At 65.9% G+C, this 223,652-nt stretch carries 234 protein-coding genes, 5 tRNA genes and 1 pseudogene (2 of these 240 running past the window's edge); 110 read left to right on the forward strand and 130 right to left on the reverse strand.

Annotation, left to right across the window (positions count from 1 at the left end; genetic code table 11):
• Both rplJ and H3309_RS08605 read right to left on the reverse strand, forming a co-directional pair.
• Nucleotides 1–349, reverse strand: partial view of a 50S ribosomal protein L10 gene (rplJ, locus tag H3309_RS08600; RefSeq protein ID WP_182294338.1) — the 5' portion only. It extends 167 nt beyond the left edge of the window; the window shows 349 of its 516 coding nt (coding positions 1–349); its start codon is at nt 347–349; the stop codon falls past the left edge of the window.
• Between the two features lie 244 nt (nt 350–593).
• A complete protein-coding gene (locus H3309_RS08605) occupies nt 594–2,150 on the reverse strand; it encodes a MerR family transcriptional regulator (RefSeq protein WP_182294339.1) in 1,557 nt (518 codons plus the stop codon).
• 170 nt (nt 2,151–2,320) lie between these two features.
• Between H3309_RS08605 and H3309_RS08610 the strand changes: the two genes are divergently transcribed.
• Nucleotides 2,321–2,986, forward strand: a complete 666-nt coding sequence (locus H3309_RS08610) for a PEPxxWA-CTERM sorting domain-containing protein (RefSeq protein ID WP_182294340.1) — start codon at nt 2,321–2,323, stop codon at nt 2,984–2,986.
• Between the two features lie 102 nt (nt 2,987–3,088).
• On the opposite strand, the gene rplA is transcribed toward H3309_RS08610, so the two are convergent.
• From rplA to H3309_RS08640, 6 genes are all read right to left on the reverse strand, one after another.
• Nucleotides 3,089–3,772 (reverse strand): 50S ribosomal protein L1, encoded by a 684-nt coding sequence (rplA, locus tag H3309_RS08615; protein ID WP_182294341.1) that lies wholly within the window; start codon nt 3,770–3,772, stop codon nt 3,089–3,091.
• 4 nt (nt 3,773–3,776) lie between these two features.
• Nucleotides 3,777–4,211, reverse strand: coding sequence for a 50S ribosomal protein L11 (rplK, locus tag H3309_RS08620; protein WP_182294342.1), 435 nt, complete (start codon nt 4,209–4,211; stop codon nt 3,777–3,779).
• Nucleotides 4,212–4,343: 132 nt separating this feature from the next.
• On the reverse strand, nt 4,344–4,883 hold the full coding sequence (nusG, locus tag H3309_RS08625) for a transcription termination/antitermination protein NusG (protein WP_182294343.1): 540 nt from the start codon (nt 4,881–4,883) through the stop codon (nt 4,344–4,346).
• Complete coding sequence (gene secE, locus H3309_RS08630; protein WP_182294344.1) at nt 4,884–5,081, reverse strand: preprotein translocase subunit SecE; 198 nt, start codon at nt 5,079–5,081, stop codon at nt 4,884–4,886.
• Nucleotides 5,082–5,198: 117 nt separating this feature from the next.
• A tRNA-Trp gene (locus H3309_RS08635) sits at nt 5,199–5,274 on the reverse strand.
• A 392-nt stretch (nt 5,275–5,666) separates the two neighbouring features.
• A tRNA-Gly gene (locus H3309_RS08640) sits at nt 5,667–5,740 on the reverse strand.
• A gap of 93 nt (nt 5,741–5,833) precedes the next feature.
• On the opposite strand from H3309_RS08640, the gene H3309_RS08645 reads away from it, so the two are divergent.
• Nucleotides 5,834–5,919 (forward strand) — tRNA-Tyr (locus H3309_RS08645).
• Nucleotides 5,920–5,956: 37 nt separating this feature from the next.
• Nucleotides 5,957–6,724 carry a 23S rRNA (guanosine(2251)-2'-O)-methyltransferase RlmB gene (gene rlmB, locus H3309_RS08650; RefSeq protein ID WP_182294345.1) on the forward strand — a complete coding sequence of 256 codons (768 nt, stop codon included), beginning with the start codon at nt 5,957–5,959 and terminating at the stop codon, nt 6,722–6,724.
• On the opposite strand, the gene H3309_RS08655 is transcribed toward rlmB, so the two are convergent.
• Together H3309_RS08655 and H3309_RS08660 are read right to left on the reverse strand one after the other, a co-directional pair.
• Nucleotides 6,721–8,094: a glutamate--cysteine ligase gene (locus H3309_RS08655; protein WP_182294346.1), complete on the reverse strand. Its 1,374-nt coding sequence runs from the start codon at nt 8,092–8,094 to the stop codon at nt 6,721–6,723. The genes rlmB and H3309_RS08655 overlap by 4 nt on opposite strands.
• A gap of 53 nt (nt 8,095–8,147) precedes the next feature.
• Nucleotides 8,148–8,861: a 16S rRNA (uracil(1498)-N(3))-methyltransferase gene (locus H3309_RS08660; protein WP_182294347.1), complete on the reverse strand. Its 714-nt coding sequence runs from the start codon at nt 8,859–8,861 to the stop codon at nt 8,148–8,150.
• Nucleotides 8,862–8,906: 45 nt separating this feature from the next.
• On the opposite strand from H3309_RS08660, the gene H3309_RS08665 reads away from it, so the two are divergent.
• From H3309_RS08665 to spt, 3 genes are read left to right on the forward strand one after another with little or no spacing between them, the layout of a single operon-like run.
• On the forward strand, nt 8,907–9,809 hold the full coding sequence (locus H3309_RS08665) for an NAD-dependent epimerase/dehydratase family protein (protein WP_182294348.1): 903 nt from the start codon (nt 8,907–8,909) through the stop codon (nt 9,807–9,809).
• A 40-nt stretch (nt 9,810–9,849) separates the two neighbouring features.
• Entirely contained in the window at nt 9,850–10,083 is a 234-nt protein-coding gene (locus tag H3309_RS08670) for an acyl carrier protein (RefSeq protein WP_182294349.1), read from the forward strand.
• 5 nt (nt 10,084–10,088) lie between these two features.
• On the forward strand, nt 10,089–11,288 hold the full coding sequence (gene spt, locus H3309_RS08675; RefSeq protein ID WP_182294350.1) for a serine palmitoyltransferase: 1,200 nt from the start codon (nt 10,089–10,091) through the stop codon (nt 11,286–11,288).
• Between the two features lie 249 nt (nt 11,289–11,537).
• On the opposite strand, the gene H3309_RS08680 is transcribed toward spt, so the two are convergent.
• Nucleotides 11,538–12,254, reverse strand: a complete 717-nt coding sequence (locus H3309_RS08680; RefSeq protein WP_182294351.1) for a Crp/Fnr family transcriptional regulator — start codon at nt 12,252–12,254, stop codon at nt 11,538–11,540.
• A 281-nt stretch (nt 12,255–12,535) separates the two neighbouring features.
• Here H3309_RS08680 and H3309_RS17560 point away from each other — a divergent pair, with 281 nt between their 5' ends.
• The 8 genes from H3309_RS17560 (at nt 12,536) to H3309_RS08720 (ending at nt 21,850) form a co-directional block, all read left to right on the forward strand.
• Entirely contained in the window at nt 12,536–13,138 is a 603-nt protein-coding gene (locus H3309_RS17560) for a PEPxxWA-CTERM sorting domain-containing protein (protein WP_182294352.1), read from the forward strand.
• Nucleotides 13,139–13,323: 185 nt separating this feature from the next.
• Complete coding sequence (locus tag H3309_RS08690; RefSeq protein WP_207791483.1) at nt 13,324–14,283, forward strand: DUF1214 domain-containing protein; 960 nt, start codon at nt 13,324–13,326, stop codon at nt 14,281–14,283.
• Nucleotides 14,284–14,322: 39 nt separating this feature from the next.
• Nucleotides 14,323–15,255 (forward strand): transporter, encoded by a 933-nt coding sequence (locus tag H3309_RS08695; RefSeq protein WP_182294354.1) that lies wholly within the window; start codon nt 14,323–14,325, stop codon nt 15,253–15,255.
• A gap of 142 nt (nt 15,256–15,397) precedes the next feature.
• On the forward strand, nt 15,398–16,255 hold the full coding sequence (locus H3309_RS08700) for a DUF3011 domain-containing protein (RefSeq protein ID WP_182294355.1): 858 nt from the start codon (nt 15,398–15,400) through the stop codon (nt 16,253–16,255).
• Between the two features lie 139 nt (nt 16,256–16,394).
• Nucleotides 16,395–17,954: an MFS transporter gene (locus H3309_RS08705; RefSeq protein ID WP_182294356.1), complete on the forward strand. Its 1,560-nt coding sequence runs from the start codon at nt 16,395–16,397 to the stop codon at nt 17,952–17,954.
• 99 nt (nt 17,955–18,053) lie between these two features.
• Nucleotides 18,054–19,154, forward strand: coding sequence for a CaiB/BaiF CoA transferase family protein (locus H3309_RS08710; RefSeq protein WP_182294357.1), 1,101 nt, complete (start codon nt 18,054–18,056; stop codon nt 19,152–19,154).
• A gap of 122 nt (nt 19,155–19,276) precedes the next feature.
• A complete protein-coding gene (lon, locus tag H3309_RS08715; RefSeq protein ID WP_182294358.1) occupies nt 19,277–21,670 on the forward strand; it encodes an endopeptidase La in 2,394 nt (797 codons plus the stop codon).
• A gap of 105 nt (nt 21,671–21,775) precedes the next feature.
• Nucleotides 21,776–21,850: transfer RNA gene (locus H3309_RS08720), tRNA-Val, on the forward strand.
• Nucleotides 21,851–21,878: 28 nt separating this feature from the next.
• Here the strand turns inward: H3309_RS08720 and H3309_RS08725 are convergent.
• From H3309_RS08725 to H3309_RS08740, 4 genes are all read right to left on the reverse strand, one after another.
• Nucleotides 21,879–23,102: an MFS transporter gene (locus H3309_RS08725; RefSeq protein WP_182294359.1), complete on the reverse strand. Its 1,224-nt coding sequence runs from the start codon at nt 23,100–23,102 to the stop codon at nt 21,879–21,881.
• A 36-nt stretch (nt 23,103–23,138) separates the two neighbouring features.
• Complete coding sequence (locus H3309_RS08730) at nt 23,139–25,169, reverse strand: S9 family peptidase (protein ID WP_182294360.1); 2,031 nt, start codon at nt 25,167–25,169, stop codon at nt 23,139–23,141.
• Nucleotides 25,170–25,243: 74 nt separating this feature from the next.
• Nucleotides 25,244–25,804 carry a Uma2 family endonuclease gene (locus tag H3309_RS08735; protein WP_182294361.1) on the reverse strand — a complete coding sequence of 187 codons (561 nt, stop codon included), beginning with the start codon at nt 25,802–25,804 and terminating at the stop codon, nt 25,244–25,246.
• A gap of 45 nt (nt 25,805–25,849) precedes the next feature.
• On the reverse strand, nt 25,850–26,476 hold the full coding sequence (locus H3309_RS08740) for a class I SAM-dependent methyltransferase (protein ID WP_182294362.1): 627 nt from the start codon (nt 26,474–26,476) through the stop codon (nt 25,850–25,852).
• A 170-nt stretch (nt 26,477–26,646) separates the two neighbouring features.
• On the opposite strand from H3309_RS08740, the gene H3309_RS08745 reads away from it, so the two are divergent.
• Nucleotides 26,647–27,006, forward strand: a complete 360-nt coding sequence (locus H3309_RS08745; RefSeq protein ID WP_182294363.1) for a hypothetical protein — start codon at nt 26,647–26,649, stop codon at nt 27,004–27,006.
• 241 nt (nt 27,007–27,247) lie between these two features.
• Here the strand turns inward: H3309_RS08745 and groL are convergent, their stop codons facing one another.
• From groL to H3309_RS08820, 15 genes are all read right to left on the reverse strand, one after another.
• Nucleotides 27,248–28,894, reverse strand: a complete 1,647-nt coding sequence (gene groL / locus H3309_RS08750) for a chaperonin GroEL (RefSeq protein WP_182294364.1) — start codon at nt 28,892–28,894, stop codon at nt 27,248–27,250.
• Between the two features lie 45 nt (nt 28,895–28,939).
• Nucleotides 28,940–29,227 (reverse strand): co-chaperone GroES, encoded by a 288-nt coding sequence (gene groES / locus H3309_RS08755; protein WP_182294365.1) that lies wholly within the window; start codon nt 29,225–29,227, stop codon nt 28,940–28,942.
• Nucleotides 29,228–29,449: 222 nt separating this feature from the next.
• Nucleotides 29,450–30,127 (reverse strand): hypothetical protein, encoded by a 678-nt coding sequence (locus tag H3309_RS08760; protein ID WP_182294366.1) that lies wholly within the window; start codon nt 30,125–30,127, stop codon nt 29,450–29,452.
• Nucleotides 30,124–31,524, reverse strand: coding sequence for a PucC family protein (locus H3309_RS08765; protein ID WP_182294367.1), 1,401 nt, complete (start codon nt 31,522–31,524; stop codon nt 30,124–30,126). The genes H3309_RS08760 and H3309_RS08765 overlap by 4 nt, the downstream gene beginning before the upstream one ends.
• A 181-nt stretch (nt 31,525–31,705) precedes the next feature.
• The gene (locus tag H3309_RS08770) at nt 31,706–31,891 is read right to left on the reverse strand and encodes a light-harvesting protein (RefSeq protein ID WP_182294368.1); all 186 of its coding nucleotides are present in this window, start codon (nt 31,889–31,891) and stop codon (nt 31,706–31,708) included.
• A gap of 10 nt (nt 31,892–31,901) precedes the next feature.
• Nucleotides 31,902–32,063: a light-harvesting antenna LH1, beta subunit gene (gene pufB, locus H3309_RS08775; protein ID WP_182294369.1), complete on the reverse strand. Its 162-nt coding sequence runs from the start codon at nt 32,061–32,063 to the stop codon at nt 31,902–31,904.
• A gap of 259 nt (nt 32,064–32,322) precedes the next feature.
• Nucleotides 32,323–32,688 carry a hypothetical protein gene (locus tag H3309_RS08780; protein WP_182294370.1) on the reverse strand — a complete coding sequence of 122 codons (366 nt, stop codon included), beginning with the start codon at nt 32,686–32,688 and terminating at the stop codon, nt 32,323–32,325.
• A 36-nt stretch (nt 32,689–32,724) separates the two neighbouring features.
• Entirely contained in the window at nt 32,725–33,618 is an 894-nt protein-coding gene (locus H3309_RS08785; protein ID WP_182294371.1) for an SDR family NAD(P)-dependent oxidoreductase, read from the reverse strand.
• Between the two features lie 83 nt (nt 33,619–33,701).
• A complete protein-coding gene (locus H3309_RS08790; RefSeq protein ID WP_243453668.1) occupies nt 33,702–34,436 on the reverse strand; it encodes a DUF3108 domain-containing protein in 735 nt (244 codons plus the stop codon).
• Nucleotides 34,433–35,260, reverse strand: coding sequence for an SDR family NAD(P)-dependent oxidoreductase (locus H3309_RS08795; RefSeq protein WP_182294372.1), 828 nt, complete (start codon nt 35,258–35,260; stop codon nt 34,433–34,435). The genes H3309_RS08790 and H3309_RS08795 overlap by 4 nt, the downstream gene beginning before the upstream one ends.
• Nucleotides 35,257–35,940: an NnrU family protein gene (locus H3309_RS08800; protein WP_182294373.1), complete on the reverse strand. Its 684-nt coding sequence runs from the start codon at nt 35,938–35,940 to the stop codon at nt 35,257–35,259. Before H3309_RS08800 ends, H3309_RS08795 begins: the two co-directional genes overlap by 4 nt.
• Before the next feature lie 63 nt (nt 35,941–36,003).
• On the reverse strand, nt 36,004–37,302 hold the full coding sequence (locus H3309_RS08805; RefSeq protein WP_182294374.1) for an amidohydrolase family protein: 1,299 nt from the start codon (nt 37,300–37,302) through the stop codon (nt 36,004–36,006).
• Nucleotides 37,299–38,693: an amidohydrolase gene (locus H3309_RS08810; protein WP_182298608.1), complete on the reverse strand. Its 1,395-nt coding sequence runs from the start codon at nt 38,691–38,693 to the stop codon at nt 37,299–37,301. Before H3309_RS08810 ends, H3309_RS08805 begins: the two co-directional genes overlap by 4 nt.
• A gap of 90 nt (nt 38,694–38,783) precedes the next feature.
• Nucleotides 38,784–39,512: a hypothetical protein gene (locus H3309_RS08815; RefSeq protein ID WP_182294375.1), complete on the reverse strand. Its 729-nt coding sequence runs from the start codon at nt 39,510–39,512 to the stop codon at nt 38,784–38,786.
• Between the two features lies 1 nt (nt 39,513).
• Nucleotides 39,514–41,283, reverse strand: a complete 1,770-nt coding sequence (locus H3309_RS08820; protein WP_182294376.1) for a peptide MFS transporter — start codon at nt 41,281–41,283, stop codon at nt 39,514–39,516.
• Nucleotides 41,284–41,439: 156 nt separating this feature from the next.
• On the opposite strand from H3309_RS08820, the gene H3309_RS08825 reads away from it, so the two are divergent.
• The gene (locus tag H3309_RS08825; protein WP_182294377.1) at nt 41,440–42,294 is read left to right on the forward strand and encodes an AAA family ATPase; all 855 of its coding nucleotides are present in this window, start codon (nt 41,440–41,442) and stop codon (nt 42,292–42,294) included.
• On the opposite strand, the gene H3309_RS08830 is transcribed toward H3309_RS08825, so the two are convergent.
• The 3 genes from H3309_RS08830 to carB form a co-directional block, all read right to left on the reverse strand.
• A complete protein-coding gene (locus H3309_RS08830) occupies nt 42,295–42,960 on the reverse strand; it encodes a rhomboid family intramembrane serine protease (RefSeq protein WP_182294378.1) in 666 nt (221 codons plus the stop codon). It abuts the gene before it with no gap.
• Nucleotides 42,957–43,436: a transcription elongation factor GreA gene (greA, locus tag H3309_RS08835; protein WP_182294379.1), complete on the reverse strand. Its 480-nt coding sequence runs from the start codon at nt 43,434–43,436 to the stop codon at nt 42,957–42,959. The genes H3309_RS08830 and greA overlap by 4 nt, the downstream gene beginning before the upstream one ends.
• Before the next feature lie 90 nt (nt 43,437–43,526).
• The gene (gene carB / locus H3309_RS08840) at nt 43,527–46,763 is read right to left on the reverse strand and encodes a carbamoyl-phosphate synthase large subunit (RefSeq protein WP_182294380.1); all 3,237 of its coding nucleotides are present in this window, start codon (nt 46,761–46,763) and stop codon (nt 43,527–43,529) included.
• Nucleotides 46,764–46,812: 49 nt separating this feature from the next.
• Here carB and H3309_RS08845 point away from each other — a divergent pair, with 49 nt between their 5' ends.
• The 4 genes from H3309_RS08845 (at nt 46,813) to H3309_RS08860 (ending at nt 48,189) form a co-directional block, all read left to right on the forward strand.
• Entirely contained in the window at nt 46,813–47,082 is a 270-nt protein-coding gene (locus tag H3309_RS08845) for a FitA-like ribbon-helix-helix domain-containing protein (RefSeq protein ID WP_182294381.1), read from the forward strand.
• The gene (locus H3309_RS08850) at nt 47,072–47,476 is read left to right on the forward strand and encodes a PIN domain-containing protein (RefSeq protein ID WP_182294382.1); all 405 of its coding nucleotides are present in this window, start codon (nt 47,072–47,074) and stop codon (nt 47,474–47,476) included. Before H3309_RS08845 ends, H3309_RS08850 begins: the two co-directional genes overlap by 11 nt.
• Nucleotides 47,477–47,544: 68 nt before the next feature.
• Nucleotides 47,545–47,799 carry a type II toxin-antitoxin system RelE family toxin gene (locus H3309_RS08855; protein WP_182294383.1) on the forward strand — a complete coding sequence of 85 codons (255 nt, stop codon included), beginning with the start codon at nt 47,545–47,547 and terminating at the stop codon, nt 47,797–47,799.
• Nucleotides 47,800–47,802: 3 nt separating this feature from the next.
• The gene (locus H3309_RS08860) at nt 47,803–48,189 is read left to right on the forward strand and encodes a helix-turn-helix domain-containing protein (protein WP_182294384.1); all 387 of its coding nucleotides are present in this window, start codon (nt 47,803–47,805) and stop codon (nt 48,187–48,189) included.
• 25 nt (nt 48,190–48,214) lie between these two features.
• Here the strand turns inward: H3309_RS08860 and H3309_RS08865 are convergent, their stop codons facing one another.
• Nucleotides 48,215–48,655 (reverse strand): hypothetical protein, encoded by a 441-nt coding sequence (locus H3309_RS08865; protein WP_182294385.1) that lies wholly within the window; start codon nt 48,653–48,655, stop codon nt 48,215–48,217.
• Complete coding sequence (gene carA, locus H3309_RS08870) at nt 48,652–49,818, reverse strand: glutamine-hydrolyzing carbamoyl-phosphate synthase small subunit (protein ID WP_182294386.1); 1,167 nt, start codon at nt 49,816–49,818, stop codon at nt 48,652–48,654. Before carA ends, H3309_RS08865 begins: the two co-directional genes overlap by 4 nt.
• 131 nt (nt 49,819–49,949) lie before the next feature.
• Between carA and H3309_RS08875 the strand changes: the two genes are divergently transcribed.
• From H3309_RS08875 to H3309_RS08890, 4 genes are all read left to right on the forward strand, one after another.
• Nucleotides 49,950–50,402: a GatB/YqeY domain-containing protein gene (locus tag H3309_RS08875; protein WP_182294387.1), complete on the forward strand. Its 453-nt coding sequence runs from the start codon at nt 49,950–49,952 to the stop codon at nt 50,400–50,402.
• Entirely contained in the window at nt 50,399–52,147 is a 1,749-nt protein-coding gene (gene dnaG, locus H3309_RS08880; protein WP_182294388.1) for a DNA primase, read from the forward strand. The genes H3309_RS08875 and dnaG overlap by 4 nt, the downstream gene beginning before the upstream one ends.
• A 38-nt stretch (nt 52,148–52,185) precedes the next feature.
• Nucleotides 52,186–54,198, forward strand: coding sequence for an RNA polymerase sigma factor RpoD (rpoD, locus tag H3309_RS08885; RefSeq protein ID WP_182294389.1), 2,013 nt, complete (start codon nt 52,186–52,188; stop codon nt 54,196–54,198).
• Nucleotides 54,199–54,278: 80 nt separating this feature from the next.
• Nucleotides 54,279–54,956, forward strand: a complete 678-nt coding sequence (locus H3309_RS08890) for a hypothetical protein (RefSeq protein ID WP_182294390.1) — start codon at nt 54,279–54,281, stop codon at nt 54,954–54,956.
• Between the two features lie 143 nt (nt 54,957–55,099).
• On the opposite strand, the gene H3309_RS08895 is transcribed toward H3309_RS08890, so the two are convergent.
• Entirely contained in the window at nt 55,100–57,022 is a 1,923-nt protein-coding gene (locus tag H3309_RS08895) for a TonB-dependent receptor (RefSeq protein WP_182294391.1), read from the reverse strand.
• Nucleotides 57,023–57,067: 45 nt separating this feature from the next.
• On the opposite strand from H3309_RS08895, the gene H3309_RS08900 reads away from it, so the two are divergent.
• A complete protein-coding gene (locus H3309_RS08900; protein WP_182294392.1) occupies nt 57,068–57,640 on the forward strand; it encodes a nitroreductase family protein in 573 nt (190 codons plus the stop codon).
• Here the strand turns inward: H3309_RS08900 and H3309_RS08905 are convergent.
• Entirely contained in the window at nt 57,618–58,187 is a 570-nt protein-coding gene (locus H3309_RS08905) for a hypothetical protein (RefSeq protein WP_182294393.1), read from the reverse strand. The genes H3309_RS08900 and H3309_RS08905 overlap by 23 nt on opposite strands.
• Before the next feature lie 46 nt (nt 58,188–58,233).
• On the opposite strand from H3309_RS08905, the gene H3309_RS08910 reads away from it, so the two are divergent.
• Nucleotides 58,234–59,016, forward strand: a complete 783-nt coding sequence (locus tag H3309_RS08910; RefSeq protein ID WP_182294394.1) for a 3'(2'),5'-bisphosphate nucleotidase CysQ family protein — start codon at nt 58,234–58,236, stop codon at nt 59,014–59,016.
• Nucleotides 59,017–59,035: 19 nt separating this feature from the next.
• Here H3309_RS08910 and H3309_RS08915 read toward each other — a convergent pair whose 3' ends face one another.
• The gene (locus H3309_RS08915; RefSeq protein ID WP_182294395.1) at nt 59,036–60,049 is read right to left on the reverse strand and encodes a polyprenyl synthetase family protein; all 1,014 of its coding nucleotides are present in this window, start codon (nt 60,047–60,049) and stop codon (nt 59,036–59,038) included.
• 63 nt (nt 60,050–60,112) lie between these two features.
• Between H3309_RS08915 and H3309_RS08920 the strand changes: the two genes are divergently transcribed.
• Entirely contained in the window at nt 60,113–60,421 is a 309-nt protein-coding gene (locus H3309_RS08920) for a chorismate mutase (RefSeq protein WP_182294396.1), read from the forward strand.
• Nucleotides 60,422–60,456: 35 nt separating this feature from the next.
• Here H3309_RS08920 and H3309_RS08925 read toward each other — a convergent pair whose 3' ends face one another.
• The 5 genes from H3309_RS08925 to H3309_RS08945 are packed head-to-tail and all read right to left on the reverse strand — an operon-like array spanning nt 60,457 to nt 62,840.
• A complete protein-coding gene (locus tag H3309_RS08925) occupies nt 60,457–61,002 on the reverse strand; it encodes a F0F1 ATP synthase subunit B family protein (RefSeq protein ID WP_182294397.1) in 546 nt (181 codons plus the stop codon).
• Between the two features lie 9 nt (nt 61,003–61,011).
• Entirely contained in the window at nt 61,012–61,491 is a 480-nt protein-coding gene (locus H3309_RS08930) for a F0F1 ATP synthase subunit B family protein (RefSeq protein ID WP_182294398.1), read from the reverse strand.
• Nucleotides 61,492–61,507: 16 nt separating this feature from the next.
• The gene (locus tag H3309_RS08935) at nt 61,508–61,735 is read right to left on the reverse strand and encodes a F0F1 ATP synthase subunit C (protein ID WP_182294399.1); all 228 of its coding nucleotides are present in this window, start codon (nt 61,733–61,735) and stop codon (nt 61,508–61,510) included.
• Between the two features lie 23 nt (nt 61,736–61,758).
• Complete coding sequence (locus tag H3309_RS08940; protein WP_243453670.1) at nt 61,759–62,505, reverse strand: F0F1 ATP synthase subunit A; 747 nt, start codon at nt 62,503–62,505, stop codon at nt 61,759–61,761.
• Complete coding sequence (locus H3309_RS08945; RefSeq protein WP_207791484.1) at nt 62,505–62,840, reverse strand: AtpZ/AtpI family protein; 336 nt, start codon at nt 62,838–62,840, stop codon at nt 62,505–62,507. Before H3309_RS08945 ends, H3309_RS08940 begins: the two co-directional genes overlap by 1 nt.
• A 216-nt stretch (nt 62,841–63,056) precedes the next feature.
• Between H3309_RS08945 and H3309_RS08950 the strand changes: the two genes are divergently transcribed.
• Entirely contained in the window at nt 63,057–65,411 is a 2,355-nt protein-coding gene (locus H3309_RS08950; protein WP_182294401.1) for a TonB-dependent receptor, read from the forward strand.
• Between the two features lie 144 nt (nt 65,412–65,555).
• Here the strand turns inward: H3309_RS08950 and H3309_RS08955 are convergent, their stop codons facing one another.
• Complete coding sequence (locus H3309_RS08955; protein ID WP_182294402.1) at nt 65,556–65,873, reverse strand: 2Fe-2S iron-sulfur cluster-binding protein; 318 nt, start codon at nt 65,871–65,873, stop codon at nt 65,556–65,558.
• Between the two features lie 75 nt (nt 65,874–65,948).
• Here H3309_RS08955 and H3309_RS08960 point away from each other — a divergent pair, with 75 nt between their 5' ends.
• Together H3309_RS08960 and H3309_RS08965 are read left to right on the forward strand one after the other, a co-directional pair.
• Nucleotides 65,949–66,566: a DNA-3-methyladenine glycosylase family protein gene (locus tag H3309_RS08960; RefSeq protein ID WP_182294403.1), complete on the forward strand. Its 618-nt coding sequence runs from the start codon at nt 65,949–65,951 to the stop codon at nt 66,564–66,566.
• Nucleotides 66,567–66,624: 58 nt separating this feature from the next.
• On the forward strand, nt 66,625–67,530 hold the full coding sequence (locus tag H3309_RS08965; protein WP_182294404.1) for a TrmH family RNA methyltransferase: 906 nt from the start codon (nt 66,625–66,627) through the stop codon (nt 67,528–67,530).
• 170 nt (nt 67,531–67,700) lie between these two features.
• On the opposite strand, the gene H3309_RS08970 is transcribed toward H3309_RS08965, so the two are convergent.
• The 4 genes from H3309_RS08970 to H3309_RS08985 all read right to left on the reverse strand — a co-directional run bounded on the left by H3309_RS08970 (nt 67,701) and on the right by H3309_RS08985 (nt 71,585).
• A complete protein-coding gene (locus H3309_RS08970) occupies nt 67,701–68,102 on the reverse strand; it encodes an EVE domain-containing protein (RefSeq protein ID WP_182294405.1) in 402 nt (133 codons plus the stop codon).
• Between the two features lie 13 nt (nt 68,103–68,115).
• On the reverse strand, nt 68,116–68,292 hold the full coding sequence (locus H3309_RS08975) for a hypothetical protein (RefSeq protein WP_182294406.1): 177 nt from the start codon (nt 68,290–68,292) through the stop codon (nt 68,116–68,118).
• A 321-nt stretch (nt 68,293–68,613) separates the two neighbouring features.
• Nucleotides 68,614–69,780: a serine hydrolase domain-containing protein gene (locus tag H3309_RS08980; RefSeq protein WP_182294407.1), complete on the reverse strand. Its 1,167-nt coding sequence runs from the start codon at nt 69,778–69,780 to the stop codon at nt 68,614–68,616.
• A 38-nt stretch (nt 69,781–69,818) separates the two neighbouring features.
• Nucleotides 69,819–71,585 carry a M2 family metallopeptidase gene (locus H3309_RS08985; protein WP_182294408.1) on the reverse strand — a complete coding sequence of 589 codons (1,767 nt, stop codon included), beginning with the start codon at nt 71,583–71,585 and terminating at the stop codon, nt 69,819–69,821.
• 132 nt (nt 71,586–71,717) lie between these two features.
• Here H3309_RS08985 and H3309_RS08990 point away from each other — a divergent pair, with 132 nt between their 5' ends.
• Nucleotides 71,718–72,422: a TetR/AcrR family transcriptional regulator gene (locus H3309_RS08990; RefSeq protein WP_182294409.1), complete on the forward strand. Its 705-nt coding sequence runs from the start codon at nt 71,718–71,720 to the stop codon at nt 72,420–72,422.
• A gap of 56 nt (nt 72,423–72,478) precedes the next feature.
• A complete protein-coding gene (locus H3309_RS08995; RefSeq protein ID WP_182294410.1) occupies nt 72,479–73,930 on the forward strand; it encodes an alpha/beta fold hydrolase in 1,452 nt (483 codons plus the stop codon).
• Here the strand turns inward: H3309_RS08995 and H3309_RS09000 are convergent.
• Genes H3309_RS09000 through H3309_RS09010 form a run of 3 tightly spaced genes read right to left on the reverse strand, consistent with a single transcriptional unit; the run spans nt 73,917 to nt 78,743 of the window.
• On the reverse strand, nt 73,917–74,861 hold the full coding sequence (locus H3309_RS09000) for a pyridoxal-phosphate dependent enzyme (RefSeq protein ID WP_182294411.1): 945 nt from the start codon (nt 74,859–74,861) through the stop codon (nt 73,917–73,919). The two genes, H3309_RS08995 and H3309_RS09000, sit on opposite strands and share 14 nt — an antisense overlap.
• On the reverse strand, nt 74,858–76,276 hold the full coding sequence (locus H3309_RS09005) for a peptide MFS transporter (RefSeq protein WP_182294412.1): 1,419 nt from the start codon (nt 76,274–76,276) through the stop codon (nt 74,858–74,860). The genes H3309_RS09000 and H3309_RS09005 overlap by 4 nt, the downstream gene beginning before the upstream one ends.
• Nucleotides 76,277–76,331: 55 nt before the next feature.
• A complete protein-coding gene (locus tag H3309_RS09010; protein WP_182294413.1) occupies nt 76,332–78,743 on the reverse strand; it encodes a TonB-dependent receptor in 2,412 nt (803 codons plus the stop codon).
• Between H3309_RS09010 and H3309_RS09015 the strand changes: the two genes are divergently transcribed.
• The gene (locus tag H3309_RS09015) at nt 78,726–80,018 is read left to right on the forward strand and encodes an MFS transporter (protein ID WP_182294414.1); all 1,293 of its coding nucleotides are present in this window, start codon (nt 78,726–78,728) and stop codon (nt 80,016–80,018) included. The two genes, H3309_RS09010 and H3309_RS09015, sit on opposite strands and share 18 nt — an antisense overlap.
• The gene (locus H3309_RS09020; RefSeq protein WP_182294415.1) at nt 80,015–81,880 is read left to right on the forward strand and encodes a serine hydrolase domain-containing protein; all 1,866 of its coding nucleotides are present in this window, start codon (nt 80,015–80,017) and stop codon (nt 81,878–81,880) included. Before H3309_RS09015 ends, H3309_RS09020 begins: the two co-directional genes overlap by 4 nt.
• A gap of 2 nt (nt 81,881–81,882) precedes the next feature.
• Here the strand turns inward: H3309_RS09020 and H3309_RS09025 are convergent, their stop codons facing one another.
• From H3309_RS09025 to H3309_RS09045, 5 genes are read right to left on the reverse strand one after another with little or no spacing between them, the layout of a single operon-like run.
• On the reverse strand, nt 81,883–83,004 hold the full coding sequence (locus H3309_RS09025; protein ID WP_182294416.1) for an alanine racemase: 1,122 nt from the start codon (nt 83,002–83,004) through the stop codon (nt 81,883–81,885).
• Between the two features lie 11 nt (nt 83,005–83,015).
• Nucleotides 83,016–83,990 (reverse strand): ornithine cyclodeaminase family protein, encoded by a 975-nt coding sequence (locus H3309_RS09030; RefSeq protein ID WP_207791485.1) that lies wholly within the window; start codon nt 83,988–83,990, stop codon nt 83,016–83,018.
• 2 nt (nt 83,991–83,992) lie between these two features.
• Nucleotides 83,993–84,973: an enolase C-terminal domain-like protein gene (locus H3309_RS09035; protein ID WP_182294417.1), complete on the reverse strand. Its 981-nt coding sequence runs from the start codon at nt 84,971–84,973 to the stop codon at nt 83,993–83,995.
• Entirely contained in the window at nt 84,970–86,445 is a 1,476-nt protein-coding gene (locus tag H3309_RS09040) for a class I adenylate-forming enzyme family protein (RefSeq protein ID WP_182294418.1), read from the reverse strand. The genes H3309_RS09035 and H3309_RS09040 overlap by 4 nt, the downstream gene beginning before the upstream one ends.
• 39 nt (nt 86,446–86,484) lie before the next feature.
• On the reverse strand, nt 86,485–87,000 hold the full coding sequence (locus tag H3309_RS09045) for a MaoC family dehydratase (protein ID WP_182294419.1): 516 nt from the start codon (nt 86,998–87,000) through the stop codon (nt 86,485–86,487).
• 883 nt (nt 87,001–87,883) lie between these two features.
• On the opposite strand from H3309_RS09045, the gene H3309_RS09050 reads away from it, so the two are divergent.
• Nucleotides 87,884–88,162, forward strand: a complete 279-nt coding sequence (locus H3309_RS09050) for an MmyB family transcriptional regulator (RefSeq protein WP_243453671.1) — start codon at nt 87,884–87,886, stop codon at nt 88,160–88,162.
• A gap of 1 nt (nt 88,163) precedes the next feature.
• Here the strand turns inward: H3309_RS09050 and H3309_RS09055 are convergent, their stop codons facing one another.
• A complete protein-coding gene (locus H3309_RS09055; RefSeq protein WP_182294420.1) occupies nt 88,164–89,093 on the reverse strand; it encodes a LysR family transcriptional regulator in 930 nt (309 codons plus the stop codon).
• A 91-nt stretch (nt 89,094–89,184) separates the two neighbouring features.
• On the opposite strand from H3309_RS09055, the gene H3309_RS09060 reads away from it, so the two are divergent.
• Nucleotides 89,185–89,763: an NAD(P)H-dependent oxidoreductase gene (locus H3309_RS09060; protein WP_182294421.1), complete on the forward strand. Its 579-nt coding sequence runs from the start codon at nt 89,185–89,187 to the stop codon at nt 89,761–89,763.
• 62 nt (nt 89,764–89,825) lie between these two features.
• Entirely contained in the window at nt 89,826–90,314 is a 489-nt protein-coding gene (locus H3309_RS09065; protein WP_182294422.1) for a GNAT family N-acetyltransferase, read from the forward strand.
• A 17-nt stretch (nt 90,315–90,331) separates the two neighbouring features.
• Here H3309_RS09065 and H3309_RS09070 read toward each other — a convergent pair whose 3' ends face one another.
• On the reverse strand, nt 90,332–91,216 hold the full coding sequence (locus tag H3309_RS09070; protein WP_182294423.1) for a LysR substrate-binding domain-containing protein: 885 nt from the start codon (nt 91,214–91,216) through the stop codon (nt 90,332–90,334).
• A gap of 115 nt (nt 91,217–91,331) precedes the next feature.
• Here H3309_RS09070 and H3309_RS09075 point away from each other — a divergent pair, with 115 nt between their 5' ends.
• From H3309_RS09075 to H3309_RS09135, 13 genes are all read left to right on the forward strand, one after another.
• Nucleotides 91,332–92,054 carry an SDR family oxidoreductase gene (locus H3309_RS09075; protein ID WP_182294424.1) on the forward strand — a complete coding sequence of 241 codons (723 nt, stop codon included), beginning with the start codon at nt 91,332–91,334 and terminating at the stop codon, nt 92,052–92,054.
• 28 nt (nt 92,055–92,082) lie between these two features.
• Nucleotides 92,083–92,493, forward strand: coding sequence for a RidA family protein (locus H3309_RS09080; protein ID WP_182294425.1), 411 nt, complete (start codon nt 92,083–92,085; stop codon nt 92,491–92,493).
• A gap of 64 nt (nt 92,494–92,557) precedes the next feature.
• On the forward strand, nt 92,558–92,866 hold the full coding sequence (locus H3309_RS09085; RefSeq protein ID WP_207791486.1) for a hypothetical protein: 309 nt from the start codon (nt 92,558–92,560) through the stop codon (nt 92,864–92,866).
• An 18-nt stretch (nt 92,867–92,884) separates the two neighbouring features.
• Nucleotides 92,885–93,031, forward strand: a complete 147-nt coding sequence (locus tag H3309_RS09090) for a hypothetical protein (RefSeq protein ID WP_182294427.1) — start codon at nt 92,885–92,887, stop codon at nt 93,029–93,031.
• Nucleotides 93,032–93,105: 74 nt separating this feature from the next.
• Nucleotides 93,106–93,516, forward strand: a complete 411-nt coding sequence (locus H3309_RS09095) for a nuclear transport factor 2 family protein (RefSeq protein WP_182294428.1) — start codon at nt 93,106–93,108, stop codon at nt 93,514–93,516.
• A gap of 468 nt (nt 93,517–93,984) precedes the next feature.
• Nucleotides 93,985–94,485, forward strand: a complete 501-nt coding sequence (locus H3309_RS09100) for an MGMT family protein (protein WP_182294429.1) — start codon at nt 93,985–93,987, stop codon at nt 94,483–94,485.
• On the forward strand, nt 94,482–94,979 hold the full coding sequence (locus tag H3309_RS09105; protein WP_182294430.1) for an SRPBCC family protein: 498 nt from the start codon (nt 94,482–94,484) through the stop codon (nt 94,977–94,979). Before H3309_RS09100 ends, H3309_RS09105 begins: the two co-directional genes overlap by 4 nt.
• 158 nt (nt 94,980–95,137) lie before the next feature.
• Nucleotides 95,138–95,638, forward strand: a complete 501-nt coding sequence (locus tag H3309_RS09110; protein ID WP_182294431.1) for a winged helix-turn-helix transcriptional regulator — start codon at nt 95,138–95,140, stop codon at nt 95,636–95,638.
• Nucleotides 95,635–96,228 carry a 2-hydroxychromene-2-carboxylate isomerase gene (locus tag H3309_RS09115; protein ID WP_182294432.1) on the forward strand — a complete coding sequence of 198 codons (594 nt, stop codon included), beginning with the start codon at nt 95,635–95,637 and terminating at the stop codon, nt 96,226–96,228. Before H3309_RS09110 ends, H3309_RS09115 begins: the two co-directional genes overlap by 4 nt.
• Nucleotides 96,225–96,923 carry an SDR family NAD(P)-dependent oxidoreductase gene (locus tag H3309_RS09120; protein ID WP_182294433.1) on the forward strand — a complete coding sequence of 233 codons (699 nt, stop codon included), beginning with the start codon at nt 96,225–96,227 and terminating at the stop codon, nt 96,921–96,923. The genes H3309_RS09115 and H3309_RS09120 overlap by 4 nt, the downstream gene beginning before the upstream one ends.
• A gap of 86 nt (nt 96,924–97,009) precedes the next feature.
• The gene (locus H3309_RS09125; protein WP_182294434.1) at nt 97,010–97,351 is read left to right on the forward strand and encodes a YciI family protein; all 342 of its coding nucleotides are present in this window, start codon (nt 97,010–97,012) and stop codon (nt 97,349–97,351) included.
• A 10-nt stretch (nt 97,352–97,361) separates the two neighbouring features.
• Nucleotides 97,362–98,567 carry an RNA polymerase sigma factor gene (locus H3309_RS09130; protein WP_182294435.1) on the forward strand — a complete coding sequence of 402 codons (1,206 nt, stop codon included), beginning with the start codon at nt 97,362–97,364 and terminating at the stop codon, nt 98,565–98,567.
• 61 nt (nt 98,568–98,628) lie between these two features.
• Nucleotides 98,629–99,258, forward strand: a complete 630-nt coding sequence (locus tag H3309_RS09135) for a glutathione S-transferase family protein (protein WP_182294436.1) — start codon at nt 98,629–98,631, stop codon at nt 99,256–99,258.
• 311 nt (nt 99,259–99,569) lie between these two features.
• Here H3309_RS09135 and H3309_RS09140 read toward each other — a convergent pair whose 3' ends face one another.
• From H3309_RS09140 to H3309_RS09180, 9 genes are all read right to left on the reverse strand, one after another.
• Entirely contained in the window at nt 99,570–102,305 is a 2,736-nt protein-coding gene (locus H3309_RS09140) for a multicopper oxidase family protein (protein ID WP_182294437.1), read from the reverse strand.
• A 23-nt stretch (nt 102,306–102,328) separates the two neighbouring features.
• Nucleotides 102,329–102,874 carry a Dps family protein gene (locus H3309_RS09145; RefSeq protein WP_182294438.1) on the reverse strand — a complete coding sequence of 182 codons (546 nt, stop codon included), beginning with the start codon at nt 102,872–102,874 and terminating at the stop codon, nt 102,329–102,331.
• A gap of 331 nt (nt 102,875–103,205) precedes the next feature.
• The gene (locus tag H3309_RS09150; protein ID WP_182294439.1) at nt 103,206–103,997 is read right to left on the reverse strand and encodes a c-type cytochrome; all 792 of its coding nucleotides are present in this window, start codon (nt 103,995–103,997) and stop codon (nt 103,206–103,208) included.
• Complete coding sequence (locus tag H3309_RS09155; RefSeq protein ID WP_182294440.1) at nt 103,994–105,058, reverse strand: HlyD family secretion protein; 1,065 nt, start codon at nt 105,056–105,058, stop codon at nt 103,994–103,996. Before H3309_RS09155 ends, H3309_RS09150 begins: the two co-directional genes overlap by 4 nt.
• Complete coding sequence (locus H3309_RS09160) at nt 105,055–106,632, reverse strand: efflux MFS transporter permease (RefSeq protein WP_182294441.1); 1,578 nt, start codon at nt 106,630–106,632, stop codon at nt 105,055–105,057. The genes H3309_RS09155 and H3309_RS09160 overlap by 4 nt, the downstream gene beginning before the upstream one ends.
• A gap of 93 nt (nt 106,633–106,725) precedes the next feature.
• Nucleotides 106,726–107,331, reverse strand: coding sequence for a superoxide dismutase (locus H3309_RS09165; RefSeq protein WP_182294442.1), 606 nt, complete (start codon nt 107,329–107,331; stop codon nt 106,726–106,728).
• Nucleotides 107,332–107,342: 11 nt separating this feature from the next.
• Nucleotides 107,343–108,017: a Crp/Fnr family transcriptional regulator gene (locus tag H3309_RS09170; protein WP_182294443.1), complete on the reverse strand. Its 675-nt coding sequence runs from the start codon at nt 108,015–108,017 to the stop codon at nt 107,343–107,345.
• The gene (locus H3309_RS09175) at nt 108,014–108,994 is read right to left on the reverse strand and encodes an NADP-dependent oxidoreductase (RefSeq protein ID WP_182294444.1); all 981 of its coding nucleotides are present in this window, start codon (nt 108,992–108,994) and stop codon (nt 108,014–108,016) included. Before H3309_RS09175 ends, H3309_RS09170 begins: the two co-directional genes overlap by 4 nt.
• Entirely contained in the window at nt 108,987–109,595 is a 609-nt protein-coding gene (locus tag H3309_RS09180; RefSeq protein WP_182294445.1) for an isochorismatase family protein, read from the reverse strand. The genes H3309_RS09175 and H3309_RS09180 overlap by 8 nt, the downstream gene beginning before the upstream one ends.
• Before the next feature lie 432 nt (nt 109,596–110,027).
• On the opposite strand from H3309_RS09180, the gene H3309_RS09185 reads away from it, so the two are divergent.
• The 3 genes from H3309_RS09185 (at nt 110,028) to H3309_RS09195 (ending at nt 112,392) form a co-directional block, all read left to right on the forward strand.
• Entirely contained in the window at nt 110,028–110,906 is an 879-nt protein-coding gene (locus tag H3309_RS09185; RefSeq protein ID WP_182294446.1) for a helix-turn-helix domain-containing protein, read from the forward strand.
• A complete protein-coding gene (locus H3309_RS09190; RefSeq protein ID WP_182294447.1) occupies nt 110,903–111,754 on the forward strand; it encodes an AraC family transcriptional regulator in 852 nt (283 codons plus the stop codon). The genes H3309_RS09185 and H3309_RS09190 overlap by 4 nt, the downstream gene beginning before the upstream one ends.
• An 89-nt stretch (nt 111,755–111,843) precedes the next feature.
• Nucleotides 111,844–112,392, forward strand: coding sequence for a nuclear transport factor 2 family protein (locus tag H3309_RS09195; protein ID WP_182294448.1), 549 nt, complete (start codon nt 111,844–111,846; stop codon nt 112,390–112,392).
• 2 nt (nt 112,393–112,394) lie between these two features.
• Here the strand turns inward: H3309_RS09195 and H3309_RS09200 are convergent, their stop codons facing one another.
• Nucleotides 112,395–113,312 carry an HIRAN domain-containing protein gene (locus tag H3309_RS09200; RefSeq protein WP_182294449.1) on the reverse strand — a complete coding sequence of 306 codons (918 nt, stop codon included), beginning with the start codon at nt 113,310–113,312 and terminating at the stop codon, nt 112,395–112,397.
• 152 nt (nt 113,313–113,464) lie between these two features.
• Between H3309_RS09200 and H3309_RS09205 the strand changes: the two genes are divergently transcribed.
• From H3309_RS09205 to H3309_RS09235, 7 genes are read left to right on the forward strand one after another with little or no spacing between them, the layout of a single operon-like run.
• Nucleotides 113,465–115,111, forward strand: coding sequence for an FAD-dependent monooxygenase (locus H3309_RS09205; protein ID WP_182294450.1), 1,647 nt, complete (start codon nt 113,465–113,467; stop codon nt 115,109–115,111).
• A gap of 1 nt (nt 115,112) precedes the next feature.
• Nucleotides 115,113–115,691 carry an isochorismatase family protein gene (locus tag H3309_RS09210; RefSeq protein ID WP_182294451.1) on the forward strand — a complete coding sequence of 193 codons (579 nt, stop codon included), beginning with the start codon at nt 115,113–115,115 and terminating at the stop codon, nt 115,689–115,691.
• Nucleotides 115,688–116,779, forward strand: a complete 1,092-nt coding sequence (locus H3309_RS09215) for an HlyD family secretion protein (RefSeq protein WP_182294452.1) — start codon at nt 115,688–115,690, stop codon at nt 116,777–116,779. The genes H3309_RS09210 and H3309_RS09215 overlap by 4 nt, the downstream gene beginning before the upstream one ends.
• Nucleotides 116,779–118,347 (forward strand): DHA2 family efflux MFS transporter permease subunit, encoded by a 1,569-nt coding sequence (locus tag H3309_RS09220; RefSeq protein WP_182294453.1) that lies wholly within the window; start codon nt 116,779–116,781, stop codon nt 118,345–118,347. Before H3309_RS09215 ends, H3309_RS09220 begins: the two co-directional genes overlap by 1 nt.
• Complete coding sequence (locus tag H3309_RS09225) at nt 118,344–119,891, forward strand: efflux transporter outer membrane subunit (protein WP_182294454.1); 1,548 nt, start codon at nt 118,344–118,346, stop codon at nt 119,889–119,891. Before H3309_RS09220 ends, H3309_RS09225 begins: the two co-directional genes overlap by 4 nt.
• Nucleotides 119,872–120,840 carry a LysR family transcriptional regulator gene (locus H3309_RS09230; RefSeq protein WP_182294455.1) on the forward strand — a complete coding sequence of 323 codons (969 nt, stop codon included), beginning with the start codon at nt 119,872–119,874 and terminating at the stop codon, nt 120,838–120,840. Before H3309_RS09225 ends, H3309_RS09230 begins: the two co-directional genes overlap by 20 nt.
• Nucleotide 120,841: 1 nt before the next feature.
• The gene (locus H3309_RS09235) at nt 120,842–121,147 is read left to right on the forward strand and encodes a hypothetical protein (protein ID WP_182294456.1); all 306 of its coding nucleotides are present in this window, start codon (nt 120,842–120,844) and stop codon (nt 121,145–121,147) included.
• A gap of 14 nt (nt 121,148–121,161) precedes the next feature.
• Here H3309_RS09235 and H3309_RS09240 read toward each other — a convergent pair whose 3' ends face one another.
• Genes H3309_RS09240 through trbB form a run of 11 tightly spaced genes read right to left on the reverse strand, consistent with a single transcriptional unit; the run spans nt 121,162 to nt 130,668 of the window.
• On the reverse strand, nt 121,162–121,383 hold the full coding sequence (locus H3309_RS09240) for a DUF2274 domain-containing protein (protein WP_182294457.1): 222 nt from the start codon (nt 121,381–121,383) through the stop codon (nt 121,162–121,164).
• Nucleotides 121,380–122,609, reverse strand: a complete 1,230-nt coding sequence (locus H3309_RS09245) for a TrbI/VirB10 family protein (RefSeq protein ID WP_182294458.1) — start codon at nt 122,607–122,609, stop codon at nt 121,380–121,382. Before H3309_RS09245 ends, H3309_RS09240 begins: the two co-directional genes overlap by 4 nt.
• Entirely contained in the window at nt 122,606–123,622 is a 1,017-nt protein-coding gene (gene trbG / locus H3309_RS09250) for a P-type conjugative transfer protein TrbG (RefSeq protein WP_182294459.1), read from the reverse strand. The genes H3309_RS09245 and trbG overlap by 4 nt, the downstream gene beginning before the upstream one ends.
• Nucleotides 123,619–124,302: a conjugal transfer protein TrbF gene (trbF, locus tag H3309_RS09255; protein ID WP_182294460.1), complete on the reverse strand. Its 684-nt coding sequence runs from the start codon at nt 124,300–124,302 to the stop codon at nt 123,619–123,621. Before trbF ends, trbG begins: the two co-directional genes overlap by 4 nt.
• Before the next feature lie 4 nt (nt 124,303–124,306).
• The gene (gene trbL, locus H3309_RS09260; RefSeq protein WP_182294461.1) at nt 124,307–125,635 is read right to left on the reverse strand and encodes a P-type conjugative transfer protein TrbL; all 1,329 of its coding nucleotides are present in this window, start codon (nt 125,633–125,635) and stop codon (nt 124,307–124,309) included.
• The gene (gene trbK-alt, locus H3309_RS09265; RefSeq protein ID WP_182294462.1) at nt 125,632–125,877 is read right to left on the reverse strand and encodes a putative entry exclusion protein TrbK-alt; all 246 of its coding nucleotides are present in this window, start codon (nt 125,875–125,877) and stop codon (nt 125,632–125,634) included. The genes trbL and trbK-alt overlap by 4 nt, the downstream gene beginning before the upstream one ends.
• Nucleotides 125,878–125,890: 13 nt before the next feature.
• Nucleotides 125,891–126,607: a P-type conjugative transfer protein TrbJ gene (trbJ, locus tag H3309_RS09270; protein ID WP_398400281.1), complete on the reverse strand. Its 717-nt coding sequence runs from the start codon at nt 126,605–126,607 to the stop codon at nt 125,891–125,893.
• Entirely contained in the window at nt 126,607–129,087 is a 2,481-nt protein-coding gene (gene trbE, locus H3309_RS09275) for a conjugal transfer protein TrbE (RefSeq protein WP_182294464.1), read from the reverse strand. The genes trbJ and trbE overlap by 1 nt, the downstream gene beginning before the upstream one ends.
• Complete coding sequence (locus tag H3309_RS09280; protein WP_182294465.1) at nt 129,084–129,353, reverse strand: VirB3 family type IV secretion system protein; 270 nt, start codon at nt 129,351–129,353, stop codon at nt 129,084–129,086. Before H3309_RS09280 ends, trbE begins: the two co-directional genes overlap by 4 nt.
• Nucleotides 129,353–129,685: a TrbC/VirB2 family protein gene (locus H3309_RS09285; protein ID WP_182294466.1), complete on the reverse strand. Its 333-nt coding sequence runs from the start codon at nt 129,683–129,685 to the stop codon at nt 129,353–129,355. Before H3309_RS09285 ends, H3309_RS09280 begins: the two co-directional genes overlap by 1 nt.
• Nucleotides 129,682–130,668, reverse strand: a complete 987-nt coding sequence (gene trbB, locus H3309_RS09290; protein WP_182294467.1) for a P-type conjugative transfer ATPase TrbB — start codon at nt 130,666–130,668, stop codon at nt 129,682–129,684. Before trbB ends, H3309_RS09285 begins: the two co-directional genes overlap by 4 nt.
• A 282-nt stretch (nt 130,669–130,950) precedes the next feature.
• On the opposite strand from trbB, the gene H3309_RS09295 reads away from it, so the two are divergent.
• The 4 genes from H3309_RS09295 to tnpC all read left to right on the forward strand — a co-directional run bounded on the left by H3309_RS09295 (nt 130,951) and on the right by tnpC (nt 133,915).
• Nucleotides 130,951–131,481: a DUF1993 domain-containing protein gene (locus tag H3309_RS09295; RefSeq protein ID WP_182294468.1), complete on the forward strand. Its 531-nt coding sequence runs from the start codon at nt 130,951–130,953 to the stop codon at nt 131,479–131,481.
• Between the two features lie 48 nt (nt 131,482–131,529).
• Nucleotides 131,530–131,889, forward strand: a complete 360-nt coding sequence (gene tnpA / locus H3309_RS09300) for an IS66-like element accessory protein TnpA (RefSeq protein WP_182294469.1) — start codon at nt 131,530–131,532, stop codon at nt 131,887–131,889.
• 56 nt (nt 131,890–131,945) lie between these two features.
• Nucleotides 131,946–132,227 (forward strand): IS66 family insertion sequence element accessory protein TnpB, encoded by a 282-nt coding sequence (gene tnpB / locus H3309_RS09305; protein ID WP_398397918.1) that lies wholly within the window; start codon nt 131,946–131,948, stop codon nt 132,225–132,227.
• Between the two features lie 68 nt (nt 132,228–132,295).
• Entirely contained in the window at nt 132,296–133,915 is a 1,620-nt protein-coding gene (tnpC, locus tag H3309_RS09310) for an IS66 family transposase (protein ID WP_182294471.1), read from the forward strand.
• Between the two features lie 191 nt (nt 133,916–134,106).
• Here the strand turns inward: tnpC and H3309_RS09315 are convergent, their stop codons facing one another.
• Nucleotides 134,107–134,754, reverse strand: a complete 648-nt coding sequence (locus H3309_RS09315; protein ID WP_182294472.1) for a VOC family protein — start codon at nt 134,752–134,754, stop codon at nt 134,107–134,109.
• Nucleotides 134,755–134,996: 242 nt separating this feature from the next.
• On the opposite strand from H3309_RS09315, the gene H3309_RS09320 reads away from it, so the two are divergent.
• The gene (locus H3309_RS09320; RefSeq protein WP_182294473.1) at nt 134,997–135,362 is read left to right on the forward strand and encodes a response regulator; all 366 of its coding nucleotides are present in this window, start codon (nt 134,997–134,999) and stop codon (nt 135,360–135,362) included.
• 76 nt (nt 135,363–135,438) lie between these two features.
• Here H3309_RS09320 and H3309_RS09325 read toward each other — a convergent pair whose 3' ends face one another.
• The 11 genes from H3309_RS09325 to H3309_RS09375 all read right to left on the reverse strand — a co-directional run bounded on the left by H3309_RS09325 (nt 135,439) and on the right by H3309_RS09375 (nt 143,654).
• On the reverse strand, nt 135,439–135,846 hold the full coding sequence (locus H3309_RS09325; RefSeq protein WP_450097657.1) for a ribbon-helix-helix domain-containing protein: 408 nt from the start codon (nt 135,844–135,846) through the stop codon (nt 135,439–135,441).
• 28 nt (nt 135,847–135,874) lie between these two features.
• Entirely contained in the window at nt 135,875–137,848 is a 1,974-nt protein-coding gene (locus H3309_RS09330) for a conjugal transfer protein TraG (protein ID WP_182294475.1), read from the reverse strand.
• A 16-nt stretch (nt 137,849–137,864) separates the two neighbouring features.
• Nucleotides 137,865–139,625, reverse strand: coding sequence for a relaxase/mobilization nuclease domain-containing protein (locus H3309_RS09335; RefSeq protein ID WP_182294476.1), 1,761 nt, complete (start codon nt 139,623–139,625; stop codon nt 137,865–137,867).
• A gap of 238 nt (nt 139,626–139,863) precedes the next feature.
• The gene (locus H3309_RS09340) at nt 139,864–140,619 is read right to left on the reverse strand and encodes a lytic transglycosylase domain-containing protein (RefSeq protein ID WP_398400284.1); all 756 of its coding nucleotides are present in this window, start codon (nt 140,617–140,619) and stop codon (nt 139,864–139,866) included.
• Nucleotides 140,620–140,656: 37 nt separating this feature from the next.
• Nucleotides 140,657–140,992, reverse strand: a complete 336-nt coding sequence (locus H3309_RS09345; RefSeq protein ID WP_182294478.1) for a DUF736 domain-containing protein — start codon at nt 140,990–140,992, stop codon at nt 140,657–140,659.
• Nucleotides 140,993–141,029: 37 nt separating this feature from the next.
• Nucleotides 141,030–141,575 (reverse strand): S26 family signal peptidase, encoded by a 546-nt coding sequence (locus H3309_RS09350; protein ID WP_182294479.1) that lies wholly within the window; start codon nt 141,573–141,575, stop codon nt 141,030–141,032.
• Complete coding sequence (locus H3309_RS09355; RefSeq protein WP_182294480.1) at nt 141,572–142,078, reverse strand: DUF2840 domain-containing protein; 507 nt, start codon at nt 142,076–142,078, stop codon at nt 141,572–141,574. The genes H3309_RS09350 and H3309_RS09355 overlap by 4 nt, the downstream gene beginning before the upstream one ends.
• The gene (locus H3309_RS09360) at nt 142,075–142,341 is read right to left on the reverse strand and encodes a helix-turn-helix transcriptional regulator (protein WP_116968946.1); all 267 of its coding nucleotides are present in this window, start codon (nt 142,339–142,341) and stop codon (nt 142,075–142,077) included. Before H3309_RS09360 ends, H3309_RS09355 begins: the two co-directional genes overlap by 4 nt.
• Before the next feature lie 126 nt (nt 142,342–142,467).
• Nucleotides 142,468–143,016: a DUF2285 domain-containing protein gene (locus tag H3309_RS09365; protein WP_243453673.1), complete on the reverse strand. Its 549-nt coding sequence runs from the start codon at nt 143,014–143,016 to the stop codon at nt 142,468–142,470.
• 13 nt (nt 143,017–143,029) lie between these two features.
• Entirely contained in the window at nt 143,030–143,251 is a 222-nt protein-coding gene (locus H3309_RS09370; RefSeq protein ID WP_182294481.1) for a transcriptional regulator domain-containing protein, read from the reverse strand.
• Nucleotides 143,252–143,384: 133 nt separating this feature from the next.
• Nucleotides 143,385–143,654: a DNA -binding domain-containing protein gene (locus H3309_RS09375; protein WP_182294482.1), complete on the reverse strand. Its 270-nt coding sequence runs from the start codon at nt 143,652–143,654 to the stop codon at nt 143,385–143,387.
• 170 nt (nt 143,655–143,824) lie between these two features.
• Here H3309_RS09375 and H3309_RS09380 point away from each other — a divergent pair, with 170 nt between their 5' ends.
• Complete coding sequence (locus H3309_RS09380) at nt 143,825–144,067, forward strand: helix-turn-helix domain-containing protein (RefSeq protein WP_182294483.1); 243 nt, start codon at nt 143,825–143,827, stop codon at nt 144,065–144,067.
• 52 nt (nt 144,068–144,119) lie between these two features.
• Here the strand turns inward: H3309_RS09380 and H3309_RS09385 are convergent, their stop codons facing one another.
• A complete protein-coding gene (locus H3309_RS09385) occupies nt 144,120–144,449 on the reverse strand; it encodes a DUF736 domain-containing protein (protein ID WP_135086668.1) in 330 nt (109 codons plus the stop codon).
• 396 nt (nt 144,450–144,845) lie between these two features.
• The gene (locus tag H3309_RS09390) at nt 144,846–145,367 is read right to left on the reverse strand and encodes a DNA-binding domain-containing protein (RefSeq protein ID WP_243453919.1); all 522 of its coding nucleotides are present in this window, start codon (nt 145,365–145,367) and stop codon (nt 144,846–144,848) included.
• Nucleotides 145,368–145,563: 196 nt separating this feature from the next.
• Between H3309_RS09390 and H3309_RS09395 the strand changes: the two genes are divergently transcribed.
• From H3309_RS09395 to H3309_RS09430, 8 genes are read left to right on the forward strand one after another with little or no spacing between them, the layout of a single operon-like run.
• Complete coding sequence (locus H3309_RS09395) at nt 145,564–146,511, forward strand: hypothetical protein (RefSeq protein ID WP_182294485.1); 948 nt, start codon at nt 145,564–145,566, stop codon at nt 146,509–146,511.
• Nucleotides 146,508–147,614, forward strand: coding sequence for a DGQHR domain-containing protein DpdB (gene dbpB / locus H3309_RS09400; protein ID WP_243453674.1), 1,107 nt, complete (start codon nt 146,508–146,510; stop codon nt 147,612–147,614). The genes H3309_RS09395 and dbpB (H3309_RS09400) overlap by 4 nt, the downstream gene beginning before the upstream one ends.
• Complete coding sequence (dpdA, locus tag H3309_RS09405) at nt 147,611–148,885, forward strand: tRNA-guanine transglycosylase DpdA (RefSeq protein ID WP_182294486.1); 1,275 nt, start codon at nt 147,611–147,613, stop codon at nt 148,883–148,885. The genes dbpB (H3309_RS09400) and dpdA overlap by 4 nt, the downstream gene beginning before the upstream one ends.
• A complete protein-coding gene (gene dbpB, locus H3309_RS09410) occupies nt 148,882–149,946 on the forward strand; it encodes a DGQHR domain-containing protein DpdB (protein WP_182294487.1) in 1,065 nt (354 codons plus the stop codon). The genes dpdA and dbpB (H3309_RS09410) overlap by 4 nt, the downstream gene beginning before the upstream one ends.
• A complete protein-coding gene (locus tag H3309_RS09415; protein WP_243453675.1) occupies nt 149,943–150,314 on the forward strand; it encodes a 6-carboxytetrahydropterin synthase in 372 nt (123 codons plus the stop codon). Before dbpB (H3309_RS09410) ends, H3309_RS09415 begins: the two co-directional genes overlap by 4 nt.
• Nucleotides 150,314–151,030, forward strand: coding sequence for a 7-cyano-7-deazaguanine synthase QueC (gene queC / locus H3309_RS09420; protein ID WP_182294488.1), 717 nt, complete (start codon nt 150,314–150,316; stop codon nt 151,028–151,030). The genes H3309_RS09415 and queC overlap by 1 nt, the downstream gene beginning before the upstream one ends.
• Nucleotides 150,967–151,947 carry a hypothetical protein gene (locus H3309_RS09425; protein WP_182294489.1) on the forward strand — a complete coding sequence of 327 codons (981 nt, stop codon included), beginning with the start codon at nt 150,967–150,969 and terminating at the stop codon, nt 151,945–151,947. The genes queC and H3309_RS09425 overlap by 64 nt, the downstream gene beginning before the upstream one ends.
• Before the next feature lies 1 nt (nt 151,948).
• Nucleotides 151,949–152,722 (forward strand): HAD family hydrolase, encoded by a 774-nt coding sequence (locus H3309_RS09430; protein ID WP_182294490.1) that lies wholly within the window; start codon nt 151,949–151,951, stop codon nt 152,720–152,722.
• A gap of 7 nt (nt 152,723–152,729) precedes the next feature.
• Here the strand turns inward: H3309_RS09430 and H3309_RS09435 are convergent, their stop codons facing one another.
• The 6 genes from H3309_RS09435 to H3309_RS09460 form a co-directional block, all read right to left on the reverse strand.
• Nucleotides 152,730–153,896 carry a PD-(D/E)XK nuclease family protein gene (locus tag H3309_RS09435; protein WP_182294491.1) on the reverse strand — a complete coding sequence of 389 codons (1,167 nt, stop codon included), beginning with the start codon at nt 153,894–153,896 and terminating at the stop codon, nt 152,730–152,732.
• 9 nt (nt 153,897–153,905) lie between these two features.
• Nucleotides 153,906–156,332: a UvrD-helicase domain-containing protein gene (locus H3309_RS09440; RefSeq protein ID WP_256402022.1), complete on the reverse strand. Its 2,427-nt coding sequence runs from the start codon at nt 156,330–156,332 to the stop codon at nt 153,906–153,908.
• A gap of 227 nt (nt 156,333–156,559) precedes the next feature.
• Complete coding sequence (locus tag H3309_RS09445; protein WP_182294493.1) at nt 156,560–156,718, reverse strand: hypothetical protein; 159 nt, start codon at nt 156,716–156,718, stop codon at nt 156,560–156,562.
• Between the two features lie 301 nt (nt 156,719–157,019).
• Complete coding sequence (locus H3309_RS09450; protein ID WP_182294494.1) at nt 157,020–157,946, reverse strand: DUF2493 domain-containing protein; 927 nt, start codon at nt 157,944–157,946, stop codon at nt 157,020–157,022.
• A gap of 369 nt (nt 157,947–158,315) precedes the next feature.
• A complete protein-coding gene (locus H3309_RS09455) occupies nt 158,316–159,347 on the reverse strand; it encodes a DUF7146 domain-containing protein (protein WP_182294495.1) in 1,032 nt (343 codons plus the stop codon).
• A gap of 120 nt (nt 159,348–159,467) precedes the next feature.
• Nucleotides 159,468–161,615, reverse strand: coding sequence for a ParB/RepB/Spo0J family partition protein (locus H3309_RS09460; protein WP_182294496.1), 2,148 nt, complete (start codon nt 161,613–161,615; stop codon nt 159,468–159,470).
• Between the two features lie 249 nt (nt 161,616–161,864).
• On the opposite strand from H3309_RS09460, the gene H3309_RS09465 reads away from it, so the two are divergent.
• A complete protein-coding gene (locus H3309_RS09465; RefSeq protein WP_182294497.1) occupies nt 161,865–162,518 on the forward strand; it encodes an NUDIX hydrolase in 654 nt (217 codons plus the stop codon).
• The gene (locus H3309_RS09470) at nt 162,515–163,474 is read left to right on the forward strand and encodes a queuosine salvage family protein (RefSeq protein ID WP_182294498.1); all 960 of its coding nucleotides are present in this window, start codon (nt 162,515–162,517) and stop codon (nt 163,472–163,474) included. Before H3309_RS09465 ends, H3309_RS09470 begins: the two co-directional genes overlap by 4 nt.
• A 61-nt stretch (nt 163,475–163,535) precedes the next feature.
• Here H3309_RS09470 and H3309_RS09475 read toward each other — a convergent pair whose 3' ends face one another.
• Nucleotides 163,536–164,729, reverse strand: a complete 1,194-nt coding sequence (locus H3309_RS09475; RefSeq protein WP_182294499.1) for a DUF932 domain-containing protein — start codon at nt 164,727–164,729, stop codon at nt 163,536–163,538.
• A 138-nt stretch (nt 164,730–164,867) separates the two neighbouring features.
• Here H3309_RS09475 and H3309_RS09480 point away from each other — a divergent pair, with 138 nt between their 5' ends.
• From H3309_RS09480 to H3309_RS09495, 4 genes are all read left to right on the forward strand, one after another.
• Nucleotides 164,868–165,194, forward strand: coding sequence for a type II toxin-antitoxin system PrlF family antitoxin (locus H3309_RS09480; protein ID WP_160984563.1), 327 nt, complete (start codon nt 164,868–164,870; stop codon nt 165,192–165,194).
• A complete protein-coding gene (locus H3309_RS09485) occupies nt 165,195–165,686 on the forward strand; it encodes a type II toxin-antitoxin system YhaV family toxin (RefSeq protein WP_182294500.1) in 492 nt (163 codons plus the stop codon).
• Between the two features lie 67 nt (nt 165,687–165,753).
• On the forward strand, nt 165,754–165,990 hold the full coding sequence (locus H3309_RS09490) for a hypothetical protein (protein WP_182298886.1): 237 nt from the start codon (nt 165,754–165,756) through the stop codon (nt 165,988–165,990).
• Between the two features lie 18 nt (nt 165,991–166,008).
• Nucleotides 166,009–167,694, forward strand: a complete 1,686-nt coding sequence (locus tag H3309_RS09495; protein ID WP_182294501.1) for a recombinase family protein — start codon at nt 166,009–166,011, stop codon at nt 167,692–167,694.
• Here the strand turns inward: H3309_RS09495 and H3309_RS09500 are convergent.
• Nucleotides 167,665–167,741 (reverse strand) — tRNA-Arg (locus H3309_RS09500). The genes H3309_RS09495 and H3309_RS09500 overlap by 30 nt on opposite strands.
• 96 nt (nt 167,742–167,837) lie before the next feature.
• On the opposite strand from H3309_RS09500, the gene H3309_RS09505 reads away from it, so the two are divergent.
• Nucleotides 167,838–169,529 carry a DEAD/DEAH box helicase gene (locus tag H3309_RS09505; protein ID WP_182294502.1) on the forward strand — a complete coding sequence of 564 codons (1,692 nt, stop codon included), beginning with the start codon at nt 167,838–167,840 and terminating at the stop codon, nt 169,527–169,529.
• Between the two features lie 114 nt (nt 169,530–169,643).
• Here the strand turns inward: H3309_RS09505 and H3309_RS09510 are convergent, their stop codons facing one another.
• The 7 genes from H3309_RS09510 to rlmN form a co-directional block, all read right to left on the reverse strand.
• A complete protein-coding gene (locus H3309_RS09510; protein ID WP_182294503.1) occupies nt 169,644–170,135 on the reverse strand; it encodes a L,D-transpeptidase family protein in 492 nt (163 codons plus the stop codon).
• Nucleotides 170,132–171,205 (reverse strand): GTP cyclohydrolase II, encoded by a 1,074-nt coding sequence (locus H3309_RS09515; protein ID WP_182294504.1) that lies wholly within the window; start codon nt 171,203–171,205, stop codon nt 170,132–170,134. Before H3309_RS09515 ends, H3309_RS09510 begins: the two co-directional genes overlap by 4 nt.
• A complete protein-coding gene (locus H3309_RS09520; RefSeq protein WP_182294505.1) occupies nt 171,154–171,942 on the reverse strand; it encodes an exodeoxyribonuclease III in 789 nt (262 codons plus the stop codon). Before H3309_RS09520 ends, H3309_RS09515 begins: the two co-directional genes overlap by 52 nt.
• A 42-nt stretch (nt 171,943–171,984) precedes the next feature.
• The gene (locus H3309_RS09525; RefSeq protein WP_182294506.1) at nt 171,985–173,253 is read right to left on the reverse strand and encodes a hypothetical protein; all 1,269 of its coding nucleotides are present in this window, start codon (nt 173,251–173,253) and stop codon (nt 171,985–171,987) included.
• A 278-nt stretch (nt 173,254–173,531) separates the two neighbouring features.
• Complete coding sequence (locus tag H3309_RS09530) at nt 173,532–174,152, reverse strand: LolA family protein (protein WP_182294507.1); 621 nt, start codon at nt 174,150–174,152, stop codon at nt 173,532–173,534.
• Nucleotides 174,153–174,162: 10 nt separating this feature from the next.
• Complete coding sequence (gene gph / locus H3309_RS09535) at nt 174,163–174,855, reverse strand: phosphoglycolate phosphatase (RefSeq protein WP_243453677.1); 693 nt, start codon at nt 174,853–174,855, stop codon at nt 174,163–174,165.
• Nucleotides 174,846–176,042 carry a 23S rRNA (adenine(2503)-C(2))-methyltransferase RlmN gene (gene rlmN / locus H3309_RS09540; protein ID WP_243453678.1) on the reverse strand — a complete coding sequence of 399 codons (1,197 nt, stop codon included), beginning with the start codon at nt 176,040–176,042 and terminating at the stop codon, nt 174,846–174,848. Before rlmN ends, gph begins: the two co-directional genes overlap by 10 nt.
• 117 nt (nt 176,043–176,159) lie before the next feature.
• On the opposite strand from rlmN, the gene H3309_RS09545 reads away from it, so the two are divergent.
• From H3309_RS09545 to H3309_RS17290, 3 genes and pseudogenes are all read left to right on the forward strand, one after another.
• Entirely contained in the window at nt 176,160–176,534 is a 375-nt protein-coding gene (locus H3309_RS09545) for a VOC family protein (protein ID WP_182294508.1), read from the forward strand.
• A 48-nt stretch (nt 176,535–176,582) separates the two neighbouring features.
• Nucleotides 176,583–176,759: pseudogene (locus H3309_RS09550) on the forward strand (plasmid stabilization protein); the annotation flags it as partial.
• A 165-nt stretch (nt 176,760–176,924) separates the two neighbouring features.
• Nucleotides 176,925–177,632 (forward strand): PEPxxWA-CTERM sorting domain-containing protein, encoded by a 708-nt coding sequence (locus H3309_RS17290; RefSeq protein ID WP_182294510.1) that lies wholly within the window; start codon nt 176,925–176,927, stop codon nt 177,630–177,632.
• Nucleotides 177,633–177,680: 48 nt separating this feature from the next.
• On the opposite strand, the gene H3309_RS09560 is transcribed toward H3309_RS17290, so the two are convergent.
• The gene (locus H3309_RS09560; RefSeq protein ID WP_182294511.1) at nt 177,681–178,925 is read right to left on the reverse strand and encodes an MFS transporter; all 1,245 of its coding nucleotides are present in this window, start codon (nt 178,923–178,925) and stop codon (nt 177,681–177,683) included.
• 119 nt (nt 178,926–179,044) lie between these two features.
• Nucleotides 179,045–179,674 (reverse strand): histidine phosphatase family protein, encoded by a 630-nt coding sequence (locus H3309_RS09565; RefSeq protein WP_182294512.1) that lies wholly within the window; start codon nt 179,672–179,674, stop codon nt 179,045–179,047.
• Between the two features lie 78 nt (nt 179,675–179,752).
• On the opposite strand from H3309_RS09565, the gene H3309_RS09570 reads away from it, so the two are divergent.
• Genes H3309_RS09570 through H3309_RS09580 form a run of 3 tightly spaced genes read left to right on the forward strand, consistent with a single transcriptional unit; the run spans nt 179,753 to nt 181,550 of the window.
• Entirely contained in the window at nt 179,753–180,460 is a 708-nt protein-coding gene (locus H3309_RS09570) for a CoA transferase subunit A (protein WP_182294513.1), read from the forward strand.
• A complete protein-coding gene (locus H3309_RS09575) occupies nt 180,457–180,903 on the forward strand; it encodes a hypothetical protein (protein WP_182294514.1) in 447 nt (148 codons plus the stop codon). Before H3309_RS09570 ends, H3309_RS09575 begins: the two co-directional genes overlap by 4 nt.
• A 14-nt stretch (nt 180,904–180,917) precedes the next feature.
• A complete protein-coding gene (locus tag H3309_RS09580) occupies nt 180,918–181,550 on the forward strand; it encodes a CoA transferase subunit B (RefSeq protein ID WP_182298625.1) in 633 nt (210 codons plus the stop codon).
• Between the two features lie 83 nt (nt 181,551–181,633).
• On the opposite strand, the gene H3309_RS17565 is transcribed toward H3309_RS09580, so the two are convergent.
• Both H3309_RS17565 and bchI read right to left on the reverse strand, forming a co-directional pair.
• A complete protein-coding gene (locus H3309_RS17565) occupies nt 181,634–183,232 on the reverse strand; it encodes a VWA domain-containing protein (protein WP_256400418.1) in 1,599 nt (532 codons plus the stop codon).
• A 10-nt stretch (nt 183,233–183,242) separates the two neighbouring features.
• Nucleotides 183,243–184,247 (reverse strand): magnesium chelatase ATPase subunit I, encoded by a 1,005-nt coding sequence (gene bchI, locus H3309_RS09590; RefSeq protein WP_182294516.1) that lies wholly within the window; start codon nt 184,245–184,247, stop codon nt 183,243–183,245.
• A gap of 48 nt (nt 184,248–184,295) precedes the next feature.
• Between bchI and H3309_RS09595 the strand changes: the two genes are divergently transcribed.
• From H3309_RS09595 to H3309_RS09620, 6 genes are all read left to right on the forward strand, one after another.
• Complete coding sequence (locus H3309_RS09595) at nt 184,296–184,766, forward strand: TspO/MBR family protein (RefSeq protein WP_182294517.1); 471 nt, start codon at nt 184,296–184,298, stop codon at nt 184,764–184,766.
• 101 nt (nt 184,767–184,867) lie between these two features.
• On the forward strand, nt 184,868–185,308 hold the full coding sequence (gene rpsF, locus H3309_RS09600; RefSeq protein WP_182294518.1) for a 30S ribosomal protein S6: 441 nt from the start codon (nt 184,868–184,870) through the stop codon (nt 185,306–185,308).
• Nucleotides 185,308–185,532 carry a 30S ribosomal protein S18 gene (rpsR, locus tag H3309_RS09605; RefSeq protein WP_182294519.1) on the forward strand — a complete coding sequence of 75 codons (225 nt, stop codon included), beginning with the start codon at nt 185,308–185,310 and terminating at the stop codon, nt 185,530–185,532. The genes rpsF and rpsR overlap by 1 nt, the downstream gene beginning before the upstream one ends.
• A gap of 10 nt (nt 185,533–185,542) precedes the next feature.
• A complete protein-coding gene (gene rplI / locus H3309_RS09610) occupies nt 185,543–186,115 on the forward strand; it encodes a 50S ribosomal protein L9 (RefSeq protein ID WP_182294520.1) in 573 nt (190 codons plus the stop codon).
• 242 nt (nt 186,116–186,357) lie between these two features.
• On the forward strand, nt 186,358–187,002 hold the full coding sequence (locus H3309_RS09615; protein WP_182294521.1) for a GntR family transcriptional regulator: 645 nt from the start codon (nt 186,358–186,360) through the stop codon (nt 187,000–187,002).
• 108 nt (nt 187,003–187,110) lie between these two features.
• Nucleotides 187,111–187,617 carry a hypothetical protein gene (locus H3309_RS09620; RefSeq protein ID WP_182294522.1) on the forward strand — a complete coding sequence of 169 codons (507 nt, stop codon included), beginning with the start codon at nt 187,111–187,113 and terminating at the stop codon, nt 187,615–187,617.
• Nucleotides 187,618–187,620: 3 nt separating this feature from the next.
• Here H3309_RS09620 and H3309_RS09625 read toward each other — a convergent pair whose 3' ends face one another.
• On the reverse strand, nt 187,621–188,553 hold the full coding sequence (locus H3309_RS09625; protein ID WP_182294523.1) for a LysR family transcriptional regulator: 933 nt from the start codon (nt 188,551–188,553) through the stop codon (nt 187,621–187,623).
• A 96-nt stretch (nt 188,554–188,649) separates the two neighbouring features.
• On the opposite strand from H3309_RS09625, the gene H3309_RS09630 reads away from it, so the two are divergent.
• Nucleotides 188,650–189,834: an HlyD family secretion protein gene (locus H3309_RS09630; protein WP_207791487.1), complete on the forward strand. Its 1,185-nt coding sequence runs from the start codon at nt 188,650–188,652 to the stop codon at nt 189,832–189,834.
• A gap of 6 nt (nt 189,835–189,840) precedes the next feature.
• Nucleotides 189,841–191,421 carry a DHA2 family efflux MFS transporter permease subunit gene (locus H3309_RS09635; RefSeq protein WP_182294524.1) on the forward strand — a complete coding sequence of 527 codons (1,581 nt, stop codon included), beginning with the start codon at nt 189,841–189,843 and terminating at the stop codon, nt 191,419–191,421.
• 9 nt (nt 191,422–191,430) lie between these two features.
• On the opposite strand, the gene H3309_RS09640 is transcribed toward H3309_RS09635, so the two are convergent.
• Genes H3309_RS09640 through H3309_RS09650 form a run of 3 tightly spaced genes read right to left on the reverse strand, consistent with a single transcriptional unit; the run spans nt 191,431 to nt 193,684 of the window.
• Nucleotides 191,431–191,820, reverse strand: a complete 390-nt coding sequence (locus H3309_RS09640) for a nuclear transport factor 2 family protein (RefSeq protein ID WP_182294525.1) — start codon at nt 191,818–191,820, stop codon at nt 191,431–191,433.
• Nucleotides 191,817–192,488, reverse strand: a complete 672-nt coding sequence (locus H3309_RS09645; RefSeq protein ID WP_182294526.1) for an isochorismatase family protein — start codon at nt 192,486–192,488, stop codon at nt 191,817–191,819. Before H3309_RS09645 ends, H3309_RS09640 begins: the two co-directional genes overlap by 4 nt.
• On the reverse strand, nt 192,488–193,684 hold the full coding sequence (locus H3309_RS09650; RefSeq protein WP_182294527.1) for a CaiB/BaiF CoA transferase family protein: 1,197 nt from the start codon (nt 193,682–193,684) through the stop codon (nt 192,488–192,490). Before H3309_RS09650 ends, H3309_RS09645 begins: the two co-directional genes overlap by 1 nt.
• Nucleotides 193,685–193,758: 74 nt before the next feature.
• On the opposite strand from H3309_RS09650, the gene H3309_RS09655 reads away from it, so the two are divergent.
• From H3309_RS09655 to H3309_RS09675, 5 genes are read left to right on the forward strand one after another with little or no spacing between them, the layout of a single operon-like run.
• Nucleotides 193,759–194,679, forward strand: a complete 921-nt coding sequence (locus H3309_RS09655; RefSeq protein ID WP_398397973.1) for a hydroxymethylglutaryl-CoA lyase — start codon at nt 193,759–193,761, stop codon at nt 194,677–194,679.
• Nucleotides 194,676–196,712 (forward strand): hydantoinase/oxoprolinase family protein, encoded by a 2,037-nt coding sequence (locus H3309_RS09660; protein WP_182294529.1) that lies wholly within the window; start codon nt 194,676–194,678, stop codon nt 196,710–196,712. Before H3309_RS09655 ends, H3309_RS09660 begins: the two co-directional genes overlap by 4 nt.
• Nucleotides 196,713–196,741: 29 nt before the next feature.
• Nucleotides 196,742–197,164 carry a hypothetical protein gene (locus H3309_RS09665; RefSeq protein WP_182294530.1) on the forward strand — a complete coding sequence of 141 codons (423 nt, stop codon included), beginning with the start codon at nt 196,742–196,744 and terminating at the stop codon, nt 197,162–197,164.
• A complete protein-coding gene (locus tag H3309_RS09670) occupies nt 197,161–197,496 on the forward strand; it encodes a hypothetical protein (protein ID WP_182294531.1) in 336 nt (111 codons plus the stop codon). Before H3309_RS09665 ends, H3309_RS09670 begins: the two co-directional genes overlap by 4 nt.
• Before the next feature lie 9 nt (nt 197,497–197,505).
• Complete coding sequence (locus H3309_RS09675; RefSeq protein ID WP_182294532.1) at nt 197,506–199,383, forward strand: hydantoinase B/oxoprolinase family protein; 1,878 nt, start codon at nt 197,506–197,508, stop codon at nt 199,381–199,383.
• Here the strand turns inward: H3309_RS09675 and H3309_RS09680 are convergent, their stop codons facing one another.
• The 7 genes from H3309_RS09680 to H3309_RS09710 all read right to left on the reverse strand — a co-directional run bounded on the left by H3309_RS09680 (nt 199,384) and on the right by H3309_RS09710 (nt 205,699).
• Nucleotides 199,384–201,189: a monovalent cation:proton antiporter-2 (CPA2) family protein gene (locus H3309_RS09680; RefSeq protein ID WP_182294533.1), complete on the reverse strand. Its 1,806-nt coding sequence runs from the start codon at nt 201,187–201,189 to the stop codon at nt 199,384–199,386. It lies immediately after the preceding gene.
• Nucleotides 201,189–201,626, reverse strand: coding sequence for an iron-sulfur cluster assembly scaffold protein (locus tag H3309_RS09685; protein WP_182294534.1), 438 nt, complete (start codon nt 201,624–201,626; stop codon nt 201,189–201,191). Before H3309_RS09685 ends, H3309_RS09680 begins: the two co-directional genes overlap by 1 nt.
• Nucleotides 201,627–201,643: 17 nt before the next feature.
• Entirely contained in the window at nt 201,644–202,375 is a 732-nt protein-coding gene (locus H3309_RS09690; RefSeq protein ID WP_182294535.1) for a PdaC/SigV domain-containing protein, read from the reverse strand.
• Between the two features lie 41 nt (nt 202,376–202,416).
• A complete protein-coding gene (locus H3309_RS09695) occupies nt 202,417–203,055 on the reverse strand; it encodes an energy transducer TonB (RefSeq protein WP_182294536.1) in 639 nt (212 codons plus the stop codon).
• 198 nt (nt 203,056–203,253) lie between these two features.
• Nucleotides 203,254–203,589, reverse strand: coding sequence for a 2Fe-2S iron-sulfur cluster-binding protein (locus H3309_RS09700; protein WP_182294537.1), 336 nt, complete (start codon nt 203,587–203,589; stop codon nt 203,254–203,256).
• Complete coding sequence (locus tag H3309_RS09705; RefSeq protein ID WP_182294538.1) at nt 203,586–204,695, reverse strand: cysteine desulfurase family protein; 1,110 nt, start codon at nt 204,693–204,695, stop codon at nt 203,586–203,588. Before H3309_RS09705 ends, H3309_RS09700 begins: the two co-directional genes overlap by 4 nt.
• Nucleotides 204,692–205,699, reverse strand: coding sequence for a cysteine desulfurase family protein (locus tag H3309_RS09710; protein ID WP_243453679.1), 1,008 nt, complete (start codon nt 205,697–205,699; stop codon nt 204,692–204,694). The genes H3309_RS09705 and H3309_RS09710 overlap by 4 nt, the downstream gene beginning before the upstream one ends.
• Nucleotides 205,700–205,873: 174 nt before the next feature.
• On the opposite strand from H3309_RS09710, the gene H3309_RS09715 reads away from it, so the two are divergent.
• Nucleotides 205,874–206,521, forward strand: a complete 648-nt coding sequence (locus tag H3309_RS09715) for an alpha/beta hydrolase (protein ID WP_182294539.1) — start codon at nt 205,874–205,876, stop codon at nt 206,519–206,521.
• A gap of 181 nt (nt 206,522–206,702) precedes the next feature.
• Here H3309_RS09715 and H3309_RS09720 read toward each other — a convergent pair whose 3' ends face one another.
• Nucleotides 206,703–206,885, reverse strand: a complete 183-nt coding sequence (locus tag H3309_RS09720; RefSeq protein WP_182294540.1) for a CsbD family protein — start codon at nt 206,883–206,885, stop codon at nt 206,703–206,705.
• Nucleotides 206,886–206,912: 27 nt separating this feature from the next.
• Nucleotides 206,913–208,028, reverse strand: coding sequence for an anhydro-N-acetylmuramic acid kinase (locus tag H3309_RS09725; protein ID WP_182294541.1), 1,116 nt, complete (start codon nt 208,026–208,028; stop codon nt 206,913–206,915).
• A 24-nt stretch (nt 208,029–208,052) separates the two neighbouring features.
• Between H3309_RS09725 and tyrS the strand changes: the two genes are divergently transcribed.
• A complete protein-coding gene (gene tyrS, locus H3309_RS09730) occupies nt 208,053–209,267 on the forward strand; it encodes a tyrosine--tRNA ligase (protein ID WP_182294542.1) in 1,215 nt (404 codons plus the stop codon).
• Nucleotides 209,264–210,004: a peptidylprolyl isomerase gene (locus H3309_RS17660; protein ID WP_182294543.1), complete on the forward strand. Its 741-nt coding sequence runs from the start codon at nt 209,264–209,266 to the stop codon at nt 210,002–210,004. Before tyrS ends, H3309_RS17660 begins: the two co-directional genes overlap by 4 nt.
• Before the next feature lie 363 nt (nt 210,005–210,367).
• Here the strand turns inward: H3309_RS17660 and recG are convergent, their stop codons facing one another.
• On the reverse strand, nt 210,368–212,425 hold the full coding sequence (gene recG, locus H3309_RS09740; RefSeq protein ID WP_182294544.1) for an ATP-dependent DNA helicase RecG: 2,058 nt from the start codon (nt 212,423–212,425) through the stop codon (nt 210,368–210,370).
• A gap of 71 nt (nt 212,426–212,496) precedes the next feature.
• On the opposite strand from recG, the gene H3309_RS09745 reads away from it, so the two are divergent.
• Complete coding sequence (locus tag H3309_RS09745; RefSeq protein ID WP_182294545.1) at nt 212,497–212,766, forward strand: succinate dehydrogenase assembly factor 2; 270 nt, start codon at nt 212,497–212,499, stop codon at nt 212,764–212,766.
• Entirely contained in the window at nt 212,763–216,332 is a 3,570-nt protein-coding gene (mfd, locus tag H3309_RS09750) for a transcription-repair coupling factor (RefSeq protein WP_182294546.1), read from the forward strand. Before H3309_RS09745 ends, mfd begins: the two co-directional genes overlap by 4 nt.
• 232 nt (nt 216,333–216,564) lie before the next feature.
• Here the strand turns inward: mfd and recN are convergent, their stop codons facing one another.
• Genes recN through H3309_RS09765 form a run of 3 tightly spaced genes read right to left on the reverse strand, consistent with a single transcriptional unit; the run spans nt 216,565 to nt 219,524 of the window.
• A complete protein-coding gene (gene recN / locus H3309_RS09755) occupies nt 216,565–218,205 on the reverse strand; it encodes a DNA repair protein RecN (RefSeq protein ID WP_182294547.1) in 1,641 nt (546 codons plus the stop codon).
• A gap of 10 nt (nt 218,206–218,215) precedes the next feature.
• Complete coding sequence (locus H3309_RS09760) at nt 218,216–218,995, reverse strand: outer membrane protein assembly factor BamD (RefSeq protein ID WP_182294548.1); 780 nt, start codon at nt 218,993–218,995, stop codon at nt 218,216–218,218.
• A 10-nt stretch (nt 218,996–219,005) separates the two neighbouring features.
• A complete protein-coding gene (locus H3309_RS09765) occupies nt 219,006–219,524 on the reverse strand; it encodes a 2'-5' RNA ligase family protein (RefSeq protein ID WP_182294549.1) in 519 nt (172 codons plus the stop codon).
• 75 nt (nt 219,525–219,599) lie between these two features.
• On the opposite strand from H3309_RS09765, the gene H3309_RS09770 reads away from it, so the two are divergent.
• The 4 genes from H3309_RS09770 to H3309_RS09785 are packed head-to-tail and all read left to right on the forward strand — an operon-like array spanning nt 219,600 to nt 222,386.
• Nucleotides 219,600–220,934, forward strand: coding sequence for a M48 family metalloprotease (locus tag H3309_RS09770; protein WP_243453680.1), 1,335 nt, complete (start codon nt 219,600–219,602; stop codon nt 220,932–220,934).
• A complete protein-coding gene (locus H3309_RS09775) occupies nt 220,934–221,695 on the forward strand; it encodes a DsbA family protein (protein WP_243453681.1) in 762 nt (253 codons plus the stop codon). Before H3309_RS09770 ends, H3309_RS09775 begins: the two co-directional genes overlap by 1 nt.
• Nucleotides 221,696–221,735: 40 nt before the next feature.
• Nucleotides 221,736–221,966 (forward strand): hypothetical protein, encoded by a 231-nt coding sequence (locus tag H3309_RS09780; RefSeq protein WP_182294551.1) that lies wholly within the window; start codon nt 221,736–221,738, stop codon nt 221,964–221,966.
• 30 nt (nt 221,967–221,996) lie between these two features.
• Nucleotides 221,997–222,386, forward strand: coding sequence for a putative toxin-antitoxin system toxin component, PIN family (locus H3309_RS09785; protein WP_243453921.1), 390 nt, complete (start codon nt 221,997–221,999; stop codon nt 222,384–222,386).
• 139 nt (nt 222,387–222,525) lie between these two features.
• Here the strand turns inward: H3309_RS09785 and rpsD are convergent, their stop codons facing one another.
• A complete protein-coding gene (gene rpsD, locus H3309_RS09790; RefSeq protein WP_182294553.1) occupies nt 222,526–223,137 on the reverse strand; it encodes a 30S ribosomal protein S4 in 612 nt (203 codons plus the stop codon).
• A 237-nt stretch (nt 223,138–223,374) separates the two neighbouring features.
• Here rpsD and rpoZ point away from each other — a divergent pair, with 237 nt between their 5' ends.
• Nucleotides 223,375–223,652, forward strand: partial view of a DNA-directed RNA polymerase subunit omega gene (gene rpoZ / locus H3309_RS09795; protein ID WP_182294554.1) — the 5' portion only. 64 nt of this gene lie beyond the right edge of the window; 278 of the gene's 342 nt are visible here — the first part of the coding sequence; it begins with the start codon at nt 223,375–223,377; the stop codon falls past the right edge of the window.

Consider the following 223,652-nt stretch of genomic DNA (forward strand, 5'->3'; position numbering starts at 1 on the left):
CATCCAGCAGCGTCGAACCCATGGCCCCGCCGACGATCTCGAACTTGTCGGTCGTCTTCGCGAACTCGACCGCGATCTTCGCGGCCGCCACCGGGTCCGCCGAAGTCGCAAGCCCCACAGGACCGGTCAGCAAACCGCTGATCTCCTGATAGGGCGTGCCCTCCAGCGCGATGCGGGCGAGCCTGTTCTTCGTCACCTTGAAACTGGCACCGGCCTCGCGCATCCTGTTCCGAAGGTTGGTGACCTGCGCCACCGTCAGCCCATGGTTGCGTGTGATCACAACCACCTGCACTTCAGTCAGAGTCTTCGCAAGACGCTCGACCAGTTCCTTTTTCTGGTTACGATCCATCCTCGTCTCCTCATCCACCGCACCACCCCCATGGTGATGCAGTCAATCCGTACCGAGGGGTGAATCCCAATGCCCTGCTCCGACCGGAGCCAGTGGAAATGGTCTGCTCCCCGTCTCATGCTGGCCCCAATGGCTTAAGCGGTCACCCGCACCAGCAGTCTCGGACGGTTCGCACCCGCAGCATCGCCACGGGCACAGGCGCGGCCAGATACAGGTTCCACCGGGAATTGCAACCCCATCCCCGTCACGCACAGTGGCGCCGCCGGCTCTCGTCCAGCATCTTCACCATCGTCCGCTCGTCCAGCACCGTCAGCCGCCGCACCCGCCGCAGGTCGCCGGCCACCGTCGCCGCCTCGTCAAAGCTGGCGCACGCCTCCCCCTTCGCGCCGGTCAGAACCAGCCCGTCCCCCAGCGCCGCAATCCCCGTCACCAGTCCCCGCGCCGCCTCCACACTGTCCGGATGCCGCCGCAGCCAGGCCCGCCGCGCCGCCACCGAGGCGCGCAATGCCGCCACGCCCGCTGCCCCCTGCCCGTCGCGCACCAGCGCCTGCCCCAGGTCCAGGCGCGTCACCATCACCCAGCGCGCCACCGCGCCGTCGTCCGCGTCCGCCGCCAGCAGCCGCTCCCACCCCACAACCGACGCACGCAAGGGTGCCACCGCCTCCCCCGGCCGCTCCAATGCCAGCAGCGTCGAGCCGACATTCCACTGCTGCCGCAGCAACGCCCAGCGCCAGCGCACATCCGCCTCTGTCGCTGCACACGCCGCCGCCAGCGCCGCCGCCGCCCGATACCCCGCCAGCGCGGCATCGCCCCGTCCGCCATAATAATGCGCCTCCGCCACCAGCTCCTGTGCCTTCAGCTGCACCAACGGCCCCTCCGAACCAGCCGGCCGCGCCCGCGCCACCGGTGTCGCCAGCCGCAGCGCCGCCTGGTCATCCCCGCGCCAGATCGCCAGCCCCGCCTCCGCCAGCGCCGCCCGCCCCGCCAGCGTCGCCGGCAAATCTCCGGCGGCGCGCAACAACGCCACCTGCCCGGCCGCGTCCGCGGACGCCCCCTGCGCCGCCATCAGCTCCGCTCGCGCCACCGCCACCCGCGCCCGCGCCCACCGCGCCGCCTCGCCCGGCAGCCCCTCCAGCAATCCAGCCGCCTGCCTCAGCGATCGCCCCGCGGCCACCGGATCGCTCAGGCTTGGCCGATCCCGCGACCATTGCAGCTCCGCCAGCCGCGCCCATGCCTCCGCGGTCTGCATGCGCAGCGTCGGCGCCGCATTCCCTTCACCCGACACCCGGCCCAACACCGCCACCGCCTCCGCCACCAGCCGCGCGCGCAGCGCGAGCGTCCCCGGCTCCGCCTCCAGACGCTCGTTCATCGCCGCCACCTGCGACGCCGCCAGCGATTGCACCGCCTCCAGCCGCGTCGCCGCCGTCTGTCGCGCATCGGCAAAACGCTGCCACCCGATCAGCCCGCCCACCCCCAGCAGCACAACCGCGCCCGCCAGCAACGCCAGCGTCACCGGCCGGCGCGGCGCAGGCACTGCCGCCGCCTCGATTGCCGCCGGCGGATCGGCCGCCTCCCCCGGTGCCGCACCACGGCCGGCCTTCAACCACGCCACCAGCTCGCTTTCATAGGCATAGACGGGCGCCCTCGCCTCGCCCGGCACCCGGTGCACCGGCAGGCCGCGCGTCTCTTCCCAGCGCTTCACCGTGCGCTCATCCACCCCCAGCCGTCGCGCGATATCCTTCCAGCCACGCAACCGCACCAGCTCGCCAGTCGCACGAACAGGGATGGGATCGCCGGTCATCGCCGCAGCTTAGCCGCCAGGACGGTGTTTTCCAGCCGCCTCTCCCACCAATCTTCGTGGTTAATGCCCTTTCCTGCCCCGATCCGCCCCGACACACCTTGCAGCCCCGTGGGCAAGGGCATGGTCCAATGCGCCGCAGACGATTTGCCGTCGCAACAGGAGGAAATGTCATGTTCAAAGTTCTCGCCGCAACCGTCGGTCTTGCCTTCGCCGCCACGTCAGCCCTCGCCGACGTCTGCTCACCGGATGTCACCATCAGCTACAATATCACCTCGCTCGACTATCCTGTCGACAATGTCATCCACTTCAACATCAGCCCTTGCGGCGCCGGGCGGGGCGGCACGCTGTCCTTCGGTACCGGCAGCACCGGCTTCGGCCTGTGGTATGGCGAGCCCCAGACCAACCTGTTCCTGATGGGCACGGCGCAGGACCTGCCGGGCGACCCCGAAGGCCAGAAGCATATCGTGATCTTCGGCAGCACAGGCTGGGCGGCATCGGCGCAGGACATTGCCTTCGGCACCCTGTTCCCGACGTTCCTTGAAGGACAGCTGATCGCCGCGCTGGAAGACGCCGCCACCGGCAATGGCAGCGAGGCCAGCTATCAACTGATCGACGATTTCTGGTTCAACGCGGCCCTGCCGGGCGGCGTCACGTTCGGCCCCAACGACCGCTTCACCGCAGTTGCCTTTTCCCAGGGCCAGGTCATCGGGCAGGGGTTCGCCGTGCAGACACCGGTCAGCGCCATCCCAGAGCCCGCCACCTGGGCGATGCTGATCGCTGGCTTCGGCATGGTCGGGGTCGCTGCACGCCGAAGGTTCCCTGCAGCGCAAAGATAAATGCTCTGCGCGCCGCCGCAGCGGCATCGCCGTGACAGCATGATCCCAAGAAAAAGGGCCGGAGTCAGCTGACTCCGGCCCGCATTTTCCGTCATGTGCGCCTCAGGCGACGGCAACTTTCACGCCCGGCCCCATCGAGGAGCTGAGCGCCACCTTCTGCACATATTTGCCCTTGGCGCCGGTCGGCTTCGCCTTGACGATGGCGTCGTGGAAGGCGTCGAAATTGGCCTTCAGATCGTCGTTGGAGAAGCTGGCCTTGCCAAGGCCAGCATGGATGATCCCGGCCTTTTCGACACGGAACTCCACTTGGCCGCCCTTGGCGGCCTTCACCGCCTCGGTCACGTTCATCGTCACGGTGCCCAGCTTGGGGTTGGGCATCAGCCCCTTCGGCCCCAGGATCTTGGCGACACGCCCCACCAGACCCATCATGTCCGGCGTCGCGATGCAGCGGTCGAAGGCGATGGTGCCGCCCTGGATGCTCTCCAGCAGGTCTTCCGCACCGACGACATCGGCACCGGCGGCGCTGGCTTCCTCGGCCTTCGCACCACGGGCGAACACCGCCACGCGCACCGTCTTGCCGGTCCCCTTCGGCAGGGTCACCATTCCGCGCACCATCTGGTCGGCATGGCGCGGATCGACGCCCAGGTTGATCGCCACTTCGATGGTCTCATCGAACTTGGCGCTGGCATTCGCCTTCACCAGCGCGATGGCCTCATCGAGCGAATAGAGCTTCTCGCGGTCGACAGTCCCGGCGAGTGCCTTGGCTTTCTTGGTCAGCTTGGCCATCGGATCAGTCCTCCACCACTTCAAGGCCCATGGCGCGCGCCGAGCCTTCGATTGTCTTCATCGCCATGGCGATGTCGTTCGCATTCAGATCGGCCATCTTCGCTTCGGCAATCGCCTGGATCTGGCTCTTCTTGATCTTGGCAACCGGCGCGCCCTTGCCCGGGTTCGTGGAACCCGACTTCAGCCCGGCAGCCTGCTTCAGCAGATAGGACGCCGGCGGCGTCTTGGTGATGAAGGTGAAGCTGCGATCCGCATAGACGGTGATGACAGTGGGGATGGGCATCCCCTTTTCCATTTCCGCCGTCTTGGCGTTGAACGCCTTGCAGAATTCCATGATGTTGACGCCGCGCTGGCCAAGCGCCGGCCCGATCGGCGGGCTGGGGGTCGCGCTGCCGGCTTTCACCTGCAGCTTGATATAGCCTGTAATCTTCTTTGCCATCGTTCACTCCATTTCCGGGGCGTGGGGCTTGCCACCCTGTCCCCGCCGTTTGCAGCCGTGTGGTCCAGACGGCGTCCGGGTTGCCCCGTTCACCTCCCACGAATGTCACGCGCCTGACTGCTTCGCGCGTGTCTATTTGGTCTTTTCGACCTGTTCGAAATCCAGTTCGACCGGCGTGGCACGGCCGAAGATCGACACCGCCACCTTCACCCGGCCGCGCTCATAATCGATCTCCTCGACCAGCCCGGTGAACGACGCGAACGGGCCGTCCAGCACCTTCACGCTGTCGCCGATCTCGAAGCTCACCTTCTTGCGCGCCTTGGGCGCCGCCACCTCGGCCTCGACCTTGGTCGAGAGGATGCGGGCCGCCTCGGCTTCCGAAATCGGCTGCGGCTTGCCGGACGATCCCAGGAAACCCGTCACCTTCGGCGTGTTCTTCACCAGGTGATAGACATCGTCGTTCATGTCCAGCTTGGCCAGAACATAACCAGGGAAGAATTTGCGATCGCTGACATATTTCTTGCCGCGGCGAACCTCGGTGACTTTCTCGGTCGGCACCTCGATCGATTCCACCAGCCGGTCGAGCCCCATGCGGGTTGCTTCCGCCATGATGCTGTCGCGCACCTTGTTCTCGAACCCGCTATAGGCGTGAATAATGTACCAGCGCGCCACTTATGCCCCCAAAGACAGCAGGAATTTGACCGAACGACCCAGCACCTGATCCACCCCCAGGAAGAAGATCGACAGGATCGTGGTCATGATCAGCACCAGGATGGTGGTCTGGATCACCTCCTTGCGCGAAGGCCAGCTGACCTTCGACGTCTCGGCCCGCACCTGACGGACGAATTCTCCCGGACTGACGCGTGCCACCTGACCAACTCCATCCACAGCATCAGCTGCATTTTCACCAAGACTTCAAGCCGGCGCAGCCACCCCAATTTGGGCGGCCAGGCCGGCCTCTAACCTGTTCCCGTCACCCGCCTGCAATGGCAGGAGTGGAGGGACTCGAACCCCCGGCCCTCGGTTTTGGAGACCGATGCTCTACCAACTGAGCTACACTCCTAGGTCGGGAAGGGCGCAATAGGCGCCCGTCCGCCGAGGCGCAAGGTGAAAATTGCGCAGCGATTTTCACCTTGCGCCGAGAGACGGTCCCGACCCGGCCGGCGGGCGAAAGAGCTGGTGAAACCGGGCCTTTCGACCCGTCCGACGAGCAGGCTTTGCCCGCAACCCTTGTCCTTGTTTTTGTTTTCTTCCCGGACTCGGCGGCTTTGCCGACGGCCGGGTGATGGCGGCCGTCGGCAAAGCCGCCGAGTCCGCCGGAGCAGAAGGCAAAAAAAGCCGCGGGCAAAGCCCGCGCGTCGGACACGTCGGGCGTGCAAGCCCGCCCGCGTGCCGGCCGGGCCTGCGGCGAGTCTGCGAGTTAGCGCCACGCGCTAATCGCAGCCGCCTTCGGCCTGGAGCGGGTGAAGGGAATCGAACCCTCGTATTCAGCTTGGAAGGCTGCTGCTCTACCATTGAGCTACACCCGCATCACCACTGCCATAGCGTGGACAGGCGCAAAGAGGCAACCGTTGACAGCCGCGGCAGGATTCGCCATTGCGCCGCCTCCCGCACGGACGTGTGGACAGGTGGCCGAGCGGTCAATGGCAGCAGACTGTAAATCTGCCGGGTTTTCCCTACGTTGGTTCAAATCCAACCCTGTCCACCACCTTCCCTTCCCCTGTACGATGGTCTAGCCGCGCGCCATGTCCCGCCGCCCTCCCCCCCGCCATGGCACGGCCAACCGCGCCGATCCGTCACGTCCGCGCCTTTATGGCCGCCATGCCGTCTATGCCGCGCTCGACAACCCCGTGCGCAAGCTGCGCAAGCTGCACGGCACGCATGAGGAGCTGGCGAAGATCATCATCCCCCAGGGCCTTGCCGTGCAATATGGCGACCCGCACGACCTCGCCCGCCTGATCCCCGCCGACGCGCCGCATCAGGGCCTGGTGCTCGAAGTCGAACCCTTGGAGAGCGTCTATATCGACGAGGTGCTGGACACGCCTTCGCCGGCACATCCCTTGATCGTGCTCGACCAGGTGACCGATCCGCACAATGTCGGCGCCATCATCCGCTCCGCCGCGGCGTTCGGCGCGCGCGCCCTGATCACACAGGACAGGCACGCGCCGCCTGAATCGGGCGCGCTGGCAAAGGCGGCATCGGGCTGCCTCGAAATCCTGCCCTGGGTCCGCGTCACCAACCTCGCCCGCGCCCTCGACCAGATCGCCGAGGCCGGCTTCTGGCGCATCGGCCTGGCAGGCGAGGCGCGCGAAACCCTCTCCGACGCGCTTGGCATCGGCCCCGTCGCCATCGTCATGGGGGCCGAGGGCGAGGGCCTGCGCCCCAATACGGTGCAACATACCGACACGCTCGCGCGGCTGCCGATTGCGCGGACGGTTGAAAGCCTGAATGTCAGCAACGCGGCAGCGATCGCGCTCTACGCTGCCGCTTCGCGGGGCGGCAGGACAGGCTAAAACCGTGCGTCTTCGAAGACGCGGTTGATATCGCCACCCCACACCCCGTTGAACGCCTCCAGATGCCGGTCGGCCAACGTCAGGCCACTGTCAGCAATTTCGTGCAGGGGCTGAAGGAATCCTGCTTCACTGTCGCCCGAACCGTTCAGCCGCGCGCGGCGGTTCAAACCGGCATCGGCGATCGCCAGCACATCCTTCGCCAGCGCCTGCAACGTGCGGCCATCCGGACTGGCTGCCGCCAGCGCCCGTGCCGGCACTTCGTCCCGCAGCCGCTGCTGTGCCTCGATGGTCCAACCTTTCACCAGATCCCACGCCGCATCCAGGGCCTGCTGATCATAAAGCAGCCCCACCCACAATGCCGGCAATGCGCAGATGCGCGATTGCGGCCCGCTGTCGGCACCGCGCATTTCCAGAAAGCTTTTAAGGCGCACTTCCGGGAAAGCGGTTGACAGATGGTCCTTCCAGTCGCCGATGGTTGGCGTCTCTCCCGGCAGCACTGCCAGCCGCCCCGCCATGAAATCCCGGAAGCTCAGGCCGGCGGCATCAATGTAGCGGCCGTCCCGGAAAACGAAATACATCGGCACATCGAGCATATAGTCGGCATAGCGCGCGTATCCGAACCCCTCCTCAAACACGAAGGGCAACATGCCGGTGCGCGCCGGGTCGGTATCCGTCCAGATATGGCTGCGATAGCTGCGATAGCCGTTCGGCCGCCCTTCCGTGAAGGGCGAATTGGCGAACAGCGCGGTTGCCAGCGGTTGCAGCGCCAGGCTGACACGGAACTTCTTCACCATGTCGGCTTCGCTGGAATAATCGAGGTTGGTCTGCACCGTGCAGGTGCGCAGCATCATATCCAGCCCCAACGCGCCGACGCGCGGCATGTGGCGCAGCATGATGGCATAGCGACCTTTGGGCATGATCGGCAGCGTGTCGCGGGGATCGACGGGATTGAAACCAAGGCCGAGAAAACCCAAACCCAGTCTCTCGCCCACCTCCAGGCATTGCTTCAGATGCCGGCCGGTTTCAGCGCAGGTCAGGTGAAGATTTTCCAAAGGCGCGCCCGACAGTTCGAACTGGCCGGCAGGTTCCAAGCTGATGCCGCCATCGGCACCGGCCAGCGCGATCACTCGGCCGTCCTCCAGCACCGGCGTCCAACCATAGGCGGTGAAGGCCTCCAGCAGGTCGCGGACACCGCCGGGTTCGTCATAGCTCGGGGCGCGACGGTCGCTGAGGCGGAACACGAACTTCTCATGCTCGGTACCGATCCGCCAATCGGCAGCAGGTTTTTCGCCCTTGGCAAATACGCTGATCAGGTCGTCCATCCCGCTGACAGGACGGGCATCGCCTGCGACTTCGATCTTGTTGCTCATGGCACGCCCTTATCCCGGTGCCCCAACCGACGCCAGTGTCATCTGAGTGTCACTCAATCACCATGATGGGACTGCCACAACGCCACCGCCGCCACCGCGGCGGTATCCGCCCGCAGGATGCGCGGACCAAGCCCGATGGCGTGCGCCTGCGGCAGCGCCCGGATGGCTTCGCGTTCTTCTGGTGCAAATCCACCCTCTGGGCCGATCAGAATGGCGGCGGGCGGCGGCAACGTCGACAGCGAAGCGGCCGGAGCGCCGCCGCCTTCATCGGCAAAGATCAGGGCGCGGTCAGCCGGCCAGCCTGCCAGAAGGTTAGCGAGCGGGGTCAATTCCCCGAGCGTCGGCAATGCTGTCCGGCCACATTGCTCGGCCGCCTCGATCATATGGGCACGCAATCGCTCGCCATTGACCCGGGTGACCACGGTTCGCCGCGTCTGCACGGGTACCAGCCGTGCCACGCCCAGCTCGCAGGCTTTTTCGGCCACCCAATCCCAGCGAGGTCCCTTGATCGGCGCGACGCAGAGCCAAAGGTCCGCGGGCATCTCCCGCGCCCGCTCCCGTCCCACGACATCGACCTGCACGACACGCTTTGAGCGAACCGCCACCAGGGCGCGAAACTCGCCGCCGATATCGTCGCACAGCAGCATCTGCGCGCCGACATCGAGCCGCAGCACATTCAGCAGATAATGCGCTTGCGCGCCCTCCAGGACGATCGACGAACCGGCGACCAGCGGCGTCTCGACGAACAGGCGGGGAATCTGGCGCATGAGCGGGTGCTAGCATGGCCGCACGGCGCGGCGTAAGGGGCCGCCATGTCGCTTACCATCGCCATCACCGGGGGCACCGGCTTTGTCGGCAGCCATGTGCTCGATGCGGCGCGGGCGGCGGGGCACGGGCTGCGGGCGCTGACGCGGCGCCCGCAGCCGGCGCGGGACGGCGTGGTCTGGGTTTCGGGACTGGCGGAGCTTTGCGACGGCGTCGATGTGCTCGTGCACATCGCCGGGGTGACCAATGCGCGGACAATGGCCGAGTTCGAGGCGGGCAATGCCGGGCTGACGCGGGCGGTGCTGGCAGCTGCGGCGCGGGCCGGGGTTGAGCTGATCGTGCATGTCTCCTCGCTGGCGGCACGGCGGCCGGACCTGTCGGTCTATGGCGCGTCGAAGGCCGCGGCGGAGGCGGTGGTGAGCGCCGGACCGGCGCGTTGGGCGATGCTGCGTCCGCCCGGTGTCTATGGACCGCGCGATACCGAGATGCTGGCGTTGTTCAAGGCGGCCCGCGTCGGGATCGTGCCCGTGCCGGATGCGCGGGGCAGCCTGATCCATGCGGTCGACCTGGCGCAGGCGCTGCTGCGGCTGGCGGAGGACATGGCAGGGCCTGCGCTGGTGGCGGGCCAAGTCTTCGAGATCGATGATGGCGCGGGCGGCCATCACCACAGGGACATTGCCCGTGCCGCCGGCGCGGCGCAGGGACGGCAGCCGATGGTGGTGACAGTGCCGCACTGGGGCCTGCGGGCAGCGGCGGGCGTGGCGACGGCAGCGGCCCGGCTGCGAGGGCGGTTGCCGACACTGAGTTTCGACCGCGCCGGCTATCTGGCACATGACTGGTGCGCGGATGCGGCGCCGCTGAGAGCGGCGGTGCCGTGGACGCCCCGGTTCGCGTTGCGGGAGGGCATGGCGGACACCGCGCGCTGGTACAGCGAGGCAGGGTGGCTGTGAGCGTCCGCACTTCTGCCGCAATCGGCGGGCAACAGGCGGCATGACCGAGATCCTGCCGCGCCTCTATGAGCTGATCGAGCCGTTCAACAAGAAGGGCATCGCGCTTACGCCTTCGACAAGCTTTGCCGACGATCTGGAGCTGGACAGCCTGACGGTGATGGACCTGGTGGCCAACATCGAGGATGAGTGGGACATCAACATGCCCTTGAACCTGCTGCCGGACCTGGAGACGATCGGCCAGCTGGACGAGGCCGTGGGGCGGTTGAAGGCGTGAGCGGCATGGTGCGCAACCATGTCGACCTGCTGGACAAGTTCGACGGTTATCGGGGTGAACATCAGGCGCTGATCGATGCCGGGTTGAATGACCCGTTCGGCGTGGTGATGGAGCGGGTGCTGGGGCCGACGCGCGCGGTGATCCGCGGGCGGGAGACGATCCTGGTCGGCACCTACAACTATATGGGCATGACGTTCGACCCGGACGTGATCGCCGCCGGGGAAGCCGCGCTGCGCGACTTCGGGGCGGGATCGACGGGCAGCCGGGTGCTGAACGGCACCTTTGCCGGCCACATCGGCGTGGAGGACGCGCTGCGCGATTTCTATGGCATGGCGCATGCGATGGTGTTCTCGACCGGCTACCAGGCCAATCTGGGGATCGTCAGCACGCTTACCGGCAAGGGAGATTATATCGTCCTGGACGCCGACAGCCACGCCAGCATCTATGATGGCTGCAAGCTGGGCAATGCCGAAGTCGTGCGGTTCCGCCACAACAACGCCGATGACCTGGACAAAAGGCTGGGGCGGTTGCCGGCCGGGGCGGGAAAGCTGGTCATCCTGGAGGGCGTCTATTCGATGCTGGGCGATGTCGCGCCGCTGCCCGACCTGGTGGCGGCAGCGCGGCGGCACGGCGCGACGGTGATGGTGGACGAGGCCCATGCCATGGGCTTTTTCGGCGAGCATGGCCGGGGCGTGTATGAGGAACAGGGGGTGGCCGACGACGTCGATTTCGTGGTCGGCACCTTCAGCAAGTCGGTCGGCACGGTCGGCGGCTTCTGCGTTTCCAACCATCCGAAGTTCGAGATTTTGCGGCTGGTGTGCAATCCCTATCGCTTCACCGCCAGCCTGCCGCCGGCGGTGGTGGCGTGCGCGGAGGCGAGCATCCGCAAGCTGATGACCGCACGCGAGAAGCGGGAGCGGCTGTGGGCGAACAGCCGGGCGCTGCATGCCGGGCTGGTCGCGGCCGGGTTCCGGATGGCGACGGAACATTGCGAGAGCGCGATCATCGCCGTGCTGATGCCCGACCAGGAAAGCACCGCCGCGATGTGGAGCCGCCTGCTCGACCTTGGCATCTATTGCAACATGAGCCGGCCACCGGCGACTCCGGCGGGTGTTTACCTGCTGCGCTGTTCACTGAGCGCGGAACACAGCATCGGCGAGGTGGAGACGATCGTTGACAGGTTTGTGACGGCGCGCGCGATGTAATTTTGTTGCCGGACCGAAATCTTGACGAATTTTCAATTTTTGTTTTTCCTGGCGTTGTTTTTGCTACGATAAATTGCCTGATCGTGCTCTTTTCCCGACACGCCGCCCAGCGGCTGTTCTGCGACTGGATGACGATATGTGTCGCTGACGCAATATTTTTACCGCCAGATCAGATCAAGTGGACTTTATTGCCATATTGGTTATCACAGGGTCGGCCATTTTGCAAGTGTTTTCGCATGGCGCGGCTGTTCAGCCCTGCTCCCGCTCCACGATGGCACGCAGGCCGCGCCGGTCGAGAATGGCGATGCTGCCGTATCGCGCGTCGATCAGCCCGGCTTCCTCGAAGGCGCGGATATGTTTGCCCACCGTGTTTCGGCTGAGCGCCGCGGCGCCGGCCAATTGTTCGTGGGTGCACAGGAAGCTGGCCGGCGGATCGACCTTGAACAGCCGGTGCCGCCAGCCGCCCAGGCGCAGGATGGTGGCGGCCACCCGACGCACGCTGCTGCTGATCAGCAGGTCCGAGTGCGCTCCTGCGGTGGTGGTGAAGATCTCGGTCATGCCGATCATCATGCATTGCCACTCCGCCGGATGTTCGGCCAGCCGCGCCAGCAACGCCGGCCGCCGCAACGCGCCGAACAGGGAATCGCCATAGGCCGTCGCCGACCCCATGCGCTTTCCGTTCATCACAGGCGCCTGCCCCCACCAGCTTCCGGGCAGACCGAAATGGCCGATGCCGATATCGGCGGCGCTGATGCCCGACACGAACATCATCTGGCCGGACCCCACGCAGTAAAGCGCGCCTTCAGTGTCGCCGGCATGGGTGATGCCACTGCCCGCGGGATAGCGGCGCCATTCGAGCCGCTCGACCATCCAGAGGCGGAAGGGCGCCGGACAGGCGGCAAGCCAGCCCTGCCGCGAGACGACATCGACAGCCGCCTCGATTGCAGCAGAACCTTCCCCGGACATGCCCCACTATGCCCGAGTATCGGCGGAAAAGCAATTGACCAAATCTTGTCATTCTCACGAGAAAGATTCGTCTAAGCCGCGATTCACAAGTAATGCGTCACAGAATTGGCTAGAACGATGACAAAATCACAATCAATCACGACAATCGTGGCGCATACGAATGCGCTACCTTCATCTATTCCTAAAGGCTCACGCTTGTCCATGGATATCTTGATCGATATTCAAGTGGGATGCTGTGGAGAGTGTGGCAAGATCACTTTGCCGTCGTCGAGTTGCCTGCCATGATCGCGCAGGCCTCACTGAAGCAGCTATGCGTGCTGCTGGCCGCGGGCGGCATCGGCGCCGGGACGACGGTTGCCGTGCAGACAGTTGCGCCACGGCCAAAACCGGCTGTCGTCAAAACTGCCGCGGCACCGATGTCCCGGATCAACCCGGCGGCGCAACAGAAGGTGAGCCTTGCGCAGAAGCCGGTCAATTTCACGCCCGCCAAGCTGGAGCTGGCCGATGATGGCTGTTCCAGCCAGGACGCGGCGCTTGCCCAGCTGTCGCGCTTGCAGCCGGTCACACCGCCGGATGGGACCAGGATTGCCGGACTGTCGCTGCCCATCGCCGCCGCGGTTCCCGGCACCAATGGCGTGGCGCCGCCGTCGCCCTTCAACCCCGGTGGCGGGATCGGTGGCGGGATCAGCGGTGGTGGGGGCGGAAGCGGGAGCACAAGCTCGCCGTCAGGCATCGGCTCGCCCGGCGAGCGGGCCAAGGGGCCAGTCGAGATGCCGACGGTGCCCATGGTGCCGGCGGTGCCGGAGCCGCAGGTCTGGGCGCTGATGATCATCGGCTATGGCCTGGTCGGCTGGATGGTCCGGAAACGCCTGGTGGCGGCCTAACCGATACGCGGTTGTCCGTCATCGACGGCAATGCATCCGTATTCATTACGTGCTGATTGACCAGAATTTGTCAATTCGGAACTTCATGTTGTTTTAGGCGGCAGCACGAAAATATTCCCTCAGGGATCGGTCAAGAAATGACGAACATGCAAAGCTGCACGGCCATCCTGTTGGCGGCAAACCTGATGAGCATGCCTGTCGGGGCAGCGGAAACCGTGACCATCGACAATTTCATCAGGGCGGAAACACATTTCTACATGGCGGGGCAGGTGGCAAGCGGCTGTTTTGCCAAGCTCTGCCATCAGGCGCGCACCCCGCCGGTGGACAATCAGCCGGTGATCCGGATCAACCGGGACACGCTCTACAGCCAGGGGGTGTTCGACCTGTCGACGCCGCTGACCATCACCATGCCCGATGCCGGCAAACGCTATCAGATGCTGAGCGTGATCAACGAAGATCACCTGATCCGGCACGTATCCTACACCGCGGGACCCGTGACGTTGACGCGCGAAATGGTGGGCAGCCGCTATGCCTTCGTCATCGTGCGCACCTTCGTGCAGCCGAACAATGCCGCGGACGCCAGGGCGGTGGCGGCGTTGCAGGCGGGGATCGGTGTGGCGCAGGCCAGCCCCGGCGCCTTCGAGGTTCCCGAGTGGAACCAGGACCAGCGCGCCGCGCTGCGCAGCGCCCTGTTGGGCGTGGGCCGCTTCATGCCGGATTCGCGGCGCACCTTCGGTGATGCCGGCGACACCGATCCGGTGCGGCGGCTGGTCGGCACGGCCGGCGGCTGGGGCGGCATCGCCGAGCGCGATGCCATCTATCTGAACGAACGGGTCGCCAACAACGACGGTGTCCAGCCCTATGTGCTGACGGTGGGCAAGGTTCCGGTCGATGCCTTCTGGTCGGTCACGGTGTACAACGCCAAGGGCTTTTACGAAGGGCCGGAGACCGCGATTTCGCTGAACAATGTCAGCGCGCGGCAGAATGAGGACGGTACCACGACCATCCGCTTCGGCGGCGATCCGCGCGCGCCCAATGCGCTGCGCATCATGCCGGGCTGGAACTATACCGTGCGGCTGTATCGGCCGCGCCCGGAAATCCTTGACGGCCGCTGGCGCTTTCCCGCGGCCAAACCCGCGGGCTGAGGCCGGCCCCTCCCCTCTTTGACCACGAAAGATTGTTCGATGCGTTTACCCCTGTTCCTTTCCCTCGCCGCGATCCTGTCGGCCACCCCGGCATTGGCGGTCGATGACGGTCCGCGCGCCTATTTCCCGCTGCCGACGGGCACCAGCACCATCAACCTGATGGGCATTTTCCAGGCGTCCAACAGCTCGGTCGATGCCGTGACCGCGGTGAAGGGCGCGAAGGTGAATGTCGACGTCGGCGTGCTGCAGGTTTCGCGCACCTTCGATGTCGGCGGCAATGCGGCCGGCCTATTCGCGGTGATGCCATTCGGCGAGGTGCGGGGCGAGGCGACGCTCGCCGGTCCTTTCGGCAATGAGTTTGTCCGGCGCACATCGAGCGGCGGGCTGGGCGACATCAGCATCGCCGGCGTGCTGGGCATCGTGGGGTCGCCGGCGCTGACGCGCCCGCAATATGTCCGCCATGTGCCGGGCTTCTCTTTGGGCGCGTTGCTGATGGTGACGGCGCCGACCGGCGAATATGATCGTGCCAAGCTGATCAACCTGGGCACCAACCGCTGGTCGTTCCGGATCGGCGCGCCGATGGGGTGGGCGCTGGGCGGATCCTACCTCTCGCCCGAGCTGACGACGATCGAGGTCGTGCCGAGCGTGACCTTCTATACGGTGAACGATGCGCCGTTCCGGGCCGGGCGGCGGTCCCAGGCGGCGCTGTTCCGGGTGGAGGGGCATGTGACGCATAATTTCAGCCGCGCCTTCTGGGCCTCGCTGGACCTGACCGGCAACAGCGGCGGCGCGACGACGACCGATGGCCTGGCCGACCGCAACACCAGGACCTGGATGGGGGCGGGCATCACCGCGGGGATGAATTTCTCGCCGGCGTTCGGCGTGACGGCGACCTATGGCGGCGTGATCGCGGGCAACAGCAATGCGCCCGACGGCGACGGTTTCCGGGTCAACCTTCGATACAGTTTTTGAGCATGATCGCGGCGAGCCTTTGCCTGATGGGCAAGATGATGGGCGCACCGGACCGACGGCGGGATCATGGTGAGACCGGCGTTGGGTTTTCGCCCGTCAGGCAAAGGCTCGCCGTGATGGCGGACAGGCAAAGGGGAAGTTCATGCGCAATGCGATCATCATGGCGGCCAGTGTGGCGATCCTGCTGAACCCGGTTTCGGTGGCGGCGCAATATGCCCGGCCCGAGACGCGCCCGGCGCCACGGCCAGAGCCCGAACCGGTGCGGCCGCTGCGTGACCGCGCCGCGCCGGGTGGCAGCAGCGCGCCGGCCGGCGGCGTGTGGGCGGGGGCCACGATCCGCTGCGAAAGCCGCAACAATGGCCGCCGCGAGTGCAGCGCCGACACGCGCGGCGGCGTGCGGCTGGTGCGGCAGCTGAGCGATGCCGCCTGCCGCGAGCATCGCACCTGGGGCACGACCGGCAACGCGATCTGGGTGGACAATGGCTGCCGCGGCGAATTCCAGACGCGCTATGGCGGCGGTGGGCATGGCGGCCATGTGGTGGTGGAAAACAGCAGCAGCGGGCCATCGACCGCGGCGATCATCGGCGGTGTGGCGGTGGCGGGCGGGCTGATCGCCCTTCTGGCCAAGCCGTCCAAGGGCAGCAAGCCGGCGCCGGCTCCGCCGCCCGCGCAGCCCGGCCAGCCGCAGCCGGTTGCGCCGCCACCCGCCCCCGCCCTGCCGGCGGCGCCGGCCGGGCCGGCGAAAATCAGCGCATCCTTGGGCGGCGTGACTCCTGATGCGCGACCGGCGCTGGGCATGTGCCTGAATGACGCCGCGCGGCAGATCGGCGCGACCGGGGGCAGCGAGATCAAGCTGGACCGGCTGGACGATGTGGCGCCGGGCAATGGCGGGTTCCGGTTCCGGATGATGCTGGTGGGTATCTACCCCGACAAGCCGCGCGTCATCCCAACCTTCTGCCGGGCGACGCCGACGAAGGTCGTGGAGCTGACCTTCGGCTGAGCGGGTCGCGCTTCGTTCGCCGGCCGGAGCGAAGCCCACCCCCGCTCGCGTTCCGCGAGTCGCCCCTCCCCTGAAGGGGAGGGGTGTGGCCTTGCCCAGCGACACCGCAGCGCGTAACGTCCTGGAAACAGGAGGGTGCATGGGGGAGAATGCGAAGCGCGACCGGCTGGTGATCACGGCGTCGTCCCTGGGCACCGTGTTCGAATGGTATGACTTCTTCCTGTACGGCATCCTGGCGGCGCTGATCGGGAAGCTGTTCTTTCCCGGCGACAATCCGACCGCGGCGCTGCTGGCGAGCCTGGCGACCTTTGGCGCCGGCTTCGGGGTGCGGCCGCTGGGGGCGCTGCTGTTCGGCTATTATGGCGACCGGATCGGGCGGAAATACACGTTTCTGGTGACGATCACGCTGATGGGCGGGGCGACGGCGGCGATCGGCTTCCTGCCGACCTATGCCCAGGCCGGGCTGTGGGCCCCTGCCCTGCTGCTGTTGCTGCGGCTGTTGCAGGGGCTGGCGCTGGGCGGCGAATATGGCGGGGCGGCGATCTATGTGGCCGAGCATGCGCCGCCGGGGAAGCGCGGACAATATACCAGCTGGATCCAGGTGTCGGTGCCGACCGGTTTCCTGCTGTGCGTGGTGGTGGTGCTGACCACCCGGCACAGCATGACGACGGAAGAGTTCGAGGCCTGGGGGTGGCGCATTCCGTTCCTGCTGAGCATCCTGATGCTGGCGATTTCGATCTTCATCCGGTTGAAGCTGGCGGAATCGCCGGTGTTCCAGGCGATGAAGGCGGCGGGCACGACGTCGAAAAATCCGATCATGGATTCGATCCGGGCACCGGGCAATCTGGGGCGGGTGGCGGTGAGCCTGTTCGGCGTGGCGGCGGGGCTGACGGTGATCTATTACACCAGCCAGTTCGGCACGCTGTATTTCCTGACCGGCACGGCGCGGGTGGGGGAAGAGGAGGCGCTGCTGTATCTGGCGATCGGCGCCTTCATGGCGATCCCGCTCTATGTCGGATTCGGGGTGCTTTCCGACCGGTTCGGGCGCAAGCGCCTGTTATTGCTGGGCTATGCGCTGGCGATGCTGCTGGTGTTCCCGCTGTTCCGGATGATGGCGGACGGCGCCAACCCGGCATTGGCGCGGGCGGTGGCGGCAAGCCCGGTGAGCATCGAGCTGCCGGAATGCGATTATAACCCGTTCGTGAAACCGGCGACCGACTGCGCCCGGGGGCTGGAGTTCCTGACCAAGCGCGGGATCAGCTATGCCAAGGTGCCGGCCGATGCGGTCGCGCTGAAGGTGGGCGACGCGACGGTGCGGGGGTTCGACAAGGAGGCGTGGACGGCGGCGCTGGTGGCGGCGGGCTATCCGGACAAGGCCGATCCGAACGAGAAGCAGCGCTGGAAGATCATCCTGGCGGTGGCGGCGATGGTGGCGCTCTCTGCGATGACCTATGGGCAAGTCGCCGCAATCTTCGTGGAGATGTTCCCGGCACGCATCCGCTATACCAGCATGAGCGTGCCCTATCATATCGGCACGGGTTATTTCGGTGGGTTTCTGCCGTTCATCCAGCAGCTGATCGTGGTGCAGACGGGCAACGCCTATTCGGGTCTGTGGTACACGGTGGGGGTGGTGGCGATGGCGTTCGTGGTGACGCTGATCTGGCTGCCGGAGACGAAGGACGTGGATATCACGAAGTAGGGCTGGTGGGGAAAGTGTCGCTCGCCTGCGGCTCGCACCCACCCCCTACCCCTCCCTTCTCCGCTGCGCGGGAGGGAGGGGAGTAGCAAAGGAGAACCTATGGGACCGCTGGAGGGTGTGAAGGTTCTGGACCTGAGCCAGATCGTGTCGGGGCCGATGGCGGCGGCGATGCTGGGGGATCAGGGGGCCGAGGTGATCAAGCTGGAGAGCCCTGGCGGCGATCCGGTGCGGACGGTGGGCGCGCGCAAGGGCAATATGAGCGCGATCTTCATCAGCGTGAACCGGGGCAAGAAGGGGCGGACGCTCGATCTGAAGAATCCCGCCGATCATGCTGAATTCGAACGATTGGTGGCGTGGGCGGATGTGCTCATCGAGAATTTCCGGCCGGGTGCGATGGAGCGGCTGGGCTATGGCTATGCGCGTTGTGCCGCGATCAACCCGCGGCTGATCTATGCCTCGATCACCGGCTTCGGCGCCGATGGGCCGTACGCCAACCTGCGGGCCTATGACCCCGTGGTGCAGGCGGCGAGCGGCATTGCGGCCTCTCAGGCAGGCGCGGATGGCAACCCGGCGCTGGTGCAGAGCCTGGTGGCGGACAAGGTCACGGCGCTGACCATGGCGCAGGCGATCACGGCGGCGCTGTTCGCGCGGGAGCGCAGCGGCGTGGGCCAGCATGTGCAGGTGGCGATGCTGGACGCGGCGCTCGCCTTCAACTGGCCGGAGAGCATGTACAACCATGCCTTCGTCGAACCCGCCGATCCATTCCCGGAATATGGCACATTGACCCGGCTGTGGCCGGCGAAGGACGGGTTCGTCAGCATGGCCGCCATCCAGGACAGCGAGTTCGCGGCGATGTGCGAGGCACTGGGGCATCCCGAGAGCCTGTCCGACCCGGCCTATGCCACGATGGCCGGGCGGTTCGGCAATCTGGCGCGGCTGCTGCCGGCCATGGCCGCCGAGGTGGGCAGGCGCACGCGCGCCGAGCTGATGGCCGGGTTCGTCGCGGCCGGCGCGGTGGGATGCACCGCCAACAGTCGTGCCGAAGTGCTGGCGGACCCGCAGGTCCGGCATAACGAGCTGATCGTCGAGGTGGACCAGGGGGCGCATGGGCCGGTCAGGGTGGTGCGTCACGCCGCGAGGTTCAGCGCCACGCCGGCCCGGTCGCCCACGCCTGCGCCGCTGCTGGGCGAGCATAATTAACCAAGGTCAACAATTGCAGCGCTTCGGGCGAACGCCCATATGGGATGCTCATCGTTGTTGTCGCGCATCCTTACTGAAAAACCGGCCGCCACTTTCCGGGATGCGCTTATCGGAGTGACTGAATGACCACCACCCTGCCCGTCCTGCCCCTTCGTGACATCGTTGTCTTTCCGCAGATGATCGTGCCGCTTTTCGTCGGGCGCGAGAAGAGCGTGAAGGCGCTGGAAGCGGTGATGACGACCGACAAGTCGATCTTCCTGCTGTCCCAGCTCGACCCGGCGAACGAGGATCCGGGCAGCGATGATCTTTATGACGTGGGCACGCTGGCAACGGTGTTGCAGCTGTTGAAGCTGCCCGATGGCACGGTGAAGGTGCTGGTGGAGGGGCAGCAACGGGCACGACGGCTGCGCCTGGAAGATGGCGAGCATCTGGCGGCCGAAGTCGAGATGCTGGAGGATGTGCCGCCGGAGGGCGCGGAGGCCGAGGCCTTGCTGCGCAGCGCGGTGAAGCAGTTCGAGACCTATGTGAAGTCCTCGAAGAAGGCCGGGCCGGACATCAGCGCGCAGATCGCCGCCATCGATGACGCCGGGCGCTTCGCCGATACCGTCGCCGCCAATCTGAACCTGAAGATCGCCGACAAGCAGGCGCTGCTCTCTGAACTGAATGTCGCGCGCCGGCTGGAACTGGTGTTCGGCTTCATGGAAGGCGAGATGGGGGTGATGCAGGTCGAGAAGAAGATCAAGACCCGCGTCAAGCGCCAGATGGAGAAGACCCAGCGCGAATATTATCTGAACGAGCAGCTGAAGGCGATCCAGCGCGAGCTGGGTGACCAGGACGATGGCGGCAATGAAGTGGCGGAATATGAAACGCTGCTGAAGAAGGTGAAGCTGTCCAAGGAAGCCCGCGAAAAGGCCGTTGCCGAGATCAAGAAGCTGAAGACCATGTCGCCGATGTCGGCCGAGGCGACCGTCGTGCGCAACTGGCTGGACGTGCTGTTCGCGCTGCCGTGGGGCAAGGCGAGCAAGGTGAAGCGCGACATCGTGGCGGCGCAGGCGGTGCTGGATGCCGACCATTTCGGGCTGGAGAAGGTGAAGGAGCGCATCGTCGAATATCTGGCGGTGCAGGCGCGCACGGCGAAGATCAGGGGGCCGATCCTGTGCCTGGTGGGCCCGCCGGGCGTGGGCAAGACCTCGCTTGGCCGCAGCATCGCCAAGGCGACCGGGCGGGAATTCATCCGCCAGTCGCTGGGCGGCGTGCGCGACGAGGCGGAAATCCGTGGCCACCGGCGCACCTACATCGGCTCGCTGCCTGGCAAGATCATCCAGAACCTGAAAAAGGCCGGCGCCAACAACCCGCTGTTCCTGCTGGATGAAATCGACAAGCTGGGGCAGGATTTCCGCGGCGATCCCTCCTCCGCGCTGCTGGAGGTGCTGGACCCGGAACAGAACAGCAAGTTCAACGACCATTATCTGGAGGTCGATTTCGACCTTTCCAACGTGATGTTCGTGACCACGGCGAACAGCTACAACATGCCGCAGCCGCTGCTTGACCGCATGGAGATCATCAGCCTGTCGGGCTATACCGAGGATGAGAAGGTCGAGATCGCGACGCGCCACCTGCTGCCCAAGACCATCGGCGAACATGGGCTGAAGCCCGCCGAGTTCGCAGTGGAGGAAGCGGCGCTGCGCGACCTGATCCGTTACTACACGCGCGAGGCCGGCGTGCGGACACTGGAACGCGAACTTGCCAAGCTGGCGCGCAAGTCCTTGCGGCGCATCCTGGAGAAAAAGGCCGAGAGCGTGACCGTGACGCGGGACAATCTGCACGAGTTCGCCGGCACGCAGAAGTTCCGTTTTGGCATTTCCGAAACCGAGGACCAGATCGGCGCCGTGACCGGTCTCGCCTGGACCAGCGTGGGCGGCGACCTTTTGACCATCGAATCCGTCACCATCCCCGGCAAGGGGGTGATCAAGACCACCGGCAAGCTGGGCGATGTGATGAACGAGAGCATCGCCGCGGCGCTGAGCTTCGCCAAGGCGCGGGCCGTGGCCTATGGCATCCAGCCGACGCTGTTCAGCAAGAAGGACATCCACGTCCATGTGCCCGAGGGCGCGACGCCGAAGGACGGGCCGAGCGCGGGGATCGCGATGGTGACGTCGATCATCTCCACCCTGACCGCGAACCCGGTCAATCGGGAGGTGGCGATGACTGGCGAAGTGACGCTGCGCGGCCGGGTGCTGCCGATCGGCGGGTTGAAGGAGAAATTGCTGGCGGCGCTGCGCGGCGGCATCAAGACCGTGCTGATCCCGGCGGAGAATGAGAAGGACCTGGCCGACATTCCGGAGAATGTGAAGGCCGGGCTGACCATCATTCCCGTGAGCCATGTGGACGAGGTGCTGAAAGTGGCGCTGACCCGCCCGCTGGTGCCGATCGACTGGACCGATCCCGACGAGCTGGCGGCGGCGCCGGTGACCGTACAGGTGGAAGCGGTGACGACGCCGGCGGTGACGCATTGATGCTGGTTGACAGGGCGGGGCCGCTGGCTTAACCGGCGGCTCCTTTCGGGTGCATTCGGAAAAGTGTGAAGCGGTTTTCCGGCCGAATGCACCGCAACAAAGATCGGGCGCGTAGCTCAGCGGTAGAGCACTGCTTTCACACGGCAGGGGTCACAGGTTCAATCCCTGTCGCGCCCACCATCCCCTTCCCGCACGGGTTTGCGCGCTGTCAGACCGGCAGTCCCCGGTGCTCCACCACCCGGCACCAGCGCAGCGCGCCGAAGGCCATCGCGCCCAGCGCGAACGCTGCCGCGAAAATCCACAGCGCCAGCGTGTAGTGGCCTGTTGCATCATAGGTTCGGCCGATCAGCACCGCGCCCAGGCTGTTGCCGGTCAGGGTCGCGCCGAAATAGATGCCCATCAGGGCGGAATAATGCGCCTGCCCCAGGTAACGCGCGGTCATGAAGCCCAGCACGTCGGTTTCTGCCCCTTGCGCCGCGCCGATCAGCACGACCGCCAGGGCGGCGTAGGCGAGGCCCAGCGCCGCCTCGTTCAGCATCAGGCAGCCGAGCGCCGGCACCAGCATGGCGAGCGCCGAAACGAGCGGCGGGTTTACCCGGTCCAGCAGCAGCCCGGTCGTCAGCCGCCCCACCAGGATCGCCGCGGCATAGAGCGACAGCAGCAGCGCGGCGTCGGCGCTGCGCAGTCCCCGGTCTGACAGCATCGGCACCAGCTGGCCGATCAGGCCGGTGCCGCCCAGGTTCACCAGCACCATCGCCGCGAACAGCAGCCAGAAGGCCGGGCTGCGGAAAATCACGCCCCACTGTCGCGGCGCCCGGGCCAGCGCGGCGCGCGCCATCGGCGTGATGGGTTTCCTGGGCATGATGACCAGCGCCGCCACCAGACCCACACCCCACACCAGCGCGGCGACGGTGACAAAGCCGCTGCGCCAGCCCTGCGCGGCAATCACCGCCTCCAGCAGCGGCGGCACCAGGATGCCGGAGATGGAGACGCCGGCAAACACCAGCGCCAGCGCCAGGCCCCTTGCCACGAAGAAGGTGCCCACGATGGGCCGCGCCCAGGTGATCGCCGTGGTGCCGATGCCGCAGAACCCCATGGCGAGCAGCAGCAGCGCATAGCTCCACAGCGAGCCTGTCAGCTGCGTGGCGACAAGATAGCCGCCGCCCAGGAGCACATAGGAGAGGATGGCGACCGGACGCACGCCCCAGCGGTCCGCGGCCAGGCCCACCAGCGGCGACCAGAGCGCAGTGATCAGCGAGATGGCGGAAAGCTGCGCGATCTCGCCGCGGGTCCAGCCGAACTCGGCGCTGAGCGGCAGCACGAACAGGCTGGCGATGGTGGCCCACATCGAGACACCGAAGCCGAGGCCGAGCGACGACCCCGCGACCAGCGGCCAGTGCCGGCGGAATTCGCCCGAATGTGCCTCCCTCATGGCCCCAGCGTAACCGCTGGGGCCGGGAAGAGAAAGCTACTTCAGCGCGTCCGCCAGGCCGGGTGCATATTCGGCGCCGTGCGGGACCTTCGCCGTGGAGGCTCTGACATCGCCGCCGATCGGTTGCGCGCGCCCGCCCAGGCAGCGGGCGAGGAAATTCTCGGTGACGGCGTTGAAGGCGATATTGTTCACCGGCCGCGCGAAGCCATGCCCTTCGTCCGGGAAGAGGACATAGGTGACGGGGATGTTCTTCGCCTGCATGGCGGCGACGATCTGGTCGCTTTCCGCCTGCTTCACGCGCGGGTCGTTGGCACCCTGCCCGATCAGCAGCGGGCGGACGATCCTGTCCGCGCTGAACAGCGGCGAGCGTTCCTTCAGCCAGGCCCGCCCCGCCTCGGTATCAGGATCGCCCATGCGCGCGATCAGCTGTTTGCGGAAACTCTCCCAATAGGGCGGCACGGTGGACAGCAGCGTGCTGAGGTTCGACGGCCCGACGATGTCGACACCGCAGGCAAAGGCGGTGGGCGTGAAGGCGAGCCCGGCGAGCGTGGCATAGCCGCCATAGCTGCCGCCCATGATCGCCACCTTGTCCGCCGTGGTGACGCCATTCTTCACCGCCCACTGGACGCCATCGAGCAGGTCATCGTGCATTTCCCGCCCCCAGGCGCCGTTGCCGGCGTTGACGAAGGCCTTGCCGAAGCCGGTGGAGCCACGAAAATTGACCTGGAGCACGGCATAGCCGCGGTTGGCGAGGAACTGCACCGTGCCGGCGTAACCATAATCGTCGCGCGCCCAGGGGCCGCCGTGGACGAACAGCACCATCGGCACGGGCGCGGCGGGGCGCCCGTCTCCATCGGGATCGGAGGTCGGCGGCAGGGTCAGGTAACTGACCAGCGTCTTGCCGTCGCGGCTGGCGATTTCCACCGGGTGCATGCGGGCGAGCGGCTTGCGCTCCAGCGCCGGGCGGCCCACGAACATCTTCGTCAGCGATTTCGCCTTGCGATCATAGAGCCAGGCGGCGGGCGGCGCATCCGAGGGTTCGGTCGTCACCACCCAGCGGTCGTCCGCCAGCGTGCGGGAGACGACGCTCCACGCGCCCTTGGCCTTGCTGTCCAGGAAGGCGATGTCGTCTTTTACCGCGGGCGACAGCACACGCCAGTCGGCTTTCAGATAGTTGCTGCTCCATGCCTCGATCAGGCCGGTCTTCGGATTGGCCATGACATTGTCGATATCGGCGCGCGCGTCTTCGGCGAGCAGTGTGGCTTTGCCCGTGGTCATGTCCCGGGCGAACAGCGCGGCGGTGTTGCGGCCGCGGCTGTCCAGCATGTACATCGTGCGGTCGTCGTCGCGGAAGCCGATGGCCGCGGTGGTCTGGCTGTCGTCGATGCCGAAGCTGACGAAGGGCTTGTCGGCGACGGTCGTGCCCTTGACCTCGAACCAGTCCTCGCCGCCGGCGGCATTGGGGCGGCTCATCACACGCAGGTTCAGATTGTCATCGGCGACGGCGCTGGCAAAGCCGGTGCCCTCCTTCACCAGCGTCAGCTTGCCGCTGTCGAGATCGAGGCTGTGGATGTCATGCCATTTCGGATCGCGGTTGTTCAGCCCCACAAGGATGCGGTTCGGCACGCGGTTGGAGATGCCGACGATCTGCACCCGGGTCTTTTCGAACGGGGTCAGGGTGGTCTGCTTCCCGGTCTTCACATCCACGCCGTAGAGCAGGAAATTCTCGTCGCCGCCCTTGTCCTGGATGAACATCACCTGCCGGCTGTTCGGTGCCCAGAAATATTGCCGGATCGGGCGCGTCGTCTCGGTGGTGAGCACGCGTGCCTTGGCGGGGTCGGCCGCGGGCGCCACCCAGATGTTCATCACGCCGTTCGACGGCGCCGTCCAGCTGACCCACTGGCCATCGGGGCTGATGCGGGCGTTGGCACGCACGGGGTTGCCGAACAGCACGCTGCGCTCGATCAGCGGCGCGCTGGCCAGATTGGCGGGCGGCACGGCCTGAGACTGGGCGACGGTCGAAAAGGCAAGCGCCGCGAATGCGACGGACAGATGGTGTGAACGCATGAAAATCTCCCTTGGGCGGATGGCCCCCCTCATGCGTGCAGGGTTAGCAGCGGTGTTTCAGCCGCGCAACATGCTCAATCGCGCGCGAAAATCTCGGCGCGGGGGAGTGTGATGTTGAGGGACGGGAGGGGGATGTCGCCCTCCAGCCTCTTGTCGATGCGCCAGCTGTCGGGGCCAAGGCGCTGATGCAGGCGGATGGTTTCGTCAGCGGGATCGATGAACAGGATCATCTCCAGCGAGGCCAGCGCCTCATATTCCTTGAGCTTTGTTCCAAGGTCATTGTCACGGGTGGTCGGCGAGAGGATTTCTGCGATCAGCATCGGGTTGTCGAATGAGGTTTCGGCATCATCGGCCGCGGTGACGCCGCAAACGACGCTGGCATCCGGGTAGCGGACGCTGGAGTCGCTGGTCTTGATGGCCATGTCGGAGCCAAACGGCCGGCATGGCGATCCGCGAAGCCGGCTATGCAGGGCAACGAAAAGATTGCCCTGCACCTGTGCATGCCGTCGTGTTCCCCCCGCCATGGCAACGATCACGCCACGATCCAGTTCGAACTTGCGGTCGCTGGACAATGTCAGCGAAAAAAATTCCTCGACCGTGATCGGTCGGTAATAGGGGTCAGCGCGAGTCGCCATGTCATCGACATAGCGTCTTTGCTGCAGGTGGGCGAGTGGGTCGGTTCAGGCCCCCCTCGCCACCCCCGCCACCAGCGGTGTCAGTTTCGCCAGCGCGCCGAACGCGCGCTCCACCTCTTGGTCGACCGGCGGCAGCTCGAACCCCGCCGCCCGCACCATCGCCGCGGTGTTCCGGTTGAGGTTGCAGCCAACACCGATCACCTTCTGCACCGGGTTCAGCCGCTGCTGCCAACGCTGCCGGGCGGGATCGTCGCTCAGCACATGCTCCAGGAACAGGAACATGCCACCGGGTTTCAGCACGCGGCGGATTTCCGCGAGCACTTGGCGAGGATCGGCGACGCTGCACAGGGTGAGGCAGGTGACGACAGTATCGAAGCTGGCGTCGGCGAAGGGGAGATGCTCGCCGGCGCCCGGTTGGCTGTGGACGGGGATGGGGGATGCGGCGATGGCGGCAGCGGCGCGGCGGTTCATGCCGTGGGAGGGCTCGACGACGGTCAGGCGGGTAACTTGTTCGGGTCGGTAGAATGGCAGGGTGGCGCCGGTGCCGAAGCCGATCTCCAGGGTTTCGCCGCTGGCCTGGGCAACGAGCGCGGCGCGGCGGGCCTGGATGTTGGGATGGCCTAGCAGGCGGTCCAGTGCCCACGGGAAGATGGTTTCGGCGTAGAGGGACATGAGCGGGGGATAGCGGATTGGGGGCGAGGGGGCGAGGGGTATGAGCAAACGCACCTTTATTTTGAGATAAGCTTTTGCTTAATGACATACGACGCGCCTGCGGTTAATAGACTTCCGTAACTGTTGGCATGTGCAAAACGTTCGACGTAAAATTTTTTCAGGTATGTTCGATGGCTATCGCCGACAATTTGATCAGCCAAATCAGTGAAAGCTTTCTAAAGATAGAATCATCGCCGCACTTTTCGGGCGATACCATCTGGCTGACTTTCTACCTCGCAGGGCTGCCTGAACAACTGAAACATGTTGCTGCCATGCTAATTGCAGAGGGCTGGGTCAACGCGGATGGCTGGGACAGCGGGTGGATTTATCCAAAAATAAAAGTTAAGAAAAGTGTAGATTTAATTACGTCATTTTCACAAGTAATAAGCTCACGGTGGCCGAATGACATAATTGTCTATGGTATTGATGCCGATACCTTGTCAGACATGCATAACTCGAAGTTTATTACACTTTATAACTTCACTGATTGATATTCAGAGAACACTGCCTTTTTCTTACGTCACGATGACCTGAAACGCACCGTCCGGTGGCAAAGCCACCGAGTCCGGTGGGAATGGAAAAAGGCAAAAAAAGAGCGGGCAAAGCCCGCTCGTCGGACGTGTCGGTTGTGGGGGGAAGTCCCCCACAACCGCACGCCGGCCGTGATCTCAACGAGTCTGCGCGTTTCAGAAAATCGCGGTGCGATTTTCCTCCAACGCGCAGCCATTTCGATCAGAAATCCATTCCACCCATGCCGCCCATGCCGCCACCCGGCATGCCGCCGGCCGCGGGCTTGTCTTCGGGCAGTTCGGCAATGGTCGCCTCGGTGGTGATCAGCAGGCCGGCGACCGAGGCCGCGTCCTGCAGCGCCGTGCGCACGACCTTGGTCGGGTCAATCACGCCGGCGAGCACCAGATTTTCATAGGTGTCGGTCTGGGCATTGAAACCGCGCGTTTCGTCATTTTCGCGCAGCAGGTTGCCCGCGACGACCGCGCCATCATGGCCCGCATTCTGGGCGATCTGGCGCAGCGGCGTTTGCAGCGCGCGGCGGATGATGTCGATGCCGCGCGTCTGGTCGTCGTTGGCACCCTTCATGCCCTCGAGCGCCTTCGTCGCATAGAGCAGCGCCGTGCCACCACCGGGGACGATGCCTTCCTCCACCGCGGCGCGGGTCGCGTGCAGCGCGTCGTCGACGCGGTCCTTGCGCTCCTTCACCTCGACTTCGGTCGCGCCGCCGACCTTGATCACGGCCACCCCGCCGGCAAGCTTCGCCAGACGTTCCTGCAGCTTTTCCCGGTCATAGTCGCTGGTCGTGGTTTCGATCTGCGCGCGGATCTGCTCGACCCGGCCCTTGATCGTGTCACCGTCGCCGGCACCATCGATGATCGTGGTGTTGTCCTTGTCGATGCGGACCTTCTTGGCCTGGCCCAGCATCGCCAGCGTGACGTTTTCGAGCTTGATGCCCAGATCTTCGCTGATCATCTCGCCCTTGGTCAGGATGGCAATGTCTTCCAGCATCGCCTTGCGACGGTCACCGAAGCCTGGCGCCTTCACCGCGGCCACCTTCAGGCCACCGCGCAGCTTGTTCACCACCAGCGTCGCCAGCGCTTCGCCCTCGACATCCTCGGCGATGATCAGCAGCGGACGTGCCGACTGCACCACCGCCTCAAGAACCGGCAGCAAGGCTTGCAGGTTGCTCAGCTTCTTCTCGTGAATGAGAATGTAGGGATTGTCGAGCTCGACCTGCATCTTCTCGGCATTGGTGATGAAATAGGGGCTCAGATAGCCGCGGTCGAACTGCATGCCTTCCACGACATCCAGTTCGAAATCGAGGCCCTTGGCTTCCTCGACGGTGATCACGCCTTCCTTGCCGACCTTTTCCATGGCTTCGGCGATCTTCTCGCCCACCACGGTGTCGCCGTTGGCGCTGATGATGCCGACCTGGGCGATCTCGCTCGACCCGGCGACCGGCTTCGAGCGCGCCTTCAGGTCCTCGACCACCTTGGTCACGGCGAGGTCCACGCCCCGCTTCAGGTCCATCGGGTTCATGCCCGCGGCCACCGACTTCAGGCCTTCGCGCACGATGGCTTGTGCCAGAACGGTCGCGGTGGTGGTGCCGTCACCGGCGATGTCGTTGGTCTTGCTGGCGACTTCGCGCACCATCTGGGCGCCGATGTTCTGATACTTGTCCTTCAGCTCGATTTCCTTGGCGACCGTCACACCGTCCTTGGTGATGCGCGGCGCGCCAAAGCTCTTCTCGATGACGACATTGCGGCCCTTCGGCCCCAGCGTCACCTTCACCGCATCGGCGAGGATATCGACCCCTTGCAGGATCCGTTCGCGGGCATCACGCCCGAATTTCACTTCCTTGGCTGCCATGTTCTAATTCCTTGAATGTGTGGAAAGTCAGAAGGGTGCGGGCGATTAGCCCATGATCCCCAGAATGTCGCTTTCCTTCATGATGATCAGGTCCTCGCCGTTCACCTTCACTTCGGTGCCGGACCATTTGCCGAACAGGATGCGGTCGCCTGCCTTCACGTCCATCTCGACGCGCGCGCCCTTGTCATCCTTGGCACCCTTGCCCACGGCCACGACTTCGCCCTCTTGCGGCTTTTCCTTCGCGGTGTCGGGGATGATGATCCCGCCGGCGGTCTTTTCCTCGGCCTCGACACGGCGCACCAGCACGCGGTCGTGCAACGGAACAAAGTTCATGTGCTTACCCTCTTCTTTGAATGTCAGATGTTGGCACTCAGCAGGTGCGAGTGCTAACGCAGTTCATCTAGGGGGTGGCCGCTCCATGGTCAAGCTTTCGGGCACATGAATTTCTCATGACCAGCAACCTGTCGACCCGACAGGCGTGAAGCCGTCTCCCGAAAGGCGACGGCTTTCAACAGCGCTGGTGTCAGCTGATAAGGAGGCGGAGCAGTTGTCCGCTCAGTCGCGAACCAGCGTCGGCCCAGGCAGCACCGGCGCGCTGCGCGACAAGGTGGGCAACGGGATGATGGGCTTGTAGCCGCCGCGGCTGCGCGTCAGGGTCGGCAGAGGAATGACCGGTTTGTAGCCGCCGCGACCGCCCGAGAGCAATGGCATCGGGATCACAGGCTTGTAGCCCCCGCTGCCGGACAGCAGCGGCATGGGAATGACGGGCTTGTAGCCGCCGCGCTGCTTGATCAGCAGATGCGATCCCTGCGGACCATCGCCATGCGAGACCGAGGGGATGCCGAGCATCCGCGACAAGGGATCGGGCGTTCGGCTGAGCACGGGGATGCCCAGCGCATCGGAAAAAGGGGCTGCCCGATTGTCGCGGCCGGCAAGCTCGCCGGCATCGGGCCGACCCACAGGACCTGCCTGGTCGAGCGCGGTGGCGACGCTGAGCGCGGTGCCAAGCGGCGCTGCAACGACGACGGCGGTTTGCCCGCTGGCGACACCGGCCATCAATTCGCGTTCGCGGGCCGGCTTCACGCCCAGCGCCCAAAGCTTGCCTCCTGTCATGCCGCCGCCGGGCTGGCCGACCAGCAGTTGCGAGGGCGGAATGCCCAACGGCGCGAGATTGGCAACCGCCCGGTCGGCGGCGCTGCTGTCGGCATAAAGACGGCTGACGATCGTGCTCATGACATGGTCCTTTCCGTGGGACGGCCGAACGAGCGGGCAAGAAGTGGCCGAAGAAGGGGAGCTGCCACCGCCAGAGTGACGCCGAGCAGCAGGATTTCAAGCGCGTAGACCGCATGGTAGCCCAAGGCCTGGTCTCCACTTACCGAGGCGACCAGGTCCCGCAGGATGCCGCCGAGCGCGATCGCCAGACCCGCCGCGGTTGCCTGCGCCGACCCCCACGCGCCCAGCGCCAGGCCGGCCTGCCCCGGGGCGGCGCGGTTCATCGTTGCCGTCAGCGTGCCATGACCAAACAGCCCGGCACCAAATCCGATGGCAGCGGTACCGAACGCGAAAAGGGCGGCGGAATCGAAACTGTCGGCGGCAATGACCGCCACGAAGGCCGGGATCCCGATGCACACGCCTGCGCAGGCGAGACGGAATGCATCGGCGCCGCGGCTGAGAACATGCGAGGCCAGCGCGAAACCGAACAGCCCGCCGACAGCCAGCGCCGCGGTAAGGCGCGTGGTTTCGGCAACCGCGAGCCCGAGGATTTGACCGCCATAGGGTTCGAGCAGGACATCTTCCATGCTGAACGCCATGGTGCCGAGACTGACGATCACAAGATGCCGCAGCGCACCCTCCCCGCCAACCAGCCGCCGCCAGGCGGTTTTGAAGCGAACCACCGGTTCGGGTGCCCGACTGCGCGCCCTGCGCGGTTCCTGTTTCCAGACGGCGACGCCGTTCAATACCGCGGTGAGAAGCGCCGCGGCCTGGATGACCTGAACGAGGCGACCGGGCGAAAAGTCGGATAGCGCCATGCCGAAGGCAAGCGCGCTGACAATCATCCCCAGCAGCAGCATCACATACATCAGGCCGACCACCTGTGGCCGCTTGTCGGCCGGCGCAAGATCGGTGGCGAGCGCCAGGCCGGCTGTCTGCACAATATGCAGGCCGGCACCAACGAGCAGAAAGGACAGCGCGGCCGCGACATAACCGATGATGGGCGGCAGATCGACCGAATGACCGTCGCGGGCCAGCACCAGGATCGCCATCGGCATGAAGGCCAGCCCGCCGAATTGCAGCAGCGTGCCGCGGTAGATGAAGGGGACGCGACGCCAGCCGATTTCCGAGCGATGACGATCGGAACTGTAACCGATGAAGGCGCGAAATGGCGCGAACAGCAAGGGGAGAGAGATCATCACGCCTACGATTGCCGCCGGCACGCCGAGTTCCACGATCATCACGCGGTTCAGAGTGCCGATCAGCAACACCAGCGCCATGCCGACCGACACCTGGAACAGGGACAGCCGCAACAGGCGTGACAGCGGCAGGTCCGGCGTGGCGGCATCGGCGAAGGGCAATGCGCGCGTTCCTAGCCGCATCCATCCGCGCAAGAATTTCTCGCGCATGCCGATCATGAATCGACCATCCGCTATCCCCTGATGATGCCTGAAGACGATGCCCGATTGCTATCGGTCGGCCGAAGACGCGCGGCAATCGATCCGTTGCGGCGGGAATTGGCCATCATTGCCAACTCGCCTTGACCATGCCGGCGCATGGGCGCCGCAACCGAACGGTCGCGACGCCCCGTGCGGAGCATCAGCCAGGCGAATGCGAGGCCGGCGCCGCGGCATGACGCGAGCCGCCGGCCCAATAGTCCTTCATCCAGCTGGTGTTGTTCAACACCGCGAAATGGACCGTGAAAGCCATCAGCGCCACCGCGCCGAGCAGCAGCGGCAAGCCAACGGTTGGGTTGACGACGGTCCAGATACGACCTTGGTTCATGAGGGCCCTCCTACTTCAGCCAGGGAGTGAGCATGTAAGCAAGCGCATGCGCGATCAGCGCGATCACGAAGAACACGCGGGCGCCATCAATCACATGCTTGTGCAGCTCTTCCGATTCACGGATCGTCAGCCCGGTGGGCCAGACCCGATCGGGATCGTCCAGATCACTCATTATGCTTCTCCACCCCGGTGCTGATCAAATCAGCCGTGCCAAGCCCCTGTCGCAGCTGGTTTCCCCATTCCCACCGTCGCTGCCCGGTGGGTGCCGCTCAACCCATGTTTCCATAAGCATCTGCGACATTCTGTACCTGCACCCTGTCAAAGCCGCCTGTCAAGCAATATATACACAAATTGTTGTCATGCTCGCTTGACACTATCTAACCTCTGAATGTCCGTAAAGACTTGGCCGACGCATAGAGCGATCGTGACCGTCAGGCCGGAGCGTGGACGAATGCCCGCCATGCGACATAGGCCAGTGGCAGCAGGCCGATGGCGTCCACCACAGCGATCGTGCGCAATGCCGGCGGACTGCCGCCGGCAAGCCAGAGCATCAGAAAGCCGCCCATGCTGAGCGCCAGGGCAACGCTGCCCAGCCGGCGCGGCGCCGGGTCCACCGCGCACCACAACGCGATCACCACGATCACCAGAAACAGCACCGCGCGATGCTGCATCAGCAGGAACAGCGGGCTGTCCACCGGCAGACAATAAAGGCGCGTCAGCAGCGCCGGGCGGAACAACGCCAGCGCCGGTGTCAGATGCACCAGCGACAGCAGGACCCAGGCGATGCGTTCGATCATCCAATCCCCTTTCGCCAGGCGACGGGGCCCATGCCATCACCCCCGGCTCAGCGCCATCGCTCCCTGGCCGCTGCCGTTCGCCGGTTCCACCATGCCATCCCAACTGCTGATGGCATCAAACTGCGCCGCGACGAATTCGGGGGTCAAATCCTCCGCCCCGGCATGCACACCCCTGGTGATGGTGACATAGGCACGTTCGAACCCGCCGCCGCCGGCATTCAGGATCACATTGGTCGGCGCGCCCTCGCTCACCAGATAGAGGGCGGCGGGCGAGACGGTCTCCGGTCCCATCTTGGCCAGCAGTTCGGCGGGCATCAGATCCTCGGTCATCCGGGTCGCAGCCAGGGGTGCGATCGTGTTGACATGGACGTTGTTCTTCGCGCCTTCGAGGTAGAGCGACTTCATGAAGCCGGTCAGCGCGGCCTTGGCGGCGCCATAATTGGTCTGGCCGAAATTGCCGTAAAGCCCGGTGCTGCTGGTCGTCATCAGGATGCGGCCATAATTGTTCGCGCGCATGCCGTCCCACACCGCCTTGGTGCAGTTGACGCTGCCCATCAGATGCACTTCCACCACAAAGCGGAAGTCCTCCAGGCTCATCTTGGTGAAGCTCTTGTCGCGCAGGATGCCGGCGTTGTTGATCAGGATGTCCACCTTGCCCCAGCGCGCGACCGTCTCGTCGACCATTGCCTGCACCGCTGCGGCATCGGTCACGCTGGCGCCGTTCGCCACCGCCTCGCCGCCGGCGGCCACGATCTCGTCCACCACCGCCTGCGCCGCGCTGACCGAACCGCCGGTGCCATCCCGCGCACCGCCCAGGTCATTCACCACCAGCCTCGCGCCGCGCGCCGCCAGGTCGAGCGCATAACGCCGCCCCAGGCCGCCGCCCGCACCCGTCACAATCGCCACCCGCCCATCGAACCTGATGCTCATGCAAAACTCCCTGTATTGGATATGGGCAGCGGCTTAGCGACGACAGCGACGGGGTGCAAACGGGATCGAAGCGGGGATACCGTTCAGCGGATCAGTTCGACCAGTTCATACCAAGTCGCCATATAGCCCCCCACCCCGCCCTGCACGAACAGCGCGTCATCGTCCGCGGTGACCCACATCTGGTAGGCGGGGTGCTGGTTGCCGCCCATGCCGGCCTCGCTGCGGTCGATGAACTGGAACTTCCGGCAATCGAACGTCCCGGCCGCCACCGTCACCGTCTCATCACCCAGATATTCCAGGTCGATGCTGACCCGCGCCAGCATCGGCGGGGTGGCGCCGCGATGGTCGGGGCTGGGCACCAGCACATGGATGGTGCGGCCGGTCGGGCCGTTCGACGTGTCGATGCAGCGCGTCAGATAGCCGTCACCGACGATGGGATGGGTGCCGAAACCGTCGACGCTGGCGTTGATCGGCAGCGTCTGCTCAATGCGGCCGATCGAGGGCCCATGGCTGACGCAGGTGGCAAGGTTGGCGCTGCCGTGGAAGGTGATGAGGCCGCTGCCCATGAAGCGGTCACCCACCGTCAGCCGCACCAGGCAATCGAAGGGGCGGCCATCGGCATCCAGCGAATAGACGATGTCGCGCAGCACCGTCGGCGCCGGCTCCTCGATCTCGCACTGGGCACGCAACGTCACCGCGCCGTCACCATGATGGGTGAAGGCGAACCATTCGCGGCCTCGCTCCCGGTCCATCATCTCGGGCTTTTTCGACGTGTAGCGGATGCGGCCCCGCACGGTGCGATGCGCCATGCCGGTCATCGGGCGCGTCCTTCGGCGAATTTCTGCACCACCGCGGCGCCGAACTGCCCCATCATGTCGAACAGTCGCTCCGGGTCCTGCCGCTTCAGATCGAGCAGGGCCATCTCCATGCCGTTTGCCGCGCCGACCGGGATTTCGCGCTGGCCGGCCGCGAGCGCGGGAAGGATGATGGCGGCCGCTTCGGCAGGCGTGATTCCGGCATCGACATCATCGTCCCCCGCCCCCTTCACCTGACCGTCGCCGCGCAACGCCCGCGCGCCGATCTCGGTGCGCACGAATCCCGGCACGATGGTCGAGACGCGCACACCCTGATGCTCCACCTCCGTGCGCAGGGCATCGTAGAACCCCATGACGGCGTGCTTCGCGGCGCTGTAACCGGTGCGCTGCGGTGAGCCGACCTTGCCCGCCACGCTGGCGACAGCCGCCACATGCCCCTCCCCGCGCGCCAGCATGTGCGGCAGAACCGCCTTCGTCAGCGCCACCGGCGCGAAGAAATCCACCTCCATGATGGTGCGATAGACGTGCAGTTCGGTGTCCACCGCCAGGTCGCGCTGGCTGATGCCGGCATTGTTGACCAGCATGTCGATCCGTCCGGCATCGGCGATCACCCGCTCCACCAGCCCCGGCAGCGCCTCGATGTCGGTCGCCTCGAACGGCAGCGCGCGGGTGCGGTTGCCGCCGCTGCCGACCACCTCAGACAACGCCGCCTGGTTCCGGCCCGAGGCGATCACCCAGGCGCCGGCGGCCTGGAAGGCCTCCGCCATGCCGCGCCCGATGCCGCTGGAGGCGCCGGTGATCCAGACGACCTTGTTCTCGAAACTCATGCGATCCACTCCCACAGCCCGACCACCGGCGCGCCCATCAGCGACGGATGCAGCCAGGTCATCAGCAACCAGAACCCCGTGCCGCCCAGCACCGGCCACAGGCCAGGCCAGACGTCTCCCCACCCGCGCCGGCCCGCCAGCTGCGCACCCAGCGGCCAGTAACTCGTCTGCGATGCATAGGCCGCCCAACCGGCGTCGAGCGCCTGCTTCTTGGCATCCTGCCCCGCCGCCCCCACCAGCGCCAGCAACAGCACCGCGCCGCATAACGCAAGTGTCGGCGGATCGCCCGCCAGCGCGCCATGCACCAGCGCCCACAGCGCGAAGCTCCACATCATCGGGTGCCGGGTGATCGCCAGCACGCCGCCCGGCCGACGATCGCTGCCCGGTACGCCGGCCAGCGCCCGGTTCGCCGGCGTGATCGAGCCAACGAACAGCACCGAGGCGAGCCACATCACCAGCGCCGCCGGATGATAGAGCCCCCGCCCCGCCGTCCACAGCGGCACCTCCTCCAGCCCGCCGTAGACATGGATGGCCCACCCCAGTGTGGCGAACGCCACCAGTGAGTAGAGGATCTGAAACCCCACCGGCCCCAGCCGCGCCACCAGCGGCGCCCGCAACGGATGCGACAACAGGAAATGCGTACCGACAAAGGCCGCGAGTGCAACGATCAGCAGAGTCATGCTCCCTCCCCTGCCCGCCAGACTATGCCCCGCGCGCAGGAAAGCAACCGGCGATGTTCACCCTCATCGCTTGTAGGCGACCGGCAGGTCTCCCGGCGCCGACACGTTCAGATAACGATCCCGCAACTCCGTCTGCCGGCTGCGCATTGGCTGTGACACACCATCGACGAACACCGCGGTCGGCGCGGAGGCAAGCTCCAGCGGGTCGCCATCCCAGATCACCACATCCGCCCGCTTGCCGGCCTCCAGCGTGCCCAGGTCGTTCAGTCCCCAGACCTTCGCCGTATTCACCGTCATCGTCCGGAACGCCTGGTCCCAGCTCAGGCCGACGCCCCCCGGCAGCCGCGCCTGCGCCACCATGTTGCCGGCATATTGCGGCATCAGCCGCGGCTGGAAACTGGCATCCAGGTCCGGTGTACCCAGGGCCACGGTCACGCCCGCCGCCGTCAGCCGCCCGACATTGTTCATTGTCGCGCCCAGCATCTCGAACCGTTCCGGCCGGTTCTGCATCCCCAATGTGATGACCGGCACCTTCGCCGCGGCGATGGCATCGGCCACCATCCACCCCTCGTTGGCCGACAGCAGCATCAGCCGCAGCGCCGGATAACGGCTTTTCAGCGTCAGCAGCTGGCGGATGTCGCTGGCGCGATCCACCCGCACTAGCAGCGGCTGACTGCCGTTCACCACCGCTGCCAGCGCCTCGGCATCGCGGCGCGGCACCAGCTGGTCGGGGGCCTGGTCGCGCTCATACCCCGCCGGATTGCGGGCATAGCGCACCGCCTCATCCAGCGCGTTGGTCAGCGCCAGCCACGCCGCCGGCCGCGAGCCGCCAGCCAGCCGCGCCCCCGCTTCGCCATAGACCATATACTGGAACGCGCGCGGGCGCATCAGCAGCCCCGGTCCTTCGGCAAGGTCGATAACGGCGCCCTGCCCCGCGAACAGCTTGCCGCCGGCATCGGGCGAGGTGACGGCGCGCGTCACGCCCTCGATCCGGGTGATGGCGATGCTGGTGTCCGCGGGGTTCAGCCCCGGTACGACATCGATTGCGGCGGCATAGGGGGATTTGTCCGCCTCCACCTCGTTGGTCTCATTGACGGCGTTCACCTCGACCAGGCCCAACTGGCTGAACCCCGAGATCAGCCCCGGCGTCACCCATTTGCCGCTGGCATCCACCACCGTTGCACCCGCGGGCACGGGAACATTCGCGCCCGCCGCAACGATGCGCCCATCGCGGATGACGACCGTGCCGCCATCCACGGGAGCGCCGGTGTTGGTGACGACGCGCCCGCCGGTGATGGCGATGGTCTGCGCCGACAGCGACGATGCGCCCAGCAGCAGGGCGAACAGGATGGCGCGGTTCATTTCACATCTCCCTTGCCCGGCTGGCCGAGTTCGAAATCGCTGACCGGCCGTTTCTTTGGATCGAGCGCATCATACATCAGCGCGCCATCCACCCAAACTTTCTCCGGCCGGGCATAGACGCTCAGCGGATTGCCGTTCCACAGCACCACATCCGCCTCCTTGCCGGCCTCCAGGCTGCCCGTCAGCTTGTCGATCCCCAGCCCTTTCGCCGGATTCAGGGTGTTCCACATGATCGCCTCCTCGTCGGCGATCTTCAGTCCCACGCGCCGGCCATCGCTCAGCGCCTTCGCCGTCTCCTGATTCAAACGCTGGATGCCGTCCGCATCATCGCTGTGCGTCACCGCGCATGCGCCAGCCGCGTGCACGAAGGGCAGATTCTCGCGGATGCCGTCATAGCTTTCCATCTTGAAGCCATACCAGTCCGCCCACATCGCCGAGCAGATGCCCTCCTTCTTCAGCAGGTCGGCGATCTTGTAGCTCTCGACCGCATGATGAAAGGTTGTCACCTTGTAGCCGACCTCCTTCGACATCGCGATGATGTTCGCCATCTCGTCGGCGCGATAGCAGTGGTTCTGCACCAGGATTTTCCCCTCCAGCACGCCCTGCAACGTTTCCATCTGAAGGTTGCGCGCCGGCGCGTCGGTCGGCTTTGCCTTCCCGTCCTTCGCCCGCGCATTATAATCGTCCCAGCGGCGCTTGTAGGCCTGCGCCTCCATCCAGGTCTGCCGCATCAGCGCGACATTGCCCATCCGGCTGCCCGGCATCCGTCCCTGCCGGCCATAGACGCGCTTCGGATTCTCGCCGCACGCCATTTTCAGGCTCATCGGCGCGCCCGGCATCACCATGTCCTGCGCCGTGCGGCCATAGACATTCTTCAGCGTCACGCCCCGTCCGCCGAACAGGTTGGCCGAACCGGGCAGGATATGCAGCGTGGTGATGCCGCCGGCCAGCGCGCGACTGAACCCCGGATCCTGCGGCCAGATGCCATGTTCCGACCAGACTTCGCTGCGGACGGGGCCGGTGACTTCGTTGCCGTCGCTGTTCGCGTCCACACCGGGTGAGGGGTAATTGCCGAGGTGGCTGTGAATATCGATGATGCCCGGCGTGACCCATTTGCCACTGCCATCCAGCGTCACCGCCCCCGCCGGCGCCGCCAGGTTCGCCCCCACCTGCACGATCTTGCCATCGGCGAACAGCACGTCGGCGCGGTCGTATTTCTTCCCCGTGCCGTCCCACACCGTCGCACCCTTTAACAGGGTGGGAACGCCCGGCCACACTTTGTAGGTGGAATGGAACGCCTCGGGAATGGTCACCACCTCCGGCGGCTTGGCGCCGGCGACTGGCTTCTTCGGCGCGGTGGTGGCGCAGGCGGAGAGCAGGGCGAGCGGCATAATGACTTGCGCCACCAATCGCACGGGCCTATATCCCCGTTCAGACGGGAATGATGTAATGCGTGAAAAAGAACTCATCTGACGATCTCCTCAGCGGAACGGGATGCCTTTTCGCTGCGCAATGTCCGCAGCGAGTTTTAGGGCGTTAGCATAGGGCTTTGACACGTTTGTCGTTCGAGCTAGCGCATATGGCTTCACGCGCTCCATGATCTCCACGATTACTGTGCCATACACATTCTCGATGATGTTCAGAAGTTCGGCATCGTTCGAACAGAGATTGCCGACTGTTTCCATCCACGCTGGAAGGTAGTGGATGGTCCGATGCAGCGCACCATCTCCTCGGTCGACATTTTGTCGGGCTTCATTCATCCAGTGCAGAAAGAAATCGAACGGTGGCTCATCGCCCCCGGAACTAGCTTTAGCAAGCCCTCGCTGTTCAATCCACAAAAGGCGACAGCGGATCAGACGTGCACCTTCATATTGCTGATCCAGTCGCAGCAGCAGGGTCGATCGAGCAGTCGTCGCATTGAATGTTGCCTGCTGCGCTGCAATCTCTGCCTGCTTGGCCGCCAGCTCAAGCTGGCGGGTACTAGATTTTTCGGCCTGCAATAGACCCCGCAACTGGCGGAAAAGCATTATGGCGGTAAAGATTGCGGTTGCTGCCACGACCCAGTCCGGAACTGAGCCCCAATTCGGCGGGTCGCCCGGTGGCCGCTGGGAAAAGTCCACAAACAAAAACAACAATATGCTCGTCACAATGGCAGTGCCGAGCGCGACCTGGACAATCTGCCACTGTCGCCAAGCCGACCGTCCGCTCACCCTACCGCACTCCATGCATCCATTTGGTCAGCCATGGCGACAGCAGCAGCAGCACGCCCGCCACTACCAGGCTGCCGATGCCGATCGTCTGGAACACGCCCAGGTAAGTTTCCAGGCTCAGCTTCGGGTTGGTCACCTCGCCGCCCACCGTTTCCACGCTGGCGAACTGCGCGACGATGCCGCCGACATATTGTGCCATCGCGCTCGCCATGAAGAACACGCCCATCATCAGGCCGACGACGCGCGCCATCGCCAGCTTCGTCACCATCGAAAGCCCCACCGGCGACAGGCACAATTCCCCCAGCGTCTGCAACAGATAGAGGAACGCCAGCCAGAACAGCGGCACGCGATACTCGGCATCGGCAAAGCCGCCACCCCATACCAGTACCAGGAAACCCAGCCCCACCAGCACCAGCGCGATCACGAACTTGTAGGGCGTGGGCGGATTCAGCCCCTTCCGGTCCAGCCAGACCCACAACAGGCTGAAGATCGGCGCGAAGATCACCACGAACAGCGGGTTGAAAATCTGCGCCTGCCCTGCCGGCATGGTGTAGATCCCCAGGATGTCACGGTCGGTATTGCGCTCGGCAAACAGCGTCAGGCTGCTGCCGGCCTGTTCGAACAGGGTCCAGAACACCACAGTGAAGATGATCAGCACTGTCGCCACCACCATCATGTGGAATTCCTGTTTCGTGCCCACACGCCATGCCCAGACGGGAATGCCGATCACCGCGGCAAAGAAGATGCTGAACATCACCTGCCCCAGCAGTGGCAGGCTGGCGATATAGCCCAGAAAGCCCGTCCCCGCCTTCGCCGCGTCGGCGGCGGCGGCCGCATTCACCATCGTGTTGTCCAGCAGGAACCAGGCGACCGGAATGGCCGCAAGCGCCCCCAGCGTCACGAACGTCGCCGTCCGCGCGCCCGACCCCGCCGGCGGCTCGCCATAGCCGTTCAGCCGGCCGCCATCGAACTGGAACAGCGCCCAGGCGATGAACATCCCCACCGCTGCAAGCGCGAACCCGGCCTCATACCCATACCAGATCGCCAGCAAAGGACAGAAGAACTGGCTGATGATCGACCCTAGGTTGATCCCCATATAGAAAATGGTGAACCCGCCGTCGCGCCGTGGATCATCCGCCGCGTAAAGACTGCCAACGATGGTGCTGATATTGGGCTTGAAAAATCCGTTGCCGATAATGATGGCCGACAGGCTGAGCAGCATCATCGACACCCAGAACGGGTTGCGCACGCCGTCCGATTCATAGCTGTCCTTTGGCAGGACCTTCGGCAGGACAGCGCCGTCATTGCCCAGCAGCGTCAAGGAACCATCATCATTGCCCTTGATCTCATAGGCGCCGCGGCCGGGCACCACCACGGATTGCACCTTGTCCTCGCCGCGCTTTTCCACCTTCAGGTCATAGGTCTGTCCGCCATAGGAGAAGACTGGCTTCGCCACCGGCCCGTGAAAGCAGAGGCCGAGATAGCCCACCGCCATCAGCAGCGCCCCCAGCTTCACCGAGCGTTTCGATCCCATGATCCGGTCTGCGATCAACCCGCCGAACAGCGGCGTCAGATAGACGAGGCTGGTGAATCCCCCGTAAAGCCCGCCGACCGTCGTGTCACCAAACAGGAAATGCTCGGCCAGAAACAGCGCCAACAGCGCCCGCATGCCATAATAACCAAATCGTTCCCACATCTCGGTGGTGAACAGGCGCGCCAACTGCCGCGGGTGACCAAACCATTGCCGTTCACCCGCCACAGACCCCGTCATGCACGCACTCCCTTGATTGTTGCGCCCTGCATCCCGCCCGCCCGTTGCAAACAAATGTCACTATGCAACAAAGCCGCAATCATTCCGCCCCTCCCCAAAAAACCTGTCTTGTGCCGTCGCTCTCGCCTGCTACGCCGACCGGCAAAGGAGATTTTGATGCGCTTTGAAGGCACCTCGGCCTATGTTGCCACCGATGACTTGAAAGTGGCGGTGAACGCCGCCGCCACCCTGCGGCGGCCGCTGCTGGTGAAGGGCGAACCCGGCACCGGCAAGACCGTGCTGGCGCACGAAATCGCCAAGGCCTTCAACACGCCGCTCCTCGAATGGCACATCAAGTCCACCACCAAGGCGCAGCAGGGCCTGTACGAATATGACGCCGTCAGCCGCCTGCGCGACAGCCAACTGGGCGACGAGCGGGTGAGGGACATCCGCAACTATATCCGCCGCGGCAAGCTGTGGGAGGCGTTCACCGCACCCGAACTGCCCGTGCTCCTCATCGACGAGATCGACAAGGCCGACATCGAGTTTCCGAACGACCTGCTGCAGGAACTCGACCGGATGGAGTTCAATGTCTATGAAACCGGGGAGACCGTCACCGCAGCCCAGCGCCCGATCGTGGTCATCACCAGCAACAATGAAAAAGAACTGCCCGACGCCTTCCTGCGGCGCTGTTTCTTTCACTATATCAAATTTCCCGACAAGGAAACGATGAAGGAAATCGTCAAGGTCCACTTCCCCGACATCCAGAAAGACCTGGTGCGCGAAGCGCTGACCACTTTCTACGACATCCGCGAGGTGCCGGGCATGAAGAAGAAGCCGTCGACAAGCGAATTGCTGGATTGGCTGAAGCTGCTGATGCACGAGGATCTGCCAGTCGAACTGCTGCGCAGCCGCGATCCCAAGAAACTGATCCCGCCGCTGCATGGCGCACTGCTGAAGAATGAGCAGGATGTGATGCTGTTCGAACGCCTGGCCTTCATGGCGCGGCGCGAAGGGGCCGGCCGGGCCTGATCAGGCCCGCCTGCGCACCAGCGGCAGCGCGAACAGCAGCCCGGCGATGAATCCGCCAATATGGCTCCAGATGGCGATGCCGCCCATCCCAAGCGCACCGCCCGGCACGTTGAACGCCACCGCCGTCAGCAGCTGCAACCCGGACCATAGCGCGGCATAGCGAAACGCCCGCACCAATTCCGGGCTGATCCGCCAGCCGAGGAAGGAGCCCGCCGCCTCCGGCGTGCGCGCAAACAGCAGGGCATAGGCCGCGAACACGCCCGAGATGCTGCCCGATGCCCCCACCGCCGGCGTCATCGACGTCGGTGAGAAAGCCACCTGCAACAAACCGCCGGCCACCCCGCTCAGCAGGAACAGCAGCAGCAGCCGGCGCCAGCCGAGCAGCCACTCCATCTCCCGCCCGATCCACACGAAAAACAGCATGTTCATCAGCAGATGCACCCAGCCGCCATGCAGAAACTGATGCGTCACCAGCGTCAGCACCGCAGGTACGCTGCCATCCAGCCCCACCACCTCACCCGTCAGCCGCGCCGGGATCAGCCCCGCGCGCAGCAGCAAGGCCTGGTCGAACCCGGCACCCAGCAGCGTCGACAGCAGTTGTACGCCAACGCACAGGAACAGAATGGCGCGGGTCAGCGGCGCGCCCGCCGTCACGCCATCGCTCAAATGAATTGCAGCTTTTCGATCAGATAGCTCTTGTCGCCGCCCGGCGTCACCACCTCGACCTCCTCACCCACCCGGCGGGAGATCAGTGCCCGCCCCAATGGCGAATTGTAGCTGATGCGGCCGCGCTTGGCATCCGCCTCGGTCTGCCCGACGATCTGATACACGACCTTGCGGTCATCCTCGTCCATCAGGTGCACGGTTGCACCGAACACCACCTTGTCGCCGGACAGGGTCGTCGGGTCGATGACCAGCGCCCGCGCAAGCTTGTCCTCCAAGTCGGCGATCGAGGCCTCGATCTGCCCCTGCCGCTCCTTGGCGCTGTGATATTCGGCATTCTCGGAAAGGTCGCCGTGCGCCCGCGCCTCCTCGATCGCCTCGACATTCTCCGGCCGTTCCACTTCCTTCAGCCGCTTCAGTTGCGCGATCAACTGGGCATGCCCTTCGGCCAGCATCGGAACCTTCTCAAGTGTCGCCATGTCATTCCGTCCAATCAAACCCACCGACTCGCCCGGCGCCGGTGAAATCACCGTTTCATCACGCCAGACCTGCCGGGGAATGCGTTTCAGCTAGCGCCCATGATAGGTCTGCAAGGGCATAACTTCAAGCTCGCGGTTGCGCGCCGCGCCGATCGCCTGCACCGCCGCCACCGCCGCCGAGGCTGTCGTGAAGCTCGCAACGCGCGCCGCCTGCGCCGCCGCGCGGATGGTCTGGCTGTCCTTCAGCGATTGCACACCCTCGGTCGTGTTGAACACCAGATGCACCCCGCCGTCCATCAACCGGTCGACAATGTGCGGTTGCCCCTCCAGCACCTTGTTCACCGTTTCCACCGCAACGCCCTGCCCGCGCAGATAATCCGCCGTTCCGCGCGTCGCGATCAGGTCGAACCCGAGCGCCGCCAATCCCTGCGCCGCCTCCAGGATCACCGGCTTGTCGCTGTCCTTCACCGAAATGAATGCCGTTCCGCCATCGGGGAGCACGGTGCCTGCCCCCAGCTGCGCTTTCCAGAAGGCAAAGGCGAAATCGCGGTCGATCCCCATCACCTCGCCCGTCGATTTCATCTCGGGCGACAGCACCGGATCCACACCAGGGAAGCGCGCAAACGGAAAAACCGCTTCCTTCACTGCGATATAATCAAGATCCCTGGCCTGCAATCCGAACGAAGCCAGCGCCTCCCCCGCCATCACCCGCGCCGCAATCTTGGCCACCGGCGTCCCCACTGCCTTCGCCACGAACGGCACGGTCCGGCTGGCGCGCGGGTTCACCTCGATCAGATAAACCTGCCCCTCTTTCACTGCGAACTGGATGTTCATCAGCCCCTTCACATGGAGCGCCCGCGCCAGCACCGCTGCCTGGCGTTCGATCTCGGCAATGATCTCCGACCCCAGGCTATAGGGCGGCAGGCTGCACGCGCTGTCGCCGCTGTGCACGCCCGCCTCCTCGATATGCTGCAACACGCCGGCCACGAACACGCTCTCGCCATCGGCCAGCGCATCCACATCCACCTCGATGGCATCGCGCAGGTAACGGTCGATCAGTACCGGCGTCTCGCCCGACACCCTTACCGCGGTCGCGATGTACTGATCGAGCTGCGCCGTCGTCTCGACAATCTCCATCGCCCGCCCGCCCAGCACATAGGAGGGTCGCATCAGCACGGGATAGCCAATCCGCTCAGCCACTTCGACCGCCTCGTTGCGACTGCGCGCGATGCCGCCGGCCGGCTGTTTCAGCCCCAATTCCTCCACCAGCGCGGCGAACCGCTCCCGGTCCTCCGCCAGGTCGATGGCATCCGGGCTCGTCCCCAGGATCGGAATCCCCGCCGCCTGCAAGGCATGCGCCAGCTTCAGCGGCGTCTGCCCGCCGAACTGCACGATCACCCCCTCCAGCGTGCCATTGGAGGCTTCCAGCTGGAGCACCTCGATCACATCTTCCGCCGTCAGAGGCTCGAAATACAGCCGGTCGGACGTGTCGTAATCGGTGCTGACCGTTTCCGGGTTGCAGTTGATCATGATCGTTTCGAAACCCGCATCCCCCAGCGCGAAGGCGGCGTGGCAACAGCAATAGTCGAACTCGATTCCCTGCCCGATCCGGTTTGGCCCGCCGCCCAGGATGGCGATCTTGCGCGCTGCCGTCGGCGCGCTCTCGCACGCCGGCAGACCGAAACGCGGCGCCGCATAGGTCGAATACATGTAGGGCGTCTTGGCATCGAACTCGGCGGCGCAGGTGTCGATCCGCTTGAATACCGGCCGCACCCCCAACGCCCGCCGCGCCGCTGCCACCTCCGGCTCGCGCCTACCCGTCAACGCCGTCAGCCGCGCGTCCGAAAAGCCCATCGCCTTCAACGCCCTGAAGCCCTCGGCGTCTTCCGGCAGCCCCTTGGCGCGCACCCCTTCTTCCGCCGCCACGATCTCCGCCAGCCGCTCCACGAACCAGGGGTCGAAATGGCTCACCGCGCAGATGCGCTCCACACTCAGCCCGACGCGCAGTGCATGTGCCGCGACCACGAGCCGGTCCGGCGTACGCTTAGCCAGCGCCGCCAGCAGCTCATCGGGTGTCGCCCCCAGCAGATGCTCCGGCTCATCCAGGCCGGTAAGCCCCGTCTCCAGCCCGCGCAGTGCTTTCTGCAACGATTCGTGGAAGGAGCGGCCGATCGCCATGACCTCACCCACCGATTTCATCGCCGTGCCCAGCAGGTTGTCGGCGCCCTTGAACTTCTCGAAGGCGAAACGCGGGATTTTCGTCACCACATAATCGATGGTCGGCTCGAAACTCGCCGGCGTCGCGCCGGTGATGTCGTTCATCACCTCGTCCAGCGTGTATCCCACCGCCAGCAGCGCCGCGACCTTGGCAATGGGGAACCCCGTCGCCTTCGATGCCAGCGCTGAGGAGCGGCTGACCCGCGGGTTCATCTCGATCACCACCAGCCGGCCGTCCTTCGGATTCACCGCAAACTGGACGTTCGAACCCCCTGTTTCCACACCGATTTCGCGCAGGCAAGCAATGCTCGCGTTGCGCATGATCTGATATTCCTTGTCGGTCAGCGTCAGCGCCGGCGCCACCGTGATGCTGTCCCCGGTGTGCACCCCCATCGGGTCGATATTCTCGATGGAGCAGATGATGATGGCGTTGTCGGCGCGGTCGCGCACCACCTCCATCTCATATTCCTTCCAGCCGAGCACCGACTCCTCCACCAGCACCTCGGTCGTCGGCGACGCCTCCAGGCCGCCCGCCACGATCCGGCTGAACTCCTCCCGGTTATAGGCAATGCCACCCCCGGTGCCGCCCAGCGTGAACGATGGCCGGATGATTGCTGGAAGTCCCACGAACTCAAGTGCTTCCAGCGCTTCGCTTAGACTGTGGGCAATCTTGCTGCGAGGGCTTTCCAGGCCAATTTTGGCCATCGCATCGCGGAACTGCAACCGGTCCTCGGCCTTCTCGATCGCCGCCGCGTCCGCCCCGATCATCTGCACGCCATATTTCGCGAGCGTGCCATCCTTGAACAGCGCCAGCGCGGTGTTCAGCGCGGTCTGCCCCCCCATCGTCGGCAGCACCGCATCCGGCCGTTCCTTCGCGATGATCTTGGCAACCACTGCCGGCGTGATCGGCTCCACATAGGTCGCATCCGCCAGCTCCGGATCGGTCATGATCGTCGCCGGGTTGGAATTGACCAGGATGATCCGATACCCCTCCGCCTTCAACGCCTTGACCGCCTGCGTACCCGAATAGTCGAACTCACACGCCTGCCCGATAATGATCGGCCCCGCGCCAATGATGAGGATGGAGGAGATATCGGTCCGTTTAGGCATTTGACTGCATTGCTTTCATTGCATACATTGATTGCGAAGGAGATGCGCCATGGCCACACTCACCGTGCGCAACCTCGACGATAGCGTCAAACATGCAGCCCGTCTCGCCGGTGCGAAAAACGGCCGATCGATGGAGGCCGAAATCCGCGCCCTCCTCGAACGCACCTACCGCCCCCCTGAAGACGATCGCGCAGCCCGCATCCGCGCGATGTCCAGCGCGGAATTCGTCGCGCACATGGTCGCGGTCGCCAATGGCGCGGACCTGCAAATCCCCGACAGTCCGACCGATTTGGACGGGGACATTTTCGGTGCTGATTGACACCAATGTCTGGAGCGAGCTGACGCGACCCCGTCCCGATGCCAAAGTCCTGAATTGGATCACCGCCCACTTCGACAAATGCATTCTGTCCGCCATGGTCATTGCCGAGATGCGGTATGGGATAGCGTTTGCCGACGACCCCGCCCGCCGCATCCGGCTCCAAACCTTCCACGACGATCTGCTTGGCAAATTTCGCGTCACCCCCTTCGACGATCGCGCCGCCGCCGCGTGGGGCCCCATGCGCGCAGATCTCCAGCGCCGCGGCAAGCTGATCGGCGAACGCGACATGCTCATCGCCGCCCATGCGCTCGCGCTGGACACACCGCTGGTGACCCGTGACGTATCAGATATGGCTAAAACAGGAACAACCATCATCAATCCCTGGGATGTATGAGAAAAAGATGCTGTTAGCCACAATGGCGAGTTTCGTTTGACATTCTGATAGCTCTTGGCTAACACCACATGGTGCTCAGGATCGAGATTGAACGCGAAGCCGCCCGCATCCTGTCCCGTATCCCCGCCAATGTCGGCGACCTGATCGAGGACAAGATCGAGCAGCTTGCGTCCGACCCCGCCAGCCTGCGTAACAATGTCACCCGTCTGGTGGGCACGCGCGAATCGCGCCTTCGGGTCGGCGACTGGCGCATCATCTTTCGCATTGACGGTGACACGCTGCGCATCATCCGCATCGCCGCGCGCGGCAGCGTCTATGGATAGGACATGACTATGGGAAGCCTTCAGACCATCACCACGCAGGGCGCCGACGAACTCGTCATCCTGCCCCGCGCCGATTACGACCGGCTGATCGCCGAGCTGGAGGACGCGCAGGACATCGCCAGCGCCAAGGCCTTCGAGGCCCGCGAAGCCAGCGCCGACTGGCTCCCCTGGGACCTCGCGAAACGCCTCCGTCGCGGCGAACACCCTATTACCATCTGGCGCGAGCACCGCGGCCTTACCCAACGCGCCCTTGCCACCGCCGCCGGCATGACCGCCGCGCAACTCTCCGAAATCGAATCGGGCAAGAAAACCGGCTCTGTGATGACGCTGAAGCGGATGGCAGATGTGTTGGTCGTGACGGTGGATGAGCTGCTGCCTTTCGTTGAGTAGACGAGGCTGCAACGCCTGGTCTCTCTCACTCACCATAGAGATTCTCGCCCGTCCAAACCTCAGATCTCAAAATCTCGGCAAGTGTGCGAGCGTCAATATCCTCATGCGGCAAGCCGCACCGGCTCAGTTCAGCCGCCAGAAATTGTTGAACCACGCCAACGGAGATATCCTTCCGCCAAAATGCGGGCGCCGGCTCACATGATGCCTGGCCTCGCGGTGCAAAATACAAAAAAAATAGTTTGCTATGGCGGGCGACTTGAAGCTGCCAGCCGGTCCCCGAACGCCAGATCGCATAACAGACGGGTTCTGTGCATGGGACAGTGAGCTCGACATTAAAACCATCCTTAACGGTTACTCCCGAGCTGACGCTCCATATGTTCACAATCGGCGCCACACGCACCGGCATTGGCGGCTCTAGAATGGGCCCCAACGCCAAAACGGTCGCTGCAAACGCAAGCAACATCACGACCGCAGATCCCCCACAAACCGCCGAAACAAATAATAGCTATCCTGCGGCCCTGGGCTCGCCTCCGGATGATGCTGCACGCTGAACGCCGCGCCATCGGCCGTCTCCAGCCCCGCCAGACTGCCGTCGAATAGGCTCACATGGCTCGCCCGCACGCCCGCGGGCAGCGTCGCCGCATCCACCGCGAAGCCATGGTTCATGGAGGTAATCTCTACCTTTCCGTCGCTCAGCCGCTTCACCGGATGATTCGCCCCGCGATGCCCCTGATGCATCTTCACCGTCTTCGCCCCCAGCGCGATCCCCAGCAGCTGATGCCCCAGGCAGATGCCGAACAGCGGCTTTCCCGTCCCCAGCCACTGCTGGATCACCGGCACGGCATAGACCCCCGTCGCCGCCGGATCGCCCGGGCCATTGCTCAGGAACAGCCCATCGGGTTCATGCGCCATGATCTCCTCGAACGTCGCCGACGCCGGCACCACCGTCACCCGCGCGCCCGCCGCCACCAGCTGCCGCAGGATCGCGCGTTTGATGCCATAATCCACCGCCACCACATGCGGCGCATCCGCCGGCAATCCGCCCGGCGTATAGCCCTCCCCTAGCGCCCATGGCCCCGCATCCCACGTATAGCTTTGCGTGCAGCTCACCTCCGCCGCCAGGTCCAATCCCTCCAGCCCGCTCCACTGCCTGGCGCGGACCAGCAGGGCCGCCACATCGAACACCCCTGCCCGATTGTGCGCGATCACCGCATTCGGCGCGCCCTTTTCCCGAATATGCTTCGTCAGCGCCCGCGTATCCACGCCCGCCACACCGATCCGCCCCCACGCCGACAGCCAGGCGTCGAAGCCTTGCACACTGCGGAAATTGCTCGGACCGGTAATGGCCATCGCCATCACGCATCCCAGCGCATGCGGGTTCGGCCCCTCGATATCCTCCGGGTTCGCCCCCACATTGCCGATATGCGGGAAAGTGAAATTGATGATCTGCCCGGCATAGCTCGGGTCGGTCATCACTTCTTGGTAGCCCGTCATCGCCGTGTTGAAACACAGCTCCCCCACGGCCTCCCCTTCGGCGCCGCATCCCTCGCCCCAGATGACCGTGCCGTCGGCCAACACAATGACTCCCGTCGCGCCCATCGGTTGGCGCGCAGGAAGATACTCGGCCATGCTGGCTCCTCAAAATCGCAGATTGTCGGCTAAGCGGTCGCGTTAAGGCCCCCCCCCGATTCCGTCAACCGCCCCCTCCCGTTTTCCCGTCGAACCCGCTACAGCACCCCCCGCAACCCACAGGAATCCCCATGATCCGCGAGACCATCAAGACCGACCTCATTGCCGCCATGAAGGCCAAGGATGCGCCGCGCGTCGCCGCCATCCGCCTCATCCAGTCCGCCATCAAAAACCGCGATATCGAACTGCGCACCGGCACCCCGCCGGCGGACGACGACGTTACCGTCAGCGAAGTGCTGATGAAAATGGCGAAGCAGCGCCGCGAATCGATCGAGATATTCACCACCGGCAACCGTCCCGAGCTCGCTGCCGTCGAGGCCGCCGAACTGGCGGTGATCGAAGGCTTCCTGCCGCAACAGATGGACGAGGCCGCCGCGAAAACCGCCATCGAGACAATCGTGGCCGACCTCGGCGCCACCAGCGTCAAGGACATGGGCCGCGTCATGGCCGAGGTCAAATCCCGGCTCGCCGGCCAGCTCGACATGGGGAAGGCCAGCGCCATGGTGAAAGCCGCCCTGGCTTGAGCCTGCCGCCCGCCTTCCTTGATGATCTGCGCAGCCGCACCGGCCTTGCAGCGCTCATCGGGCGAAAGGTAAAACTCAGCAAGGCCGGCCGCGAGCACAAGGGCTGCTGTCCGTTCCATAACGAAAAGACCCCCAGCTTCTACGTCAACGAGGACAAGGGCTTCTACCATTGCTTCGGCTGCGGCGCGCATGGCGACGCCATCGGCTTCACCATGGCGGAGGAGGGGCTGACCTTCATCGAAGCCGTCCGCAAACTTGCGGCCGAGGCCGGCCTGACCTTGCCCGAACGCGACTCCAATCCCGCCGAGGATGACCGCCGCAAGACCGCTCTCGACGCCGCGCATGCCGCCGCTGCCTGGTTCCAGCAGCAGCTCGCCGGCCTGAAGGGTGCCGACGCCCGCGCCTACCTCGAAAAGCGCGGCGTCGGCCTGTCCGAAGCGATCGCCTTCGGCCTGGGCTTCGCGCCAGACAGTCGCTCCGCCCTGCGCACCGCGCTGAAGGGTCTTGGCAACGACGCACTCCTCGAAGCCGGGCTGCTGATCGCACCCGAAGACCCCGGCGCCGCCCCCTATGACCGCTTCAGCGGCCGCCTGATTTTCCCGATCCGTGACAGCCGCGGGCGCCCTGTCGGCTTCGGCGGCCGCGCACTCGCCTCTGACCAACAGCCAAAATATCTCAACTCGCCGGATGGCCCCCTCTTCGACAAGGGCCGGCTCCTCTACAACCTCGATCGCGCCGGCCCGTCGGCACGCAAATGCGGCCGGCTGCTGGTGGTCGAAGGCTATATGGATGTCATCGGCCTCGCGTCCGTCGGCATCACCGAAGTCGTCGCCCCCCTTGGCACTGCCCTGACCGAAGCACAGCTGACCCTTGCCTGGCGCCTGGTCGACGAACCCTTCCTCGCCTTCGATGGCGACGCCGCCGGACAGCGCGCCGCCCTTCGCGCCGCCACCCGCGCGCTGCCGCTGCTGCAACCCGGCAAGTCGCTGCGCTTCCTCACCCTGCCCCCCGGCCAGGACCCGGATGACCTGGCACGACAGGGTGGTGCCGCCGCGATCGAAACCTTGCTCTCAGGCGCACAACCCCTGCACGAACGTCTGTTCGCCGCCGAATTCGCCGCCACCCCCACCGACACGCCCGAACGTCGCGCTGCCCTGCGTGCCCGCCTGCGCGCACATGCCGATGCCATCGCCCATCCGGACGTGCGGCGCGGCTATCAAGAGCAATGGCGCGACGCCCTCGACCGCCACTTCGCGCCGCGCCCCCGCCCGGCCTGGCAACCGCGCAAAGGCCCCTGGAAGCCCCCTGCCCCGCCGCTGCGCGCCGCCACCCGCGCCGCCTCCACCAGCAGCAGCGAACGGGCCGAGGCGATGCTGCTCGCCAGCCTGGCGGCCCGCCCTGATGCCGCCGCTCTTCATGCCGAGGCACTGTCCGCGCTGCCGCTCAGCGGTGCGCCGCTGATCGCCATCCGCGAGGCGCTGCTGCGAGGGAGCGCCCCCGATCTCACGGCGCTGGCCTCCGTCCGCCCGCTCATCGACCCCGGCCTTCCGTTACAGGATTTTGACGCACGGCTGGCGTCCGCCCTTGCGTCCTTGGCCGAGTTGCACCACATAGGCGCCGAAATGCAGGACTTGCGCGCGCGCTACGCCCAGGATGACGAGCATGTCTTCCAGGTGCAGGCGCGTTTGGCGCGTGAACATGCGCGGATCAAAGCGCGCCTTCTGGCAGAGGCCACCGGCGAATAGCCGCTCCGTCCGCAGGTGCCCAGGAGCAGACAGACGATATGGCCAAAGCCCCCCTCGCCGAACCGCAGGACAGCGACAGCAAGCCCGAAGCCGATGGCGCCGCCATCATCGACCTCAACGAGGCCGGGCTGAAGCGGCTGATCGCGCGTGCGAAGAAGCGTGGCTGGCTGACCTATGAGGAATTGAACGCCGCCCTGCCGCAAGACCAGATGTCGTCCGACCAGATCGAAGACGTGATGTCGGCGCTCGGCGACATGGGGATCAACCTTGTCGAGAATGAGGACAGCGGCGAGGACGGCGAGGCCGAGGAAGAGGAAGAAGTCACCGTCGAGGAGGTCGATCCGATCGGCACCGCGCCCGTGGTGGCCGCGCCCAAGGAAAAGCTCGACCGCACCGACGACCCCGTCCGCATGTATCTGCGCGAAATGGGCGCCGTCGAACTGCTCAGCCGCGAGGGCGAGATCGCCATCGCCAAACGCATCGAGGCCGGCCGCAACACCATGATCGAGGGGCTGTGCGAAAGCCCTCTGACCTTCGCCGCGATCATCAACTGGTCGATTGCGCTGAACGAAGGCCGCATGCAGCTGCGTGAGATCCTCGATCTCGAAGCCATGCTCGCCAAGCCGACGGTCGAGGAGGAGGACGCGCCCGCCAGTGACCTGCCCGTCACCTTCGCCGAGGACAAGGAAGAGCCCGAGGAAGCCCCGCCGCCACCCGACGAGGAGGATGAGCTGCGCGAGCACCGCGCGCCGCGCCCCACCTTCGAGGAAGAGGAGGACGAAGGCGGCATGTCGCTGGCCGCGATGGAAGAAACGCTGAAACCCCAGGCGCTGGAAACCTTCGCCGCGATCCAGGCGACCTTCGTCAAGTTCGCCAAGCTGCAGGCCCCGCGCATGACCATGATCGGGCGCGGCGAAGCCTTTCCGGCCGCCGATGAGCGCAAATACCAGAAATATCGCCTCGAACTCACCCAGCAGATCGCCGCGGTGCAATTCACCAATGCCAAGATCGAGCAGCTGGTGGAGCAATTGTACAGCTACAACCGCAAGCTGATGACGCTGGGCGGCCAGATGCTGAAGCTGGCCGAGCGCCACAAGGTGCCGCGCAAGGACTTCCTCGACAGCTATCTGGGCCATGAGCTGGATGAAGCCTGGCTCGCCACCAACGCCGGCCGCGACAAGAAATGGGCCGCCTTCGCCGAGCGCGAGGCCGAGACCGTCGCGCGCATCCGCGTCGAGCTGTCGGAAATCTCATCCGAAACCGGCGTCGAGCTGAATGAATATCGCCGCATCGTCAACAAGGTGCAGAAAGGCGAGCGCGAAGCCCGCATCGCCAAGAAGGAAATGGTCGAGGCGAACCTGCGCCTCGTCATCTCCATTGCCAAGAAATACACCAACCGCGGCCTGCAATTCCTTGATCTCATTCAGGAAGGCAATATCGGCCTGATGAAGGCGGTGGACAAGTTCGAGTATCGCCGCGGCTACAAGTTCAGCACCTATGCCACCTGGTGGATCCGGCAGGCAATCACCCGCAGCATCGCCGATCAGGCCCGCACCATCCGCATTCCGGTGCACATGATCGAAACCATCAACAAGCTGGTGCGCGCCAGCCGACAATATCTGCACGAAACGGGCCGCGAAGCGACGCCCGAGGAGTTGGCCGAACGCCTGTCGATGCCGCTCGACAAGGTGCGCAAGGTGCTGAAGATCGCCAAGGAGCCCATCAGCCTGGAAACCCCCATCGGGGACGAGGAGGACAGCCATCTGGGCGACTTCATCGAGGACAAGAATGCCGTCATCCCGGTCGATGCCGCCATCCATTCCAACCTCAAGGAAACCGTCACCCGCGTGCTCGCCAGCCTCACCCCGCGCGAGGAACGGGTGCTGCGCATGCGATTCGGCATCGGCATGAACACCGACCATACGCTCGAAGAGGTGGGCCAGCAGTTCAGCGTCACCCGCGAACGCATCCGCCAGATCGAGGCAAAGGCCCTGCGCAAGCTGAAACACCCCAGCCGCTCCCGCAAGATGCGCAGTTTCCTCGATAGTTGAGGTTTGGGAACAGAAGGCTACATCCCCGGTTCATGCATTGGCTGCTTGAACGGGTCATCAGCCCTGCCAGAAAGCCGAGCATGACCTTCCGCGCCCTCGCCCTCATTGCCATCGCCGCCCTTGCCCTCCCCGCCCATGCCGATGCCCTGCTGGATCAGGTCCTCGCCGGCGCCCGCGTTGCCAAGCCGCAGAGCTTTGAACGCACCGCCGTGCTGGTGGCGAGCAACGACAAGGGCTCGACCACGATCAATCGCGTCCAGCGCTTCAACGCCGCCGCACCGGCTGGCAAACAATGGACCCTGGTCAGCGAAAACGGCGCACCGCCCAGTGCCAAGGCGACGGAGGAGTTCACCAAGTCGATCAACAAGGTGCCCGCCCCTGGCTACTACCGCATCGCCACCTTCCTGGGGGCCGGCGCCATCCGCCTGGCGGACAGTGGCGGCAAGGCAGTCTATCGCATCACAAAGCTGCCCAAGGGCAGCGTGAACGGTGGCGGCTTCGACCTGTCGGACCGGCTGTCGGCCGACCTTACCGTCGATCCAGCCACCGCCACCGTCACCCGCACCCGCATCTTCCTGCCGAAACCCACCCGCATCATGCTGGTCGCCAAACTCGACAAGTTCGACGCCGTGACGGACTATGCCCCCGTCCCGGGCAGCGCACCGCGTATCACCACGCAGAGCAGCGAAATCACTGGCGACAACCCGATGCAGGGCGCCGGCACCCAGAAACAAAACTTCACCTACCGCCCCCTGTAATCTTCTCCCAAGACGAGACCAACTTCGAGCCGATGCTACACCCCTCCCGCCCGGCGCAGCCGAGAGCGGGAGGGGCGACTTGCGCGACAGCGCGGCGGGGGTGGGTGGTTCACCGCTCGGTCACGCAAGCGGCCGCCTGACCCTCATCGCCCCCACCGCACTCCCAGCCAAACCGTCCGCGGCTGCCCCCGCTCCACCAGCGCACCATTGGTCGCCACCTCCACCCGCGTATCCGTCGCATTTTCCACCGCCAGGGTCAGCCACATCAGCCCCGTCAATCGCACCGCCCCATCCAGGTCCAGCGTTGTCGCCGGCCGCAACCGGCGCGTGTTCAGGTCATCGTCCCACAGCGCGCTCTGATGCCGCAGCAGCGCTCGCGCCTCGGCCCCCTCGCCCGTCCAGCCAACCCGGCCACTGGCCGACCAGCGCGGCGTCTGCGCCGGCCGCAACCCGCTCAGCCCCGGTGCCACCGTCCCACCATCGACGCGCGCGTCGGCGAACGCCCCCGACACCGCCGCTTCGAATCGCCCCATCTCAGCCCTCGCCTCGGCCTCTAACCCCCACACCCGCAATGCGCGCAGGTTGAGCCGCCGCCGCAGCCCAGGGGCCAGCGTCACATTCGCCACCGGTCCACTCAACCGGTTCCAGTAACCGGTGACATCCAGCGACAGTGTCGACAGCGGCGCAAACCGTACCCCTGCCTCCGCTCCCCACAACCGTTCCGGCCGCAGCGCCGCATTCGCTTCGGTCAGTTCAGCCCCCACGCGGAACGGCCGATACAGCTCGTTCAAGGTCGGCAGCCGCCAGGAATGATAGCCCGCCGCCCGCAGCGCCCAGGCCGGCGCCGGCCGCCACACCAGCCCGGCCCGCCCGGTCGGCTGCCAGCCGTCGCGGCCCACCGCCCGGCTCTCCAGCAGTGAGGCTCCGCCCAGCACCCTCTCCTCCACAAAACCGCCCCGCAACCGCCAATGATCCAGCCGCCCCGCCGCGACCAGCCGCAGTTCGGGCGCAATCTCCCCCTCTGCCTCCGCCCACACCCCCGCCGTCAGGCTGCGCCCGCCCGCGCGCCGGAACCGGGTAGGCACCCCCTGCTGATAGCGAAACAATTCCTGCGTTACCCCCTCCGACGCGCGCCAGTCACCGCCAAAGCGCAGCCCTTCCGCCGGCCGCAGCTCCAGCGACCCGCCCCAGCCGCTTGCCGGCGTTTTCACCTGGTCCAGCGTCACCGCCGCGCTCTGCCGCGCGGCGTCCGCCACCAGCGTCCGGTTGGCGAAATCGCGCAGCTGGCCGTGCACCACCGCCTCCACCCCCCAGCCTGACCGCTGCACGAACCGCACCGAGGCATCGGCGCCCCGGACCCGGCTGTCCGCCCCGTCCAGCCCGCGGTTGCGCCGATCCTCATGCCCTGCCAGCCGCACCTGAACCTCGCCCTCGCCCAGTGGCACCACCCCCCGCGCCGCCACCATCCCCTGCGCATAGGGCGTCGCCTGATCCACCGCTCCACCCTCGAACAGACGGAACCCGTTCCCCCGATCCACGCCGCCGCCCAGGCTCAACGCACCTTCCCCCACCGCCATGCTCAGCGCGCCTGCCGCCCGTGCGCTTCCCCAACTGCCCCCCGCCAGCTCAACCCTTGCCGGCGCCGTCCCGCTGAACAGCTCCACCGTCCCCGCCAGTGCGCCGGGCAGCAGGCCGCCACCACGGGTCACCCGCGCATCCGCCACGCCCGACAGCGCCGGCCAGGCGACCCAACCCGCGAACGGATCATTCATCGGCACACCATCGAGCAACACCAGCGCGCGGCTCGCCGCATTGCCGCCCAGCCCGCGCAGCGTCACCCCCTGGCTGGTCGGATTGGCGCTGCGCGAATCGCTCCGCCGGAACAGCGCCAACCCCGCCACCTGCCGCAGTGCTGCATCCAGCCGACCCGACGGTACGGATAGATCGTCGATCGTCACAGCTGAAAATGCCCCCGCGCCGGGCGGCAAAGGCAGGGGCCGCCCGGTTACGACGATCTCCTCGGCCACCGCCGGTCCCGCCAGCATCAGACAGACAAGCAGCCGCATCGCCCCTGCCTAGCGAAAGCCGCCCCGCTGTGCCAAGGCCCGGCCATGACCTTCAACGACGCCACCACGCCCCTGCGCCTGCTTGCCACACGCCGCTCCGGAAAGGCCCGCGATCTCGCCGCACCCGGCCCCGACCCGGCGCAGCTCGAAACCATCTTCACGGCTGCATCCCGCGTGCCGGACCATGGCAAACTGGCGCCGTGGCGCTTCGTCACCATCACCGACCGTGCCGCTCTCGCCGATCTGATCACACCTGCCAATGCCGGCCGGGCGGAGCGTGAGGCGATGCACGCCTTCGCGCATCAGGCCCCCACCCTGGTCGTCATGCTGTTTCGCCCCAACAGCGCCCGCGCCATCCCCGAATGGGAACAGATGCTGTCCGCCGGCGCGGCGGCGCAGAACCTCATTCTCGCCACCCACGCGCTGGGCTTTGCCGCCAACTGGCTCACCGGCCCCGCCGCCTACGTGCAAGCGGTCGCCGAAACCCTCGGTCAGGCTGGCGACCGCGTCGTCGGCTTCTTCTTCCTCGGCACCCCCACCAAAGCGCTTGAAGAACGCCCCCGCCCCGCCCTTGCCGACATCGTCCGCCGCTGGCCTAGCGCAGCCGCACAACCTTGACCGAGCGCCCGACCTTTGGGATCGTCAGAAGATAACTTCCCATCATCCCGCGCGAGAGGCGCACTTCACTGCCCACCCGCACCGGCGGAAACTCCAGCCCCTCGGTCTGCCGCCACATCATGCCGTTATCCAGCACGAACACCGCTCGCCCGGTGGTGCTGTTCACCAGCAATTCCTGCAATTTGGCAGTCAGGTTTTCCAGCTTGCCCTCGGGATTGTCGGGCCGGATCGCCGCCGGCAATGTCTCCCGACCGAACGCCGCTTTCTTCTCCGCCTCCAATGCCGCCGTCCGCTCGGCCGCCGCCTTTGCCGCCGCCGCCTCCGCCAATGCCTTGACCTTCGCCGCCTCCGCCTCCCGCCGCGCCACCGCGGCGCGCGCCTCGGCGCTGACGCCAGCCACTACCCGGTCGTAACAGGCGAGCCGTTCGGCCGCCTCCACCTTCGCCACACACGCCAGCAACGGCGCGCTGTCGATCGTCTGCGCCGACGCCTGAACCACCATCAGTGGCCCGGCCAGCAGCATCACCGTCATTATCGCAAACCGCATCACCCGCTCCCTTGACCGCACCGAACCCGCCTCTGATAGCAACCCCATGCCCAAAGACCATAGCGCCCTCATCGCTGCCCTCGCCCCCGCCATGCACGACGCCGGCGCATTGATCGAGCGGATCAAGGCCGCCGGCCTGACCCACAGCGACAAGGCCGACGCCTCCCCCGTGACCCAGGCCGACACGCAGGCCGAAGCACTGCTCGAAGCTGCCATCCGCGCCGCCGACCCGGATGCGGTCATTGTCGGGGAAGAGGCCGTCGCCGCCGGCATCATGCCCGACCCGTGCGGCCGCTTCTGGCTGATCGATCCGCTGGACGGCACCCGCGACTTCATCGCCGGCCGCTCGGACTACAGCGTCAATATCGGCCTTGTCGAAGCCGGCGTCCCCGTCCTCGGCCTCGTCCTCCACCCCCCCACCAACACGCTGTGGGCCGGGGCGCGTGGGCTCGGTGCCTGGGTCGAACGCGATGGCATGCGCACCGCCATCCGCACCCGCGCCATGCCCCCCGCGCCCCGAATTGTCACCAGCCACAGCCACCTCGACGAGCGCACCAAAGCCTGGGTCGCCACCATTCCCGATGCCATCATCACCCCCTCGGGCAGCAGCCTGAAATTCTGCCTTTTGGCGGAGGGACTCGCCGACCTGTACCCCCGTTTCGGCCCGACCAGCGAATGGGATACCGCTGCCGCCGACGCGATCCTCCGTGCCGCCGGCGGCCTCACCCTGGGGCCGGACGCCACCCACTTCCCTTACGCCAAACCCGGCTACCGCAACGGCGCCTTCCTCGCCATCGCCGATCCGGCCTGCCCACTGCGCCTGGTCTAAGCCGCAGCAGCGATGCGGTTCAATAAGCCCGCGCGATCGCAAACTCGACCGTCTCCGCCAGCGCCGCCTTCGCCGCGCTCGGCGGCAGCAGCGCCAGCGCGTCCACTGCCCGGCTGCCATACAGCCTCGCCCGCGCATGTGTATCGCCAATCGCTCCCGTCGCATGCAGGCGCGCCGTCGCTTCCGCCAGCTCCGCCTCGCCGTTGGCGCGTCCGCTCATGGCATGGCGCCAGAAACGCCGCGCCGCCTCGTCCCCCCGCGCATAGGCCAGGATCACCGGCAGCGTCACCTTACCGTCACGGAAATCATCGCCGGTGTCCTTCCCCATCGTCGCCGCGTCGCTGACATAGTCGATGGCGTCATCCACCAGCTGGAAGGCGATTCCCAGGTTCCGGCCATAGGCCTCCAGCGCCGCCTCGACGCGCGCCTCCCGCTCCGCCACCACCGCGGCGATCTGGCAGGCCGCGGCAAACAGCGCCGCCGTCTTGGCGCTGATGATTTCCAGATAGCGATCCTCGGTCGTCTCGACCATCCGCTGCGCGGTCAGCTGCGCCACCTCACCCTCGGCAATCACCGCGCTGGCATGGCTCAGGATCTTCAACACGCGCAGCGAGCCGTCCTCCACCATCAGCTCGAAGGAACGGCTGAACAGGAAATCACCCACCAGCACGCTGGGCGCATTGCCCCAGATGGTGTTCGCCGTCGCCCGCCCGCGCCTGAGGTCGCTGCCGTCCACCACATCATCGTGCAGCAGCGTCGCGGTGTGGATGAACTCCACGCACGCCGCCAGCTTGTGATGCCGCGTGCCGGCATAATCCAGCGCGGCGGCACAGCCCAGCGTCAGCATTGGCCGCAGCCGCTTGCCGCCGCCGGCGATCAGATGCCCGGCCAGTTCGGGGATCAGCGCCACCGGCGACTGCATCCGGTCCAGGATCACGCGGTTGACGTCGTTCATGCCAGCCGCCACCAGAGACATCAGCGGCTTCAGGCTGGGCACCCGGTCGGGGCGCAACGGAACAACGGTCGCGGTCATGGCAATCCGCTATGGCCAACGGCAGGGCGGCGCAAGGGCGAGCGTGTCGCAGGGAGGACAGGAATGAGCGCAGATCCCGTGCTGGCTGGCTATCGCCAGAGCATCGATAACATCGACGCGGCGCTGGTCTGCATGCTCGCCGAGCGCTTCAAGGTGACGCAGAAAGTCGGCACCTACAAGGCGACGCACAACCTGCCGCCGGCGGATCCGGCGCGAGAGGCACAACAGATCGCCCGCCTGCGCAACCTGGCCGCAGACGCGCAGCTCGACCCGGATTTCACCGAAAAATTCCTGCGCTTCATCATCGACGAGGTCATCCGGCACCACGAGGCAAACGGGGCGCGCGATGAGCGACTGCACAGCAGTCGCTAACTCGTCGGCTTTGCCGACGGCCGCCTGACCCGACCTCAGCCCAGTTTCGCGATGGCCTCGTCGGTCAGCGGCGCAAGCTCGCCATTCGCCGCTTTCGCCGCCAGGATGTCACGCGCCGCGCCGGCTGCCAGTTGCGCCGCGCGTGCCCGCAATTCGCCCTCAGCCGCCCGCTGGGCCGCCGCGATGCGATCCTCTGCCAGCTTCGTCCGGCGCGCGATCGCCGCATCCGCCGCGGTCTCGGCATTCGCCAACACCAGTTCCGCTTCGCGCCTTGCTCCGGCAACGATCGCCGCCGCATCTTTTTCGGCCTGCGCCGCATCCGCCGCTGCCTGCGCGCGAAGCGCCTCGGCCTCGGCCTTCAGCATTGCTGCTTCGGCCAAATCAGCGCGAACCTTCGCCGCGCGCGCGTCCAGCGCGGCGCCGATCGCCTTGAAAGCCCCCAACTTCCACAGGATGGCAACGAAGGTCGCAAAGGCAATCGCCACCCAGCCGTAGCTGTCCAGGCCCAGAAAGGCCGGATGCGCCTCATGCGCGCCACCGTGCGCTTCCGTTGTCGCTGTCGTTTGCGCCGTTTCCGCCATCGTCATTCCTTATGCCGCACGCCGGGCGACCGCAGCCGCAGCCACGTCCTGGTCCACCGCCACATCGGCAAGCCGCTTCACCAGATCCACGGTGGCGTTGGCTGCCACGGCATCCAGCTCCGCCACGGCCGAAGCACGCGCCGCTGCCAGTGCCGCCATCGCCGCGTCCGCCTTGGCGCCCAGTTCGGCATCCACAACCGCCAGCTTCGCCGCGGTTGCCGCGTTGGCCCGTTCCTTCGCGGCATTGACGAGGCCATTGGCCTCGCCACGCGCCGCCGAGATCGCGCCGCTGCCACCGCTGGAAGCAGCGACCGCCGCCTCCTTCGCCGCCGCCGCTGCGGACAGGTCGCGGCCGATCACCTCGCGGCGGTTCTCAACCACTTTCTCCACCCGCGGCAGCATGCGCGTCAGCGACAGATACAGCAGGCCGAAGATCAGCGTCAGCCACGCGATCTGCGGCAGCGCGTCAGCGAAATTGAACTGGGGCATGGCGCCGGTCGTCCGGTCAGACGGCGAACAGCAGCAGCAGCGCCACCAGGAACGCGAAAATCCCCAGCGCTTCCGTCACGGCAAAGCCGAAAATCAGGTTCGGACGCTGCGAATCAGCGGCTGCCGGATTGCGCAGCGCGCCCGACAGGAAAAAGGCGAAGAGCGTGCCCACGCCGATCGCGGCAAGGCCCATCCCGATGGCGGCGATGCCGGCGCCGATCAGCTTGGCTGCAGATGCGTCCATTATTCTATTCCTTCCGTGTTAACTCAGTGATGCAGGTTGATGGAATCGTTGAGGTAAATGCAGGTCAGCAGGGCGAACACATAGGCCTGCACCACCGCCACGATCAGCTCCAGTCCATAAAAGGCAACGGTCATGACCAGCGGCAGCGGCGACAGCAGTGCCAGCAGGCCACCCGCCGTTCCCAGCGAGATCACGAAGCCCGCGAACACCTTCAACAGGATGTGCCCGGCGGTCATATTGGCGAACAGACGGATGGCGAGCGTCAGCGGCCGCGACAGGAATGAGATGATCTCAATCGGCACGATCAACAGCAGCAGCACCCACGGTGTGTTCGCCGGCACGAAAAGACTGAGGAAATGGAACCCGTGCCGCACCACGCCAACCACGATGCAGATCACGAAAATCAGCGCGGCAAAGGCGAAGGTGACGGCGATATGGCTCGTCACCGTGAAGGTAAAGGGCACCAGCCCGATCATGTTGGCGACCAGCACGAAAATGAACAGCGAGAAGATGAAGGGCACGAACTTGCGCCCTTTCGGCCCGATATTCTCGTGCACCATGCCGCCGATGAATTCGTGCAGCGTTTCTACCGCAGCCTGCCAGCGATTCGGCACCAGCGCAGCGTTGCGCGTGCCCATCCACATCAGCCCCAGGATTAGCAGCAGCGCAATGGCCATGAACATCGACGCATTGGTGAACGAGACGTCATACCCACCCACCGCCAGCGGGGCGATGCGACTGATCTCGAACTGCTCCAGCGGACTTGCCACTATTCGCCCTCTTGCCTTTGCGCCTGTGCCGCGGCCTGATCCGCCTTCACCGCTGCCGCCTCGCGGTTGACCGCGCGCATCAGGTTGGTGAAACCGGCGGCCAGCCCCAGCATCAGGAACAGGATCGCCATCCAGGGTTTGGTGCCGAACCAGCTGTCCAGCTGCCAGCCGATCGCAAACCCCACCATTGTCGCCACCGCGATCTCGACCGCATAGCGGGTGCCGCTCGCCAATGCCCGCTGCGCCACCTCCCGCGGCGGTGTATGTTTCGCCTGTGCCGCTGCCAGCCGGGCCCCGAGCGCGTCGAGGTCGGCCTTTTGATCAGCGTCGGGCAAGACAGACCCCGCAAAGTCGGTGCCGAAACCGGCATGAACGAAAGCACCCCGCCGGTCGAACCGCCGAAGCGAGGCCCCGTTAGAAGCCCAGCCCGCAAAGGTCAAGCGGCCGCTTGCTGCACCGCAGCGGGGGATGACAATCATGTCATGCGTTATTCACGGAAAACCGCCTATGCCGCCACCACACATCCTTCTCCCCTTTTTTCCGGAACTCCCATGCCTGCCCTGCGCCTGCTGCTCATTCCCGTCCTCGCCTCGCCCGCCCTTGCCCAGACCTTACCCCCCGCCCCGCGGCCCGCGGCCGATGATGACGATATCGTCGTCACCGCCACCGCCCCGCGCGGCACCGTGCCCGGCGACATCAAGCCCGAAATCAGCCTCTCGCCGGCCGACATCCGCGGCTATGGCGTGTCCTCGGTCGCCGACCTCCTCAACGAGCTCGGCCCCCAGTTGCGCAGCGGCCGCGGCGGTCAGCCCATCGTGCTCCTCAACGGCCAGCGAATCAGCGGTTTCCAGGAAATCCGCGACCTGCCCACCGAAGCCATCCTGCGTACCGACATCCTGCCGGAAGAAGCCGCCCTCAAATATGGCTTCCCCGCCGGCCAGCGCGTCCTCAACATCGTGCTCCGCCCGCGCTTCCGCGCCACCACCGCCGAACTCAATGCCGGCAGCGCCACCGAAGGCGGCACCGCCAACGCCCAGGGCGAGCTCGGTTACCTCCGCATCCGCGACGCCGGCCGCCTCAACATCGATTTCAAGGCCGCCACGACCGAAGGCCTCACCGAGCCCGAACGCCCTCTTTCCCCCGCCAACCCCTTCCGCTCGCTGACGCCCGACACGCAGAGCTATAGCGGCAACCTCGTTTACAACCGCGTGCTCGGCCGCACCGCCGTCACCGCCAACGCCCGCCTGCAACTGGATGAGAATGAGCGCCTCACCGGCGCCGCCGTCGGCCTCCCCCCCGCCGCACTCACGCAGACGACTGACAGCAGCACCGCCCGTCTGGGCCTCACCGCCAACGGCAACCTCGCCCGCTGGCGCTGGACGCTCACCGCCGGCTATGACCGGGTGGACAGCCGCACCACCACCGCCACCAACAACCCCACCACCCCCAACCGCGGCACCAGCCTGGCGAACACCGGCGCGCTGGACGCGCTGATCAGCGGCCCCGCTTTCCTGCTGCCCGCCGGTGAAGCCACCCTCGCCGTCCGCGCCGGCGCCAGCCTCTCCAGCCTCGACGCCACCTCCCGCCGCAACGGCCTTTCGACCGAATCGACCCTCACCCGCAACATCGGCAGCGGCCAGCTCAACCTCGACCTGCCGCTCGCCAGCGCCCGCAACGATGTCCTCCCCTGGCTCGGCGAGCTCAGCCTGAACGGCAACGCCGCCGTGCAGCAGCTGTCGGACTTCGGCACGCTGCGCACTTTCGGCGCCGGCCTGAACTGGCGCCCCGCGCCTCGCCTCTCACTGCTGTTCAGCTACACCGACGACCGGGACGCCCCCACCCCGCAACAACTCGGCAACCCCCTCATCACCACGCCGGGCGTCACCCTGTTCGATGCAGTTACCGGCCAGAGCGTCGTCGCGACCCAGGTCGGCGGCGGCAACCCGCTGCTCGCTGCCAGCACCGCCCGCAGCCTGAAATTGACCGGCAACTGGAAACCCTGGGAGGAGACCGACTTCAACCTGACCGCCAACTTCCTCTCCACCCGCACCGACAACCTGATCAGCGCCTTTCCCGGCACCAGCGCCGCCATCCAGGCCGCCTTCCCCGAACGCTTCATCCGCGATTCCGCCGGCACACTCACCAGTGTGGACACCCGTCCGGTCAATTTCGCCCGCGCCACCGACACACAACTGCGCTGGGGCATCAATTTCTCGATGCCGCTCGCCACGCGCCAGCCACGCCCGCCCGAAGGCTGGGTGCCGCCATGGGTGCGCGAAGCCCGCGCCCGCGCCGCCGCCGGCACGCCACCGCCCGGTGGAGGCAGTACCGCCGCGCCCGGCCAGGCCGGCGGCCCGCCCTCTGGCGGCGGCTTCGGCGGGGGTGGTCCCGGCGGCGGCCAGGGCCGGGGCGGCGGCTTCGGGGGCAACCGCCTGCAATTCGCCCTCTACCACACCTGGCATTTCACCGATTCGATCCTGGTCCGCCCCGGCGGCCCGGTGATCGATCGCCTCGATGGCGGCAGTACCAGCGGCAACGGCGGCACCCCGCGCCACGAACTGGAACTCCAGAGCGGCTACAGCCGCGACGGCCTCGGCATTCGCCTCTCCGCCAACTGGCAGAGTGCAACCCGTGTCCTCGGCCCCAGCCCCGCCTCCACCCTCGATTTCGCTGATTTAGGCACGCTGAACCTGCGCCTCTTCTTCAACCCCACGCAGCGCTGGCAGTTGATCGACCGGGCTCCCTGGCTGCGCGGCACCCGCGTCACGCTCGCCGTCACCAACCTCCTCAACAACCGGCAGCGCGTGACCGACGCCACCGGCGCCACCCCCACCGCCTTCCAGCCCGCGTACCTAGACCCCACCGGCCGCCGCATCACGCTAAGCCTGCGCAAACTCTTTTTTTAGTGCTGCGAAAGACTGGTCGAGAAATCGTTCAGGCCGTCGGCGAGAATGGTGATTTGGGAGCACCGAAGCGCAGCGCACTCAAGGTGCGTGAGCATCGGAGCGCAGCAAATCGCCTTTCGCAGCCCGGCATGGACGATTTATCGGTCAGTCTTCAGGCGCGATCGTCACCTTCAACCCGTCAAGCTCAGCCGAAAATTTGATCTGACAGCTCAACCGGCTCGCCCCCGTTCGGTGATCGCTCGAATCGAGCAGGTCGGCCTCATCCTCGTTCGGCCCGCCCACCTTCGCCGTCCAGGCATCGTCCACCCACACATGACAGGTCGCGCACGAACAGCTGCCGCCGCACAGCGCCAGCAGCTCGTCGAACCCGGCGTCGCGGATCACCTCCATCACGCTCAGCCCGGCATCGCCCTCCACCGTCTTCTCGGCCCCGGCGCGGTTCTGAATCGTCAGCTTCGGCATGGTCACTCCCTGTTGTGCATCGGCGTCGAGCGGCTATTAACGAGCGTCGCACCACACGCAAGACCGGACACCGCCTTGGGCCTCACCGCGCATCATATCGAAACCGGCCTCGCCGCCCTCAGCCGCACCGACCCGCACGTCGCCGCCGCCCACGCGCGCTATGGCACGCCCGAACCGCGGGTGCGGGAACGCGGCTTCGGTGCGCTGATGCGCACCATCGTGGGACAGCAGGTCTCGGTCGCCGCCGCCGCCAGCATCTGGCGAAAGCTCGACGCCGCCACCGGCAACGCCGAAGACCCGCTCGCCATCATGGCACAGGATGATCCCACCCTGCGAGCGGCCGGCCTCAGCCCGCAGAAACTCGGCTACGCCCGCAGCCTCGCCACCCTTGTCCTCAACGGAGAACTCGACCTCACCAACCTCCCGGCCGACGATGAGGAGGCGATCCTCACCCTCACCCGCGTCAAGGGCCTCGGTCGCTGGAGCGCCGAAATCTATCTGCTGTTTGCGGAGGGGCGCCCCGACATCTTCCCCGCCGGCGACCTCGCCATCCAGGCGCAGATCGGCAAGCTGAAGGGCCTCGAAACCCGCCCGTCGGAAAAAGCCACCCGCGCGCTCGCCGACCCCTGGCGACCACACCGCGGCGCCGCCGCTGTCTTCCTCTGGCACTGCTACAACGCGCCACCTCTTTGATTGGTCGCCTCGTTCCGGGCGCAAAACCGGTTCCCACTTTTGCTGAACAGGCTCCGCCATGGTCTCTCCCGAACTGGTAACCTCCGCCAGCAACACCACCCTCAAGCGCCTGCGCTCGCTGTCCCAGAAAAAATACCGCCGCGCCGAAAACCTGTTCCTCGCCGAGGGCCTGCGCATCGTGACCGAAGCGACCGAGGCCGGCTGGACACCCCGCATCCTCGTCTTTGCCACCGCCCACCGCGACCACCCCCTCGTCCGCCGCCTTGTCCAGCTTACCCTGCACGCCGGCGGCCGAGCGCTCGAAACCACGCCCGACATCCTCTCGACGCTCTCGGGCAAGGACAATCCGCAATCCGTCCTCGCCGCTTTCGAACCCCGCCCCCTCTCCCTCGCCGACCTCGATCCCCACAGCGCCCCGCGCTGGTTGGTGGCGCAGTCGCTGAAAGACCCCGGCAACCTCGGCACCATGCTGCGCACCTGCGACGCCACCGGCGCCGGCGCGCTCATCCTGCTCGACGACAGCGCCGACCCGCTCAGCGTGGAAGCCATCCGCGCCAGCATGGGCGCCTATTTCACCGTCCCCTGCCTCACCACCAAATGGCCCGATTTCCTCACCTGGCTGCGTCACACCCCTCCTGCCCCGCGCAGCGGAGAGCGGGGAGTCGAAGACAACGCGAAGCGTCAGCGGCGACTCGCGCAGCGAGCGGGGGTGGGTGCGTCCCCTCCCTCTTCCCCCACCCTCATCGGCGCCGCCCTCGATCCCCGCGCCCGGCCCTACACGCACACCCCCTACCCAGCCCCCAGTTTCATCCTGATGGGCAACGAACAGGCCGGCCTTCCGGCGGATTACCGCGATGCCTGCGATTACCTCGCCGCCATGCCCATGCTGGGGAAAGCCGACAGCCTCAACGTCGCCATCGCCGCCGCCGTCCTCCTCTACCAGGCCCTCGCCGTCCAGAGCTGATCACTGCCCCCACAGCACCCTCTCCGCCACCCCCTCCACCAGCTCCTGTCCCAAGGCGGGCAGCGGCGCCATATTGTTCAGCACCACGATCATCAGCCCATTTGCAGAAAACCGTGCGAACGATGTGGTCGCCCCGGCCCGCCTGCGCTATTTCCACCTGCGCCCGTGCCCTACCCCGCCAGCCGCAGCACCTCCGCCCATTCATCGTCGGTCACCCGCGCCACGCTCAACCGGAACGCCGTCAGCACCTGCATCTTTGCGAGCGACGGCGTCGCCTTCAACACCGACAGCGCCACCGGGCCAATCGCGCGCACCGGTTCCACCTGCACCGCCACCCAGCGCCCGCTTGCGTCCTTCGCGTCCGGGAATGCCGCCCGTGTCACCCGCATGACGCCCACCACCGCCGGCGCCTCCACGCTGCGATAGAAAAACGCTTCGTCCCCCACCGCCATCGCCTTCAGGTTCAGCGCCGCCAGATTGTTGCGCACCCCATCCCAGGCGGTCGTGCCATCCCGCACCAGATCCTCCCAGGAATAACTCTCCGGCTCCGACTTCATCAACCAAAAGGCCATCCGACGCTCCCTGTCACGGCCGCAGCATGCCCGAAAACACCACCGCCAAGGCTTCCCTTAACCGATGCACCACGATCGCAAACATGAATTCAGCGCCAAACTGGCGCCCCGCTCTGGATAAACGTGACGAATATGTTTCGCCATTTCCACTACGATAGAACGCTTCAGACAATTGATTGCCGCCGCCCACCGTGCGCCGCCACCGCTTGCAGTTCGACGCATGCAGATCGGCGCGCTATATGTCGGCCAGACTCCTACCGGACTTAAGCTGACGTCGTCGGCTTGCCCCGACAACGCCGCCATTCAACGGCTTAGATCGACCCCGAAGAAGCCGCCATTCCCAGATTGCGTTTCCAGAGCAATCCAAAACCGTTGAGGATTAGCTCATCAAGACGAAGACCGTTACAGCAACCTCCTCCCCAAGAACACTCATCTGCGGCTGGGCCTGTCGGTGCCATGCGAAGGGTTCTGAACGATCAGGGCCGTCGAAAAGCTGAGTGTATGTCATGCACTATTGTGACTTTCTCATCATCGCCGCGTGTAGCAATCTTGCACGGATGGCGCCGATGACGGGCTGTGATTTCACGCCGAATTCGCTGTTGATCTGGAAGGCGATGGCAATATCGCCTTCCGGCATGTAGAAAAGGTCGGAGCGATAGCCGGGAAAATAGCCGCTATGGCCGACAACGCGTTGTCCTTCGAGCGTCTCGATCTGCATGCCCAGCCCATAGGCCGGACGATCGGATGGTGAACCGTCAGGCGCGCGAGCCATATCGGCGAGGAGAGCGGGCGGCAGGAGGCTGCCGCCATAGAGGGCGCGCGCCCACCGCGCCAGGTCGATCGGATTGGTGGCAAAGCCGCCGCCTGTCCATTCGGATGCCGGGTTGAACAGCAGCACACCCGGGGCGACGAGCATCTGCGGCGGCAGCGGCGCGCCGCCCCAGTCGGGTTCGCCCTGCGAAAGCCCGGGAATGAGGCGGGTGTTGCTCGGCACCGTCAGCGTCAGTCCGAGGGGAGTCAGAAACTCCGTTGCCGCATAGTCATAGAAACGCTTTCCAGATGCATTCTCGATGATCTCACCGACGATCAGATAGCCGCTGTCTGAATAGGCATAGCCGGTACCGGGGGCGAATTTTGCCGGGGCGGCGACGGCGATGGCGATGCATTCATCGGGTGACAGGAAATCGTCGGGATTGGCGGCGGCACGTCGACTGCTCTGGGCCATATAGTCGGGCAGGTTGACGTGATCGGCCAGCCCGGCGCGATGTGCCAGCAACATGCGGGTCGTAATCTGCGCCGCATTGGCAAGCTTGCTGAACCACGGACGCTCGCTGACATAGCGCCCGATCGGTGCGTCGAGGTCGAGCTTGCCTTGTGCCGCCAGCCGGAGCGCGGCCGCCGCCGCAAAGGTCTTGCCCGTGCTGCCAGACATCATCCGCGCGGTGGCGACAAGCGGTGTCGGGTCGTGCCGGCCCTCAACGCCAACTGCGACGACACCGCTGCTGCCGTCCTTCAGCACAAAGGCCGCAATGGCGCCAGGAAAGCCATAGGTCTTGCGGGCGTCATCAAGTGCATCGCGGAATCGGGCGAGACGCGCCGACGCCTCGCTGGTCTCGGGTGCCGCGATGGCTGCCGGCGAAGGCGTCGCCGCGATGCCGGGCGACAGGGCGCACAGCATCGCGAGCAACCCAAGCCCGGCTGATCTGGTCAAGATAGTCACCACCCGCATTGCTCACCTTTCGTCTGCGCTTTCAGCCAAGGGACTAGCGGCTGATAATAGGCTAGGAGCGGGGCCGCATCGTAGCGCCCCTCAATACCGAACGTGTCGAGTGCCTGCGGCCATGGCACCGAGGCTCCCAATGCCGCCACAGCCCGCATGCGGGCACCAATCTGCGTTTTCCCGTAGATTGAGCATCGGTGCAGCGGGCCTTGCCAGCCCATGGTGGTGCAGGCACGCGCAAGAAATTGGTGCTGAAGGACATTGGCAAAGAAATAGCGGTTGTAGGGCATGTTGTTGGCCAGATGCGGGACGGCGGCGGCATCGAAACCGTCGTCCGGGCGCGGCGTTGGGGGCGCAAGACCCTGTACGTCGGCAACGAGACGCCACCATTGGCGATTGTAATCGGCGGGTTGCGTGCGCCCGGCAAACACATCCCAGCGCCACTGCTCGAACGCGACGGCATAGGCGAGCAGTGGCAGACGTTCGAGCGTCCGTTCCCACAGCTGACGCAATTCGACGTTGGCACTGTTGCCGATGCCGGGATCGAGCAGCCCGACGCGCTGGAAATAGGCGGGCGTCATCGACATGACCGGAAAGTCAGCGAGAGCCTCGTGAAAGGCATCGTTGGCACCATTCTGGAACAACAGCGGCTGGTCCGCATAGGAAAGCGCATAATAAACGTGACCGACTTCGTGGACCATCGTCCGTAGCGCGGTCAGGTCACTCGTCGCACAGAACTTCAGGCGGACATCGCGGCCTTCGATGTGTGTTGCCGATCCCGAACAGTCGACGACCCGGTCAGCTGGCTTCTCAAGCATCGAGCGTTGCCAGAAGCTCTCGGGCAATTTCGGATAGCCAAGCGAGACATAGAAGTCCTCCGCCAGACTGGCCATTTGCACGCCAGACAGACTCTGCTGCCGTAGCCGCGCATCGACCGCAGCGTCGACCGCCTGGCTCCCATCGGGCCACGGCGAGGTCATCGCGGTCAGGCCGCGCCAGAACATTCCGACCGGATTGCGCGTAAGGTCGATTCGAATCGGGCCGGTTCTCGGCTGAACCCTATCGCCATAGGTCGCATTGAGGCGCTTGCGCACGTAGCAGTGAACGAGGCGGTAGAACGGCGCAATCTGAGCCCAGACACGCGCGGTTTCGGCCTGTGTTTCGAGGCCGGGCGTATCGTTGGCCGCCCGCCACAGTGCGCCGGTATCGGCAAATCCAAGCGCGCGCGCACCTTCGTTCGTCCGGGCGACAAACGCCGCGTAATCGGCCTTCATGACGCCGCCGGTGCCGGCCCAGGTGCTCCACAGTGCAACAAGCCGGGCGGGATCGTCGCTCCGCTCCATGGCATCGCGCAGGGCACCATAGCTGCGGAACGTCGTATCATTCACGCGCACCGAGCGGACGGCATTGGCCGCCATCAGCCGGGCGCGCAGAGTCGCCGTGTCGGCGGCAGCGGCCGGATCCTCAGGCACGGGGTTCTCGATTCGCGTGCGCAGCAACAGCAGGCTTTGTGCTTGGTCGGGTGCCAGCCCCTGCCCTCTATAGGCATCGGCCTGGCGGGCCAGGCGCAGCGCAACCAATCCCGCTTCTGTCGAAAGTCGTGCGTTGAGCCTTTCGGTATCAGGGGTTGCGTGTGTCGAGGCGAGCCAGGCTGCCCGATTTGCGTCGGGAACCACGTCGAGCAGTTCACGCTGGGCCAGTGCAATGAAGGTTGCTGCCGGTTCGGCTGCCGGCTTCGCGCTCACGGCCACGCCCAGCGACATGGCGCCTACGTAACAGCCGACCTGCAACCATCGCATCGCCTGTGCCTGCCTTTCCACAAAAGGATACATACCGAATTGTATGTGAACGTCCACAGGATTGACGTTGCGCGCAGTCAGTGTTGAGAGTGGGATATGGCAACACCTCCGAAAACATCCCCGGCGTCCGACCGGGCCAGGCACCGTCCAAATAAGAAGGAGCAGGGCGCGGCCACGCGCGAGAAGCTGCTGCGCGCGACGGTCGAGGTGATCCGGGTCAACGGCTTTGCCGCTACCTCCACCACGATGATCGTCGAACAGCTCGGCGTGACGCGCGGCGCGCTCAACCACCATTTCGCCGACAAGGAAGAGCTGATTCTGGCGGTGGGCAAGCTGCTGCTTGATGATGGCATCGCGCAGCTGGGGGCCGGGATCAATGCCGAAGCACCAGTCGGTGAGAAGCTTGCGCGCTATGCCGACAGCGTGCTGCGCCTGTATCTGTCGGGCGACATGCTGGTGTGGATCGATATCCTGATGACCGCGCGCCGTGACCGGACATCGATGCGACGGATGCGCGACTTCTTCAACGAAATGGATGCGCGGAGCTATGATATCTGGATGCGACTGTTCGCGCGCGACTGTCCTGACAAGGCGCGCCTAGTTGCCGCCCGTGATGTGCTGTTCAATTTCGCGGCCGGCATGGCGATCAACCGAATTTTTGTGAAGCATGATGGCTATTGGCGCGACCTGCTGGCCTTCCTCGAACAGATGCTGCTCGATGGCCTCGACCGGCCTGCGCCAACCGACTGGCCGCGCGACCGCGGGTGGGTTGACCAGTTTCCAAGCTCAAGGCCCTGTTGACGCGGCCGCAAGTCATCACGCATACATACCAACATGAATGTATGCAGGAGGGCACGATGGGCTGGCGGGCGATGATGATTGCGATGGGCCTCGCGCTTGCGACGCCAATGGCGTTAAGCGCAGAAACCAGCTCGGCTGTTCCGCCCAGCCTTATCGAGCCGGGGCCGTGCCCGATCAAGCTCGACCCGGCCAAGTTCGAATGCGGCACCCTTGTCGCGTCCATGACGCGAAAGGCCGGCGATGACCGTGTGGTCCGCCTGCCGTTCGCGGTTTTCAAGCCGTTCCCGTCAACATCGAAGGCATCGGCGATCACGCTGCTGGCCGGCGGCCCGGGCTTCACCACCATCGGCTCGGCCGGACCGGTGGGGCCAAGCTTCGCACCGCTCGGCCGTGATGTCGTGTTTCTCGAGCGGCGCGGCACGGGGCTTGCGGAGCCAAGCCTTGCCTGCCCGCCCGGCACCAGATTGCCCAATCATGATTGGGATCTGGCCAAGGTCGCCGCCTGTGCCAAAGGGTTTCGCGACCGCGGAGTCGACCTCAACGCGTTTGTCGCGCGCCAGGCGGCGGCCGACCTCGAAGACCTGCGTATCCTGCTCGGCTATCGGCAGTGGGACATTCTGGGCGTTTCCTCCGGCTCGTCGCTGGCCTTTGCAGTCATGCGCGATTTTCCGGGCAGCGTACGCAGCGTCATCCATGATTCGCCCTATCCCTACGGTATCAACTCGTTTGCTACCAACGTAGCCAAGCATCTCGACAAGTTCAGCGACCTGTTCGATGCCTGCGCGCGCGATGCGGCCTGCGGCAGTGCCTACCCCGATCTGCGGGCGACCATGATCCGCGCGGTAACCGATCTTCAAGCCCGCCCGCTAGTCGACGGGACGACGCGTGTTGATGGCCAGGAGGTGCTGCGTCGCCTCAGCTTGGGCCTTCAGGAAGCCGACGCGCTGCCGCGCATCCCGGCGATGGTCGCAGCTGCCGCCGGGCGCGATCTGCCGGCATTGATCGCGCTGCGTTCGCCGTCGTCAATCGCCGCTGCTGTCGGCGACGTTCCGGCAGACCGCGTCTATGTCGTCGGCACCTGGCTGTCGGTCGAGTGTGCCGAGCGACTGCCGCTGTTCAAGACGGAGGACACGCGCACGCGCGAGGCCTGGCCGGCATCGCTGCGGGCCCTGATGCGCGTCGAATGGGGCGCGCAGGACCGTGCGGCGTGCCGGGCCTGGGGCTATCGTCCCGAACCGCGCAGCATCGACCGCCCGGTCACGGCTGATATCCCGACGCTTGTCATGCTCGGAGCGTTTGACCCGCAGACACCGCAGTCGTGGGGCGAGCGCGGCATCGCCGCCATGCCGAAGGGCGCCGGTCGCGTTGTCGTGATTCCCGCCGCGGGCCATGCGGTGACAACACTTCCCTGCCCGCAGGCGCTGGTTGGGCAATTCCTCATTGCGCCGCGCGCTCCGCTCGACACAAGCTGCCTTGCGACAATGACGCTGGTGTTCAAGCGTCCCTGACAATGTCGGCGCGCACGATGCGGCACAGCACAGCCGGATCGATGTTGCCGCCGGACAGCACCGCGACACAGGGGCGGGGAAGCTGGGGGTTTGCGAGGACGGCTGCATAAGCGGCCGCACCCGCGCCTTCGGCAATCAGGGCATGATCGCCCAACAGCCTCGCGACGGCCACTTCGACATCCCGCACGCTCACCGTGACGACCCGCGCAACCGCCGCACGGACCGCCGGCCACATCTCGGGCAAAATTCCGCGTCCCCCCATGCCGTCGATGAAGCTGGGCAACCGTTCGGCAGGCACGGGCGCGTCTGCCGCAAGGGCCGCGGCCACCTGATTCGACACGTCGCTCTCGACCACGATCAGCTCGGCACGCACGCCGGCTGCAGCAAGCCCAAGTGCGACCCCGACGGCGAGCCCACCGCCGCCGAAGGGGACGACGACGCTGGCGACATCAGGCAGCGCCTCGGCGATCTCAAGACCGATGCTGGCATTGCCGGCGATCACGCCGGCTTGCGCCACGGGATGGACGAAGCAGCCATCGACCCCCTCGATCCGGCGCTCGCTGAAAACCCGCCACCAATCGGCAAACGGCATGAGGTGAAGCGTCGCGCCAAGGCGGCGCATCGCCTCAATCTTGGTGGCGGCGGCGTTGTCGGGCACCGCAATGGTGCAGGCCCGACCCGCACTGCGTGCTGCCGCGGCGAGGCCTTGGCCGAAATTACCTGCTGATGCCGTAACCAGTGGCGAGTCGCCTGGCGTGTCCGCGATCGCACCGAGCGCTGCGCGCCATTTGAAGCTCCGGTGCGGCTGGAGCATTTCAGGCTTGAGCCACACCCCCGGCATGTCCAACGTGGGCAGCAGCGGCGTATGCACAAGAGCGGGCGCGATCCGCGCACGGGTTGCAACGATATCAGCGTGACTAGGCGCGATCATGGCTGCGGTGCAAGCCGTTTGCCGACAGCGCCGGCGAACAGTCCCACCGAAACGACAGCGGCCCAGGCGACCGCGATGCCTGCCAGCAACCCGAAATAATCGGCATAGGCCGTCTGGCCAAGCGGGCCGCGCTTCACATCAGCAAGGCCTGCAAGCAGGCCAGCCAGAAGATTGCCCGCCGCGAAGGCCAACAAGAACAGCCCCAGCATCACCCCGACCAGGCTGCGCGGGGCCAGCCGCCCGGCCTCGGCATAGGCGACTGGCGAGATCGAAAGCTCGCCGAGTGTGAGCAGCAGATAGGCAACAACAATCCAGCCGAGCGCGACCGTACCGGTGACCGCAGCACCGGCGGCAAGGTGCAACGTCGCGAAGCAGGCTGCAAGCAAGAGGAAGCCGATGACGAACTTGCGCTGGGTCGGCACCCCCAGACCTCGCTGTTCGAGGCGCGCCCAGGCCCACGCCAATACCGGCACAGCCAGGATGACGAACGCCGAATTGAGCGCGACGATCTGCGCGGTGGCGATCTGCACGCCGCCAAGCTCGCGGTTGACGAAGCGTTCTGCGAACAAGGTGATCGTCGTGCCGATCTGTTCGTAGAGCATCACGAACATCGCGACCGACGGCAGCAGCAACGCAAAAGGAAGCAGCATGCGCCGATCGTCGGGGGGCAAAGACGGCGCTTTCCCGGCGACGTACGCGAGGCCCACGACGAAGGCAGCGCCAAGCACAATGACAAGTGCGACCCCCTGCTGCAACAAAGCCCAACATGCCGCGACCAGTGCAGGCGCCACCGCACCGGTGATCACGACCGCCGCGCGGCGCCCGGTCAATGGAAGCGCGGGCCGCGTCGCCGCCACGGGCAGCAGATGGCGGTTGCCCACGAGCACTGCAAGCCCGGCGGCCATGCCGATCGCCGCCGCGCCGAAGCCCCAGTGCCACCCATAGGCCGCCGCAAGATAACCGCAGACGATGGGAGCAAGCAGGCCGCCGATGTTGACCCCAAGATAATAGGCGTAGAATCCGGTTTCGCGCCGCCCGGCACCGAGCCCATCGTAAAGAAGTGTGACCATTGTGAGCACATTGGGTTTCAGCAGCCCGGTTCCGGCGGCGATGGCAGCAAGCGACAGGAAAAACAGCTGCAGCTTCACTGAACCCACATCCATCATCGTTTCGAGCGCAAGGCCACAATGCCCCCCCATGATGATCGCGGCGCCAAGCGTTACGGCCATACGCGCGCCGATCAGCCGGTCGGCAACGAAGCCGCCGATCAGCGACGTTGCCAGCACCAGCGCGCCATAACTACCGAAGACCAGCGCCGCCTTGCTGTCGCTGAAGCCAAAGGTTGCCAGCATGTACAGAACAAGAAACGCCCGCATGCCGGCGAAGCTGAACATTTCCCAGGCCTTCAGCGCCACCAGCACGAACAGGCCGCGCGGGTGGCCCCATAGCAACGGCGGCGAGGAACTCACCTCAGAAGCTGGCGTCCAGCCGCAACCCGATCGTGCGCGGCCGGTTGACGATTAGCCCGAACAGCTGCGTGAAGCTCGGGTTACTCAAAACCGCTCTTGCGTCGCCAAGGTTAGTCACAAACCCGGTCAGGGTAAATTGGTGAAAGGCCAGCGCCAGCTGCAGGTCGACAATGTCATAGGCCGGGAACGGCGGCCGCGCCGCCACCGTCGGGTCAAGCGACGGGCCCACGAAGCGCGAGCCGGTGTGCGCATAGTCGATGCGCGGGCGCAGCTTGATCTCGCTGCCGAGCGCGATTTCGCCTTCGGCAAAGGCCGCCGCTTTGAAACTTGGTGTGTTGGGAATAATCGAGCCTGCGACCAGCGTGCCGTTGGTGCCGGCCGAGACCAATATGGCATCGGTGTATGCAAAATTGCCGCCCAGCGTGAGGCCGTCGATCGGGCGCAATTGCACCTCGCCTTCGAAACCCTTGCTGCGCGACAACCCACCGGCGGCGTTGACCGTCGCCGTGAAGCCCGGGACCAACTCGACCGGCAGCTGCGGGTTCTTTGTCTCCAGGATGAAGCCGGCCAGATTGAGCAGCACCCGGCCTTCGGCGAACACGCTTTTCACGCCGACTTCATAATTATCGAGCTTTTCTGACCCGTAGAATACCGGTGACCCCGCCGGCAGCGCGGGGTTGGCCCCGGCCGGGATGATGCGCGTGTTGATGCCGCCGGTGCGAAAGCCTTGGGAGAACAACGCGTAGAGCATCACACGTTCGGCAATCTTGTAATCGATAGCCGCCTTGAACACCGCACTGGTCTCCGACGAGCCTGTCGGGCCAATCTGCGGGAACTGCACATAGCCTGGCGCGAACGTCGGCGGACCGCCGGGCACGAAGGTGCCTGACTGGCTGGTCGCGTGGATCTGTTCGCGGAACACGCGAAGCCCGCCCGTGAGGTTGAAGCGGGGGGTGACGGCATAGGATACCTCGCCGAAGCCGGCGAGCTGGCGATAGCGGATGCTGTTGATCGTCTCGAAAATCTTGTTGACGCCAAACAGCGGGGTCAGGTCGGGAGCGGTTTCCACGATTGAGCTGAAGGTGTTGCGGTTGCGATAGAAGCCGCCGACGACCCATTTCAACGGGCCGTCGTCGTTCGAGACCAGCCGCACCTCTTGTGTGAATGTGTTGGTGCGGCTCGTACCGGCGAGGGGGAAACCGCGCGGGAACGGCACGCGGAACGGCAGCACACCGAATTGTGTCAGCTGGTCGAGCCCGCTGCGAAAGCTGGCGGCCGTTGCCCGGTCATCGCTCAGGTCGCTGCGCTCAAAGTTATACCAGCTTGTCGCCGAAATGATGTTGAACGCCCCCCCATCGACATTCACGGTGAGCGACGGCAGATAAAAACGCGCGTTGGAAAAGCCGTCGAAGGCGTTGGCAAGCGTCAGTTCAGTGCCGCTGGCAATCCGGGCATTGTCGACCAACGTCAGATTGCCGCCGTTGGGCGCCGCGTTCACGAGGCTGAAATTGCCTGCCGCCGGATTGGCGAAGACAAGGTCGGCTCCGGTCGGGTTGTTGAAGCTGTCGGTGCCCTGGCGGATGCGCTGATAGATCAGCGAAGGCGTGATCGTGACCGCATCGATGGGCTTCCACAGGCCCGCAACGCGGACGTTCACGCTGCGCACGAAGTTGACATCTTTGGTGCCGGTTGTGCGATTGTCGATGAAGCCACCGTCGTCGGTATAGGCGACTGACCCGCGCAGCGCGAAATTGGTGGTGACGGGCACGTTGAGGGCGCCCGCAATACGGTAGATCGGGCTGCCGCCCTTGATCGACGAAATCCCCGCCGAGACCCGCCCGCTGAGTTTCGACGGATCGGGCGCCGTTGTGAGGACACGAATAAGCCCACCGATGGAGCCTTCGCCGAACAAGGTGCCCTGCGGCCCTTTGAGAATCTCCACCCGGTCGACATCGAACAGGTCGATGCTTGGTGCACCAATGTCAGAAATTGGTGTCTCATCGAGATAATAGCCGACCGCGGGGAAACTGCCCGCGATGTTGGCGACGCCGCGAATGGTGAAGTTGTTGCGGGTGTTGCCGTTGCCGAAGCTGGTCAACCCCGGCACTTTGTCGAGATAGTCATTGACGCCCGAGGCGCCGAGACGCTGCAGCAGATCACCGCCAAAGGCCTGGATGCTCAGCGGCGTGTCCTGCGCGCGCTGCTCGCGCTTTGTCGCCGTCACCACGATTTCCGCGCTCGCGGTGGTATCTGGAGTGGCGGCGGTCGCTGTGGCCTGGGCGCTTACCGCAACCGGTTGAGCTGCTGCAAATGCCGCTCCGGCCATCAATGCATGTTTGAACAACGCCGCCTCCCCTGAAATCGTTTCATATCCACAGTTGACATACAATCCGGTATGTTTGTCAATGGCCACGTTGGAGAATCGTTGATTGTGACACATAGCAAACTGCAATGGGCGACCGGCTCGATTGCCACTGGCACTTTCTCGACGGTTCCGTCAGTCCTGCTGCTGTTCTTCCTGACGCAGACCCTGCGCGTACCTATGGGATATGCCGTGATTGCGGTCTTCGTGCCCAAGGCCATGTCGCTGATAGTCGATCCGGCGGTTGGGCGGTTGTCGGATCACCTCCGGCCGCGCTTCGGCCGCCGACCGTTTCTCCTTCTCGGTGCGCTGCTGTCGGGGCTGAGCCTTATGACCCTGTTCAGCATACCCCGCCTGGAAGCGCCGCTGGCGACGGCGGCGCTTGTTGGTCTTGCCTATTTCGGTGCAGTGGTCGCCTTCGCAATGTTCAGTGTACCTTATATTTCCATGCCGCCGGCCATCGAACCCGATCCGGTGGCGCGTACGCACCTGATTGGTTTTCGCATGATGCTCGTTGCCTTTGGTATCATCGCGGGGGGCGCGGGTGGACCGATACTGGTCGAGGTCGGTGGGGGCGGTGCGGGCGGATATCGCTTCATGGGTACCCTTCTCGGGCTCTTGGTTATGGCGACCATGCTCATCGCGGCGCTCGCGAGAGTGGAAGATGTCGGGGTCGCGACCGGCGCGACTTCGACGGCGCGTAAGGTGCCACAAGGGTTTCTCGCGCTCCTCGCCTTCTATGGGCTTGCGCAGGTCGCCGTCGCCTGCGGTTCAGCGGCACTCCCATATTATGCGGTTGGTCTCGAGGGGATGAGCGAGGCGCGTCTGGGAATGTTGCTGCTCGTGATGCTCGGCCTTGGCGCGATCAGCGCGACGCTGTGGGGACGAACCGCAATCGGCGGACGGAGGCGACCGCTTGCCGCGGCGCTCACGCTCGGCGTTTTCGGTTATGCGCTTGCGGCGGTGGCCGCCGGACGTGTTGGCGGCTTCGGCGACATGGCGCTGATCGTCGCCCTTGCCGCACTGGGCATGTCGGCGACAGGCGTGCAAGTGCTGACCTTCGTCGGCCTGGCAGCGCTTACCACCGATGACGCGGCGGGCGATCAGGCGGGACGGCTGACCGGCTATCTTACCGCACTTGAAAAGCTCGCGCTTGCGGCAGGTCCAGTTGTGGCGGGAGGGGCGATGCTCGCACTCGGCGTCAATGCAGGGTCGATCGGAGCGGACGATCGTCCGGCGATCACCCTCGTTATGGCTATCATTCCGGCGCTGCTGCTCATCACGGCGGCACTGTTCACGTTTCTTTCAGGGGAAAACCGGCCATGATCGCTCGACTGCGTTTCGTCTGCGCGCTGGCATTCCTCATGTTTTCTCTGACGGCGTCCGCGCAGCCGATGCCGGATACGGCCGCACCGCTGGCCGAGCAACTGCTGGGCGGCGCTGTGCGCGAACATCGCGCGTCGGCGGCGATCTTCGGCGAGGTGCGCAACGGGCAGGTCGTGGCACTGCGGGGCTGGGGCAACACGGGGGGGATCGGTTCGCCCGCCGTCGATGTGCGGCAGACTCGCTTTCCGGTGGCGTCAATCACCAAGACCTTAACCGCAATTGCCATCGCCCGTCTGGTTGAGGCAGGCCGCATCCGGTCGCTTGACGATCCAGTTAACAGCTATTTAAAGCACTTTCAGCTGCCTGACGGCCCAGGACGTGCGATCACCTTGCGGGACTTGCTGACGCACCGCTCCGGATTGGACGATACCAACTTCGGCCTCTATCGCACGCGCGATTCACGCCTCTATCCGCTGCCCGGCGCTGCCTATGCCGCGATGATGCCCCGGCGCGTGCGTGAGGCTGGCCGGTGGCCAGCCTATTCGAATTTCGGCGTGGCGATCTTGGGCGCGGTGGTCGAGGACGTTGGCGGAACAAGCTATGCACATACGGTCGTTCAGGATGTATTTCGTCCGCTTGGCATGGCAGGTGCGATGCTGCCGGTTTCGCTACATGCGCCGGCAAATCTGATCGTCCCGCAGGATCTGACCGATCCACAGCACCCCGTCGCAAGGCCGGTGCGCCCGGATTCGCTGTTGAATCTGCCTTCGGGCGGTGCCGTCATGACGGCAGCCGATCTCGCGCGCTATGTGCAGGCGCTCGTTACCGGCCCCGATATTCCGGGCGTCCTCGGCCCCCGCGGAACGGCGATGCTGACGACGACGCTCGCCATGACCCATCCGGCCATGTCAGGCCATGCCATGCTGTTCGAAACGCAGCCCGTGGGGCCGCTTCTGCTGCTGAAGCACGGCGGCACCACCGAAGGCGTATGGTGCGAAATGTTCCTGGCGCGCGCGGCGCGATCGGGGCTGTTCTTCTGCATGACCGACTGGTGGCATGGCCGCGGCACCGTGCTGCCTGCCGACCGACCAGGCATAACGCTTCAGCTCGTTGCCGCGTTCCTCGGCGACCTGACCGGCACCGATGTGACCAAGGCAGCCGCCATGCCCGCCGCAGCCGCGCCGCCCGGCGATACTGGCCGTTACGCGGGCACCTATGTCAGCGCACGCAGTTACCGCGCCAGCGCAGCGGCGGTGCTGTCGATCTTTGCTCTCAATGCTGTTGTGGTCGAAACGGCGCCCGACGGGCTGCGCATCGGCGGTGCCGGCGGCTACCGAGAAGTCGCACCGGGCCTGTTTCGCAGTGCTGTCTCTCCTGAAGCCATCGCGTTCCTCCCAAACGGGAAGGGCTTTGCGCTGGTGCGCCAGTTTCGTCCGGATGCCTATCTGCCCGCGCGCTGGATCGAGCGGCCTCATGTCGCCGTGGGCCTGCTGGCCGGCGGGGTGGCGGCGCTGATGATTGCCTTGGCGCTCGCCTGGCGCGGCGCCCGCGACCAAAGTCGCACTGCGCTTGTGCTGTCGTTGGTTGCGGTTGGCGGCTTCGTCGCCGCTTTGCAGGCGCCGTTTCCTGGCGTAGCGCCGCTCATGGACGGTTACTTTGCCGGGGACGCGACCCGCTTTCAAATTGCTGCTGCGCTGGCATTGCTTGCAGTTGTCATGGGGGCGGCCGGCGCGCTGCTCGCCCTGCGCAACGTTGATGGTCGAGGCCGGGCTCTGATGACGGCGCTGTTTGCCGCCGCAGCGGCTGGCACCTTGCTCGTGCTGTTTGTGCAGTTGCACCTGCTTGGCATCGCGCGGCTCTGACATTACCAGCCGTTGTGACGGGCCCAGGTGCCGACCAGCTGCCCACCCCGTAGCAAATGATAGCGGTCATAGGCGGCTGCGGTCATGTCCGAATGGTTGGGCAGAATGCGCAACTGCCCTCCGATCGGCGCCGAACCAAAGTCGATCGGTGTGCCGTCGATGCTTTCAACCAGCCCTAACTCCTGATGCACATCGGCAACCCATAAGGGCAGACGACGGCCATCTGCGGCGGTCACCAGCCCATAGCGAGCATCGAAGGACCGCCCCGCGGTGCTGCGATCTTTGGACAGCGCCATGCCGCCTGCATCGATCCACAGCCGTTTGCTGTCGGGCTGATGCCCGACCACGGTGGAAAGCACGCTGAGCGCGATGTCATCCAGCGTGCAAGCGCCGATGCCGGCCTGAAACAGGTCTTGAAAAACAAAGATGCCACCCCGCACCTCCGTAACACCCTCAAGGGTTGCCGCAGCCATCAGCGCCGGGGTCGAGCCGAAGCTGAGTATCTCCGGCTGGCCGCCCAGCGCCGCGATACGCTGTCCGGCCGCTACGAGGGCGCGCCGATGCCGCTCGGCCAGCACCGCGCGGGCGTCCGGTTCAATGTCGTAAGAGGCACCCGCATAGCTCATGGCGCCCAGCAGCGTGAAGCCGGAGTCCGCGATCAGCAGCGCCGCCAGCGCGTCGAACGCATCGCCGAGACGAACCCCGGCGCGATGGCCGTCAACGTCGATCTCGATCAGCACCGGCAGCGGTCTGGCACCGCGTCGCGCTGCGGCCAGTTGCGCCACAGCAACCGGCGAATCGACAAGCGACAGGAGCCGGCACCCGCCTGCCAGCAGTGCCTCGACCCGCGAGACCTTCGATGCCGACAGCAGCGTCGCATAGAGAATGTCGTTGAAGCCGGCGGAAGCGAACACGTCCGCCTCGCTGAGCGTCGATACGGTGATCGGGCCGATGCCGCCACCCAGTTCCTTGCCGATCTCTATGGCCTTGGGGGTCTTCACGTGCGGCCGCAAGCCGACCCCAAGGCGCTGTGCCGCTGTCTGCACGCGGGCGATGTTGCGCGCCATGATGTCCAGATCGAGCAGCAGGCACGGGGTCTGCAGATCGCGCAGCTGCGTCGTCATGCTCAGGCTCCTCAACCGATATCGATCGTCTGCAACGTGCCCGCTGCCCGTGCCCGTGCGAGCGCGAGCCTCGCAACGGCCAGATCCTGCAGCGCGGTTCCCGAACTGTCGAAGATTGTGATCAAGTCCGCAGACTGTCGACCCGCCGCGATGCCGCGCAGGACATCGCCAAGGGCCGTGATGCGCGCGAGGGGCAAGCCTTGCGCAACCGCCTGGCTGAATTCACCGATGGCGGCGCTCTGTGCCGGCAGGTCGGCGAACAGGGCGGCCTTGTCGAACAGCGCAGGATCGAGCTCGGCCTTGCCAGGTTCGTCAGCCCCCATCGCCGACACATGGGTGCCGGCGCGCACCTGTTCAGCCCCGATCAGCGGCACATGCGACGGCGTCACCGTCACGATCAGATCGGCCGTGGCGGCATCGCTGGCCACGGTTCCCGGCCGGGCCGGATAGCCTTCCTCAGCGAGCATTCGGGCCAGTTTCGCTGCGCCCTCGTTCGACCGGCCCGCAATCGCGATGTCGGTAAGTGGCCGCACGCGCGCCACCGCCCGCGCCTCCCAATAGGCCTGATGGCCGCTGCCAATCACCAGCAGCCGCGATGCATCAGGCCTGGCCAGTGCCCGCACCGCCACCGCGTCGGCGGCAGCGGTGCGGATAGCGGTGAGATAGGTGGCAGCGACCAGCGCCGCCGGGAAGCCCGTGCCCGGGTCGAGCAGCAGAGTGGTCGATCCATGCGCCGCCAGCCCCTTGGCACGATTGCCCGGCCAGTATGTGCCGATTTTCAAGCCCGGTGTGCCATCAACCCCTTCGCGCCCCAGCTTGGCGCCGAAGCGGCCCGTGTCCGCACCGCGCCCGAGCGCGACCGGAAACAGCTCAGCACGACCGGCCGACAGGTCGATGAAGGCCTGCGCCACCGCCTCAATGGCATCGTCCAGGCTCACCACCGCGCGCGCCGTCTCTTCGCTGACGATCTCCAGCGGTCGTTGCATGCCTACCCCCAAAGCGCACGTGACGGAAAGCGGAAGCGCCAGTCCTTGTGCACCAGCGTCGGCGCGCGATCATGCACCAGGTAGGTTGCAGCGTCGATGTCGAACCAGCGCGCGTGCGCGGCGAGCAGGAACAGCGGCGCGACCCCCAGCGACGTCGTGAGCATGCTGCCAGCCATTATGCCAAGCCCACGGGCCCTGGCCACGGCCACCATTCGCAAGGCTTCCGAGGGGCCCCCGCACTTGTCGAGCTTGATGTTGATCGACTGGTAGACCGGCGACAATTGCTCGACGCTCGCCGCATCGTCAACGGCTTCGTCGGCGCAAAGTGGGATGATGTCGGCCAGGTCGGCCAAGGCTGCCTCGCTGCCCGGCGGGCATGGCTGCTCGACACAGGCGACGTCGGCCGCGCACAGGCCTGGCAGGACCGCGCGATACGCATCCGGCGTCCAGCCGGCGTTGCCGTCGACCAGCAAGACGCTGTCCGGCATCGCGGCGCGAATGGCTGCAATGCGCCGTTCATCATCGGCGACTGTTCCACCCAGCTTGACCTTGATCGCCGATGCATGCGCAGGACAGGCCCGCGCTTCTGCCGCCATTGCACCTGGTGGACCGAGACTGACCGTCCATGTCGAAGCGATCTGGTCGACTGAACGCGCAGCCGGCGCAAACACCGGCCGATTGTCGGCCTTGGCCTGCCAGTCCCACCATGCCGCATCAAGTGCGGCGCGCGCGCCTCCCGGCGGGAGCGCGGCAATCATGGCCACGATGTCTGCCGTCGTCGCGGCCGCAGTCTGAACCTGTGCGGCAATCGAGTCGGCCGTCTCGCCATGATAGCTGACCCCGACGGCTTCGCCAGCGCCGCGGACCCCGTTGCCCAGCAGCCGGACATGACAGGTCTCAACCGCCGTCTGCACACCGCGCGCAATGGCGAGCGGACGCCGTGTCGCGAACCGCGAGACCGTGACGTCGACATCGAGGTTCATCCGCCGACTGCCAATGCCTGTGCACGCAATGCCAGCTTGTCGACCTTGCCGTTCGGCAGGATCGGCAGCGCCGCAACCAGATGAATGCGTTTGGGGCATTTGTAATTCGCCAGCGTCTCGCCGAGCGCCGCGCGCAGTCCGGCCTCCGTCCACTGGCCGCCGCCGGTCATGACGAAGCCGTGGCCAACTTCCTGATAGAGCGGGTCGGGCACAGCGACGACGGCGGCGGCAATCACGCCTGGCAGGCGTTCGATGGCGAGTTCGACTTCGCGCGGATAGATGTTGAAGCCGCCCGACTTGAACATGTCGGACGCACGACCGACCAGCGTGATGGACCCGTCGTCGTTCCAATGCCCCAGATCGCCGCTGCGCAGATAGCCATCCTCGGTGAAGACGGCCCGTGTCGCGTCCTCACGCCCCCAATAGCCGATCATGTTGAACGGCGAACGGATCTGCAATTCGCCAGCCGCGCCATCGTCATGGCTGATGCGGATATCAACCTCGGGCAGCGGCACGCCGATGCTGCCCGCGAGCGCCGAGCTGGCGGCATTGGCTGGGGTGTGGGTGACGTTGCAGCCGGTTTCGGTCATCCCGTAGACCGCCACTCGTCGCGCCCCGAAGCCGCCCAGCGCCTCGACAATCGCGGGCGGCATCGCGGCACCGCCCCAGACGATATAGCGGACACTGCTCATATCGGTCGTAGTAGCTGCGGGGCGGCTGAGCATGAGCATCAGCATCGTCGGGATGCCGCCCCAGACGTTGACCCGCTCGCTTGCGATGAGCGCAAACTGCTCGTCAGGATCGAAACCTGGCGTGAAGACCAACGTTCCGCCGGCCACCAGATTGGTCAGGCAGGTATCACCGACGCAGGCGATGTGATTGATCGGAAAGGCACAAATCTGTGTCGGCGGTGTCGGATCAGCGTAAACCTGCGCCTGCGCGCGCGCCCCGCCCACGAGCGCCCCGTGTGACAGCAAGGCACCCTTGGGCGTACCGGTCGTGCCCGAGGTGTAGACGATCAGGGCGGGTTCCGCGGCTGTCAGCGGGCGCGACTCAGCCGCCTGTGCAGGCAGGGTGTCGGCCAGCAGGCCGTCCTCGCCAAACCAGCGCAGCACGGTTGCAGGTGTCACGACCGCTTCAAGATCCTCACGATAGGCGCGGCCGTCCAGCGTGGCGACGGCGAGAACGGCCTTGGCGCCGGAGTCGATGATCACATGCCGCAATTCGTCGCGGCGGTGCCGCGTGCCAAGGCCTACCCAGATGGCACCGATCGACGTTGTGGCAAGAAAACTCGACCAGAAGGCAAGACCGGGCGGCGCAAGAACGGCGACCCGGTCGCCTGGCATGATGCCGATGCCACCCAGCTGGCGTGCAAATGCCGCGACCTGCATGCCCAGTTCGCGATAGGTCAGGCGCCGATCTCCGTCGACGACGGCCAGCGCGTCAGGCCGCAGCGAGACCTGTTCGGCCAAGGCCGCTGCGACCGTATCGCTGATCGGGTGCCGCACGGTTCACCCCGCCCGGCGAAAGCCGTCGAGGCGGCCGCTTTCGGTGGGCAGGATGGTCAGCGAAAGCCATTCCGCAACCAGCGCCGGCCGCGCGCTGCCCTCAATCTCGACCTTGACATCCATGGTCGTCAAAATACGCCCGGCGTGCGATGTGTCGACATGGATGGGAGTAACGATGGCACGGATCCGTGCGCCGACGCGGACCGGTTCGACGAAGCGAACCCGATTGAACCCATAGTTCACGCCAAAATGCGCCTGGACGTCGGTTCCGAGCGATGTCCCCGCAATCTCGCGCACCATCGAAGTGAGCATTGCCAGCGTCCAGAAACCAAAGGCAATGGTGCCCCCGAACGGCCCATTTGCCGCCGCCCACGCCGGCTCGACATGCATGGGATCCATGTCGTCCGTGCTTTTCCCGAATGCGTCTATGTCGGCCTGCTGGACTGTCCGCCATGAAGACGGCAGCGATGATTGACCGATGTTGACAGCTTGCCCGGTTAAAACGTCGTCGCCCGCCATTTGACACCTCATGGTTGTGTTTCAAACATACCGGAATGTATGTATTCTGCAAGCTAAGCTTGGCCCTGACGTCCTGCAAAGGAAGATGGCAACCCGAGCTGAAGTCCAAAACTACACTGCGGTGCCAGCAAGGCGTCAGGCCGTATGGACAAAAGCCATTCCAAAGCGACCTGATTTGTCGTCAGCGGCTGGTCCTTGGGCAGCGGCTGTGTTTCGCGGGAATCCTGACGGACGAGTTATGTCCAGCCCTCTTGTTTATCATTTTCCTCAACCTCGCCGCCGGTCGATGATGGTCGCCGTCTTCTGCCAACGCGACCTGGCGTCGGCCGTGCGCTTAAGCACCACCTGGCTGCGAGCGACCGTGGCGAGTTTTTTTCAGTAGCCGTGCCTGCATGTCGCTGAAAACGCGTGCCTGCACCTCGCTCAGCTCGTCTTCGAATTCGTTCATTCCCCGCAACAGGGTTCGCGGAACGACTTGCAGGGAGATTGGCACGGATGATGCAAGACGTTGGCTCTGGAGCACCCGATTTTTCGGTATCCCCGTTCAAACATCGGTTGCTGAACCAGCGTTCGGCAGGTTGTCAATCCCCAATTACGGACACTTTTGCTCCCGTTCGCTGGGTGCCCTCGAAGGCACCGATGGCGCGCTACAGTTTGTCGGCCAGGTAAGATGGCAGGTTCATTGCGTCAGGCAGCAAACGCAGGATGACGGCGGTTTCGCATTCGATGCGGAAAATCAGAAGATGTTGCGGCGAGCTTACGACTGCCGGCGACAAGCCACGATGATTGAGATGGGGGCGCTTGGCCGAATTCTACATCGCCGGACCCGGACTTCTCAGCTACCCGCCACCGCCGCCGTTACGCCCCTGAGATTGCGCATTTTTTGCGAGGCACAGCGGATACGGCAGAAGCGCAGATAACGGCGGCATACGGTGGTATTTGGCGCACGAGTCCATTGTTTGCGACGCTATGGCAGGAGAACGATGTCGCAACCACCAGCGACGGGCGCAAGCGCCTCGACCATCCGGTTGCCGGGCCAATCGAGTTGGAGTTCTCGTCTTTTGCAGTAGAAGGTCGCCCGGAACTGAGTATGCTCGTCCACGTCCCCGTGTCACCAGCCGACGCTGAACGTGTCCGTTCACTCGTGGTCGGTCCGGCCTAGATTATCCTTCCAGCAGCAATGTAGGCTGCGCGCTGGCAGTTTCGAAGGTCTCGCGCACGATCCCGGTGACATGTTGCACGGCCCTGTCGAGGTTCTGGCGGCTATGCCAGGCCACTTTGAGGGTGAAGCCATCGACTGCGACCGGGGGCGGATACAGGGCAAATTCGGGATGCGCGTGCGCTGCGATGCTCTGCCGCGGCAGCATGGCTATCAAGTCGGTCGCCGCCAGCACGGCGGGCACAAGCTGGAACGAGGGCACGACGAGCCCGACGCGTCGCCGGTGGCCCATGATGGAGACGTGTGGATCGAGCGGCGTGCGCCACTCTGCACGGCCAGAAACAACGACATGCGGGTATGCAAGCCACGCATTGAGGTCGAAGGCGGCCGCCGCGGGGTGGCCTGTGCGCATTGCGACCACATAATCAGCGTCGAATAGTGGCCGGATTTCAACATTTTCGATCTCGCGATCAAACACGGCTATCGCAATGTCCGTATCACCGTCCAGAAGCTCACGCACGACCGAGTCCTGGCCAAGCCAGGGGCGAAACACTACTGTGACGCCCGGCGCGGTCCGCGTAAGATTCTCGACCAGAGGGCACGCCAACTGGGCCGCCGGATCGTCGGCTGTGGTAATACGAACCACGCGCTCGATCCGGTCCAATGGCAGTTCCTGCGGGTCCAGCAAGGACTCCACGTCAGCCAGGATGGACCGCAACGGTGCGCGCAGCGTGTCCGCCAATGGTGTGCGGGTCATGCCCCCGCGCCCGCGCTCCAGCAAGCGGTCACTGAAGAGCGCGCGGCACCGCTGCAGAGCGCTAGACACAGCAGGTTGGGACAGGTTCAGCCGGTGCGCCGCCCGGCTGACATGCGCCTCTTCGAGGAGCGCGTCGAGGACGACGAGAAGGTTCAGGTCAATGCCGCGTAAATTCATCAGATGGATAATAGTGTATATTCAATATCCGTTGGAAGAATTTTCTCGATAGGATAATCGTCGGGTCATGCCAAAGCCGAAGGGAACTCCCGTGACCCAGACCCTCGTCCTGCTCTTTCACCCCAATATCGAACAGTCGAAGGCGAATGCGGCTTTGCGCGACGCTGCCCAGACCGTGCCTGGCACACTGGTTGTGGACATCTATGCCCGTTACCCCGACGGCCTCATCGACTTGGCTGCCGATAGCGAGGCCGAAGCGCGCGCACTGCTGGAAGCCGACCGGATCGTGCTGCAATTTCCGATCCAATGGTATTCGACCCCCGCGCTGCTGAAGGCCTGGCAGGATGCGGTGCTGACGCGCATGTACTACATCCACCCCGATACCGAAGGTGCCAGGCTGGCCGGCACGCCGCTAATGGTCGCAGCGACCGCGGGCAACACGTCGGCTGCCTATGGCCGCAGCGGTGCCAATTATTTCACTGCGGATGAAATCCTGGCACCGCTTAAGGCGACGGCACACCGCTGTGGCCTGCCATGGCACGCTCCGCACCTGATCTTCCGAGCCGATAAACTTGGCCCGGCAGAGCTGGTCGCCGCCGGGGACAGCTATGTATGCGCGCTGGAGGCCTTCATTGCGGCGACGCCTCCTCGTGAACGCTTGGCAGCCTGAGCTATGAGAGAAGCGACTCTCGACACGCTCATGGTAGTCGGCAGGAAAGGGACCGGTAGTTCATGACGGTATCCATTGCTCGTTTGAATGCGCCTTCTGAAAACGAACGGGCCGCGATTGTCGCGCCGCTAGATGCATTCAGCCGGGCGCGCGGCTTTCCGTTCTTACCGCAGCCACTGGCACTTGGGCTGTATGATGGTGATGAACTTGTCGGCGGTCTGATCGGTCAATTAAACTGGAACTGGCTGCATATTCAGCTGCTCGGCGTGCCGGAACAGCTTCGCGGACAAAGCCTCGGCCGTGCACCGGTCGCGCAGGCCGAACGCGACGCCGAGACATTCGGCTGTACTGGCATCTGGGTCGACACCTTTTCCTTCCAGGCTCCCGGATTCTACGAGCGGCTCGGCTACATCAGGTTCGGTGAATTGCCGAACTACCTGGATGCTGAAACCCGCATCTTCTTCCGCAGGATGCTGGACGCTCGCCAAGTAGCCCTCGATCGTTCCGCGGCACAAATCGATGCCCAAGGACAATCGCGCGCCGCATCGTAAAGCTAGGTCCCGTTTCATCAGCCTGCGACACGCCATTGGCGAACATGGTCGACCAGAGCGCGCAGCTTGGGTGCGATGTGCTTGCGCTGCGGAAAACAAAGATAGAAGCCGGCAAATGGTGGAAGATAGCGCGTGAGCAACGGAACCAGCGCACCACTCTCGAAATACTCGCGCATGCAGTCCCGCGGCGCGAAAGTGATGCCGCCCCCCGCCAGCGCCACCCGCAACATCAGCCGCAAATCATTGGTCGTCACTTGCGGATCGACCATGACATCGAACGGCTTACCGTCCTGTTCGAATTCCCAGCGCCACGGGGCAGTGTTGGGACCGGGCCGCCACCCGATGCAACGATGTTTCAGCAAATCCTTTGGATGATCCGGTGCACCATGGTGCGCGATATATCCGGGTGAAGCCGCCGCCACTTCCGACTGCGGCCCGCTGACCGGCACGGCGATCATGTCCTGCTCGATCACTTCGCCGAGGCGAACACCCGCGTCATAGCCATGCGCGACAATATCCAGTTCGTCGTCGGTCACCGTAACGTCCACCGTCACCTTGGGATGCGCTTCGGCAAAGCGCGCCAGCAAGGGCCCCGACAGGAAATCTTCGGCGATGGAGGACACGGCCAGCCGTAGCCTGCCACTTGGCGCGTCCGTATTGACTTCAAGCGCGTCCTGCACCGCCCTCAATGGTGCGCGCACGCTATCCACCAGCCGCTCGCCGGCCTCCGTCAAGCGCACCGCTCTGGTCGTGCGCATGACCAGCTGCAACCCCACCGCATCCTCCAGCCGGCGGATGCCCTGGCTGACGGCGGACCGTGTGACGCCCAGCCGGTCAGCAGCTGCGCGGAAGTTCCGCTCATCGGCGACTGCGAGCAGCAGCGGCAGCAAGTTCAGGTCCATCGGCCACCTTCATTGTCGCGTGTTGCTAACCAATACGTCCAGCAGTTGGGCAATACCGGTTACAACGACTGGCGTCCATATTCCGCCATGCACTCAGATTGGACAGGAGAACGGCATGGACAAGGTCATACTGGTAACCGGCGCCTCCAGCGGTATCGGGGAAGCGATCGCCCGCGAGCTTGCGGTCCACGGCGCCAAGGTCTTGATGGGCGCGCGGCGCACCGATCGGCTGGACGCCATCGCCGACGATCTGCGCGGCAGCGGCGCCGACGTCGCGACAGTGTCGCTCGACGTCACCGAAATTGGCTCTGTGCAGGCATTTGCGCAAACGGCGGTCGATTTGTGGGGCCGCATCGACGTGCTGGTGAACAATGCCGGCGTCATGCCGCTGTCGCCCCTGTCCGCGCTCAAGCTCGATGAATGGAAGCAGATGGTCGATGTGAACATCAAGGGCGTGCTGTGGGGGATCGCCGCCGTCCTGCCGATCATGGAACGCCAGGGCGACGGCCAGATCATCAACATCGGCTCCATCGGCGCCCTGCGGGCCGTGCCGACCGCGGCGGTTTATTGCGGCACCAAATTCGCGGTGCGCGCGATTTCGGACGGCCTTCGGCAGGAAAGCCGGACAATCCGCGTCACCTGCGTCCATCCGGGCGTGGTGGAGAGCGAACTCGCTTCGACCATCACCCATCAGGAGACGCGCGCGCTGATGGACGATTACCGCGCCATCGCACTGGACCCCGTCCACATCGCGCGCGCGGTGAGGCAGCTGATCGACGCCCCTGCAGGAGTCGACACGAGCGAGATCACCATCCGTCCCACCGCCTCGGCCAATTGAGGCCCATGATGACGCAAGGAACACTGCCATGATCAAACGCGACGCCATTTTTCCGACCGGGCGGCAGGCCATCTACGACATTCATCGCTATTCCGCTGCCGTGCGCGCCGGTGATCTGGTGTTCGTATCCGGGCAGGTCGGCAGCCGCGAAGACGGCACGCCGGAGCCTGATTATGACGATCAGGTGCGGCAGGCCTTCGCCAATCTGCGCGCAGTGCTGGCTGCTGCGGGCGGCACGCTGGACGATATGGTGGACGTGATCACCTTTCACACCGATCCGGCGAGCCAGTTCGATCGCTTCCTGGCGATCAAGGACGAAAATTTTCCGACAGCACCCTATCCGGCCTGGACCGCGATCGGCGTCAACTGGCTCGCCGGGTTCGATTTCGAGATCAAGGTCGTCGCCCACATCCCGGCCGAGCGCCGCGTCGGGTCCTGACATCATCATCACAAACGGAGTTTTCGTAATGGCGTACCACAGCCTCACCCCTGTCCTCCGATCCGTGACATCGCTTGGCCTGGCAGCCCTGCTGGGCCTCGGCCTGGCCGGTTGCCTGTCTGGCGCCGAGCAGGGGCAGGTGAACCTTCAGAATGACGCGAACACCTGCGCCAATTTCGGCGCGCGCTATGGCTCGCCCGCCTATAGTGACTGCATGCTGGCGCAGCAGCGTCGGCGTGACCTGAAGCAGATCGAAGATCTTGAAAAGACGCGGCTGACCAGCCAGATCGCCCGCGATGCGCAGATCATGACCGACCGCGCGCGCAAGCAACGCTGCGACCGTGACCCCAACCGCCGCGAATGCAAACGCTGACCCATCGGGAGACATCGCATGACATGGGACTATCTGGTGATCGAGGAGCGGCTCGACCAGGCTGCATTGACCGAACTCGGACAGCAGGGATGGGAGCTGGTGGCCGTTGTGTCGCCCGGGCACGGCATCCTGCACTATTTCTTCAAACGCGCTTTGACCAGCTGACGGCGTCGGGCATCATCGGTCCGGAAACGCTGGCCCATACGCCAAGACAAATCCGTCGATACGAAAGGCCGGTCATGACGCTCCAAAACGAAATCGCCGCATTTTTTGCCGAGTATATCGAGGCCTTCGCCCGCAACGACCCTGATGCTCTCAGCGAACTGTGGGAACCCGTGGGCCTCTTCCCATCGCCCAGCGGAAACTTCGCCATGGAGCGACCGGCGTTTCGCGATCACTGCGTGACGCTGATGGAATTCTACCGCCAGCAGGGCGTCATCCGGCCCGACGGTGAACTCCTCTCAGCAACCGAACTGTTCCCGAACGTCGCTCAGGCCCGCGTGGCGTACCGCATGTACGGCGAGCGCGACACGCTGATAACGGGTTGGGAGCATGTCTACATCCTGCGCCGCATCGATCGATGGCGGGTATCCCTGACAGTAGCCGATGGTGAAATGGCGGCGTGGGCCGCCAAGAGCGGCCAACTTTAGCGTGGTGACGACTATCTCAAACTCAGCGCGCGGAGAGGGACGTCCTCCACTCTCGGCTTACGAACCTCGACGTTGCTTTACCTTCGGCTATGGCCACGAACCGCCGGAGCAAGCGACTCTGCCCGCAATACTACGCCAAACCCGCACCACGCCGTCGTTGTCCGCCGCCGGTAAGATTTTGGAAATGGTGCACCACGTTGGATAAACCTGACGAATATGAGTCGCCGATTTCGCTACTCTAGCGCAGCCAAGAAACATCACGCACCACAATTCAGCGGCCAATACTTACCCGAGCACATCGATGGCTGCTGATGTGCAAGTTACTGATGGTCGGTTGCGGGAGTGCGGCTCCCGGCGTCGTGTCTATCTTCGCTTGAGCAGCAATGGAACAAACCATGAATAAACGCCTCTTATTCCATCAAGATTGTCACTCCGATAAGCTTTCCTGCGAATCGTGCGGAGCTTTTGATGGCTAAGTGCAAGACGGCTCTTGAACATCTGAACAGCGGACGCGAACCGCATATCGTCCTCATGATCCCGCCCGGCGCGCCCGGCTATCGCGAGGCCAATGGCGGCGCCATGGTCGTGTCCTCCCCGGCTGAGGTGAATGCCATCGTGCGCACGCTCAAGCCGGGTGAGGTCATTGCGCTCGACGGGCTTCGGGCCGCGATTGCCCGCCGTCACGAGGTGGCTGTGGCATGCCCGGTGTCGACCGCGATCTTTCTGAACATGTGCGCCCGCGCGGCCGAGGAACAGCGCACACTGGGCGTGCCGGAAGCTGACTTGACGCCCTGGTGGCGGGTGCTCAGGAACGGCGGCTTCCTCAACCCCAAATACCCAGGCGGCGTCGCCGTTCAACAGGCGCTTCTCGAAGCCGAGGGCGTGCGCGTGTCGCCGCTGCGCGGGCAGCCAGCCGTGTTTGACTTTGCCGAGCGCGCCCCGGCCGATCTGCTGGCGCGGCACGGATGATTCGCAAGGTTCTGTTCGCGCTCGCCGGGCTGGCCGTTCTGGTGCCGAGCGGACTTTATTTCTGGGGCCTTGCCCTTCCCGCAACCAGTCGGGCCGAGCGCGACATGCGATTTGCCGCGTCCCCTGCACAGGTCCATGCGCGCATCAGCGACGTTGTCGGCCAGAGTGCGTGGCGCAGCGATGTTGGGCGGGTCGAGATCAGCGGCGATGGCCGCCGATGGCGGGAGTTCCCGGTTGCTGGAGGTGCGATGGACTTCCATCTTGTCGAGAGCCGCCCCGCGGAGCGCTTCGCCATTGCCTACACGTCATCGCTGGGCTTCGAAGGGCGGTGGCGCGCCGAGCTTGCGCCCAGCGGCAACGGAACCCGGGGACATTTTGTGGAGGAGGTTGCGATCCCGAGTCCAATGATGCGTGGCCTCGCTCGTCTTGCCAGTCCACCGGGACAGCATCTCGATCTCTATCTGCACGATCTCCGACGCGTCAGCGGACCCTGATGATGGGGCAAGGCGGGGCGTGGCCAATTTGGGGTCGCTTCCGGACCGGAATTTTCTAGCCGCAAATTACAGGCAGGCCGCCGCTCCCATCGCTGCCGCTTGCCAACGGCTGCTTCGCCCGATAAACTTCAATTATTGAAGCGAGTCGGAGAAAGACTGTGAAAGCCAAATCATTCTCCGGCATGCGATGCTCGATCGCCGGCGCGCTTGAGCTGATTGGCGATCGCTGGGCGTTCCTGATCATCCGCGACCTTTCGCTCGGCGTTCGCCGCTTTGACGATCTGCGCGCCAGCATTGGCATACCAGCCGCAACACTGTCCGCGCGCCTGCGCCACCTCGTCGCTTCGGACATTGTCGAGCGGGTCCGCTATCAGGACCGTCCACCGCGCGACGCGTATCGCCTGACCCAAAAGGGCGCCGATCTGTGGATGGTCGGCCTTGCTCTGCGCGAATGGGGCGACCGCTGGGATGCCAGCGGCTTTGGCGGACCGCCCGTCGAAACCTTCGACCGCGAGACCGGCCGGCGTCTGACGCTCGCCCTTGTCGATGCCGACGATGGGCTGCCCGTGTCGCCAGCGCGGATCGAGCTGCGGCCTGGCCCGGCTGCGGACGACACGATCCGCCATCTGCTCAATGTCCCGCATGGAGCGCCATCATGAAGCAGCGCATCGAATTGTTCTTCGATTTCCGCAGCCCCTACAGCTACCTCGCCTTCACCCAGCTCCTTCAGATCGAAGCTGCACTGGTGCTGCGGCCGATGCAGGTGCTCAAGGTCATGGCGCAGGTCGGCAACACGCCCACCACGCTGCTGTGCAAGCCCAAGGGCGCCTATGCCAACATCGACCTTGCGCGCTGGGCGAGCCGCTACGGAATCGCGCTCAACCCTTCCGACATGATGCGCAACGACGGCGACGGGTGCGCTCGCGCCGTGCTCGCGGTAGGCTCGCCCGAAGACGCGGTTGCTGTCGCCACCATCCTCTACCGCGCCATCTGGAGCGAGGGGGTGGCGCTGACGGGCACACAGGAGATTATTGCCGCCTTGTCCGCCGCCGGGCTCGAGACGGACACCATCGCCGCGCGGATCGACAGCCAGGCTGTCGCCGCGTTGCTGGCCGCCAACTCTGACGAGGCGGCGCAGCGCGGGGTGTTTGGTTCGCCAACGATGTTCGTGGGAGACCAGATGTTCTTCGGCAACGACCGGCTGGACTTCCTGCGCGCAGCGCTCTTGTCGTCGGCGCGCGCAGCATGAGCGACCTCGCCAAACCGCTCGCGCTGGTCACGGGCGTGGGACCGGGGACGGGCGCCGCAATCGTACGCCGCTTCGCCCGCGCCGGTTACCGGACCGCGATGATTGCGCGCGACGCCGACAGGCTCGCCGCGCTCGAACAGGAGATCCCGGACAGCCGCGCCTTTGTCTGCGATGTCACCGACACGGCCGCGCTGGCCGATACGGTCGCGGCGGCTGGTCCGGCCAGGGTCGTCGTGCACAATGCCGTCGGCGGCGCGTTTGGAACCTTCGCCGACATCGCGCCGGAGGTGCTGCAGCGCAATTTCGACATCAACACCATGGCGCTGTACCATCTGGCACGGCTGACCACGCCCGCAATGATCGCCGCAGGCGCAGGGGCGATCATCGTCACCGGCAACACCTCTGCCCAGCGCGGCAAGGCGGCCTTCGCCGGCTTCGCCCCGACCAAGGCCGCACAGCGTATCCTCGCCGAAAGCCTCGCTCGCGATCTCGGTCCAAAAGGCATCCACGTCGCCTACCTTGTGATCGACGCCGCGATCGACGTGCCCTGGCAGCGGGCTTTTCAGCCGGGCAAGCCGGACGATTTCTTCATCTCGCCGCAGTCGATCGCCGACGAGATCCACCATCTGGCGCATCAGCCGAAGGACGCATGGTCCTTCCTGGCCGAGCTGCGCCCGTTTCACGAGATCTGGTGAGGCGATGAGCGAGGGCCGCTGTTCACACGGACCCGATGTCCGAATGCCGCTGTGCCGCGCGTCATGGTCATGAGAAGGAGAGTGTCATGCAATATATGATCATGAACTACGTTCCCGCCGCTCAGGCCGATGGAACCCTCAATGCCCACGGCGACATGGACGCCTGGATCGCCTACACTCAGGCGATGGTCGACGCCGGGGTGATGCGCGGCGGCAATGCGTTGAAACCCGGAACGACAGCGACGACCGTGCGGCTGCGCGATGGTCGGCGCGATGTTCACGACGGGCCTTATATCGACAGCAAGGAAGAGCTCGGCGGCTATTTCGTGATCGACGTCGCTGATCTCGACGAGGCGCTCCAGTGGGCCGCGCGCAACCCCGCTGCCGCCTACGGCGCGGTGGAAGTGCGCCCGATCATCACCGCTTGACCGCCCGCTAATGGCCTGGTCGCCGGTCGAGACCGAGGCGCGCCGGGCCTATGGCCGCCTGGTTGCACTGCTCGCCTGCCGGTCCGGTGACCTTGCCGAGGCCGAGGATGCTTTGGCGGACGCCCTGCTCGCTGCATTGGAGCGCTGGCCCGTCACCGGGATACCGGCCAATCCGCAAGGCTGGCTGCTCACGGTGGCGCGGCGGCGCAGCATCGACCGCGCCCGCCGCCGCGCCCATGCCGACCTCGCGCAGGCCGAGCTCGTCCGCATGCAGGAGGAGGCACAGACGGCCATGACCGAGGATGCGGCCTATCCCGACCAGCGGCTGGGGCTGCTGCTGGCCTGCGCCCATCCGGCGATCGATGCCGGCGCGCGCACGCCGCTCATGCTCCAGGCCGTGCTGGGGCTTACGGCCGAGCGTATCGCGCCGGCCTTTCTGGTGTCCGCTGCGGCGATGACGAAGCGCCTGGTGCGCGCCAAGGCCAGGCTCGCGGGCGCGGGGGTGCGGTTCGAGACACCTGACCCGGACGCGCTGGCCGATCGGCTGGAGCCCGTCCTCGACGCCGTCTATGCCGCCTTCACCCTGTCGCGGGGCGGCGACGGCGACGATTCGCTGCAGCACGAGGCGCTGTGGCTGGGGCGACTGCTGGCTGAATTGGCCCCCGGTGAACCCGAAGCCGCGGGGCTGCTTGCGCTCATGCTGTTCGTCTCGGCCCGGCCGTCACCGATCCAGGGCGGTCACTTTATCCCGGTCAGCGGGCAAGACCCCGCCTGCTGGAACGGAGCCTTGATGACAGAGGCGGAGCGATGCCTGCGCCAGGCTGGCCGCCTCGGCCGTTCGGGACGGTTTCAGCTCGAGGCGGCGATCCAGGCGGTGCATGCCGACCGTCGCCGGCACCCCGTCACGAACTGGGCCGCGATCCTCGACCTTTATGAAGGACTGCTGGCCATCGCCCCGACGATTGGCAGCCATGTCGCCCGGTCCGCCGCCCTGGCCCAGTCCGGCCAGCCGGTGGCTGCGATCCAGGCGCTGGACGCATTGCACGCAGACCGGGTCAAGGCCCATCAGCCCTATTGGGCAACCCGCGCCTTCGCGCTGGCCGCGGCGGGCGAGCACGCGCAAGCCGCCGACGCCTACACGCGTGCGGCGGGGCTCGCCGAGCACCCGGCGATCCGGGCCTGGCTGCTGAGACAGCGGGCGATGCGCGCAAACTGAGCCAAGTTGTCCCAATCTGTCCGCCCTGGGCGTCACTGCATGCAACACCAGGGAAAAGACCATGCCAGACGTTCAGATCATAGGTTTGCCGCAGAGCAATTTCGTGTGGGCGACACGCATCGCGCTGGCCGAAAAGGGCGTCGCCCACCAGAGCATCCCGGCGCCGCCGCACAGCCCGGACGTCGTGGCCATCCACCCGTTCGGCAAGATACCGATCCTGCGCCATGGTTCGCTGACGATTTGTGAGTCGCGGGCGATCATCGATTATGTGGACAGCGCGTTCGAAGGCCCGAAACTCGTGCCGGCAGATCCAGAGGCCGCCCGCCACAGCGACAGCTGGACCTCGATGATCACCAGCACGGTCGAGCCGATGCTCATCAGGCAGTATCTGTTCGCCTATTTCTTCCCGACCGGCGCCGATGGCAGGCCTGATCAAGCAGCTATCGAGGCGCTGATGCCCAAAATGACGGGCATCCTCGACGTGCTCGAGGCAGCGCTGGCGCAGGGCGATCTGGGGCAGCAGCCGTTCGGCCGCGTCGATGCCTATCTCGTCCCGATCCTGTTCTACACGAACACCATGCCCGAAGGCGCCGCGCTCATCGGCGCGCGGCCGCAGCTTGCGGCCTACCTCGCGCGCAGTCTGACGCGGCCGAGCGTGCAGGAGACCATGCCACCGCCAGCGGAATCCTGATCCAGGATCGGCGGTGCGCGCTTTTTGTCAGCGCGCCGCCGTTCAGGCGCAGGGCGGAGCGCTGCCGGTTCGTTTGACCAACCGATGATCGCAGCTTGGCGCGTCGAGTGCGGGCGCACCGTCACATGTCAGCCCTTTTTGCTTCGGCCCCTCGGCCGCATTCGCAGCGGTCAAAAGAGGACTCCGGCCGATGCTCTCGCTCGCACGTCGCCGTTCCTGCTAAGACTGGGCAATGATTCCGTCTTCGAGTTCAGCTTGAAGCGAACCTACAGCGCTGCTGTTTGGCTAATGTCGTCGCGACACGAAGCCGATCAGAAGGCTGAACTTCGGGAGCACCGTGAACATATGGTGATGGTTTGGACGAGCCTTAAGCCGGCGTAGGTTCCCGCCCGCTCGCCGACAGTCTGGTGCGCGATACTGAACTGTAGCGTGCGCTGGGCGCGGAAGGTGTAGGAGAGTGTGGCGGTGGCGTAGCGGTCGTGGCGCTCCGGCTCCGTTGGCGCTGTCGTGCGCCGCTGGGTCGCCGAGATTGCCAATTGCCAAGGTCCGTAAATCCCTTCGACGGCTTGGGTGAAATAGCCTCGCTCGGCATCTTCACGTCCTTCGAAGTTCCATCGCCGAGTCGCTTCGAAATAAAGGCGCAATTGCGCGTAACGGCCATCAAGCGTGCGCTCCGCGCTATTGTCGATCGGGATCGTGATATCGCCGCCCAGCGTCGCCCAGCGCTCTCCGCGTTCAGCGCCGAAGCTGCGGCCATAACGGATGACGCTGGCCTGAAAGCTGGCCTGCACATCGCCCGTGACCGGCACGTTGATCGCATCCCACGTCAGCATCAGGTTGGTCGGCAGCCTGGTGTTGCCAACGCCGCCATCGGCGTAACGGATGCGGCCTTCGTCGAAAGGCCAGCTGTGATGAAGCGGCGTACGATCGACCATGAATGCAGACGCCGTCAGCTGGTGCCAGCCGAAGCGCTCGCTCGGGAACACCTGAATCCGCTCAACCCCCAGCATTTCGCTAGGCTCGTAACCCTGATCGGGCTCTTCGACGAAATCGGCGGAAAAGGGGCCAGGCAGAAGCCAATAGGCACGGCCGAAATTCTGAACGAACTTGCCCACCCGCCACGAACCGATACGGGCGTAGAGTTCCTTGAACTTGCCGCCAACGCGGCGACCGGCGCCCTGGTTGATGAACAGTTCGGCATTGGGATCATCAAGCGGACGTGGTTCACGCGCCTTGAATTGCAGCAGGCCGAACAGACTGATGTCAGGACTGGTTTCCAAGGCGATCACGGTATCGAAGCGAAGATAGGGCTGAAGCGGGCGCGACGGACCACTCCTCGGACTGAGACCGGAAGCCTCGAAATTGGCGAGCGTGTCGAGGGTGAATTTGGGAAACGCCCCGCTCGACATCGACGGCATCTCGGCGGCCATCTCGCCGCGGGCAATCCGTTCTGCCTGACGCCGGTTTCCATTGGTGGTGCCGGGGGCGCCGTTCTGCGCCAATGGTGCAGGCGGCGGGGCCGGACTTTCAACGGCCGCCGCGTGATCATGCGCCATGCCGGGCATATCCGGCGGCATGGTAGCGGGCGGCGGTGCGACGGCATCGGGGTCATAGACCTCGATGGTGGCCATCATGCCTTTGTCCTCATGTTCGAGGATGTGGCAGTGGAACATGAACCTGCCCACGATGCGCGGATCGGTGAACGCCAGGCGCACCACCACCTCGCCATGGATTGGCACTGTCACCGTATCGCGCAGACCTTCGAACGGGACGGGGCGGCCATTGATGCTGACGACCTGGAACGCGACCTGGTGAATGTGGAAGATGTGCAATTCGTTCGAGGAGTTGCGGACCGTCCATTCTTCGGTGGAGCCTAGCGGCACGCGCACATCGATGCGGCTCATGTCGAAGGTCTGGTGATTGATGAAGAAGAGGCCCGTCGTCTTGTCTTCGGAAAAGACGATCAGCCGACGGTTGCCGACCGCGCTTGCGGGAATGGGCTGCTGCTGCGCGGTCGCCACGCCGGCAGGATCGGCGATGGCGGGTGCGGAACCGGTGGGAGGCGCGACGTCGATTGTTGCCATCAATTGCGGCGGGAACCAATCTCCCGCAGGCCCGGTGTCGGTGACCTTCTGTTCAAACGCGAAGCGGCCCGGCGAGGAAGCCGTCGCCAGGACATCGACCCGGTTGGCGGGGCCGATGATTATCTCACGGACCGGTAGCGGCTTTGGCAAGGGCCGCGAATCGCGCCCGATCTCGACGAAGCTGATCCCCGGGGCCGCAAGCCGGAAATAGCCATCGGCGGCCTGGCCGCTGAGACGCCACAACTGCGTTTCACCGGCCTGCATGGCGATCACCGGTGCCAATTGGCCGTTGATGGTCTTCAATTCGCCATGGGCCGGCTTGGGCACATTGTTCAGCCGACCGTCCGGAGCCGGCGAAAACTCCTTCAGAGCCATCAGCCGTTCCTGGAGCGGTCGGGTCGCGGGAACTTGATCCTGAAAACCTTCGATCACTAAGGTGCCACTCAGTCCGCCCATAACCTGCCGCTCGGCGAATTCATGGCCGTGCGTGTGAAACCAGTAGACACCCGGCGCATGGTCCGCCGGGATCGGAATGCGAAACGTCCAACTCTGTCCGGGCAGGATCATGTGCATCGCATCATCGCCATGGCCACGCGGTGAAACGGCCAGCCCGTGAAAGTGCATGTTAGTGGCCTGCGGCAGGCGATTGACCAGCGTGAGTTCGAGCACGTCGCCCGGCTTCAGCCTCAGGATTGGGCCGCCATAATCACCATTGTATGTCGCACCGTCGATGATGCGCTCGCCAATTGCGACCGGCGTTTCTGCTGCGATCAGCGTGACAGCCAGGACGCCGTCCTTGCTGCTGTAGGTCACCGGAGTGCGAAGGGGCGCACCAACCTCTGCCAGGGCTGCGGCGGGCAGAGAAGCGAGACCGCACAGAGCGAGAAATATGGTGCCTCGTTTCGGCCACCACGACGACATCAACGTGGCGAGCAAAATCTTCCGAAATGTGATGGCGACCACGACGCGCTCTTTTCCCGGCGGCCTCAGTGGCCGCCGCTTTGCGCGGCGCGCAGCGTTTCATAGAGAAACCATGTCCGGCGCTCGGCTTCGTCGATCCACACCTCGATCAGGCTGGCTGTGGCCACGTCGTTGTGTTCGTCACAAAGGTCGTGGCTGGCGCGTAGGGCGCGGATATAGGCCTTGTTGTCGTCCATAAGCTCGGCCAGCATGTCGGCGGGTTCGACATAATCCGCGTCGTTGGGCAGAACGCGGGTCATCGCAGCGGCCTGATGAAGTGAGCGCAGCGTTGTCGCGCCGATTTTGCGAACGCGTTCAGCGATATCGTCAGTAATTGCGAAAATCTGATCTGCTTGCTCGTCGAGCAGGAGGTGATAATCGCGAAAATGCGGCCCCGATACATGCCAGTGAAAGTTTTTCGTCTTGAAGTAGAGCGCGAACGCGTCGGCGAGCAGCGCGTTGAGCGCCCCTGCGATATCCTTCACCGCATTGTCGCCAAGATCGGTTGGCGTCGCGAGACGCTGCGCCCCAGCCATTGACAGTCCACTATCGGTCGGCGATTTCAAATTCATTGTCCTTCTCCTTTTGATCATAATCACTTGCACGTTGTCTCATCTTTCCGGCTGCGCCCAAAAGATCACTCGCGTGTTGGAGCGCCGCGTTGGCCAGATTCGGCGACATCTTGCGCGTCGTCGTCGCCGCGAACTGCTACGTGCCGACCGTGCCACCGGCTCGATGCCCGGGTGGTCGGCAGCGGCAGCCGATGTGAGAGTTCCTTCGATCACGGCAGAGCCCCGTTCATGATGAGGAAAATGAACGCGCCGAAAAGCGCCCCGAGCAGGGTGAGACCGAGAATCTCGCAAACCTCGCACGGAAGGCGAAGGTGCCGAACCGGTAAGCCCATCACACCCCGCCACGGTTCGGCTTTTCTGTCGGCGCGGCAGGCGCGTTCGCCGGTCGACTCTCGCCGACCTCGCGCGCCTGAAGGGAAGCGACATAGGCGGCGACGGCCACAAGATCGTCGTCGCGCAGCCTGCCCACAGCCGCCGACATCGTATCGGCAGCCGTGGTGCCGGTGCGACCCCTGTCGTGCATGGTCGTCAGCTGCGCGACGATATAGGGGAATGGCTCGCCCGCGATAGCGGGACTGCGGAGCACCTTTCCCTCGCCTGCCTTGCCATGGCACTGCGCGCACGGGGTGGCAGCGCCGACCACACCCTCGGTCCAGACGACGCGTCCTCGCTCGACGAGCGCGGGCGTGAGCGTCTGCAAGGGCGCAGGGCCGGGATCGAGCTGTGCAACATTCACCGCAAGATCGGCCACATCCTGCGACGACAGCTTGCCTGCCAACGCCTGCATCGGCGGGAATACACGCGTGCCGTTTGCATAGGCGCGCAGTTGCTCGCCGACATAGACCGTGTTGAGTCCCGCCAGGCGCGGCGCGATATGCTTCGGGTTCTCAAGACCGTAATTGCCGCCGCCCTGAGGCCCGTGGCAGGTCGCGCAGGACAGTGCCTCGCGCTCGCCGGACAGGCGGTGCATCTGCGCGTACAGAGCGGCACCGCGCGCAGGATCGGCGGTCGCAAGCTTTGCCTGCCACCCGTCCGGATCCTGGAAAGGTGGACGCGGCGCGCCTCCGTCGCACCCCGCAAGAGTGAGCAGGATTGCAACTGTTGCGATGATCCGTCTGCTCATCGTGCCGTCACCTGCCGTCGGGTGGTGGGGACGCGGTTCGGCTGCACCGAAACCACGACGGACATGCCGGGCCGCAACCGCGCGACCGTCGATGCCGGACCGTCGAGATCGATGCGCACCCCGAATCGCCTGACGATCTTGGTGAAGTTGCCTGTGGCGTTGTCAGGCGGCAGAAGTGCGAAGTCAGAACCGCTTGCCGGTGCGAACGCTGTCACGCGTCCATCGATCCGGGCGTCACCCAGTGCATCCACGCTGACTTTCACCCGGTCGCCGATGGCAATCCTGGCCAACTGTGTTTCGCGGAAATTGGCGATGATCCATCGCCCGCGTGACGGCACCAGAGCGAACACCTGGACGCCCGGCTGAACATACTGGCCAACGCGCGCCATCCGCTCGCCAACCACGCCGTCGGCCGGCGCTGCCAAGACAGTGTATCCGGCCTGTATGCGGGCAAGATCGAGATCGGCTTTCGCAGTCGCAACGTCAGCCTGAAGGCCTGCCGCCTGCGCCACCAGTGTTGCTGCATGCGCCTTCGCCGCATCGACCGCAGCGGCCGCGCGAATCACGTTTGCGGCGCTGCTGTCGCGCGCTGCGCGCGCCTGATCGAGGCTCTCGGTAGTGTAGACCCCCTGCTTCCAAAGCGTCTCGCCACGCGCGAACGATGTTGCACTGCGCTGACGCTCTGCCTGGCCTGCAACACGTGATGCGCGGGCCTGCTCGATGGCGGCGAGGGCCTCCTGCTGTGCCTCCACATTGGCCGCGAGCGCGGCTTCACGTGATCTCAGCACCGCCTCGGCACGCGCCACCTGTGCGACGTAATCTTCTGTCCGCAACCGGACGAGCGGCTCCCCTTCGCGCACGTGTGCAAAGTCGGAGACGAGCACGCGGTCAACATAGCCTGCAACGCGCGGTGCGATAACGGTGACGTCACCCCGCACATAGGCGTCGTCGGTCGATAAAGCCTCTCCGGCCATCGGCGCAAATCCCCATGCGCTTGCGACAATCGCAACGGCAACGAGCCCGAGGCCGGCAAACGCCAGCGAGGCGACGTGCCGCTTCAACGGATAAACCCCGGACGACGCGCCAGCATGACGAGCGGCGCGACCGACAGCCCGACAAGGGCAAGCAACCGGAATGCGTCCTGATAGGCAAGGGCCGAAGCCTGAAGATGCGCACGCCCGACAATCAGCCCGGCGAGATGCCCGTGTGCAGTACCACCTGACACAGCAAGGCCCCCGAATGCCTGAGATGCGGTCGCGGCTGCGGCGTTCACGTTTTCGAGGATTGCTGACTGGTGCAAGTCGGTTCGCAAGCGCAGAAAGGTTGCGGTCAGCGTACCCGCGACTGTACCGCCAAGATTGGCGGCAGCGTTCCATAGCACGCCCGCCGAAGCACCTTGCGTCGGTGACACATCGCCTGTCGCAACGAGGAGCAATGACGTCGCAACGATTGGCACAGTTGTGAAGGCGATGAGCTGCGACGCGCGGAACTCAGGCAGCCCCCAGGTCGAAGTCACCGCAGCGTCCAAGGCGGTGCCGGCTGCGAGCAACATCAGCGCGGTGGCGCACATCGCGCGCGGGTCGAGCCATTTCGCAACATGCGCGGTCAGCGGGTAAAGCAGCACATGGAGCATGACGATCGGCGCAAATACGGTCGCAACCTGGTTGGGCCGCAAACCTGTGAATGTGGCGAGTGCGCCGGGCACGAGCACCGTTGGCTCGACGAGTGGCAATCGCCAGAGGAGGTTGACCGCGAGCGCGACGCCAAACCCGCCGCTCGCCATAAGCCCGATTTCGACGAGTGGTGTTGGATGGACGGTCTCGATGATCAGGAACGCCGCGAGCGCGACGCTGCCGATCAGGAGCAAACCGCCGACCCAGGCGGCGTCGGTCCAGAAGAAGCGGTCGGCCTGCCCGAAGCCAAGCAGCATTGCGGCGAGGCCGATCGCCAGTGCCGCATAGCCGAACCAGTCGAGGCCGGTGATGTGACGGCGATCGAAACCCTCCGCAGGGAACACCGAGAGCGCCACTGCGCCGATGGCGATCGCGGCGATCGCCGTGGCGAGGAAGACCCAGGGCCAGACTGCGCCGCCGTCGAGCCACGCAGCGGCAGGGAGCGCGAGCATCGCGGGCGCGGTGCCGACAAAGGCGACCCAGGCGAGGCCCGGCCATGGGCTGCGCCCCGCAAACGCACGGAAGGCGAGGCCGAAGGCGACGATCGAAAAGCCGCCCGCCGACAGGCCATGCAGCAGGCGCGCTGAAACCGCAGTGCTGAAATTACCCTCCACCGCCGAAGCGAGGCACGCGGCGGCGAACAGGGCGGCAAGCAGCGCGAGATAATGGCGCGGGCCGAGCGCGCGCGACAACGGCGACGCGAGCGGAAGCATGAACACCAGCCCCGCCGGATAGACCACCCGCAGCCACGACGCCTCGACCGTCGACAGCGACAGCCGACCGCCGACGTCGGCAATGCCGACCCCGAGCAGTTGCGCGGTGATCCCGGTCGCGAACGTGCCCGCGAGGGCGACCGCGAAGCCGGCCAGGCGACGCTCGGCGATTACCGGCGACGACGGCGCGGACTCAGGAGCAGCGCTTTGCGCCAGCGTCGCGCCGACCGGGGCCACCGCCTCCGCCATCTCAGCCGCGCATGCCGTGGGGATCGAGCAGGTGCGTGCGCGCCACGCCCTTGGCGAGGCGCGCACGCTTGTCGATTACGCCCGCGTTACCGCTCACGACACGCGCTCGGGCAAGCGGCTCTCCGCCCCGCGCCAGTCGATCAGCGCGCCGAGCCACGCCTCGACATAATCGGGCCGTCGGTTTTGGCGGTCGAGATAATAGGCGTGCTCCCACAGATCGAGGACAAGCAGCGCCGTGACGTTCGGCTCGATCTCGGGACAACCGGCGTCATGCGTTGCCGCAATTGCGAGCGTTCCAGACGGCTTGACGACGAGCCATGCCCAGCCCGATCCGAAGTGTCCGGTCGCGACCGCCGTGAACTGCCGATTGAACCCGTCAATGCCGCCAAGGTCACGGTCGAGCAGCGCGCGCAGCCGGCCAGACGGCGTCGCGGCGTGTGGCGTCATCGACAGCCACTGGATGTCATGGTTGAGGAGCTGACCGACCTGGTTGGCAAGCACGGTGTTGCCGTCGGCGTGGGCGCGGCGCAACAGATCGTGCGCGCCCAGCCCCTCGAGTGCGGTCCCGGCGACAAGCGCATTCGCCTTGTCGACATAGGCCTGGTGATGCTTGCCGTGATGGAACGCAAGCGTGCGTGCCGACACATGAGGCTCGAGTGCGTCCAGCGCGTAAGGCAAGGGCGGCAGGGAAAAGGGCATTGCTGGCTCCATCAGGTGGGGACGGGCATGGGCGCGGATCTGCGACGGACCTGCGCGTCGGCCGGGATGAGGCGGAGATAGGCGCGCTCGAATCCGATCGCAGTTGCAGGGCTGGCCGCGAACAAATGGGCAAGATCAGCCGCGTCCCAGCAGGCGAGTCTGACCGGCCCTGCAGCGACAAGTGTGGCGGCATAGGGGTGGTCGGCGACGAGTGCAGCTTCGCCGATGATCGAACCCGGATCGAGGCGGCCGCGCAGCCGCGTGCCGGCATAGACATCGACCCGCCCCGACGTCAGCACCATGACGGCGTGAGCCCGGTTGCCCTCGCGCGCGAGCACCTCGCCGAGGGCGGCATCGATCCAGCGCAGATCGCGCGCGAGCCGCCGGAACTCGCACAGGCTCATGTGCGGGAATGTTTCTGCTTTCAGCCGCGCAATTTCAGGGGCGAGATCGTCGGGCCGCCGTTCGCGGAGCAGGCGCGCGAGCGCCCAAGCGTTGATGAAGAGATAGACCGATCCCCACAGGATCGGCGGCCAGAGCGGCGTCGCCGCCGCAAAGAAATTGTAGCCGAGCCCGACAAGCCCCGAGGCGATGCCGACGCCCCGCAACCACGCCATGTCGCGCATCGCGAGCGACAGCGCGCCAAGTGCGAACGCAAAATGGCCGACGAGGTCGATGGCGTTCACGGGACAATCACCGTCTTTGGTGGCGCAATTCCTGCCTCCATCGCCGCATGAAGCGCGGCAACGTCGTCGAGGCCGATCGTCGCGACCTCCGACGCGGCATAGCGCCCCTCGGCCACACCGCGCAGGATAGCCTCGAGCGCGGGCGGATCGGGTCGGACCATGAGCATCGAGGCACGAATGCCCCGCGCGAAATCGGCATCAGACGGCGGCTCGGTGGTGCCGACCAGCACACCGCCTTCCACGAGCCAAGGCCGCAGAAGGGCGCGAGTCGAGCCCCCGACCAAGTCGACGACGGCATCGACAGGACCGACCTGCCCTTCGCGCATCGTCTCGGCGGTGACCAGGCGGTCGTAGCCGGCGCCGGCGGCATCCATGCCGCGGTCCCGCGCGACGAGCCCGATCAACGTGCGCGCACCATTTTCGCGAGCGAACTGCGCAAACCAGTGCCCCACGTTGCCGAGTGCGCCCGCAACCAGAACACGCGCTGCGCCCTGAACCGTTTGAGCAAGCGCCCGACCGGTGAGCGCCGGGGTGACGAGCCCGGCCGCCACCGAAGGTGCGACCGCGACGGGCCGCTCGGCGAGCAGCAAGGCAGGAACGGCGACATATTCGCAGGCTGCGCCCGAAGCGCGGTAATCGAGCATCGCGGCCACCGGCGTGCCCGGCGCCCACCCTTCGACGCTCTTGCCGCGCTTGACCACATTGCCCGCCAGGTCCCAGCCGGGAATGGACGGCAGTTCGCGTGGCATCAGGCTGGCGACGCGACCGGCACGGACGTTCAGGTCAAGTGGGTTGATGCCGCAACCGAGCACACGCACCAGCACCTCATGTTCGCCGAGCGGCGGCAGGCGGACCTGTTCGACGGCAAGAACGTGCGGCGGCCCATAGGCCCCGAACCGACACGCGCGCATGTGCAGAGATTGGACATCGATCGCAGGCTCGTCGCGCGCTGCGGTGGGGGCGGCAACGTCAGCCATGGCCAGCGCCCTCGATCGGCGGCAGCACGTCTGAAAACAGCAGACCGATGAGCTGCTGGCCGGCCGCTGTCGACCAGTCCTGCACCAGCTCGGCGATCAGCGTGTTGGTGGCGGTCAGCACCACGCCCGCCGCCGCCATCCGCCGCCGCGCCATCTCTTCGGACACGTCATAGGGCGAGCCGCTGGCGTCGAGCACACCCTGCACCCGATACCCATCGGCAACAGCGGAGATGGCGGGAAACACCAGGCAGACATCAGTCGTCACCGCCGCCATCACCAGATTGCGCTTGCCCGTGGCTTCGACTGCCGCCTTGAAATTCGCGTCGCGCCACGCGTCGGCAATGCCCTGGCGCTTGATGCGCACCGCATACTCGTCGGGGAGCAGCGCGGCGAGTTCGGTCGCGAGCGGCCCCTGTGTGTGATCCTCCTGGCTGGTCGTCAGAACGATCGGCATGTCGAGCACGCGCGCGGTCTTCGCGAGCGCAATTGCCATCCGGAGCGAATGCGCGCGGTCCATCGTCCGGATGAGGCCCATAGTGCCAACCTGATGATCGATCAGCAGCAGCGCGGTGTCCTTTGGTTCGAACGGCGTCGTTTCCATGAATTGGCATCCTTCAGCCCCGTTGGCGCCACGAACGGGTCCCGCCACCCTGGCCTTTGGGCAGCGGGACCCGACGGGCGGCGGAAGGGGGTGATCCGCGGCCCGGGGTGGGTTGCGCGGTCAATGGGGGGCGGACCGTGCGATGCTTTGAATGCCGCAATCTGGCCGGATCTGTCTTTCAGGCACGGATACCGTTTTTCAGTTTCTTGCTGTGCCCGGGCCAAGTGCCTTGTCTTGAGATTGAAGTATTGCAATAGTATCGCTCTACCGTCGCAATTGAGTGCGCGCCTTGGCCGGGCGACGCGCGGCTATCCCGCCTGCGACGAGCAGACGGAAGCATTTCATGACGAGCTTGGCCGATTCCTGCAGCCGCGCGCCTGACGTGTCACCACACGATCATGCCGCGCAAATCGGCTGGCAGGAGCCGCGGTCGTGAACGTCGACTACACGCACATCGACTGGTTTGAAACCGGCCAGGTCGCGCCGTTCGTGATGGCGCGCCAGATGCTCGGCCCGGCTTCGGGCGCAGCGATGTATCGCTGCGCGCAACCCGCTGGAGACATGTCCGACCCGCCAGCAGCAAGCCTGATCCTGGCCCGACTGCGCTCGTCTGCAGCGCCGGGTCTTTTCGACCTGGGGTCGGGCCGAAAATCGTTCACGCCGCTGGTGAACCACATCGCAATCACGATGCCGCATCAGGGCACGACCTATATCCTCGACAAAGCGCACGAGCTCGATGCCTTGGTTTTGCCCGTGGCCGAGATCGACCGCATCGAGCCCGACCGCAGCGGCGCCCCCATCGACTTCGACGGTCTCCACGCGAATTTTGTGCGCGACCAGATCGTCTCGACGCTGCTCGACATGGTCTGGGCGTCCTGTGATGGCGGTTGCGAGAACGAGCGGTTGCTGCAGGAGTCGCTGATCGCGTCGATCATGCATCGACTGCGCACACTGGCCGGGTCGCACGCGCGCAGTCCCGTGGCGTTGGACGCGCAGACGCTTGCTCGCATCGTCGACTGCATCGAAGCCGATCTCGCGGGCGACCACTCCCTGGTCGAACTCAGTGCATCTGTCGGCATGACCGCGTCCGCGTTCCACCGCGCGTTCCGCGAAACCACCGGCAGGACGCCGCACGCCTGGCTGCTCGAGCGCCGCGTGGAACGCGCCAAATGCCTGTTGAGGCAGACGGATGAAACTATTGCCAATGTCGCCTACGATGTCGGCTTCTCGAGCCAGGCGCATCTGACATCGACATTCACCAAGCGACTCGGCGTCAGTCCCGCGCGCTATCGGCGCGAGCAGCGGTCGTGAGCGTTTTGATCAGCGATGCCCTGCTGTCGCCACCTTTGCGACTGGCATACTACGCATCCGACCGGTTCAGCGCGGAGCTGATCTCACCGGGAGCGTCGGTGTGGGAATATGATGATGTCTGTCCGTGCGATGTCGCTCTCTTTGCAACTGCGCCCTTCTCATCGCGCTTCGCCGCCGACTTTTCGCCGATACGTAGTTGTTCATCGCCTGGACGGACGATCAACTTCCATCTCGCCGGCACCTCCATAAAGGAGCGCGAGGTCACGCTTACCGGCCGCCATCTCGTTGTGGGTTTCCAGTCGGGCATCGGAACGCACGCGGGGGTCGGCAACGCAGCGCCGCTCCAATTCCATCGTGATGCGCGCGCGCAGATGCTGGTCGATGAAGTGTGTCGGACATTGTTATCGGAAACGAGTGCGCTTCCCGGCGAAGCTTTGCTGATTGACGGTCTGTTGACCGCGTTGCAGGGGCTGATCCTGTCGGCAGCAGCTCCCTCTCGGCTTGCCGCGAAACGCGCGTGTCTGTCAGATGCCGAGGCCGCGCTTGTGGCCGATCACATCGAAGCATCGTTGGACGATGGCCACTCGCTGGCGAGCTTGGCAACGCTTGTCGGCCGCGAACCGATCAGCTTCACCCGGGCATTTCTTGATCGCTTCCGCCAAACGCCGCATCAATATCTGATCGACCGGCGCATTCAGCGTGCGCGCGAATTGCTTGAGGGGAGTTCGCAGACGATCGCGGACATTGCCTATGGCGTAGGCTTCTCCAGCCAGGCGCACCTGACATCGACCTTCACGAAGCGGCTTGGCGTCAGCCCGGCGCGCTATCGCCGGGAATGCAAACTTTAAGGCAAGCGTCCGAGACAATGGCCACCATTGGCAGAATTGCGAAATTCTGTTCGGTTGGTTGAAAGACAGCGAGACCGTCCGCTGTCAGCGTGATCGCGACGTTCCATCGCAAGGCCCCCGACATGATCAACACTGGCATCGAAGAGCGCATCGCGCGACTGGAGGCCGAGGCGGCCGTTCGCCAGACAATTGCCAGCTTTTCCGATGCGGTCGGGCGCGATGACCGGCCCGCGTTCCACGCGCTGTGGACCGAGAACTGCGTGTGGGAAATCGGCGAGCCCTATCTACTCGTCGGGCGCGGCATCGGCGAGATCGCGCCGATGCTCGACCGGCTGATGGTGGGCTGGGAATTCTTCGTGCAGCTGACGCATTCCAGCGCCGTCGACATCGCCGATGATCTCGAGCATGCGACGGCGCGATCCGAAATCCGCGAATTCGCGCGCCAGACCGACCAGTCGCGCAGCTACGACAATTTCGCGATCTACGACGACGCGCTGGTAAAGGTCGACGGCCACTGGCGCTTCGCGCGGCGCAGCTACCACTATATCTGGGTCGACGACACGCGGATCACTGGCCACGGCTACAAGCTGCCGCCGAACCTGGGACGACCGTTGGCCCTGCAGAGGCGGCTCGACTGATCCTATTGACGGATGCGCCACTTCGTCCCGGTCGCGACCATCTCGGCCACGGGTCCTGCGAAGAACGTCCATGCATCCTCGTCGTCGACCGGCGGGCGCAGCTTTCCGAGCGCCCGCCGTTCTCTCAGCCCGGCCTCGGAAGCCCGCCGCGCTAATTCAGCGGCGTCGATCTTCAGCGAGTTGGAAGCCTGCGCGATCGCCTTGACGATGCCAGGTGCGAGGAAACGGTCTTCTTGCGTAAATGCGATCCCTCGCGGCGAGGGCTCACCGTCAATGGTCCCCGCATTGTTAACGCCCTGCGCGTCGAGCCACGCGACGCGAAGGTACGAGTCGAGGGCAGCCGGGTAGTCGCCAATCTTTTTGAACGCCTCGGCCTGCTCAAGCCTGGTATTACGATAAAGGCCTAGAGACCGGGTCCGAATAAATTCGACTTGCTCGTCAGTCAGGCGATCGGGATCGGTTGCCAGCGATGCGGTGCGGCGAGCTCTCCAATCTTTGACCGGAGAGTCGACCGGCAGCAGCACGAAGAAGCGGATCGATACGCCGTCCGCGCCGACAACTATGTCGTAGAGTTCGGCCCCGTGCACATGACCGGCGTCGATTACCGGCCCCACAAGCTCCGCCGCGACTTCCCTCGGCAGATATCCGATGTGCAATTCTTCCTGACGGACGCCGCGCAGCAACCGGCGGCAGCTGGCATAACCCAGCACTTTCACCGCGTTGGGGTCGTGTGGGTTGCCGCGTTCGCGCTCTAGCCTGACGCCATAATGTTCACCCTGCCTCTCGGCCAGACGAACTGCTTCGACAAACCTGCGAACCTCATTGGCACGGAAAGAAGTTCCTGCAACGGCTAGCAGCGGCGTCGTCTGCACCCATTTGCCGAGAGGTCGCATCCGACCGGTGCCGACACTCGTTTCCATCTCCGACACGTTCGGACGATCGATGCTTAGTCGTCAAGGTAGTCTTTGCGGGGAGCTATGCGTCTTCGCAGGAATCTGAAAACCGCCTTCCGCGACTGAAAGACCGTAGCCTCGAAGCGGCGCATGACTTGCTCAGATGACGAGGTGTGCCGATGGCTAATGATGCGAACCAAGTGATGATCATCGGCGCAGGCCCCGTCGGCATGACGATGGCGGCGCACCTCGCGCGCTTCGGTGTTGGGGTCAGGATCGTCGACAAGCGCGCCGGGCCCGTGGAACATAGCCATGCGAGCGTCGTCCACACCCGCACCCGAGAGATGTTCGACGCGATGGGCATTGCGGAGGACTTCAACGCGCAAGGGCATCGCTTCGAGGAGCTTAGCTTTCATGCGCTGGGGCGGCACCTTGCGACTGTCCGCCTGTTCGGCGTCGACGGCGATCAGGACCGAGGACCGCTCGACATCGGCCAGGACAAGACCGAGCGCATCCTCATCGCGCATCTCGCTGCGCTCGGCGTTGTTGTCGAGCGGCCCGTCGAAGCTGTCGCCGTCGAGCAGGACGCCGGCAGCTGCCGCGTCACGCTGAGACACCCTGACGGTCGCGAGGAGATTGCCGAGGCGGCCTATGTGTGCGGCTGCGAAGGCTCGAACAGTATCGTCCGCAAGACGGCTGACATCCCTTTCGAGGGCGAGCGCTACACGGGTTTCGAGTTCGTCCAGACCGATGCGCGGGTGCATGCCTCGCTCGTGCCGGGTCGCGGTTACGTCTTTATCAACCACGACCGCTTCCTCGGCCTGTTTCCATTCGACGGAAAGGGCCTCTACCGCGTGCTGTGCGCCCGGCCCGACCAGGATGCGACCGACACTTCGGATCCGACGCTGCTTGAAATGGAAAATATCGTCCGTGACGTCGTCGATCCGCAAGCGACGCTATCGGACCCGCTCTGGCTCAACCGTTTCCGCACTCAGCACCGTGTTGCGGGTGCCTTCCGCGCCGGCGCACGGATGTTCATCGCCGGCGATGCCGGTCACGTCCATGTCCCTGTAGCGGGCCAAGGCATGAACACGGGCATGCAGGACGCGTTCAACCTGTCCTGGAAGCTTGCGTCGGTTATTCGGGGCTGGGCGCCAGCGTCGCTCCTCGACAGCTACGATGCCGAGCGCCAGCCCAAGGCGGAACGCCTTATTAACTTCACCGACGGCGGCTTCCGTCGTCTCGTGACCCCAAACGCGGCGACAGAGGCGGCAATTCGGCTGCTTGGCGCCTCGTTTCTCAACACAACGCGGGTTCAAGATAGACTGCGTGCGGCGGTGGAGGAAGTCGACCTCCATTACCGCGGCGGTGCGCTTGCCGAATCATACGACGGCTCAGGAGGTGTGCTGGGCGGTGACCGTGTCCCCGATGCGCAGGTCGTGCGCGGGCCTGGTCGTCGCGCGTCGCGCATCCAGCAGCTGTTCCGGGGCACTCACTGGACTGCGCTGTTCCTTGCGGGCAAGCGCGGCGATGCGCACGACCTGATCGACATCGCCGATGAGCTGGTCGGCATATACGGCGAACGAATCAAGGCGTTCGTCATCACGCCAACGCTGTGCTTCGGAAACGGAGACGCCGCCCTCGTCGAACTTGTCCATGACGTCGACGACGAAGCGCATCATGCCTTTGGAGTCTCTGACCCTACGCTGATCCTCGTTCGCCCCGACTGGTATGTCGGCCTGCGCTGCAGCGCGCACAATGCCTCAGCGATCGAGAACTACCTCGCCAAGGTGCTCATTGCGACACCGAGCGCGGTCGCGGCCTGATATGCGCCTCAACGCCGCCCAGACCGCACTGCTGCTCATCGACCTGCAGCCCGGCTCAATTGCCATGCTCGAGGCCGAAGTCGCGAGCGATTTGGAGACCAGCGTCGACGCGTTGCGGCGCGTTGCCGACATACACGCGGTGCCGATCATCGCCACAGCGGGCAAGCGGCCCGAGGGCTCGCATCTGATCGCGGCACTGGACGATCTTGCCCGGATCGACCGCATGACCGCCGACGCCTTCGACGATGGCGAGTTGGCCAATGCGGTGTTTGCTTTGGGTCGGAAGACGCTGATCACCGCCGGGGTTGCAACCGACATTGGCGTGGCGTTTGCGGTCGAAAGCGCGATCGGCCTCGGGCTGGACGTCGTCGTCCCGCTCGACGCATGCGCAACGACGACCCCGATCGCCGCAGGTGCCGCGCAGGCCCGACTGGTCCAGCTGGGCGCTCGAATCGCAACTGTCCAAGCGGTCGCCGCCGGGCTGATGCGCCGCTTCGACGGACCGACTGCCGCGGCGACCGCGCCGATTATCGCAGCGCTTGCCGAGGCGGCGAATGGGCGAAGGCCCTCGACCCGATGAGCGACACGCCCGCGCCTGAGACGGCACCCGCCACATCTACCGACGCCCCGCGTGTCCCGACCAGCAAGCGCGCGATCCCGCTCATCATTCTTGCGGGCGTCGCGCTGGGCGGCGGTGGCTGGTGGTATTCGGGGCGTGACCTCGTCTCAACTGACGATGCGTTCGTCGAGGCCCATGTCAGCGAGATAAGGGCCGAGGTGGCTGGCAGGATCACCGCGATGCGCGTGCGTGACAATCAGGTCGTCGCAATGGGCACGCCGATGTTCGATATTGACCCGGCGACCTACCAGATCCGCGTCGACCGCGCCGAAGCAACGCTGGGGCAGACGCAGGCGCAGATCGGCACCGCCCAGCTCACCGTCGATCAGACGCGCGTCCAGTCTCCCGCCGCGTTCGAAAGCGCGCAGGCGCAGGTGTCATCGGCCGTCGCGACGCTCGCCCGCGCCCGTGCTGATCTCGCACGGCTTCGCGCGATCGACCCGAAAGTTACGACGCAGCAGGCGATCGATCTCGCGCTTTCCAATGAGCGTTCGGCGGCAGCGGCACTCGCCGACGCGAGGGCGCGTGCCGCGTCGGCGGGCACGGTAGGCACGCAGATCGCAGTTGCGTCGAACCGTGTCGGAGAACTTCGCGCGACGATGGCGGTGCAGCGCGCCGACCTCGCCTCGGCGCAAGTCGACCTCCAGCGAACGCGGGTCGTCGCACCCGTAAGCGGCCGGGTCGCCCGCCGCTCGGCTGAGGTCGGGAGCTACGCGCAGCCTGGACAGCTCCTCGCGCTCGTCGTGCAGAACGATCCCTGGATCGTCGCCAATCTGAAGGAGACGCAGCTCGCGCGCGTGCGCATCGGTGACCGGGTTGACATCACGGTCGACGCCTATGGCGGCCTGAAGCTGAGAGGTGTGGTAGACTCAATCCAGGCCGGGTCTGGCTCACGCTTTTCGGCATTTCCGGCTGAGAACGCTACCGGCAACTTCGTCAAGGTCGTCCAGCGGGTGCCGGTCAAGATCCGTATCACCTCGGGCCTCAACCCCAAGCTGCCGTTGGGCCCGGGGATGTCGGTCGTGTCCACGATCCGGGTTTCAAACTGATGGCGAGTGCGGTCGCCAGCGTGGAGCCGACCGCCGTCCCGACCGCGATCAGCGAGCGTCGGCGCATCGTAATAGCACTGACCGTGACGATCGCCGCCTTCATGGAGGTGCTCGACGCTACCATCATCAACGTCGCGTTGCGGCACATAGCCGGAAGCTTGGGTGCGGGCAGCGATGAGAGCACGTGGGTTCTGACCGCATATCTGGTCTCGAACGGCATCGTGCTGCCTTTGGCAGGCTGGCTGTCGGGGCTGATCGGGCGCAAGCGGTTCTTCATAGGTTCGGTGCTTGCGTTCTGCGCGCTGTCGCTCGCCTGCGGGCTTGCCACTTCGCTACCGATGCTGGTCGTCTTCCGGCTGGTGCAGGGGATTGCAGGAGGCGGGTTGCAGCCTTCGCAGCAAGCGATCCTGGTAGATACCTTCCCGCCCGAACGACGAGCTTTCGCGTTTACGCTTGCAGGAATTGCCACGATCATCGCGCCAATTCTCGGCCCAGCGCTTGGCGGGGTGATTACAGACAATATGAGCTGGCGCTGGGTATTCCTTATCAACGTGCCGGTAGGCGTTGGGGCTGCTTACCTGCTGTATCGTCTGCTTCCTGACAAACCTCCGACGCGCGATCCTGAGGCCCGTCGGATCGATATGATAGGGCTAGGTCTGGCGATCGTCGCCTTCGGGTGCCTTCAAGTCGTTCTCGACAAAGGCCAGCAAGAAGATTGGTTCACCAGCCCGTTCATCTTGTTCTTCGCCGGTCTTTCGATCTCGGCATTCATGGTTGGGATTTGGTGGCTCTTGGGCCAGCGCCGCCCGATTATCGACCTGTTCCTGTTTCGGGACCGCAATTTTGCGATTGGTTGCGTGCTCAACTTTGCGATGGGCGTGACAATCTTTGCCGGCGCGGTGCTGCTCCCGGCAATGCTTCAGCGCGATTTCAACTACACTGCGACCTGGTCGGGTTTCGTGCTCGCGCCGGCCGCGATCATGATCCTTATGCTGATGCCAGCCACTCGTACGCTCATGAGCGCGTTAAGCCCGCGGATTCTGATCCCCTTTGGCTTCGCGTTGACCGGCGCGGGGATGTACCTGTCCAGCTTCATCGACCCCAATCAGTCCTTCACCATGTTCGTTCTGTTCCGCTGCGCGCAGGCGTTGGGCGTGCTGTTCCTGATGGTGCCAATTTCGACGATCACATTCGCCGACATCCGTCCCAGAGACAGCGATAACGCGGCTTCGTTGGTCGCGTTGTCGCGCAATCTCGGCGGGTCGGTCGGGATCAGCCTGGTTACTGCCTATGCCGACCGGCTTTCGCAGGCGCACCAATCGGCGCTGGCGGCGCACCTCGCGCCCGGCAGCTTCGGATACGAGGCGCTGCGCGAGCTTTATGGACGGACGATGACTAGCGATACGGTCTCAGCCAAACTTTACGCGGAGCTGCTGCGTCAATCGTCGATCCTCGCCTACCTCACAATTTACCAATGGCTCGCGGTGCTGCTGCTGATGTGCCTTCCTCTGGCACTCGCCTTGCGAAAACCGCGAAATATTGGTGCGATATCAGGAGCACGACATTGATCCCCTGGCGCACGCAATCCAATGAAGGCCTGCGCGCCGTCATCGGAATAACATCGCCCCTGTTTCTAGCGGGTTGCATGGTCGGGCCGGACTATGCCGCGCTCCCCCCGCCTGCTCCCCCCGCCTTTGTCGGGGAGCCGTCCAGGCCATCACCGCTGGCCGAAGCTGAAGTGCCAGCCGAATGGTGGCGCACGCTTGGCGACGCGATGCTGGACGAACTGGTCGAAGAGGCGCTTGCGGCAAATCTCGACATCGCGACCGCGCTGGCACGGATCGACGAGGCACGCGCTAGCCGCACCGCCGTTGCGGCGGGGTTGCTGCCTCAAATCACCGGCTCGGGGAGCGTGGGTGAGAGCAGCGTCAGCCGGAATACCCCGAACGGTGCATTTCTGCCGCAACGGACCAATCCGAGCTTCAATCTCGGGGCCAATGTTGCCTGGGAGACCGACCTGTTTGGGGGCCTGCGCCGCTCGGTCGAAGCGGCCGATGCGCGGATCGGCGGAGCCCAAGCATCCGCGGACGCCGTTCGGCTCGCCACCGCCAGCGAGGTGGCCCGGCAGTATGTCGCCCTACGCGGGATCCAGACGCGGCTTGCAGTCGCGGACGACAACATTGCCGCCGCCCGTGCGTTACGCGATGTGGCGCGCGAAAAGCGGATCGGCGGGATCGGCACCGCGCTCGACGAAACCCGCGCCGCTGCGCAGCTCGAACTGGCACGCGCCGCGGCGCCGCCCTTGCGGACGGCCGCGCGCACGCTGATGCATGGGCTGGCGGTGCTCACCGCGCAGCCGCCGACGGCACTGATGGCACGGCTTGAGACCGCCATACCAATTCCGCAGCCTCCGCTGGTCGTCGCGGCGGGGTTGCCGGCATCGGTACTGCTGCGTCGGCCCGACATGCGGGTCGCCGAACGCACCTATGCCGCTGCGGTCGCCAACATCGGGGTCGCCAAAGTCGAGGCGCTGCCCCGCCTGACGCTCACTGGAAGTGGTGGCGGTTCGAGCACGGCACTCAGCAATTTGCTCGCCGCACCCAGCCTTGTCTGGCAGGCGCTCGGCACGCTGGCGGGGCCGATCTTTGATGGTGGCCGTGCCAAAAGTAATATTGTGGCGGCGCGCGCCCGCGCAGAGCAGGCACGGCTCACCTATCAGCAGACCGCATTGGTTGCGTTGCGCGAGGTCGAGGACGCGCTGGTCGCGCTGCAAAACGATCGCGCGCTGCTCGAAACTCTGACCGCACAGGCCGAACAGACCTCGGAGGCGGTGCGCCTGACACGGATCGCCTATCGCGGCGGCATCGCCGATTTCACGACCGTCCTTGATGCCGAGCGCACCGACGCTCAGGCCAAGGATCAATTGGCGAATGCGAAAGCGGTCGCGGCCAGCGATCTCATCGCGTTGTACCGTGTGTTGGGGGGCGGAGCTCCGATGGGCGGCGTCAATTCCGATCCCGCCAGTCGCAGGGCCAACGCATTCATCAAGCCATTGTCTGAGAATAGCGTCACTCCGCGGCAGTCCGTTCAGCATGAAGCTAATCGCGAGTGACCTGATGCCTTTCGATATCCGCCAACTTCGTCATGCGATTGCGGCGGCTGATCATGGCAGCTTCTACCGAGCCGCGCGGGCGCTTGACGTCGAGCAGTCCACGCTCAGCCGCTCGGTTCAAAAACTGGAGCGGATTGTCGGTACCGCGATTTTTGAACGATCGAGAGCCGGCGTTTCTATGACGACAGCCGGGAAAGCTTTCATCCGGGGTGCACGACCGATGGTAGCCACTGCGGACAATTTAATGACAATTATGCGCGCTGTCGGACAAGGACGTGCCGGCGTATTGATCTTTGGACACAATAGCTCTGTTTCTGCTGGCAACTTGCGGGCAACAATAATGAACTGGCGCGATACCTATCCCGACGTGGAGATTGAATGCGTAGAAGCTGATCGCGGTGCGTTACTCGCAGGGCTTGATAGCGGTGAGATTGATATTGCTTTCCTGTTGGGGGAAATAAGGCATGCGGATCTCCGCATTTTGCCTCTGTGGAGCGAACGCATTTTTTTAGCTCTATCGACGATAAACCCGCTCGCAAAATCTGAGATTATTCATTGGACTGACCTCCGCTGCCAGCGGGTATTGCTGCCAGTTGCAGACCCTGGAGCCGAGTTGCGAGACATGCTTTTAGGACGGTTGGGCGCTTTGGGCCGTCAGCCGGAGATCCATATGCGTCGGTCGAGCCGGGAGACTTTGTTGAGCACCTTGGGCGGAGGCTTGGACGTCACCATTGTTTGTGAAGGTTCGATTGGCGCGCGTTACCCCGAGGTAGTCTATCGACCAATACATGGTGAGCAAGGGCAAGCTCTCGCGGGTTACTCGGCATACTGGCGAGATGAGCGAGACAACGCGGCCTTGCAGCGTTTCCTTGTATTCGTTGGCCAGCGATATGCGCTTTCGTTCGATCTTCCGAAATTAGGCAAACAGCTGAAATCAGGAGGTTTGTGAAATGACGCAAAGCAAGCACCTCTTTGTTTGGATCACGTTATTCTGTATCGGCTTCATGGCCGGATTCCTGCTTCGGCCGTTTATCGCGCCTAGCCGAGTTCCAGCCGTTGTTGCAGCAGGGTCTGCGATCGCGGATGACGGCGAAGCGCGAGGAGTCCAATACTTCGCCGCTAATCTCGCCGAAGCCCGTCGGGTCACCGCAGGTTGCGGAGCCGGGTCGCTGCGTGGAGCCGAATGCGCAAATGCTGAACAGGCGATTGTTGAAGCGGAAAGCAGGGACCGCTTCAAGCGCTTCAGGGAAAAGTGACATACATCAGGATGTCAGCTACCCTTTGGACGATGGCGGCGAAAACCGCGATCAGTGGCCATGAAACGCTCGATCATCGGCGCAACCAACTTCTCCGGTGCGCAAGGCGGTCCACCTGTCTCCGCCGCCAACGCCGCAGCATATGCCATGAGGTCGCGGTGAACGGAGGCAGGCAGCTCAATGGTCAATTTCGCAGGGCGATCGTCCGCTAGCGGGCCCAGTTTGAGCTTGGTCATCGCCTGCTCCCCATCGGTTCAAGGATAAGGTCACGGGTCAGAATGACCCGAAGTGGATAGCCGGGTCGGATCGTGAGGGTCGGCTGCACGTTCAACTCCCGATCGACGATCTGCTGGCCACTTTGATTGATCGTCTGCTGGCTGCCCTGGCGCAGCGCCCGGACAAGATCGCCCTCGTCGTCAGCACCGAGTTCGACTCCTATCCCAAGCAGTGTCGAAATCGCGGCGGCCCGCAGCAGATTGCCCCAATGCTGATCGACCCGGTCCTGCAGCCCCGCGAACCCGGCGGCGTCGGCGCCAGGCTGGCGCTCGAGAATGATCGAGCGGCCATCGGGCAGTATCAGGCGGTCCCAGGCGAGCAGGACGCGGGACTGGCCTGCGGCGATCTCGCTGTCATATTCGCCGATCAGCCGCGCGCCCTGCGGGATCAGCAGGATACGCCCCGTCGGGCTGTCGTAGACGTTCTGCGTCACTTGCGCGGTGATCTGTCCGGGCAGGTCGGAGCGGATGCCGGTGATGAGCGCGGCGGGAATGATGCTGCCCGCCTGCACGACGTTCGGCGAGGCGGGCGCAACCAGACGTTCGGCGCTGACCGTGCGCTGGTTCGACGCCTGGGTTAGGAAGCCACGTTTCGAAGCCTGATCGTTTACCGCCGCAGCCGCCTGCTGAGACTGCGGTGCCTCCTGGTCGGCCAGCACGAGGGATGACGCCGAAGTGGTCGCGCCGCCACCAGCGTTGCCGCCCAGAAAAACGCCGCTCATCCTTGCAGCGTCCCCTTCTTGCTGGGCGCGCTGCCGCGCTGCTTCGGCGGCCTGCGCGTGCGGATCGGGCTGACCGGGCTGCGCACCAATCGGCGGCAACGGCACAGCTTCCCCGCGTTGCTGCGCCGATACGATGGGCCCGCCGAGATCGCCGGGGAGCGGCGGACCGAGCTTGGGCACATTGGCATAGTCCTGAGGACCGGATGTGATCGCCTCGGACGTCGATCGACTTTCGGTGTTGTAGAGTTCCTGTGCAGGCTTTTCATCCGCAGGAGCGAGCGCGTAAATCAGCGAACCGGCGATGCCGAGGGCGGCTACGCCCCCGACCACGGCGAGCGCCTTGCGCGACAGGCGCATGACGCGGGGCGGGTCTCCGCGAAGCTGGAACGCTCGGGCGTCGGCGACAGCCGACTGCGGCGCTGCTGGTTCGAGTGGCACGTCAGCATCATCGTCGCGCTCGCTCATCGCCGCCGCTCCCGGCTGTCGTCACGCAAAATGCGGACGCGCTGTTTGCTACGCCGGTCACCCAAGCTCAGTTCGGCTGCGGCGAACAGGCGGTCGACGACCATGTAGCGGCCCCGGACGCGGTAGTTGACGAGCTCTGCATCGCCGGCGGGGCCGGTCACGAACAGTGGCGGCATCTCGCCCTGAGCAATACCGACCGGAAACTCGATGAACACCTGCCGCCCGTCATCGAAAGCGCGCGCCGGACGCCACGATGCACGGTCGCCTTCAATAAGGTAGCGGAAGTTGAGCGCAGCCGGATCGATCCCGGTCGCGACCGGTGCAGCGGACTGCGCCGCGGCATGGGCGGATCGCAGCGCGATGAGCTGGTCTTGCGGATAGGTCCATGAAACCGACGCCATGTAAGTCGCAGGCGTTGCGCGAAGCTCCAGATGATAGGAGCGGCGGTCGGTGTTGATGACAAGGTTGGTGGAAAGGTCGGGCCGGGTCGGCTTGACGAGGATATGCACCCGTGTAGCCGGCCCGCTGCCGCTGATCGTGTCGCCAATGATCCAGCGCACGGTGTCACCGGCTGCCACTGGACCCGGCCCGACGAGCTGTTCGCCTTCCTGCAAGGCAATGTCCGTCACCTGGCCGGGTGCGGCATAGACCTGATAGAGCGCACCCTCGGTCCATGGGTATTGCTGGATCGCGTTGATGAAGCCAGCGCGTACCGGCTGCACGCGGGCGGCGGCGTTCGCCGCGCCGACGCGCTGGCGGGGATCGAACGGTTCTGCGGCAAGGGGCCTATCGGTCACCGGTCTCAGCTGGCCGGGCAGCGGGAGAGGCTCGGGGATCGCCACCACCTCGACCTGGCGCACCGGTTCGGGCGCGGGTGTCGCGGCGATCTCCACCGGTGGCTCGTCATAGGTGTTTACGGCAGGACTCGCCGACGTGGTGGCGCAGCCGGCGAGCGTTACAGCGGAGGCGAGCAACGCTGCGGATCCAGCGCGGCGGAACGGAGTGGCGGTCATTGGGACAGCTCCTTCGACCAGTTGAGGGCATTGACGAAGACCCCGAGCGGGTTCTTGCGCAGGGCGTCGGGGGTACGCGGCGGCCGGACCACGACCGTCAGGATCGCCGACCAGCGTTCGGTGGCGGTGAGACTGCCGTCCTGATAGCGGCGCTCGGTCCAGGCGACGCGGAAGCTGTCGGGCGATGCACGGATGACGCTCGACACGTCCACCGCCACCTGCACCCGGCCGACATTGGCAAAGGGGTCGTTGGCGCGCGCATAGTCGTTAAGCGCAAGTGCACCTTTGTCGGTGGTGAAGTCGTAGGCGCGCAGCCAGTTCTGACGGACGATGACCGGATCGGTTGGGATGCTGCGCACCTGCTCGATAAAGCGCGCCAGATGGAACGCAACTTGCGGGTCGGTCGGGCGATAGCCGGCTTCGGCAGGCGCAACGGCCTGCGCTTCGCCGAACCGGTCGACCTGCACTACCCAAGGCACGATGTGCCCGCGCGCCGACTGCCAGACCAGACCTCCGGCGAGCCCGCCCGAGAGGGCCAAGGTGCTAAAGAAGGCAAGCCGCCAGTTTCGCGCCTGCACGCGGGCGGAACCGATCCGGTCATCCCACACCTGCGCGGCACGCTGATATGGGGTCACCGCCTCGGGCGTCTGACTGTAGCGGATGGAGGGTCGTCGAAACATGGGATCAGTCCTTCTGAGTGATGTCGACCGCAGCACCGCTGCCGCCGCCATCGCCCGAGCGCAGGGTGTGGGCAGCGATGGTTGCGCCGTGGGTCATGGCCTGACGGTTCTTCATCGCGGCGGCCCAGGCGGGAGGCGCACCGGAAGAACTGGGCGGCCCATTGGGTGACGAAGGCGGCGTCGGGTTCCCGCCGGACACGGTGCCGCCGCTGGCGGTTGCTGCGGCGCGGCCGCCTGAGCGATAGCTGTCCTTCAGCGAAGCGGCGGCCTTGCGTAGCGGCGACATGGCGGCACCGACCGCAGCCTTGCCGACCGCAGCGGCCCCGCCTGCAATCGCAGCCCCGCCCGTCTTCCCGGCCGAACCGAGTGCATAGGCGCTGCTGGCAGCGCCGGAGGCGAAGGCGCTGCCACGCGCCGTACCGGCAATCGCACCGGCGGCCGCGCCCGCGCCGAGGGTCGCTGCCGCAGCGCCGCCGGCCACCACTCCGCCTGCCATAAGCGCGGTGCCTGCCACTGCTCCTGCGCCGAGCGCGGGTCCGCCCGAGACAATGCCGTTTGCGATCCCGGGGCCGAAGATGGAAAGCCCGAGCAAGGTGAGGGCCGCGAGCGCGATCGCCATGACCTGCTCGAGATTGGGCTCGGCACCCATCGATCCGCTGGTGAACTGGCTGAACAAGGTGGTGCCGATGCCGGTGATGACCGCGAGCACCAGCACCTTGATGCCGCTCGAGACGACATGGCCGAGCACGCGTTCGGCCATGAATGCGGTCTTGTTGAAGAAGGTGAAGGGCAGCAGGACGAACCCTGCCAGCGTGACGAGCTTGAATTCGATCAAGGTGACGAACACTTGGATCGCAATGATGAAGAAGGCGAGAACGACGATCACCCACGCCAGAAGCAGCAGCAGGATCTGCACGAAGTTGGTGAACAGCCCGACCGGTCCGAGCAGGTCTTCGGTTGCGGCGAGCAGCGGATCGGCGGCGTCGAGGCCGGTCGCAGCGATCGCACCGGGTTTCATGAAATCGGCGAGCGACAGACTACCGCCGCTGGCCTGAAGGCCGAGCCCCGCGAAACTCTCGAACACGATCGTGGCGAGGGTGCCGAAATTGCCGATGATGAAGGCGAAGGTGCCGATGAACAGCGTCTTTTTGACGAGGCGCTGCATTACGTCTTCGTCGGCACCCCAAGCCCAGAACAGCCCGGCAAGCGTCAAGTCGATGGCGATCAGTGTGGTCGACAGAAAGGCGACCTCGCCGCCGAGCAGGCCGAACCCGCTATCGATGTAGCCGGTAAAGACGCCAAGGAAGGTGTCGATCACGCCGGTGTCGTTCATCGCTCGTCGTCCGTTCCAAAGAAGTGGCGGCGCTTGGCTTCCCATGCCGCATCACAACTGCTGTCGGGCAAGGTGACGGTCCGGCAGCGGCGGAGATCGGCTGCTGGTGCGGCGGCGGTCAGCGCGCCCTTGGTCTGAACGGTGGCAGGCTCAGGCGTTGGCCGGGACGCGGACACAACCCCGACCGTCACCATCATCCCGGCCAACGCCGCGACGCCCGCGATCTTTGCGTTTCGTGACATCGGGCGTCCCAGGTCAGTTGCGGTCACGGAAGCGGCGGAACCGCTCGCGACTCTCGGCTTCGATCGCCGCAGTTCGCGCCGACTCCAGTGCGTCGGCACGCCCTTGCGCGGCAACCAATGCGGCGAGGTCGGCCAATTGCTGCGATTGCAGCGCGAGTAGCTGGTTGCCCGCCTGCGCGGCCTGGAGCGCGCCGGTCGCGGACTGGCTCGACGAGACCAGCCGGTCCATCGCCGTCCGAGCACCGTCGATGTTGCCGACCACGCCTGCTTGAACCCGCAGCGCATCCTCGAACGCACCGACACTGTCCTGCCAGCGGGCATTGGCGTTGGCGACCATCTCGGCGTGGGTGCCGCTCAATGCAGCGCCGCGATAGCGGCCCTGGAACACCTGCTGGACGTCCTGCACGTCATAGGCGATGCGCTGCGCCTCGCCCAGAAGCTGCTGGGTGCGCTGGACCTGTTGCTGCAATTGCTGGAGCGAGCTGAACGGCAACGATGCGAGATTGCGGCCCTCGTTGATCAGGCTTGTCGCCTGCTGCTGGATCTGCGTGATCTGGTTGTTGATCTGCTGAAGCGCGCGCGCCGCCTGCAGCACGTTCTGCGCGTAATTGGTCGGATCCTTGACGATCATCTGCGCGGACGCAGGCGTGGTCGTGACGGTCACGAGCAAGGCGCTCGGGGTCGCAAGGACGCCGGCAAGGAATGCGCGGCGCAAAAAGGGTGTATTCATCATTCTATCTCCATCGAAAAATGTTGGCTCGCGGCTTCCCGGTCGCGGGCGGAGGGTTGAGGGTCGGTTTCGGGAAGAAGTTCGATCGCCCAGGCGAGGCCGCGATGGCGCAGCCATTCTGCGGCGAAGCGCTTGGCGCCATGAGCCGCGACGATTTCGGCGATGCGGAGCTGGTCGGTCTTTGACGACGCGGCGGTAAAGGCGAGCGCGACCTCGCCCAGCCCCAGCTCGAACAGCCGGTTGCCGCGCCGCGACTGGCAGTAATAGTCGCGCTTCGGCGTCGCCCTGCTGAGGATTTCGATCTGGCGGGCGTTAAGTCCGAACCGCTCGTAGATGGCGGCGATCTGCGGCTCGGCGGCGCGCTCATTGGGCAGGAAAATGCGCGTCGGGCAGCTCTCGATGATGGCCGGGGCGATGGCGCTCGTCTCGATGTCGGCGAGGCTCTGCGTGGCGAACACGACGCTGGCGTTCTTCTTTCTGAGCGTCTTCAGCCATTCCCGCAGTTGTGCGGCGAAGTCCGGGCTGTCGAGTACAAGCCAGCCCTCGTCGATGATGATGAGGGTCGGCGAGCCATTGAGGCGGCCCTCGATCCGATGGAACAGGTAGGACAGGACTGCGGCAGCGGAGCCAGCACCGACCAAGCCCTCGGTCTCGAACGCCTGCACCGAGGCCTCGCCGAGCAGTTCGACCTCGGCGTCGAGCAGCCGGCCCCAAGGTCCGCCGATGCAATAGGACGCGAGCGCTTGCTTGAGCTGCTGGTTTTGCAACAGCACGGCGAGCCCGGTCAGCGTGCGCTCCGACACTGGTGCGGACGCCAGCGAGCCAAGCGCCGACCACAGATGCTCTTTCGCTTGTGGGTCGACCGCAGCGCCCTCGGACGTGAGGATTGCCGCCAGCCATTCGGCCGCCCAGGCGCGTTCTGCCGGAGCGTCGATACGGGCGAGCGGCTGGAGTTGCACGCCGTCGCCCGCTTCGTCGGCAAGCATCCCGCCGAGATCCTGCCAGTCGCCGCCCATGCCGATCGCGGCGGCGCGAATGCTGCCGCCGAAGTCGAAGGCGAAGACTTGCGCCTTATCGTAGCGGCGGAACTGCATCGCTATCAGCGCGAGCAGCACGGATTTGCCCGCACCGGTCGGACCGACGATCAGCGTGTGACCGACATCGCCGACATGAAGCGAAAACCGGAACGGGGTCGAGCCTTCGGTCTTGCCATAGAGCAAGGGGGGCGCACCGAAATGCTCGTCCCGTTCCGGCCCCGCCCACACCGCTGACAGCGGGATCAGATGGGCGAGATTGATGGTGGAAATCGGGGGCTGACGGACATTGGCATAGGTGTGGCCGGGCAGACTCCCCAGCCACGCCTCTATCGCATTCATGCCCTCGGGAATCACGGTGAAGTCGCGGCCCTGGATGACCTTCTCGACCAACCGAAGCTTCTCTGCGGCAGTGGCAGGATCACAATCCCATACCGTTACCGTCGCGGTGACATAAGCCATCCCGGCATAGTCCGCCCCGAGCTCCTGCAAGGCGGTATCGGCGTCGGCTGCCTTGTTCGAAGCGTCGCTGTCGAGCAGCGTTGACGCCTCGTTGGTCATCACCTCTTTGAGGATGGCTGCGACCGACTTGCGCTTGGCGAACCACTGCCGGCGGATGCGGGTGAGCAGCTTGGTCGCGTCGGTCTTGTCGAGCATGATCGCGCGGGTCGACCAGCGATATTCGAAGGCGAGCCGATTGAGCTCGTCTAGCAGGCCCGGGAATGTCGCGCTCGGAAATCCCGTGATGGTGAGCGTGCGCAAATGATGATCGCCGAGGCGCGGCTCCAGCCCGCCGGTCAGCGGCTCGTCGGCGAGCAGCGCGTCGAGGTGCATCGGTATCTCCGGGACGCGCACACGCTGGCGCCGGGTGGAGATCGTGCTGTGCAGATAGGTCAGTGTCTCGGCGTCATCGAGCCAGCGCACCTCGGGCACGAAGCCTTCGACGAGGCCCAGCACGCCGTCGCTGCGATCGCCGAAACCCTTGAGCAGTTCGCGCGGATCGGCACCACTGGTCGAGCGGCCCTCATAGAGCCAGCTTTCGGCGCGCGCGGTTTCTTCGGCGGGCGGCATCCACAGCACCGTCAGGAAATAGGCGCTTTCGAAATGCGCGCCTGCCTCGCGGAACTGCTCACGCCGCTCCATATCGACCAAGGCCGATACGGGATCGGGAAACACATCATCCGGATAGTCGAGCGCCGGTGTGCGCTGCGCTTCGACGAAGATCGCCCATCCCGAGCCCAAGCGGCGCAGCGCATTGTTCAGCCGCGCGGTTGTAGCGACCAGTTCGGCGGGCGTTGCAGAATCAAGATCCGGTCCCCGGAAACGCGCCGTGCGCTGGAACGACCCATCCTTGTTGAGCACGATACCTTCGCCGACCAGCGCGGCCCAGGGCAGGAAGTCGGCGAGATGCGCTGCCTTGCTACGGTATTCACGCAGGCTCATCATGGCTGCATCCAGTTCGGGTAACGCAGGTGTCGCCGGGCGACGTCCACGAATTGCGGGTCGCGGCGCGCGGCCCAGACAGCGAGCGCATGGCCGATGGCCCAGATGACGATGCCGGCGATCCAGAGACGCAGACCAAGGCCGATCGCGCCCGCCAGCGTGCCGTTCACGATGGCGAGCGACCGGGGAGCGCCGCCGAGCAATATCTGCTCGGTCAGTGCCCGGTGGACCGGCGCATAATAGCCGGGGATCGGCTCACTGCTTTCCATCAGACCAGCGCCCCGCCGCCGAAGCTGAAGAACGACAGGAAGAACGAACTGGCCGCAAACGCGATCGACAGACCGAACACGATCTGGATCATCCGCCGCGCGCCGCCCGACGTATCGCCAAAAGCCAGCGTCAGGCCGGTGACGATGATGATCATCACCGCGATGATCTTGGCGACCGGCCCCTCGATGCTTTCGAGGATCGACTGGAGCGGGGCTTCCCACGGCATCGACGAGCCGCCCGCCTGGGCGGGAACGGCGAAGGTCAGCGCAATCACGGTGGCGGTGGCGGTGAGCATGGCGCGGCGTGCGCCATGCCGAAGGGCATGGATCATGGCAGGTCTCCGGTCTGGGGTGTGGTGAGCGGTGTGAGGTGGTAGTCGCCGGTCGCGGGGTCGAGCCCGTCGACGCGGGCCAGTTCGGCGAGGCGGCGGCCGTGCCCATCCCGGACGAGGACGGCAATCAGGTCGATGGTCTCGGCGAGCAACGCGCGGGGGACCGATACGACGGCCTCCTGAATGAGCTGCTCCATGCGGCGCAGCGCGCCGAGCGCGGTCCCGGCGTGGATTGTGCCAATCCCGCCAGGGTGACCGGTGCCCCAGGCTTTGAGGAGATCAAGCGCTTCCGCGCCGCGCACCTCACCGATGGGTATACGGTCGGGGCGCAGGCGCAGGGAGGACCGGACGAGATCGGATAGCGAGACGACGCCGTCCTTGGTCCGCATTGCGACGAGATTGGGCGCGGCGCAGTGCAGCTCGCGGGTATCTTCTATCAGAACGATGCGGTCGGTGGTCTTGGCAACTTCGGCGAGGAGCGCGTTTACCAGCGTGGTCTTGCCGCTGCCGGTGCCGCCCGCGACGATAATGTTGGCCCGGGTCTCGACGCCGTGGCGCAGAGTCTCAGCTTCGACCGCCGACATGATTCCGGCCGCCGCATAATCGGCAAGCGTGAAAACGGCGACGGCGGGCTTGCGGATCGCAAAGGCCGGCGCGGCGACGACGGGAGGCAGCAGCCCCTCGAACCGCTCACCTCCTTCCGGCAGCTCGGCGGAGACGCGCGGGGATAGGGCATGGACCTCGACACCGACATGGTGGGCGACCAGGCGGACGATGCGCTCGCCATCGGCGGCGGACAGCAGCTCGCCGGTATCGCCGATGCCTTCGCCGAGCCGGTCAAGCCACAGCCGGCCGTCCGGGTTGAGCATCACTTCAATGACAAGAGGGTCGTCTAGCCAGGCAGCGATCGAAGGCCCGAGCGCGGTGCGCAGCATCCGCGCGCCGCGGGATTTTGCTTCGGATCGGATCGGCTGAACGGACAAGGATTGGCCCCTGCGATGGACCGGGCGAACCGCCGCCCGGCTGTCGGGGCAGATTAAGAGACGCAGGAATTGTCTCGTCGCAACAGATAGTTGGCGGCGTAGTATAGGCGGCGGCAAATAGGTTGCGGAGGGCGTGTCAGCCTTGCTATCAATCCGCGCGAAGGTGACCCGGTTTCCTCGTTGGCTGCGAATCAGCACGCCGACCAAGTGATGGCTGATTGCCCACTGATCTTAGTCACAGGTGCTTTAGCACTGGTGCAGTTTTGCTACTGAAAGTTCGAGATGACTTACGCCCATTCAGCTCAAAATGTCTTCGTCAACATGCTGGGCACGCTCGATCATCTCGCGAGCAAGGCTCAGGACGCCGGAATGACGGACGATGTGCTCGCCGCGAAGCTTACCGAAGATATGTTTTCTCTGGAGTTGCAGTTCCGCGTCGCGCTTAACCAAGTGTTGTTGGGTCTCAACCAGGTGGCCGGAAAGACCGTTCCGCTTGAGGAGGCGGCCTACCGCACGCTAGGGGAAGTTCGAGAGCGGATCGCCGCCGTTCGCTCACTGATTGAGGCGGTCGACCCGAATGAATGGGCCGACGGTAACGCGCCAGTCGATCTGACCTTGCCCAATGGCGTTCGGTTCCTGATGTCTTCGGAAGAAGATATCCAAGACTGGATCGTGCCGAATTTCTATTTCCACGTCACAATGGCTTACGCTTTGCTACGCAATGCAGGGTTGGCATTGGGCAAGATGGATTTCCTGCCGCATATGGAGCGGCACAGTATCCCTTCGGTGGGAGCCGCCTTGTCGTTGACCTGACTGAGTGCGCTTTAGCGTGCGCTTGTGAGCGCGCGATGGAGTGTCCTGATGGGTCAGGTGTCGGTGTTTGCTGGGCCGGAGCGCCGGCGCCGGTGGTCTCAGGATGAGCGTCTGCGGATCCTGCAGGAGGCCTTTGCTCCCGGTGCGTGCGTGTCGGAGGTAGCGCGGCGGCACGATGTCTCCACGTCGCTGGTCTATGCCTGGCGCAAGCAGTTCGCGCCGCCGCTGACGCCGGTCGACGAGGGTCTCGGCTTTGCCGAGGCGGTGGTGACGGAGGCGCATGGCCCGGTGCCAGCGGCAGGGGCGTCAGGCGCGGTGGTGATCGTCGAGATGCCGCGCGGCCGGGTCAGCATCTCGGCTTCGGCATCACCGGCGCTGGCCGGCGCTGTGCTGAGGGCGCTGCGGTGATCCCACCCGGTGCGCGCGTGAGGATCGCCATGGGTCACACGGATATGAGGAAGGGGATGCAGGGCCTGGCGCTGCTGGTCCAGCAGGCGCTGCACCGCGATCCCTTTGCGGGCGATCTGTTCGTGTTCCGCGGCCGGGGCGGTTCGCTGGTCAAGATCATCTGGCACGACGGCATCGGCCTGTCGCTCTATGCCAAGCGCCTCGAGAAGGGCCGCTTCATCTGGCCTTCTGCGACCGACGGCATCGTCTCGCTGACCGCGGCGCAACTGGCATGCCTGCTCGAGGGCATCGATTGGCGCAACCCGCAGCACAGCTGGCGACCGACGGCGGCGGGATAGGCCGGAAGCGACGGCTTTCCGGCGCTTTTTGCTTCACCTGCACGACGGTCTGTGATTCCATGCCGCCCATGGAAGCTGCCGGCGCCGGGCCCCGGATCGACGTCGCTGCCCTGATGGCAGCGCTCGATGCCGCGACCGCCGATGCCGCCCGGGTGCGGGCGATCAACGCCGATCTCGAAGCGCGCAACGCACTCCTCGAGCTGCAGAACGAGAAGATGCGCCGGGCGCTCTACGGGCCGCGGTCGGAGCGCAGCCGGCAGCTCGTCGACCAGATGGAACTCGGCTTCGAGGAACTGGAGACCACCGCCAGCGAGGACGAGGCGCTTGGCCTCCTGGCCGCGGCACGAACCAGCGTTGCGCCGTTCGAGCGCCGCCGCCCGGCCCGCAAGCCGCTGCCCGAGCACCTGCCGCGCGAGCGGGTGGTCATCCCGGCCCCGTGTGCCTGCCCGTCCTGTGGCGGAACACGGCTCTCGAAGCTCGGCGAGGACGTCACCGAGACGCTTGAGGTGATCCCGCGCCAGTGGAAGGTGGTGCAGACCGTGCGCGAGAAGGTCTCCTGCCGGGACTGCGAGGCGATCACGCAGCCGCCGGCGCCGTTCCATGTGACGCCGCGCAGCCTGTTCGGCCCGGCGTTCCTCGCCATGCTGCTCTTCGAGAAGTTCGGCCAGCACCAGCCCCTCAACCGCCAGCGCGACCGCTATGCCCGCGAAGGCGTCGAGCTCAGCCTTGCCACCCTTGCCGACCAGGTCGGCGCCTGCACGGCGGCACTGACGCCGCTGCACCGGCTGATCGAGGCCCATGTCCTGGCGGCCGAGCGCCTCCACGGCGACGATACCACCGTGCCGGTGCTGGCCCGTGACAAGACCGATACGGGACGCCTCTGGGTCTATGCACGCGATGACCGGCCCTTTGGCGGCACCGGTCCGCCGGCAGCGATCTTCCGCTACTCGCGTGACCGACGGGGCGAGCATCCGTTGGCGCATCTCGAGGGCTGGCATGGCATCCTTCAGGCCGACGCCTATGCAGGCTACAATCGGCTGTTCGATGCCGATCGCAAGCCGCTGCCGGTCCAGCGCGCCCTGTGCTGGGCCCATGCCCGGCGCCACTTCTTCGAGCTTGCCGATGCCGCGGCGCAGCTCAAGAAGCGGCGGCGCACACAGCCGGTGGTCGCACCGCTGGCCGTCGAAGCCGTGCGCCGCATCGATGCGATCTTCGCCGTCGAGCGCGCCGTCCTTGGCCACAGCGCCGAGGAACGGCGTCTCGCGCGGCAGCAGCACGCCGCGCCGCTTGTGGCCGACCTGCACCACTGGCTGCAGCAGCAGCGTGCCACCCTGTCCCGCGGCTCGCCGGTGGCCAAGGCGATGGACTACATGCTCGGCGACTGGCCGGCCTTTGCCGCCTTCCTCGACGATGGCCGCATCTGCCTGACCAACAACGCGGCGGAACGGGCGCTGCGTCCCGTCGCGCTGGGCCGCAAGGCCTGGCTGTTCGCCGGCTCCGACCGCGGCGGCCAGCGCGCCGCCTTCATGTTCGGGCTGATCGCCACCGCCCGGCTCAACGACGTCGATCCGCAGGCCTGGCTCGCCGACGTCCTCGCCCGCATCGCCAGCATCCCGCAGCAGCGCCTTGCCGAACTGCTGCCCTGGAACTGGAAGACCGCGCAGGACCGGCTGCCGATCGCCGCCTGACCATTACCGGCCACCGCCTGCGGCACTCACCGAATGCATACGCGGCACAAGGTGTCAGCCGCCTAGCAATGGACTGCTCAAACGCTGCCGAGGCTTCGAAAGCAGCCGCAGTGCTGCGATCTACGTGATGGGACCTCTTGGTGGATTGAGATGCCTGTAGTCAGGATCGGCTCAGCAACCGCGCGGCTCGGTCAGTGCGGTAACCCGATTATCAGTCCAGGACTCCCGTTCAGCCCCTCAGCCCGGATCTCCAAACGCCAGGCGCTCCCGCGTGTGAGCGTGAGGTGAGGTTGACAATCTGCAGCGATGGTCTTCAGCGCATCACTTGGCCCTAAAGAGGCTGGCAGTGTCAAAACGATCTCCTGCACTGCCCCCAGACCACACCCATGCTGCAGGTCGCCGCGCCTCTCCGGCGGCCAATCGATCGGTGGTGCTGAACCCGGAGACCGGAACATCATGGGTTGTCGGAAATCGTCGCTATCTTCCGCAACGGCAATCGCCATACCGTCGGGAAGATAGGGCGGCGAGAACGCCCAGGTCGATATGGCCGGCTCGGCAGCCAAGGTCGTTGCTCGCCAAGCAATTCCGAATGGGCAAGCGTCGTTGGTTCGCCAAAGCGAGCGATCATAAAGACCCGTTCTTCTGATCGGAGGACTTAGCGCAGCCTGAGGGTCGTCCACCCACAGCAATTCGAGAAACATGTTGTCGAAGCCGTAGCAAACGTTCCGCGTGCCTTGGCCCTCGTGCGTGCGCCGATAGGTTTCTACGAGGCCTAACGCATTCATCCGGTCGATTGCGGGCCCATCGGGATCGATGAGCATAAAGATGTGGTCGATCATGGCTGCTTCTCTGATCTTATCAAAAACAGCTGGTTGAAGGCTCGCTTACCGACAAAATCCAAGCATCATCGCCTTACGAACTAAGGTTCAGCAGTGAGGTGTCGTTCGACATCGCCCATGCCAAAGCCAACATAAGTCAAGCCGGTTCGTATTATCATTTGCTATAGGATCCGCATTTTAAACTGCCAGCTTGGTACCGGCGGCTCCCGTTTACCGCGTTCGCATGATGAGGTGTAGCCTCGATGTCGCATGCACTTATCATCGAAGACGAGTGGGCTCTTGCCCTTTTGTTGCAAGAAGCCCTCAAGCAAATGGGATACTCGGAATTCGACATGGTCCCCTCTGTGAGAGGTGCCATCGAGGCTGCTCAGCGGCGTTGTCCTGACCTTATTGTGGCCGACCACCGGATCATCGACGGCACAGGCACCGACGCAGTTCTCACCATTTGCGCTGACAAGCCAATACCGGTCATTTTCGTCACCGCCAGCGGTTCTGAGGTCCGCGAACGTTTGCCGGACGCTTTGATAATCGAAAAGCCTTTCGACCTTTCCGTCCTTCGCGCGGGCGTGGCAGAAGCGTCGCTGCGTCCATTTCGGTCCCCTACCTAGGCAGAGGGGTCTTCGTCGGCCTCGGGATTGGCAGAATGATGTGTGCGGGGAAGCGGAGATCCAACAATCCATTGTGTCATTCCGATTGACCAGGATCCTTGGGCCAAACGTCTGAAGGTATATCGTCGAGCAGGGTCTTCCCGCTGGCGAAGCGCCGACCGAGGGTTTCAACGAACCCTTCATAGCGCTGGCGACCCTTCACCTGCGCGGCCGCCTGATCCGCTTCGGGCAGCGGCGGTGTGACAGACAGCCAAAAGCGCACGAACAAGGTCAGCGCCTCTGTCGTCAGCCCCGTGTTGCGCTCAAGCCGCTGGAGCTGTCGCGACAAACGATCGAGCCGCCGCGCAAACGCTGCCTCCATGCGGTCGGCACCGTCCGGCGACAGGTAGGACGCCACCGCTGCTTCCACGATGGCCGAACGAGAGATGCGACGCCTGATCGCCAGCTCGTCGACCTGCTTGGCGAGCGCAGGCGGAAAATACACGTTAAGCCGGGTTCGCAAGGGCGATCTCCTAGAGCTTGATACCGTCACCGGGATCGAGCGATGCTTGCCGCGCGATCCGCTGCATCTGGCGGCTCAGGGCTGCCTGCTTGGCCGCGTCGGTTTGCGCGTCATCAACGATCGAGAACTCTTTTGCGGGCGGTGCTGTCTCTTCTGGGGCGATCGCGACGTGCTGGGGCAGTTCCGGCTCGCGGCGCAGCCCGCCATTGGCTGCGTCGTCCAGGGCCTTGACGATCCTGGCGATATCAGCCGGATTGGCGACGGCGGCGCATCCGGCCCAATTGTCAGGACGCACTGCGTCAACCGCAGGGTTCGGAGTGTTCATGATCCGCTCCGCAAAACGTCGGTCTTCGAAGTAGCGCGCCTTCTTCGCGCGGATTGGGCGGACGCCGGCCACCATCACGATCTCGTCGTCTGGTGGGAGCTGCATCACTTCGCCCGGCGTCAGCAGCTGCCGTCCGGTCTCCTGTCGCGACACCATCAGATGCCCCAGCCAAGGCGAGAGGCGATGCCCGGCGTAGTTCTTCATCGCCCGCATCTCGGTGGCGGTGCCGAGCGCGTCCGATACGCGCTTGGCGGTGCGTTCGTCGTTGGTGGCGAAGCTCACGCGGACATGGCAATTGTCGAGGATGGCGTTGTTCGGACCGTACGCTTTTTCGATCTGATTAAGGCTCTGCGCGATCAGGAATGCCTTGAGCCCATAGCCCGCCATAAACGCCAGGGCGGACTCGAAGAAGTCGAGCCGCCCCAGCGCAGGGAACTCGTCGAGCATCAACAGAACGCGATGGCGGTTGCCGTTCGGCGTCAGCTCCTCGGTCAGCCGCCGTCCGATCTGGTTGAGGATGAGGCGGATCAGTGGCTTGGTGCGCGAGATGTCGCTTGGCGGTACGACCAAATAGAGCGTCGCTGGGCGGCCACCTTCGACCAGATCAGATATGCGCCACTGGCAGGCCCGCGTGACCTGCGCGACGACGGGATCGCGATAGAGGCCAAGGAACGACATGGCCGTGCTGAGCACACCTGACCGCTCGTTGTCGGACTTGTTTAGCAATTCACGCGCGGCAGATGCGACAACGGGATGCACACCGGCTTCGCCGAGATGCGGCGTGGCCATCATCGCCGCCAGCGTTTCCTCGATCGTGCGCGACGGATCGGACAGGAATGCGGCCACCCCCGCCAGGGTCTTGTCAGGTTCGGCATAGAGGACGTGCAGGATCGCGCCGACGAGCAACGAATGCGATGTCTTTTCCCAATGATTGCGGCGCTCAAGGCTACCTTCGGGATCGACCAGCACGTCGGCGACGTTCTGCACATCGCGCACCTCCCACTGGCCGCGCCGGACTTCGAGCAGCGGGTTGTAGGCAGCACTCGCGGCGTTGGTCGGATCGAACAGCAGCACACGGCCATGCTGGGCGCGAAAGCCAGCGGTCAATGTCCAGTTCTCGCCCTTGATATCGTGGACGATCGCCGAGCCCGGCCATGTCAGGAGTGACGGGATGACCAGCCCCACGCCCTTGCCGCTGCGAGTGGGCGCGAAGCAAAGCACGTGCTCCGGGCCATCATGGCGAAGATAGTCGTCGGCGAGCTTTCCAAGCACCACGCCGTTCGGACCGAGAAGACCAGCGGAACGCACCTCCTTTTCGGTCGCCCAGCGCGCCGAGCCATAGGTTTCGGCATTTTTCAGTTCGCGCGCGCGCCACACTGACATGCTGATGGCGACAGCAATCGACACGAACCCGCCCGACGCCGCAATGAACGCACCAGTCTGGAAGATGTCGGGCGCATAGGCGTCGAACGAAAACCACCACCAGAAGAACGCGGGCGGCGGATAGATCGGCCATCCAAAAGCCATGAACCATGGCGGCCCAAGTTCCGGCTGATAGGCGAGCGCGGCTGCGGTCCACTGCGTCGCGCCCCACACTGCAGCGAGCACGATGAGAAACACCGTGATGACTTGGCCCCAGAGAATCTTGGTTGCGGACATTGACGTCTCCTTCCGGTCAGATGCTAAGGCCGCGCTTGCGGCCGAGCGTCCAGTCGATGCCGGCACCGGTGCGGACGACCCCGGACACCTGACGGCCGAGCTGCTGTTCGAGGGTGCTGACCCAAGGCACGAGCCGGAAGCCGAGGCCGTCGTCGATCATGGCGAAGCGGCCGGAGGCGAGCGCAAGACGCTGGCGGACGACGCCGGCCACTTTCTCGCCGGCTTGGGTCGGTCGGTAGGCCAGCCCCATCTCGCTCGCGATCTTGGACCCAACGGAGTCCAGCTCGTGCTTGCGTAACGTATCGAGCATTCCGCGTTCGAACACCGTGCGCTCGCCGAAGCGCCGCGCGAGCCCCTGCCGGACAAGATGGTCGGTGCGCGCGTCCATCGCCCGGCGCACCTCGGCGCCGAACCCGCCATCCGCGACGCCCGCGCCGCGCTCGATCAGCCGGTGGTCCAGCCAGGTCGCGCCGGGCGCCTTGATCTGAGCGGCGAGGTCGAGGTCCGAGCGCGTGGCGAGCACCAGCGTCGGCTTCTCCTCGCCGGCCCGCCCGATCGCGCGCAACTCGACGATGCCGCCGAGCTTCGGTGTGTGCTCCAGCGCCTCGATGCCGGGCAGCCGGACATGGTGAGTGCGCCCGTCCGTGCCGTCGATGACGGCATAGGCGGTGCCGGTAAGCTCGTCGTGCAACCCTTTGTCAATCAGCCGGCCGGCGATCGGCTTCTCGGGCGCGTTGGTGACGACGGCGTAGCTGTCGAGCGGCCGGTCCTGGTCGCGAGCCTTGAGCGCCGCGCCAATCGTGCGAATGATGTCGCCTCGCGCGCCCAGCTCGCGCAACTTCGCCGCCGCTCTTTCGGCTACCGCCCATTGGCCGGTATCTCCTTCGGTCGCGAGCCCCATTGTCTCCAGGTGCTGCAACCGGCCGATCATCAAGCGGCGGAGCCGTGGATCGTCCGGGCCGGGCCGCTCGGGGCGCAGGTCGATGACGCCTAACTCGTCGGCGGCGCGCTGGATCTCGGTGTCGAGCCGGGTCCAGCGCTCGGCCGATACCTCTCGGTCGAGCGTGCGCTGGACTTGATGCTCGGGCTTCGGCCCCAGCTCGGCCAAGGCCAGGTCTTGCGCGCGCGAGCGGAGATTGTGACTGATGTAGTCGCGTGAGATGACGAGATCGGCGCCGGTGTCGGTGACGCCGCGCACCAGCAAATGGACGTGCGGATTGTCGGTGTTCCAATGATCGACCGCGACCCAATCGAGCCGCGTCCCCAGGTCCGCCTCCATCTGACGCATGAGGTCGCGCGTGTATTCGCGCAGGTCGGTCAGCTCGGCGGCGTCCTCTGGCGACACGATGACCCGAAAATGATGCCGGTCATCCTTGCATCGCTCGGTGAAAGAGCGATCGTCGGGGTTGTCGCCGGTCGCGTCGAACATCCGCGTCGGCGAGCCGTCGCGGGTGACGCCTTCGCGCTTCAAATAAGCGACGTGCGCGGACAGCGGCGCCGAGCGCCGGCCGCCCCGGCTGCGGGTGGTCACGGGCAGCATCTTGACCATGACGCGCCGGCCCGAGCCGAACAGGCGGCTGCGGGCGAACGCGGTGCGGCCCTTTCCGAAGCTCGACTGGCCACGGCGGCGCGGCTCGCCCCAGCCTGCGCGCTTCGTCCCGCCGTGGAGCGCAGCGACACGGAGGACCTCGGCCACAAGGCCGCGCGCATTGCGGCCCAGCGCCTTGCTGCGCTTGGCCTTGCCCGGCCGGACGCGGAACTCGCTGTCCTCGCTCACAGCCGGGCCGCTTTCGGCCGAAAATGGCCTATAGTGCCATTGGAGGCGTTGTTATTGCTGGACTTTCCCTTCCGTGCGGCACGCGCGTCGACCGACGCCCCCGTATGAAGCCACGGAAAACCATTGGTTTTTCGGCGAAACGGGGTGCGCCTTGTATCTTGCAATCGTCCTTTCAGGCACTTTTCTCCCTGATCCATCCTGATTTCCTCGCGGACGGGCGACCTGATCACTGCGGCGATCATTGCGGTCGACCCGCGCCAGCGCGGGCAACAAAAAGGCTGTCGATCGGCGTTGCGGCAGGCGGATTTGGTGAAGACGAATGGCCGACTGCGGGCTGAGCGGTGGGTTCATCGACCGCGGCGATCTCGTTCTTGGGTCGCGCCAAATCAGCTTCTGTTGTGGCCGCGGATGTGCGGACGAACAGCGCGGAACGTCGCCAGGCGAAGCGATCAGGCGGTGCGACGACAGCCACTTCGACGGTACGGGCGGTGCTGGTGATTGACCCAAGCCGCGCCAGATACGCGACTGTTTCGGCGGGCAGCGGACGGCCACGCGAAAGGTGGTCATCATAGCGGCCCGGCCCGGCATTGTACGCCGCGAGCATCGCGCTCGGATTGCCGTAGCGATCGTGCATTTCGCGTAAGTAAGCAGCACCGGCCATGATGTTGTCGCGCACATCGAACGGGTCAGTGCCCAGCCCATGGCGGGCACGAAGCTGAGCCCAGGTTCCGGGCATGATCTGCATCAAGCCCATCGCCCCAGCGCTCGACACGGCGCGGGCATTGCCTGCACTTTCGACACGCAAGACCGCCCAGATCCAAGCCTCGGGAATGCCGAACCGCAGTGCCGCTTCAGCGACATGCGGCGCATAGGGATGGGCGACGGCGGACGGGGCAGGTGGCGTGTTCGCTTCCTGCGCCAATGCCGGTGTCTGGCAGATTGGCAACGCACCCAGCAGTGCAGCCAAGGTCAGCGTTGCGGCGCGCGAACGCAGGTTCAAAGGCCGACTGATCGCGGCAGCACGCACCGCCTCAGTCCTGCTCACGGGCTTTGTGCGGGCGGCTCCAGCGCAGCGACCAGGACGCCGGATCGTTGGCATTCTGGAACAGTGCCGCGCGGATCGGCTGCGGAAAGCTGGGATCGTCGATGCGCAGCGAGACGTATTCCCCGGTCCGCTCGCCGCTCTCGTTCCAGCCCGCGCCAATTTCCGGCCCTTCGCCGTCATTGCCGCGATGGACGCGCCAATCCGGCGCCTTGTCGGCGCCGCCGGGCTCAGCCGGGACGAGCGAGATACGGATATCGAGCATGGCGGTTTCGATAACGCCTTCGAAGCCTTTGTCAGTGCGGATGAAGCTGCCGATCTGCATGGTAATGGTCCTTTCGGTTGGAATTCGAGACAGGAGGTCAGCGCCAGATCAGCGGCGCGTCGGGCGTTTTCCGTGTGAGGATTGGGATCGCGCGGCCGAGCACGGTTGCTGTCGGCAAAGGGCCGAAGTAGCGACCGTCAAGGCTGTCGGGATGCGCGGGGTTGAGAAGCAACAGCTCGTCGGCTCCAAGCGTCCGGCAGCCGCGCCAGACAGGCAGCGGACGTGCAAGCCGGTCGTGTGTCAGTGCGAGCGTGACCGCCTGGCCGTCGACGGTCACTGTGCCGCCGAGCCGGCACACGCGCTGCCCGGCCTTGGCGGCCACATGTTTCAACAGCGGCACGTTTTCGCCGAGATATCCGCGCACGGCCATCCAGCGGCCAAGGCGCTGTGGCGGTGCCACGGCGACCAGCGTACCCAGCGGCGGATCGCGGTCTGGCTGGATTCGATAAAGCCCGATCGGCGCGCTCGCACTGGTGTTCCAGACGATGCGCGGCAGCGGATCAGTCACCACAATCGCTGCGAATGACAGGGCGAATGCTGACGCTGCTGCAACCGTCGCACGGATATAGAAGCGGCGGCTCATCCTTCGATCTCCCGCCGCTTGAGCCAGGCCCGATGGCGCTCCATCGTGTACGCGCGCGGCTGATGCCCGGCAGCGATGCGGTTGTGGACATGCCGCCAATGATCGGGTGCTGTATCGCACGGATCGACGCCTGCGTAGTCCACCGCGTCGATGTGGCTGAGCACTTGGGATACCTTTGGCCAGCCTTCGATGGTGAGCAAAATGTCACCGCCCGGCAGCACGAAGGGCAGCGTCGTGAACGGCTCGCCTGCACTGACGGCACGCACGACGTCGATGCGCGAGCTGACCGTGCCGAAGTCATTGGCGGCCCAGCGAACGAACGCGAAGATGGCACCGGGACGAAAGCTGACGATGCGGCGACGGCGATCGACAATTTCGTCCTTGGCGATCCGACCGAAGCGGATCCAGTGTTCGACCCGTTTCTCGATCCACGTCAGTTGAACGTGAGTCATGTTATCGGGACGCGGAGCGCCGTGTCCACGTTGTGTGGGCGAGACGGTCATTGCCGGCTCCGTGCGAAGGGCGAGTTGGCGCGCGGCAACAGGTCGTTCTGGCCCGGCTCGCTGGTGGAATGCTTGGTGCCGAGATCGGCCCAGGCCTGAAGGTCGTCGACCGAATAGACCACACGCCCGCCGATGCGGCGATAGGTCGGTCCGGTCCCGAAATAGCGGTGCTTTTCCAGCGTCCGCCCGGACAGGCCCAGGAAGCGTGCAGCTTCGGGCGTCCGGAGATAGCGGGGCGGCAGATTATGCGTCGTATCAGGCAAGGTCAGGCTCCTGCGGTCGGGGGTGGCAGGAGGCGAAAATGACGAAGCGCGCTCGGAGAGGTGGAGTATGAAGATATGTGATCGCGGGGATGTGACCACCCCTGCCCGAGACCCGCGCAAGCCGGTTCAGCGGATGCGCAGCAGCTTGCGATAGTCGCCATTCATCAGCGCAGTGGCGTCGCGGACGAGCCGGATTGCGAACGACCGCCCGGCCGATGTTTTCCATTCGGTCGCTGGCAGTTCGGCATCATCTTCGCGGCCCATAGCGGTGGCAATCTGGCGATAGCTCGCGCCCGACAGGTGCAAATCGAGCGCCTGAAGCATCATGGCGAGGCGTGCTTGCCGGTAGCGGCTAAGCGGCCATCCGCGTGCCGGTGGCCCCGATTGCTTACCGAACAATCGGCGATGAAAGCGCAGCAGGCTCGTCACCCGCGTCGTGAAATCCTTGTCGAGTGGGATGATCGCCGCCAGCGGCTGACCGGGCGTCGGATTGCGCAGCCAAAGCGAATGTGCGCCGTCCCGGTCAGCCACCACGACGTGCCGCCCCTCGACCCCCGCCTGATCGGCCAGCAGCGCGCCAAGCTTCAGCGGATCGACGGCTTTAGCGTCGCCGAACCCTTCCGGCGGGGCGTCAAGAATGACGGTGACGGCGGTTAGCTCGGGCCGCCAGATCACCGTGTCGGCAAGGTCATCCGGCGCATAGGCGAAAGGACAACCCCCAGCGCCGCGCGAATGCGGCTTCGGCGGTTTGGCGTGCGATCGATCCGCGCGCGATCCGCCGCTCCATCTGCGCATGTTCGGCGCGATAGTTGCGGTTGCGCTTCAGAAATTCGGCGGCGAGTTCGGCGCGACCAAGCGTGTCGGCCGCCTTCTCACTGCCACTGGTACGCTTGTTCGACGACCTGGACATGACAGTCTCCTGGCCGCGACCATCGCGGCCCGCGAACCAGAGCGTGGCGATGCCGTCGCGAATCGAAAAGCGTCAAATCCGCATGCTGCGATGCACGCGATGCGCCGAGCTTTCTCCATAATGGACTGAAACGTTAATGCTTTAGCTCACTGTCGCGCGCCAGCAGATGGGCGTAGCCGACCTCGGTCATCCACCGCGCGCGGGCCAGGTGAGAGGCATACATTTGCTCGGCGCGTTCCGGTTCGCGGGCAGGATCAATGCCAAAAATGATCGCGATGGCCTCTCGCCAGTCGGCTCCGTCGGCGTCAGCATCGAGCAATCGCAGATAATCGGTGAGGTGCGCCTCGTCATAAGGCGTGATTATTGGAACCTCAGGCGCAATGTCGTCGAAACGGCAGCTCATGGCAGCGAATCCCCCCTCTTGCCCGCCACTGCAATAACGGAACTACCGCCGGAAAATACTTGCAAGTCATGCATAGCTGAACGCACCTTTTGCAGCGCCGAAGCTCAAGTCGGGCCAATACACCTTATAAGAGATAAACCTCATCAGGTGTATCGTCCAGCGTGCCGTGCATGGACATGCGCCGCCTCGTGGGACTGAACTTCGCGCGTTTGCGGCGCGACAAGGGGCTGACGCAAGAGCAGTTTGCTGAGATGTCGGGCTTTACCCAGCAATATGTCAGCGATCTGGAGCGCGGGCGTCGCAACCCCACGGTGGTGACGCTGTTTCATTTGGCAGGACCACTCGGGGTCGAGCCGTCCGACCTTGTCGCGAAGATCGAAGACGACGATTCTGATCTGGCACGAATGGCGTAGCTCGAATTGCAAAGAGCCCCGCCCGGTGGTCCGGGCGGGGCGTCTGGCCGGCTCAGCCGTCGTTGCGACGGCCGTTGGGGCGCGACCAGATGAGGCTGAAGGTCTCGCCACCCTCGTCGTCGAAGAGGTTGGCGTAGATCGGCGCGTTGAAGCTGGGATCGTCGAGCTTGACCGCCAGATAGTCGCGGCCTTCGTTCGAGGTCTTGCTCCAGGCGGCACCGATTTCGGCGCGGTTGACCAGAACCCGGTGCGATGGCGCGTTGTCGTTGGTGCGAGTGTCCTGCGGGATGATGCGGACGCCCTTGGCCTGAACCGAGAGGGTGACGATTTCGCCGGTGTATTCGCCCGAAGCCGTCTTCTTGAAAGTGCCGATGGTTGCCATGATGAAGTTCCTTTCCTTGGATCGAACCGCCCGATTGCGGTCTCGATGGGTGATCCAAAGGCCGGGACGGACGCTGCCGCACCGCTTGCGGCCGAAGCGATAGCGGAGGACGGAGGGCGGCGAGTTTCTTGTTTCGCGAGGAATGACCGAAGGTCAGGGGAAGAAAGTCGCAAGCCCGCCGTTGCGGCTAGGCGGACGAGGCGAAGCTGGTCCCGGACAGATCAAACCCATGAAGAGATCGCATTGAGGTGGTGCGCAATGGAACCGCATGGTTGGCAACATGGATCGAGAGTACAGGCTCGAACGGACCGCTCAGATCGTCAAAACGACTTAGACCAGAGCATGCGGCATATCATGCTGCGCTCGCCGAACGCTCCGCGCGCATCATTGGTCTGCTTAGCGGTCGTTCGCAGGCAGACGACGTAATAGCCAGGCTGGCAGTTGCTCGCCACGGTGTAGCGCCCTCGTAGGCACATCGTAGATTACACTCAGCCGCCGCCAGAGTGTGCGGGCATGCGGGAGCACGATTCCGCGCTCGTCGGCACTTGTTTTCACCCTCCGCACACATTCAGCCCAGCTTGGTCGCTCGGGCCTAAAATATTCTGCGGCCAGTCGGTCGAGCACGCTGCTTTCGATCGAAGCCGGGCACCCACCCCCTTTGAAGCGCGGCACGAGGTAAGCAAGCCGGTCATGACGGCTAATTCCTGAGACTGCGCTCAACCAAGTCCAAATACTCGCCGCGCTGGCGTCGCCCAGGCTGGCGAGCGCGGCAACTGCGGCGGATTTGGTCATGCCTCCCTCCACGAGCGCCTCGACCTGATTGACGATAATGAGCCGATCCATGGCGCGCTGCTTAGCCACCCCGGTCTGCCGGTCATAAAAGTCCCACTGCAAATCTCGTGCTCTGCGTTCGACCACTGTCAAAAACTTCCTCCATCGAACTACAAAGCGCAGTATTTTGATGCAACCGATGCCGTTCACACGAAAAACTGACATCCATGATCGCGCAAAAGAGGCAGGCTGCGATCGGATCGATTGACCTTATCGAACGCCCCAGCTACACAAGCAACACGCTTACGCGCCTTTGGAGTGGGCTAGATTGCTCGTAAAATCAATGTCAGATTTTTCAGAAGACCACGCGGTTTACTCAGCAGTTTCCATCAAAAACTGCAAACGAACTCGTCCGCTGGTGATCGCATGCTGCTCCGCCCGCAAGGCGATTCCCGCCAAAGTCAGCGTCGAAGCACTTCCAATCGGTGATCTTGAGAACGTGGCCAGCGCATGGCTCGATTCCATCGACGGTGCGACTCCAACAGTCGCGGCGGTAGAAATGTATATCGGCCGCTCTTTCGCTTACGCGAAACAGGCAGCGGCATTGCTCGACGCCGAGGTCGACATTCTCTCCGCGGGCCTCGGCTATGTTCGGGGGGAAGCGCTGATCCCCAGCTATGATCTGGCCGCCGGCCGCGGTGCTGGCGGCGTGGCGCAGCGGATCTTCAAGTTCAAGCCGGATGAGTGGTGGGCGGCCGTCAGTCGGAGCCGCTTCTCAGCGGAGCGCTTGCCAGAGACCGGGAGCCGACCGGTGATCATGATCGCACTGACCCGCGACTATGCGCGGATGGTCCGCCCCATGCTGGAGCAATTTGCGGCCCATGCCGACCGTATTCGGATCTTTGGTGCAGGGCTTGCCTCTCATCTGCCGCAGCCGCTGACCGGTTGCCTCATGCCTTATGATGAAGGCATGACGCTCAAAGGCACGAAAGGCGATTTCGCCGGTCGTGCCTTGCTGACCCATGCGCGTTTGCTCGCCGCCGAAACGGACAACTACAACCTGGAAGACGAGCGTGAAGCCGTTCGTGCGATGATGGCAGGCGGTAAGCCGTATCGCGCTCGCAACCGGAAAGCGGTTTCGGACCAAGTCATTGTGCAGCAAATATCCCCTTGGCTTCGTGAAGAGCCGATGATCAGCCACACCCGAATTCTTCGCCGCCTGCGCGACCTTTGCGGCATTGCGTGCTCAGAGGAGCGCGCCCGGCGCATCATGATAGGATTGATGGCATGAGCACGTCGACCATGATTGTGCGGGCGCTGCATATGCGACAAGGCGGGCATGATCTGTACCTGTTTGCCGTTCCGGGAGACCGGCTGCTCGATATCGCCGAAATCAGCCGGATCGGCCGCGATGCGGCCGGCATGCTTGAAGGCTATCAGCGCGGCGAGATACGCAGCCATGTCGCTGACATTGCGCGCTATCTGAGCGATGGCGATGTCCTCTTTCCCAATCCCATTCTTCTTGCGCTCTCGCCTGACGTGCGTTTCAAATCCGCTCGCGGATCGCGGCCGCCCGGAATGCTCCCGACCGGCGATGTCGGGACCCTGCGCCTGCCGACCGGTCCCAATAAGCCCGGCTGGATCGTAGATGGGCAGCAGCGGGTGCTGGCGTTGGCCAAGGCGGACGCCAAGACGATGGTCGTCCCGGTCGTCGCGTTCGTATCCACGGATATTGCCGTCCATCGCGAACAGTTCGTGCTGGTCAACAAGGCGCGGCCCCTACCGCGTGCGGTCGTGGATGCTCTGCTCCCGGCGATGGATGCGGCGGTACTGCCTCGCGATCTCGGTCCCCGGAAAATCCCGAGTGTTCTGGTCGACGCCCTGAATTCACATCGGGATTCACCGCTTTGTGGTCTCATCCGTCGTCCGGGCGGTGTCGAGACCGCCATTATCGGCGACCAGGCCCTGTTGCGCTCAATCAAGCGATCTATCTCGACGCCGCTTGGTGCGCTGAGTCCCTATGGTCACGGAGGTGGCGAGCCTGATGTCCAGGCGATGTACGGCCTGCTATCCGGTTTTTGGAGCGCAGTGCGTGAAGCATTCCCCGATGCTTGGGGACTTCCTCCGAGTGAAAGCCGGCTGATGCACGCCGCCGGGATTGAGGTCATGGGCTATCTGATGGACCGGATCTTGTCCCGACCGGACGCGGCGCGCACGCCGCGCGAAGCGACGCTCGCCGCGCTTGAACGGATCGCCCCGCATTGCCGCTGGACCAACGGTAAGTGGGACGGCCTTGAGATCGAATGGAATACCGTGGAATGCACTTCGCGGAGCATCGCCCGGTTGCGCGATCATCTCATTCGACTTGAGCATCAGCCAAGGCTCGTCGCATGAAATTCCTTTTTGCCGATACTGCGGATACGGTCGACCCTGCATTCGACTTTGAACGCACGCGGAGCCCTCGGCAGCGTCGTGTTCACGACGATGACCATTATCCGCACGAGCATCTGATCCGCGCGCCTTATGACGGCATCTTGCTATCGCGCGCGGCGTTTAGCGATCATCGCCGCTCCGGCAAGTATGGTGCAGCGCGGTCTATGCGGTTTCGGCGTGAGGGCGCGCGCACGTTTTTGCGTTATCCCGAAGCGGAGTTCCCCGGCAGCATCGTCATGGGTGACTGTGGCGCATTCAGCTATCGCGATGCCGATGCGCCGCTTTACACTGTCGATGACACGCTTTCCTTCTACGCGGACGGTGGCTTTACCCATGGCTGCTCGGTGGATCACCTCATTTTCGATTTCTTCACTGATAACCGTGAACCGTCGGAGGAGGCACGTCGGCGTCAGGAGATTACGCTGACTTTAGCGGCGGATTTCTATCGGACCTCGGTTGCTCTCGGCAAAAGGTTTACGCCCATGGGTGCCATTCAGGGATGGTCGCCTGCTAGTATGGCAGATGCAGCGGTCGATCTCGTAAAGATGGGTTATCGTAGCCTAGCCCTCGGTGGAATGGCGCGTTCGCCCACCGATGATATCGAGCTAGCGCTCAAGGCGATCAACGAACGCCTGGGCGCATCGAAGGTCGCCATCCATGTGCTGGGTTTCGGCAAGGTCGAAGACGCACCGCGGCTGAAGCGCTTAGGCGTAACCAGCTTCGATACCACGTCGCCGTTGCTTCGGGCCTTTAAGGACGACAGGCAGAACTATTTCTATGCTGATGGCAATCGCCTCGGCCACTATACGGCCGTGCGAATACCACAAGCAGCCGACGATCGGCATGCGCGCGCGTCGGCTAAGGCTCGGACTGTTGGGCAAGAGGAATTGATCCGCCTTGAGCGAATCGCGCTTGGCGCGGTACGAGCTTATGCCTCAGGCGAAGGCGAACTTGAGCAAACCGTTGATCGTATCATCGATTATGTCAGCGTCGTCCTCTGGAAGGACAAGAAGTCTGAGAAATCAAATACGGCCGAATTTGCCAAGTTGCGTTCCATCTATCTCCGCTCTTTGGGCGAACGACCTTGGGAACGCTGCGACTGCCGCGTGTGCCACGAACTCGGAGTGGAGGCGTTGATTTTCCGCTCGACCAACCACAACAAACGGCGCGGCTTTCACAATCTCGCAGTCTTCCACAGCCTCCTCAAATCGCAAGCCAAGGTTTCTCCATGAAGACAATCAAGCTCGGGCCTGTCCTTCAACTCGAACAATCTTCGGCCGTGCCGGTCGTGGTCTTCCGAGCGACGGCGTCAGAGATTCTCTCGATCGCTCGGATCGAGCGCGCTGACCGGCGTGAAGACGGTAGGCTGGTGGGATTTCAGCGTCCACAGATCCAAGCGCATATCAACGAAATCCAGGACTATCTCGACGAAGACGAGGCGCCGATCCTGCCCAACGCTATCGTGTTGGGCTTCTGCGGCGGTGTAAGCATAAAAAGCGACGTGCTCGTGGTCGACGGCGGCAGCGTGCCCCCTGGCTGGGTGGTCGATGGTCAGCAGAGGCTGACCGCAGCAACCCGCACGCAGAATCAGGACTTCCCGCTTCTCGTTTCGGCCTTTCTTTGCCGATCGGTCGCAGAATTGCATAAGCAGTTCATCCTCATTAACTCTACTCGTCCGCTGCCGCGCGACCTGATCTACGAGCTGATGCCGGGCGTTGAGGGGCTGCCGCCGCGTCTGTCTGATCGGACTGCAGCAGCTCTTCTGGTCGAAGCGCTCAACTATCGCGAAGGCTCGCCATTGAAAGGCATGATCAAGCAGCACACCAATCGCGCGGGCGTCATCAAGGACACGCTCATCCAGCGCGTGCTGATGGCATCACTCTCCGACGGTGCGTTATCGGCTTGGCGGGACGACACCTCACTCTTGCTTGGTCCCGGCTATGCGATGGTGGCAAATTTCTTTTCGGCGCTACGCCAGGTGTTCGCCGATGACTGGGAGGGTCATACGCCCAAAACCTCGCGCCTCGTCCATGGCGTAGGCTTGGTCGCGATGGGATATGTCATGGACGCTCTGGCCTTCGATCGAGAGGCCCGCTCGAAGGACGATTTCGTCGCGGGCCTAGAGCCGTTGGTGGGCCGCACCGCGTTTCGAAGCGGGGAATGGGAATTCACCGATCAACGCCGGCTGTGGAATACGCTTCAGAACACCGGCGCCGACTATCAGTTGCTGGCAACTCATCTGGTAAGCCTAGTCCGGCGACCGCGCGGTCTGCGGCTCGCGAGCGATCGGTGACCGCGTTGCACGAAATCACCAAGGATTTCCGGTTCGATGCCGCACACACGCTGATCCGCGAGATTGCGGCGGAAGGATCGCGGCGCATTCATGGGCACTCGTATCGTGCGCAGGTCGCACTTCGTGGGTCCGTTGACCCGACTTCCGGAATGGTCGCAGATATGGGGCTCGTCGAACAATTGGTGGAAGGTGCGCGTGAAACCTTGGATCATCGCTTCCTCGATGAGATCAACGACCTTGGGCCGGCGACCATGGAGAATCTGGCAAGCTGGATCTGGCGCAAGGTGAAGCCCGAATGCCCGCAACTGGTGCGGGTGACGGTCTTCCGCGACAGCGCCGGCGAAAGCTGCAGCTATTGGGGCGAGTGATGTCGGCCGATCCTGACATGCGTGCACTGGTGCTCCTCTCCGGAGGGCAGGATTCAGCGACCTGTCTCGCCTGGGCGCTAGATCGCTTCGCGGCTGTTGAGACTGTCGGAATCGCTTACGGGCAAAGGCACGCCATCGAGCTTGACTGTCGCGAGGCCGTACGGGCCGGGATCGCTGAATTGAACTCCCGATGGCGTGATCGCCTTGGTGACGATCATGTGATCCCGATCGAGGCCCTCGGCCAAATCGGCGGTACGGCAATGACGTCCGAAATCGCAATCACCGCAAGTGAGGCGGGATTGCCCAACACCTTCGTGCCAGGGCGCAACCTCATATTCTTTACCTTTGCGGCAGCGATCGCCTATCGGAGGGGTATCCGGCATCTGGTCGGCGGCATGTGCGAGACCGATTATTCGGGCTATCCCGATTGCCGCGACGATGCGCTCAAGGCGCTCCAGGTCACGCTTAATCTCGGCATGGACCAGCGTTTCGTGCTGCATACGCCGCTCATGTGGATCGACAAGGGGGCGACTTGGCAGTTGGCAGCCGATCTTGGCGGAGCGGCATTGGTGGACGTGATCCAGGAACACAGTCACAGTTGTTATCTCGGAGACCGCACGCGACGGTTTGAATGGGGGTATGGATGCGGCTCATGTCCAGCCTGCGCATTGCGGGCCAGCGGGTGGCAGCGTTTTGCAGAAGGATCGTCGGCATGAGTAAGGGCGACGAGAAGGCGCAACGGCGACTCCAGTGGTTACTCGACGCTCCGTTGTTCGTCGACGAGGCGCTCACGGCCCGGTTGTTCGACGCGGTAGTGCGACCTTCCTATGAGGTGCAGAGCCGCGAAGTTGGTGAGGTCAGCGAAACCGCACGGCGGCGGCTGCTCGGCGGCGAGGCCGAGGCGGGCTATGATTTAGGCCTCTCCTTTCTGACCGGCGCCCTTAAACTTCGAGGCCAAGTCAATGCAGAACGCGAGAAGACCGACACGCTGACAACCTCCACGATGCGGACCGAAGTGCGGGTGGACACGGCCGGACGCCGTCTTGAGGAGATCGCCCTTGTCTATCTCAGTAACCATCCAGACCGGATCGTGTTCATCGATACAGACGGGACTGCGACCACCTTTGACGGCAGAACCCTGTCGATTCAGGATCTCGAAGCGGCCGCCGAGGATCCGCCGCGTATGCTGGCATTCATCGACATTCCCCGCAACACGCCGATCATTCCCATGGCATGCGAGTGCGAAGCGGGATCGACGGCGCGCCTCTACGAAAACTATATTGCCCAGCAATGGCCGACCGAGGCCGAACGCCCGGTGTATCCAGCAGACAACGCCGATCAGGACGCCCGACGGGTCTATTGGCGCGCCTTGGCTGATCGTTTCTCCTCGCGGGTCGGCATGGAAGTGATCGAGGCTGCCGGCGCGGAAGGCCGGTTCGGATGGATCGACTTCCGCATGCCGATTGGCACCGCGGGCGACGCCATGCACCTCCATCTTGTGCCAGGAGGGCGTTATTATACAGGGGTTTTTGCCTACAACATGGTTCGCCGCGGCTACCGGCAGGGTATTCGCATGGTCGGGACATTGAAAGCCGGGATCGACCTAAACGTTCTGGCCGTGTTCGATCGGTAAGATGCCCATGCATGACGCACCAGTCATTCTTGCAGATGCCGACAATACGCTTTGGGATACCGACAGCGTTTTCGCCGATGCGCAACTCGGCATGCTGGCGAATGTCGATCAGCAATTTCCGGGGACGGCGCGTCCCGATCCGCTGGCGCATGTGCGCGCCTACGACCAGGCGCTTGCGCAGATTGATCGTCGGCATCTGCGATATCCGCCTGTGCTCCTCGCGCGCGCACTGGCATTGGGCAACCTCGGCCACGACCCAGCGACGGCGGCACGCATGGCAATCGCGCGGCGGCCATCCCAGGACCTTGCCAGCGCGGAGGAAGGCATTGTCGCGCGCTATTTCGAAGCGCTCGCTCGGACGCCAGCGTTGCTGCCCGGCGTCACGGATGGCCTCGAACTAGCGAGGCGGGCAAATCTCAATGTCTGGATTTTGACGGAAGGATCAGCAGAGCGCCAACGAACAAGATCGCAAGCCCTTGGCATTACCCACCTGGTCAGAGGCGTGAGCGAAGCGACAAAGAGTCAGGATCAGTTTGATCGGCAGCGGCGGCGCTTCGCTCCATCACCCTTGGTCGTGATCGGCGATCAGCCCGATCGCGACATTCTCCCAGCGCAAGCTGCGGGGTGCATCGGTGTGCTCGTTCCGAGCCGATTTCGGCCGACTTGGATCTCGTCGTCGGCGTGGAGTGCGGCGGATCATGTCGCCGAACGATTCGATCTGGCTATCGATTGGATTGTCAGCGGTGACTTGGTGAGCAGCGCCGCTGCAGAATAGCGGGGCGCTACGCTTCTCTCACGTCGTTGTTGTAGTGCTCGCAAGAGACCCGAAAATCGCAAGCGACACAGGTGTCAGGATCATTGCTATCTGCCGGCCAAGATTGCTTGATCTGCATGCTTTGACGCTCGTGTGCGACACGATCTTCGATCGCGCGCACCACTCCGTCGATTGCCGTCGTCGCTTCCGTCATCGTCGCTGGCGTGACCGGAATAACTCGGATCGCTCGCTTCAATCGGAACTCGAGCGAGAGGTTGGCTTGGCTGCCGGGAGTCCACCCGCTTACTTGATAATATTCGGGTGTTCCGGTCACCGGCACGACGTCGGTCGACCCGTTGCGCATCTCCGTGCGCAGCATCGTCATCTCCTTGGACCCGGGTGAGAGCTCGCTGACGTAAATCAGGATTCCGGCCGCTACAGGACGCGCATCGATCTGCTGAGAGCGAAGCCATGAATAGGTCTGCACTTGCCATTCGCCGAGCTTCCAGTCGCCCCGTGGGTTATCATCAACACGTGGTCGGCGCGAGCCCTTGTAGTCGATGATGATTTCATACTCGCCCGCCAAATGCGGATTTGCATCCATGATGGCGCGCTTTATCGCATTGTCCGATGGCTGCCCATCGAGCTGGGTATGTCCAAGGACGTCTATGATCCCCTGAAGGACGTAACGAGCGGCTCGCTCCGCCAAATGTTCTTCGGATGCCGGCAGGGGCCGCGTACCCAGCACCTTCCGCTCCGCGACATCAATGAGCGGAAAGAGATGGGGTCCAAGCTGATTGACCGCCGCTTCGGCGCGTTCATAGGCTGAGATGCGGGCGTCGGCGCTTCGCGCGAACTTGCCCTGATGTGCGAGTGCTTGCTCAATCGGCCAACCAATTGCGCGTAGATCGAGCGGGTCGGTTCCGGCCGGCGGCTCACCCGGCATGTCGTTTTCCGTGACCGGCGTGTAGGGCAATGGGAATGGAAGCCCGCCCCGGTCCTGCCAAAGGCGGAAGGTACGCTCCATCATTCCGTGAATGAATTCGCCATACCACATCTGAACGGGTCGCGAGGGCGGCAGCGCCGAACCGTTGTAGTAGCGATAGCTCCGCTGGCAGCGGGAGAAGGACAAGACATCGCCGGTGAGGCTGTAATCGGGAACGATGCGGTCGGGCCGCTTGATCGGTAATTCCATAGCGGCCTCTCAAATAAAGTGAATTGATGGAGGTGACACGATCGGCGGTGCCCGCCGTCCGACATAGGATGTTTGATCTTTCCACGCCCAGCTCTGATCTTGTCGCCAGCCTGTTGCGACATGCTTTATGTTACTCTTCCATCCACGCAACTTCTCGCATCCGACAAGCATGAGCACGGACTGCGGACGACTGAACGCCACATAGAAGAGCCTGATCAGGTCTTCGAAGCTACGATCGAGTCCGCTGCGCGCGGTACGCAATGGACCAAGTTCGGGGGTGAAGGGCGCGAGGGCATCTTCAATTTGCGCGGTCGCCGACGGTGCGTCAGGAAAGCGTCTGAAGCGATTCTTTGGTGCGTCCATCGTGAAGTCCGCGCCGACGTCGACGATCACCAACGGATATTCCAGACCCTTAGCCTGGTGGATTGTCATGACGTTAAGCCGATCGCGCGGCACGCTCGGCATGATCTCTTCGTCAACGTCGATGACATTTTCTGCGATTGGCGCGATCACGTCCCGAAGAATCGCCAAAATGCTGCGCCGGCCATGATCTTCGTCCGCAATGGGATCGACGGGTCGCACGATCTTCCCGGAATATGCAGAAAAGCCGGCCGCTTGCCCTGCTGCGCGCGATATGGCTTCGAGATAGACCTGTCCCTCGGGGTCCTCCTCAAAATGCGGTACCCACGGCACAAGGCCATAGAGAACGTCCAGAAAAGGCCAATCTCTACTCGACCATTTCGGGTTGGGATTAGGACCGCCTAGTACGAAGCGATTCCACTCGCCAACCTCTTGCTGAAGCGTGCGCCCATAGATCGGTGCGGGGGCAGCGGCGAGGAGGGCACGCCCAGCCGCGACCCATCTGTGCATGAAGAATTTGGCTTCATTTGTAATTGTCATCAAATCGAAAAGATGCCCGCCATGCCGGCTCGGCGGATCAATCGCCAGGATCGCTAGCCCGAGTAGCTGCTCGACCTGCTCGATATCACGGAGCGAGCGTCCGCGAGGATTGAACATCGACATGCCGCTACCCATCAGAGCGTTGCGAAGGTGATGTGCAAAGCGGGGTTTGGGAGGATTGCCCCTGAACGGTCTCTGCATCTCGAGAACACTGAAACCCAGCAGAACGGCATCGCCAAGGTCGCCACCCTCGGCCGCCCGCCGCAGCAGGTCGGGATAGCGACCATTCGGATCGCGATATCCGCCTCCCCGAAAAACATCTGAGAGAAATCCGGTGAGGTCGTTTGCGAGCGTGGGCGCATCGGGCCGGAACATTGCCAGGACAGGCATCTGCGAAGCTGCAGCGTTGGCACGGATCACCGGTTTGGGCGGCTGAATACGCGCTGGCGCGAAGTTGGGATCCTCTCGGACGAAGGCATTAAAGAAGTCGACGATTTCGGGTGTCGAACGATAATTTTCGACGAGATAGAGCGGTCCTTGGGGCGCAATGCCAAGCCGGTTCTGGCACCGCTCAACAAACGCACGGAACAGTTCGATCGTGGCGCCACGAAAGCGGTACAGGCTCTGGTCGTCGTCGCCCACGACCGTGAAGGAAGCGCCAGTAGCTAAAACAAGTTCGAAATAGATCGCTTCTTGGAGGGCGTTCGTGTCCTGATACTCATCGACCAGAACAACAGCAGTATCGGCGAGAAGAGTCGGAACTCGCCGGGCCTGCAACCGATTCAGGATGGCTTCTTCCAGGCTCGAGAAATCTAGAAGATTATTTTCTCTCAGATACCGGCGGTAGTCTGCCGCGATGCCTGCGATCAGTTGATGTGCGTACGGTTGGCTTGCAGCGCCGAAAGCATCTACATTCACCCGATCTTGAATGAATCGCTCGACTATCGGCACAAGTGCCCGGCTGGCTTCACCGACAGTAGACGGAGGCGTGCCGTCGAAGGTGAATGGCGCGAGAAAATCCGCCATTTCTGCTTGATTTGCGGTAAAGACTTGACCGAGCCGCCCCCGGCGTTGGAGTATTACGTTCGCCGCGAAAGCCTCCAGCGTCACTAATGGAGGCTCATCGGCGTGACGGTCGGAGCCTAAGGCTTCCTGGCAGATGCTGTCGAGCGTACCGGTGACGACGCGGTTAACGTCTAGGTGCCGGAGAATGGCTTGGTCTGCAGCATCGAGATGCTGCATCGCAGTTGCTTGATCGACAATTGCTTCGCCCCACTCGATCAAGCGACTTCTAATTTCACGCGCGGCTTTTTTAGTAAAGGTTGTAATGACAATGCGCTCTGGCGCAATTCTGTCGACGAGCATGTGCCTCAGAGCGCGAAGTACTAGAACCGTTGTCTTACCACTTCCTGGGCCGGCAACGATCATCGTGGGGCTTGCTAGGTCGGCTTGAATGCATAACTGCTGCTCAACATTTGGGCGCCGTGCGATTGCGGGAGTTTGCTCAACTAAATCAAAGAATTGCTCGAGTTGCACAGGTCCCCCAATCAACAAATTCAGCAAAAGTCGTTCAGCAAAAACCCCCGAGTCGCATGCCGACTGACGCCCGTCACCGACCGCGCTCGGTCTTCCTAACCGAAATATCGAGCAGGATCATCAGCTTTTGCGTCGGCTTGTGTGGACACTTCACGAGGCAACCCTCGCAAAGTGAAGCAAGAAGTTTCGCGGGTTGCTTGGTGGGATGTCCGGAAGCGTACAATCAGTCAGAACGGATCATACACGTGAATGATCAGCATCGGATCGCCATCGTACTCGGCATCGGTCATCACGGCGTAGCCATCGCTGGTCTGGATCAGCACCACGCATGTCATCAGCGTCTTGGCAAGGCTCCAGGCGAACTTCTGGGCGGTGGGAAGCGACATGATCTTGCTCCTGTTTCCGGAGCGGGAACCGTCCCCCGCTCGACAGGCGCACAGGCGACCGACGCGCGGCCGCGATCACCGAAGGCGAAGCTGAAGGCCGCAAGCTGTGCTTAGCGGACCCCTTGCGGGTTGATCGTCACAAGGCAGTGCTAAGGTCAGAGGTAAGCCAGAGAGAGCGGGGCGTGCCCGCTTCGGAACGGGATGCAGCGTCGATTCACCGGCCGGAAGTTTGCTGGCTTGCCGCTCACGCTGATGATTATCGGAACAGTGCTCCTGCCAGCGGTCGGGCAATGCCGACTGATCAGGTCGGGGACTTGCTATTCCGGAAGTCGAACACGGGGATGCCGAGCTTGCGGGCCTTGTCGGCAAGGTTGTCCTGAATGCCGGTGCCGGGGAACACCACAACGCCGATCGGCAACACATCGAGCATCGCATCGTTGCGCTTGAACGGTGCTGCCTTGGCATGACGGGACCAGTCAGGCTTGAATGCCACCTGCGTCACCTTGCGATTGTCGGCCCAGCAGGCAGCAATCCGCTCGGCGCCTGATGGCGCGCCGCCATGCAGCAGGACCATATTCGGGTGTTTGGCGCGCACGCGGTCCAATGCCGCCCAGATGGCGTCAGTATCGTTGCAATCCTTGCCACCTGTGAATGCGACCTTGGGGCCAGCGGGCAGCATGACCTCGTTTTCGGCACGGCGGCGGGCGGCGATGAAGTCGCGGCTGTCGACCATGGCTGCGGTCAACGCGCGGCGGTTGACGAGGCTGCCATGGCGGGGATGCCAAGCCGAACCTGTATGGGTGCGGTAGAGATCGCAAGCGGCATCGCGCATCAGTTCATGGGCATTGCGCCGTTCGATCAGCGTCAGGCCCTGGGCCAACAATCGCTCAAGTTCGACCGATGCGACCTCGGAGCCGTCCTGTTCGCGTTGCGATCGACGCTGTGCCTGCTCATTGTCGTCGAGCTCGCGTTCGACCCGCTCGGCGGTGCGGTGGAACAGATTGACCGTCGACCAGAGCAAATCGTCGAGATCGGGTTCGAGCCGGGTGTCGGCAAGCGTGCCGATCAGCGCATCGAAGATGTCAGCGACGGCCCCTGCGACACGGTCGCCTTCGGGCAACGGTCGTGGGTCGGGTTGGTCATGTAATGGCCGGAAGCCATAGAGTTGCAGTTCATCGAGCATATGCGCGGTCGGGGATTGTTCCTGGGGTTCGTCGTGCTCGGTCATTGGCTTCGCTCCTCCGTCGACCGCGCCTCTCGCGGCCTTCATGGGCGAGCAAAGAGCGGGGGCGGAGCGGGTCGGCACCCGCCCGGGGTCCCCAGAAAGTACCACTTTCTGGGGTGGGCTTTGTGGCCGCAGCGCAGCGGAGGATGGCGAGCACGACTTTCTTGGCGCGCGAGGAGCCGCGAAACCGGGGTCCCCGCGCGGCTTGACGCGTGGGGTGGTCGCGGCGGGGAAGAAAGTCGCGCACAGCCATTGCCGGCCCGGTCTGCTTCCGCTTCTCTCGCCCCTCTCGAAGGCAGAGGCGCGGCTCTGTCAGCGGAGCGACGGATCATGGCGAACATAGCTCGGGCGCAGAGACGTCACCGTCTATGCTCAGCCGATGAACTGTTCGGCATCCTCCGGCGCAAGCTGCACTCGCACCGCTGCCCGCATCTCGTCCCGGCCAAGCTGCTGCAAATCGTCGTTGAAGTCACCAAGTCTGGCAGTCAGCATCAACGGCTCGATACCAGCCCCGATCGCGCGTGCGGCCAACGTGTCAGCCGCATGTTGTCCAGCGGGATCGTTATCACGCGCAATGTAGAGGCGGCGCAGCGAGGGCGCGATTTGCAACGCGGACAAGTGACCCGCTGAGAGACCGGCAATCATGGGCATGGTCGGCATGATCTGACGGAGAGACAAGATCGTTTCGATGCCCTCTCCAGCGACCAGGACGGATCGGGCGCGACCGAACCGCACGCCGTTGCCGAGGAGATTGCCCATGGCGCGACGCGCAGTGGCGACGGGTGCCTTTCCGCTGTCGTTCGGATCGAGCCAGGTGCGGTGGATGCCGGTCAACGATCCGTCATCCCTTTGGACTGCTGCAATCAATGCTGGGAACGCGCTCGGCGTGCCGGGTGGGTCGTCTTCGTCGGCGCGATACCAGCAGTTGGGATGGAACCGCAGCGAGCTGCACTCGCGCAGATCGACGATGCCACGCTGGCGCAGATATGCCTCGGCAAGCGTGCCAAAGATCGGCTTCGATATGGCCCACAGCCGTCGTGCAGCTTCCGGCGATCCAGTCGGTACAGGCGGCAGCGGTTCAAATGTCTTTGGCTCTGGCGGCGGCAGAGCCAGAAAGCGCTGCGCTTCGCCGAGCGTGTCGGCGAGCAAAGCCAATCGCTGGTTGGCAGCGATGAGGTCGAGCAGGTCGCCGTGCTCGCCGGTGGCCGCATCGGTCCATTTGCCTGCAGCGCCCTTGCCAGCGTCGGGTCCGGTCAGTCGCACGAACAGGCTGCGCCCCGGCGTGCCTTCGATATCACCGATGAGCCAGTAGCGCCCGTGTCGGCGACCTTGGGGCAGATAGTGGCGGCAGACACTCTCGGCATTGCGAGCAAGCTGCCGGGCAAGGTCGGATGCTTCGGGCATCTGATCCTCCTGAGACAAGAAGAGGGTCCGCCGCGCCCAAGCAATCCCCACGAAGCAGGCTTCGCGGGGACCCCGATGCACGGCGGACCCTCAGTTGCGAGCGGGTCTGGGGAGCGCGACCTACTCGGCGGCGACGGCGAAGGGGATGTCGCCCTCGGCCTCGGCATTGTCGTCGATCGGCGCTTCGTTCGCCACGGACCGTTCGCCGTCATCTGCCGCCGTCTGCGCTTCGCTGGCGGGATCGGCGGCGATCGTGGCGTCGTCGATAGGCGACTCGAGCTCGCTTTGGACCGGTGCTGGCAGTGCGCGTCCGGGCGTGCGGAGAGGTTCGGGAAGCCATCCGCTGTCTTCGAGCAACACCGCTGCGCGTGCGGCCATGTCGGGCTTCTTGAGATGCGCGATGCTCTCGGCCGTCCGTTCGCCCTTCGCTTCGGCCACTGCTTGAACTATCCGCGCCTTGGTCACGCGGCCAAGGAACGTATCGGCCGTTGGCCTCCAACCTGCCGCCGCCATGTCGAGATCGACCGCCTTGGCTAGCATATCGGCATGGGCGAGCGCACGCGGCCTGCGGTTGTAAGCCTCGAACGTGGCATTGACCGTGCAGGCAACGCAATGGGCGAACAGCGACTTTTGCTGATCGCCGTCCATGTCGCCAAGCGCATCCCACAGCGCCTCGGGTTGCGCAGGCAGCAGATCGGCAAGCGCTTGGTGCCGCGCATCGATTGCCTGTGCGGACGCCGTTTCGCCAAGCCCCGGTGCCTGCTGACCAAACCCGACATGCTTGGCGTCGAGTTCGAGGCAGCTGTCGAGCGCATAGCGGTAGAACAGCCGCAGCACGAGCGCATGGAGGCAGGCATGGAATGCCACTTCCGGCGACCGGGCCACGGCATCGCGCAGCGCCAGCGTGCGGTGCGCGGTCAGTTCGGACATCAGCCGATCGGGGATCGGGCGCAGGCCTTCATCCTCCTCGGGCTCAGGCGCCACCTCGACATCACTGTCGATGCCGACCTGATCCCCACCATCGTCGGTGCCGTTGTCAACATGGCCGTGGCCCCCTTCCACAACAGCACCCTGTTCGGGCTCGATGGGCAGTTCGTCCTCGGGTCGAACGAAGCCGCGCTCGATCCGCAGGCTGCCATCCGGCGCGATGCTGACGAATGCACCAGCCCGTGCGACCTCGTCGGCGTCGTAGGCCAGCGGTCGCTGGTCGAGCGCCTCGATCGCGGTTTCCAGTTCGCCCAGCCGTTCGTCGACCTCGTCGGGCAGTTCAGGCAAGTTCTCATGCTCGGCGACCATCGCGTCATATTCGGCCTGAAGCGCGTCGCGCGCGGCCTGCTCTTCGGCGGTGATCGCCACCGGCGTGCCGCGCAACTGACGCAGCCCGTAAGTGTGGCCGTACGGGAAGTCGGGCGCTGCATCGATCCAGCGCCAGCCTTCGGCCTGCACCTTCATCGCCTCTTCGCGCAGTCGCTCAGAGACCATCAAGTCAACGAGGCCGACATCCTGCAGCCAGCCACCATCATCGCCCTGGAACAGGTCGCGCATGACGCCGCCGCCCGCCTCGATATAGGCATCGACGTCGATGAACCGGGCGCGCTTGTCGCATGCACGCACCGCGCCTTCGGTCAGCATCCGGCGGATCGCGTAAGGCTGACGGTCGTAGGAACCGGCGAGCCGTTCATAGACCTGCTCCTGACGCTCATGGTCGCCGTTGACGGTGAACGCCATCAGCTGGTCGAGCGTGATCTCGTCCTCAGCATAGGCTTCGAGGATCTTCGGGCTGATGGCGGCGAGCTTCAGGCGCTGCTTGACCACCGCCACCGACACGAACTGGTGGGCGGCGATCTCCTCCTCGGACTGGCCCTTCTCGCGGAGCGCCAGGAAGGCACGGAACTGGTCGAGCGGGTGCAGCGGTGCCCGCTGGATGTTCTCGGCCAGGCTGTCTTCCTCGGCATCGCCCTCCCTGCGGATGATGCACGGCACCGGCGCATTACGCGGCAGCTGCTTGCGCTTAACCAGCAGTTCGAGGGCGCGGTAGCGGCGACCACCCGATGGCACCTCGAACATGCCGGTTTCGTTGCCTTCCGCATCGACGACCGCGCGGACGGTAAGCGACTGCAGCAGCGTGCGCCGGGCAATGTCCTCGGCAAGTTCCTCGATGCCGACACCGGCCTTGATCCGGCGGACGTTGGACTGCGACAGCACAAGCTTGTCGAACGGGATGTCGCGCGAAACACTGAGCGCGAGCTTGGGATTGGACTTGGGCATGACACTTCTCCGGACGGCTCGGCCGGGAGCCTCTCTCCCGACACCTCGAACCGTCACGAAGCGAAGCGCCGCCCTCTTCCTCTGAAGAGAGCGACGTAACCGATGCGGCGATGCGATACTGCACGCGCGGCCGCTCCCGACGATTATGCGGGAGTTCCGTCCAGCCTCGATAAGCCGCCAAACCTGCCGCTTACGCTATGTCTACAAAACGCCTTGACTCGTTAGTGTGAACTATACACTATTACTTTCATGGCTCTCTTGGACCGGAAACCGTTCGCGCTCACCACTGACTTGGTGATCTTCGCATTCGACAGCGAGCAACTGCGCCTGCTGCTGATCCGGCGCGCAAAGGAGCCGTTCAGTAACCGCTGGGCGCTGCCAGGCGGATTTCTCGAGCCCAACGAAACCCTTGACGACTGCGCCGAGCGAGAGTTGATCGAGGAGACCGGGTTGCAACTCCGACATCTCGAGCAGCTCGCGGCGTTCTCAAGGCCCGGTCGAGATCCGCGAGGAGATGTCGTCTCGGTAGCCTATCTCGCACTCGTGCGCGCAAACGAACAGACTTTGCAGGCCGGGAGCGACGCAGCGGAGGCGGCATGGCACGACATTAATGCGCTGCCGAGCCTTGCCTTCGACCATGACGAAATCGTGGCCACTGGCCGACGTCGGTTGGCCGAAGCCCTGTACACGACTACCTCGGCGTTCAAGCTGCTGCCCGACAGCTTCACGCTTGGCGAAGCGCAGCGCGCCTTTGAGGCGGTCGCAGGCGAGCCGATCGACAAGCGCAACTTCCGAGCATGGCTTCAAAACAAAGCGCCACTACGCGAAACGGGCGAGGCGCGTCGGGGCCAGCACAGGCCTGCCAAACTCTACAAGCTTGTCGAGGGAAAGGATAACCAATGACGGATAGTCCTCAGACGGTCCTTCGACGATCGGCCCAAGCCCTGGCCGGCCGGACGCGGCACGTCAGCGTGCGCACCGATCGGCTGGAAGCCTACCTCGAAGAGGTCGCGCGCCGTGATCAGCAACAGCGATACGATCCGGCACCGGACGAAACCTCCAGCGCGGAGGAGCGCGTTTCTTTCGTCTTGCTTCGCGACGCCACAAACTTCGGTTCGGGATGGCATCCCCACCTGAACAAGGAGCCGGGGATTTCGGGTGCCCGAACGACAGGCGTCCGGTTGGCGCGGTGGTTGGCGGAGAACGGCGTTCCAAGCGCTGAGCAATTGTCGAAGACCACCGCCGAGCACTGCGCAATTGTTTTTGGGCAGTCGATGACCGAGCCGGTCGCCGAACTGATGGCACTGTTCGCCGATGCATGGCGACAGCTCGGCGAAGCACTCGGCAACCGTTTCGGAGGGAGCTACGGCAACTTGGTTGCAGCCGCTGATCGGTCGGCCGTGCAACTTACAGCATTGCTTGGGGAGGTTGGCTATTTCAATGACGTCTACATCTACGATGGCCTACAGTTCCCGTTTCTCAAGCGGGCACAGCTGGCGGCATATGACCTCAGCTTGTTCTGCCCAGGCGACGATCGTTGCCGATTTCACGATCTCGATCAGCTAACAATCTTTGCCGACAACCTCGTCCCGCATACGCTTCGCGTGGATGGTGTGCTGGAATTTGATGCAACGCTGCTTGAGAGGATCGACCGTGGAGAGCTGATCGCCGCGGGGTCGCCGGAGGAGATCGAAATCAGGGCGATGGCGGTCCACGCAACTGAGCTACTATCAGCGATGAGCGCCAAGCGGGGAGACGTCGTGATGCCACTGCGCCTTTCGGACTGGATCTGGAACCGCGGCCAGTCACCTCTTTACAAAGCAAGGCCTCGGCAGCGAACAAGAAGCGTGCACTATTAGATTGCCGAACTGCATCGTATTTTCGGTCCGCCTAAAGGCCGATAAATGACGCCCGAACAAATCATACCCTTTCGAACAGCTTCTTGGCACGGCCCTCCAGATCGAGCCGCGCGTCCTGCTGCGCCTTGCCCCGCGCGAAGGCGGTGATGCCCTGGACGAAGTCGAATACGGACTCTGGTGGTCGGCCTTCTTCGGCGAGCACCGTGTCGATGATTCTAGCGGTCTCGGCTTTGCCGAACCCGCGCTTGCGCAGGAAATCAGTGCGGTCTTCGTCAGAGCGCGCGACGATGCGCTCGCGCGCCTGCCGGATGCCGTTGACGAACGGCAGCGGCGAGGAATCCGCAAATCGTGTCAGCGCCGGTGCCGCTTCGTGCGCAAAGCGGTTGGCGGCGTATTTGCTGTGCCGGATGCTGATCTCCTCGAAGTCCTCGACGCCCCAGAGATTGCGGTTCTGGCAGACAGCGCGAAGATAGAAGCTGGCGATGCCGAGCGTTTTGGCGCCCACCTCGGAGTTCCAGCAGTAGAAGCCCCTGAAGTAGAGGTCCGGCGATCCGTCGGGCAGCTTGCCTGCCTCGATCGGGTTGAGGTCATCGACGAGGAACAGGAACACGTCACGGTCGGACGCATAGAGCGTGGTGGTGTCGGCGCTGATATCCACCATTGGATTGTAGATGCCGGTCGACCAGTCGAGCACGCCCGGCACTTTCCAGCGCGTATCGCCCGTGCCGTTTCCAGCGATCCGCTGCACGGCGGCAACCAGTTCATGGTCATAGATGCGGCCATAATCCGGGCCTGTGACGGCGCGCAGTTCCATGCGGCCATCATCGGTTTCCAGCGTCTTGATCTGCTCGGCCCGGTGGTTGGTGAGGCCATACTGCAGGTTGATGCCTGCCAGCGGTGCCGGAAGCTGGCGCAGATAGGCGGCGGGCGCGCCGACCAGTGCCGCGAGCTGGCCGAAGCTCCAGTGGGTGGGCGAGATGGGAAGGTCAGCGCCAGGCAGGATCAGGTCGAGCCGTTCCGGATTATCGCGGCTGGCTTCGACAAGCACCGCCGCGCTCTCGACCGTGCGCGTGCGGCTGCGTTCGGCTCGGCCCTTCACCGATGCCATCAGCGCATCGAGCGACAGGTAACGCTCATCGGCGGGACGGCTGAACCATTCCGACGATACCCGACCGACCCGCTGGCCGCGACCGACATCGACCTTGTAGCCACCGCTCCGGTCGGGGCTCGCATCGAGAACTTGAACTTGTGTCATGACATGTCTCCGCGACGGCCCGGCCGGGAGCCTCTCTCCCGACACTCGAACCGTCACGGCGACAGCCGCCGCCCTCTTCCTCTCAACTTGACATTGTAAGGCGTTCTCCTTACAAGAGCGCACCTATAGGAGACCGCCATGTCCGCAATGCTCGAAGAGATCAGCACCATCACCGCCAAGGGCCAGACCACGGTTCCGAAGTCGGTCCGGACCGCGCTTGGCGTCGATTATGGCGGCAAGATTGCGTTCCGGGTCGACGAGCGCGGCGTGTCGGTCCACCGCGCGGAGGTCGATAACGAAGACCCCGCCATTGACCGCTTTCTGGCGTTCCTGGCCGACGACATTGCCCGGCGACCCGAGGCGGTCACGGCGCTGACGCCGGCACTGGCCGAGCGTCTTGCGGCGCTGACCGAGGGTGTGAAGGTTGACCTCGAAGCGCCGATCGACGGCGACGTCGATCTCTAAATGCTGGAAGTGAACGGATGGCAGTTGTTCGCCCATCCGCTGTTCCTCGACCAGATCGAGAAGCTGGCGGGTGCGGTCGAGAAGGCGCAAACGAAGGACCCGCGCGGTTGGCGGAAGTCGGCCAATGCCAAGCTCCTCGCAGCCATTTGGCAACTCGTCTTCGAGACGATCCCGCAAGACCCCACCCGTCCGGAATATCGCCAGGGCGGAACGCTCGGCGATGCACGTAAGCACTGGTTCCGCGCCAAATTCGGCGGCGGGCGGTTCCGGTTGTTTTTCCGATACAGCAGCAGCGCCAAGGTGATCGTGTTCGCGTGGGTCAATGACGAGAACACCCTACGGGCCTATGGCTCGAAGTCCGATGCCTACGCCGTATTCCGCAAGATGCTCGACGGCGGCAACCCGCCTGATGATTGGGCCGCGCTGATGGCAGCGGCAAGCGATCCTCAAGTGCGCCAAAGACTGGAGGCGGCTACGCCGGAAGCGCCGTGAGCACGTATCTGCGCTACGCCGGCAATAAGGGTTTGCTCGCCGCAAACGAGGACGACAGCATCCTCCGATGCCGCTGCCACGCAAACGCCGGATCCGCGCGCCGCGCAAATGGTCGCAAGACATTGGCGACCTGCACGATTATGTTCAGGCACCACCGCAGCGCGCATACGTCGACAAGGCAGAGGCAGAGATCGCTGTCTCCGATGACTGGCCCGATCCGGTTCCGATCAGCGACGCAGAACTGCGCGTTATCGAAGGCCATTTGCGCAGCGAACTCGACAAGCTGTTCGGTCCGCTGCCGTGAGGTAAGGAGTAGCAAGCCATGACCAGCGCCGCCCGCCGATCGGATCAGGACGAGGCGTCGGTTGCGGTCACCGCACGCGCTGCGCTCTATCTGCGCGTTTCGACCAGCAAACAGGCTGAAAGCGACCTCTCGATCCCCGACCAGCGTCGCCAGATCGAGAGCTACTGCCTTTCACGCGGCTGGGAGGTCGCGGATACATTCGTTGAGCCGGGCAACACGGCCACGGATGATCGCCGACCTGCATTCCAGGCGATGATCGAAGCGGCGATGAGCAAGCCGCCTGCGTTTACCGTGATCGTCGTTCACAGCTTCTCGCGCTTCTTCCGCGATCAGTTCCAATTCGAGTTCTACGTCCGCAAGCTGGCCAAGAACGGGGTCAGGCTTGTCTCGATCACCCAGGACCTTGGCGATGATCCGATGAGCGTCATGATGCGGCAGATCATGACCCTGTTCGACGAGTATCAGTCGAAAGAGAACGGCAAGCACACCCTGCGCGCCATGAACGAGAACGCCCGGCAGGGCTTCTGGAATGGCGCACGGGCACCGATCGGCTACAGGATCGTGGCAGCCGGGCAGCGCGGGGCGAAGATCAAGAAGGCACTGGAGATCGATCCGATCCAAGCGGAGACGGTACGGCGTATCTATCGGATGGCGCTGAACGGGGTCGAAGATCGCGGGCCGATGGGGCTGAAGGCGATCGCAAGCTGGCTAAACGAGAACAACATACGCACCCGTGATGGCGGGCGGTGGGGTGTGGGCGCGGTCCACCAGATACTGACCCGCACGACCTATATCGGCCAGCATCGGTTCAACACGCGCGACCACAAGACCCGGCGGCCAAAGCCCGAGAGCGAGCATGCGATCATGCAGGTGCCTGCCATCGTTTCCGAGGCCGAGTTCGAGACCGTGCAACGATCGTTGAAGGCCCGCAGCCCGAAGATGATGCCGCCGATGGCGGTGGGTGGTCCTACACTGCTGACAGGCATATGCTTCTGCGCCTGCTGCGGCGGCGCGATGACGCTGCGGACCGGGACCAGCAATACCGGCAAAGAATATCGCTACTACACCTGTGCGACAAAGGCACGACAAGGCGTGAAGGGCTGCCCCGGGATCACCGTGCCCATGGACCGGCTGAACGACGCCGTGATCGCGCATATCGAGAAGCGGCTCCTTGAACCCGCGCGGTTGGAGGCGCTGATGGACCAGATCCTCGAACGCAGGGACGACTGGGTGGCCCAGCGCCGCCTCCATGTCGCTGATCTTGAGCGCCGAGCGACAGAAGCCGAAGCGAAGCTCAAGCGGCTCTACGAAGCAATCGAGAACGGCGTGCTCGATATGAGCGATCCGTCGCTTAAGGATCGCATTGCCGAACTGGCGGTGACGCGCGATCAGGCCAGAGGAGACGCGGACCGGGCGGTCTCGCACATCGAAAAGATCGGGCCTACGATCACAGCGGAAAGCCTTCGGGCGTTCGCGAAGGCGGCCCGGAAGAAGCTGCGCAACAACGATGGGTCGTATGCACGCGACCATATCCGGGCCGTCGCGCAGCGAGTCGAGGTGATCAGCAAGACCGAGGTCCGCATTCGCGGTCAGCGCAGCGAACTGCTCCGAACCTTGACCGCCGCCTCTGGCGTAGAGGCGGCGGTGCTAGGCGTTCGTGGTTTTGAACCGAAATGGTGCACCCGACAGGATTCGAACCTGTGACCTCTGCCTTCGGAGGGCAACGCTCTATCCAGCTGAGCTACGGGTGCTTCCCCGCGCCAATGCGCAAATGCCGCCGCCAAAGTCAACCCGGCCAGCACTTGCCGTTCGCCTTTCCCGCCATTCTGGGGCATGGGGCGCACCCTATGCCTTTCAACAGCCTCCCCGCACCGCTCATGACGGCGCTTGCCGACCGTGGCTACGCCGCCCCCACCCCCGTCCAGGCCGCGGTCCTGGAACCCGGTGCCGAAACGCGGGACCTCCTCGTTTCCGCCCAGACCGGCTCCGGCAAGACCATCGCTTTCGGCCTCGCCATGGCACCGCAACTGCTCGATACCGATGGCTGCGCACCCCCCGCCGGCGCGCCGCTTGCGCTCGTCATCGCGCCCACCCGCGAACTGGCGCTTCAGGTCAGCCGTGAACTCGCCTGGCTCTACGCCGCCACCGGCCTGCGCATCGCCACCTGCGTCGGCGGCATGGACGCATCGAAAGAGCGCCGCGCCCTTCACCACGGCACCCACATCGTGGTCGGCACCCCCGGCCGCCTGCGCGACCATCTCGAACGCGGCGCCCTCATCCTGAACGGCATCGCCGTCGCCGTGCTCGATGAAGCCGACGAAATGCTCGACATGGGCTTCCGCGAGGACCTCGAACAACTGCTCGACGCCACGCCCGATACCCGCCGCACCTTCCTCTTTTCCGCCACCCTGCCCCGTCCCATCGTCGCGCTCGCCAAACGCTATCAGCGCGATGCCCTGCGCATCGCCACCACCGGCGAGGACCGCGGCCATGGCGACATTGCCTACCAGTGCGTCACCGTCGCCCCGGCGGATATCGAGAACGCCGTCGTCAACCTGCTGCGCTTCCACGAGGCACCCACGGCGATACTGTTCTGCGCCACCCGCGACAATGTCCGCCACCTCCACGCCAGCCTGGTCGAACGCGGGTTCGACGCCGTCGCGCTGTCCGGCGAACATAGCCAGTCCGAACGCAACCATGCCCTCCAGGCGCTGCGCGACCGGCGCGCCCGCATTTGCGTTGCGACTGACGTCGCCTCGCGCGGCATCGACCTTCCCAACCTCTCGCTCGTTGTCCATGTCGAACTCCCGCGCGATGCCGAAATCCTGCAACACCGCTCCGGTCGCACCGGCCGCGCCGGGAAAAAGGGCACCGCCGTCCTGATCGTCCCCTACCCTGCGCGCCGCCGTACCGAGGCGATGCTGCGCAACGCCCGGGTAGAGGCGCAATGGCTCCCCGTCCCCTCTCCCGACGCCATCCGGGCCCAGGATCATGCCCGCCTGCTCGACACCCTCCTTGAACTCCCGGCGGAGGCCGACGACAACGACACGGAACTTGCCGGCCGGCTGCTCGCCGAGCGCACGCCTGAACAGATCGCCGCGGCGCTGGTCCGCATCCACCGCGCGAAACTGCCCGCCGTCGAGGACCTGCTCGATGCCGGCGGCCCGCCACCCCGCGCCGAACGCCCCGACCGCAACCTGCCGCGTCCCGGCTTCGAGGACACGGTCTGGTTCCGCATGGACGTCGGCCGCCAGCAGAATGCCGACCCCCGCTGGATCATCCCGCTCATCGCGCGCCGCGGCCACATCACCAAGGCCGACATCGGCGCCATTCGCATCAGCGCGCAGGAAACCGCGTTCGAAATCCCGCGCGCGCTCGCCGCACGCTTCGCCGACGCCCTGAAACGCACCCATGGCGAGGACAAATCCCCCGAAGGCGCCATCCGCATCATTCCCGCCCACGGTCCCCCGGCGCGCGCCCACGGCCCCGCCCACGACCGCCCCCGCCCCAAAACCAACCGCTTCATCCGTCCAAAGTAATCCTCTCCCGCATCCGGGAGGGTGAGGGCTCATGTCAGAACCAGAAAGCGCCTCCCCCACTTGTGGGGGAGGCGACTCGCGCAAGCGAACGGGAGGGGGCATCCACGCAACGGCTCAAACCACCGTCACCGCTATCCCCGCCCTGAGCCGCGGCAACAACCCCAGCATCGCCTCCCGGCGCACCGCCAGGCACCCTTCCGTCGGTGCACCATCATCCCGCATCAGATGCCAGAAGATCGCGCTCCCCGCCCCGGCCACCACCGGCGCATCATTATGGCCCAGCACGACAATCACATCATACACCGCATCATCCCGCCACAGCCGCTCGGCCGAAAACCGGTGCGGATGCACCACCGGGCGATTGTAGGCGGGATCATCCACCCCGTCGCTCCAGCCGTCCGCCGGCCGCAGCCAGCGCCACGGCAGCACCAGCGGCATCGCCGCCACCCGGTCCGGCCGCAACAGCACGCCCCGCAACGCCCAGGTCCCGCGCGGCGTCGCGCCATCCCCCTCCCGTTTCGCCGCTGCATCCACCACGCCACCCCGCCCGGTCACGCACGGCACCGCCTCCCCGAACGCCCGCAGCACGCCCTCCGCCACGATCACAGCTGATGCCCCTGCCGGTCGCGCTTGGTCGCCAGATAGGCGGCGTTGTGCGGGTTCGCCGGCAGCACATGCGACACCCGCTCCACCACATGCACCCCGCCGGCCTCGAACGCCCCCACCTTCAGCGGATTGTTGGTGAGCAGGCGGATGCGTGCCACCCCCAGCTTGCCCAGCATTGCGGCCCCCAGCTCCAGGTCGCGCTCGTCCTCGGCAAAGCCCAGCCGCAGGTTCGCGTCCACCGTATCGAACCCCTGGTCCTGAAGCGCATAGGCGCGCAGCTTGTTCAGCAGCCCGATGCCCCGCCCTTCCTGTTGCAGATAGAGCAGCATGCCGCCCTCCGCCGCGATCCGCGCGATCGCCGCCTGCAACTGCGGGCCACAGTCGCACTTCAGGCTGCCCAGAAGGTCCCCCGTCAGACAGGCCGAATGCAGCCGTACCAGCGGCACGTCACCCGGCGAGCCGATGATCAGCGCAAGATGATCCGGGCCACCCTCATGCCGGCTGCGGAACGCCACCACCTGCGTGTCCGGCGCCGCCGCCAGCGGCAGCCGCGCCCGCGCGACCACATCCAGCGCCGCCGCCCGTCGCCATTGCAGCACCTCCGCGGCGTCCACCACCAGTGTGTCCGCCACCGCGCCATCGCGCACGAACAACGCCGGCAGCAGCGCCGCCCGCTTCGCCAGCCGCAGGGCCGCCGTCGCCGCCCGCTCGGCGGGCCCCAGATCGACAGACGGAAACGGCCCCTTGAACGGCGTCGCCAGGTCATCCACCGGGTCCGCCACGGCGTGCGGTTCCATCCACGCCGCCCGTGCCAGCCGCACCGCCCCCGCGCCGGCGGCCGCCCGCTGGTTGACGATCTTCAGTGTCGCGGCGCGTTCCGGCGTGATCAGCAGGTCGGCACCCGCCAGCGCCCCGCCGCGCTCCACCGCCTGCACGCTCAGCGCCACATCGCCGTCGCGCACCACCACGATTTCACCGCGCCGCAGGTCATCCACCCCGCGCGCGACCTCCAACTCGCTCAAAAGTCGAAATCCGCGATCAACGGCACATGGTCGCTGGGCTTCTCCCATCCCCGCGCCGCCACCAGCGTCGTCACCGCCCGCGCGCTGCCACGCACCTCCGGCGAGCACCAGACATGATCCAGCCGCCGACCGCGATTGGAGGCCGCCCAGTCCGCCGCGCGGTAACTCCACCAGGTGTAGAGCCGCGCCGGCGGTGGCACGAACAGCCGCCCCAAATCCGCCCAGCCATGGCTCGATTGCAACGCCGCCAGCGTCTCCACTTCGACGGGCGTATGGCTCACCACGTCCAGCAACGCCTTGTGATCCCACACATCCTCCGGCAAGGGTGCGATGTTGAAATCGCCCAGCACGATGCTCGGCTCGCGCAGCCCCTCGCTCCAGCGCGTCATCCGCCCCAGGAAATCCAGCTTCTGCCCGAACTTGGGATTGACCGTCCGATCGGGAATGTCCCCCCCGGCCGGCACATAGACATTCTCCAGCAGCACGCCATTCGGCAGCCGCACCCCCACATGCCGCGCCTCGCCATTGTCCTGCCAGTCGAAACGGTTGTTGGGGGTCAACGCCACCTTGCTGACGATCGCCACGCCATGATGCATCCGCTGCCCGGCCGGATAGACATGCGGGTAACCCATCGCCGCGAACGAGGCGTGCGGAAACAGCGCGTCCTCGCACTTCGTCTCCTGCAAACACAGCACGTCCGGTGCCTGCTCCCGCAGCAACCGCTCGACAATCCCGATCCGCGCCCGAACGCTGTTGATGTTCCAGCTGGCAATCCTGAAGCTCATGCCCCCGGTGTAAAACCGCGCGTGGCAGCCGTCACCCCCCTATCATGGCCCGCATTCCGCCTTCATGGCGTTGATGTGCGCGCTGTATCCCGCCGAGGGCGACGCCCAGCCGGCCGGCGACGTCGGGTTCGGCATCTCCCGTTGCGCCGCCTGTTTCAGGATCGCGCAATAGCTGGCGCGTTCCACGGTGATGCTGCCAACCCCGTGGCAACTCTTGCACCCGCCGCCGCCCGCCAGGGTCGCATTGGCGGGGTTGCTCCAGCCCAGGCTGTTCACCAGCGTATATTTCGCCGCCGCTGCCGTGGTGAACGGCAGGTCGGTCGCCGCCGGCACGCTGCCGTCGCGATTGCCCAGCGCCGTGTTGGGATGCAGCAGGAACACATTGTCGCCGCGATGGCACATCACGCACTTGCCACCGCCCGAAAGCGCCGGGTCATAGCCATCCGTCCAGGTGCTGGCGATCCGCCGCTGCGACGGTGTCGTCGGCACGAAGGTCGGCCCGCCACCGCGCAACCGGTTGTCCCAGATGCACGCCTTCGAGGTTGTCGCACTCTGGCAGATCACGCCCAGCGTCACCCCTGTCTTCGCCGGGCTGTCCCAGCGCGGCAGGGCGATGCATCCCCCCGCCGAACCGCCCGCCGGCGGCGTATAGGTCCAGACCTCCACGGGATCACCCGCCTGCAGGAACAGCCGGTTCTGCGGCTGGCTGCCCGGCCGCTTCACCCAGGCGGCATTGCCCCAGTCCGGCGGGATCGGCACGCCTTCCTTGCGGCAGTCGCGCGTATAGGCCGTGTCGACCATCCAGCTGATGTCCAGACAGCAGATCACCACCCGCTCGAAAATCTCGCGCGGGAAGCGGAATTCGCGCAGATAGTCCCGGTTGATCCGCGGAATTGCCTTCAACTGATGGCGATCCAGCAGCGCCACCTTCTGCGCCTCCAGCAGATAGTCCAGCCGCCATTGCGGCACCTTCAGCGCCCGCGCCACCGGCTCGACCGCCACCAGCCGCAGCAAATCGGTCATGTAGCGCGCCTCGGCACCTCCGAGCTTCGCCGCCTTCGGAATCGCCAGCAGCATCTCCCGGTTGCGCTGGTAATCCTTCGCGCGCACCTGCCCCGCCATGGCCTCCAGCGCCACCACCGCCGCCATCAACCGCTCGGCATCCACCTTCACCGGTTTCAGGTCGGCATTCACCGGCAGCCCATGATAGACATGCACCACCTGCCCATAGACGCCCGGCGCCCGCGCTTCGCGCTGCGCCTGCACGCCACCGGCAATCATCACCAATGTCAGGAAAACCAGTATCCGCATCGTAACCTCCCCAGTCCGATGCGACCCATTTATGAACTTTATGATATACCCCTGCGACAATCTGTCAACCGGCTTATTGGGGCCATGATCGACGGACGGTGCGCACAAAAATTTGGCGCCCGCTGCGGGGGCATGCAGCGGGCGCCGGTTTTGCGTTCGTCACGCAACGAGAAGTGAGGGAGCCGGTCAACAGGGGGCAAATACCGGCGGCCCGTCCTCGTGAACATCTTTTAGAACGACCAACCTTGCCTGAAACTGAATGGCAGGCAAAAAATTCTTCAGCCGCCCTTTCCCGGCGGCATTAGCCGACGGCGCGGGTCGACAAAGGCAAAGCGCCCCGCCGGAATCGCCGGGTTCCACACGATATTGCTCAGTTGCACCTGCGTCTGCTGCCCCTGCGCATCCACCACCCGCCATCCGGCCAGCGCCAACCCCCCCGGCGCGCCGGCGCTCCTCGACAGGAAAAAGGTGATCCGCCCCAGATCCGGCCGCTTCGGGTCGCTCGCCACCACCCCCACCATCCCCGGCACCGGCACCTCGCTGTCGGGCAGCACCCGCGCCACCCGCGACAGGTCGGCCCTGGGATCGAGCAGCACGCCCAGCGGTGTCGCCTTCACCGGCCATTGGCTCACCTGTCCCACCTTGTAATCGATGAAGCTCAGGTTGCGCCCGTCGGCCACCACCAGGATGCGCGCGCCCGGCCCATAGTCAAAGCGGATGCGCCCCGGCCGCTGCAGGCTCATCACGCCCCGCGCCTGCGAACCGTTGCCGGCGGTCTGCACGAAATCCGCCGTCATGCTGGTCGTCGCCACCAGCGCCGCCTGCACCTCCGCCAAAGACACGCCCTGCGCCGCCGCGGGCGCCGCGACCAGCGCCGCCATCAGAAAAAATTGTCTCATCGGCGAGGGCTTACGCGGCAACGCTTGAACGCGCCTTGAACGCCGCCAGCACCCCCGGCAGCAACACAAAGTCATCGATCAGCGCATCATGCGGCAGGCTCGCCACCGGCTCCACCGAGAATCCGAACGTCACCAGCACCGTCGGCACGCCCGCCGCCTGGCCCGTCAGCGCGTCGGTCATCGAATCCCCCACAAACGCGGCGTCGCCAGCCTCGCCGCCACAGGCGCGGATCGTCGCCCACAGATGCTCGGGATCGGGCTTGCGGACGCCCAGGCTGTCCGCCCCCAACACGGCCGCGAACCGCCCGCTCCACCCCAGTGCCGCCAGCAGCAGCCGGGTCAGCCCGATCGGCTTGTTGGTGCAGATGCCCAACACACAGCCCGCCGCGGACAGCCGATCCAGCGTCGGCTCCACCCCCTCGAATGCCCGGCTGTGCCGGGCAATATTGGCCGCATAATGCTCGAAAAAGGCGCAGAACGCCGCCTCCATCTCCGCGTCCGAACCCCCGCCGCTCGCCGCCAGCCCCTTCTCCAGCAGCTTGCGCGCGCCCTGTCCCACCATCGGGCGCACCGCTGCCACCGGCAGCCCCGGCCGCCCCACCGTCGCCAGGCCATGGTTCATTGCCGCCGCCAGGTCATCGGCGGTGTCCACCAGCGTCCCGTCCAGATCGAACACCAGCGTCCGCGGATAGATCAAACCCACGCCGCTTCCTTCTCCGCCGCCCGCCGGTCCAGTTCCGCCCGGCTCACCTTCTCGCTGGCGCTCTTCAGCTGGCCGCAGGCTGCCATGATGTCCCGCCCGCGCGGCGTGCGCACCGGCGCCGAAATCCCGGCGCGATAGATGATGTCGGAAAAGCGCGCGATCCGCTCCGGCGTCGAGGTCTCATAGCCCACCCCCGGCCAGGGATTGAACGGGATCAGGTTCACCTTCGCCGGCAGCCGATAGGACTGGATCAGCCGCACCAGCTCCTCGGCATCGGCGTCGCTGTCATTCTTGTCCCTCAGCATCACATATTCGAAGGTGATGCGCCGCGCGTTGTTCGCCCCAGGGTATGCCGCGCAGGCTGACAGCAGTTCCTGGATCCCATAGCGCTTGTTCAGCGGCACGATCTCGTCCCGCACCTCCTTGGTCACCGCGTGCAGGCTCACCGCCAGATTGACGCCGATCTCCTCCCCGGCGCGCGCCATCATCGGCACCACGCCGGATGTGGAGAGCGTGATCCGCCGTTTCGACAGCGCCAGGCCATCGCCATCCATCACGATATTCAGCGCCGCCTTCACATTCTCGAAATTGTACAGCGGCTCGCCCATCCCCATCATCACGATGTTGGTCAGCAACCGCCCATCCGGGCTGGAGGGCCATTCCCCCAGACTGTCCCGCGCCAGCATCACCTGCCCCACGATCTCCGCCGCGGTCAGGTTCCTGACCAGCTTCATCGTGCCGGTGTGGCAGAAGCGGCAGTTCAGCGTGCACCCCACCTGGCTCGACACGCACAGCGTCCCCCGGTCATGATCCGGAATGAACACCATCTCATACTCTTCGCCACCGCTGCGCAGCAGCCACTTGCGCGTCCCGTCGGTCGACACCTGCGCCGTCACAACCTCCGGCCGCCCGACCACGAACGCCCGCTCCAGCGCCTCGCGCATCGGCTTGGCGATATCGGTCATCAGCGCGAACTCGGTCACGCCGCGGTTGTAGATCCAGCTCCACAGCTGCCGCGCCCGCATCTTCGCGGTGCGCGCGTCCGCCACGCCGGCCGCGACCAGCGCGCCCGCCACATCGGCCCGCGCCAGTCCCACCAGGTCCACGCGGCCGTCACCCGCCGGCATCGTCCGCGGCACCGGCACCGGGTCCACCGCGCCGGCAATCGTCATCAATTCGGTATCCATGGCCGCCGCCATAGCGAAAAGCCTGACCTCTTGCCAGCCACGCGCCATTTGCTATCCTATCACCAACCTCCGCACGAGGCCGGCGGGTCGGCATGGACCATCGAAAGGACCCTCTCGATGCGCCTCAACCATGTCACGCTCCCCGCCCAAGACCTCGCCGCCAGCCTCGCCTTCTACCGCGCGCTCGGCCTCCAGCTCATCGTGCTCGCCGAACCGCGCTACGCCCGCTTCGCCGTCGACGATCAGAGCACCCTCTCCATCGAGGTCACCCCGGACGCGCGCGCCGGCACCGCCGAGATCTTCCTCGCCGCCGACGATGTCGACGCCGCCCACGCCGCCGCCGCCGCGAACGGCCTCCGCTTCGATTGGCCGCCCACCGACCAGAGCTACCTCTGGCGCACTGCCCAGGTCACCGACCCGGCGGGCAACCGCATCCTGCTCTACCATGCCGGCACCAACCAGCATTTCCCGCCCTGGCGCCTGCCCGGCTGACGGGAACCACAGCCCTCCCGCGCGCTTCATCGCGGCAGGAGAGAAGCCATGCCCCAGGGTGACAAGGCCGCCTACTCCGACAAACAGAAACGCAAGGCCGCGCACATCGCCGAAAGCTACGAGGAACGCGGTGTTCCCGAAGCGGAGGCGGAAGCCCGCGCCTGGGCCACCGTCAACAAGCAGGACGGCGGCGGCAAAAAGAGCGGATCAGGCCGAAAGCGGTCGGCTTGAGTTCGCTCCCTGTCACCCTGTGCGTCGGCATCCCTTACAACCGGCAGCAGTGAATAAATGTTAACCTATTGTGTTTGCTCATATTGGTCACTTGGCGCATGAATTGCATGGTGGATGATACAGCCCTGATCCAGTCGGGCCTTAACGGGAGTCCTGCACATGCGCCTCGTCGCCCTCGCCGCCCTCGCGGCCATCGCGGCCATCGCCGCCCCGGCCTCCGCCGCCGTCAACATCTGGTCCACCAGCTTCGACAGCGGCTATTTCGAAACCACCGGCCCCTTTCCCTGGAGCAGCCTCGGCGTCACCTTCGGTGGCGGCACCATCGAAAGCAGCGGCTCTGTCCCCGGTTCGGGCACATCGCTCTTCCGCAACACCACGCCCGGCACCACCATCTTCGACGCCACCGGCCTCGGGGCCCACACCAGTCTCGAACTCGGCTTCGACATCACCTTCGTCGACAGCTGGGACAGCGACAATGGCGTCCCCGGCGTCACGCCCGACTGGCTGTTCGTCAACATCGATGGCATGGCCCCGATGCAGTGGACCGTGCCTAACCAATCCGGCAGCAACACCGTCATCGCGCCCACTTGCTCGCTCCTCAGCAGCGGCTCGAACACGGTCGGCAATGGCTTCGTCGATGCCACCTACCGCTGTGCCTTCAGCTTCGCGCACAGCACCAACACCTGGGGCATGACCATCGCCGCCGGCGGTGCCGGCTTCCAATATGGCAACGACGAAAGCTGGGCGATCGACAATTTCAGCCTCGCCGCCAACGCCGTCCCCGAGCCCGCCACATGGGCGATGCTCATCGCCGGTTTCGGGCTGGTCGGTGTCGCCATGCGGCGCCGCAAGACGCTCGCGGCCTGATCGACACCATCCGGCGATGCCGGTCGGGGCAACCCGGCCGGCATCGTCCTATGGCTGCCGCGCCCATTCGATCGGCCTGATCGCCGGCAGCAGCACGGACCAGCAAAGCGCCGCGGCCACCGCTAACAGCGCCGCCAGCATGAACGCCGCGCTGTAATTGCCGGTCGCGTCAACCAGCATCCCCGTGATGACCGGCCCGACGATTCCGGAAAAGTTCGCCGTGCCATTCTGCACCCCCACCCAGCGCCCCGCCGCCGCCGGCCCCGCGAAACACTGCGAAATCGCATAGAGCAAGGCGCCCCCCGCCCCCACCGTCGCCGCGGTCAAGACCAGGGCCAGCGCGATGACCGGCATCGACGCCGCCGTCCCCGCCACGACCAGCGCCGCCGCACAGCTGAGGTAGATGCCGATCATCAGGGCCTTGCGACGCCAGGATTCGTCCGCCCGCCCCACCACGAACCGGTCGGCCACCTGCCCCGCCAGCAGCGCCCCCACCGCCTGCGCGCAGAAGATGCCGCCCGCCAGAACTGCCATCTCGCTCGTGGACAGTCCGCGCTCCCGCACCAGAAACAGCGGCAACCAGGCAATCACGAAATACAGCACATAATTGCCGGAAAAATGCCCGGCCGACGCCGACCACAGCGCCCGCGTGCCGACAATCGCGCGATAGGACACGCGCGGCCCCGCAACCACCGCCGCCACCGGTTCCGCCAGCCCCGCCGTCGCACGGTGCCAGGGCCACAGCCACAGCAGGGTCACCGCCCCCGCCACCACGAATGCCGCCTGCCACCCCAGCCCCGCGATCAGCAATCCGCCCGCCAGCGCCGACAGCGCCTGCCCCAGCGCGATCGCCGCGATCATCGCCCCGTTCCAGCGCGCCTGCCAGTGCGGCTCACCATGCCGCAGGATGAATTTGGACATGGCGGGAAAGGTCACCGCCTGCCCCAGCCCCTTCAGCAGCCGCGCCGCCACCAGCCCGCCCAGCCCCGTCACCAGCGCGATCGCACCCGTTCCAAGGCCCCACAAGGCCACGCCGCCGGCATATTGCCGATACAGCCGATGGCGGTCGACCAGCCAGCCCGAGACATATTGGAACGGCGCATAGACCCAGAAAAACGCCGACACCGCCAGGCCGAACTGCGTCGCCGACAGGTCGAAACTGTCCGAGATCGCCGGCCCCGCCACCGGCAGCAGGCCCCGGTCGACATAGCTGAGGAACAGCGCCAGCAGCGCCAGCCACAACAAACGTGCCCCCCGCGCGCCGCGCGCTTCCGCCACCACCCCCTGCTGCATGAACGCTCTCCCCCGGCACAGCCTCCCCGCCACGCCGCGCCCTGTCAACCGCCTGCCCATCCTCCCCCACCTCGTGTGGGGGAGGTGGCACGAGCGTAGCGAGTGACGGAGGGGGAAACCTAAGCCGCCCCCATCCGCGCCACCCCGCTCCCCACCACCAGCGGCACCTCGGCACCCTTGTCGATCCGCATCACCGTCCCCTGCGGCACATCCACCGCGATCGGCACGCCCCCATAATCCGGCCCGCCCACCAGAATCCCGCGCAGCACCCGCGCCGTCATGCCATGGCTGATCACCAGCATCGGCCCCTCGCCGGCCTCCCGCATCCAGTCCCGCAACCGCACCGCGATGTCGGCATAGCTCTCGCCGCCCGGAATCGGCATCCGGAACAACCGCCGATCCAGGTCCAGGATCGGCCCCTCCGCCGCCACGATCTCGGCATAGCTGCGCCCGGTCCAGCGCCCCACCTCGATCTCCCGCAGCCGCGCATCCTGCCGGATGGCGAAGAAATCCACCCCCAGATGATCGGCGACGATCGCCGCGGTCTGCTGCGTCCGTCCGGCCGTCGAACACCAGATCGGCGGCACCGCCTCGCCGCTCGCGGCGAAATGCGCCACCAGCGCCGCCCCCATCGCATCGGCCTGCATCACACCCGCCAGCGTCAGCGGCGTATGCGCGTCATTCCCCTGCATCCGCGCCGCCCGGTTGAACACCGTCTCCGCGTGCCGCGCCAGATAGATCACACCCATCGTTCCCCTTCCCACGAAGTTGAATCCCCCGCCCCCTCCCCCTTTTCGCAGTCGCGTGGGGCGGCTATCAGCGTGCCCATGGCGAACAAGATCCACCCCACCGCCGCCGCCGCACTCGACGGCCTGCTGTTCGACGGCATGACCATCGTCTCGGGCGGCTTCGGCCTGTGCGGCATTCCGGAAAACAGCATCGCCGCCATCCGCGCGCACGGCGTCAAGCGCCTCACCATCGTCTCCAACAATGCCGGCGTCGATGGCTTCGGCCTCGGCCAGCTGCTGGAAACCCGCCAGGTCGCCAAAATGATCAGCAGCTATGTCGGCGAGAACAAGGAGTTCGAACGCCAGTATCTCGCCGGCGAGCTGGAGCTGGAGTTCACGCCGCAGGGCACGCTCGCCGAACGCATCCGCGCCGGCGGCGCCGGCATCCCCGGCTTCTACACCCGCACCGGCGTCGGCACGCTGATTGCCGAGGGCAAGGAGCACAAGGAGTTCGACGGCGAAACCTACATCCTGGAGCGCGGCATCCGCGCCGACCTCGCCATCGTGAAGGCATGGAAGGCCGACACCAGCGGCAACCTCATCTTCCGCAAGACCGCGCGCAACTTCAACCCCATGGCCGCCACCGCCGGCCGTGTCACCGTCGCCGAGGTGGAGGAGATCGTCCCCGAAGGCAGCCTCGACCCGGACGCGATCCACACGCCCGGCGTCTATGTCCAGCGCCTCGTCCAGGCGACGTTCGAAAAGCGCATCGAACAGCGCACCGTTCGCCCGCGCGAAACAGCATGAATCAGGGCACCGCCTGGCTGACGGCGGGCGGCGTCCTCAGCGCCGCCGCCGCCATCCTGCATGTCGGCGTCATCTTCGGTGGCCCCTCCTGGTACCGCTTCTTCGGTGCGGGAGAGGCGATGGCACGGATGGCCGAACGCGGTGCCTGGCAGCCGACGGTCATCACGCTCGGCATCGCCAGCATCCTGCTGGCCTGGGCGGCCTATGCCTTTTCCGGCGCCGGATGGATCATGCGGCTCCCCCTGCTGCGCACCGGCCTCGTGGTGATCAGCGCCATCTACCTGCTGCGCGGCCTGGTGCTGTTCCACGCGATGATCTTCATGCCCGACGTCGTCACGCCCTTTCTCACATGGTCATCGCTGATCGTCCTGATCTACGGCCTCGCCTACGCCATCGGCACCTGGCTCGCCTGGCCCGCCCTGAGCCTGAAAGGAACCGCATGATGTCCCTCCAAACGATCGGCTGGACCCGCGACGAGATGGCCGCCCGCGCCGCTGCCGAGCTGCGCGACGGCTTCTACGTCAACCTCGGGATTGGCATGCCCACGCTGGTCGCCAACCACGCCGGCGGCCTCGACATCACCCTGCAATCCGAAAACGGCATGCTCGGCATGGGGCCTTTTCCCTATGAGGGGGAGGAAGACCCCGACCTCATCAACGCCGGCAAGCAGACCATCACCGAACTCCCCCGCACCGCCTATTTCAGCAGCGCCGACAGCTTCGCCATGATCCGCGGCGGCCACATGGACCTATCGATCCTCGGCGCCATGGAGGTCGCGGAAAACGGCGACCTTGCCAACTGGATGGTGCCCGGCAAGATGGTGAAAGGCATGGGCGGCGCCATGGATCTGGTCGCCGGCGCCCGTCGTATCGTCGTCATGATGGAGCATACCGACAAGAAGGGCGCGCCCAAGTTCGTGCCCGCCTGCACCCTGCCGCTGACCGGCCGCAACGTCGTCGATGTCCTCATCACCGACCTCGCCGTGTTCGACCGCCCCGATCGCCAAAGCCCCTTCCGCCTCCGCGAAACCGCCCCCGGCGTCACCGCCACCGACGTCGCCGCCAAAACCACCGCTACCTTCATTCGCTAAGCCCGATACCACCTCTCCCCCGGCACGGGGGAGCGACTCGGCGCAGCCGAGCGGAGGGGGCCAGCAAAACCGGCACAAAATCGCTACCGCGCCAACACCCCCCTGATCGCCGCCGCATCCGCCCGCGGCAACGCCACGTGCCGCGCCCCCATCGCCGCCGCCAGGGCCACGCCCTCCGCCCGCACCCGCGTCGAGCTGTCGATCAGCACCACCGAAAATCCCTGCAATCCCCGCGCCGCCGCCAGCGCATCCTCCACCGCCGGCAACTCTCCGCGTGACACGTTCGCCCGCGCATCGGTCAGGAACACGACCTGCGCCTGCCGCCCCCGCGCCACGATGGCCCGCGCCACCGCCGCCGCGGCTTCGATCGCCGCGCCCAGCGGCGTGCCCCCACCCCCCACCATGTCCCCCAGCGCCCGCTTTGCCCGCGCCAGGCTCCGCGTCGGCGGCAGCAGCAGCTCCGCCCCCTCGCCGCGGAAGGCGATCAGCGCCACTTCGTCCCGCCGCACATAGGCATCGGCCAGCAACAGCTCGACCGCCCCCTTCGCCTCGTTCAACCGCGCCAGTGCGCTCGATCCCGACGCATCCACCACGAACAGCGTCGTCGCCCCCGCCCGCCGCAACCGCCGCCGCACGCGAAAATCCGATTTCGACACGCGCATTACCCCGCCGCGGCCACCGCGCAGCCCCTGCCAGGGCGCCGCCGCCTTCAGCGTCTCCACCAGGTCCAGCCGCCAGCTGCCCCGCGGCGCCCCCATCCGCACCCGCCCGCGCCGGCCATTGGCCGGCGCCGCCCGCTCCCGCCCCTTCCCCCGCCCGCCGCTGCTGCCCCGCGGCGCCTGCCCCGCCGCCAGCGCCGCCAGCAGCCCCGCCGGCAGCGCCGCCCGCACCGCCTCCACCAGCATCTCTGCCAGCGCGGCCTCACCGCTGTCCTCCGGCGCATCCCCGGGGTCCGGTGGCGACGGCGGTGCATCCGCCGCCGCCGCGCCCGGCAACGCCCGTGCCCGCGGCATGAGCACCAGCCGCACCGCCCGGGCCAGATCCTGCTCGCCCGCCTCCGCCCGCCCGAACAACCCCGCCGCTGCCCGCGCCGCCCGACACGCAAACAAAAGCGGCCGCAGGGACGGGATCGCCAGCGCCGCCGCCGCCGCGCTCAACCCCTCCACCGCCCCCGCCGGCAGCGCCGCATCCGCCCGCCCCGCCACCGGCCACCCCGACGGCGCCACCCGCAACCCCCGCAGGTCCAGCATCAACCCCACCCGCTCCACCAGCACCGGCGCGACGCCGGCATCCTCCTCCACCCCCTCATCGATCAGCACCAGCCGGAATCCCGCCCCCGCATCCATCGCCGCGGCGATCGTCGCCGCCACCCCCGGCTCCAGCCGTTCCGCCCCCGGCACCAACAGCACACCCCCGTCCGCCCCCGCCAGCAACCCCGCCGCCATCACCGGCCGCCGGGCCGCCAATGTCGCCGCCAGATCGACGCCCCCCGTCAGCCGCTCCGGCTCAACACTCCCCGGCACCCGCACCCATGGCGCCCCTTCGGGCAGCCGCCCGCGCAACGCCGCCAGCCAGCCCTCCAGCACCGGGCCACCGTCGCTCCGCAGCACCACGCCCCGCAGCCCCGCATCCGCCGCCAGCATCGCGGCTGACGCTTCCGCATCTGCCAGCGCCTCGCTCACGGCATCTGCCTCACAATGCGGCCAGCGCCCGTTCGATCCGCGCCGTCGATCCGCTGTCATCCAGCGGATTCTTCCGCAGCCGGTGCCGCAGCGCACTCGGCGCCACCGCCGCCAGATGCGCCGGCCCCACCGCCTTCTTCCCTTCCAGCGCGGCCGCCGCCCGCGCCGCCCGCATCAGCGTCAGCTCACCCCGCAGGCCATCCGCCCCCACCGCCATGCACAGCCGCGTCGCCCGCTCCAGCATCGCATCGGGCACCACCACCTTCCCCAGCGCCTTCTTCGCCTTCGCCAGCGCCTTCAGCGTCGCCGCCTCGGCATCGGCAAACCGCGCCATGAAGGCGTCCGGATCGCGGTCGAACGCATCGCAGCGCCGCACGATCTCCACCCGCTCCGCCATGTCGGTCGGCGTCGTCACTTCCACCGACAGGCCAAAGCGATCCAGCAGCTGCGGCCGCAACTCCCCCTCCTCCGGATTGCCGCTGCCGATCAGCAGGAAGCGCGCCGGATGCCGCACGCTCAGCCCCTCTCGCTCCACCAGATTCTCGCCACTCGCCGCCACGTCCAGCAGCAGGTCGACCAGATGATCCTCCAGCAGGTTGACCTCGTCGATATACAGGAACCCCCGGTGCGCCCGCGCCAGCAGCCCCGGCTCGAATCGTTTCTCGCCGCTTACCAGCGCGCGCTCCAGGTCCAGCGCCCCCAGCACCCGGTCCTCGGTCGCCCCCAGCGGCAGGTCCACGAACGGCACCGGCGCCTCCACCGCCTTCGCGTGCCTCAGCTCGCCGGCATCCGGATAGCGTTCGCGCTCCGCCGGATCGGCGTTATAACGGCTCCCCGCCACCACCTTGATGGGCGGCAGCAGCGCCGCCAGCGCCCGCACCGCGGTGGATTTCCCCGTCCCCCGGTCGCCGAACACCATCACCCCGCCCAGCCGCGGCTCCACCGCCGCCAGCAACAAAGCCTGCCTCATCGCGTTCTGGCCCACGATGGCGGAGAATGGAAATTTCGCCTTCATCCCCTATAGGTAGCAGCGCGACACAGCGGCGCAATCGAAAGGACAGTCGTGGACACCGAATGGATCATCGCCGGCGGCACCGCCATCGTCCTCGGCGCCGGCGGCGGCCTGCTCACCGAAATCGGCGCCTGGTACCGCAACCTGAAAAAGCCCTGGTGGAACCCGCCCAACTGGCTCTTCGGTCCTGCCTGGACGCTGCTGCTCATCGGCTGGGCCTGGTCCGCCGTCACCGCCTGGCGCGCCGCCGACGCCGCCACGCAACCGTGGGTGCTGATCCTCTACGGCCTCAACGCCGCGCTGTTCTTCGCCTGGAGCCCGCTTTTCTTCAAACTGAAACGGCCCGACTGGGCGCTCCTCGAAATCATTCCCTTCTGGGCCTCCATCCTCGCCCTCATCCTCTTCACCGCCCCCTTCGCCCCCAAGGCCGCCTGGCTGATCGCCCCCTACCTCGCCTGGGTCAGCTTCGCCGCCGTCCTCAACTGGAAGATCGTGCAACTCAATAAACCTTTTGCTCGATAATCCTTGCCCAATCGCTGATCCCCCGCTATGGCCCCGCCCTTCAAGAAACCCGGAGGGGCGCGCGATGGGCGTGCGTCAGCGATCGGGAGGAGCAAGCACCCATGCCGTATTACGAGCATGTCTACCTCGCGCGCCAGGATCTGGCCCCCGCGCAGGTCGAGGCCCTGACAGAGGGCTTCCAGAAGATCATCAGCGATCACGAAGGCGCCGTCGCATCCCAGGAATATTGGGGCCTGCGCAGCATCGCCTACCGCATCAAGAAGAACCGCAAGGCGCACTATGTGCTCCTCAATATCGAGGCGCCCGCCGCCGCCGTGCAGGAACTGGAACGCCAGGTCGCGCTGAACGAAGACGTCATCCGCTACATGACCATCCGCGTCGACAAGCTGGAGACCGAACAGTCCGCCATGATGCGCAAGGCCGACCGTGCCGAACGCGGCGACCGCGGTGACCGCGGTGACCGCGGCGGCGACCGCCCCGACCGTGGCGATCGCGGCGACCGTGGCGCCCCGCGCGCCCCCCGTGAGCAAGGAGCCTGGTAATGGCACGTCCCTTCTTCCGCCGCCGCAAGAGCTGCCCGTTCAGCGGCCCGAACGCGCCCGTCATCGATTACAAGGACGTGCGCCTGCTCCAGGGCTTCGTCTCCGAACGCGGCAAGATCGTCCCCTCGCGCATCACGGCGGTCTCCGCCAAGAAGCAGCGCGAACTGTCGCAAGCCATCAAGCGCGCCCGCCATCTGGGCCTGCTGCCCTACCTCGTGAAGTAAGGACGGCCCCATGGATGTGATCCTTCTGGAACGCGTGGCCAAGCTCGGCCACATCGGCGACGTCGTCAGCGTGAAGCCCGGCTTCGCCCGCAACTTCCTGCTGCCCCGCGGCAAGGCGCTGCGCGCGACCGACGCCAACAAGGCGAAGTTCGAAGCCAACAAGGCGCAGATCGTCGCCGACAACGCCGCCAAGAAAGCCGCTGCCGAAAAGCAGGTCGCCAAGATGAATGACGTAACCGTCATCCTCATCCGCCAGGCCTCCAACGCCGGCGCGCTCTACGGCAGCGTCAGCAGCCGCGACATCGCGGAGGCGCTCGAGGCCGCCGGCCACAAGGTGCCGAAATCGGCGATCGTGCTCGACAAGCCGATCAAGGCGCTGGGCCTCAGCGACGTGAAAATCGCCCTCCACGCCGAAGTCGCGCAGACCATCAAGGTCAACGTCGCCCGCTCGCCCGAGGAAGCCGAACTTCAGGCCAAGGGCGTCGACGTCACCGCCGACATGTTCGAGCGCGAGGAAAGCGGCTTCACCGAAGACGCCCCCACCGCCGACCTCCAGGGCGCCAGCCTGGACAACGACGGCTGATGCTGAATCTCCCCTCCCTCCCGCGCAGCGGAGAAGGGAGGGGCAGGGGTGGGTGCGAGCGAAGCGAGCCCGATTCACGCGGTGGGTGCGAGCGCCCCGAACAAGGAAGGCAGGGGCAACTCCGCGCAACGCAGCCGGGGTGCGTCCAGGCAAAGCGGGCCACACGCGCCCTGCCCCCCTGTATACAATTCCCGCCCCACCCCCTATCACCCGCCTGACACCCCGCAGCTGACAGGCCCGCCATGTCCCGCGCCTCCCACACCGCCTACGCCCGCATCCGCGCCGGCATCACCGGCGGCGAATGGCCCCCCGGCGCCCCGCTGCGAGAGGAGGAGCTGGCAGCGCTCACCGGCGTCAGCCGCACCCCCGTGCGCGAAGCGCTGCGCCGCCTCGAAGCCGAATATCTCGTCCGCCGCACCGATGGCTCCCGCAGCTTCGTCGCGGACTGGAGCAGCGACGACATCGGCGAGATGTTCACGCTCCGCGGCCTCCTCGAATCCCACGCCGCCGCCCGCGCCGCCACCCGCATCGCGCCCGCCGCCATCGCCGCGCTGCGCACGCTGAACGCCGACCTCCACACCGCCGCGCACGCGCACGACACCGAAGCCTTCCTCAACCACAACCGCGCCTTCCACGCCGCCATCCTCGCCGCCGCCGCCTCCCCCCGCCTCGCCGCCATGCTCGCCGCCCTCGTCGAACAGCCCGTCGTCCGCCGCACCGCCCACCGCTACGACCGCGCCGCCCTCGTCCGCAGCCACGCCGAGCATGAGGAACTGCTCGCCGCCTTCACCGCCCAGGACGCCGCCTGGGCCAGCGCCGTCATGACCGCCCACATCCGCCGCGCCGCCCACAGCTTCCAGACCGCCATCGCCAACACACCCGGCTGATCCCAGCGCCAGCCCCTCCCCCCTCGGGGGAGGCGACTCGCGAAGCGAGCGGGAGGGGGCCACCACCCCCCCCTTCCCGCCCGCCGCAACCTCTGCCACCCTCTTGCCATGCCCCGCGCCCCGCTCTTCACCCGCGCCCTCCTCCGCCTCTATCAGGACGCGCGCAGCGACCCCGGCTTCCAGGATGTCGATGCCGACCTCCGCCTGCTCCAGAACAAGGATCTGGACCTTTCCATCCGCCTCGGCGCCATCCTCGCCTTCGATGCCCTGCTCATCGGCACCGCCATCCAGCCCATGGTCGCCTCCCCCGGCGCGCCGCTCGCGCTCGACGCCGCGCAGCAGCCATTGCAAACCCTGCTCACCCTCGTCGCCATCGCGCTCCTCGCCCTCTCCGGCCTCGTCACCGTCATCGCCATCACCATCGGCGAGGAATTCTCCGGCGACGGCCTGGAGGCCCGCCCTGACCTCCTCATCCAGCGCCTCTACGCCGCCTACTGCACCTCCATCGACAAGCAGCGCAGCCTCCTCACCCACAGCATCCGCCTCACCATCGTCGGCCTCCTCCTCACCGCCCTCGCCTTCGCCATCATCCTCACCGAAAAACTGCTGAACTGACGCTCAAACCACCGGCCGCTCCGGATGCGGGCCGGCGTCGCCTCGCTGCACCCTGTTCGCCACGTCCGTGATGAACTCCAGAAACACCCGGACCTTCGGCGGCATGGCTGTCCGGCTTGGATAGAGCGCGTAAAGCGCCGGCGGATCCTCCAGCGCCCAATCGGGCAAAACCTCCACGATCCGCCCCGCCGCCACGTCATGCGCGATGAACCAGCGCGCCAGCTGCCCGATCGCCAGCCCGGCCCGCACCATCTCCGCCGCCACCACCGGATCGTTGCTGCTGAACCGCCGCGCCATCGGCACTTCGACCTGGCGTCCCTGACGGCTCAACGTCAGCGTCCGGGCACCCGGCAGGCTCAGTCCGATCACGGCATGCGCAGGCAATGCTTCGATGGTCAGCGGCATCCCATGCGCCGCCACATAGCCAACACTGGCGAACAGACCCATTTCGATCGCCGCGACCTTGCGTACGATCACGCTCGAATCCTCCAGCCATCCGGCCCGGACCACCACGTCATATTCATCGGTCACCGGGTTCACCAGCCGGTCGGTCACCGTTACCGCCAGATCCACATCCGGATAGCGCCGCAGAAACCCAGGCAGCTCCGGCGCCAGGATGGAACGCGCCATCGTCGCCGGCATCGCCACCCGCAACAGTCCGCGTGGGTTCCCCTGGCGCGCCGCGATCTCGGCAAAACCATTCTCCGCCTCCACTACCATCGCCTGCGCATGGCCCAGCAACCCGGCTCCCGCCTCCGTCAGAACCAGGGCCCGGCTGGACCGTTCCACCAGCCGGGCCTGCAACTCCTGTTCCAGCCTGGCAACGGCCCGGCTGACGCTGGATTTCGGCATCCGCAGCGCCCGCGCCGCCGCCGAGATGGATTTAAGTTCACCAACCCGTGCAAACACCGCGAGCTCTTCCAGATGCCGGATCATCCGTAACGTTCCACTTCTGGAACGCAGAAACGCATTTCTGCCGACTGTTGGCAAGACCGCAACGCTGTCACAACGCCCTCCGAAAGGACCGCCGCCATGACCGTCACGTTGCTGAAACGCCCCGAATCCGCTCCAAAGGCGCTCATCGACCCAGCCGAAACGCCAGTCATGCGCGCGGCGGATGCGCCAGCAACCCCGACGTCGGCCGGCGTCGCCCGCCGTCGCCGCCTGCTGATCGGTGGTGGCCTGGTGCTGGCGCTGGCCGTCGGCGCCGCCGCCACCCAGTATCTCAACGTCTGGCAGTATCAGCAATCGACGGACAATGCCTATGTCCGCGCGGACATCACGCCCGTCGCCGCCAAGGTCGACGGTTATGTCGCTACCGTCGCGATCGCCGACAACCAGCGGGTCAAGGCCGGCGACCTGCTCGTCCGCATCGACCCGTCGGACTATGCCGCAAAGGTCGCTGCAGCAACCGCCAACCTCGCCACCGCCCGCGCCAACCTCGCCCAAGCCCGGGCGGCGGCGGTCGGCGCCGGCAGCCAACTCGGCGCGCAGGTGGCCGCCACCGGCGTCGCGCGGGCCAACCTCACGGCGACCCAGGCCGCGGCCGTCAAGGCCAATGCCGACGCCGTCCGCTACCGCGACCTCGCCAAGTCCGGCTGGGTGACGCGCGCGCAGCTCGACCAAGTGAATGCCGCTGCAGCCAGCGCCGTCGCCAACGTGGCGGCCGCCCGCGCCGCGATCGTCCAGGCGCAGGGTGTGACCGGCGTGTCCGTCAGCGGCCGCGTCAAGGCCGCGGCCGATATCGAAGCCGCGCAGGCCCAAGTCGCCGCCGCCCAAGCGGCGCTCGCCAGCGCCCGCCTCGATCTCGGCCGCACCGAACTGCGCGCACCTGTGGACGGCATCGTCGGCAACCGCAGCGTGCGCCCCGGCCAGCTCGTCAGGAACGGTGCGCAGCTGCTCAGTGTCGTGCCCGTGCAGGCCGCCTATGTGGTTGCCAATTTCAAGGAGACACAGCTCGATCATATGAAGGCCGGCCAGCCGGTGGAGATCGCGGTCGATGCCTACCCCGGACTGCACCTCAGCGGCCGCGTCGAAAGCCTCGCCCCCACCTCCGGCGCGCAATTCGCCCTCATTCCCACTGACACCGCTACCGGCAACTTCACCAAGATCGTGCAGCGTGTCCCGGTGCGCATCACCATCGACCGCACCCAGCTCGGCGCCGAGCTGCTCCGCCCCGGCCTGTCGGTCGAGGCAACGGTCAACACTCGGGGCTGACCGACGATGGCCGCCACAGCCCCCTCCCCGCCGGTGCCCCCCGCCGGCGGGGACCTCTCGCCCCGCCTGGTCTGGGCGGGCTTCCTCGCCATGATCCTCGGCAATTTCATGGCGATCCTCGACATCCAGATTGTCAGTTCATCGCTGCGCGACATCCAGGCCGGTGTCAGCGCCTCCAACGACGAGATCGCCTGGATCCAGACCAGCTACCTCATCGCCGAGATCATCGCCATCCCGCTCTCCGGCCTCCTTGGCCGCGCCCTCTCGATGCGCACCCTGTTCACCATGTCTGCGCTCGGCTTCACGCTCGCCAGCCTCCTCTGCGCCCTCTCGTGGAACATCGACAGCCTCATCATCTTCCGCGCGCTGCAGGGCTTCCTCGGCGGCGCCATGATCCCCACCACCATGGCCGCGCTCTTCATCCTGTTCCCGCCCGAGCGGCGCGGCCCGGCGACCGTCCTCATCGGCATGGTCTCCACCATCGCGCCCTCCATCGGTCCCACCATCGGCGGCGCCATCACCGATTCGCTCGGATGGCATTGGCTGTTCCTCATCAACCTGCTCCCCGGCCTGGTCGCCGCCGGCGTCGTCTGGACGCTGTCGCCGCTGCGCAGCCGCGACCTGTCGCTGCTGAAACGGCTCGATGTCTGGGGCCTGCTGGGCATGGCCGCCATGCTCGGCAGCCTCGAATATGTGCTGGAGGAAGGCCCGCGGCAGGATTGGCTGGCCGACCCCATGGTCCGCAATGTCGCGCTGCTGATGCTGGCGGGCGGCGGCCTGTTCTTCTGGCGCGCCTTCACCTCACCAAACCCCATCGTCCAGCTCGCCGTCTTCCGGAACCGCAATTTCATCGTCGGCTGCCTCGTCGCTGCCGTTGTCGGCATCGGCCTTTATGGTTCGGTCTATCTGATCCCGCTCTTCCTAGGCCAGATCCGTGGCTACAACGCACTCCAGATCGGGCAGACGATGTTCGTCTCCGGCCTCACCATGTTCATGATGGCGCCTGTCGTCGGCAAGCTGCAACGCCGCATCGACGCCCGCCTGCTGATCGGCTCCGGCCTCGCCATCGCCGCCTTCGGCCTCTGGCTCAACGCCCATCTCTCGCCCGACGCCGGTTTTCTCCAACTGCTGCTGCCGCAGGCGCTGCGCGGCATGGGCCTGATGATGGCCATGATCCCGATGACCGTGCTGGCGCTCGGCACCCTGCCGCTCGATCGTGTCCAAGACGGCAGCGGTCTGTTCAGCATGATGCGCAACCTCGGCGGCGCGCTCGGCCTCGCCATCATCAACACCCTTTTGACCGACAAGGCCAATTTGCACCGCACCGAGCTGGCTACTGCCGTATCCACCGGCCATGCCGACGTTCAGGGCTGGCTGGACGGCACCGCCGCCACCCTCGCCACCCAGGGCGTCACCGACCCGCAGGCCGGCGCCATCGCCCGGCTGGCGGCGCTGGTCGAACGCGAAGTCGGCACCATGGCGTTCAACGATGTCTTCCTCACCATGGCCGTCGCTTTCGCCATCGTCCTGCCGCTGGTCATGCTTGCCCGCAAACCCCGCGCCGGCGACGCCCCCGCCGGGCACTGACCAGCATTGTCACGCGCCCTTTGCCAACATCTCCCCCATCTTCGCATGCACCATCTGGATCGCCTTCAACGGCCGCACCATCACCTTGAAATGCACGATTCGGCCGTCCGCATCCCAGCGAATCATGTCCACCCCGTTCACCTTGATGCCGTCCACCTCGCTCTCGAACTCCAGCACCGCGCCATCGTCCGAAAACCACTCGCCCACATAGCGGAACCCCTCGCCCCCCAGCACCTGGTCCGCGCTCGCCAGATATTTGAACACGATCTCCCGCCCCCGCTGCGGCGTGTGCACCACCGGGCTCTCGAACACCGCATCCGGATGCAGCATGTCCCACAACACCCCATGGTCCGGCGCCGCGACATAGGCATGCCAGCGCGCCAACCGCTCCCGGCTCATGCCAGCCCCCTCAGATAGTCCATCACCACCTCACTCCCCACCACATCGGCATATTTCGCCTGCAAATCGAACAGGTTCGCCTCATGCACCGCGGCGCTCCGGTCGCCACAGGCATCGCGCACCACGATCGGATAGAAGCCATGGCACAGCGCGTCCAGCGCCGTCGCCCGCACGCAGCCGCTCGTCGAAAGCCCCGTCACGATCGCCGTATCCACCCCCATCGCCGTCAGCATGCTGGCCAGCGACGTGCCGAAAAACGCACTGGGATAATGTTTCGTCACCACCACATCCCCCGGCGCCGGTTCCAGCCGCGGATCGAACCCGCCCCAGGGGTTCCCCCGGTCGAAACAGGCCAGCGCCTTCACCTTGCGATAGAACAGCCCCCCCTCCAGGCCGCCCTCCGCATAGTCCACCCGCGTGAACACGATCCGAACGCCCGCCGCCCGCGCCGCCGCCACCAAGGCCACATTCACCGCCAGCGCGTCTTCCACATCGGCGAACAGCGGCGACGCCCGGTCCAGATAGGCCAGCGCGAAATCCACCACGATCACCACCGGCCGCCTGCCAAACCCCATCGAAGCCCCAAACCCCGCCGCCGCATAATCCGCCAGCAGGCTCCTCCCCTCCCCTTCAGGGGAGGGGTCGGGGGTGGGGGCGTCCCCCCCCATCAGATCACCCCCTCCGCCTTCAGCGCGTCCATCTCGGCCCCACTCATCCCCAGCAACCCGCCATAGACCGCCTCATTATAGGCCCCCAGCGGCTGCCCCGCCCATTTCACCTCGCCCGGCGTCGCGCTCAGCTTCGGGAACACATTCTGCATCACCAGATTGGCATAGTCCGGATGCGCCACCTTCACCAGCGCCTCCCGCGCCGCGAAATGCGGGTCCGCCAGCATGTCCGGCGCCTTGTAGATCTTCCCCGCCGGCACCCCATGCGCCTCCATCGTCGCCAGCAGCTCCTCGACCGTCAGCGTCCGCGTCCATTCATTGATCAGCTCGTCCAGCTCTGCCTGCCGTTCCCCGCGGGCATTGTGCGTCGCAAAGCGCGGATCGCTCCCCAGCTCCGGCCGCCCCATCGCCTCCGCCATGCGCGCCCAAACGCTGTTCTGGTTCGCCCCGATCAAAATCTCCCCATCCTTGCAGGCATAGACGTTGGAAGGCGCCACCCCCGGCAGGATCGACCCTGTCCGCTCCCGGATGAACCCCCCTTGCGTATATTCCGGCACCGTCGATTCCATCATCGCCAGCACCGCCTCGTAAATGGCGCTGTCCACCACCTGCCCCTCGCCGGTCTTGTGGCGATGGTTCAGCGCCATCATCGCCCCCAAACAGGCAAAGGTCGCCGCCAGGCTGTCGCCGATGCTCAGCCCCACCCGGCTGGGCGGGGTCGAGGGATCGCCCGCCAGGTTGCGGATGCCCCCCATCGCCTCGCCGATCGAGCCATAGCCCGCCCGCGGCGCATAAGGCCCGGTCTGGCCATAGCCGGACACGCGGATCATGATCAGCCCCTTGTTCAGCGCCCGCAGCGCCTCCCAGCCCAGCCCCCATTTCTCCAGCGTGCCCGGCCGGAAATTCTCCAGCAGGAAATCGCTCTTCCCGACCAGCCGCCGCACGATGTCCTGCCCGCGCTTGTCACGCAGGTTCAGCGTGATCGTCTTCTTGTTGCGCGCCACCACCGGAAACCACAGCGGCTGTCCCCGCCCCCACTGGCGCATCGGGTCGCCCTCGGCGATGTCGCCCGGCTTCACCGGCGGCTCGATCTTGATCACCTCGGCGCCATGGTCCGCCATCAGCTGGCCGCAGAAAGGCCCCGCGATCAGCTGCCCCAGCTCGATCAATCGCAATCCGTCCAGTGCACCCATCATAACCCCGCTTGCGCCAATGTTTGCGCGGCCATATAGGCGAAGCGCGCCTTTGTATACAATCTCGGGAGTTGCCAGTGCCGCCTGCCGGAGAAATCCAGATCGTCGAGGTCGGCGCGCGCGACGGCCTGCAGAACGAGGCGGAGATCATCGGCACCGGGCACAAGGTCGCGCTCCTCACCCGCCTGATCGACGCCGGCCTTCGCCGCTTTGAGGTGGCGAGCTTCGTCAACCCCGCCCGCGTCCCGCAGATGGCCGATGGCGAAGCCGTCATCGCCGCGCTGCCCGATCGACCGGACGTGCGCTACATCGGCCTCTGCCTCAACAAGCGCGGTGTGCTGCGCGCCCTTGCCACCCGCGACGGCGGCAAGCGCGGCGTCGACGAAGCCGGCTGCGTCCTCGTCGCCTCCGATACCTTCGGCCAGAAAAACCAGGGCCAGACCATCGCCGAGGGCATCGCCGAAAACCGCGCCATGCTGCGCCTTGCCCGCGAGGGCGGCCTGTTCGCCCAGGTCACCATCAGCGCCGCCTTCGGCTGCCCCTTCGAAGGCCATGTGCCACCCGAAACCGTGGCACGGCTGGCGGCCGAGATGGCCGACGCCGGCGCGCAGGAAATCGCGCTGGCGGACACCATCGGCGTCGGCGTGCCGTCGCAGGTCACCGACCTCCTCGGCCGCGTGGCGGAGGCTGCCCCCGGCGTGCCGCTGCGCGTCCATTTCCACAACACCCGCAACACCGGCATCGCCAACGCCTGGGCCGCCATTATGGCCGGCGTCACCACGCTGGACAGCAGCCTCGGCGGCCTCGGCGGCTGCCCCTTCGCGCCCCGCGCCACCGGCAACATCGCCACCGAGGATCTGCTCTTCCTCGCTGACCGCAGCGCGATTACCACCGGCGTCGACCTCGCCAAACTGATCGCCATCAACAACTGGTTCGAAACCATCCTGGGTCGGCCGATGCCGTCCATGGTCGCCAAAGCAGGGGGATTTTCCGCATGAGCTATCGTCTGGGCGTCGACGTCGGCGGCACCTTCACCGACCTCCTCGTCATCGACGAGGCGACCGGCGCCACCTTCCGGGACAAGGTGCCCTCCACCCCGCACGATCCCTCGATCGCCGTCGTCAACGGCGCCCGCCAGGTGTGCGAGGCGAACGGCATCACCGCGGCCGCCATCGACCTGTTCATGCACGGCACCACGGTCGCCACCAACGCCGTGCTCGAAGGGAAGGTGGCGAAGGTCGGTCTGGTCGTCACCGAAGGCTATCGCCACATCCTGCAGATCGCCCGCAGCCTCGTCCCCGGCGGCCTCGCCGCCTGGATCATCTGGCCCAAGCCGGAACCGCTGGCCCCGCTGGAGGCCACCGTCGAAGCCCCCGAACGCATCGGCGCCGACGGCAGCATCGTCCGCGCGCTGGATGAGGCGAAACTCCGCGCCAACCTCGAAATCCTGCGCGGCCAGGGTGTCGAGGCGATCACCGTCTGCCTGATGAACAGCTACGTCAACGACGCGCACGAACGCGCGGTCGCGGCGATCGTCGCCGACATGTTCCCCGACCTTCCCGTCAGCGTCAGCGCCGACATTTTGCCGGAAATGCAGGAATATGAACGCGCCCTCACCACCGTCGCCAACAGCGCGGTGCGCCCCACCGTCAGCCGCTACGTCGGCAATCTCGAACGCGAACTGAAAAGCTGGGGCACCCCCGCCAAGCTCAACCTGCTGCGCTCCGACGGCGGGCTGATGTCCGCCGAAAAAAGCCGCTCCGCCCCCGTCAACCTCCTCATGTCCGGCCCCGCCGGCGGCGTCGCGGGTGCCGTATGGGTGGCGAAGAATGCCGGCTTCCCCAACGTCCTCACCCTTGACATGGGCGGCACCAGCACCGACGTCGCGCTCATCGAAAACGGGTCGGCCCGCCTGCGCCGCGAAACCAGCGTCGGCCACCTGACCGTCCGCGCCTCCTCGCTGGACGTCAAGACCGTCGGTGCCGGCGGCGGCAGCATCGCCTATGTGCCCGACCTGACCAAAGCCCTTCGCGTCGGGCCGCAGAGCGCGGGCGCCGTGCCCGGCCCCGCCGCCTATGGCAAGGGCGGCACCGAACCCACCGTCACCGACGCCAACGTCGTCCTCGGCTACCTCCCCGAAAACCTGCTCGGCGGCGCCTTCCGCCTCGATCGCGACGCTTCCAAGCGCGCCGTGCAGAAAGTCGCCGACGCCTTGAGTCTCAGCCTCTTCGAGGCTGCCGCGGGCATCATCAGCATCGTCAACGAAAACATGTTCGGCGCGCTCCGCCTGGTCAGCGTGCAGCAGGGTTATGACCCGCGCGATTTCGCCCTGATGCCCTTCGGCGGCGCCGGGCCCTTGCATGGCAACGCCATGAGCCTCCTCATGCAGAGCTGGCCGGTCATCGTCCCCCCCTCCCCCGGCGTGCTCTGCGCCTATGGCGACGCCACCACCCGCCTCCGGGTGGACGCGCAACGCAGCTTCAACCGCCTCGCCACCGACACCAGCGATGCCGAGGTCGGCGGCATCATCGAAGGCCTGATCGCCCAGGTCAGCGGCGAACTGGTCGCCGAAGGCGTCGCGTCGCAGGACGTCGAAATCGGCGTCGAGATCGACATCCGCTACGCCGGCCAGGCCTTCGAAGTACCTCTCAGCAGCCCGCAGGGCAGCACCATCCACAGCCTCACCGAGCGCTTCGACACCGAACACAAGCGTCTCTTCACCTTCAACCTCTCGGTCCCGCACGAGCTGGTGAACATCCGCGTCATCGCGCTCGGCCGCGCCGCCAACGTCGCCGCCCCGGAAATCCCTCGCGGAGACGGCAACCCCACCGCCGCCAAACTCCGCGACCACGAGGTGTGGATGGGCGGCAAGGCGCTCCCCGCCATCATCTACGACCGCGCCAAACTCCGCGCCGGCGATACCATCCCCGGCCCCGCGGTGGTCTGCGAAATGGACTCGACGACGCTCATCCACGACGGCTGCGTGGGCACCGTCGATGCCATGGGCAACATCCTGATCCGGCCGGCATGACGGGATGGCGCGCCAAAATCGCCGAACAAATGCCCGCGATGCTCGCGCACGAGGGGCTGTGGGAGGGCACATACCGTCACCTCGACGCCGATGGCGCGCTCATCGACCAGCATGCGGCCCAGGTGCGGTGCGAATTTCCCGATGCCGGCGACCATGCCTATATCCAGCATAATCGCTTCACCCACCCGGACGGTCGCGTCACCGTGTCAACCCTGCCGGGCACCCTGCGCGACGGCCGCCTCTGGTGGGATCTGCCCGCCTTCCACGGCCACGCCTGGGACGCCGGCGACGGCATGATCCTGCTCACCCTGGACCGCCGCGACGAACCGGGCGTGCGCTTCCACGAACTGATCGTCATGGGCGACGCCGACACCCGCGCGCGGACCTGGCACTGGTTCCAGGGCGGCACCCTCATCCGGCGAACCCTGTGCAACGAAAGGCGCGTCGGATGACGTCCGTGAAAACCCATGCGGCGACCGCTGCCATCGCCGCCACCCTCATCGCCCTTCCCGCGGCCGCCTCCAGCCCCGCTGCCTGGCAAGCCTTCCAGCGCAAGACCGCGACCGCCTGCATCGCCGCCGTCACCAGGGCGGCCGCTCCCAAAGGCGCCAAACCCACCGCCACCGTCTCACCAACCGGGACCGAACGCTTCGGCGTCGCCATCGTCACCTTCAAACGCGGCACGGCGACCGAACGCCACCTCTGCCTGATGGACAAGCAGACCGGTGCCACCGACATCGACCCCACCCCGCTCGCCGACTTCATCACGCCGCCCCGCAAATAGGAACTCCCCATGCCCACGCGCATCATCGAAACCAACCCCGCCCCCTTCGCCGACAGGACAATCGATCCGGTCACGCTGGACATCATCGAAAACGCGCTCCGCAACGCCCGTGTCGAGATGGACGCAACGCTGGTGCGCACCGCCATGTCGCCCGGCATCCGCGAGCAGGGCGACGCCTTCCCCCTCATCGCCGACCCCGCCGGCAAGATGATCGTCGGCCAGTTCGGCAGCTTCATCGACGGCTTCCTCGCCAACTGGGACGGCACGATCGAGGAAGGCGACATGATCTTCCTCTCCGACCCCTACAGCTGCGGCGGCGCCATCAGCCACTCCAACGACTGGCTGGTGCTCCTCCCCGTCTATCGCAACGGCCGCCTCGTCGCCTGGACCGCCATGTTCGGCCACCAGAGCGACATCGGCGGCAAGGTCGCCGGCTCCATGCCCATCGACGCCCGCAGCATCTACGAGGAAGGCGTCCGCATCCCGCCCGTCAAAATCTGGCGCAAGGGCGAGTATAACGAGGACCTGATCAAGCTCGTCATGCACCAGACCCGCAAGCCGGACTGGTGCGCCGCCGACCTCAACGCCCTCATCGCCTCCTGCCGCGTCGCGGCAAGGCGCGTCGAGGAAATGTGCGCCCGCTTCGGCGATGATATCTACTACAGCGCCACCCAGGCGCTGCTCGCCCGCAACCACCGCGCCATGAAGGCACTGATCGCCATGGCCATCGCCGAGGAACCGATCAGCTTCGAGGACTATATCTGCGACGACGGCGTCGGCTTCGGCCCCTACAAGATCAAATGCACCATGTGGCGCGACGGCGAGAAAGTCATCCTCGACTTCGCCGGCACCGATCCACAATCGGCGGCCAGCATCAACTTCTTCCTCAACGAGAACATGTTCAAGATGTTCTTCGGCATCTACATGATCATGGTGTTCGACCCGCAAATCCTGTTCAACGACGGCTTCTATGACCTGATTGACGTCCGCATCCCCGAAGGCTCGCTGCTGAAACCCCGCTACCCCGCGGCGCTCTCCGGCCGTACCCACGCCTTGGGGCGCATCTTCGACATCCTGGGCGGCCTGCTGGGGCAGAAGACCCCCGAATTCCTCAACGCCGCCGGCTTCAGCTCCTCGCCGCACCTCATGTATTCCGGCACCGACAAAAGCGGCAAATGGTTCCAGCTCTTCCAGATCGGCTTCGGCGGCATCCCCGGCCGGCCGCTGGGAGACGGCCCGGACGGCCACTCGCTCTGGCCCGGCTTCACCAACGTCCCCAACGAATTCCTCGAACGCTATTTCCCGCTGCGCATCGAACGTTACGAGGCGCTGCCCGATTCGGGCGGTGCCGGGCTGCATCGCGGCGGCAACGGCATCCTCATGTCCTACCGTTTCCTCGAATCCGGCAGCGTCTCCATCCATGACGACCGCTGGTTCGTGCCCCCCTGGGGCGTCAACGGCGGCGAACCCGGCGCCCGCGCCCGCAAGATCCTGGAAAAGCCCGACGGCACGCAAACCATCGTCCCCAACAAGATCGACACGCTCGATGTCGAGGAGGGCGACCTCCTCCACTTCATCACCTGGGGCGGCGGCGGCTGGGGCGACCCACTCGCCCGCGATCCCGAACTGGTCGCCCGGGAAATCCGCCAGGGCCTGGTCAGCGTCGAAGGCGCCCGCGCCTACGGCGTCGTCATCACCGATGGCAATGTCGACACCGCCGCCACCGAAGCCCTGCGCCAGCAGCTCCAGGCCAGCCGCGGCCCCCTCCCCCTCTTCAACTACGGCCCCGATCTCGCCACGCTCCGCGCCAACTGCGCCAGTGAAACCGGCCTCCCCGCCCCACAACAACCCCTCTGGCGCAACAGCCTGGCGATGGCGGCCGAATGATCAGCTGACCTTTTCCGCCTCCACCCCGGCGAACGGAATCTCGCCCAGCGCGATCTCCGGCGTCCAGCTCGTTCCCGGCCGGAACACGCTGTCGCGCCCGGCCATGATGTCGCCGGTCGCCGCCTGCAATGCCAGCCGCTCGGCATCGCGCCGGCGGAACTCCGCCTCGATCGCGTCCACCGCTTCCTCGTCATTGCCCAGCGCGCGCAGCGCCATGCGCCCCACCTCCACCGCGCCCAGGAACAGCTCGCGCACGATCAGCTCCTGATCCGCCCGCCTGAGATCGATGTAGTGCCGCCGGTCATGCGCCCGGGCCACGATCTCCAGCTGCGGAAAGGCGTCGCGGATCGGCAGCAGCCGCGTCGGCGCCCAGGGGCCATCGGCGGCGATCACCAGCAGCTGCGCCCGCTCCGCGCCGGCCGCGCGCAGCACATCCACCCGGAACCCGTCGCCATAATAGACCTTCCAGCCGAACTGGTTGCTGCGCTCGATCTGCTCGGGCTTCACATCGATCAGCGTCACCTCCACGCCGCGCGCGTGCAGCATCTGCGTCACGATCTGGCCGAACCGGCCATAGCCGACCACGATCGCCGCGCCCTCGCCCGCCTCCTCGGGCAGCGCCAGCCCCTCGCTTGAAACCCCGCGCGCCTTCCACCGCCGCCACAATCCCAACAGCGGCGGCGTCAGCGCCATCGACAGCGTCACCACCGCGGCGAACATCGATGCCGCGCCCGGCGCGATCAGCAATCCCGCCGTCGCCGCCCCGAACACCACGAAGGCGAACTCGCCCCCCTGGCTCAGCAACAGACCGGTGCTGAACGCCTCCTTCCAGCTGCTGCCGAACAGCCGCGCCAGCCCGGTCATCACGGCGGTCTTCACCAGCACCAGCGCCACTACCAGCGCCAGCACCAGCCCCACATTCTCCCACAACACCCTGAGGTCCAGGCTCATCCCGACGGAGAGAAAGAACAGCCCCAGCAGCAGCCCCCGGAACGGCTCGATGTCCGCCTCCAGCTCGTGCCGGTAACTGCTGTCCGCCAGCATCACGCCCGCTACGAACGCCCCCAGCGCCATCGACAGTCCCAGCGAGGCCATCAGCAGCGCCGACCCCAGCACCGTCAGCAGCGCGGTCACCACGAACACCTCGCGCGCGCCCAGCGTGCCGATCACCCGCAGCATCGGGTTCAGCACGAATCGTCCGGCAAGCACCAGCCCCAGCAGCGCCCCCACGGTGTAGAGCGCCTGCACCCAGCCCTCCGGCGCATTCGGATCGGGGTTGCGGCTCAGCGCCGCCACCACCGTCAACAGCGGCACGATCGCCAGGTCCTGCAACAGCAGCACGCTGAACACCCGTTCCCCCAGCGGCGTGTTCAGCTGGTCGCGCTCCCGCAACAGCTGCACCACCAGCGCGGTCGAGGACAGCGCCAGCGGCAGCCCCACCACCAGCGCCGCCTGCCAGGACAGGCTGGTCAGCAGCAGCAGCACGCCGGTCAGCGCCGCGCCGCACAGCAGCACCTGCGCCGTCCCCAGCCCGAAAATGTCGCGCCGCAAGGACCACAGCCGCGAGGGCTTCAGCTCCAGCCCGATCACGAACAGCAGCAGCACGATGCCGAACTCGGCGAATTTCAGCGTGGAGGCCGGATCGCCGATCAGCCCCAGCACATGCGGCCCGATCAGCACCCCGCCAGCCAGATAGCCCAGCACCGCCCCCAGCCGCGCCCGGGTGAACAGCGGCACCATCGCCGCCGCCGCCGCCAGATACACCACCGCATCCGTCAGCAGGCCGGTCTCGGCCGCACCGGCCATCAGGCGGCCTTCGCGCGCGCGGCGCTTTCCACCACCGCCGCCGCCACCTGCCAGGGCAGCAGGATCGAGCCGTGCCGCCCCTTGTGCGCCCGCGCCGGCTCGAACAGCGCCAAATCCGCCCAGCCCGCCGGCAACTCGCCCTGGCCCCGCAGCCATAGCGCCAGCGCATCCGCCGCGTCCGCCAGTTCAACACCATCGCGGCCGATCACACCCGCCCCCAGGATCGCCGCGCTCGCCTGCCCCAGCGCGCAGGCCCGCACCTCCTGGCCATAGTCCGCCACCCGGCCCTCGCCGTCCAGCACCACGTCCGCCGTCACCCGGCTGCCGCAGATCGGCGACACCCGCTGCGCGCTCGCGTCAGGCGCGGGCAGCCGCGCCGTCAGCGGAATGTTCGCCGCCAGCCGCAGGATCGCATGATTGTACAGGGGTTCACTCACCGCCCCGCTATAGGCGTTCAATCCCCATCGGTGAAGGAAGCTTTATACGCAGGCTTCAACAGTTTCAGTTCGCCATCCTCCAGGCGCAGCGTCACCGCATAGCTCCCTTCCGCATAAGGCCCGGCGACATAGGGGTCGGCCACGACCTTCACCCCCCAAATGAGGTCGCTGCCGGTCGGCACCAGCGTCACCTCCTTCGCCGCCGGGCAGGCGCTGAATCCCTCCATCGCCGCGCCGCCGCGCCGCTTCGCCCGTTCCTCATCCAGCGCCTTGCACCAGCGCGGCCACAGGCTCTTCATGACTGCGGCGCCGTCGCTGAACAGGTCGCGGAACGCCACTCGCCGCTGCGTCGCCCGGTCCCAGATCAGCGCCGACGTCCCCGAATTGCCATGCGCCCCGCCGGTGTAGGCATAGGTGGAAGCGACAAACACCAGCAGCCGCGGCGTTTCCGCTTCCGCGGTCCAGCGCACCTGTGTCGTGTACCGCCGCACCGGGAAGCCGCCCTTCCGCGCCTCCGCAGCATCCCGCTCCGCCGCCACCCGCGCCGCGCCCAGATCCTTCAGCGCCTCCGCCCGCAGCGCCTTCAACAACGCCGGCGCCAGCACCATCTCCGGCGCCGCCGTCCAGCGATAATCCAGCGCCGCCCCCCGCTCCCGGATCAGCAAGGACGGCCCTTGCGCTACCGCCGGCACCGACGACAGCATCAGGATCAGGGCGAGCGCGACGCGCGATGGAAAAGACTGGGGCATGCGCCATTTCTGGCACATGCCCCTTGCGCTTGCCAAGCCGCTCAGCGCCGCTCCGCCAGCCGCCAGCTGATGTCGCGCACCACCGTTCCCGCCACTGGCACGCCATCGGCCGTCGCCGGCGTGAAGTGCCAGCGCCGTTGCGCCACCTGGCAGGCCCGCGCATCCAGCCGCTCATGGCCGGTGGAGCGCGTCACCGTGCAAGCCGTCACCCGGCCATCGACACCGATCGCCAGCCGCACCGTCATCGCGCCCGTCTCCCCCAGTCGCCGCGACGCTTCGGGATAGTCATCCTCGCTGATTCCCACGCTCGCCGTCGCTGCCGGTCCGCGCAGCACCGGCACGGGTTGCGGCAGCGGCGCCATCCCCGTGCCGCCGTCGCCCTTCAGCACGATTTCACCCTTGTCCGGCATCGCCGGTATCCGCGGCGTCTCATCGACGATGGTGAACACCGGCGCCTCCACTGGCACCCTCACCTTCTCCATCTTCGTCTCTGGCGGCGGCGGAACGTCCGGCGTCTTCACCACCGGCTCGTCGATGTTCCGCGCCTCCACCGGCGGCAGGAACTGTTTCACCACTTCCACCGCCAGGCCGCTGATCAGCGCATAGCCCAGCACGCCATGCAGCGCGACCACGCCCGCCACGGCATAAAGCCGCCGGCCCTTTTCCGTTTGATACGCCATCCCAGGCTCTCCCACGCGGTTCGCGCCGCCGGCCAGCCCCGCGGCATCCCCCGCCGCGCCCGCTTCACCCGGGTCCCTCAACCCGTCCACGAACACCCCTATCACATATCATAGGCCGAACCCGGCAACAAGCGTGCCGTCAGTTTTGTTGGCGCGCATCTAGAGCGGAAAACCGGTGCCCACGTTTCCGCGATGCGCTCACCTCCCCTTCATATCCACATGTCCCGCCGGCATCCGCACCGTCAGGCTGCCCAAATCCGCCGTCAGCAGGATCTGGCACGCCAGCCGGCTCGTCCGCCGCACATGGGCTGCAAAATCCAGCATGTCCTCCTCATGCGCCGACGCCTTCGGCAGCCGCGCGAAATCCGCCTCGTCCACGATCACATGACAGGTGCTGCACGCCATCGCCCCCTCGCACGTCCCCTCCAGCGGCTGGCCATTCGCCTGCGCCACTTCCAGCAACCGCACCCCCGCCGCCGCCTCGACCTCCCGGTCCAGGCCGCCGTCCGCCCGCAGGAACCGCACCCGGATCATGCCATCCCCCGCACTGCATCCACGATCATCGCCATCGCCCGCTCCACCTCATCCACCCCGGTAAACCGCCCCCACCCCAGCCGCACCGTCTCCCGCACCGCGGCCCGTTCCAGGCCGATGGCGGCCAGCACATGGCTCGGCCGACCCGCGGCGCTGCTGCACGCCGCGCCGCTGCCCATCATCACCTGCGGCACCGCCGCCATCACGCGCGACGCATCCACCCCCGGAAACCGCACCGACAAATTCCCCAGCCAGCGTGCCGTCACCCCGCCATTCACCGCATGCATGGTTCCATGCAGCGAACGCATGGCAGCCTCCCAGCACGCCGCCACATGCGCCGCATCCGCCGTCATCCGCTCCCCCGCCAGCCGCGCCGCCGCCCCCAGCCCGACGCACAGCGCCGGCGACAGCGTGCCGCTCCGGAACCGCTCCTGACCGCCGCCATGCAGCACCGGTTCCAGCACCACCCCCGGCCGCACCAGCAAGGCCCCCACCCCCTTCGGCCCATAAATCTTGTGTCCCGACACGCTCAGCAGATCGACGTCCAGCGCACTCGCATCCACCTTGCCGAACCCTTGCGCCGCGTCGCTGTGCATCAGCGCGCCGGCACCATGCGCCATCTCCGCCATCGCCGCGATCGGCCAGACACTGCCGATCTCGTTGTTCACCAGCATCGCCGACACCAGCGCCACATCATCGCCCAGCGCGCCGGCATAGGCCATCAGGTCGGGCTGCCCGTCGGCCAACACCGGCAGGACGGTGAGCGCGAACCCCACCCGCTCCAGCCAGCGCGCACTCACCAGCACGCAGCTGTGCTCGGTCGCAAAGGTCACCAGCCGGCGTCGCGGCGGCGGCGCCGCCAGCATTACCCCCTTCAGCGCCAGATTGTTCGCCTCGGTCGCCCCGCCGGTGAACACCACCCATTCCGCTGCCACCCCCATCACCGCCGCCACCTGCGCCCGCGCCACCTCCACCGCCGCCTTGGCCCCGCGTCCGGCGCGATGCGGGCTGTGCGGATTGGCATGATGGTCCCGCAACCAGGGCAGCATCGCCTCCAGCACCGCCGGGTCCAGCGGGGTCGTCGCCTGCACGTCCAGGTCGATCACCGCCGCATCCCCCGCCAGGCATCGATGAAGCGGTCGACATCCCCGTCCGTCGTTCCCCAGCCGAAACTCACCCGCAGCGATTCCCGCGCCGCCTCGCCCGCCCCCATCGCCAGCAGGGTCGCGCTCGGCCCCATCGTGCCGCTGCTGCACGCCGCCCCCTGGCTCACCGCGATCCCCGCCATGTCCATCCGCATCAGCTGCGTGCTCGCCGCCACCCCCGCCAGATGCACGCTGCTGATCGTCGGCAAGCGCTCCACGCCTGCGCCATTCACGCGGCCCCCCTCCGCCAGCACCACCGACTCCAGCCGCGCCTGCACGCCCTCGCACCGCGCCAGCCAGCCGTCGGGCAGTGCCTCCAGCGCCGCCGCCCAGCCGATCACCCCGATCAGATTCTCCGTGCCGCCGCGCAAGCCCCCCTCCTGCGACCCCCGCACCATCGCGCCAACACCATCGCGGCAGCGCACCACCAGCGCCCCCACCCCCGCCGGCCCGCCCAGCTTGTGCGCCGACAGCGCCACGAAATCCGCCGGCGGCAAGGGCCGCTTCCCCGCCGACTGTACCGCATCGCACAGCAATCGCCCGCCCGCCGCATGCACCGCCTCGGCAATCGCGCCACTTGCCTGCACCACGCCGGTCTCGTTGTTGGCGTCCTGCACCGCCACCAGGCCTCCCGGGTTCGCCGCCAGAAACGCCGCCAGCGCGTCCATCTCCAGCCGGCCATCAACATCCACCGGCAGCACCGTCGCCCCCCGCGCGTTGCCCAGCACCGCGTTGTGCTCGGTCGCCATCACCGCCACCGCGGCACCATTGGCATTGCCCAGCGCCAGCACCAGCGCCTCCGTGCCGCCACTGGTGAACAGCAGGCTGTCCGCCGGCACCCGGAAAAAGCCCGCGATTCGCCCCCGCGCCGCCTCCATCGCCCGCCGCGCCGCCCGCCCTGGCGCATGCACGCTCGACGGGTTCGCCCATTCCCCGCACGCCAGCCGCGCCGCGGCGTCTGCCATCGCCTCTGCAGCCGCGGGCGCCAGCGGCGCCGTCGCCGCCCAATCCAGATAGGTCCGTCCCAGCGCGAGTCGCCTTTTTGTTGAACTTTGATGCAACCGCTCCCTATAGCGGCTCTTTCCCTGTCCGTCGCCACTGCTGAAAGTGGCGCCGAAAATAGAATGTGCGGATCATCCATGCCCGAAGTTATCTTCCCCGGTCCCGAGGGCCGCCTGCACGGTCGCTTCCAGCCCTCGCCCCGCCCGCGTGCCCCCGTCGCCATCATCCTGCACCCGCACCCGCAGGGTGGCGGCACCATGAACAACGCCATTACGCTGGCGCTCTACAACATGTTCGTGAAACGCGGCTTTGCCACGCTGCGCTTCAACTTCCGCGGCGTCGGGCGCTCCGAAGGCGTGTTCGACAACGGCATCGGCGAACTGTCCGACGCGGCGAGCGCGCTCGACTGGCTGCAGGCCCAATATCCCGAATCGGGCGGCACCTGGGTCGCCGGCTTCAGCTTCGGCGCCTGGATCGGCATGCAGTTGCTCATGCGCCGGCCGGAGGTGCGCGGCTTCATCAGCATCGCGCCGCCCGCCAACATGTATGATTTCGGCTTCCTCGCCCCCTGCCCGTCCAGCGGCATCATCGTCCAGGGCACCGCCGACGAAGTCGTCACCGAACCCGCGGTCGTCAAGCTGGTCGAGAAGCTGAAGACCCAGCGCCACATCACCATCGATTACGAGCGCATCGAGGGCGCCAACCATTTCTTCGAGAATGAGATGGACGAGCTGATGACCACCGTCGAACGCTACCTCGACCGCCGCCTCCTCAGCGGCAAATAAAAAAAACGGCGGCGCCATAGGGCACCGCCGTTTCTTAATGCTTTACACTTGAAGACTGCTCGAGAAATTGTTCAGGCCGTCGGCGAAAATGGTGATTTGCGAGCACCGAAGCGCAGCGACCTAAAGGGTCGTGAGCATCGGAGCGCAACAAATCGCCATTTGCAGCCCCGGCCTGGACGATTTATCGGGCGGTCGTCTCGCGCACTTTGTCCTTGATGCCGCCCACGGCATTCTGGGCCTTGCCTTCGGCCTGGTCCAGCTTGCCTTCGGTCTGCAACTTGGCGTCGCCGGTCAGCTTGCCGACGCCTTCCTTGATCTTGCCGCCGATATTCTTCGCGGCGCCTTCGATGCGATCATTATCCATGTCACGCTCCTTGCTGGGGGTGGTGCCCTACAGACGCGCCATCCGCCCGAAGGTTCCTCCATCCGGCCCCACCAGCGCACCGCCCGTCGTCGCTCGCGGTACGCCCGTCGTCTCGGGCCAGCTCAGCGGCAGGCCCCTCATGCTGCGCACCGCCAGCCAGCCGAACGCCTCCGCCTCCAGCGCGTCACCATTCCATCCCAGCGCCTCCACCGGCAGCACCGGCAGCTCCGTCCGCCCGGCGATCATCGCCATCAGCACCGGATTGTGCCGCCCGCCGCCCGTCACCAGGATCCGGGTCAAGGCCACCGGCAGCAGCCGCAGCGCCAGCACCACCGTCTCCGCCGTGAACGCCGCCAGCGTCGCCGCGCCATCGCGCAACCCCAGCCCGCGCGCCGCCGCGGTCGAAAAGTCATTGCGGTCGAGCGATTTCGGCCCCGCCATATCGAACCAGGGGTTGTCCAGCAACGCGCACAGCACCGCCTCGTCCACGCGGCCGGCCGCGGCAATCGCGCCGCCGGCGTCATGGGTCAGCCCGGCATGCTCCCCCACCCAGTCGTCGATCAGCGCATTGCCCGGCCCGGTATCGAACGCGCCCCAAGCCTCCGTGGAAAACCATGTCAGGTTCCCTACTCCCCCCAGGTTCAGCACCCCCGTCGCAGGCCCGCCCTGCAATCGCGCCCGGTGATAGCCCGGTGTCAGTGGCGCCCCCTGTCCCCCCGCCGCCACATCGGCGCTGCGGAAATCATGCACCACCGGCCGGCCGCACAGCTGCGCCAGCAACGTCGCATCTCCCACCTGCCAGGTCCACTGTTGCTCCGGCCGGTGCACCACCGTCTGCCCGTGAAAGCCGATCAACTCGGCCGTCTCCTGCCCGGGCAGCATCGCTACCGTTTCGGCATGCGCCAGCGTCAACAAACGCGCCGCCTCATCCACCACCGCGTCCGGCCCCGGCGCCGCCATCCCCCGCGCCCGCGCCCCCGCCGCCAGGACCGCCGCCCGTTCTGCCGCCGTATAAGCGCGCGACACGAACGCCAGCGGCCGCACATGCCGCTCGCCATCACTCTCGATCAGCGCCGCATCCACGCCATCGGCCGACGTCCCCGACATCAGCCCAATCACCCGCACCGGCTTTTGCAAATCCATCCCCCCGCGTTTAAACACCATGGCATGTCCTTCAAGTCCCCCTTCCTGATCTCGATGGCCGAACGCGGCTATATCCACCAGATCACCGACGCCCCCGGCCTCGACGCCGCCGCGCCGGTTACTGCTTATGTCGGCTTCGACTGCACCGCGCCCAGCCTGCACATCGGCAACCTCGTCTCGATCATGATGCTCCGCCGCCTCCAGGCCGCCGGCGGCAAGCCCATCGTCCTGGTCGGCGGCGGCACCACCAAGGTCGGCGACCCCAGCGGCAAGGACGAAGCCCGCGCCTTGCGCACCGCGCAGGAGATCGAGGCCAACAAGGCCGGCATCCGCCGCATCTTCGAACGCTTCCTCACCTTCGGGGACGGCCCCACCGACGCCCTCATGCTCGACAACGACGCCTGGCTCAGCGGCCTCAACTACATCGACTTCCTGCGCGATTACGGCCGGCATTTCAGCGTCAACCGCATGCTCACCATGGACAGCGTCCGCCTCCGCCTTGACCGGGAACAACCGCTCAGCTTCATCGAGTTCAACTACATGGTGCTGCAAGCCTATGATTTCCTCGAACTCCACATCCGCCACGGCTGCCGGCTCCAGATGGGCGGCAGCGACCAGTGGGGCAATATCGTCAACGGCATCGACCTCGCCCGCCGCGTGATCGGCGCCGAGCTGTTCGGCCTCACCACCCCCCTCATCACCACCGCCGATGGCGCCAAGATGGGCAAGACCGCGCAGGGCGCGCTCTGGCTGCACGAGGACCAGCTGCCGCACTGGGACTATTGGCAGTTCTGGCGCAACACCGATGACCGCGACGTCGGCCGCTTCCTTCGCCTGTTCACCGACCTGCCGATGGACGAGATCGCCCGCCTCGAAGCGCTTCAGGGCGCGGAGATCAACCAGGCCAAGGTCGCGCTCGCCAACGCCGCCACCACGCTGTGCCGGGGTGCCGCCGCCGCACAGCAGGCCGAAGCCACCGCCGCCGCCACCTTTGCCGGGGGTGCCGGCGACAGCCTGCCGCGCGCCGACATCGCCGCCCCCACCGCGCTCGCCGACGCCCTCGTCCTCACCGGCCTCGCCGCGTCGAAGGCCGAAGCGCGCCGCAAGCTTGCCGAGGGCGCCGTCCGCGTCGATGGCATCCCCGCCACCGACCCCACCCAGCTTCTGTCCCCCGGCGCCGACCCGCTGAAGCTCAGCCTCGGCAAGAAACGCCACGCGCTGTTGGGAGCCGCCGCATGATCCGCCCCGCCCTGCTGCTCACCCTCCTCATCGCTACACCCCTCGCCGCCCAGACCATGGGCCGCTGCGCCCCGCCCCCGGACGGCACGCCCCAGGCCTTCGTCGCCCTCACCACCCCCCAGGGCAGGATCACCCTCGCGCTGGAAACCAAACGCGCGCCCCTCACCGCCGCCAACTTCCTTCGCTACGTCGACCAGAAACGCTATGACGGCGCCAGCTTCTACCGCGCCATGAAGATCGGCCCGGAGGCTGTCGGCCTGATCCAGGGCGGCTTCCGCCAGGATGGCCGCCGCATGCTGGCGCCGATCGCGCACGAGCCCACCAGCAAGACCGGCCTCACCCACTGCGACGGCGCCATCAGCATGGCCCGCGCCGCGCCGGGCAGCGCCCGCAGCGAATTCTTCATCATCGTGGAGGGCATCCCCAGCCTCGACGCCGCGCCGCAGGCGATGGGCGACAATGCCGGCTTCGCGGTGTTCGGCCGCGTCGTCGACGGCATGGACGTCGTCCGCCGCATCCAGGCGGCAAAAACCGATCCCAGTGCCGGCGAGGGCGCGATGCGCGGCCAGATGATCGCCGCCCCCGTCGCCATCCTCAGCGCCCGGCGGGTGAAGCCCCCTGCCCCGCCTGCTCCGCCCGCCGCGCCGCCGCCAGCCGCGCCAGCAGCACCCGCGCCCCCGCCTGCTGACCATGCTCCGCCGCCGCCAGCGCCAGCCCCCGCGCCCGTTCCCAATTGACCGGCACGCCGCGCCCGCGGGCATAGGCGTCCGCCAGTGCCAGCTGCGCCGGGCCATAATTGCGCCGCGCCGCGCGCATGAACCAGGCCGCCCCCACCGCCGCATCGGCGCGGCATGGCGGCGTCGCGCAGCCCACCCCGCGCACCGCCATCACCCCCAGCATCGTGTCCGCCGCCGGCACATCGCGCAACGACAGGGCGCGCAGCCGGGGCATCGCCTCGGCATAGCGTCCCCCCGCGAAATCCGCGGTCGCCGCCTGCAGCATCGCGTCCAGCGGCTCGGCGTCCGCCGCCGCCAGCCCCGCGGATGCCGCCACCATCACCAGAAATGCCGTACACCGCATGCCCGCGCCTTACCCCCCGCTCATCCCGACCGCAACAGCGACACCGCCGCATCCTGCTCGAACAGATACAGCAGCACCCGCGCCGCCTCGCCGCGCACCCCCTCCAGCCCGCCGTCGCGCTCCAGCAGCAGCCGCGCATCGTCGCGTGCGGCCCCCACCAGCCGCGCCACCTGCTCCTCATCGGCCAGCGCAAAGCTCGCCTCCCCCGATTGCCGCGTCCCCAGCATCTCCCCCGCCCCGCGCAGCCGCAGGTCCGCCTCGGCGATGGCAAAGCCATCGTCCGTCTCGCGCATCATCTTCAGCCGGGCCTTCGCCGTCGCGGTCAGCGTCAGCCCGCGCAGCAGCACGCAGCTCGATTGCGCCGCCCCCCGCCCCACCCGCCCGCGCAGCTGGTGCAGCTGCGCCAGCCCGAACCGCTCCGCCGCCTCCACCACCATCAGGCTGGCATTGGGCACATCCACCCCCACCTCGATCACCGTCGTCGCCACCAGCACACCCGCCTCGCCGGCGGCGAAGCGCGCCATCGCCGCATCCTTCTCCGGCCCCGGCAGCCGCCCGTGCACCAGCGCCACCGTCTCGCCGAACCGCGCCCGCAACGTCGCCGCCCGCGCCGTCGCCGCGGCTTCGTCCTCATCGCCGTCACCCACCAGCGGACACACCCAATAGGCCTGCCGCCCCGCCGCCAGATGCCGCCCCAGACCCTCCAGCAATTCCTCCAGCCGGTCCATCGCCATCACCCGCGTCACCACCGGCGTCCGCCCCGGCGGCCGCTCGTCCAGCCGGCTCACATCCATCTCGCCGAACGCGGTCAAGGCCAGCGTGCGCGGAATCGGCGTCGCCGTCATCACCAGCAAGTGCGGCGGCACCTCGGCCTTCTCCGCCAGCATCAGCCGCTGCGCCACGCCGAACTTGTGCTGCTCATCCACCACCGCCAGCCCCAGGTCGCGATAGGCCACCCCCTGCTGGAAGATCGCATGCGTCCCCACCAATATGTCGATCTCGCCCGCCGCCAGCGCGGCCAGTGTCGCCTCCCGCGCGCGTCCCTTCTCCCGGCCCGACAGGAACCCCAATCGCACGGGGAGGTCGCCCAACATCTTCTCCAGCACCGCCCGGTGCTGCCGCGCCAGCAGGTCGGTCGGCGCCAGCAGCGCCGCCTGCGCCCCCGCCTCCACCGCGGTCAGCATGGCGATCAGCGCCACCAGCGTCTTGCCGCTGCCCACATCGCCCTGCAACAGCCGCAGCATCGCGTGCCGCTGCGCCATGTCGCCGGCGATCTCCGCCCCCGCTCGCCGCTGCGCCCCCGTCAGCGGCCAGGGGAGACCCGCCACCAGGGCCTCCGTCAGCTGGCCGTCCCCCTGCAACGCCCGCCCGCGCCGCCGCCGCCGGCTCGCGCGCACCAGCGCCCAGGCGAGCTGGTTGGCCAGCAGTTCGTCATAGGCCAGCCGGTCGCGCGCCGCCGCCGCGTCCGGCACGCCATGCACCGTCTCCAGCGCCGCGCGCCACCCCGGCCAGCCGTGGCGCGCCAGCATCGACGGCTCCACCCACTCGTCCAGCACCGGCGCCCGCTTCAACGCCGCCGCCACCGCGGCCGCCATCCGCCGGTTGGTCACGCCCGCGGTCAGCGCATAGACCGGCTCCAGCGGCGGCGTCCCCGCCTCATCTTCCGCGATCCGGTCCGGATGCACGATCTGCCAGCGATCCTCATGCCGCTCCAGCTTCCCCGCCACCACCCGCCGCGACCCCACCGGCAGCTTCGCCGCCGCATAGCCGCCCGCGCCGCCAAAGAAGGCCAGCGTCACCGGCGCACCATCGGCATCATTCGCCCGGATGCGCAGCGGCCCCCGCCCGGCCGACTCCTGGTGCGCCAGCACCGTCAGCGCCACGATGATCCGTTCGCCCTCCGCCGCGTCGCCCAGCCGCGCCACCCGTTTCCACCGCGCCCAGCCCAGCGGCAGGTGCAGCGCCACATCCCTCACCCGGGTCAGGTCGATCCGCGCCAGCGCCTTTGCCAGCGCCGGGCCGACCCCCGGCAACGATGCCGCATCGGCAAAAAGCGGGTTGAGGACGGGCGGGCGCATGGCTACCAATGCCCTAACGCCTGCGCGCTGTTCGGAAAAGCCGAACGGCGTCTGTCCCGTTTGGAACCCGCATGTCCGCCGATCTTGCCCTCAAACGCACCCTCTGGCGCGCCCACCATCGCGGCACCAAGGAGGCCGACATGCTGGTGGGCGGCTTCGCCGACCGCTACCTGCCCACCATGACCGCCGAGGAGCGTGCCTGGTTCGACGCCCTGCTCGAGGAACAGGATGTCGACATCATGGCCTGGGCCTTCGCCAAGGCCCCCGCGCCGCCCGCCTTCCACGGCCCCATGCTCGACCGGCTCATGGCCCTCGACTATATCCGCCTGGTGCCGCGTTGATCGACCTTCAGCCCCTCCTCACCGCCACCATGCCGCTGGACCTCGGCGAAGCACCCGACGGCCTCCTCCCCTGGCTGCTTGCCGACCTCGCCCGCGCGCGTGCCCTCGATGGTGCCCGCGCCGTCTTCATCGCGGCCGACGACGCCGCCGCCCGCGCCCTCCTCGATACCGCCCCCTTCTTCGCCCCTGATGTCACGCCCGTCTGGCTGCCCGCCTGGGATTGCCTGCCCTACGACCGCGCCTCCCCCTCGCAGCGTATCGCCGCCGACCGCATGGCCGCCTTCGCCACCCTCGCCGCCCCTCCGTCCGGGCCACAGCTGCTCGTCACCACCGTCAACGCCCTCACCCAGCGGGTCCTGCCGCCGTCGGTGATCACCGCGGCCACCGCCGTCCTCACCCCCGGCGCCGCCATCGGCCGCGAGGCCCTGATCGCGAAACTCTCGACCGCCGGCTATGTCCGTACCGACACCGTCGCCGACGCCGGCGAATATGCCGTGCGCGGCGGCCTCATCGATCTCTACCCCGCCGGCGAAAGCCACATCCTGCGCCTCGACTTCTTCGGCGACGAGCTGGAATCGATCCGCCGCGTCGATCCCGCCACCCAGCGCACCGTGGGGAAGGCCGACCGCTTCACCCTCGCGCCGGTGTCGGAGGTCATGCTCGACCCCGACGGCATCCGCCGCTTCCGTACCCGCTGGCTCGAACGCTTCGGCGCCGCCGCCACCACCGACCCGCTCTACCAGGCCGTCAGCGAGGGCCGCCGCCACCCCGGCACCGAACATTATCTGCCGCTGTTCGCCGAAACCCTGATCCCCCTGTTCGACTGGCTGTCGCCATCGGACATCCTCATCCGGGACGCCGGCTCCACCGCCGCCGCCGCCAACCGTTTCGAGGCGATCACCGATTACCACGCCAACCGCGTCGCGGCACTGACCGACAAAAAGGCGAAACTCGGCGCCGCCATCTACCGCCCCCTCCCCCCCTCCGCCCTCTACCTGTCGGAAACCGAATACGCCGCCGCCCTCACCGCCACCAACACCCACGCCGCCTCTCCCTTCACCCGCCCCGACACCCCCGCCACCCTCAACCTGGGCGCCCGGACCGCGCATGATTTCACCCCCGAACGCCAGGCGGCCGCCGCCGGCGGTCCCAGCCTCTACACGGCCATCGCCACCCAGATCGCCGCGGCGCAATCCACCGGCCAGCGCATCATCCTCGCCTGCTACTCCGAAGGCTCCCGCGACCGCATCGGCAGCCAGTTGCAGGAGGCCGGCCTCGCCAACCTCTCCGGCGCCAAAAGCTGGCAGGATGCACTGGCCCGCGCCGCCAGGGCCGAAACCCCCCTCATCGTTCTTCCCTTGGAACATGGTTTCACCCGTGAAACGCTAACCCTGTTCAGCGAGCAGGACCTGCTCGGCGACCGCCTCGTCCGCCGCAAGAAGGCCCGCAAGGCCGATGCCTTCATGGCCGAACTCGCCATGCTCAACCTCGGCGACCTCGTCGTCCATGTCGACCATGGCATCGGCCGCTACCTCGGCCTCTCCGCGCTCACCATCGCCGGCGCCGCCCACGATACCGTCGCGCTCGAATATGCCGGCGGCGACAAGCTCTACGTCCCCGTCGAAAACCTCGACGTCCTCAGCCGCTACGGCGCCGACGGCGAAGGCGTCCCGCTCGACAAGCTCGGCGGCCAGGCCTGGCAGGCACGCAAGGCGCGGATGAAGGACCGCATCCGCGAGATCGCCCACGAACTGCTGAAGATCGCCGCCGTCCGTGCCACCCGCGAGGCCGACGCCTTCCAGATCGATCCCCAGGCCTACGCCGGTTTCGTCGACCGTTTCCCCTATGCCGAGACCGAGGATCAGCTGAAGGCCACCGCCGACGTGCTGGAGGACCTCGCCGCCGGCCGCCCCATGGACCGCCTGGTCTGCGGCGATGTCGGCTTCGGCAAGACCGAGGTCGCGATGCGCGCTGCCTTCGCCGCCGTCATGGCGGGCAAACAGGTCGCCGTCGTCTGCCCCACCACCCTCCTCGCCCGCCAGCACGCCCAATCCTTTCGGGAGCGTTTCCACGGCCTCCCCGTCAACGTCCGCCATCTCTCCCGCCTCGTCCCCGCCGCGGAAGCCAGGGCGACGAAGGAAGGCCTTGCCGACGGCACCGTCGACCTCGTCATCGGCACCCACGCGCTGCTGTCCAAATCCATCGACTTCAAACGCCTGGGGCTGGTGGTGGTGGACGAGGAACAGCGCTTCGGCGTCACGCATAAGGAGCGGCTGAAAGCCCTCCGGCACGACGTCCACGTCCTCACCCTCACCGCCACCCCCATCCCCCGCACCTTGCAAATGGCGCTCTCGGGCCTGCGCGAACTCTCCGTCATCGCCACGCCGCCGGTCGATCGCCTCGCCGTCCGCACCACCGTCGCCCCGTTTGATCCGGTGGTGGTCAGGGAGGCCCTGCTGCGCGAGCACTACCGCGGCGGTCAGAGCTTCTTCGTCGTCCCCCGCGTCGCCGACCTCCCCGACATCGAGCAGTTCCTGCGCGAAAGCGTCCCCGAAGTCCGCGCCGTCACCGCCCACGGCCAGATGGCGCCCAGCGAGATCGAGGAGCGCATGACCGCCTTCTACGACCATCGCTACGACGTGCTGCTCGCCACCACCATCATCGAGTCCGGCCTCGACATTCCCGCCGCCAACACCCTCATCGTGCATCGCGCCGACATGTTCGGCCTGGCCCAGCTCTACCAGATCCGCGGCCGCGTCGGCCGTGCGAAAACCCGTGCCTACGCCTATCTCACCACCGCGCCCGACGGCCGCATGACCGAGGGCGCCGAAAAACGCCTCCAGGTGCTCGCCGCGCTCGACAATCTCGGCGCCGGCTTCCAGCTCGCCAGCCACGACCTCGACCATCGCGGTGCCGGCAACCTGCTCGGCGATGAACAGTCCGGCCACATCCGCGAAGTGGGCTTCGAACTCTACCAGTCCATGCTCGAGGACGCGATCATCGCCGCCAAAGCGATGGCAAACGGCCTGCGCGCGCCGGACGATCCGCTCAGCCCGCAGATCAGCGTCGATGCCCCCGTCAGCATCCCCGAGGATTATGTGCCCGACCTCGGCCTGCGCATGGCGCTCTACCGCCGCGCCGCCGACCTTACGGACAAGGCGTCGCTCGAAGGCTTCGCCGCCGAACTGATCGACCGTTTCGGGCCCCTTCCCGAACCCGCCGGCAACCTGCTCAAGATCGTCGAGGCCAAGAACGCGGCAAAAACGGCCCACATCGCGAAGCTGGAGGTGGGGCCCAAGGGCGCGCTCGTCACCTTTGCCGACAACCGCTTCCCCAACCCCGCCGGCCTGGTCGACTATATCCAGCGGCTGAAAGGCACCGCCAAACTCCGCCCCGACCAGAAATTCTTCGTCGCCCGCGAGTTCAACACCCCCGCCGCCCGCCTCGCCGGCGCCCTCGCGCTCGCCCGCGGCCTCGTCCAAGCCGCCAGGGCCGACCCTGCAACGCCCAAAACCCCCGCCAAACCCCGCCCCGTCGCCCCCGGCATCTTCCGCGCCAAACGCTGAGGCCACATCCCGCTCGCTCCCGATCCTCCCCCACTTCCGGACGTCGATCCTTCCCTAGCGGAGCTGAAGGAGGCGACTCGCGCCAGCGAGCGGGAGGGGCGCCTGCGCGGCCAAGCCGCGCGGTCGCTGCCCTGGCGTTCGGCTCGGACGTATCGGGCGGCCAAGTCCTCCACACGCCGGCCAGGCCCTCGGCGAGACTGAAAATAGCGCTCCGGCGCTATTGCCAGCCGCCTCAGGCCAAAAGCTTCTCCGCCGCCGCGCGCGCTTCGTCACTCACCGCGTCCCCGCTCAACATCCGCGCCAGTTCCTCCCGCCGCGCCGCGCCCGTCACCGCCACCACCTCCGTCCGCACACCCCCGGGGCCCGTCGCCTTCGAGATCACCAGATGCTGCGCCCCGGCGGCGGCCACCTGCGGCGAGTGCGTCACCACGATCACCTGTGCCCCCGCCGCCACCCGTGCCAGCCGCGCGCCGATCGCCGACGCGGTCGCGCCTCCCACCCCCCGGTCGATTTCGTCGAAGATCAGCGTGCCCGCCGCTCCCTCGCTCGCCAGCGCTACCTTCAATGCCAGCACGAACCGGCTCATCTCACCACCACTGGCGATTTTCGTCAGCGGGCCAAAAGTGGCCCCCGTGTTGGTCGCCACCTCGAACAGCACGCCATCCTGCCCCGCCGGCCCCGGCTCCGCCCGCTCCACCCGGGTCCGGAATCGCGCCGCTTCCAGCTTCAGTGCCGGCAGTTCGGCATTGACCGCCCCATCCAGGCGCGCTGCCGCCGCCGTCCGCGCCTCGCTCAACCCGTCAGCCGCCGCGGCATAATGTTTCTCCGCCGCCACCACCGCCGCCCGCAGCGGCTTCAATCCTCCCTCCCCCGCCTCGATCGCCGCCGCGCGCTCCCCCAGCTCCCCCGCCAGCGCCGCCAGGTCATCCGCCGCCACCCGATGCTTGCGCGCCATTGCCCGCAATTCGAACAGCCGCGCTTCCGTCGCCTCCAGATCATCCGGCGTGAATGACAGCGCCTCGCGCGCCGCCGCCAGCCCGGCCTCCACCTCGTCGCCCTCCACCAGGGCCCGGTCGACCGCCGCCAGCGCCGCCGCCAGCCCCGCGTCCGCCTCCGCCAGCCGTTCCAGCCGCCGCCCCGCCTGCCGCAACTGAGAGAGCGCGCCGTCGCCGCCACTCACCAGCGCCTCCACCGCCAGCAGGTCATCCGCCAGCCGCGCGCCACGCTGCATCCTTGCCCGCGCTTCCGCCAGTTCCGCTTCCTCCCCCGGCCGTGGCGCCAGCGCGCGCAGTTCGGTCACCGCATGGCTCAACCACTCCCGGTCGCGCGCCGCGTTCGCCAGCGCTTCCTCCGCTGCCAGCAGCGCCGCCCGAGCCGCGCTCGCCGCTGCCCAGGCCGCCGCCACCGCCGCCGTGTTGCAGCCGCCGAAGGCATCCAGCAGCGCCCGATGTCCCTTCGGCGCCAGCAGACCCCGGTCATCATGCTGGCCATGCACCTCAACCAGCGCCGCGCCCACCTCCCGCAGCAGCGCCGCCGACACGGGCAGGTCGTTCACGAACGCCCGGCTGCCACCATCCGCCTTCACCACCCGCCGCAGCAGCAGCTCTTCGCCCTGCTCCAGCCCATTCTCCTGCAGCAGCGCCCGCACGCCATGCCCGGCCGGCGGCGCGAAGGCCGCGCTCACCACCGCCTGTGCCGCGCCGTGGCGCACCAGCCCCGCGTCCGCCCGGTCGCCGAGCACCAGTCCCAGCCCGTCCAGCAGGATGGACTTGCCCGCCCCCGTTTCGCCCGTCAGCACGGTCAACCCGCCCGCCAGCTCCAGGTCCACCGAAGCGATCAGCACCACATCCCGCAGGGACAGCCGCGTCAGCATGGGCCGCGGCTCAGGCCGCCTTGTGCTCCTGGACGAGCTTGTACGCGCGCTCATACCATTTGCTGCCCGGATAGTTCGCCCCCAGCACCGCCGCGGTCCGCTTCGCCTCCTCGGGGATTCCCAGCGCCAGATAGCATTCCACCAGCCGATGCAGCGCCTCGGGCGTGTGGCTCGTCGTCTGATATTGTTCGATCACCTTCCGGAACCGGATGCTGGCCGCGATCCACTGGCGCTGCTTCTGGTGAAAGCGGCCGACATCCATCTCCTTGCCGGCCAGATGGTCGTTCACCAGGTCGATCTTCAGCCGCGCATCCTCCGCATAGGGCGAATCCGGATAGCGCCGCACCAGCTCCGTCAGCGCATCCAGCGCCTGGCCGGTGGTCTTCTGGTCGCGGCTGGTGTCGGCGATCTGCTCATACTGGCTCACCGCGATGATGTAATAGGCATAGGGCGCATCGCGGTTGCCCGGGTGCAGGCTCAGGAACCGCTGCCCTGCCAGCACGGCTTCGGAATATTGCCGCGCCGCGTAATAGCTGAATGCGCTCATCAACTGCGCCCGCCGCGCCCACACTGAATAGGGGTGCTGCCGCTCCACCTCGTCGAACAGCGCCGCGGCCATCCGATACTGGCCCTTGTCCAGCGTGTCCTTGGCCAGGTTATAGAGCGTCTCGACATCGCGGGCGACATAAGCGGTGTCGCCCTTCTTCGCCCGGTCGCGGGCGCAGCCCGCCACCGTCAGGGACAGGGTCAGCGCCAGCAGCGCGGCGGTCGTGAAACGCGAAACAGCCATGGCGCGGCTTCTACCGGCGGAAAGCCACCGCGGCAAGGCGCGTCCAGGGTCCGCCGTCAAAGCGCCACAACAGCAAGGATTCCGCCCGGAACGGCAGCGGCCGCAGTTCGGCCTGCAAAACCGCGTGGCACCGCTTCGCTTCCGCAGCCGGCAGTTTGTTCGCCAGCGTCACATGCGGGCGAAAACCCGCCTGGTCCTGCGGGATCAGCCAGTCCGCGAACCGCCCCGCCAGCCAGTCCCGCAGCGCCAGCAGCCCATCGCTCTCCACCACCCAGGCGCTGCCCCGCCCAAGAAAGCGCACCCCGGCCAACCACCCCTCTGGCGCCGCGAGATGCCGCGCCGCCTCCCGCAAGGTCGCCGTCACCGCCGCCACCTCCGTTCCCGGCAGATGGTGGAACAGCGTCAGATGCGCCGGCACCCGGTTCAGCGCCGGCGGATAATGCGCCCGCCGCAGCGCCTCCAGCCGCGCCGCCACCGCCGCCGGAAAGCCCAGCGTCACGATCAACGGGGCAAACGGTGGCTCAGGCATCGATACGCCCTACCCTTCACGCGCCATTCAGCCTAGACTTGCCCTGTGCAGCCGATGCGACTTCTCCGGACCCTGATGATCGCCGTGCTCGCCGCGCTGCTGCCGGTCACCAGCGCCACGGCGCAAAGCCTGCTGCGCGATGCCGAGACCGAGGCGCTGTTCCGCGACCTTGCGCGACCGCTCGCCACAGCCGCCGGCCTCAATCCCGACAGCGTGCGGGTGGGCCTGATCGGCGATCCGTCGATCAATGCCTTTGCCACGCTTGGCCAGCAGGTCTATTTCCACAGCGGGCTGATCATCGCCGCCGACAATGTGAATCAGGTGCAGGGCGTGCTCGCGCACGAGCTGGGCCATGTCGCCGCCGGTCATGCGGTGCGCGACAACGAGGGCAGCGCGCCGGCCACCAACATCTCGCTGCTCAGCCTCGTGCTCGGCGCCGCGCTGATCGCGGCCGGCGGCGCCGACGCCGGCCTCGGCGTGATCATGGCAGGGCAGCAGGCCGCCATGGGCAGCTTCCTGGCCTTCAGCCGCGAACAGGAAAGCCGCACGGATCAGGCCGCGGTCGTCTATCTCGCCAAGACCTGCACCTCCGGCCGCGGCATGATCGAATTCTTCAAGCGCCTGCAGGGGGACGAATACCGCCTCGCGATCAAACAGGACAATGCCTATAACCGCACCCACCCGCTGTCGGGCGAGCGCATTTCCGTGCTCCAGAACCAGTTCGAGAACAGCCCCTGCTGGAATCGTCCCACCGACCCGGTGCTGGAGGCGCGCTTCCAGCGCGTGCGGGCAAAGCTGATCGGCTTCGTCAGCGCACCCGAGGCGACGCTTGCGGCCTACCCGCCCGGCAACGGCAGCGAACCCGCCCGCTACGCCCGCGCCTACGCCTTCCACAAACAGGCCTTCCCCGACAAGGCCATCGCCGAGGTGGATTCGCTGCTGAAAGACCGCCCCGCCGACCCCTATTATCTCGAGCTCAAGGGCCAGGTGCTGCTCGAATCCGGCCGCGTCGCCGACAGCATCGCGCCGCTGCGTGCCGCCGTCGCCGCCAGCCGCGGCGAGCCGCTGATCGCCGCCATGCTCGGCCACGCGCTGGTGCAGACCGAAGACCCCGCCAACATGAAGGAGGCGGAAACCGTCCTGCGCACGGCGATCAACCGCGACAACGCCAACCCCTTCGCCTGGCTGCAACTTGGCACCATCTACGACCGGCTGGGGGACCAGCCCCGCGCCGCGCTCGCCACCGCCGAGCGCATCAACCTGTCGGGCGGCGATCCGCGCGGCGCCGTCAACGCGGCCAGGACCGCCATGGCCGGCCTGCCCAAGGGCTCGCCCGACTGGCTGCGCGCGCAGGACATCCTGCTGGTCAGCGAGGATGCGGCGAGCAAGATCAAGAAACGGCGCCGCTGATGGCGCCCCTCAAACATTATTGGGAGCAGATGATGATGCACGGACGCTGGGCATGGCTGCTCGGTGGCGCAACCGTCGCCGCGACAACGATGTTCGCCGCGCAAACCCTCGCCGACCCCGTCACCCCGCCGGACAAGGCCGCCATCGAGAAGATCGTCCGCGACTATATCCTCGCCCATCCCGAGATCATCCCCGAGGCGATCAACCGGCTGCAAACCAAGGAAGTCACGAAATTGCTGGCGACCAACCGGGAGGCGATGGAGACCCCCTTCGGCAGCGCCTGGGCCGGCGCCAGGGACGGCGATGTCGTCCTGGTCGAGTTCTTCGACTTCAACTGTCCCTATTGCCGCCAGGGCGCCGCCGATGTCGCGAAACTGCTCGCCGAGGACCCGAAGCTGAAGGTCGTGTTCCGCGATTTCCCCGTCCTCGGCCCGGACAGCGAGACCGCCTCGATGGCCGCGCTCAGCGCCGCGCAGCAGGGCCGCTACACCGCCTTCTACAACCGCATGTTCGGCACACCCGGCCGCGCCACCCGCGAAAAGGTCATCGCCACCATCCGCGCCGCCGGCCTCAACGAATCCCGCACCGCCGCCGACATGTCCGCCGCCGCGCTGAAGAAAGAGGTCGACAGGAATTTGCAGCTCGGCCGCGCGCTCGGCCTCACCGGTACCCCCAGCTACATCGTCGGCAACCAGATCCTCTCCGGCGCCGTCGGCTACGACGAACTGAAAAAGGCGGTCGCGGAGGCGCGGAAGGGCTGATCAGCTTGGCCGTCAAGCGTCCATCTGCTATAAAGGCGCAATGACAACGATCGAAGTCACCCTTCCCGATGCCCTTGCCAGCGAGGCAAAAAGCGCGGGCCTGTTCGATCCCGGGCGGATGGAAATACTCTTGCGCAACCAGCTTCGCGTGGAGGCGGTCGACCGTCTGTTCGCCGACCTTGCCGTCCTCGATGCAACCGCACACAAGCCGCTGACACCCGAAGAAGTGACCCGCGAACTCGCCGCCGTTCGTCGTGCCCGCGCCGCCTGAGTGCGGATCCTGCTGGATACAAATGTCGTCGTGTCAGCGCTACTGTGGAATGGCCCACCACGGCGATTGCTCATGATGGCACGTGACCATGACGTCATGCTGTTGACCAGCCCTCCCCTTCTAGACGAATTGCGCGATGTTCTCGAACGTCGAAAATTCGCCGCCAGGCTGCAAGCAGCGTCACTATCCCCGATCGACCTTGTTCGCGGCTACGCCGCGCTCGCTTATTCCGTGCGCCCCGATGCCGTCTCGGGCATCGCGCCTGACTCTGACGACGACATTGTTATAGGAACGGCATTGGGTGGTCGTGCAGCCTTGCTGGTCACCGGCGACCACGGCTTGCAATCCGTCGGCCGGGTGGACACGGTGCGGATCGTTGATACCGGAAACGCCCTGCTGCTGATCGGGCAGGAAGCATAGCGCCACAGGAGATGTGGCAAAGCCGCGCTGTCGGACGGATCGAACCGGGGGTATCCCGGTTCGTCCGCCGGCCAAGCCGCACGCGAGTCTGCGAACCTTCGGCGGATTGCGATGCAATCCGCCTCCAGGCCGCAGCCGCTTAGCGGCTGTAGAACTCGACCACCAGGTTCGGCTCCATCTTCACCGGATAGGGCACTTCGTCCAGCGTCGGCACGCGCACATATTGCGCGGCGAAGCCATCGACGTTCACATATTCCGGCGCCTCGCGCTCGCTCGATTGGGTCGCTTCCAGGATCAGCGCCATTTCGCGCCCCTTCGGCCCCACCTCGATCACGTCGCCCGGCTTGATGCGCGCGGACGCGATGTTGCACTTGCGGCCATTCACATGGATATGCCCATGGTTCACGATCTGCCGTGCGGCGAAGATCGTCGGCGCGAACTTGGCGCGATAGATCACCATGTCCAGCCGCTGTTCCAAAAGGCCGATCAGGTTCTGGCTGGTATCACCCTTCATCCGCACGGCCTCGGCATAGACCTTGCGGAACTGCTTCTCGGTCACGTCGCCGTAATAGCCCTTCAGCTTCTGCTTCGCCTTCAGCTGCACGCCGAAGTCAGAGAGCTTGCTCTTGCGCCGCTGGCCGTGCTGGCCCGGCCCATATTCGCGCTTGTTCACGGGCGACTTCGGCCGGCCCCAGATATTCTCGCCCATGCGGCGGTCGAGCTTGTACTTGGCGCTTGTGCGCTTCGACATGATGGCATCCTCTCGCTGTCCGGCGCCTGATTACGCCGAACGAATTGCCCGGATCCGCGCATGCCAGGGCGCAAGGCCACAGGCATGGACCACCGCTTCACCGGACGTGCGGGGTCAAATGCGAAGCGCGCCCCTTAATCGCCCATCCCTCCCCGGTCAAGCAATCGTTGACCGGGCCGCCCCTCCCGCGCTATGAGCGCCGCTCTTTCCCGATATTCCAGCAGAGAGTTGCCAGCCATGGCCCGCGTCACCGTCGAAGATTGCATCGAAGTCGTCCCCAACCGGTTCGAACTGGTCCTGCTCGCCGGCGCCCGCGCCCGCCAGATTTCCGGCGGCAGCGAACTGACGCTGGACCGCGACCGCGACAAGAACCCCGTCGTCGCGCTGCGCGAGATCGCCGAACGCACCATCAGCCCCGAGGGCCTGACCGAGCGCATGGTGCAGGATCTGCAGAAGGTGCAGATCGACGAGGACGATGTCGCCGACGAACTCGGCAGCCTCGCCGCCAGCGCCGA

The sequence above is a fragment of the Sandaracinobacteroides saxicola genome (assembly GCF_014117445.1).
Taxonomy (GTDB): domain Bacteria; phylum Pseudomonadota; class Alphaproteobacteria; order Sphingomonadales; family Sphingomonadaceae; genus Sandaracinobacteroides_A; species Sandaracinobacteroides_A saxicola.

Coding starts and splice junctions, on each gene's coding strand:
- H3309_RS08900 (WP_182294392.1), top strand. CDS start 57,068: ATGACCTTCAACGACGCCACCACGCCCCTGCGCCTGCTTGCCACACGC.
- trbJ (WP_398400281.1), bottom strand. CDS start 126,607: ATGAATACACCCTTTTTGCGCCGCGCATTCCTTGCCGGCGTCCTTGCG.
- H3309_RS09760 (WP_182294548.1), bottom strand. CDS start 218,995: ATGGCTGTTTCGCGTTTCACGACCGCCGCGCTGCTGGCGCTGACCCTG.
- H3309_RS09720 (WP_182294540.1), bottom strand. CDS start 206,885: ATGGATAATGATCGCATCGAAGGCGCCGCGAAGAATATCGGCGGCAAG.
- carA (WP_182294386.1), bottom strand. CDS start 49,818: ATGGCCGAGTATCTTCCTGCGCGCCAACCGATGGGCGCGACGGGAGTC.
- H3309_RS09080 (WP_182294425.1), top strand. CDS start 92,083: ATGATCAAACGCGACGCCATTTTTCCGACCGGGCGGCAGGCCATCTAC.
- H3309_RS08770 (WP_182294368.1), bottom strand. CDS start 31,891: ATGAACCAAGGTCGTATCTGGACCGTCGTCAACCCAACCGTTGGCTTG.
- pufB (WP_182294369.1), bottom strand. CDS start 32,063: ATGAGTGATCTGGACGATCCCGATCGGGTCTGGCCCACCGGGCTGACG.
- lon (WP_182294358.1), top strand. CDS start 19,277: ATGACCACCACCCTGCCCGTCCTGCCCCTTCGTGACATCGTTGTCTTT.
- H3309_RS09345 (WP_182294478.1), bottom strand. CDS start 140,992: ATGCAGATCGGCAGCTTCATCCGCACTGACAAAGGCTTCGAAGGCGTT.
- H3309_RS08665 (WP_182294348.1), top strand. CDS start 8,907: ATGTCGCTTACCATCGCCATCACCGGGGGCACCGGCTTTGTCGGCAGC.
- H3309_RS08795 (WP_182294372.1), bottom strand. CDS start 35,260: ATGAGTTTCGAGAACAAGGTCGTCTGGATCACCGGCGCCTCCAGCGGC.
- H3309_RS08710 (WP_182294357.1), top strand. CDS start 18,054: ATGGGACCGCTGGAGGGTGTGAAGGTTCTGGACCTGAGCCAGATCGTG.
- rplK (WP_182294342.1), bottom strand. CDS start 4,211: ATGGCAAAGAAGATTACAGGCTATATCAAGCTGCAGGTGAAAGCCGGC.
- H3309_RS09205 (WP_182294450.1), top strand. CDS start 113,465: ATGGCTAATGATGCGAACCAAGTGATGATCATCGGCGCAGGCCCCGTC.
- H3309_RS09710 (WP_243453679.1), bottom strand. CDS start 205,699: ATGGCAGACGCCGCGGCGCGGCTGGCGTGCGGGGAATGGGCGAACCCG.
- H3309_RS08890 (WP_182294390.1), top strand. CDS start 54,279: ATGACCTTCCGCGCCCTCGCCCTCATTGCCATCGCCGCCCTTGCCCTC.
- H3309_RS09560 (WP_182294511.1), bottom strand. CDS start 178,925: ATGCAGCAGGGGGTGGTGGCGGAAGCGCGCGGCGCGCGGGGGGCACGT.
- trbE (WP_182294464.1), bottom strand. CDS start 129,087: ATGATGAGCCTGCGTGAATACCGTAGCAAGGCAGCGCATCTCGCCGAC.
- H3309_RS09150 (WP_182294439.1), bottom strand. CDS start 103,997: ATGAGCAGACGGATCATCGCAACAGTTGCAATCCTGCTCACTCTTGCG.
- H3309_RS09145 (WP_182294438.1), bottom strand. CDS start 102,874: ATGAATTTGAAATCGCCGACCGATAGTGGACTGTCAATGGCTGGGGCG.
- H3309_RS08860 (WP_182294384.1), top strand. CDS start 47,803: ATGACTATGGGAAGCCTTCAGACCATCACCACGCAGGGCGCCGACGAA.
- H3309_RS09120 (WP_182294433.1), top strand. CDS start 96,225: ATGAGCGACCTCGCCAAACCGCTCGCGCTGGTCACGGGCGTGGGACCG.
- H3309_RS08655 (WP_182294346.1), bottom strand. CDS start 8,094: ATGAGCAACAAGATCGAAGTCGCAGGCGATGCCCGTCCTGTCAGCGGG.
- trbL (WP_182294461.1), bottom strand. CDS start 125,635: ATGAACGACACCGGCGTGATCGACACCTTCCTTGGCGTCTTTACCGGC.
- H3309_RS08800 (WP_182294373.1), bottom strand. CDS start 35,940: ATGACTCTGCTGATCGTTGCACTCGCGGCCTTTGTCGGTACGCATTTC.
- H3309_RS09565 (WP_182294512.1), bottom strand. CDS start 179,674: ATGGGTGTGATCTATCTGGCGCGGCACGCGGAGACGGTGTTCAACCGG.
- H3309_RS09175 (WP_182294444.1), bottom strand. CDS start 108,994: ATGGCTGACGTTGCCGCCCCCACCGCAGCGCGCGACGAGCCTGCGATC.
- H3309_RS09165 (WP_182294442.1), bottom strand. CDS start 107,331: ATGCCCTTTTCCCTGCCGCCCTTGCCTTACGCGCTGGACGCACTCGAG.
- H3309_RS09045 (WP_182294419.1), bottom strand. CDS start 87,000: ATGGCGGGCGACGACGTTTTAACCGGGCAAGCTGTCAACATCGGTCAA.
- H3309_RS09480 (WP_160984563.1), top strand. CDS start 164,868: ATGTCCGCAATGCTCGAAGAGATCAGCACCATCACCGCCAAGGGCCAG.
- H3309_RS09715 (WP_182294539.1), top strand. CDS start 205,874: ATGCCCGAAGTTATCTTCCCCGGTCCCGAGGGCCGCCTGCACGGTCGC.
- H3309_RS09330 (WP_182294475.1), bottom strand. CDS start 137,848: ATGTCCGCAACCAAGATTCTCTGGGGCCAAGTCATCACGGTGTTTCTC.
- H3309_RS09675 (WP_182294532.1), top strand. CDS start 197,506: ATGCCCACGCGCATCATCGAAACCAACCCCGCCCCCTTCGCCGACAGG.
- H3309_RS08605 (WP_182294339.1), bottom strand. CDS start 2,150: ATGACCGGCGATCCCATCCCTGTTCGTGCGACTGGCGAGCTGGTGCGG.
- H3309_RS08965 (WP_182294404.1), top strand. CDS start 66,625: ATGGTCTCTCCCGAACTGGTAACCTCCGCCAGCAACACCACCCTCAAG.
- rlmN (WP_243453678.1), bottom strand. CDS start 176,042: ATGGATACCGAATTGATGACGATTGCCGGCGCGGTGGACCCGGTGCCG.
- rpsD (WP_182294553.1), bottom strand. CDS start 223,137: ATGTCGAAGCGCACAAGCGCCAAGTACAAGCTCGACCGCCGCATGGGC.
- H3309_RS09775 (WP_243453681.1), top strand. CDS start 220,934: ATGGCGCCCCTCAAACATTATTGGGAGCAGATGATGATGCACGGACGC.
- H3309_RS09765 (WP_182294549.1), bottom strand. CDS start 219,524: ATGCCTGAGCCACCGTTTGCCCCGTTGATCGTGACGCTGGGCTTTCCG.
- H3309_RS08695 (WP_182294354.1), top strand. CDS start 14,323: ATGCGTTTACCCCTGTTCCTTTCCCTCGCCGCGATCCTGTCGGCCACC.
- H3309_RS09235 (WP_182294456.1), top strand. CDS start 120,842: ATGACGCAAAGCAAGCACCTCTTTGTTTGGATCACGTTATTCTGTATC.
- rplA (WP_182294341.1), bottom strand. CDS start 3,772: ATGGCCAAGCTGACCAAGAAAGCCAAGGCACTCGCCGGGACTGTCGAC.
- H3309_RS09645 (WP_182294526.1), bottom strand. CDS start 192,488: ATGGGGGGGGACGCCCCCACCCCCGACCCCTCCCCTGAAGGGGAGGGG.
- H3309_RS09435 (WP_182294491.1), bottom strand. CDS start 153,896: ATGGAATTACCGATCAAGCGGCCCGACCGCATCGTTCCCGATTACAGC.
- H3309_RS09285 (WP_182294466.1), bottom strand. CDS start 129,685: ATGATCCATGCCCTTCGGCATGGCGCACGCCGCGCCATGCTCACCGCC.
- greA (WP_182294379.1), bottom strand. CDS start 43,436: ATGGCGACACTTGAGAAGGTTCCGATGCTGGCCGAAGGGCATGCCCAG.
- H3309_RS09700 (WP_182294537.1), bottom strand. CDS start 203,589: ATGATCCGGGTGCGGTTCCTGCGGGCGGACGGCGGCCTGGACCGGGAG.
- H3309_RS09490 (WP_182298886.1), top strand. CDS start 165,754: ATGCCGCTGCCACGCAAACGCCGGATCCGCGCGCCGCGCAAATGGTCG.
- rlmB (WP_182294345.1), top strand. CDS start 5,957: ATGTCCCGCCGCCCTCCCCCCCGCCATGGCACGGCCAACCGCGCCGAT.
- H3309_RS08930 (WP_182294398.1), bottom strand. CDS start 61,491: ATGCCCCAGTTCAATTTCGCTGACGCGCTGCCGCAGATCGCGTGGCTG.
- H3309_RS09515 (WP_182294504.1), bottom strand. CDS start 171,205: ATGGGAGAAGCCCAGCGACCATGTGCCGTTGATCGCGGATTTCGACTT.
- recN (WP_182294547.1), bottom strand. CDS start 218,205: ATGCTGACGCGGCTGTCCCTGCGGGATGTGGTGCTGATCGCTTCGGTG.
- H3309_RS08955 (WP_182294402.1), bottom strand. CDS start 65,873: ATGCCGAAGCTGACGATTCAGAACCGCGCCGGGGCCGAGAAGACGGTG.
- H3309_RS09450 (WP_182294494.1), bottom strand. CDS start 157,946: ATGACCGAGCACGACGAACCCCAGGAACAATCCCCGACCGCGCATATG.
- H3309_RS09430 (WP_182294490.1), top strand. CDS start 151,949: ATGCCCATGCATGACGCACCAGTCATTCTTGCAGATGCCGACAATACG.
- H3309_RS09520 (WP_182294505.1), bottom strand. CDS start 171,942: ATGAGCTTCAGGATTGCCAGCTGGAACATCAACAGCGTTCGGGCGCGG.
- H3309_RS09660 (WP_182294529.1), top strand. CDS start 194,676: ATGAGCTATCGTCTGGGCGTCGACGTCGGCGGCACCTTCACCGACCTC.
- H3309_RS08820 (WP_182294376.1), bottom strand. CDS start 41,283: ATGACGGGGTCTGTGGCGGGTGAACGGCAATGGTTTGGTCACCCGCGG.
- queC (WP_182294488.1), top strand. CDS start 150,314: ATGTCGGCCGATCCTGACATGCGTGCACTGGTGCTCCTCTCCGGAGGG.
- tnpA (WP_182294469.1), top strand. CDS start 131,530: ATGGGTCAGGTGTCGGTGTTTGCTGGGCCGGAGCGCCGGCGCCGGTGG.
- H3309_RS08610 (WP_182294340.1), top strand. CDS start 2,321: ATGTTCAAAGTTCTCGCCGCAACCGTCGGTCTTGCCTTCGCCGCCACG.
- H3309_RS08995 (WP_182294410.1), top strand. CDS start 72,479: ATGGGCTGGCGGGCGATGATGATTGCGATGGGCCTCGCGCTTGCGACG.
- H3309_RS08670 (WP_182294349.1), top strand. CDS start 9,850: ATGACCGAGATCCTGCCGCGCCTCTATGAGCTGATCGAGCCGTTCAAC.
- H3309_RS09230 (WP_182294455.1), top strand. CDS start 119,872: ATGAAGCTAATCGCGAGTGACCTGATGCCTTTCGATATCCGCCAACTT.
- rpsF (WP_182294518.1), top strand. CDS start 184,868: ATGCCGTATTACGAGCATGTCTACCTCGCGCGCCAGGATCTGGCCCCC.
- H3309_RS09035 (WP_182294417.1), bottom strand. CDS start 84,973: ATGAACCTCGATGTCGACGTCACGGTCTCGCGGTTCGCGACACGGCGT.
- H3309_RS08805 (WP_182294374.1), bottom strand. CDS start 37,302: ATGAACCGCGCCATCCTGTTCGCCCTGCTGCTGGGCGCATCGTCGCTG.
- H3309_RS08705 (WP_182294356.1), top strand. CDS start 16,395: ATGGGGGAGAATGCGAAGCGCGACCGGCTGGTGATCACGGCGTCGTCC.
- H3309_RS09210 (WP_182294451.1), top strand. CDS start 115,113: ATGCGCCTCAACGCCGCCCAGACCGCACTGCTGCTCATCGACCTGCAG.
- trbG (WP_182294459.1), bottom strand. CDS start 123,622: ATGACCGCCACTCCGTTCCGCCGCGCTGGATCCGCAGCGTTGCTCGCC.
- H3309_RS08735 (WP_182294361.1), bottom strand. CDS start 25,804: ATGGCGACTCGCGCTGACCCCTATTACCGACCGATCACGGTCGAGGAA.
- H3309_RS09020 (WP_182294415.1), top strand. CDS start 80,015: ATGATCGCTCGACTGCGTTTCGTCTGCGCGCTGGCATTCCTCATGTTT.
- H3309_RS09025 (WP_182294416.1), bottom strand. CDS start 83,004: ATGACGACGCAGCTGCGCGATCTGCAGACCCCGTGCCTGCTGCTCGAT.
- H3309_RS09530 (WP_182294507.1), bottom strand. CDS start 174,152: ATGAGACAATTTTTTCTGATGGCGGCGCTGGTCGCGGCGCCCGCGGCG.
- H3309_RS09465 (WP_182294497.1), top strand. CDS start 161,865: ATGGCTCTCTTGGACCGGAAACCGTTCGCGCTCACCACTGACTTGGTG.
- H3309_RS09620 (WP_182294522.1), top strand. CDS start 187,111: ATGCCCCGCGCCCCGCTCTTCACCCGCGCCCTCCTCCGCCTCTATCAG.
- trbF (WP_182294460.1), bottom strand. CDS start 124,302: ATGTTTCGACGACCCTCCATCCGCTACAGTCAGACGCCCGAGGCGGTG.
- H3309_RS08780 (WP_182294370.1), bottom strand. CDS start 32,688: ATGATCGAACGCATCGCCTGGGTCCTGCTGTCGCTGGTGCATCTGACA.
- H3309_RS08785 (WP_182294371.1), bottom strand. CDS start 33,618: ATGAGCATCAGGTTCGATGGGCGGGTGGCGATTGTGACGGGTGCGGGC.
- H3309_RS09770 (WP_243453680.1), top strand. CDS start 219,600: ATGATCGCCGTGCTCGCCGCGCTGCTGCCGGTCACCAGCGCCACGGCG.
- H3309_RS09445 (WP_182294493.1), bottom strand. CDS start 156,718: ATGTCGCTTCCCACCGCCCAGAAGTTCGCCTGGAGCCTTGCCAAGACG.
- H3309_RS09385 (WP_135086668.1), bottom strand. CDS start 144,449: ATGGCAACCATCGGCACTTTCAAGAAGACGGCTTCGGGCGAATACACC.
- H3309_RS09615 (WP_182294521.1), top strand. CDS start 186,358: ATGTCCCGCGCCTCCCACACCGCCTACGCCCGCATCCGCGCCGGCATC.
- H3309_RS08855 (WP_182294383.1), top strand. CDS start 47,545: ATGGTGCTCAGGATCGAGATTGAACGCGAAGCCGCCCGCATCCTGTCC.
- rpoD (WP_182294389.1), top strand. CDS start 52,186: ATGGCCAAAGCCCCCCTCGCCGAACCGCAGGACAGCGACAGCAAGCCC.
- H3309_RS08925 (WP_182294397.1), bottom strand. CDS start 61,002: ATGGCGGAAACGGCGCAAACGACAGCGACAACGGAAGCGCACGGTGGC.
- H3309_RS08985 (WP_182294408.1), bottom strand. CDS start 71,585: ATGTCGCTGGGCGTGGCCGTGAGCGCGAAGCCGGCAGCCGAACCGGCA.
- H3309_RS09130 (WP_182294435.1), top strand. CDS start 97,362: ATGGCCTGGTCGCCGGTCGAGACCGAGGCGCGCCGGGCCTATGGCCGC.
- H3309_RS09070 (WP_182294423.1), bottom strand. CDS start 91,216: ATGGACCTGAACTTGCTGCCGCTGCTGCTCGCAGTCGCCGATGAGCGG.
- H3309_RS09105 (WP_182294430.1), top strand. CDS start 94,482: ATGATTCGCAAGGTTCTGTTCGCGCTCGCCGGGCTGGCCGTTCTGGTG.
- H3309_RS08895 (WP_182294391.1), bottom strand. CDS start 57,022: ATGCGGCTGCTTGTCTGTCTGATGCTGGCGGGACCGGCGGTGGCCGAG.
- recG (WP_182294544.1), bottom strand. CDS start 212,425: ATGCGCCCGCCCGTCCTCAACCCGCTTTTTGCCGATGCGGCATCGTTG.
- H3309_RS09065 (WP_182294422.1), top strand. CDS start 89,826: ATGACGGTATCCATTGCTCGTTTGAATGCGCCTTCTGAAAACGAACGG.
- H3309_RS08910 (WP_182294394.1), top strand. CDS start 58,234: ATGCCCAAAGACCATAGCGCCCTCATCGCTGCCCTCGCCCCCGCCATG.
- bchI (WP_182294516.1), bottom strand. CDS start 184,247: ATGAAGGCGAAATTTCCATTCTCCGCCATCGTGGGCCAGAACGCGATG.
- H3309_RS08690 (WP_207791483.1), top strand. CDS start 13,324: ATGAGCATGCCTGTCGGGGCAGCGGAAACCGTGACCATCGACAATTTC.
- H3309_RS08990 (WP_182294409.1), top strand. CDS start 71,718: ATGGCAACACCTCCGAAAACATCCCCGGCGTCCGACCGGGCCAGGCAC.
- H3309_RS09315 (WP_182294472.1), bottom strand. CDS start 134,754: ATGATCGACCACATCTTTATGCTCATCGATCCCGATGGGCCCGCAATC.
- rpsR (WP_182294519.1), top strand. CDS start 185,308: ATGGCACGTCCCTTCTTCCGCCGCCGCAAGAGCTGCCCGTTCAGCGGC.
- H3309_RS09090 (WP_182294427.1), top strand. CDS start 92,885: ATGACATGGGACTATCTGGTGATCGAGGAGCGGCTCGACCAGGCTGCA.
- H3309_RS09095 (WP_182294428.1), top strand. CDS start 93,106: ATGACGCTCCAAAACGAAATCGCCGCATTTTTTGCCGAGTATATCGAG.
- H3309_RS09425 (WP_182294489.1), top strand. CDS start 150,967: ATGTCCAGCCTGCGCATTGCGGGCCAGCGGGTGGCAGCGTTTTGCAGA.
- tnpC (WP_182294471.1), top strand. CDS start 132,296: ATGGAAGCTGCCGGCGCCGGGCCCCGGATCGACGTCGCTGCCCTGATG.
- H3309_RS08845 (WP_182294381.1), top strand. CDS start 46,813: ATGGCCACACTCACCGTGCGCAACCTCGACGATAGCGTCAAACATGCA.
- H3309_RS17660 (WP_182294543.1), top strand. CDS start 209,264: ATGATCCGCCCCGCCCTGCTGCTCACCCTCCTCATCGCTACACCCCTC.
- H3309_RS09215 (WP_182294452.1), top strand. CDS start 115,688: ATGAGCGACACGCCCGCGCCTGAGACGGCACCCGCCACATCTACCGAC.
- H3309_RS09640 (WP_182294525.1), bottom strand. CDS start 191,820: ATGAGCCGGGAGCGGTTGGCGCGCTGGCATGCCTATGTCGCGGCGCCG.
- dbpB (WP_182294487.1), top strand. CDS start 148,882: ATGAAGACAATCAAGCTCGGGCCTGTCCTTCAACTCGAACAATCTTCG.
- H3309_RS09075 (WP_182294424.1), top strand. CDS start 91,332: ATGGACAAGGTCATACTGGTAACCGGCGCCTCCAGCGGTATCGGGGAA.
- trbK-alt (WP_182294462.1), bottom strand. CDS start 125,877: ATGTCACGAAACGCAAAGATCGCGGGCGTCGCGGCGTTGGCCGGGATG.
- H3309_RS09665 (WP_182294530.1), top strand. CDS start 196,742: ATGCCCGCGATGCTCGCGCACGAGGGGCTGTGGGAGGGCACATACCGT.
- H3309_RS09000 (WP_182294411.1), bottom strand. CDS start 74,861: ATGATCGCGCCTAGTCACGCTGATATCGTTGCAACCCGTGCGCGGATC.
- H3309_RS08935 (WP_182294399.1), bottom strand. CDS start 61,735: ATGGACGCATCTGCAGCCAAGCTGATCGGCGCCGGCATCGCCGCCATC.
- H3309_RS08790 (WP_243453668.1), bottom strand. CDS start 34,436: ATGACCGGCATGGCGCATCGCACCGTGCGGGGCCGCATCCGCTACACG.
- H3309_RS09455 (WP_182294495.1), bottom strand. CDS start 159,347: ATGCCCGAAGCATCCGACCTTGCCCGGCAGCTTGCTCGCAATGCCGAG.
- H3309_RS17560 (WP_182294352.1), top strand. CDS start 12,536: ATGATCGCGCAGGCCTCACTGAAGCAGCTATGCGTGCTGCTGGCCGCG.
- H3309_RS08730 (WP_182294360.1), bottom strand. CDS start 25,169: ATGCGTTCACACCATCTGTCCGTCGCATTCGCGGCGCTTGCCTTTTCG.
- H3309_RS08905 (WP_182294393.1), bottom strand. CDS start 58,187: ATGCGGTTTGCGATAATGACGGTGATGCTGCTGGCCGGGCCACTGATG.
- H3309_RS09350 (WP_182294479.1), bottom strand. CDS start 141,575: ATGAGCCGCCGCTTCTATATCCGTGCGACGGTTGCAGCAGCGTCAGCA.
- H3309_RS09630 (WP_207791487.1), top strand. CDS start 188,650: ATGACCGTCACGTTGCTGAAACGCCCCGAATCCGCTCCAAAGGCGCTC.
- H3309_RS08810 (WP_182298608.1), bottom strand. CDS start 38,693: ATGCCGCTCGCCCTGCTCTCCGCCTGCGCCACCACCGCGCCGAAGAAG.
- H3309_RS09100 (WP_182294429.1), top strand. CDS start 93,985: ATGGCTAAGTGCAAGACGGCTCTTGAACATCTGAACAGCGGACGCGAA.
- H3309_RS08825 (WP_182294377.1), top strand. CDS start 41,440: ATGCGCTTTGAAGGCACCTCGGCCTATGTTGCCACCGATGACTTGAAA.
- H3309_RS09460 (WP_182294496.1), bottom strand. CDS start 161,615: ATGCCCAAGTCCAATCCCAAGCTCGCGCTCAGTGTTTCGCGCGACATC.
- H3309_RS09780 (WP_182294551.1), top strand. CDS start 221,736: ATGACAACGATCGAAGTCACCCTTCCCGATGCCCTTGCCAGCGAGGCA.
- H3309_RS09495 (WP_182294501.1), top strand. CDS start 166,009: ATGACCAGCGCCGCCCGCCGATCGGATCAGGACGAGGCGTCGGTTGCG.
- H3309_RS09030 (WP_207791485.1), bottom strand. CDS start 83,990: ATGCAACGACCGCTGGAGATCGTCAGCGAAGAGACGGCGCGCGCGGTG.
- H3309_RS08875 (WP_182294387.1), top strand. CDS start 49,950: ATGATCCGCGAGACCATCAAGACCGACCTCATTGCCGCCATGAAGGCC.
- H3309_RS09485 (WP_182294500.1), top strand. CDS start 165,195: ATGCTGGAAGTGAACGGATGGCAGTTGTTCGCCCATCCGCTGTTCCTC.
- tyrS (WP_182294542.1), top strand. CDS start 208,053: ATGTCCTTCAAGTCCCCCTTCCTGATCTCGATGGCCGAACGCGGCTAT.
- H3309_RS09625 (WP_182294523.1), bottom strand. CDS start 188,553: ATGATCCGGCATCTGGAAGAGCTCGCGGTGTTTGCACGGGTTGGTGAA.
- H3309_RS09475 (WP_182294499.1), bottom strand. CDS start 164,729: ATGACACAAGTTCAAGTTCTCGATGCGAGCCCCGACCGGAGCGGTGGC.
- H3309_RS09570 (WP_182294513.1), top strand. CDS start 179,753: ATGGCGAACAAGATCCACCCCACCGCCGCCGCCGCACTCGACGGCCTG.
- H3309_RS09015 (WP_182294414.1), top strand. CDS start 78,726: ATGTTTGTCAATGGCCACGTTGGAGAATCGTTGATTGTGACACATAGC.
- H3309_RS09690 (WP_182294535.1), bottom strand. CDS start 202,375: ATGCCCCAGTCTTTTCCATCGCGCGTCGCGCTCGCCCTGATCCTGATG.
- H3309_RS09200 (WP_182294449.1), bottom strand. CDS start 113,312: ATGGAAACGAGTGTCGGCACCGGTCGGATGCGACCTCTCGGCAAATGG.
- H3309_RS08700 (WP_182294355.1), top strand. CDS start 15,398: ATGCGCAATGCGATCATCATGGCGGCCAGTGTGGCGATCCTGCTGAAC.
- H3309_RS09280 (WP_182294465.1), bottom strand. CDS start 129,353: ATGGAAAGCAGTGAGCCGATCCCCGGCTATTATGCGCCGGTCCACCGG.
- H3309_RS08760 (WP_182294366.1), bottom strand. CDS start 30,127: ATGAGCACGATCGTCAGCCGTCTTTATGCCGACAGCAGCGCCGCCGAC.
- rplI (WP_182294520.1), top strand. CDS start 185,543: ATGGATGTGATCCTTCTGGAACGCGTGGCCAAGCTCGGCCACATCGGC.
- H3309_RS08980 (WP_182294407.1), bottom strand. CDS start 69,780: ATGCTGTGCGCCCTGTCGCCCGGCATCGCGGCGACGCCTTCGCCGGCA.
- carB (WP_182294380.1), bottom strand. CDS start 46,763: ATGCCTAAACGGACCGATATCTCCTCCATCCTCATCATTGGCGCGGGG.
- H3309_RS09240 (WP_182294457.1), bottom strand. CDS start 121,383: ATGACCAAGCTCAAACTGGGCCCGCTAGCGGACGATCGCCCTGCGAAA.
- H3309_RS09125 (WP_182294434.1), top strand. CDS start 97,010: ATGCAATATATGATCATGAACTACGTTCCCGCCGCTCAGGCCGATGGA.
- H3309_RS08740 (WP_182294362.1), bottom strand. CDS start 26,476: ATGTCCCTCTACGCCGAAACCATCTTCCCGTGGGCACTGGACCGCCTG.
- groL (WP_182294364.1), bottom strand. CDS start 28,894: ATGGCAGCCAAGGAAGTGAAATTCGGGCGTGATGCCCGCGAACGGATC.
- H3309_RS09670 (WP_182294531.1), top strand. CDS start 197,161: ATGACGTCCGTGAAAACCCATGCGGCGACCGCTGCCATCGCCGCCACC.
- H3309_RS08915 (WP_182294395.1), bottom strand. CDS start 60,049: ATGACCGCGACCGTTGTTCCGTTGCGCCCCGACCGGGTGCCCAGCCTG.
- H3309_RS08920 (WP_182294396.1), top strand. CDS start 60,113: ATGAGCGCAGATCCCGTGCTGGCTGGCTATCGCCAGAGCATCGATAAC.
- spt (WP_182294350.1), top strand. CDS start 10,089: ATGGTGCGCAACCATGTCGACCTGCTGGACAAGTTCGACGGTTATCGG.
- groES (WP_182294365.1), bottom strand. CDS start 29,227: ATGAACTTTGTTCCGTTGCACGACCGCGTGCTGGTGCGCCGTGTCGAG.
- H3309_RS08970 (WP_182294405.1), bottom strand. CDS start 68,102: ATGGCCTTTTGGTTGATGAAGTCGGAGCCGGAGAGTTATTCCTGGGAG.
- H3309_RS08680 (WP_182294351.1), bottom strand. CDS start 12,254: ATGTCCGGGGAAGGTTCTGCTGCAATCGAGGCGGCTGTCGATGTCGTC.
- H3309_RS09745 (WP_182294545.1), top strand. CDS start 212,497: ATGTCCGCCGATCTTGCCCTCAAACGCACCCTCTGGCGCGCCCACCAT.
- H3309_RS08765 (WP_182294367.1), bottom strand. CDS start 31,524: ATGATCGGCATGCGCGAGAAATTCTTGCGCGGATGGATGCGGCTAGGA.
- H3309_RS08725 (WP_182294359.1), bottom strand. CDS start 23,102: ATGAGGGAGGCACATTCGGGCGAATTCCGCCGGCACTGGCCGCTGGTC.
- H3309_RS09575 (WP_182294514.1), top strand. CDS start 180,457: ATGAATCAGGGCACCGCCTGGCTGACGGCGGGCGGCGTCCTCAGCGCC.
- tnpB (WP_398397918.1), top strand. CDS start 131,946: ATGCAGGGCCTGGCGCTGCTGGTCCAGCAGGCGCTGCACCGCGATCCC.
- H3309_RS09380 (WP_182294483.1), top strand. CDS start 143,825: ATGGACATGCGCCGCCTCGTGGGACTGAACTTCGCGCGTTTGCGGCGC.
- H3309_RS17290 (WP_182294510.1), top strand. CDS start 176,925: ATGCGCCTCGTCGCCCTCGCCGCCCTCGCGGCCATCGCGGCCATCGCC.
- H3309_RS09320 (WP_182294473.1), top strand. CDS start 134,997: ATGTCGCATGCACTTATCATCGAAGACGAGTGGGCTCTTGCCCTTTTG.
- H3309_RS09055 (WP_182294420.1), bottom strand. CDS start 89,093: ATGAATTTACGCGGCATTGACCTGAACCTTCTCGTCGTCCTCGACGCG.
- H3309_RS08745 (WP_182294363.1), top strand. CDS start 26,647: ATGGCTATCGCCGACAATTTGATCAGCCAAATCAGTGAAAGCTTTCTA.
- H3309_RS09695 (WP_182294536.1), bottom strand. CDS start 203,055: ATGGCGTATCAAACGGAAAAGGGCCGGCGGCTTTATGCCGTGGCGGGC.
- H3309_RS09545 (WP_182294508.1), top strand. CDS start 176,160: ATGCGCCTCAACCATGTCACGCTCCCCGCCCAAGACCTCGCCGCCAGC.
- dbpB (WP_243453674.1), top strand. CDS start 146,508: ATGAGCACGTCGACCATGATTGTGCGGGCGCTGCATATGCGACAAGGC.
- H3309_RS09370 (WP_182294481.1), bottom strand. CDS start 143,251: ATGTCCAGGTCGTCGAACAAGCGTACCAGTGGCAGTGAGAAGGCGGCC.
- H3309_RS09650 (WP_182294527.1), bottom strand. CDS start 193,684: ATGATGGGTGCACTGGACGGATTGCGATTGATCGAGCTGGGGCAGCTG.
- H3309_RS09635 (WP_182294524.1), top strand. CDS start 189,841: ATGGCCGCCACAGCCCCCTCCCCGCCGGTGCCCCCCGCCGGCGGGGAC.
- dpdA (WP_182294486.1), top strand. CDS start 147,611: ATGAAATTCCTTTTTGCCGATACTGCGGATACGGTCGACCCTGCATTC.
- H3309_RS08660 (WP_182294347.1), bottom strand. CDS start 8,861: ATGCGCCAGATTCCCCGCCTGTTCGTCGAGACGCCGCTGGTCGCCGGT.
- H3309_RS09220 (WP_182294453.1), top strand. CDS start 116,779: ATGGCGAGTGCGGTCGCCAGCGTGGAGCCGACCGCCGTCCCGACCGCG.
- H3309_RS09525 (WP_182294506.1), bottom strand. CDS start 173,253: ATGCGGATACTGGTTTTCCTGACATTGGTGATGATTGCCGGTGGCGTG.
- H3309_RS09245 (WP_182294458.1), bottom strand. CDS start 122,609: ATGAGCGAGCGCGACGATGATGCTGACGTGCCACTCGAACCAGCAGCG.
- H3309_RS09160 (WP_182294441.1), bottom strand. CDS start 106,632: ATGGCGGAGGCGGTGGCCCCGGTCGGCGCGACGCTGGCGCAAAGCGCT.
- H3309_RS09505 (WP_182294502.1), top strand. CDS start 167,838: ATGCCTTTCAACAGCCTCCCCGCACCGCTCATGACGGCGCTTGCCGAC.
- H3309_RS09470 (WP_182294498.1), top strand. CDS start 162,515: ATGACGGATAGTCCTCAGACGGTCCTTCGACGATCGGCCCAAGCCCTG.
- H3309_RS09180 (WP_182294445.1), bottom strand. CDS start 109,595: ATGGAAACGACGCCGTTCGAACCAAAGGACACCGCGCTGCTGCTGATC.
- H3309_RS09375 (WP_182294482.1), bottom strand. CDS start 143,654: ATGAGCTGCCGTTTCGACGACATTGCGCCTGAGGTTCCAATAATCACG.
- H3309_RS09680 (WP_182294533.1), bottom strand. CDS start 201,189: ATGGCCGGTGCGGCCGAGACCGGCCTGCTGACGGATGCGGTGGTGTAT.
- H3309_RS08950 (WP_182294401.1), top strand. CDS start 63,057: ATGCCTGCCCTGCGCCTGCTGCTCATTCCCGTCCTCGCCTCGCCCGCC.
- H3309_RS09355 (WP_182294480.1), bottom strand. CDS start 142,078: ATGACCGTCTCGCCCACACAACGTGGACACGGCGCTCCGCGTCCCGAT.
- H3309_RS09395 (WP_182294485.1), top strand. CDS start 145,564: ATGTCAGATTTTTCAGAAGACCACGCGGTTTACTCAGCAGTTTCCATC.
- H3309_RS09115 (WP_182294432.1), top strand. CDS start 95,635: ATGAAGCAGCGCATCGAATTGTTCTTCGATTTCCGCAGCCCCTACAGC.
- H3309_RS09135 (WP_182294436.1), top strand. CDS start 98,629: ATGCCAGACGTTCAGATCATAGGTTTGCCGCAGAGCAATTTCGTGTGG.
- H3309_RS09725 (WP_182294541.1), bottom strand. CDS start 208,028: ATGGATTTGCAAAAGCCGGTGCGGGTGATTGGGCTGATGTCGGGGACG.
- H3309_RS09295 (WP_182294468.1), top strand. CDS start 130,951: ATGACTTACGCCCATTCAGCTCAAAATGTCTTCGTCAACATGCTGGGC.